Source organism: Kribbella sp. CWNU-51 (assembly GCF_054073265.1).
On sequence record NZ_JBSXMZ010000013.1, the window covers coordinates 1 to 226,835 of the forward strand.

Annotated in this window: 209 protein-coding genes and 2 tRNA genes (1 of these 211 running past the window's edge); 118 read left to right on the forward strand and 93 right to left on the reverse strand. The window is 68.1% G+C overall.

The annotated features are described in order from the left end of the window. Positions 1-51: 51 nt before the first annotated feature. From ACXC9Q_RS17090 to ACXC9Q_RS17110, 5 genes are all read right to left on the reverse strand, one after another. A complete protein-coding gene (locus ACXC9Q_RS17090) occupies positions 52-1,149 on the reverse strand; it encodes a cytochrome ubiquinol oxidase subunit I (protein ID WP_457057493.1) in 1,098 nt (365 codons plus the stop codon). A gap of 3 nt (positions 1,150-1,152) precedes the next feature. Further along, the gene (locus tag ACXC9Q_RS17095) at positions 1,153-3,498 is read right to left on the reverse strand and encodes a LuxR C-terminal-related transcriptional regulator (RefSeq protein WP_457057494.1); all 2,346 of its coding nucleotides are present in this window, start codon (positions 3,496-3,498) and stop codon (positions 1,153-1,155) included. A gap of 244 nt (positions 3,499-3,742) precedes the next feature. Then, positions 3,743-4,579 (reverse strand): Gfo/Idh/MocA family oxidoreductase, encoded by an 837-nt coding sequence (locus tag ACXC9Q_RS17100; RefSeq protein ID WP_457057495.1) that lies wholly within the window; start codon positions 4,577-4,579, stop codon positions 3,743-3,745. A 1-nt stretch (position 4,580) separates the two neighbouring features. Further along, entirely contained in the window at positions 4,581-5,627 is a 1,047-nt protein-coding gene (locus ACXC9Q_RS17105) for a Gfo/Idh/MocA family protein (protein ID WP_457057496.1), read from the reverse strand. Then, the gene (locus tag ACXC9Q_RS17110; RefSeq protein ID WP_457057497.1) at positions 5,624-6,622 is read right to left on the reverse strand and encodes a Gfo/Idh/MocA family protein; all 999 of its coding nucleotides are present in this window, start codon (positions 6,620-6,622) and stop codon (positions 5,624-5,626) included. Before ACXC9Q_RS17110 ends, ACXC9Q_RS17105 begins: the two co-directional genes overlap by 4 nt. On the opposite strand from ACXC9Q_RS17110, the gene ACXC9Q_RS17115 reads away from it, so the two are divergent. Then, entirely contained in the window at positions 6,613-6,750 is a 138-nt protein-coding gene (locus tag ACXC9Q_RS17115) for a hypothetical protein (protein ID WP_457057498.1), read from the forward strand. The two genes, ACXC9Q_RS17110 and ACXC9Q_RS17115, sit on opposite strands and share 10 nt — an antisense overlap. On the opposite strand, the gene ACXC9Q_RS17120 is transcribed toward ACXC9Q_RS17115, so the two are convergent. After that, positions 6,747-7,781: a LacI family DNA-binding transcriptional regulator gene (locus tag ACXC9Q_RS17120; protein WP_457057499.1), complete on the reverse strand. Its 1,035-nt coding sequence runs from the start codon at positions 7,779-7,781 to the stop codon at positions 6,747-6,749. The genes ACXC9Q_RS17115 and ACXC9Q_RS17120 overlap by 4 nt on opposite strands. A 126-nt stretch (positions 7,782-7,907) precedes the next feature. Here ACXC9Q_RS17120 and ACXC9Q_RS17125 point away from each other — a divergent pair, with 126 nt between their 5' ends. Then, the gene (locus ACXC9Q_RS17125; protein WP_457057500.1) at positions 7,908-8,480 is read left to right on the forward strand and encodes a dihydrofolate reductase family protein; all 573 of its coding nucleotides are present in this window, start codon (positions 7,908-7,910) and stop codon (positions 8,478-8,480) included. On the opposite strand, the gene ACXC9Q_RS17130 is transcribed toward ACXC9Q_RS17125, so the two are convergent. Continuing rightward, entirely contained in the window at positions 8,463-9,389 is a 927-nt protein-coding gene (locus tag ACXC9Q_RS17130; protein ID WP_457057501.1) for a sigma-70 family RNA polymerase sigma factor, read from the reverse strand. The two genes, ACXC9Q_RS17125 and ACXC9Q_RS17130, sit on opposite strands and share 18 nt — an antisense overlap. 300 nt (positions 9,390-9,689) lie before the next feature. Between ACXC9Q_RS17130 and ACXC9Q_RS17135 the strand changes: the two genes are divergently transcribed. Continuing rightward, on the forward strand, positions 9,690-9,893 hold the full coding sequence (locus tag ACXC9Q_RS17135) for a cold-shock protein (RefSeq protein ID WP_132152442.1): 204 nt from the start codon (positions 9,690-9,692) through the stop codon (positions 9,891-9,893). Positions 9,894-9,938: 45 nt separating this feature from the next. Here the strand turns inward: ACXC9Q_RS17135 and ACXC9Q_RS17140 are convergent, their stop codons facing one another. Then, positions 9,939-10,415, reverse strand: a complete 477-nt coding sequence (locus ACXC9Q_RS17140; RefSeq protein WP_457057502.1) for a GNAT family N-acetyltransferase — start codon at positions 10,413-10,415, stop codon at positions 9,939-9,941. Between the two features lie 208 nt (positions 10,416-10,623). On the opposite strand from ACXC9Q_RS17140, the gene ACXC9Q_RS17145 reads away from it, so the two are divergent. From ACXC9Q_RS17145 to ACXC9Q_RS17165, 5 genes are all read left to right on the forward strand, one after another. Further along, positions 10,624-11,529 carry a class I SAM-dependent methyltransferase gene (locus ACXC9Q_RS17145; RefSeq protein WP_457057503.1) on the forward strand — a complete coding sequence of 302 codons (906 nt, stop codon included), beginning with the start codon at positions 10,624-10,626 and terminating at the stop codon, positions 11,527-11,529. Between the two features lie 104 nt (positions 11,530-11,633). Then, positions 11,634-12,248: an oligoribonuclease gene (gene orn / locus ACXC9Q_RS17150; protein WP_457057504.1), complete on the forward strand. Its 615-nt coding sequence runs from the start codon at positions 11,634-11,636 to the stop codon at positions 12,246-12,248. Positions 12,249-12,329: 81 nt separating this feature from the next. Continuing rightward, positions 12,330-12,402, forward strand: a tRNA-His gene (locus ACXC9Q_RS17155). Between the two features lie 511 nt (positions 12,403-12,913). Next, positions 12,914-13,402: a SigE family RNA polymerase sigma factor gene (locus ACXC9Q_RS17160; RefSeq protein ID WP_457057505.1), complete on the forward strand. Its 489-nt coding sequence runs from the start codon at positions 12,914-12,916 to the stop codon at positions 13,400-13,402. A 15-nt stretch (positions 13,403-13,417) separates the two neighbouring features. Then, a complete protein-coding gene (locus ACXC9Q_RS17165; protein ID WP_457057506.1) occupies positions 13,418-14,206 on the forward strand; it encodes a hypothetical protein in 789 nt (262 codons plus the stop codon). Positions 14,207-14,278: 72 nt separating this feature from the next. On the opposite strand, the gene ACXC9Q_RS17170 is transcribed toward ACXC9Q_RS17165, so the two are convergent. From ACXC9Q_RS17170 to ACXC9Q_RS17185, 4 genes are all read right to left on the reverse strand, one after another. Next, positions 14,279-15,265 (reverse strand): cation diffusion facilitator family transporter, encoded by a 987-nt coding sequence (locus tag ACXC9Q_RS17170; protein WP_457057507.1) that lies wholly within the window; start codon positions 15,263-15,265, stop codon positions 14,279-14,281. 46 nt (positions 15,266-15,311) lie between these two features. After that, positions 15,312-16,331, reverse strand: a complete 1,020-nt coding sequence (locus ACXC9Q_RS17175) for a hypothetical protein (RefSeq protein ID WP_457057508.1) — start codon at positions 16,329-16,331, stop codon at positions 15,312-15,314. A 201-nt stretch (positions 16,332-16,532) separates the two neighbouring features. Further along, entirely contained in the window at positions 16,533-17,153 is a 621-nt protein-coding gene (locus ACXC9Q_RS17180; protein ID WP_457057509.1) for a response regulator, read from the reverse strand. Next, a complete protein-coding gene (locus tag ACXC9Q_RS17185; RefSeq protein WP_457057510.1) occupies positions 17,150-18,334 on the reverse strand; it encodes a sensor histidine kinase in 1,185 nt (394 codons plus the stop codon). Before ACXC9Q_RS17185 ends, ACXC9Q_RS17180 begins: the two co-directional genes overlap by 4 nt. 144 nt (positions 18,335-18,478) lie before the next feature. On the opposite strand from ACXC9Q_RS17185, the gene ACXC9Q_RS17190 reads away from it, so the two are divergent. The 3 genes from ACXC9Q_RS17190 (at position 18,479) to ACXC9Q_RS17200 (ending at position 21,471) form a co-directional block, all read left to right on the forward strand. Beyond that, entirely contained in the window at positions 18,479-19,432 is a 954-nt protein-coding gene (locus ACXC9Q_RS17190) for an SMP-30/gluconolactonase/LRE family protein (RefSeq protein WP_457057511.1), read from the forward strand. A gap of 95 nt (positions 19,433-19,527) precedes the next feature. Then, positions 19,528-20,625 carry an ankyrin repeat domain-containing protein gene (locus ACXC9Q_RS17195; protein ID WP_457057512.1) on the forward strand — a complete coding sequence of 366 codons (1,098 nt, stop codon included), beginning with the start codon at positions 19,528-19,530 and terminating at the stop codon, positions 20,623-20,625. A gap of 114 nt (positions 20,626-20,739) precedes the next feature. Then, positions 20,740-21,471 carry a lipoate--protein ligase family protein gene (locus tag ACXC9Q_RS17200; protein ID WP_457057513.1) on the forward strand — a complete coding sequence of 244 codons (732 nt, stop codon included), beginning with the start codon at positions 20,740-20,742 and terminating at the stop codon, positions 21,469-21,471. 1 nt (position 21,472) lies between these two features. Here the strand turns inward: ACXC9Q_RS17200 and ACXC9Q_RS17205 are convergent, their stop codons facing one another. Beyond that, a complete protein-coding gene (locus ACXC9Q_RS17205; protein WP_457057514.1) occupies positions 21,473-23,185 on the reverse strand; it encodes an aminotransferase class V-fold PLP-dependent enzyme in 1,713 nt (570 codons plus the stop codon). 92 nt (positions 23,186-23,277) lie between these two features. On the opposite strand from ACXC9Q_RS17205, the gene tenA reads away from it, so the two are divergent. The 3 genes from tenA to ACXC9Q_RS17220 all read left to right on the forward strand — a co-directional run bounded on the left by tenA (position 23,278) and on the right by ACXC9Q_RS17220 (position 25,616). Continuing rightward, entirely contained in the window at positions 23,278-23,940 is a 663-nt protein-coding gene (gene tenA / locus ACXC9Q_RS17210) for a thiaminase II (RefSeq protein WP_457057515.1), read from the forward strand. Continuing rightward, the gene (locus tag ACXC9Q_RS17215; RefSeq protein ID WP_457057747.1) at positions 23,937-25,484 is read left to right on the forward strand and encodes a phytoene desaturase family protein; all 1,548 of its coding nucleotides are present in this window, start codon (positions 23,937-23,939) and stop codon (positions 25,482-25,484) included. The genes tenA and ACXC9Q_RS17215 overlap by 4 nt, the downstream gene beginning before the upstream one ends. Positions 25,485-25,543: 59 nt before the next feature. After that, positions 25,544-25,616 (forward strand) — tRNA-Lys (locus tag ACXC9Q_RS17220). A 339-nt stretch (positions 25,617-25,955) separates the two neighbouring features. Here ACXC9Q_RS17220 and nicT read toward each other — a convergent pair. Then, the gene (gene nicT / locus ACXC9Q_RS17225) at positions 25,956-27,122 is read right to left on the reverse strand and encodes a Nickel transporter NicT (RefSeq protein WP_457057516.1); all 1,167 of its coding nucleotides are present in this window, start codon (positions 27,120-27,122) and stop codon (positions 25,956-25,958) included. A 118-nt stretch (positions 27,123-27,240) separates the two neighbouring features. After that, positions 27,241-27,654 carry a cupin domain-containing protein gene (locus ACXC9Q_RS17230; protein WP_457057517.1) on the reverse strand — a complete coding sequence of 138 codons (414 nt, stop codon included), beginning with the start codon at positions 27,652-27,654 and terminating at the stop codon, positions 27,241-27,243. Positions 27,655-27,825: 171 nt separating this feature from the next. Here ACXC9Q_RS17230 and ACXC9Q_RS17235 point away from each other — a divergent pair, with 171 nt between their 5' ends. Then, entirely contained in the window at positions 27,826-28,944 is a 1,119-nt protein-coding gene (locus tag ACXC9Q_RS17235; protein ID WP_457057518.1) for a DUF4331 family protein, read from the forward strand. Here ACXC9Q_RS17235 and ACXC9Q_RS17240 read toward each other — a convergent pair whose 3' ends face one another. Beyond that, a complete protein-coding gene (locus ACXC9Q_RS17240; RefSeq protein WP_457057520.1) occupies positions 28,945-31,788 on the reverse strand; it encodes a helix-turn-helix transcriptional regulator in 2,844 nt (947 codons plus the stop codon). It abuts the gene before it with no gap. Between the two features lie 178 nt (positions 31,789-31,966). Next, a complete protein-coding gene (locus ACXC9Q_RS17245; protein ID WP_457057521.1) occupies positions 31,967-34,780 on the reverse strand; it encodes an AAA family ATPase in 2,814 nt (937 codons plus the stop codon). A gap of 1,153 nt (positions 34,781-35,933) precedes the next feature. Between ACXC9Q_RS17245 and ACXC9Q_RS17250 the strand changes: the two genes are divergently transcribed. Further along, positions 35,934-36,413 (forward strand): organic hydroperoxide resistance protein, encoded by a 480-nt coding sequence (locus ACXC9Q_RS17250; RefSeq protein ID WP_457057748.1) that lies wholly within the window; start codon positions 35,934-35,936, stop codon positions 36,411-36,413. 621 nt (positions 36,414-37,034) lie between these two features. Here ACXC9Q_RS17250 and ACXC9Q_RS17255 read toward each other — a convergent pair. Then, entirely contained in the window at positions 37,035-37,280 is a 246-nt protein-coding gene (locus ACXC9Q_RS17255; protein ID WP_457057522.1) for a hypothetical protein, read from the reverse strand. 559 nt (positions 37,281-37,839) lie between these two features. On the opposite strand from ACXC9Q_RS17255, the gene ACXC9Q_RS17260 reads away from it, so the two are divergent. The 3 genes from ACXC9Q_RS17260 to ACXC9Q_RS17270 all read left to right on the forward strand — a co-directional run bounded on the left by ACXC9Q_RS17260 (position 37,840) and on the right by ACXC9Q_RS17270 (position 39,808). Continuing rightward, a complete protein-coding gene (locus ACXC9Q_RS17260) occupies positions 37,840-38,394 on the forward strand; it encodes a COG4315 family predicted lipoprotein (protein WP_457057523.1) in 555 nt (184 codons plus the stop codon). Between the two features lie 22 nt (positions 38,395-38,416). After that, the gene (locus tag ACXC9Q_RS17265) at positions 38,417-38,680 is read left to right on the forward strand and encodes a hypothetical protein (RefSeq protein ID WP_457057524.1); all 264 of its coding nucleotides are present in this window, start codon (positions 38,417-38,419) and stop codon (positions 38,678-38,680) included. A gap of 387 nt (positions 38,681-39,067) precedes the next feature. After that, positions 39,068-39,808, forward strand: a complete 741-nt coding sequence (locus ACXC9Q_RS17270) for an AAA family ATPase (RefSeq protein WP_457057525.1) — start codon at positions 39,068-39,070, stop codon at positions 39,806-39,808. Between the two features lie 965 nt (positions 39,809-40,773). Here ACXC9Q_RS17270 and ACXC9Q_RS17275 read toward each other — a convergent pair. Continuing rightward, entirely contained in the window at positions 40,774-40,998 is a 225-nt protein-coding gene (locus tag ACXC9Q_RS17275) for a hypothetical protein (RefSeq protein ID WP_457057526.1), read from the reverse strand. A 392-nt stretch (positions 40,999-41,390) separates the two neighbouring features. Between ACXC9Q_RS17275 and ACXC9Q_RS17280 the strand changes: the two genes are divergently transcribed. After that, on the forward strand, positions 41,391-41,579 hold the full coding sequence (locus ACXC9Q_RS17280) for a hypothetical protein (RefSeq protein ID WP_457057527.1): 189 nt from the start codon (positions 41,391-41,393) through the stop codon (positions 41,577-41,579). Here ACXC9Q_RS17280 and ACXC9Q_RS17285 read toward each other — a convergent pair. The 4 genes from ACXC9Q_RS17285 to ACXC9Q_RS17300 all read right to left on the reverse strand — a co-directional run bounded on the left by ACXC9Q_RS17285 (position 41,553) and on the right by ACXC9Q_RS17300 (position 46,777). After that, the gene (locus ACXC9Q_RS17285) at positions 41,553-43,667 is read right to left on the reverse strand and encodes a dipeptide ABC transporter ATP-binding protein (protein WP_457057528.1); all 2,115 of its coding nucleotides are present in this window, start codon (positions 43,665-43,667) and stop codon (positions 41,553-41,555) included. The two genes, ACXC9Q_RS17280 and ACXC9Q_RS17285, sit on opposite strands and share 27 nt — an antisense overlap. Beyond that, the gene (locus ACXC9Q_RS17290; RefSeq protein ID WP_457057529.1) at positions 43,664-44,644 is read right to left on the reverse strand and encodes an ABC transporter permease; all 981 of its coding nucleotides are present in this window, start codon (positions 44,642-44,644) and stop codon (positions 43,664-43,666) included. Before ACXC9Q_RS17290 ends, ACXC9Q_RS17285 begins: the two co-directional genes overlap by 4 nt. A gap of 31 nt (positions 44,645-44,675) precedes the next feature. Next, a complete protein-coding gene (locus tag ACXC9Q_RS17295) occupies positions 44,676-45,605 on the reverse strand; it encodes an ABC transporter permease (RefSeq protein ID WP_457057530.1) in 930 nt (309 codons plus the stop codon). A 110-nt stretch (positions 45,606-45,715) separates the two neighbouring features. Next, on the reverse strand, positions 45,716-46,777 hold the full coding sequence (locus ACXC9Q_RS17300) for an Lrp/AsnC family transcriptional regulator (protein ID WP_457057531.1): 1,062 nt from the start codon (positions 46,775-46,777) through the stop codon (positions 45,716-45,718). A gap of 95 nt (positions 46,778-46,872) precedes the next feature. Between ACXC9Q_RS17300 and ACXC9Q_RS17305 the strand changes: the two genes are divergently transcribed. From ACXC9Q_RS17305 to ACXC9Q_RS17345, 9 genes are all read left to right on the forward strand, one after another. Next, a complete protein-coding gene (locus ACXC9Q_RS17305; protein WP_457057532.1) occupies positions 46,873-48,120 on the forward strand; it encodes a M20 family metallopeptidase in 1,248 nt (415 codons plus the stop codon). After that, positions 48,117-49,784, forward strand: a complete 1,668-nt coding sequence (locus ACXC9Q_RS17310) for an ABC transporter substrate-binding protein (protein WP_457057533.1) — start codon at positions 48,117-48,119, stop codon at positions 49,782-49,784. The genes ACXC9Q_RS17305 and ACXC9Q_RS17310 overlap by 4 nt, the downstream gene beginning before the upstream one ends. Then, positions 49,781-50,476 (forward strand): cysteine hydrolase family protein, encoded by a 696-nt coding sequence (locus ACXC9Q_RS17315; protein ID WP_457057534.1) that lies wholly within the window; start codon positions 49,781-49,783, stop codon positions 50,474-50,476. Before ACXC9Q_RS17310 ends, ACXC9Q_RS17315 begins: the two co-directional genes overlap by 4 nt. Next, complete coding sequence (locus tag ACXC9Q_RS17320; RefSeq protein WP_457057535.1) at positions 50,473-51,747, forward strand: amidohydrolase family protein; 1,275 nt, start codon at positions 50,473-50,475, stop codon at positions 51,745-51,747. Before ACXC9Q_RS17315 ends, ACXC9Q_RS17320 begins: the two co-directional genes overlap by 4 nt. Continuing rightward, entirely contained in the window at positions 51,744-52,484 is a 741-nt protein-coding gene (locus ACXC9Q_RS17325; RefSeq protein ID WP_457057536.1) for an amidohydrolase family protein, read from the forward strand. Before ACXC9Q_RS17320 ends, ACXC9Q_RS17325 begins: the two co-directional genes overlap by 4 nt. Further along, positions 52,481-53,233 (forward strand): amidohydrolase family protein, encoded by a 753-nt coding sequence (locus ACXC9Q_RS17330; RefSeq protein ID WP_457057537.1) that lies wholly within the window; start codon positions 52,481-52,483, stop codon positions 53,231-53,233. The genes ACXC9Q_RS17325 and ACXC9Q_RS17330 overlap by 4 nt, the downstream gene beginning before the upstream one ends. Beyond that, positions 53,230-54,018 carry an SDR family oxidoreductase gene (locus ACXC9Q_RS17335; protein WP_457057538.1) on the forward strand — a complete coding sequence of 263 codons (789 nt, stop codon included), beginning with the start codon at positions 53,230-53,232 and terminating at the stop codon, positions 54,016-54,018. Before ACXC9Q_RS17330 ends, ACXC9Q_RS17335 begins: the two co-directional genes overlap by 4 nt. Then, complete coding sequence (locus ACXC9Q_RS17340; RefSeq protein WP_457057539.1) at positions 54,015-54,770, forward strand: SDR family oxidoreductase; 756 nt, start codon at positions 54,015-54,017, stop codon at positions 54,768-54,770. Before ACXC9Q_RS17335 ends, ACXC9Q_RS17340 begins: the two co-directional genes overlap by 4 nt. A 378-nt stretch (positions 54,771-55,148) precedes the next feature. Continuing rightward, positions 55,149-55,370: a hypothetical protein gene (locus ACXC9Q_RS17345; protein ID WP_457057540.1), complete on the forward strand. Its 222-nt coding sequence runs from the start codon at positions 55,149-55,151 to the stop codon at positions 55,368-55,370. Positions 55,371-55,622: 252 nt separating this feature from the next. On the opposite strand, the gene ACXC9Q_RS17350 is transcribed toward ACXC9Q_RS17345, so the two are convergent. Continuing rightward, positions 55,623-55,790 (reverse strand): hypothetical protein, encoded by a 168-nt coding sequence (locus ACXC9Q_RS17350; protein WP_457057541.1) that lies wholly within the window; start codon positions 55,788-55,790, stop codon positions 55,623-55,625. Positions 55,791-56,045: 255 nt separating this feature from the next. On the opposite strand from ACXC9Q_RS17350, the gene ACXC9Q_RS17355 reads away from it, so the two are divergent. The 13 genes from ACXC9Q_RS17355 (at position 56,046) to ACXC9Q_RS17415 (ending at position 71,095) form a co-directional block, all read left to right on the forward strand. Next, positions 56,046-56,393 carry a hypothetical protein gene (locus ACXC9Q_RS17355; protein ID WP_457057542.1) on the forward strand — a complete coding sequence of 116 codons (348 nt, stop codon included), beginning with the start codon at positions 56,046-56,048 and terminating at the stop codon, positions 56,391-56,393. A 28-nt stretch (positions 56,394-56,421) separates the two neighbouring features. Further along, positions 56,422-57,282 (forward strand): hypothetical protein, encoded by an 861-nt coding sequence (locus tag ACXC9Q_RS17360; protein WP_457057543.1) that lies wholly within the window; start codon positions 56,422-56,424, stop codon positions 57,280-57,282. A 5-nt stretch (positions 57,283-57,287) separates the two neighbouring features. After that, entirely contained in the window at positions 57,288-57,797 is a 510-nt protein-coding gene (locus ACXC9Q_RS17365) for a hypothetical protein (protein ID WP_457057544.1), read from the forward strand. Positions 57,798-57,814: 17 nt separating this feature from the next. Next, positions 57,815-58,366 (forward strand): hypothetical protein, encoded by a 552-nt coding sequence (locus ACXC9Q_RS17370; RefSeq protein ID WP_457057545.1) that lies wholly within the window; start codon positions 57,815-57,817, stop codon positions 58,364-58,366. Between the two features lie 12 nt (positions 58,367-58,378). Further along, positions 58,379-59,080: a PASTA domain-containing protein gene (locus ACXC9Q_RS17375; protein WP_457057546.1), complete on the forward strand. Its 702-nt coding sequence runs from the start codon at positions 58,379-58,381 to the stop codon at positions 59,078-59,080. A 6-nt stretch (positions 59,081-59,086) separates the two neighbouring features. Further along, entirely contained in the window at positions 59,087-64,858 is a 5,772-nt protein-coding gene (locus ACXC9Q_RS17380; protein ID WP_457057547.1) for an FAD-dependent oxidoreductase, read from the forward strand. An 18-nt stretch (positions 64,859-64,876) separates the two neighbouring features. Beyond that, positions 64,877-65,155 carry a hypothetical protein gene (locus ACXC9Q_RS17385; protein ID WP_457057548.1) on the forward strand — a complete coding sequence of 93 codons (279 nt, stop codon included), beginning with the start codon at positions 64,877-64,879 and terminating at the stop codon, positions 65,153-65,155. Positions 65,156-65,323: 168 nt separating this feature from the next. Then, the gene (locus tag ACXC9Q_RS17390; RefSeq protein WP_457057549.1) at positions 65,324-65,821 is read left to right on the forward strand and encodes a hypothetical protein; all 498 of its coding nucleotides are present in this window, start codon (positions 65,324-65,326) and stop codon (positions 65,819-65,821) included. Continuing rightward, positions 65,781-66,047: a response regulator transcription factor gene (locus tag ACXC9Q_RS17395; protein WP_457057550.1), complete on the forward strand. Its 267-nt coding sequence runs from the start codon at positions 65,781-65,783 to the stop codon at positions 66,045-66,047. Before ACXC9Q_RS17390 ends, ACXC9Q_RS17395 begins: the two co-directional genes overlap by 41 nt. Before the next feature lie 518 nt (positions 66,048-66,565). After that, positions 66,566-66,910, forward strand: a complete 345-nt coding sequence (locus tag ACXC9Q_RS17400) for a VOC family protein (protein WP_457057551.1) — start codon at positions 66,566-66,568, stop codon at positions 66,908-66,910. A gap of 190 nt (positions 66,911-67,100) precedes the next feature. Continuing rightward, positions 67,101-67,907 carry a COG4705 family protein gene (locus tag ACXC9Q_RS17405; RefSeq protein ID WP_457057552.1) on the forward strand — a complete coding sequence of 269 codons (807 nt, stop codon included), beginning with the start codon at positions 67,101-67,103 and terminating at the stop codon, positions 67,905-67,907. A 428-nt stretch (positions 67,908-68,335) separates the two neighbouring features. Beyond that, positions 68,336-68,521: a hypothetical protein gene (locus ACXC9Q_RS17410; protein WP_457057554.1), complete on the forward strand. Its 186-nt coding sequence runs from the start codon at positions 68,336-68,338 to the stop codon at positions 68,519-68,521. Between the two features lie 1,257 nt (positions 68,522-69,778). Next, positions 69,779-71,095: a hypothetical protein gene (locus ACXC9Q_RS17415; protein WP_457057555.1), complete on the forward strand. Its 1,317-nt coding sequence runs from the start codon at positions 69,779-69,781 to the stop codon at positions 71,093-71,095. 572 nt (positions 71,096-71,667) lie between these two features. Here ACXC9Q_RS17415 and ACXC9Q_RS17420 read toward each other — a convergent pair. After that, positions 71,668-72,543: a helix-turn-helix transcriptional regulator gene (locus ACXC9Q_RS17420; protein WP_457057556.1), complete on the reverse strand. Its 876-nt coding sequence runs from the start codon at positions 72,541-72,543 to the stop codon at positions 71,668-71,670. 104 nt (positions 72,544-72,647) lie between these two features. On the opposite strand from ACXC9Q_RS17420, the gene ACXC9Q_RS17425 reads away from it, so the two are divergent. From ACXC9Q_RS17425 to ACXC9Q_RS17435, 3 genes are all read left to right on the forward strand, one after another. Further along, entirely contained in the window at positions 72,648-73,508 is an 861-nt protein-coding gene (locus ACXC9Q_RS17425; RefSeq protein WP_457057557.1) for an aldo/keto reductase, read from the forward strand. An 84-nt stretch (positions 73,509-73,592) separates the two neighbouring features. Further along, the gene (locus tag ACXC9Q_RS17430) at positions 73,593-74,423 is read left to right on the forward strand and encodes an oxidoreductase (protein ID WP_457057558.1); all 831 of its coding nucleotides are present in this window, start codon (positions 73,593-73,595) and stop codon (positions 74,421-74,423) included. Positions 74,424-74,439: 16 nt separating this feature from the next. Continuing rightward, positions 74,440-74,760 carry a carboxymuconolactone decarboxylase family protein gene (locus ACXC9Q_RS17435; protein WP_457057559.1) on the forward strand — a complete coding sequence of 107 codons (321 nt, stop codon included), beginning with the start codon at positions 74,440-74,442 and terminating at the stop codon, positions 74,758-74,760. Between the two features lie 145 nt (positions 74,761-74,905). Here the strand turns inward: ACXC9Q_RS17435 and ACXC9Q_RS17440 are convergent, their stop codons facing one another. The 3 genes from ACXC9Q_RS17440 to ACXC9Q_RS17450 all read right to left on the reverse strand — a co-directional run bounded on the left by ACXC9Q_RS17440 (position 74,906) and on the right by ACXC9Q_RS17450 (position 77,205). Beyond that, the gene (locus ACXC9Q_RS17440) at positions 74,906-75,349 is read right to left on the reverse strand and encodes a DUF1003 domain-containing protein (protein WP_457057560.1); all 444 of its coding nucleotides are present in this window, start codon (positions 75,347-75,349) and stop codon (positions 74,906-74,908) included. 264 nt (positions 75,350-75,613) lie between these two features. Beyond that, positions 75,614-76,060: a hypothetical protein gene (locus tag ACXC9Q_RS17445; RefSeq protein WP_457057561.1), complete on the reverse strand. Its 447-nt coding sequence runs from the start codon at positions 76,058-76,060 to the stop codon at positions 75,614-75,616. A gap of 482 nt (positions 76,061-76,542) precedes the next feature. Continuing rightward, positions 76,543-77,205 carry a TetR/AcrR family transcriptional regulator gene (locus ACXC9Q_RS17450; RefSeq protein WP_457057562.1) on the reverse strand — a complete coding sequence of 221 codons (663 nt, stop codon included), beginning with the start codon at positions 77,203-77,205 and terminating at the stop codon, positions 76,543-76,545. Positions 77,206-77,351: 146 nt separating this feature from the next. Here ACXC9Q_RS17450 and ACXC9Q_RS17455 point away from each other — a divergent pair, with 146 nt between their 5' ends. The 5 genes from ACXC9Q_RS17455 to mhpA are packed head-to-tail and all read left to right on the forward strand — an operon-like array spanning position 77,352 to position 83,224. Beyond that, on the forward strand, positions 77,352-78,485 hold the full coding sequence (locus tag ACXC9Q_RS17455) for a VOC family protein (protein WP_457057563.1): 1,134 nt from the start codon (positions 77,352-77,354) through the stop codon (positions 78,483-78,485). Beyond that, positions 78,482-79,420 (forward strand): fumarylacetoacetate hydrolase family protein, encoded by a 939-nt coding sequence (locus ACXC9Q_RS17460; RefSeq protein ID WP_457057564.1) that lies wholly within the window; start codon positions 78,482-78,484, stop codon positions 79,418-79,420. Before ACXC9Q_RS17455 ends, ACXC9Q_RS17460 begins: the two co-directional genes overlap by 4 nt. Beyond that, on the forward strand, positions 79,420-81,300 hold the full coding sequence (locus ACXC9Q_RS17465) for an acyl-CoA synthetase (RefSeq protein ID WP_457057565.1): 1,881 nt from the start codon (positions 79,420-79,422) through the stop codon (positions 81,298-81,300). The genes ACXC9Q_RS17460 and ACXC9Q_RS17465 overlap by 1 nt, the downstream gene beginning before the upstream one ends. Further along, positions 81,297-81,650: a DoxX family protein gene (locus tag ACXC9Q_RS17470; RefSeq protein ID WP_457057566.1), complete on the forward strand. Its 354-nt coding sequence runs from the start codon at positions 81,297-81,299 to the stop codon at positions 81,648-81,650. Before ACXC9Q_RS17465 ends, ACXC9Q_RS17470 begins: the two co-directional genes overlap by 4 nt. Then, positions 81,647-83,224 (forward strand): bifunctional 3-(3-hydroxy-phenyl)propionate/3-hydroxycinnamic acid hydroxylase MhpA, encoded by a 1,578-nt coding sequence (gene mhpA, locus ACXC9Q_RS17475; RefSeq protein WP_457057567.1) that lies wholly within the window; start codon positions 81,647-81,649, stop codon positions 83,222-83,224. Before ACXC9Q_RS17470 ends, mhpA begins: the two co-directional genes overlap by 4 nt. 273 nt (positions 83,225-83,497) lie before the next feature. Here the strand turns inward: mhpA and ACXC9Q_RS17480 are convergent, their stop codons facing one another. From ACXC9Q_RS17480 to ACXC9Q_RS17495, 4 genes are all read right to left on the reverse strand, one after another. Beyond that, positions 83,498-83,875: a DUF6624 domain-containing protein gene (locus ACXC9Q_RS17480; protein WP_457057568.1), complete on the reverse strand. Its 378-nt coding sequence runs from the start codon at positions 83,873-83,875 to the stop codon at positions 83,498-83,500. Next, positions 83,842-84,036, reverse strand: a complete 195-nt coding sequence (locus ACXC9Q_RS17485) for a hypothetical protein (RefSeq protein WP_457057569.1) — start codon at positions 84,034-84,036, stop codon at positions 83,842-83,844. Before ACXC9Q_RS17485 ends, ACXC9Q_RS17480 begins: the two co-directional genes overlap by 34 nt. A 183-nt stretch (positions 84,037-84,219) precedes the next feature. Then, positions 84,220-84,414 carry a hypothetical protein gene (locus tag ACXC9Q_RS17490; protein ID WP_457057570.1) on the reverse strand — a complete coding sequence of 65 codons (195 nt, stop codon included), beginning with the start codon at positions 84,412-84,414 and terminating at the stop codon, positions 84,220-84,222. Positions 84,415-84,560: 146 nt separating this feature from the next. Beyond that, a complete protein-coding gene (locus ACXC9Q_RS17495; RefSeq protein WP_457057571.1) occupies positions 84,561-85,043 on the reverse strand; it encodes an alpha/beta fold hydrolase in 483 nt (160 codons plus the stop codon). 61 nt (positions 85,044-85,104) lie between these two features. On the opposite strand from ACXC9Q_RS17495, the gene ACXC9Q_RS17500 reads away from it, so the two are divergent. The 6 genes from ACXC9Q_RS17500 (at position 85,105) to infA (ending at position 90,505) form a co-directional block, all read left to right on the forward strand. Continuing rightward, positions 85,105-85,800, forward strand: coding sequence for a sigma-70 family RNA polymerase sigma factor (locus tag ACXC9Q_RS17500; protein WP_457057572.1), 696 nt, complete (start codon positions 85,105-85,107; stop codon positions 85,798-85,800). A gap of 32 nt (positions 85,801-85,832) precedes the next feature. Further along, positions 85,833-85,994 (forward strand): hypothetical protein, encoded by a 162-nt coding sequence (locus ACXC9Q_RS17505; protein ID WP_457057573.1) that lies wholly within the window; start codon positions 85,833-85,835, stop codon positions 85,992-85,994. Positions 85,995-86,279: 285 nt separating this feature from the next. Beyond that, positions 86,280-87,701 (forward strand): ATP-binding protein, encoded by a 1,422-nt coding sequence (locus tag ACXC9Q_RS17510; RefSeq protein ID WP_457057574.1) that lies wholly within the window; start codon positions 86,280-86,282, stop codon positions 87,699-87,701. A gap of 270 nt (positions 87,702-87,971) precedes the next feature. Then, the gene (locus tag ACXC9Q_RS17515) at positions 87,972-89,204 is read left to right on the forward strand and encodes an alpha/beta hydrolase-fold protein (protein ID WP_457057575.1); all 1,233 of its coding nucleotides are present in this window, start codon (positions 87,972-87,974) and stop codon (positions 89,202-89,204) included. A gap of 279 nt (positions 89,205-89,483) precedes the next feature. Beyond that, positions 89,484-90,278: an N-acetyltransferase family protein gene (locus tag ACXC9Q_RS17520; RefSeq protein ID WP_457057576.1), complete on the forward strand. Its 795-nt coding sequence runs from the start codon at positions 89,484-89,486 to the stop codon at positions 90,276-90,278. Positions 90,279-90,280: 2 nt separating this feature from the next. Then, the gene (gene infA, locus ACXC9Q_RS17525) at positions 90,281-90,505 is read left to right on the forward strand and encodes a translation initiation factor IF-1 (RefSeq protein WP_328519767.1); all 225 of its coding nucleotides are present in this window, start codon (positions 90,281-90,283) and stop codon (positions 90,503-90,505) included. A gap of 95 nt (positions 90,506-90,600) precedes the next feature. Here the strand turns inward: infA and ACXC9Q_RS17530 are convergent, their stop codons facing one another. The 3 genes from ACXC9Q_RS17530 to ACXC9Q_RS17540 all read right to left on the reverse strand — a co-directional run bounded on the left by ACXC9Q_RS17530 (position 90,601) and on the right by ACXC9Q_RS17540 (position 93,358). Continuing rightward, positions 90,601-91,419: an SCO6745 family protein gene (locus tag ACXC9Q_RS17530; RefSeq protein WP_457057577.1), complete on the reverse strand. Its 819-nt coding sequence runs from the start codon at positions 91,417-91,419 to the stop codon at positions 90,601-90,603. Positions 91,420-91,546: 127 nt separating this feature from the next. Then, positions 91,547-92,470 (reverse strand): phosphotransferase family protein, encoded by a 924-nt coding sequence (locus tag ACXC9Q_RS17535; RefSeq protein WP_457057578.1) that lies wholly within the window; start codon positions 92,468-92,470, stop codon positions 91,547-91,549. Between the two features lie 111 nt (positions 92,471-92,581). Continuing rightward, positions 92,582-93,358, reverse strand: coding sequence for a phytanoyl-CoA dioxygenase family protein (locus ACXC9Q_RS17540; protein ID WP_457057580.1), 777 nt, complete (start codon positions 93,356-93,358; stop codon positions 92,582-92,584). Between the two features lie 320 nt (positions 93,359-93,678). On the opposite strand from ACXC9Q_RS17540, the gene ACXC9Q_RS17545 reads away from it, so the two are divergent. Further along, positions 93,679-93,915 carry a hypothetical protein gene (locus ACXC9Q_RS17545; protein ID WP_457057581.1) on the forward strand — a complete coding sequence of 79 codons (237 nt, stop codon included), beginning with the start codon at positions 93,679-93,681 and terminating at the stop codon, positions 93,913-93,915. 213 nt (positions 93,916-94,128) lie between these two features. Here the strand turns inward: ACXC9Q_RS17545 and ACXC9Q_RS17550 are convergent, their stop codons facing one another. After that, positions 94,129-96,069, reverse strand: a complete 1,941-nt coding sequence (locus ACXC9Q_RS17550; RefSeq protein ID WP_457057583.1) for a hypothetical protein — start codon at positions 96,067-96,069, stop codon at positions 94,129-94,131. Between the two features lie 224 nt (positions 96,070-96,293). Between ACXC9Q_RS17550 and ACXC9Q_RS17555 the strand changes: the two genes are divergently transcribed. Beyond that, a complete protein-coding gene (locus ACXC9Q_RS17555) occupies positions 96,294-97,025 on the forward strand; it encodes an alpha/beta fold hydrolase (protein WP_457057584.1) in 732 nt (243 codons plus the stop codon). A gap of 39 nt (positions 97,026-97,064) precedes the next feature. Here ACXC9Q_RS17555 and ACXC9Q_RS17560 read toward each other — a convergent pair whose 3' ends face one another. The 3 genes from ACXC9Q_RS17560 to ACXC9Q_RS17570 form a co-directional block, all read right to left on the reverse strand. Further along, positions 97,065-97,670: a sigma-70 family RNA polymerase sigma factor gene (locus tag ACXC9Q_RS17560; RefSeq protein WP_457057585.1), complete on the reverse strand. Its 606-nt coding sequence runs from the start codon at positions 97,668-97,670 to the stop codon at positions 97,065-97,067. A gap of 212 nt (positions 97,671-97,882) precedes the next feature. Continuing rightward, positions 97,883-99,391, reverse strand: coding sequence for a GMC family oxidoreductase (locus ACXC9Q_RS17565; RefSeq protein WP_457057586.1), 1,509 nt, complete (start codon positions 99,389-99,391; stop codon positions 97,883-97,885). Positions 99,392-99,397: 6 nt separating this feature from the next. Continuing rightward, positions 99,398-99,982, reverse strand: a complete 585-nt coding sequence (locus ACXC9Q_RS17570) for a sigma-70 family RNA polymerase sigma factor (protein WP_457057588.1) — start codon at positions 99,980-99,982, stop codon at positions 99,398-99,400. 265 nt (positions 99,983-100,247) lie between these two features. On the opposite strand from ACXC9Q_RS17570, the gene ACXC9Q_RS17575 reads away from it, so the two are divergent. Next, a complete protein-coding gene (locus ACXC9Q_RS17575) occupies positions 100,248-101,198 on the forward strand; it encodes a serine/threonine-protein kinase (protein ID WP_457057590.1) in 951 nt (316 codons plus the stop codon). Between the two features lie 8 nt (positions 101,199-101,206). Here the strand turns inward: ACXC9Q_RS17575 and ACXC9Q_RS17580 are convergent, their stop codons facing one another. Together ACXC9Q_RS17580 and ACXC9Q_RS17585 are read right to left on the reverse strand one after the other, a co-directional pair. Further along, positions 101,207-103,225, reverse strand: a complete 2,019-nt coding sequence (locus ACXC9Q_RS17580) for a GAF domain-containing protein (protein WP_457057592.1) — start codon at positions 103,223-103,225, stop codon at positions 101,207-101,209. A 96-nt stretch (positions 103,226-103,321) separates the two neighbouring features. Continuing rightward, a complete protein-coding gene (locus ACXC9Q_RS17585; RefSeq protein WP_457057593.1) occupies positions 103,322-104,593 on the reverse strand; it encodes a GAF domain-containing sensor histidine kinase in 1,272 nt (423 codons plus the stop codon). Positions 104,594-104,820: 227 nt separating this feature from the next. Between ACXC9Q_RS17585 and ACXC9Q_RS17590 the strand changes: the two genes are divergently transcribed. Together ACXC9Q_RS17590 and ACXC9Q_RS17595 are read left to right on the forward strand one after the other, a co-directional pair. After that, positions 104,821-105,078 (forward strand): hypothetical protein, encoded by a 258-nt coding sequence (locus ACXC9Q_RS17590; protein WP_457057595.1) that lies wholly within the window; start codon positions 104,821-104,823, stop codon positions 105,076-105,078. Then, the gene (locus tag ACXC9Q_RS17595) at positions 105,075-106,538 is read left to right on the forward strand and encodes an MFS transporter (protein ID WP_457057597.1); all 1,464 of its coding nucleotides are present in this window, start codon (positions 105,075-105,077) and stop codon (positions 106,536-106,538) included. The genes ACXC9Q_RS17590 and ACXC9Q_RS17595 overlap by 4 nt, the downstream gene beginning before the upstream one ends. A 12-nt stretch (positions 106,539-106,550) precedes the next feature. Here the strand turns inward: ACXC9Q_RS17595 and ACXC9Q_RS17600 are convergent, their stop codons facing one another. The 3 genes from ACXC9Q_RS17600 to ACXC9Q_RS17610 all read right to left on the reverse strand — a co-directional run bounded on the left by ACXC9Q_RS17600 (position 106,551) and on the right by ACXC9Q_RS17610 (position 109,201). After that, positions 106,551-107,426: an NAD(P)-dependent oxidoreductase gene (locus ACXC9Q_RS17600; protein WP_457057599.1), complete on the reverse strand. Its 876-nt coding sequence runs from the start codon at positions 107,424-107,426 to the stop codon at positions 106,551-106,553. A gap of 34 nt (positions 107,427-107,460) precedes the next feature. Continuing rightward, positions 107,461-108,465, reverse strand: a complete 1,005-nt coding sequence (locus ACXC9Q_RS17605; protein WP_457057601.1) for a hypothetical protein — start codon at positions 108,463-108,465, stop codon at positions 107,461-107,463. Positions 108,466-108,592: 127 nt separating this feature from the next. Beyond that, on the reverse strand, positions 108,593-109,201 hold the full coding sequence (locus tag ACXC9Q_RS17610; protein WP_457057602.1) for a DedA family protein: 609 nt from the start codon (positions 109,199-109,201) through the stop codon (positions 108,593-108,595). A 186-nt stretch (positions 109,202-109,387) separates the two neighbouring features. Here ACXC9Q_RS17610 and ACXC9Q_RS17615 point away from each other — a divergent pair, with 186 nt between their 5' ends. Beyond that, positions 109,388-109,756 (forward strand): response regulator transcription factor, encoded by a 369-nt coding sequence (locus ACXC9Q_RS17615; protein ID WP_457057604.1) that lies wholly within the window; start codon positions 109,388-109,390, stop codon positions 109,754-109,756. A 15-nt stretch (positions 109,757-109,771) separates the two neighbouring features. On the opposite strand, the gene ACXC9Q_RS17620 is transcribed toward ACXC9Q_RS17615, so the two are convergent. The 3 genes from ACXC9Q_RS17620 to ACXC9Q_RS17630 form a co-directional block, all read right to left on the reverse strand. After that, a complete protein-coding gene (locus tag ACXC9Q_RS17620; RefSeq protein WP_457057606.1) occupies positions 109,772-110,461 on the reverse strand; it encodes a response regulator in 690 nt (229 codons plus the stop codon). Positions 110,462-110,563: 102 nt separating this feature from the next. Then, on the reverse strand, positions 110,564-110,761 hold the full coding sequence (locus ACXC9Q_RS17625) for a hypothetical protein (RefSeq protein WP_457057607.1): 198 nt from the start codon (positions 110,759-110,761) through the stop codon (positions 110,564-110,566). A 188-nt stretch (positions 110,762-110,949) separates the two neighbouring features. After that, entirely contained in the window at positions 110,950-111,321 is a 372-nt protein-coding gene (locus ACXC9Q_RS17630) for a hypothetical protein (RefSeq protein WP_457057608.1), read from the reverse strand. 34 nt (positions 111,322-111,355) lie between these two features. On the opposite strand from ACXC9Q_RS17630, the gene ACXC9Q_RS17635 reads away from it, so the two are divergent. Beyond that, the gene (locus ACXC9Q_RS17635; protein ID WP_457057610.1) at positions 111,356-111,547 is read left to right on the forward strand and encodes a hypothetical protein; all 192 of its coding nucleotides are present in this window, start codon (positions 111,356-111,358) and stop codon (positions 111,545-111,547) included. A 502-nt stretch (positions 111,548-112,049) separates the two neighbouring features. Here ACXC9Q_RS17635 and ACXC9Q_RS17640 read toward each other — a convergent pair. After that, positions 112,050-112,532 (reverse strand): universal stress protein, encoded by a 483-nt coding sequence (locus ACXC9Q_RS17640; RefSeq protein WP_457057611.1) that lies wholly within the window; start codon positions 112,530-112,532, stop codon positions 112,050-112,052. A 26-nt stretch (positions 112,533-112,558) separates the two neighbouring features. Then, entirely contained in the window at positions 112,559-112,999 is a 441-nt protein-coding gene (locus ACXC9Q_RS17645) for a MarR family winged helix-turn-helix transcriptional regulator (protein WP_457057613.1), read from the reverse strand. Between the two features lie 305 nt (positions 113,000-113,304). Between ACXC9Q_RS17645 and ACXC9Q_RS17650 the strand changes: the two genes are divergently transcribed. From ACXC9Q_RS17650 to ACXC9Q_RS17675, 6 genes are read left to right on the forward strand one after another with little or no spacing between them, the layout of a single operon-like run. Then, complete coding sequence (locus ACXC9Q_RS17650) at positions 113,305-114,213, forward strand: fumarylacetoacetate hydrolase family protein (RefSeq protein WP_457057615.1); 909 nt, start codon at positions 113,305-113,307, stop codon at positions 114,211-114,213. Further along, positions 114,213-115,136, forward strand: a complete 924-nt coding sequence (locus tag ACXC9Q_RS17655; protein ID WP_457057616.1) for a zinc-binding dehydrogenase — start codon at positions 114,213-114,215, stop codon at positions 115,134-115,136. Before ACXC9Q_RS17650 ends, ACXC9Q_RS17655 begins: the two co-directional genes overlap by 1 nt. Before the next feature lie 43 nt (positions 115,137-115,179). Continuing rightward, on the forward strand, positions 115,180-116,244 hold the full coding sequence (locus ACXC9Q_RS17660; protein WP_457057617.1) for an alkene reductase: 1,065 nt from the start codon (positions 115,180-115,182) through the stop codon (positions 116,242-116,244). 24 nt (positions 116,245-116,268) lie between these two features. Next, positions 116,269-117,492, forward strand: a complete 1,224-nt coding sequence (locus ACXC9Q_RS17665; protein WP_457057618.1) for an acyl-CoA dehydrogenase family protein — start codon at positions 116,269-116,271, stop codon at positions 117,490-117,492. Then, positions 117,492-118,526, forward strand: a complete 1,035-nt coding sequence (locus ACXC9Q_RS17670; protein ID WP_457057620.1) for a phosphotransferase family protein — start codon at positions 117,492-117,494, stop codon at positions 118,524-118,526. The genes ACXC9Q_RS17665 and ACXC9Q_RS17670 overlap by 1 nt, the downstream gene beginning before the upstream one ends. Before the next feature lie 53 nt (positions 118,527-118,579). Further along, the gene (locus ACXC9Q_RS17675; RefSeq protein WP_457057621.1) at positions 118,580-119,575 is read left to right on the forward strand and encodes an NADPH:quinone oxidoreductase family protein; all 996 of its coding nucleotides are present in this window, start codon (positions 118,580-118,582) and stop codon (positions 119,573-119,575) included. Positions 119,576-119,599: 24 nt separating this feature from the next. Here the strand turns inward: ACXC9Q_RS17675 and ACXC9Q_RS17680 are convergent, their stop codons facing one another. The 12 genes from ACXC9Q_RS17680 to ACXC9Q_RS17735 form a co-directional block, all read right to left on the reverse strand. Next, positions 119,600-120,259 (reverse strand): GntR family transcriptional regulator, encoded by a 660-nt coding sequence (locus ACXC9Q_RS17680; protein ID WP_457057623.1) that lies wholly within the window; start codon positions 120,257-120,259, stop codon positions 119,600-119,602. 107 nt (positions 120,260-120,366) lie between these two features. Next, complete coding sequence (locus ACXC9Q_RS17685; protein ID WP_457057624.1) at positions 120,367-121,272, reverse strand: alpha/beta fold hydrolase; 906 nt, start codon at positions 121,270-121,272, stop codon at positions 120,367-120,369. Further along, positions 121,269-122,018, reverse strand: a complete 750-nt coding sequence (locus ACXC9Q_RS17690) for an ABC transporter ATP-binding protein (protein WP_457057626.1) — start codon at positions 122,016-122,018, stop codon at positions 121,269-121,271. Before ACXC9Q_RS17690 ends, ACXC9Q_RS17685 begins: the two co-directional genes overlap by 4 nt. Continuing rightward, positions 122,015-124,732, reverse strand: a complete 2,718-nt coding sequence (locus ACXC9Q_RS17695; RefSeq protein ID WP_457057628.1) for an ABC transporter permease subunit — start codon at positions 124,730-124,732, stop codon at positions 122,015-122,017. Before ACXC9Q_RS17695 ends, ACXC9Q_RS17690 begins: the two co-directional genes overlap by 4 nt. A 45-nt stretch (positions 124,733-124,777) precedes the next feature. Continuing rightward, entirely contained in the window at positions 124,778-125,968 is a 1,191-nt protein-coding gene (locus tag ACXC9Q_RS17700; protein WP_457057749.1) for an ABC transporter substrate-binding protein, read from the reverse strand. Between the two features lie 176 nt (positions 125,969-126,144). Continuing rightward, positions 126,145-127,614 (reverse strand): class I adenylate-forming enzyme family protein, encoded by a 1,470-nt coding sequence (locus tag ACXC9Q_RS17705; protein WP_457057629.1) that lies wholly within the window; start codon positions 127,612-127,614, stop codon positions 126,145-126,147. Then, entirely contained in the window at positions 127,611-128,054 is a 444-nt protein-coding gene (locus ACXC9Q_RS17710; RefSeq protein WP_457057630.1) for a lipocalin-like domain-containing protein, read from the reverse strand. Before ACXC9Q_RS17710 ends, ACXC9Q_RS17705 begins: the two co-directional genes overlap by 4 nt. Next, positions 128,047-129,588 (reverse strand): amidase family protein, encoded by a 1,542-nt coding sequence (locus ACXC9Q_RS17715; protein ID WP_457057632.1) that lies wholly within the window; start codon positions 129,586-129,588, stop codon positions 128,047-128,049. Before ACXC9Q_RS17715 ends, ACXC9Q_RS17710 begins: the two co-directional genes overlap by 8 nt. Continuing rightward, positions 129,588-130,055, reverse strand: coding sequence for a cupin domain-containing protein (locus ACXC9Q_RS17720; RefSeq protein WP_457057633.1), 468 nt, complete (start codon positions 130,053-130,055; stop codon positions 129,588-129,590). Before ACXC9Q_RS17720 ends, ACXC9Q_RS17715 begins: the two co-directional genes overlap by 1 nt. A 25-nt stretch (positions 130,056-130,080) precedes the next feature. Next, positions 130,081-130,680 carry an NAD(P)H-dependent oxidoreductase gene (locus tag ACXC9Q_RS17725; RefSeq protein WP_457057635.1) on the reverse strand — a complete coding sequence of 200 codons (600 nt, stop codon included), beginning with the start codon at positions 130,678-130,680 and terminating at the stop codon, positions 130,081-130,083. After that, positions 130,673-132,247, reverse strand: a complete 1,575-nt coding sequence (locus ACXC9Q_RS17730; protein WP_457057637.1) for an amidase family protein — start codon at positions 132,245-132,247, stop codon at positions 130,673-130,675. The genes ACXC9Q_RS17725 and ACXC9Q_RS17730 overlap by 8 nt, the downstream gene beginning before the upstream one ends. Positions 132,248-132,321: 74 nt before the next feature. After that, entirely contained in the window at positions 132,322-133,581 is a 1,260-nt protein-coding gene (locus tag ACXC9Q_RS17735) for an ABC transporter substrate-binding protein (RefSeq protein ID WP_457057639.1), read from the reverse strand. A 90-nt stretch (positions 133,582-133,671) separates the two neighbouring features. Here ACXC9Q_RS17735 and cnbZ point away from each other — a divergent pair, with 90 nt between their 5' ends. The 3 genes from cnbZ (at position 133,672) to ACXC9Q_RS17750 (ending at position 136,039) form a co-directional block, all read left to right on the forward strand. Next, a complete protein-coding gene (cnbZ, locus tag ACXC9Q_RS17740) occupies positions 133,672-134,421 on the forward strand; it encodes a 2-amino-5-chloromuconate deaminase CnbZ (RefSeq protein ID WP_457057641.1) in 750 nt (249 codons plus the stop codon). Between the two features lie 2 nt (positions 134,422-134,423). Further along, positions 134,424-135,206: an SDR family NAD(P)-dependent oxidoreductase gene (locus ACXC9Q_RS17745; protein ID WP_457057643.1), complete on the forward strand. Its 783-nt coding sequence runs from the start codon at positions 134,424-134,426 to the stop codon at positions 135,204-135,206. Positions 135,207-135,352: 146 nt separating this feature from the next. Next, positions 135,353-136,039, forward strand: a complete 687-nt coding sequence (locus ACXC9Q_RS17750; protein WP_457057645.1) for an alpha/beta fold hydrolase — start codon at positions 135,353-135,355, stop codon at positions 136,037-136,039. A 347-nt stretch (positions 136,040-136,386) separates the two neighbouring features. Here ACXC9Q_RS17750 and ACXC9Q_RS17755 read toward each other — a convergent pair whose 3' ends face one another. Both ACXC9Q_RS17755 and ACXC9Q_RS17760 read right to left on the reverse strand, forming a co-directional pair. Beyond that, a complete protein-coding gene (locus ACXC9Q_RS17755; RefSeq protein ID WP_457057647.1) occupies positions 136,387-139,608 on the reverse strand; it encodes a carboxypeptidase regulatory-like domain-containing protein in 3,222 nt (1,073 codons plus the stop codon). 43 nt (positions 139,609-139,651) lie between these two features. Continuing rightward, positions 139,652-140,470 carry a hypothetical protein gene (locus ACXC9Q_RS17760; protein ID WP_457057648.1) on the reverse strand — a complete coding sequence of 273 codons (819 nt, stop codon included), beginning with the start codon at positions 140,468-140,470 and terminating at the stop codon, positions 139,652-139,654. Between the two features lie 118 nt (positions 140,471-140,588). On the opposite strand from ACXC9Q_RS17760, the gene ACXC9Q_RS17765 reads away from it, so the two are divergent. Then, positions 140,589-141,572, forward strand: a complete 984-nt coding sequence (locus ACXC9Q_RS17765) for a helix-turn-helix domain-containing protein (protein WP_457057649.1) — start codon at positions 140,589-140,591, stop codon at positions 141,570-141,572. Between the two features lie 22 nt (positions 141,573-141,594). Next, positions 141,595-143,730, forward strand: coding sequence for an MMPL family transporter (locus tag ACXC9Q_RS17770; RefSeq protein WP_457057651.1), 2,136 nt, complete (start codon positions 141,595-141,597; stop codon positions 143,728-143,730). A gap of 36 nt (positions 143,731-143,766) precedes the next feature. Here the strand turns inward: ACXC9Q_RS17770 and ACXC9Q_RS17775 are convergent, their stop codons facing one another. Next, complete coding sequence (locus ACXC9Q_RS17775) at positions 143,767-144,348, reverse strand: TetR/AcrR family transcriptional regulator (RefSeq protein WP_457057652.1); 582 nt, start codon at positions 144,346-144,348, stop codon at positions 143,767-143,769. A gap of 43 nt (positions 144,349-144,391) precedes the next feature. On the opposite strand from ACXC9Q_RS17775, the gene ACXC9Q_RS17780 reads away from it, so the two are divergent. After that, on the forward strand, positions 144,392-144,862 hold the full coding sequence (locus tag ACXC9Q_RS17780) for a nuclear transport factor 2 family protein (protein WP_457057654.1): 471 nt from the start codon (positions 144,392-144,394) through the stop codon (positions 144,860-144,862). 6 nt (positions 144,863-144,868) lie between these two features. Here the strand turns inward: ACXC9Q_RS17780 and ACXC9Q_RS17785 are convergent, their stop codons facing one another. The 4 genes from ACXC9Q_RS17785 to ACXC9Q_RS17800 all read right to left on the reverse strand — a co-directional run bounded on the left by ACXC9Q_RS17785 (position 144,869) and on the right by ACXC9Q_RS17800 (position 152,205). Continuing rightward, a complete protein-coding gene (locus ACXC9Q_RS17785) occupies positions 144,869-145,165 on the reverse strand; it encodes a putative quinol monooxygenase (protein WP_457057656.1) in 297 nt (98 codons plus the stop codon). 63 nt (positions 145,166-145,228) lie between these two features. Then, a complete protein-coding gene (locus ACXC9Q_RS17790) occupies positions 145,229-146,878 on the reverse strand; it encodes a phospholipase D-like domain-containing protein (protein ID WP_457057658.1) in 1,650 nt (549 codons plus the stop codon). Positions 146,879-146,902: 24 nt separating this feature from the next. Next, positions 146,903-151,024: a patatin-like protein gene (locus ACXC9Q_RS17795; protein WP_457057660.1), complete on the reverse strand. Its 4,122-nt coding sequence runs from the start codon at positions 151,022-151,024 to the stop codon at positions 146,903-146,905. A gap of 137 nt (positions 151,025-151,161) precedes the next feature. Further along, a complete protein-coding gene (locus tag ACXC9Q_RS17800; RefSeq protein WP_457057661.1) occupies positions 151,162-152,205 on the reverse strand; it encodes a porin PorA family protein in 1,044 nt (347 codons plus the stop codon). A 121-nt stretch (positions 152,206-152,326) separates the two neighbouring features. On the opposite strand from ACXC9Q_RS17800, the gene ACXC9Q_RS17805 reads away from it, so the two are divergent. From ACXC9Q_RS17805 to ACXC9Q_RS17815, 3 genes are all read left to right on the forward strand, one after another. Continuing rightward, positions 152,327-153,382: a molybdopterin-dependent oxidoreductase gene (locus ACXC9Q_RS17805; RefSeq protein ID WP_457057663.1), complete on the forward strand. Its 1,056-nt coding sequence runs from the start codon at positions 152,327-152,329 to the stop codon at positions 153,380-153,382. Positions 153,383-153,495: 113 nt separating this feature from the next. After that, positions 153,496-154,263 (forward strand): SDR family NAD(P)-dependent oxidoreductase, encoded by a 768-nt coding sequence (locus tag ACXC9Q_RS17810; protein ID WP_457057665.1) that lies wholly within the window; start codon positions 153,496-153,498, stop codon positions 154,261-154,263. Between the two features lie 31 nt (positions 154,264-154,294). Next, the gene (locus ACXC9Q_RS17815) at positions 154,295-155,302 is read left to right on the forward strand and encodes a Gfo/Idh/MocA family protein (protein WP_457057667.1); all 1,008 of its coding nucleotides are present in this window, start codon (positions 154,295-154,297) and stop codon (positions 155,300-155,302) included. On the opposite strand, the gene ACXC9Q_RS17820 is transcribed toward ACXC9Q_RS17815, so the two are convergent. Together ACXC9Q_RS17820 and ACXC9Q_RS17825 are read right to left on the reverse strand one after the other, a co-directional pair. Next, positions 155,299-156,483 (reverse strand): epoxide hydrolase family protein, encoded by a 1,185-nt coding sequence (locus ACXC9Q_RS17820; protein WP_457057669.1) that lies wholly within the window; start codon positions 156,481-156,483, stop codon positions 155,299-155,301. The two genes, ACXC9Q_RS17815 and ACXC9Q_RS17820, sit on opposite strands and share 4 nt — an antisense overlap. Continuing rightward, complete coding sequence (locus ACXC9Q_RS17825) at positions 156,470-157,684, reverse strand: MFS transporter (RefSeq protein WP_457057671.1); 1,215 nt, start codon at positions 157,682-157,684, stop codon at positions 156,470-156,472. The genes ACXC9Q_RS17820 and ACXC9Q_RS17825 overlap by 14 nt, the downstream gene beginning before the upstream one ends. A gap of 71 nt (positions 157,685-157,755) precedes the next feature. Between ACXC9Q_RS17825 and ACXC9Q_RS17830 the strand changes: the two genes are divergently transcribed. Together ACXC9Q_RS17830 and ACXC9Q_RS17835 are read left to right on the forward strand one after the other, a co-directional pair. Next, positions 157,756-158,751 carry a GlxA family transcriptional regulator gene (locus ACXC9Q_RS17830; protein WP_457057673.1) on the forward strand — a complete coding sequence of 332 codons (996 nt, stop codon included), beginning with the start codon at positions 157,756-157,758 and terminating at the stop codon, positions 158,749-158,751. A 79-nt stretch (positions 158,752-158,830) separates the two neighbouring features. Continuing rightward, positions 158,831-159,481, forward strand: a complete 651-nt coding sequence (locus ACXC9Q_RS17835; RefSeq protein ID WP_457057675.1) for a hypothetical protein — start codon at positions 158,831-158,833, stop codon at positions 159,479-159,481. On the opposite strand, the gene ACXC9Q_RS17840 is transcribed toward ACXC9Q_RS17835, so the two are convergent. Genes ACXC9Q_RS17840 through ACXC9Q_RS17850 form a run of 3 tightly spaced genes read right to left on the reverse strand, consistent with a single transcriptional unit; the run spans position 159,468 to position 161,308 of the window. After that, positions 159,468-160,595, reverse strand: coding sequence for a mandelate racemase/muconate lactonizing enzyme family protein (locus ACXC9Q_RS17840; RefSeq protein ID WP_457057677.1), 1,128 nt, complete (start codon positions 160,593-160,595; stop codon positions 159,468-159,470). The genes ACXC9Q_RS17835 and ACXC9Q_RS17840 overlap by 14 nt on opposite strands. 12 nt (positions 160,596-160,607) lie before the next feature. Beyond that, on the reverse strand, positions 160,608-160,949 hold the full coding sequence (locus ACXC9Q_RS17845) for a hypothetical protein (protein ID WP_457057679.1): 342 nt from the start codon (positions 160,947-160,949) through the stop codon (positions 160,608-160,610). Further along, positions 160,946-161,308 (reverse strand): hypothetical protein, encoded by a 363-nt coding sequence (locus ACXC9Q_RS17850; RefSeq protein WP_457057681.1) that lies wholly within the window; start codon positions 161,306-161,308, stop codon positions 160,946-160,948. Before ACXC9Q_RS17850 ends, ACXC9Q_RS17845 begins: the two co-directional genes overlap by 4 nt. A gap of 149 nt (positions 161,309-161,457) precedes the next feature. Here ACXC9Q_RS17850 and ACXC9Q_RS17855 point away from each other — a divergent pair, with 149 nt between their 5' ends. Genes ACXC9Q_RS17855 through ACXC9Q_RS17870 form a run of 4 tightly spaced genes read left to right on the forward strand, consistent with a single transcriptional unit; the run spans position 161,458 to position 165,531 of the window. Beyond that, positions 161,458-161,907, forward strand: coding sequence for a hypothetical protein (locus ACXC9Q_RS17855; RefSeq protein WP_457057683.1), 450 nt, complete (start codon positions 161,458-161,460; stop codon positions 161,905-161,907). 50 nt (positions 161,908-161,957) lie between these two features. Next, on the forward strand, positions 161,958-164,684 hold the full coding sequence (locus ACXC9Q_RS17860) for a helix-turn-helix transcriptional regulator (protein ID WP_457057685.1): 2,727 nt from the start codon (positions 161,958-161,960) through the stop codon (positions 164,682-164,684). Between the two features lie 49 nt (positions 164,685-164,733). Continuing rightward, complete coding sequence (locus ACXC9Q_RS17865; RefSeq protein WP_457057687.1) at positions 164,734-165,096, forward strand: VOC family protein; 363 nt, start codon at positions 164,734-164,736, stop codon at positions 165,094-165,096. 42 nt (positions 165,097-165,138) lie between these two features. After that, on the forward strand, positions 165,139-165,531 hold the full coding sequence (locus tag ACXC9Q_RS17870; RefSeq protein ID WP_457057689.1) for a VOC family protein: 393 nt from the start codon (positions 165,139-165,141) through the stop codon (positions 165,529-165,531). A gap of 60 nt (positions 165,532-165,591) precedes the next feature. On the opposite strand, the gene ACXC9Q_RS17875 is transcribed toward ACXC9Q_RS17870, so the two are convergent. After that, the gene (locus ACXC9Q_RS17875) at positions 165,592-166,065 is read right to left on the reverse strand and encodes a hypothetical protein (RefSeq protein ID WP_457057690.1); all 474 of its coding nucleotides are present in this window, start codon (positions 166,063-166,065) and stop codon (positions 165,592-165,594) included. Between the two features lie 219 nt (positions 166,066-166,284). Between ACXC9Q_RS17875 and ACXC9Q_RS17880 the strand changes: the two genes are divergently transcribed. Both ACXC9Q_RS17880 and ACXC9Q_RS17885 read left to right on the forward strand, forming a co-directional pair. Continuing rightward, entirely contained in the window at positions 166,285-166,914 is a 630-nt protein-coding gene (locus ACXC9Q_RS17880; protein ID WP_457057691.1) for a VOC family protein, read from the forward strand. Then, on the forward strand, positions 166,911-168,239 hold the full coding sequence (locus ACXC9Q_RS17885) for a dihydrolipoyl dehydrogenase family protein (protein ID WP_457057692.1): 1,329 nt from the start codon (positions 166,911-166,913) through the stop codon (positions 168,237-168,239). The genes ACXC9Q_RS17880 and ACXC9Q_RS17885 overlap by 4 nt, the downstream gene beginning before the upstream one ends. 1 nt (position 168,240) lies before the next feature. Here the strand turns inward: ACXC9Q_RS17885 and ACXC9Q_RS17890 are convergent, their stop codons facing one another. Next, the gene (locus ACXC9Q_RS17890) at positions 168,241-169,326 is read right to left on the reverse strand and encodes a hypothetical protein (protein ID WP_457057693.1); all 1,086 of its coding nucleotides are present in this window, start codon (positions 169,324-169,326) and stop codon (positions 168,241-168,243) included. Between the two features lie 91 nt (positions 169,327-169,417). Here ACXC9Q_RS17890 and ACXC9Q_RS17895 point away from each other — a divergent pair, with 91 nt between their 5' ends. Together ACXC9Q_RS17895 and glgX are read left to right on the forward strand one after the other, a co-directional pair. Continuing rightward, entirely contained in the window at positions 169,418-172,075 is a 2,658-nt protein-coding gene (locus ACXC9Q_RS17895; RefSeq protein ID WP_457057694.1) for an MGH1-like glycoside hydrolase domain-containing protein, read from the forward strand. Further along, on the forward strand, positions 172,072-174,180 hold the full coding sequence (glgX, locus tag ACXC9Q_RS17900; RefSeq protein WP_457057695.1) for a glycogen debranching protein GlgX: 2,109 nt from the start codon (positions 172,072-172,074) through the stop codon (positions 174,178-174,180). Before ACXC9Q_RS17895 ends, glgX begins: the two co-directional genes overlap by 4 nt. Here the strand turns inward: glgX and ACXC9Q_RS17905 are convergent. Beyond that, complete coding sequence (locus ACXC9Q_RS17905; protein WP_457057696.1) at positions 174,177-174,800, reverse strand: hypothetical protein; 624 nt, start codon at positions 174,798-174,800, stop codon at positions 174,177-174,179. The two genes, glgX and ACXC9Q_RS17905, sit on opposite strands and share 4 nt — an antisense overlap. Positions 174,801-174,803: 3 nt before the next feature. Beyond that, positions 174,804-175,982: a PASTA domain-containing protein gene (locus ACXC9Q_RS17910; protein WP_457057697.1), complete on the reverse strand. Its 1,179-nt coding sequence runs from the start codon at positions 175,980-175,982 to the stop codon at positions 174,804-174,806. A 130-nt stretch (positions 175,983-176,112) separates the two neighbouring features. Between ACXC9Q_RS17910 and ACXC9Q_RS17915 the strand changes: the two genes are divergently transcribed. From ACXC9Q_RS17915 to ACXC9Q_RS17925, 3 genes are all read left to right on the forward strand, one after another. Next, entirely contained in the window at positions 176,113-176,508 is a 396-nt protein-coding gene (locus ACXC9Q_RS17915) for a hypothetical protein (RefSeq protein WP_457057698.1), read from the forward strand. A gap of 8 nt (positions 176,509-176,516) precedes the next feature. Further along, positions 176,517-178,481 carry a LamG-like jellyroll fold domain-containing protein gene (locus ACXC9Q_RS17920; protein WP_457057699.1) on the forward strand — a complete coding sequence of 655 codons (1,965 nt, stop codon included), beginning with the start codon at positions 176,517-176,519 and terminating at the stop codon, positions 178,479-178,481. A 130-nt stretch (positions 178,482-178,611) separates the two neighbouring features. Then, positions 178,612-179,436: a ZIP family metal transporter gene (locus tag ACXC9Q_RS17925; protein ID WP_457057700.1), complete on the forward strand. Its 825-nt coding sequence runs from the start codon at positions 178,612-178,614 to the stop codon at positions 179,434-179,436. A 7-nt stretch (positions 179,437-179,443) separates the two neighbouring features. Here ACXC9Q_RS17925 and ACXC9Q_RS17930 read toward each other — a convergent pair whose 3' ends face one another. Next, positions 179,444-180,268, reverse strand: coding sequence for a M55 family metallopeptidase (locus ACXC9Q_RS17930; RefSeq protein WP_457057701.1), 825 nt, complete (start codon positions 180,266-180,268; stop codon positions 179,444-179,446). Between the two features lie 161 nt (positions 180,269-180,429). On the opposite strand from ACXC9Q_RS17930, the gene ACXC9Q_RS17935 reads away from it, so the two are divergent. The 19 genes from ACXC9Q_RS17935 to ACXC9Q_RS18025 all read left to right on the forward strand — a co-directional run bounded on the left by ACXC9Q_RS17935 (position 180,430) and on the right by ACXC9Q_RS18025 (position 203,828). Then, the gene (locus ACXC9Q_RS17935) at positions 180,430-181,095 is read left to right on the forward strand and encodes a response regulator transcription factor (protein WP_457057702.1); all 666 of its coding nucleotides are present in this window, start codon (positions 180,430-180,432) and stop codon (positions 181,093-181,095) included. Continuing rightward, on the forward strand, positions 181,067-182,161 hold the full coding sequence (locus ACXC9Q_RS17940) for a sensor histidine kinase (RefSeq protein WP_457057703.1): 1,095 nt from the start codon (positions 181,067-181,069) through the stop codon (positions 182,159-182,161). Before ACXC9Q_RS17935 ends, ACXC9Q_RS17940 begins: the two co-directional genes overlap by 29 nt. Positions 182,162-182,432: 271 nt before the next feature. Next, positions 182,433-183,758 carry a right-handed parallel beta-helix repeat-containing protein gene (locus ACXC9Q_RS17945; RefSeq protein WP_457057704.1) on the forward strand — a complete coding sequence of 442 codons (1,326 nt, stop codon included), beginning with the start codon at positions 182,433-182,435 and terminating at the stop codon, positions 183,756-183,758. Positions 183,759-184,041: 283 nt separating this feature from the next. Then, positions 184,042-184,650, forward strand: coding sequence for a sensor histidine kinase (locus ACXC9Q_RS17950; RefSeq protein WP_457057705.1), 609 nt, complete (start codon positions 184,042-184,044; stop codon positions 184,648-184,650). Continuing rightward, the gene (locus ACXC9Q_RS17955) at positions 184,647-185,282 is read left to right on the forward strand and encodes a response regulator transcription factor (RefSeq protein ID WP_457057706.1); all 636 of its coding nucleotides are present in this window, start codon (positions 184,647-184,649) and stop codon (positions 185,280-185,282) included. Before ACXC9Q_RS17950 ends, ACXC9Q_RS17955 begins: the two co-directional genes overlap by 4 nt. Beyond that, positions 185,279-185,992 carry a response regulator gene (locus tag ACXC9Q_RS17960; RefSeq protein WP_457057707.1) on the forward strand — a complete coding sequence of 238 codons (714 nt, stop codon included), beginning with the start codon at positions 185,279-185,281 and terminating at the stop codon, positions 185,990-185,992. Before ACXC9Q_RS17955 ends, ACXC9Q_RS17960 begins: the two co-directional genes overlap by 4 nt. A 101-nt stretch (positions 185,993-186,093) precedes the next feature. Further along, a complete protein-coding gene (locus tag ACXC9Q_RS17965; RefSeq protein ID WP_457057708.1) occupies positions 186,094-187,317 on the forward strand; it encodes a DegT/DnrJ/EryC1/StrS family aminotransferase in 1,224 nt (407 codons plus the stop codon). After that, a complete protein-coding gene (locus ACXC9Q_RS17970; RefSeq protein ID WP_457057709.1) occupies positions 187,314-188,789 on the forward strand; it encodes a polysaccharide biosynthesis protein in 1,476 nt (491 codons plus the stop codon). The genes ACXC9Q_RS17965 and ACXC9Q_RS17970 overlap by 4 nt, the downstream gene beginning before the upstream one ends. Before the next feature lie 33 nt (positions 188,790-188,822). Beyond that, on the forward strand, positions 188,823-190,283 hold the full coding sequence (locus tag ACXC9Q_RS17975) for an RtcB family protein (protein ID WP_457057710.1): 1,461 nt from the start codon (positions 188,823-188,825) through the stop codon (positions 190,281-190,283). 23 nt (positions 190,284-190,306) lie between these two features. Then, on the forward strand, positions 190,307-194,521 hold the full coding sequence (locus ACXC9Q_RS17980) for a right-handed parallel beta-helix repeat-containing protein (protein WP_457057711.1): 4,215 nt from the start codon (positions 190,307-190,309) through the stop codon (positions 194,519-194,521). Positions 194,522-194,555: 34 nt separating this feature from the next. Next, the gene (locus ACXC9Q_RS17985) at positions 194,556-195,815 is read left to right on the forward strand and encodes a hypothetical protein (RefSeq protein WP_457057712.1); all 1,260 of its coding nucleotides are present in this window, start codon (positions 194,556-194,558) and stop codon (positions 195,813-195,815) included. Next, on the forward strand, positions 195,812-196,813 hold the full coding sequence (locus ACXC9Q_RS17990; RefSeq protein ID WP_457057713.1) for a hypothetical protein: 1,002 nt from the start codon (positions 195,812-195,814) through the stop codon (positions 196,811-196,813). The genes ACXC9Q_RS17985 and ACXC9Q_RS17990 overlap by 4 nt, the downstream gene beginning before the upstream one ends. Next, positions 196,813-197,973: a glycosyltransferase gene (locus tag ACXC9Q_RS17995; RefSeq protein WP_457057714.1), complete on the forward strand. Its 1,161-nt coding sequence runs from the start codon at positions 196,813-196,815 to the stop codon at positions 197,971-197,973. Before ACXC9Q_RS17990 ends, ACXC9Q_RS17995 begins: the two co-directional genes overlap by 1 nt. After that, on the forward strand, positions 197,970-198,404 hold the full coding sequence (locus ACXC9Q_RS18000) for a hypothetical protein (protein ID WP_457057715.1): 435 nt from the start codon (positions 197,970-197,972) through the stop codon (positions 198,402-198,404). Before ACXC9Q_RS17995 ends, ACXC9Q_RS18000 begins: the two co-directional genes overlap by 4 nt. Next, complete coding sequence (locus ACXC9Q_RS18005) at positions 198,401-199,468, forward strand: phosphotransferase family protein (RefSeq protein ID WP_457057716.1); 1,068 nt, start codon at positions 198,401-198,403, stop codon at positions 199,466-199,468. Before ACXC9Q_RS18000 ends, ACXC9Q_RS18005 begins: the two co-directional genes overlap by 4 nt. Next, positions 199,455-200,747: an O-antigen ligase family protein gene (locus tag ACXC9Q_RS18010; RefSeq protein WP_457057717.1), complete on the forward strand. Its 1,293-nt coding sequence runs from the start codon at positions 199,455-199,457 to the stop codon at positions 200,745-200,747. The genes ACXC9Q_RS18005 and ACXC9Q_RS18010 overlap by 14 nt, the downstream gene beginning before the upstream one ends. Further along, a complete protein-coding gene (locus ACXC9Q_RS18015; protein ID WP_457057718.1) occupies positions 200,744-202,075 on the forward strand; it encodes an oligosaccharide flippase family protein in 1,332 nt (443 codons plus the stop codon). The genes ACXC9Q_RS18010 and ACXC9Q_RS18015 overlap by 4 nt, the downstream gene beginning before the upstream one ends. A 152-nt stretch (positions 202,076-202,227) precedes the next feature. Beyond that, a complete protein-coding gene (locus tag ACXC9Q_RS18020) occupies positions 202,228-203,148 on the forward strand; it encodes a hypothetical protein (RefSeq protein ID WP_457057719.1) in 921 nt (306 codons plus the stop codon). 14 nt (positions 203,149-203,162) lie between these two features. Further along, positions 203,163-203,828 carry a sugar transferase gene (locus tag ACXC9Q_RS18025; RefSeq protein ID WP_457057720.1) on the forward strand — a complete coding sequence of 222 codons (666 nt, stop codon included), beginning with the start codon at positions 203,163-203,165 and terminating at the stop codon, positions 203,826-203,828. On the opposite strand, the gene ACXC9Q_RS18030 is transcribed toward ACXC9Q_RS18025, so the two are convergent. From ACXC9Q_RS18030 to ACXC9Q_RS18040, 3 genes are all read right to left on the reverse strand, one after another. Further along, a complete protein-coding gene (locus ACXC9Q_RS18030) occupies positions 203,810-205,399 on the reverse strand; it encodes an MBL fold metallo-hydrolase (protein WP_457057721.1) in 1,590 nt (529 codons plus the stop codon). The genes ACXC9Q_RS18025 and ACXC9Q_RS18030 overlap by 19 nt on opposite strands. A gap of 61 nt (positions 205,400-205,460) precedes the next feature. Continuing rightward, positions 205,461-206,738, reverse strand: coding sequence for a sensor histidine kinase (locus ACXC9Q_RS18035; protein WP_457057722.1), 1,278 nt, complete (start codon positions 206,736-206,738; stop codon positions 205,461-205,463). 10 nt (positions 206,739-206,748) lie between these two features. Then, positions 206,749-207,408 carry a response regulator transcription factor gene (locus ACXC9Q_RS18040; RefSeq protein ID WP_457057723.1) on the reverse strand — a complete coding sequence of 220 codons (660 nt, stop codon included), beginning with the start codon at positions 207,406-207,408 and terminating at the stop codon, positions 206,749-206,751. Between the two features lie 95 nt (positions 207,409-207,503). On the opposite strand from ACXC9Q_RS18040, the gene ACXC9Q_RS18045 reads away from it, so the two are divergent. From ACXC9Q_RS18045 to ACXC9Q_RS18060, 4 genes are read left to right on the forward strand one after another with little or no spacing between them, the layout of a single operon-like run. Then, positions 207,504-208,235 (forward strand): ABC transporter ATP-binding protein, encoded by a 732-nt coding sequence (locus ACXC9Q_RS18045; protein WP_457057724.1) that lies wholly within the window; start codon positions 207,504-207,506, stop codon positions 208,233-208,235. Continuing rightward, positions 208,225-208,998, forward strand: coding sequence for an ABC transporter permease (locus ACXC9Q_RS18050; RefSeq protein WP_457057725.1), 774 nt, complete (start codon positions 208,225-208,227; stop codon positions 208,996-208,998). The genes ACXC9Q_RS18045 and ACXC9Q_RS18050 overlap by 11 nt, the downstream gene beginning before the upstream one ends. Continuing rightward, positions 208,995-209,468 (forward strand): hypothetical protein, encoded by a 474-nt coding sequence (locus tag ACXC9Q_RS18055; protein WP_457057726.1) that lies wholly within the window; start codon positions 208,995-208,997, stop codon positions 209,466-209,468. The genes ACXC9Q_RS18050 and ACXC9Q_RS18055 overlap by 4 nt, the downstream gene beginning before the upstream one ends. Positions 209,469-209,507: 39 nt before the next feature. Continuing rightward, positions 209,508-210,755: an MFS transporter gene (locus ACXC9Q_RS18060; protein WP_457057727.1), complete on the forward strand. Its 1,248-nt coding sequence runs from the start codon at positions 209,508-209,510 to the stop codon at positions 210,753-210,755. Here ACXC9Q_RS18060 and ACXC9Q_RS18065 read toward each other — a convergent pair. From ACXC9Q_RS18065 to hpnC, 8 genes are read right to left on the reverse strand one after another with little or no spacing between them, the layout of a single operon-like run. Beyond that, positions 210,752-212,536: a 1-deoxy-D-xylulose-5-phosphate synthase gene (locus ACXC9Q_RS18065; RefSeq protein ID WP_457057728.1), complete on the reverse strand. Its 1,785-nt coding sequence runs from the start codon at positions 212,534-212,536 to the stop codon at positions 210,752-210,754. The two genes, ACXC9Q_RS18060 and ACXC9Q_RS18065, sit on opposite strands and share 4 nt — an antisense overlap. Further along, positions 212,533-213,531, reverse strand: coding sequence for an adenosyl-hopene transferase HpnH (gene hpnH / locus ACXC9Q_RS18070; RefSeq protein ID WP_329484860.1), 999 nt, complete (start codon positions 213,529-213,531; stop codon positions 212,533-212,535). Before hpnH ends, ACXC9Q_RS18065 begins: the two co-directional genes overlap by 4 nt. 8 nt (positions 213,532-213,539) lie before the next feature. Then, positions 213,540-215,006 (reverse strand): 4-hydroxy-3-methylbut-2-enyl diphosphate reductase, encoded by a 1,467-nt coding sequence (ispH, locus tag ACXC9Q_RS18075; protein WP_457057729.1) that lies wholly within the window; start codon positions 215,004-215,006, stop codon positions 213,540-213,542. Next, entirely contained in the window at positions 215,003-216,910 is a 1,908-nt protein-coding gene (gene shc / locus ACXC9Q_RS18080; RefSeq protein WP_457057730.1) for a squalene--hopene cyclase, read from the reverse strand. Before shc ends, ispH begins: the two co-directional genes overlap by 4 nt. Next, positions 216,907-217,920 carry a polyprenyl synthetase family protein gene (locus ACXC9Q_RS18085; RefSeq protein ID WP_457057731.1) on the reverse strand — a complete coding sequence of 338 codons (1,014 nt, stop codon included), beginning with the start codon at positions 217,918-217,920 and terminating at the stop codon, positions 216,907-216,909. Before ACXC9Q_RS18085 ends, shc begins: the two co-directional genes overlap by 4 nt. Then, positions 217,917-219,254 (reverse strand): hydroxysqualene dehydroxylase HpnE, encoded by a 1,338-nt coding sequence (hpnE, locus tag ACXC9Q_RS18090; RefSeq protein ID WP_457057732.1) that lies wholly within the window; start codon positions 219,252-219,254, stop codon positions 217,917-217,919. Before hpnE ends, ACXC9Q_RS18085 begins: the two co-directional genes overlap by 4 nt. Beyond that, positions 219,251-220,114 (reverse strand): presqualene diphosphate synthase HpnD, encoded by an 864-nt coding sequence (hpnD, locus tag ACXC9Q_RS18095; RefSeq protein WP_457057733.1) that lies wholly within the window; start codon positions 220,112-220,114, stop codon positions 219,251-219,253. The genes hpnE and hpnD overlap by 4 nt, the downstream gene beginning before the upstream one ends. Further along, on the reverse strand, positions 220,111-220,986 hold the full coding sequence (hpnC, locus tag ACXC9Q_RS18100; RefSeq protein WP_457057734.1) for a squalene synthase HpnC: 876 nt from the start codon (positions 220,984-220,986) through the stop codon (positions 220,111-220,113). Before hpnC ends, hpnD begins: the two co-directional genes overlap by 4 nt. Before the next feature lie 176 nt (positions 220,987-221,162). Here hpnC and ACXC9Q_RS18105 point away from each other — a divergent pair, with 176 nt between their 5' ends. Continuing rightward, positions 221,163-222,347, forward strand: coding sequence for a PucR family transcriptional regulator (locus tag ACXC9Q_RS18105; RefSeq protein WP_457057735.1), 1,185 nt, complete (start codon positions 221,163-221,165; stop codon positions 222,345-222,347). Here ACXC9Q_RS18105 and ACXC9Q_RS18110 read toward each other — a convergent pair. The 4 genes from ACXC9Q_RS18110 to ACXC9Q_RS18125 all read right to left on the reverse strand — a co-directional run bounded on the left by ACXC9Q_RS18110 (position 222,303) and on the right by ACXC9Q_RS18125 (position 225,506). Next, the gene (locus ACXC9Q_RS18110) at positions 222,303-223,607 is read right to left on the reverse strand and encodes a wax ester/triacylglycerol synthase domain-containing protein (protein WP_457057736.1); all 1,305 of its coding nucleotides are present in this window, start codon (positions 223,605-223,607) and stop codon (positions 222,303-222,305) included. The genes ACXC9Q_RS18105 and ACXC9Q_RS18110 overlap by 45 nt on opposite strands. Before the next feature lie 27 nt (positions 223,608-223,634). Beyond that, complete coding sequence (locus ACXC9Q_RS18115; protein WP_328523169.1) at positions 223,635-224,378, reverse strand: SDR family NAD(P)-dependent oxidoreductase; 744 nt, start codon at positions 224,376-224,378, stop codon at positions 223,635-223,637. Positions 224,379-224,463: 85 nt separating this feature from the next. After that, positions 224,464-224,928 (reverse strand): hypothetical protein, encoded by a 465-nt coding sequence (locus ACXC9Q_RS18120; protein ID WP_457057737.1) that lies wholly within the window; start codon positions 224,926-224,928, stop codon positions 224,464-224,466. A 110-nt stretch (positions 224,929-225,038) separates the two neighbouring features. Continuing rightward, positions 225,039-225,506: an SRPBCC family protein gene (locus tag ACXC9Q_RS18125; protein WP_457057738.1), complete on the reverse strand. Its 468-nt coding sequence runs from the start codon at positions 225,504-225,506 to the stop codon at positions 225,039-225,041. A gap of 185 nt (positions 225,507-225,691) precedes the next feature. On the opposite strand from ACXC9Q_RS18125, the gene ACXC9Q_RS18130 reads away from it, so the two are divergent. The 3 genes from ACXC9Q_RS18130 to ACXC9Q_RS18140 all read left to right on the forward strand — a co-directional run. Next, complete coding sequence (locus tag ACXC9Q_RS18130; protein WP_457057739.1) at positions 225,692-225,991, forward strand: hypothetical protein; 300 nt, start codon at positions 225,692-225,694, stop codon at positions 225,989-225,991. 62 nt (positions 225,992-226,053) lie between these two features. Continuing rightward, positions 226,054-226,785, forward strand: coding sequence for a GAF and ANTAR domain-containing protein (locus tag ACXC9Q_RS18135; RefSeq protein ID WP_457057740.1), 732 nt, complete (start codon positions 226,054-226,056; stop codon positions 226,783-226,785). 49 nt (positions 226,786-226,834) lie between these two features. After that, a protein-coding gene (locus ACXC9Q_RS18140) for a GAF and ANTAR domain-containing protein (protein ID WP_457057741.1) crosses the window boundary here: on the forward strand, position 226,835 shows a 1-nt sliver of it. Its footprint extends 728 nt past the window's final position; just 1 of its 729 coding nucleotides falls inside the window; the start codon is cut by the window's right edge — 1 of its three bases falls inside, at position 226,835; its stop codon lies beyond the right edge, outside the window.

The window sequence follows — 226,835 nt, forward strand, 5'->3', positions numbered from 1 at the left end:
GTCGACAGGACTCAAACAGTCCAGGAGGTATCAGTGCTCACCCACCAGCGGCTACCAGCCACCGAGTCTGTCACCAACCGACCCGATAACACCCATTAGGAGGAACAGAGCGGTGCCCAGCCCGACCATGACGTCCCACGCCAAGTGGACGACGTCCGTGTCCGAGATTGTCGGCCGATCCCCGACCGGAACGCTGTCCAGGCCTTGAACGACGGTCGCCGTGCCGGTGCTCGGATCGGACAGCCAGGACGCCAGTCCCGGGATCGGGATCCCACCGGAGATTGTGCCGTCCGCGTTCAGCTTGCCCAGCAAGATCTCGGGTACGTCGGAACCCGTCGTCGGCACGAGCTCGATCGCGGCGAACTTCTCCGGCTGGTTGTTGTACACCCACCGGGCCAGCGCATCGCCGACTCCCATCTGGATCGGCGTCATGACCGCGGCGACCGTGAACGCGATGGTGAACCCGATCCGGTGGTACCGGTCGTTCCGGCCGCGCAGCATCCCGGTCGCGTAGACCGACGCGACCAGGAACCCGCCGACCAGGTACGCCGCGATGACCATGTGCGCGGCCTGCAACGGCATCGCGTCGTTGAAGATCACCTCGAGCGGTTCGACCTTGGTGATCTCACCGCTCGCGTTCATCGTGAAGCCGGCCGGCGCGTTCATCCACGCGTTCGCCGCGACCACGGAGATCGAGCCGAAGACGCCGGCGATCACGATCGGTACGCCGGTCCAGAAGTGCGTCCACGGTTTCAGCCGGCGCCAGCCGAAGATGTAGATCGCGACGAAGATCGCCTCGGTGAAGAAGAACAGCCCCTCGAAGGCGAACGGGATACCGAACGCATCGCCATAGATGCCCATGAACCGCGGCCAGAGTAGGCCGAACTCGAAGCTCAGCACGGTCCCGGTCACCGCACCGACGGCGAACGTCACGGCCATGTACTTCGACCACCTCTGCGCCAGCACCAGCGCGTCGTGGTCGTCACGCTTGATCCCGCGGTAGTTGGCGATCAGCGTCATGAATGCCCACGACACCCCGAGCGGCACCAGGATGATGTGGAAGGCGAGTGTGAACGCCATCTGCGCCCGCGCCCACGGGACCGGGTTCACGGCCGCCGCGACGGCCAGACTGGTGACGGTCTCGATCATTCGTCAGACCAGGTCGAGGTCCCACGCCCGGCGGACGGCCTCGTTGCGGCTCGACACCGAGAGTTTCCGCAGGATGTTCCGGACGTGCGACTTCACGGTGTTGGCCGAGATGAACAGCTCGGCGGCGATCTCACTGGTGGTGCGCAGCTGCGCGAGCAAGCGCAGGACGTCGAGCTCCCGCTCCGACAGTTCCTCGACGATCAGTGCCGGATCGTCGGCCGGACCCGTGGCCGTTCTCAGGTCCGGGCGCAGCCAGCCGGCCATCGAGCGCAACGCCGCATCCTCGCGGATGATCGCCCGGAGCCGCGCGGGCGTGTGCGTGAACGGGCGGCGGATCCGCTCGCCGCGAGCGAGCGACAGCGCCTCGGCGATCCCGGACCGGCCGCTACCGGCATCGCCGTCGAGCCATTCGGCCCGCGCGAGATCCAGGAGGTCCTGCACCCGCTGCGATGCGGTCATCGTCCGGCGGTGGCTCACGTCGTCCCGCCCGGCCTGGTCCAGACCGACTCCCGCCGCCTCGGCCTCGACGTACCCGCGCAGCCAGCCGTCCGGCGGTGCCGAGTTCCTCAGCGCACACCGGGCACCGACCCGGTCGCCCCGGTCCCGCATCAGCCGCACGCGCAACAGCGCGGACACCGAGCTCAGCAGGCTGTCGTCCTGCGTCTCGCGGAGCCGGCGAGCGCGGTCGAGGGAATGCTGGGCCCGGGTGAGCTCCTGACGCTCGAGCGCCACCCACGCGTGCGCCAGATGTGTTGCGGCGGGACGCTCCGCCGCGGCGACGGACTCCCCGGCGAGACGCTCGGCCGTGTCCGCGAGCACTTGTCCGCGGGACAGATGCCCACGGCAGGCCTCGGCGAGCGCCAGCGTGGCAAGGCATCGCAACCGGAGATCCTCGCAGTCACCCGCAGCAGCCGTCCGGACCGCGTCGGCGAGCACAGTGCACGCGATATCGAGGTCGCCGCCACGGAGGTGCGCCGTACCCTCCGCACTCAGAACCAGCGCCTTGAGTGCTGCGTTCCCGTGCGCGGCCAGTTCGTCCCGCCCCGCGCTGGCGGCGAGCAAGGTCTGGTCGATGCTGCCTGACTTGTCGTGCAGCAGGGTGGTCACGACAGCGGACGACACGGCCCAGCCGCTGCTGACAGGCGGGTCCACCGCGCAGTGCGCAAGGCTTTCCCTGGCTGCGGCGACATCGTCGTTGGCGACGGCGATCGCGGCGCGAACGAGCTGGACGTCAGCGGACTCCACTTCTGGCATGGCCGACAGACAGCTGGCCAGCTCCGAGCCCACCCGGGTCGGCAGCAGCAGGTCACCGACGCCCAGCCCGTTGACGACGAAACCGGCGGCGCGTGCCCAATCGCCCCTCTCGCCGGCATGCCTGACGGCCTCCAGCATTCGTCCGTTCGCGGCGTACCAGTCCGCGGCCCGCCGCTGCAGGTCGCCGATCGCCGAGGGCAGCGTGCGGTCCAGCTTGGCGCGGAGGAACTCACGGAAGAGCGGGTGGATCCGGTAGTGATCGGCGCGGCCGCGCACGGGTTGGACGAAGGTGTTGCCGCTCGCCATCCGTTGCAGCACCTCGTCGGCGTCCGGGCGATCCGCGAGCGTAGCCCCGAGCTCCGGGGTGACGTCGTCGACCAGGCTGATCCTGAGCAGGAAGTCTCGGTCGTTCCCGTCGAGATCACCGAACACCTCCGCGGCCAGGTAGTCGGTCGCGAACCCCACGGGCAGGGTCCGGTGGTCGCCGGCGCGGAGTGCGAGCGCTGCCAGCCGTACGCCGGCCGCCCAGCCCTCGGTCCGGTCAAGCACGTCCCGGGTCGCTGCCTCCGGCTCCGTGATGTCATGGGCGCCGAGCAACGCTTCGACTTCCGCGCCCGTGAAGGCGAGGTCGTCGTACCGGATCTCTGCGAGCGTTCCGTCCAGTTTGTAGCGGTGCAACGGCAGCGGCGGATCCACCCGGGTCGTCATCACTACCCGGACCCGGTCCCCGGTCGTGTCGAGCAGCCGGACCAACTGCTCCAAGACCGACTGGCGCCATACCCGTTCGGCGCCATCGAGAACGAGGACAACCGGTTCGGCCTCCGCGGTCCCGGCGGCGAGCGCGCTGCGCACATCCGGGATGAAGGTGTCGTCACGGCCGGCCAGTGAGAGCCAGGCCACCGGTGTCTCTGGGTGGCTCCTCGCCCACGCCGCGATGAGCACCGTCTTGCCGGACCCGGCCGGTGCGCTCACCAGTGTCAGCGGAACCTCTTGGACGGCCTGCGAGATGCGGTCGAGCAACCGCGGCCGCTGGACGACGCGGAAGGGCGGCGCCGGCGGCTGGATCCAGCTGGGCGGGACGGCCGGTTCGATCACAGATCTCAGCGCGGGTCCGACCGGAGTGTGCTGTCCGATGCGCTCCGCCCGCGAATCCACCCTCATGCCCCCGGCCCCCTCCGTACAGCCTGCTTCGCACCCGTCCCTTCTTTTCGACTGTGGGGTTCGCGGCCGACACCCGGCATCGCCCTGATGGGGTGAAACAGGAAGACGAGCGCCGCGGTGACGCGGCGGCTCGAGGAACAGGTGCTCCGTCGACGAACTCGGGCGGCTACGGCTGAGATCAGATCGCCTCGACCACGGCGTCGAGGAACTGCATCGGGCGCACCAAGTCGTCGTACTCGATCGGTGGCCGGCGGGTCTCGGCCATCTCCAGGAACGCACGCAGGCCGGGTTCGACGTACGACTTCCCGAGGGTGAGCTCGCGGGCCGCGAGACCGTGCCGACCGACGACCATGCCGTGGAACGGGACCTGGCCGTCCGGTCCCGGCCGCACCAACTGGACCACGACCCGGACCCCACCGACGTCGGCCGTGGCGATGACCATGTCGGCGATCTGTTCCACGCGTACGTCGCCAACGGCACCGGGCGCGAGCCTGAGCGCGACGTCGATCGGGTGGATGCCGTAGAAGTAGATGCCGCCGTACTGACTGGCCGGATCCGCCGGGCCAGTGGTGATCACCGTCTGTGGAACGCCGAGCGCCGCCGCCTGCTCGGCGAGCGCGTCCGTGTCCGGCACCCAGCGGACGGCAGACGACGAGGTCAACGGCGCATCGTGTTCGCGCGCCGCGGCAACGATCGCCCGGGCATCGGCCTCGGTGCAGGCCAGCGGCTTGTCCACGAACACCGGCAGGCCTTCGACCAGGAACGGTACGGCGTGCTCCCGGTGCAGACCGCCGTGCCGGTCGGTGACGATCACCGCGTCGACCAGGCCGAGCAGGTCCGTGGGCGCGTCGACGAGCCGCTCGAGCTGGCCGGTGGCGCGGAGCTTCTCGTTGCGTTCGCCGGCACCGCCGCTGATGGCAACGACGCGGGTGTCCCCGGCTCGGCGCTCGACGTTCAGGTACTCGATGATGTGGTCGACGTGGGAGTTCTCCGTCCCGATGATGCCGATGCGCACGTCACTCTCTCCCGGTCAGCTGGACCGGGGCACCGGTCCGGGCGGATTCGTAGATGCCGAGCACCAGTTCGAGCGCACGCCGGGCGTCCCGGGTGCCGATCGCCGGTGGGCGGCCGTCGCGCACCGCCGCGATGAAATCGAGGTACTGGTCGCGGTGGGCGTCGGCGACCGATCGCGAGACGCTCGCCTCGCCGGCATGCTCCCCGGTGGTGTCCGGCGGGGCCGCGCTCGCCTGGTCCGTGGGTTCTCCGTCGGCGGTGTCGAAGGCGACGAGGTCGTCCTGCTCGATCACGGCGCTGCCGCGGTCGCCGTACACGGACAGCCGGACCGGCCGGCCCGGGTACGCCGCAGTCGTCGCCAGGATCGATCCGATCGCCCCACTGCGGAACCGCACGGTCGCCGCCACGGTGTCCTCGACGTCGATCCGCTCATGCGCGAGCAGCTCGCTGTACGCCTGCACCTCGACGGGCTCGCCCAGCATCCATAGCAGCAGGTCGACCACGTGGATGCCCTGGTTCATCAGTGCTCCGCCGCCGTCGAGCTCGACCGTGCCGCGCCAGCCGCCGGAGTCGTAGTACTCCTGCGAGCGCCAGAAGGGCGACTCGGCGATGCCCGCGGTGATCCGGCCCAGCCGGCCCGTGGCGACCGCCTGGTGGACGAAGGCGGGGGCGGGCTGGAAACGGCGCTGGCTGATCACCGCCACGGTCAGCTCGGTCCGCTGCTCCACGTCGATCAGCCGGTCGGCCGCTGCCAGCGTCACGTCGATCGGCTTCTCCACGATGACGTGTTTGCCGGCCTCGAGCGCGGTGATGGCGGCATCGGCGTGCAGCCCGCTGGGCAAGCAGATGCTGACCGCGTCGATGTCCGGCCGGGCGCAGGCCTGCTTCAGGTCGCTCATCGGCTCGCCGCCGTACTTGCCGCTCAGGGCGGCGGCCCGGTCCGCCTCCACGTCGACCACCGCGACCAGTTCCGCTTCGTCAGGCAGGGACGAGATCAGACGCGCATGGGTCTCACCGATGGCTCCGGCACCCACCAGTGCGAACTTCATTCGGACATTCCTCTCAGTTGCCACGGCACCATGACACCGCCCGCGTCGGCGCTCTCCTGGGCGAGCAGCGCGACCCGCGTCGCAGCGAAGCCCGCCGCCGTACTGATCTCGGGCTCGAGGCCCGCCGCGAACGCATCGAACGCGTCGGCCGCCGGTCGCCGGGGGGGCGGCAGTTCCACCTGCCAGGGCGGACGTTCAGTGGTTGCCGCGATCAACTTGTTCTGCGCCCAGAACAACTCGGCCGTGCCCTCGGTTCCGGTCAGCCGCATCCGGTAGTCACCGTGGTACGGCGATGCCGCGGGCGTCAGCCAGTTGACTTCGATCGTCGCGGCAACCGGGCCCGCTCTGAGCAGCAGGGACCCGGACAGCGCGAACTCACTGCCATCCACGAGCCCGGTGACCGTTCCTTCGGTCGCTTCCGACAACAGCAGGACGAGGTCGATGTCGTGGACCGCGAGATCGCCGAGGATCCCGCCGTACCCCTTCCTGGTGAGGAACCAGTCCGGCCGCGTCGGCCGGTTGAGCTTGTGTGGCCCGGTCGATGCGACCTGGACGAGCTCTCCCAGCGAACCGTCGGCCAGCAGCGCACGAGCGGCGAGGGTTTCCGGATAGTTCCGCTTCTCCAGCAGCAAGGTGACGATGCGCCCGGTCTCACGCTGAGCGGCCTCGATCGCGTCGAGCTCGGCGAGCGTCGTACAGAGTGGTTTGTCCGCGAGCACATGGGCTCCGGCGCGGAGTGAGTCGACGATCGCCTCGGCCCGGTCGGCGTAGATCCCGGCGACCATGACGATGTCGGGCTGCAGCTCGGCGAGCAGCCGCCGGTGGTCGTCGTACGCCGGTACGTCGAACTCCGCGGCGTATCGCCCTGCCGTGGCCGGATCCGGATCCGCGACTGCGACGAGGTCCAGGTCTGCACGCAGCGGCACCTCGTCCAGCGCGTACCTGACATGGGCGTGGGCGGCGCCGATCACGGCCAGCCGGAGGGATGCGGGCATGGATCGAGTCAACCCCGCAACCGGACCGCCAGCAACTCGAGGCCGTCGGCGCGAAGGTCGGCAAGACGCCGAGCGAGACCGCGGACCTGATGCGCGCGATCCTGGCCGTGGACGAGGTGGCGGTCTAGCTTTTCCGTGGTGGCGCGGTGCTGCGGCGGACGATGAGTTCGGTGGGTACGGCGACCGGGGCGTGGTGATGTTCGCCGGCGCGGATCTCGGCGATCAACGCATCCACGCTCCGGCGGCCGACCTCTGCGAAGGTCTGGCGGACGGTGGTGAGCGGCGGCCAGAAGTGAGCCGCCTCTTCCATGTCGTCGAAGCCGACCACGCTGACGTCGTCCGGCACTGCGCGACCGCGCTCGTACAGCGCCCGCAATAGTCCGAGCGCCATCTGGTCGTTGGCCACGAAGACTGCCGTCACCTTGTCGTTGACAGCGAGCCGGCGGCCGGCCTCATACCCGGAGCTGGACGTCCAGTCACCATCGAGCACCGGTGGCACATCCCGGCCGTGGTCGATCAGAGTCTCCTCCCAGGACCGGCGGCGTCGATCCGCCGCGAACGACGTGGGTGGTCCACCGAGGTGCCACACCGTCTCGTGCCCCAACTCCAGCAGGTGCTCGGTGGCCAGCCGTGCGCCCTGCGCCTGGTCGGTGTCGACGATCGGATAGTCGTAATGCGCGCTGGAGTCGACGACCACGACGGGCAGCCCGTCGGGTAGCCGTACGCCGGCCTCGTCCAGGGTGTGCGCCTCGATCAAGATGATCACGCCGTCCACCGCCTGCTCGTCGAGCCGGCTGAACGCGTTCGTCACCGCGTTCTGGGTGACGTCCAGCACCGGCAGCAGGTTGATCGCGTACCCGCTGACGGTGGCCGCGGTCGCGATCGCGTCGAGGGTGCGCGTCGTACCGAAGCTGGACAGCTCGAAGACGATCACGCCGATACTGCGGAACTCGCCGTTGCGCAGCGCGCGGGCGGCACTGTTCGGCCGGTAGCCGAGCTCGCGCATCGCGGCCCGGACCCGGTCCCGGGTGGTCGCGTCGACGTTGTGCCGGTCGTTCGCGACGCGGGACACCGTCTGCCCGGACACACCGGCCAGCTGGGCCACGTCGGCCATCGACGGCCCGCGTCGTCGTCGTACCGCTGATTCCTCCGCTGGCATCGACCCCTCCTCGACTTGTGCCTGAGTGTAGACATGTTGACGTCAACACGCAGAGCAGCGATGAATCGGCGCCGGGCCGGCGGTATGTACCCGTGACAGTTCGTTCGGACAGAGCAGGAGCGCATCATGGGCCGCGTCATCGTCAGCCAGTTCATCAGCCTCGACGGCATCGTCACCGACCCGGACGGATCGGACCGCACCCCGGCCGGCGGCTGGGCCTTCCGGCACGGTCCGGGCCCGGTCGCGGGCGACAAGTTCCGGCTCGGTTCGATCCTGGACACCGGCGTCACGGTGTTCGGCCGGACCACCTGGGAACTCCTCGGCCGGCTGCTGTCGCCCCGCACCGACGACTTCTCGGTCCGGATGACCAAGATGGCCAAGCTCGTCGCCTCGCACTCGCTGACCGACGTCTCGGGCTGGGCCAACTCGGCCCTGATCGACGGGGACGTCGTCGACGCGGTCCGGTCCGAACGGGAGTCCCGCGACGTCACCGTGGTCGGCAGCCTCAGCGTCGTCCGGGTCCTGCAGGCCGCCGACCTGATCGACGAGTACCGGCTGATGACCTTCCCGACCGTCCTCGGCACGGGCGAGCGGCTGTTCCCGGCCGCGGACGCGCCGATCCACCTGCAGTTGGCGTCGACGGTCCAGAACGGCCCCGCCGTACTGACGACGTACGAGCGGTCAGCGGGTCAGGGGTAGTCCGAAAGCGGCGAAGATCCCGTCGTCCTGGAACGTGCGGTTGTGGGTGATGCCGGCCGCAGTGATGGTGAACACGTGCAGGGTGTGCAACCGGTGCACGTCGCCGTCACCGCGGTAGACCGCGATCCCGGCCTGCCCGTTCGCCGCGATCGGCACCACCCGCCAGTCGGTGCCGCGCAGGGCGAAGACCCGCGCCACGAACCGCAGGTGGTCTTCGCGCCCGGCGTACCAGTTGTAGAACGGCGGCATCTCCAGTACGACGTCCGCCGCGAGCAGCTCGGCGAACGCGGCCACGTCCGCCTTCTCGAAGGCGACGATGTACTTGTCGACAATCTCCCGGCTGCGCGGATCGTCCGGCTCGAGAACGTCCTCCTCGACGAGACCGGTCTCGGCCAGTTTGGCCCGGGCTCGTTGCAGCGCACTGTTGACCGCGGCCGGGGTCATCTCGAGCTCGGCGGCGATCTCCGCCGCCGACCAGTCCAGCACCTCGCGCAGGATCAGGACGGCCCGCTGCTTGGCGGGGAGGAACTGCAGTGCCGCGATCAAGGCAAGCCGGAGACTTCCGCGCGCGCCGACGACAGCCGCGGGGTCACTGGGGAACGGCTGCAGCCACAGGACGTCCTCACCGCGGACAAGCGGTGCTTGTGGATCCTCACCGCGGGCGACCAGGCCCGAGGGCAGTGGACGACGGCTGCGACTCTCCAACTCGTTCAGGCAGGTGTTCGTGGCGATCCGGTACAGCCACGTGCGCAGGGACGCGCGCGTCTCGTCGTACCGGTCGAAGGCGCGCCAGGCGCGGACCAGCGTCTCCTGGAGCAGATCCTCCGCGTCCTGGATCGACCCGGACATGCGGTAGCAGTGCTGGAGAAGCTCCCGCCGGTACGGCGCTGTCCTCGTCTCGAAGGTCACGCCCCATTGTGTTGGCACGATGGGGCAAATGAGCTGGCCTGCGATGATGTGGATCGGTGGAGCGCGGGCGGATCGTCATCGACGCGGCAGGCGGACATCGGGCTGTCACGGTCTGCTGACCATGCTAGGGTTGTCGACGGTTGCAGTTTTGCAGTTCCACGTTCGTTTCGAAGCGCCCGCGGATTTGTGATCCGCCGGGCGTTTTTCTCATTTCAGGCCACTGGTCTGTGTGGGTGGGCTCGTACCGCAACCCGGGAACCGGCACCTGCCGGGTCCCATCCCCCACTGAAGGAGCAGATCATGGCCAGCGGAACAGTGAAGTGGTTCAACGGCGAAAAGGGCTTCGGCTTCATCACCCAGGACGGCGGCGGCGCCGACGTGTTCGTGCACTACTCGGCGATCGCGACGGACGGCTTCCGGTCCCTGGATGAGAACCAGAAGGTCGAGTTCGACGTAGCCCAGGGCCCGAAGGGCCTGCAGGCGGAGAACGTTCGCCCGGTCTGAACCACCGCGCACAGCAGGCCCGGCCGATCACGGCCGGGCCTGCTGTCATGTGGTCCAGAGATATTCGCCGTCGTCCAGCTGCTCGGTGCGGGTCAGGCCGGCGGCCGCGGTGACCGCGGCTGACGCGGCGTGGTCCGGGTGGACGTGGGCGATGATCCGCTGGATGCCCTGGGCATTCAGCCAGATGACGAGGCCGCGTGCAGCTTCCTTCGCGTAGCCGTGGCCCTGCCAGTCGGTGCCGATCACCCAGGCGATCTCCGCCGTAGAGCCGGTGACCGTGGTCTGCACATAGCCGACCAGCTCGTCGTCGTGCCGGATCACCCAGTTGAACCATTGCTCGTCAGTCCAGCCCGGACCCTCGAGCTGACGACGGTAGCGAGCTTGGAGGACGTCCACACTCGGCGGCTCGCCGCCGGTGAAGGTATAGAGGTCCGGATCGGACAGGACCTTCGCCATCTCGCCGGCGTGCTCCACCTGCAGCGGAAGCATGCTCAGGCGGGCTGTGTCGAAGGGCGTGATCACGGCTCAACGGTAGCGCCGGACTGTCCAGGGGAGAGACGTACCGAAGGACGGGTGGTAGTCGCCTTCGCGCCCGGTCACGCCGACGTTTCACGCGGGGACCTCCGCAGTGGCAGGCACTACTACCCGTCCTTCGGTACGCCCGAGTCCGGAATTGCTGGATCGGCAACAAGATGCGGGGGTCGGCCGCGGGCGGGCGGAGACTGACGGCATGATCGAGATCGATTGGGCGGGAGAGGCTGGGCGGCTCCGGACCGCGGCCGAGAGCGAGAGCGACTGGAACCGGACGGTTGCCACCAGCCTGGTCCGCGACAGCGACAAGGTGGCAGTGGACGTCGGCTGTGGCGGCGGTGGGATGGCCAAAGCGCTCGCCGAGGCCCTGCCGGCCGGTACGACGGTGGTCGCGATCGACGCGGATCCCGACGTACTGGACCAGGCGCGCCAGCACACAGCCGGCGCGGTCCGGTGTGAGCTGGCCTCGATGGACGACGGCGCGGAGCCGTTGCGTAAGGCAATCGATGCACCGGCCGACCTGATCTGGGCGTCGGCTTCGGTGCATCACGCCGGCGACCAGCAGGCCGCGGTCGACGCACTGGCGTCACTGCTGGCACCAGGCGGTCGGCTCGCTCTCGCCGAGGGCGGTCTGCCGGCCCGGAGCCTGCCGTGGGACCTGGGCGTCGGCGAGCCCGGCCTCGAGCTGCGACTCGACCTGGCCCAGGACCGTTGGTTCAAGGTGATGCGTGACTCGCTCCCCGGCTCGGTGCCGATGCCGTACGGCTGGACCGAGGCGCTCACGCGTGCCGGGCTGAGCGACGTCACCACCCGAAGCATCCTCAGTGAAACCCCACCGCCGCTCTCCCACGACCGCCTGGAGCATCTGGTCTCCGCGTTCCGCTTCCGAGTCGAACGTCTGACGGCTGAGCCGGCGGAGGACGGGCACTCACATGGACACGGTCACGGGCATCTGGTGCCGGCCGATGACGAGTGGTTGAGTGCTGACGACGTGGCGGCATGGAAGCAGTTGCTGGACCCGGCCGGCCCGGACTACCTCGGCCACCGGACCGACCTCGCCGTACTGTCCGTGCGCAGCGTCAACGTCGGCCACGCACCTCGCTGACCACGCTCCGGCCCCGGCGTACGGCGTACTGGGGACGAACGCCACGCCGGGGCGTGGGCTGGTGGTGGCCAGGGTGTCGGCCGCTCGCCGTAAGGTGGGTGCCCATGAACGACCGGCTGGTGTGGATCGACTGCGAGATGACCGGCCTCGACCTGGCTGCGGACGCCTTGATCGAGGTCGCGGTGCTGGTCACCGACTATGAGCTGAACGTGCTCGGTGACGGGATCGACCTGGTGATCGCGCCACCACCAGGCGCGCTGGAGCAGATGGGCGACTTCGTCCGCGACATGCACACCGCCTCCGGTCTGCTCGCCGAGCTCGAGCACGGGATCCCGCTCGCCGACGCCGAGCAGCAGGTGCTCGAGTTCATCTCCGGATACGTGAAGGAGCCCCGCAAGGCCGCCCTCGCCGGGAATTCGGTCGGCACCGACCGGACCTTCCTGGTCCGCGACATGCCGCGGGTCGAGGCGCACCTGCACTACCGCAACGTCGACGTCAGCTCGATCAAGGAGCTGGTGCGCCGGTGGTATCCGCGGGTGTACTACGCCACCCCTGCGAAGACCGGTAATCACCGTGCGCTGGCCGACATCACCGAGAGCATCGCCGAGCTTCGCTACTACCGCGAGACCGTGTTCGTCCCGCAGCCCGGTCCGGACTCCGACACCGCCCGGGCCGCCGCGACCCTGATCACCACCCCGGACGCCCCGCCGGCCCCCTGACTCAGGGCGCGGGTGGGCCGATTTCTGGTCCACGGGGTTCATCGCTATGATTGCTCAGCCGTCGCAGTCAGGGCGGCAATGGTGGGTGTAGCTCAGCTGGTAGAGCACCTGGTTGTGGTCCAGGTGGTCGCGGGTTCGAGTCCCGTCACTCACCCGAAGGCGAGGGCGATCTGTGTCCGCGGAAAGCGCGGACCTGGTCGCCTTCGGCATTTTGTGCGGCTGCGCTTCGCTTGCCGCGGGTGGGGGCTTCGCCACCCACACCCCCTGCGCCTTCGCTTCGCTGGGCTCCGTGGCTGGGGTTGTCTTTTGGCTTTCGGCTGTGGCTGGGGTCGTCGTTCGGCTTTCGTCTGTGGCTGAGGTCGCTGTTCGGCTTTGTCGGTGGCTGGGGTCGCTGTTCGGCTTTGTCGGTGGCTGGGGTCGCCTTTCGGCTTGTCCGGGTTGGGGTTGTCTGCGGCCTTCGCTGGGCGGCTGATGGGAGGATGCTGCGGTGAAGTCTTCTGGGAGTTTGTGGTTCGGGTACGGCGTGGTGCTGGTGGTCACGTTTGTGGTGGGGTTCTTGGCGTTCGCGGTCTGGGTGCTCTCCTTGGTGTTCTGAAAAGTCGGGTGTGATCTTCCCGGCGGGTGGGTGCGTCTGTTGAGGCAGAGGCATCGACCGAAAGGCTGCGATGAGGGCAACTGAAGACTTCGAGGAGTTTGCGCGGGCGCGGATACCGCAGTTGTACCGCACCGCCTGGCTGCTGACAGGTGATCGGCACCACGCCGAGGATCTGGTCCAGGACACGCTCGCGAACATGCTGCGGACCTGGCACCGGGTCGAGAATCCGGCGGCGTACGCGCGGGCCGCGTTGGCGCGGACGTTCATTTCACAGCGGCGGCGGAAGAGCTGGACCGAGCGGCCGACCGCGGACGTGCCGGAGCGCGCCGAGCGGGCCGGGGATCCGGAGCTGCGGATGGCGCTGCAGAGTGCGTTGGCCGAGTTGGCGCCGTTGGATCGCGCCGTGCTGGTGCTGCGGTTCTTCGAAGATCGCAGCGTCGAGCAGGTCGCGCTCGATCTCGGCAAGAACGCCAGCGCGATCACCACCCGCACCGCCCGAGCCCTCGACCGCCTCCGCGCGGTCCTCGGCGACGGCGCCGCCCAGCTGATCGCGCACTGAACCCGAGGAGCACCGATGAACAACCAACTCACCGATCTCATGCAGCGGGCCACCGAGAATCTCGAGCCGGTCACGCCCGACCTGCTCGAACGGAGCGTCCAGCAGGGCCTCCACCTCCGGCGTCGTCGTACGACGGTCCTCAGCGTCGCCGGAGCCGGAGCCGTCGTGGCCACCGTGGGCCTGATCGCCGGCGGAGTCCAACTGCTCGGCGGCCCCTCGGAAGCAGCAGTCGCCGGTACGCCGGCTCCCTTGACCGCACCACCGGCGGCCAAGCCGAGCCACGTGACCCCGCAGCAGACACTGGTCACACTCCGGTCTCTCGTCGAGGCACCTGGCCGGACTCTCACCAAGCCCGAGCTGTGGGGCGAATCCAAGGACGGTTTCGTCGCCGCGGCGTACGTCGTCGACGACGGCAAGGGCGCCTCCCGCGTCGACGTCCTGCTCTCCGCCGGCGGCGAAGAGAACCCCTGCGCTACCGCGTCGACCGGCTGCACCAAGTTGCCCGATGGCTCGTCGGTGTTCGCCGTGGCCGAGCAGCCCGAGTACCCGGGCGACCGCAACAAGGACGGCGTCACCAGCAACTACGTCGCCCTGTACAGGCGAGACGGACGCTTCATCAGCATGACCAGCTACAACGCGCCGGCCGAGAAGGGCTCGCGGCACACCCGCCAGAAGCCGTTGTTTACGGTGGCGCAGCTCACCTCGATGGTGAAGAGCAAGACCTGGAAATTCCCGCCGGCGAACCAGGTCAAGCCCAGCGGTACGGCGGTCAAGCCGTCGTCGAAGGTCCAGCCCAACAAGTGAACGCAACGGCCCGGCTACCCAGGTGGATAGCCGGGCCGTCAGCGCCGTCCTTAACGAGGGCCGGCGAAGCGGTCAGGCGATGGGGTCGACGTACCAGGCTGGGAGGGGGACCGGGCGGAGGTCGGTCGGGTCACCGGGGCGGCTCAGGGTCAGGACGGCCCGTTCGATCTCGGGGCGGGCGTTCAGCGCCTCCTCGATGTCGTTCAGTCGGACGGCGACGGCGGACTCGGGGTCGTTGCCGATGACGTCGACCGCGGCGACCAGGAAGATCTTGTCGGCGCCGACCCACTCCATGTGCAGGAAGCTGACCCGTTCGATGTCCTTGTGATCGAGCAGCGCCCGCAGTGCCCGGTTGCGGGCCAGCGGCGTGACCGCCTCACCGGTGAGGAAGTCCATGTTCCGGCTGATCAGGAACAGCGCGACCCCGCCGAGCAGCAGGCCGACCACGATCGACCCGAGCGCGTCCCAGGCCGCGTTGCCGGTCAACTGGTGCAGCAGGATCGCCAGCGTCGCGATCACGATCCCGATCAGCGCCGAGAGATCCTCGACGAACACCGCGCGGAGCACCGGGTTCGAGGTGATCCGCACGTACCGCAACGGCCGCAGCATCCGCTTGAGCGCACCGGCCTTGGTCTGCCGCAGCGCCTGCGCGAACGAGATCCCTTCGAGCACGAACGAGATCGCGAGCACGGCGTACGCCCAGCCGTACGACGGGTTGCCCTCCTCCCCGTGCTGGAGCGACTGGATCCCGTGCCAGACCGACACCGCCGCGCCGACGGTGAACAGTCCGAACGCGGCGAACATCGACCAGATGTAGCCCTCCCGCCCGTACCCGAGCGGATGCGTCCGGTCGGCCGGTTTCCGGGCCCGCCGCTCGCCGACGAGCAGGAAGATCTCGTTGCCCGTGTCGGCCCAGGAGTGCGCGGCCTCGGCCGTCATCGAGGCTGAGCCGGTGATCACCGCAACGGCCGTCTTCGCCACCGCGATCAACAGATTCGCGGTCAGCGCGACCACCACGGTCAGAAAGCTCTCGCCCCCCGCGTTATTCGAGCTACTCACAGCACGACAGTAATCCCCCGCCCCCGCCGGTCACCGCAACCTCGCCTCAGGTGCCGCGGATCACGAAGCTCTTGCTGTAGCCGGCCTGGAATCGGCCGCAGGTCGGGAAGTACACGCGGTAGATCACGTTCCCGACGTACGGCGGCTGGGCAAGTACCGTGAACCGCCCGCTCTGCCGGACGATGTCCTGGCTCACTCCGCGCCACGCCGTCGCGCCGGTCAGGCGCTGCAGGACCACCGCGCACTTGGAAGGAGCGCCCGCCACCGTGCCGTTGACCGGCACGATCGTGCCGACCGGGACGCTCGTCCTGGCGGGCGTCGCGCCGACGATCCCCGGCCGGCTGACCGACCAGCCGAGCCCCGCGGTGTCGAACGCGCGGCCGCGCAGCCGGACACAGTTCAGGGCGTCCCCGGCAGCGGCCGGATAGACCCGTTCGGCGATCCCGGCGGTGTTGGTGAGATAGCGATCTCCGTCGTGCTCGACGCAGAGGTTGTCCCAGGTGATCTGGACGTTGATCCGGCTGCCGTACGCCTTACCAGTCGCGGAGTCGGTGATCGCCACCCGGGCCTTGTACGCCGACCCGAACGGCACCACCTTCGGGATGATCGAGACGCCGATCCTCGGCAGGTGGACGCCGGTGACGGCGATGCTCGGACCGGCGAACGGAGTCGGGGTCGTCATGCTGCCGTCGGAGCCGTCGATGATGGTGCCCTCCATCACGCCGGTGACCTTGAAGGTCCCGTTCGCCGTCGACGGCACGTACAGCGAACCCGTCCAGGTGCCGCTCTGAACGGTCCCGGAGGACAGCCCAAGGAGCGCCGCGACCATATAGCGCGCCGGCCCCGTGCCGCCGGTGCGATCCAGGAACACGTTGAGGAACACGGTGCCCGACTCAGTCGTCTTGTACCCACCGGCCACGGTGACCGATACGGCCACGGTGTTCAGCCCGGACACGGCGACCGCCGATCGCCCGAGCGTCACGCTGGTGACCGTCAGGTTCGGATCCGGCGAGCTCACCTTCTCCGGTACCGCGGAGGCGGCGGGCGCGACCACCGCCGCGAACACCAACGAAACCCCCGCGGCCAAAGCCGCCCACCCCTTTGACTTCAATCCCCCTGTGATCATTTCCGCAGAATGTCACGGGGATCCTTCGTTGCCTATCTCCGAACCGCTTTTATCATTGCCGAATCCCGAAATGCCGCCGGCGCACAACAATCGCGGCACAATTCGCCGCCGATCGCAACTTCGGCGTCCGGACGCGCATCGTTACCCAGGTGGGCGGATGATGCGTTGCTCGATGGCGCGGGCAACGGCGGCGGCCCGGGTGTCCACTTCGAGCTTCGTGTAGATGTGCGAGAGATGCGACTTCACCGTCGCTTCGCTGACGAACAGGCTCCTGGCCAGTTCCCGATTCGACCGGCCGGTCGCGAGCAACCCGAGGATCTCCACCTCCCGCTCGGTGAGCAACGGCCCCGACCGCCGCACCAACCGCGCGGCGACTGCCGGCGCGAGCACCGTCTCACCGCGCGCGGTCCCGCGGATCGCGCGAAACAAATCCTCGGGCGGCGCGTCCTTCAACAAATACCCGGACGCTCCGGCATCGATTGCACTCATGATGTCCGCCTCGGTGTCGTACGTCGTCAGCACCAATACGTGCGGCGGTTCCGGCAATGCCCGCAACCGCGCGGTGGTCTCGGCACCACCAGGCCCGGAGCCGAGGTTGAGATCCATCAGCACGACATCCGGCCGAACCGCGGCAACCAACTGCTCGGCACTGTGCGCGTCGGACGCCTCGCCCACCACGGACAGGTCCTCCTGGCCTTCCACGAGCGCACGCATCCCGGCCCGCACGACGGGATGGTCATCCACCAACGCGACCCGGATCATGCGCGGACCAACGGGATCGAGGCGGCCAGCGCCGTACCCTCGCCGGGTTCGCTCTCCAGGACCAGCGTGCCGCCGAGCTGCTTCAGCCGGTCGCGAATGCCGGTCAGTCCTCGCCCGCGATCCGGATCGGTCGACCCACCGTCGGGAAGGCCGCGGCCGTCGTCGCGGACGTCCAGGACAACTGCGTCCGGCTGGTAGGTCAGCGTGACCACGGCGGTCGTTGCAGCCGCGTGTTCGAGCACGTTGGCCAATGCACCACGGGCAGTGCGCAGCAAGGCGGTCTCGACCTCCGACCCGAGTGACACCGGCGTACCGTGCACCTGAACGCGCACGTCCACAGTGCTGTGGGCTGCGAGTCGCCCGCACGTCTGGCGGAGTGCATCCGGCAGCGCGGGCTCACCCGGCACCACAGTCAACTCTGCGGGAGCCAGGTCCCGGACCACCCGCCGTACCTCATCCAACCCATCGCGAGCGGTCGTCGCCGCCTGCGACGCATGCTCGCGTGCCGCGGCCGGTCGGTCGTCCCACTCCCGCTCTGCAGCCTGGAGGAGCAGATTGATGCTGGACAGCCCTTGCGCAACGCTGTCATGGATCTCCCGCGAAAGCCGGGCCCGCTCGGCCAGTGCGCCGGCCTGATGCTGCGCGTCCGCCAGATCCCCCTGCGCTGCATGCAGATCGTCCAACAGCGCCTGCCGCGCCACTGTGTCCCGCTCGAGGGCCCGATACGCACCAACAGCGAGTACGGCGATGCAGACCGGCCCCAGCACGATCGTCGGATCGAGCCGGTCAGCCATCCGGGTCCACATGACCACTGTGGTGACCACCATCCCCGCAACGACCGCACAGGCCGGCCAGAACGCCAGCACCCGCAACGCGACGAACGACAGCGGTACGGCGCACCACGCGAACGAAGGCGCCAGCATCACCAGCCCGAACCACACCACCACCAGCAACGCGAGCCATAGGCGACTGGGCAGCGCTTTGTGCGCGGCGTACGTCGCCAGTAGCACCAGCGCGCCCGCAAGCACCCAGGGCGCGCGGTCGCCGAATCCGTGCCCGGTCAGGTACCGGACCGCGGAGGCGAGCACCAGGACGACGAATGCCGCGTTCAGCGCGACCACCAGCCCGTCGGCGTGGCCCAGGATCCCGGTCGCCCAGCCCGGTGTGCGTGAAGTGGTCATGGTCCTGCCGATGGTAGGCCGAGCCGGCCGGCTTCCGAATCATCCGATCGGCTATCCGATGCTGGCCGAACACCCGTCGTACGGGCATCTGCGGCGGACCAGGCTGGAGGCAGTCCACCTCACCTCGAATGACGAGAGGTTCTCATGTCTGTCCGCTCCCTGTCCGCGACGCTGGCACTGTCCGCGGCCCTGGTCGGCGTCGGCGTACCCACGGCGTCTGCCCGGCCCGCTACCTACGAGCTCTCCGGCGACGCCGGTGGGTCCAAGTTCGAGGGCATCGGGTACGACGCTCGCACGCAGCGGTACTACGTCTCGGAGACCACCGGTGGCGAGATCCACCGCGGACAGTTGCGATCCGCGGCCGCGACCGAGTGGCTACCGGGAGACGGGACCGACGGCCGCTGGACCGCGCGTGGAGTCACGGTCGACTCACGCGGCCGGGTGTACGTCGCAGGTGGCCCGAACGGCATCGATCACCCAGGGGCGCCGGACCTGTGGGTTTACGACCGCGATGGCCGGCTCCTCGCCGCACTGCAGACAGGTGTGCCGAACGCGTTCCTGAACGACCTCGTGATCGGACCGGACGGAGCGGCGTACGTCACGAACTCGAACGCGCCGCAGGTGTTCCGCGTCGCCGAGGAGCACGGCCGCTGGACCATGCGGACCTGGGCGGACGCCACCGCGACCATCCCGACCCAGACCGGCTTCAACCTCGGCGGCATCGTCTTGTCCCCGGACCGGCGCGCGCTGGTCGTCGCCCAGGGCAACGTCGGCAGCCTCTGGCGGTTCGCCCTGAGCACCGGCACGGTTTCGGCTGTCGACACTGGCGCGGCTGACCTCGTCAACGCCGACGGTCTCGTGCAGGACGGTCGTCAGCTCTGGGTGGTCCGCAACTTCCCTCGCGTCCTGACCACGCTGCAGCTCTCCAGCGATGGCCGTACGGCGCGATTGGCCTCTGCGACCCCTACGGACCCGGACCGGGTGCTCACCACGGCGAAGCTCGCCGAGGGCAGACTGCTGTTGGTCGACAGCAAGTTCGACGAGACCACCGCGGTCCCGCCGTACCAGGTCATCACCCTTACCCCACCGCGCCGATGAACCGCACCATGGCAGCGGCTGCCGTCATCATGGTGACGGCAGCCTGCACGACCACCGACAGCACCTCACCCCCGTCCCCTCAGAGGACCAGCGCAGTGTCGACAGTCAGCACCCTCGATCAGCAACTGATCGCCGCCGCCTGGAAGAACGACGTCGCCGCAGCCCGCCGGCTGATCAACGCCGGCGCGAACGTCAACGCGGTCGACGACTCCGTGCAGAGCGCCTTCCTGATCGCCGCGAGCGAGGGGTATGTCGAACTGCTCGACCTCACACTGCAGCACGGCGCCGACGTCCGCAGCCTCGACAGCTACCGCGGTACGGCGCTGATCCGCGCCGCCGAGCGTGGTCACGCGGCGGTGGTCGGCCGGCTGCTCCAGGCCGGTGTGGCAGTAGATCACGTCAATCGCCTCGGCTGGACCGCGCTGCACGAGGCCGTCCTGCTCGGCAAGGGCACCCCGCAGTACGTCGACACGGTCCGGCTGCTCATCGCCGCCGGAGCCGACCGGAACAAACCGGCGGAACGCGACGGCATCACACCGGTGCAGGCAGCGCGGAGCCAGATCGAGGTGACGGCTGTCCTGGCTACCAAGCTCCCGAGCTCCCCCACCGCCGCTCTGCTAGCGGCTGCCGCGGCTGGTGACGCTGACCAGGTCGCTGCAGCCCTGGCCGCCGGTGCGCCACTGGAATCCCGCGACGACAACCGCCGTACCGCTCTCCTCCTCGCCTCCCTGAACGACCGCGTCGACGTAGCTCGGCTCCTGGTCGCACTGGGCGCCAGCCCCGATGCGCAGGACAACCGGCAGGACTCCGCGTGGCTCGTCACTGGCGTCACCGGCAGCGTCGCGATGCTCGAGACCCTCCTCCCCGCGAAGCCGGACCTGACCCTCCGCAATCGCTTCGGCGGCGTCTCGGTCATCCCGGCGAGCGAGCGCGGCCACGTCGACTACGTCCGCCGCGTGGTCCAGACCGGCATCAACGTCAACCACGTCAACGATCTCGGCTGGACCGCCCTCCTGGAAGCCATCATCCTCGGCCAGGGCACCAAGCCCTGGCAGGACATCGTCCGCATCCTCCTCGCCGCCGGCGCGGACCCGTCGCTCCCCGACAGCGACGGCATCACTCCCCTCCACCACGCCACCAACCGCGGCTACGCCGAAATCGCCGCCCTCCTCCGCTCCGCCGGCGCCCGCTAGGCCCAGATGGCAGCCAGCGTCACCGAGAGCTTCGGGGGGATCGGGGTACGGGACGGCTCGGCCCTCGGCGTACCGCTTGGCCGCCAAGCCGCCGCGGCGTGACACGATTGCGGGGTGCGGCTCTTCTCTGGTGGCGGTGGCGACAGGGCGAGCGAGTTGGCTGTCGGGCACGCGTTGGTTCGGCGGGTATCGGCCGGCGAGTTGGAGGAGGCGCTGCGGGTCTATCGGCCGTCCGGGCCTGTCGTGGTCTTCGGACGGCGCGACACGCGGCTGCCGGGCTTCGGGGCGGCGGTGCGTGCGGCTCGGGCGGCCGGGTTCGAGCCGCTGGTGCGGGCGGTGGGTGGACGCCCGGTCGCGTACACGGATCAGGCGTTGGTGGTTGATCACGTCAAGCACGAGCGGCTGGCGCCCGACGGCATGGAGACCCGGTTCAAGCAGTACGGCGCGCTGTACGCCGACGTGCTGCAGACGCTCGGGATCGACGCGCGGGTCGGAGCGGTGCCCGGCGAGTACTGTCCGGGCGCCCACAGCGTCAACGCGCGCGGTGTGGTGAAACTCGTCGGCACCGGGCAGCGCGTCGTACCCAACGGGTGGCTGTTCAGCGCCCTGATCGTGGTGGGCGACGACGCGCGCCTCCAACCACTATTGGCCGATGTCTATCGACACCTGGAGTTGCCCTTCGACCCGGCGTCCGTCGGCTCGCTCTCGACCGAAGTTCCGGGCTTGACGGTCGAGACCGTGGAGCGCCAACTGCTCGAGGCGTACGGCGCGACAGACCCGCAGGCTCTCGACGACGCAACCCTCGAGCTCGCGAAGTCACTCGCCGCCGATCACCGAGTCGCCTGAATCAGTCGTGGGTCAGACAGCGGGACGGCAGCTCGAACCACCTCAGGTGATCGAAGTCCGTGTTCACGCGGCCCTCGGAGTCGGTGCTCTGCTCCTGACAGGTGGACAGGAGTTCGCGCGCCTCGTTGAGGTAGTCCTCGAGTGCTGACTCCGGCGCGGTGTGATCGTGGCGTGGATACCTCAGCTTGCCGTCGGCGTCGTACCCGACCTGCGACAGCCGCATCGGCGGCTCGACCGGACCACGATGGTGCCGCCACAGGCCTGTCGCCGGGTCGAAGCGGTAGTCGCCGAGCAGCCGCCATCCGTCACGGGCGACCAGCTTCACCGCCTCCACGACGTACGAGAAGACCGCCTCCGAGATGAAGTAGTTGAAGTTGACCCGCACCCACCCGGGCTTGATCCCCTCGCAGCCGTGCAGGATCTCCTCGGCGAACTCGTGCGACCGCACCAGGTCGATCCCCAGCAGCGTGTGTCCGTACGGACCCGCGCACGAGCACCCGCCCCGCGACTGGATGCCGAACAGGTCGTTCAGCAGCGCGACCACGAAGTTGTGGTGCAGGTAGCGCCCGGACGGCGCCTTCACCTCGAACGACACGATCGACAGCCGCTCGGAGTCCAGGTTGCCGAGGATCTGCAGGTGCGGCTCGTCCTTCCACGCCTCGACCGCGCGGCGCAGGTACGCGTCCTCGTGCGCGCGGATCACCTCGATCCCCACCGCCTGCTTGAGCTGGAAGGCCAGTCCGGCCCGGATCGACCCGATGATCGCCGGCGTACCGCCCTCCTCCCGGTGCACCGGGTCGTCGAGGTAGCGGTGCTCCAACGGATTCACGTACGCGACCGTCCCACCACCAGGTACGTCGGGAACCCGGTTGCGGAGCAGCTCACGCCGGGCCACGAGTACGCCGGGAGTCCCCGGACCGCCGATCAGCTTGTGCGGACTGAGGAAGATCGCGTCCTTGTACGACAGCGGGTCGATGTCGCGGCCGCCATACATGTCGATCACGACGTACGGCGCCGCAGCCGCACAGTCCCAGAACGACAGAGCGCCGTACCGATGGAGCAGCGCCGAGACGCGATGGGTGTTGCTGACGATGCCGGTGACGTTGCTGGCGGCGGAGAACGAGCCGATCTTGAGCGGGCGATCGGCGTACTCGATCAGGCGCTCCTCGAGCTGCGGGATGTCGATGTGGCCGTCGTGGTCCTGGCTGATCAGGACGACGTCGGCGATCGACTCACGCCACGGGAGCTCGTTGGAGTGGTGCTCGTACGGCCCGATGAAGACGACCGGGCGCTGGTCGGGCGGAATCTGGTCGGTCAGGTGATAGGTGTCGTCCAGTTCGGCCGGGATGCGCAGGCCGAGGATGCCGATCAGCTTGTCGATCGCGCCGGTCGCGCCGGAGCCGCAGAAGATCAGCGCGGTCTCGTCGTCACCGCCGACGCTCTGGTGGATGATCCGGCGGGCGTCCTCGCGCAGGCGCGTGGTCTGCAGCCCGGTCCCGCTCGACTCGGTGTGCGTGTTCGCGTACCGCGGCAGGACCTCCTCGCGGATGAAGTCCTCCAGGAAGGTCAGCGCGCGACCTGACGCGGTGTAGTCGGCGTACGTGACCCGGCGGGGACCGTACGGCCCCGGCATCACCTGGTCGTCCCCGATCACCGACGCCCGGATCCGCCGCAGCAGCGGCGTGTCCGGCGGCATCTCCCCCTGGCTGTTCATGCCTCAGAGTAAAGCGACCGAGTGACGTTCGTCTCGTGCCGTCGCGGCGAGCTGTGGATAAGGTCGGTCCCAGTCGACGGCGAGGAGTGGGGATGACGTTTTCCGGCGAGCTGTGGGACCGCGGTGGGACGTCCGTGTACGACGAGATCGTCCGGCATCCCTTCATCACCGGGCTGACCGACGGGACCCTCGACCACGATGCGTTCCGTTACTTCATCGTCCAGGACAGTCACTACCTGCGGGCGTACTCGCGGGCGCTCAGCCTGGTCGCCGGACGCGCTCCGGACGAGGACGCGGTGAGCATGTTCGCGCTGCACGCCGCCAACGCGATCGCGGTCGAGCGCTCGTTGCACACCTCGTTGCTGGAGTCTCTGGGGTTGACGGTGGCCGATGTCGACGCAGCCGGGTCCGGACCGACGACAACGGCGTACATGTCCTATCTGACCGCTGTCTGCGCCACGGGCACGTACGCCGAGGCTGTCGCCGCCGCACTGCCCTGCTACTGGATCTACCGCGACGTGGGCCGCGAACTGCTGAAGCGGTCGTCGCCGGACCCGCTGTACCGGCAGTGGATCGAGACGTACGGCTCGGACGAGTTCGACACCGTGGTGGAGTCGGTACTCGCGGTCACGGACGGACTGGACGTGAGCACGTCGGAGCGGGAACGTTGTCATCAGCACTTCGCCACGACGTGCCGCTACGAATGGATGTTCTGGGACGCCGCGTACCACAAGCTCGATTGGCCGGTGGGATGATGGACTTCTACGACGTCGTGATCGTCGGCGGCGGGCACAACGGCCTCGTCGCCGCCACGTATCTGGCCCAGTCCGGGCTGACAACGCTCGTACTGGAGCAGCAGGCCCACACCGGCGGCGCAGCGGTCAGCCAGCAGGTGTTCCCTGGTGTGGACGCGCGCCTGTCCCGGTACTCGTACCTGGTCAGCCTGCTGCCCGACAAGATCGCCGCCGACCTCGGTCTGTCCCTCGAGCTCCGGTCGCGCGCGGTGGCGTCGTACACGCCGGTACGCCGTTCTGGACGCGATCTGGGCCTGATGGTCGAGCGGCCGGAGGGGGCGGCGACCCGTGCGTCGTTCGAGGCACTCACCGGCAGCGATGCCGACTACGCGGCGTGGACCTCCTTCTACGGCGCCGTCGGCTCCCTTGCCGCCGCCATCGCCCCCACACTGCTCGAACCACTGCAGTCCGGAGCCGTACTGCGCTCACGTGTCGACTCGGCCCTCTGGGACGAGCTCATCGAACGACCTCTGGGCGAAACCATCGAACGACGCTTCGCGGACGACACCGTGCGCGGCGTGGTCGCGACCGACTCGGTCATCGGCACATTCGCGTCACTCCACGACGAGTCACTGATCCAGAACCGGTGCTTCCTGTACCACCTGATCGGCAACGGCACTGGTGAGTGGCGGGTGCCCGTTGGCGGCATGGGTGCTGTCACAGACGCACTGGCTGCTGCAGCCCGCCGCGCCGGCGCCGCACTGGTCACCAACGCCGAGGTGACGTCTGTCGAGGCCGACGGTGTGCGCGGGTCCGTCACCTGGATGGGTGGCGACGGCGAGCGGTCAGTTGACTGCTCCTACATCCTCGCGAACGTCGCACCGGCCACGCTGGATGCTCTCCGTGGTCGGTCGGTCGAGGTGCGGCCTGAGGGGTCGCAGCTGAAGATCAACCTGCTGCTGCGCCGGCTACCTTTGCTGAAGTCCGGCGACGACCCGGCGCGGGCCTTCGCCGGGACCTTCCACATCGACGAGGACTACAGCCAATTGGAGTCGGCCTATTCTGAGGCGGCTGCCGGCGGGCTGCCCGCCGTACCTCCCTCAGAGGTCTACTGCCACTCCCTCACCGATCCGTCGATCCTCTCGCCGGCATTGGTTGCCTCCGGCCACCACACGCTGACCGTCTTCGGTGTCCACTTCCCGGCCCGGCTGTTTGCCGACGACAACGACGCAGCCCGGGACCTGGCGACCCGCCGGGTGCTGGCCGGCCTGGAGTCCTACCTCGCCGAGCCGCTGGAGAACTGCATCGCCCGCGACGCGGACGGCAACCTGTGTGTCGAGGCCAAGACGCCGTACGACATCGAGGAATCCGTCGGCATGCCCGGCGGCCACATCTTCCACGGCGACCTCCAATGGCCCTGGGTCACCGACGACGCCGACGCCGGCCGCTGGGGCACCGAGACCGACGTCGCCAACCTGCTGATCTGCGGCTCCGGAGCGCGCCGCGGCGGCGCCGTCTCCGGCCTCGGCGGCCACAACGCCGCCATGACCATCCTGACCGCCTAACCGATTTCGCATCTCCCCCGCCCCCCTGCTACGATCCTCATCGTTCGAAAGCACCACAAGCGCCGCTAGCTCAATTGGCAGAGCAGCTGACTCTTAATCAGCGGGTTCGGGGTTCGAGTCCCTGGCGGCGCACAAAAGCCCAGGTCACGCGAGTGTCCTGGGCTTCTTGATGTCCGCAGGTCGCCCTTTACTCGCCTCTTTGCCATCGCTGCCTCGGCGTCAGACCTCGGCGACCACTGATCTGCTGGCCCTCTGAGCATTCATCTGATCGTGACTGTGCGTCACATCACATCGCTTCGCATCGATTCGCCGCGGGTTGATCGTCTGGTGAGGTGGCGAGGCGAAGCTTGCCGGAGGCCTCGTATTGGCCTTCACACCATCGCCTACGTGTTCGCCGGCATGGGCATCGTCGCCACGATTCGTGCGCTCGCAGATCGAGCGCTCTCCTGCACAGCGAGGTGGGTACGCCGCTCAGCCTGCGAGGTGGTCTCGATTGATCGAGCTGGTTGTCGCCGGCTCTGGGGACCAGCGCTCCTCGATGTTGGCGAAGTGCCAGATCGCGAGCGCGAGGATCCACGCTGTCACGAAGAGGCCCACGATGCCGTAGCCGGCGTAGTCCAGAGGGATGGCTGCGACCGCGGCGACGGGACCGGTGGTGATGTTGCCCTGGTCGGCGATGACTCCGATCAGCTCGATCGTGCCGATGACGAGAGCAACCGTCACCGAGATGGTGGTGATGGTGAGGTTGTAGAAGACCTTGCGGACCGGACGGGCGAAAGCCCAGCTGTAGGCGGCGTTCATGAACACCCCGTCGACAGTGTCCATCAGGCACATGCCGGCGGCGAAGAGGATCGGTAGCACGAGGATCGAGTAGAAGGGCAGGCTGAAGACCGCGGCGCCGCCTGCGAGCACCAGGAGCCCGACCTCGGTGGCGGTGTCGAAACCGAGTCCGAACAGCACCCCGACCGGGTAGATGTGCCACGGCTTGCGTACGGACCGGGTCAGGCCGCCGAGGATTCGGTTCATGAACCCTCGCTTGTCGAGGTGAGCCTCGAGCTCCCGGTCGTCGTACCGGCCGCGGCGCATGTCGCGAAAGACGCGGAGGATGCCGAGCAGCACAACGGCATTGAGGATGCCGAGTATCCAGAGGAAGGCTCCCGAGACCGATGCGCCGACAACACCGGTGATCGAGTGAAGGCCGGAGTCACCGTGCTCGACCGGCCCCGCCAGAGCTTTCACCCCCGCCGACAGCAGGAGCGCCAGACCGAAGACGATGGTCGAGTGTCCGAGTGAGAACCAGAAGCCGACCGACAGCGGCTTAGGGGTACCAGGGGCGACGCCGGCCTGGTCCGCGAGGAGCTTGCGTGTCGTGTTGTCGACGGCGGCGATGTGATCGGCGTCGAAGGCGTGCCGCAGTCCGAAAGTGTAGGCGAGTACGCCGACTCCGACGGAGAAGACAGGGTGGTCGCCGCCGATGTGGTAATGCCGCGGCACGACGAGGCCGAACAGAACACCGAAGCCCAGTACGTGCAGGACCACGATGAACGCGGACATGCCGGCCAGGCTCCGCCAGTCGGTTCGGCCGAGGGAGCGGCGAAACCGGGAGAGTCCGGCGGCGTCGGTGCGGGGGTGTGGCATCGGTAGTTCTCCTTGTCTGGTGACGCTGATGAGCAGTGCTGGAGTCCCGCCCGAGCCGGCCGCCGACTCTTGTTCGAACAGCAGCCGGCCAGGGCGGAACGAAGGTCCGCGGATCGGTCTACGCGCCGAGGCCGGATGGATAGGCGTCGTCCCAGTTGCGCTGCTCGACATCGAGATCGAAGTCGCCGGCCGCCTCGAACGTCACGTGGGTCATCCCTTCGCCCGGGACGGCTCCGTGCCAGTGCCATGCGCCTGGCGGGTTGCTGATCACGTCGCCCGTGCGCACGACGTGTACGCCGTCGTCGTCGGCGACCACGCCGACTCCATCGACGATGACCAGGTGCTGACCGCCGACATGCTGGTGCGGCACCGTCCTGGCGCCCGCACCGAAGTGAACAGCCAGTGAGTCCAGACCAGGCAGCGCGCAGGGCAGACCCTGCACTCGTACGTCGTCTGGGTTGTTGAAGAGCGAGCGAAGCTGGTCCGGGACCGGATCGCCTGTCTGCCCTTTGGTGTTGCCGAACGCATCCATAATTCTTCCTCTGTCCTCGATGGGTGAGTGGGCGGCCGGATCATCGGTGTGTCCAGGCCGCCGAGATGAATCGAACGTAGGTCGCGAGCGAGGGCCAGGGCTTGAGTCATCCGACTGCACGTGGCCCGTTGCGACGCGCGGAGTCGAGATCGGCGACATCGAAGCAGTCGAATGACCCAAGCCGCGCGCGGCGCGAAGGCGTCACTGTGGCGGAGGCGGTTCGACCAGCTCGCCGTCGCCACATCCGTTACCTGGAAGGGAACCGACATGTCCCACCACCTCGACTCGCCGCTCGCTCGCAAGGACCCGCGGCTGAACATCACCGATCACTACGTCTTCGACTCGGGTTCCAGCACGGTCCTGATCATGAACATCCGGACGTCGCTCGCGGGTGACCCGGATGCGGACCCGTTCCACCCCGAAGCCCGCTACGAGTTCAAGGTCCACTTGGACGGCGACGAGCGGGAAGCCCTGACCTACCGCTTTGCCTTCGGCCCGACGGCGGACTCTGGACAGCCGTTCACCGTCGAGATGCTCACCGGCCCGGCAGCTCTGGACGACACCGGCAGCGGACCGGTGATCGCCCAAGGCGTCACCGGCGACATGCTGCAGACGACCGAGGGCGGTCAGGTGTGGACAGGAGAGGCGGTCGAGCCGTTCTTCCTCGACCTCAAGCAGCTCGACGTCGTCGATCAGACGGTCCTGCACGGCCAGGATGGTGACTTGACCCGGTGGGTCGCGGGCGTGGCGGAAGACACCTTCGCAGGGGCGACGGTCCGATCGATCGTGCTCACGGTGCCTACGGGCGCTGGTGCGTTCACCGCGGGGCGTCGCATCGCCACCTGGTGCACCAACAAACTGGCGACCGATGCCGGCGGCTGGCGACAGGTGGGACGGACCGCATTGCCGATGATCTGGCCGATCTTCCGGGACGCCGACTCCGACGAGGCGAGTCACTCCAACGAGACGCATCCCGCCGACGACGTCGCGCAGTACGGTCCGGTCATCTCTGGCCTGGTGGCTTCGGTGGTTCGTCGTCGAGGAACCTCTGATCGTCCCGAGATCTACGCCGCCGACGTCGTGAAGCGGATCGTTCCCGACCTGGTCCGGTACGTGGTGGGTACGCCGGCATTGTTCGGGTTCTCCGGTTTCAACGGCCGCCGGCTCACCGACAACACAGCGGAGGTCATGTTCTCGCTCGCGACGAACTCGGCCGTGACCAGCGGCCTGACCGCCGATCCGGGGCGCAGCCAGGACGTCTTCCCCTTCGTCGTCCCAGCGGCGCGCTGATCAGCCCAGCTCGTCGGGTACGGCGGTGGACAAGACGCCGGCGAGCTCCGAGCGCGAGCTGATGCCGAGTTTCGGGAAGAGCCGATAAAGGTGGGAGCCGATCGTCCGGTGCGAGAGGTAGAGACGCCGGCCGATCTCGCGGTTGCTCAATCCTTTCGCGGCGAGCTGCGCGATGCGGAGCTCCTGAGGCGTCAGGTGATCTCTCGCATCGGGTGTTCGGGGCATGCTCGTCTCTCCCGACGCACGGAGCTCCTGACGCGCCGCCTCAGCCAGCCCGCCGAACGCGAGGGCATCGAGGTTCTCCCAGGCGGCTCGAAGCGGCGCGCGGGAGTCGGCGCCTCGTCGCTGGTGGCGGAGCCACCGGCCGTAGTTGAGCAGCAGGCGTCCTCGGTAGCAGGGCCAGTCGGACAAGTCGGCGCTCAAGGCCGCCTGGTAGAGCTCCTCAGCCTTGTCGTCGGGCGAAAGAAGCGGCCTCGCGTAGCTGAGTGTGGCCCGCAGGAACGGTCCTGAGGTCGCGGCCGCCAGCGACTCGAGCTGTTCGAGGTACAGCCGTGCCTTGTCGATGTTCCCGGAGCAGGCCGCGGCTTCGACGAGGTCGGCGAGCGCCCAGGCGCCGACGAAGGGATGGTAGGCGATGTCCCTGCGGTCGAGTATCCGCCTCAGATGATCGAAGCCGACCGAGTACCGCTGGTGGGCGATGGCGTCGCGACCACGCGCGAACTGGACCAGCGAGAGCATCGCGTGCGGGCCGATCGGCAACAGCTCCTTCTCCGCTCGATCGGCGAGCGCGAGCGCGACCTCGGAGTCACCGCGCTCGCCGGCCAGGACCGCGATGGCAAGATCGGCGGCCAGCGCCCATCGAGCTTGGCCGGTCTCGCGGGCAAGCCGGGCGGCTTCGTCGGCCGCCGACAGGGCGAGTGTCTCCTTTGCGAGATGGATCGCAGCCCACGACTGGGAAACGAGCGCCTGGGCAAGCAACCCGAACCGGCCTTGCGCGCGCAGACCGTCGACGGCGCTGGTGAGGAAGCCCAGGGCGAGGTCGAACGCCCACACCGCGGACGCGGCCGCGCCGACGAGATGCAGAGCTACCGGGTCGCCGGTCGCATCCGGCGTCAGCTGCGAGATCCGGTCGATGACGAACGCGCCCTGCTTCACCGGATCGGCCCAGGCGAGAACCGCAAGCCGGGCAGGGTCATCCTCCGCGACCGGGAGACGTTCCACCGCGGCGACGACCAGATCGCGGGTCTCTTGCGTGGGATTCCCCCACCAGCAGCCCAGGGCGACCGCCAGGAGAGACTTCAACGCGTGCCCGTTCGCGGTTGTCATCTCGCTTGCCAACTCGGCAAGGGCCGCCAATCCGTCGGCGCTCGACCAGCTGTCCTGATCGCACGCTTCGAGCATGAACGTCAGCTGTGTCCGCTCCTCCTGCCCGAGCTCCAATGCCTTCGCCTCCGCAACATGCCTGCGGGCGAGATCCGAGCGCCCGATCTCGAACTCGATCTCGGCGGCACGAACCAGTAGGTGGCCGCGACTGGATGCGAGCTCAGTCAGCTGTGCCGCGCGTTCGAGCGCCGCTGCCGCCCACGCAGGTTCCCCTTGACGCAGCGCCCGTTGCGCGGCGGCTGTCAGGTCGGCGGCAACTTCCTCGTCGGGGCGCGTCAACTCCGCTGCCCGGTGCCAAACGCTCCGCTCCGGATCCGCCGCGCACGTCTCCGCCAGCGCTTGGTGGGCTGCCTGCCGCACCGAGAGCGTGGCCGTAGAGGAGATCGCCGCCCGCATGAGAGGGTGCCTGAACCGCGCAGCCTCACGGTTCACCGACACCAGCCCGGCCGCTTCCGCCGGGGCGAGGTCGTCCACCGTGACAGGGCGGTTCTCGACGAGCGACGCAGCCGCGAGGATCTCGCTGAGACCTGAGCCGTCGTCCAGTGCCGCGACCAGGAGGAGCGAGCGCGTCGCCGCAGGAAGCTCGGACACTCGACCGGCGAAGGCTCGCTCCAAGCGCCGTGTCAACGGCAGCGGAGCGGTGGTCGACAACCCACTGCGTTCCTTCGAGTCGAGGGCCCGCGGAAGCTCGACAAGCGCGAGCGGGTTGCCGCCTGCTTCGTTGAGCACGCGCCGTCGAAGCTCGGAATCAAGTCTGGGAGCGCCGGTGTCAAGAAGGGCCTTCGCGCTCGCGTCGTCCAGCGTTTCGAGTCGAAGCTCTCGCAAACCTGCGTCGTCGAGAAAGGTGGCGTACTCGTCCCGGACCGCGAAGAGGAAGACGATCGGCTCGGTGTCCACGCGTCGCGCCATGAAAGCAAGGACATCCCGGGTGGCGGCGTCGAGCCAGCGCACATTCTCGACAGCGAGAAGAAGCGGGGATTCGCGCGCTCGGTCCGCGACCACGTTCAGTGCTGCCAGCGCTACCAGGAAAGTGTCCGGCGTCGGCCCGCCACTCAGACCGAATGCGACCGACAGGGCCACACGCTGAGGCTCCGGGAGTCCGCTGACCTCATGCATGACCGGCCACAGCAGTCGTTGCAGGCCGGCGAAGGGCATCTGCGCCTCAAAGGGCGCTCCGGAAGTGCTGAGCACCGACATACCGAGCTGCTCCGCGCGTCTCTTCGCCTCGGCGAGCAGAGCGGACTTGCCAATACCGACCTCGCCCGTGATCAGGAGCGCTCCGCCATGACCGCCGAGGTTTTCGAAGAGATCGCTCAGCACCGCGAGCTCGCGGTCGCGACCGAACAGCTGGGTGACAAGACGTTCGGCCACCACCGGACCGATACCGCCGGTGCCGATGGCAGCGACAGGGACCAGGGCTCGATCGACGAGCGTGAGCGTCGCCTCTCTGCCTGTATGCATGCGGACCTCGCAAAGATTCTCTGGGTGTGGCTGCGTGACGACGTCACTGTCACCCTGGAGCGGTCCGCATCGCCCCCGGTAGGCCCCGGGGTCGATCCCCGGTCTTCCCGACGAGGGCATCAGGCGGTTCCGGCGGACCAGACAAATCCACTGACTCAGGCTGCGCACCTCGTCCTGGCTACGCCGACGAGGTGGAAGAGCCCGGATCTGGCAGCGCGCGGCGCAGTTGTCTGCGGGAGGTGATGCCGAGCTTGGCGAACACATGGCCGAGGTGCCACTCGACGGTGCGAGGACTGATGAACAGCTGGGCGCCGATCTCGGGATTCGTGAGATCGTCGCGAGCCAGCCGGGCGATCTGCGCTTCCTGTGCGGTCAGCTCCTCGGACGTCTCGGCCATCCGCTTGCGCACGGACTCGCCAGTGGCCAGCAGCTCTAGGCGGGCACGCTCGGCGAACCCATCGGCCCCGGCTCGGCTGAACATGTCATTGGCCCGGTGGAGCTGCCGGCGAGCGTCCACACGCCGGTTCTCGCGACGCAACCATTCGCCATACAAGAGGTGGGCTCGGGCGAGGTGCACGGCGATACGGCTCCGGCGGAGGCGCTCGATCGCCTCCCGGTAGAGCGCTTCGGCAGCGTGGCCGTCGCTCAGCAATGCCCGTGAGCGGGCCTCCATCCCGAGCGCCCAATCCGTGCCCACGGCGCAGGTTCGTTCCTCGAGTCGTCGCAGAGCGCCACTGCCGATCTCCAGATTGCCACTTCGCGCGGCCGCCTCGATCAATTCGACCAGCCCCCAGCCGAAGAGACCCAGATCATCTTGCTCGCAGGCCCGTTGGGCGGCAGCAAGCGAATCCTGGTAGCGGCCGAGACCGTTGTACAGCACTGCGGTCACGTATTCCGCCAAGGCGATCGCCCTTCCCTCACCCCTGCCTGTCGCATCCTCGACACTGGCCCGAACCAGCGCCAGTGCCTCAGCCTCCTGACCACGCCAGGCGGAGAGCACCAGGGAGGTGTACATCAGGCGGACGCCGGCGGTTGCTTTGGAGATCGCATCGGCCTCGTCGATCAGCTCCGCCGCGGCAGTGAACTCGCCGGCGTGCACGTGCACGCCGGCACGGTAGGTGAGCGCGATCGGCAGGACGGCCAGCGCGCCGGCATCGCGGGCCAGCTGCACCTGGCGGGTGGCCAGCTCGTGCCATGACTCGTCGTCCCACAGATCCGCGGCGATGCGGCACCCGAGCCAAAGCCAGCGGATGTGGTCCTGACTGCGGCCCTCCTCTCGGCGAAGTGCGTGCAGCCCTTCTTTGAGCGGGCGCACGCCTGCCGCGTAACCCTCGGTAAAGCGTGCCACCAGACCATCAAGGAGGAGATCGATCGCACGTGGCTGCTGCGGTGCGGGCGGCGCGGCGCGAGCGGCCTCGGCTGCCTCGACCACTCCGTGGCCGCTGCTGAGGCGACCGGCGAAGATCACTGCTCCGAGCGCTTCGAGGTACGTCTCACGCGCCAGCTCCGGGTCCAGCGTCTTGAGGTGTTTGGCGGCGCTCAGCAGTAGCGGCGGAGCGTCGTTGCCGCGTCGCAGTGAGAACGCCAACTCCGCGCGCAACCGCTCCAGCCCAGCGCGTCGGACGTCATCGAGCGGTCCGATCTCGGCCGTCGCCAGCAACGCCTCGGCCTCATCCGGCGCGGCCGCCTCGAACTTGGCCTGGGCGGCGGCGAGTGCACGCGCTCCCCTGCGCGCAGGGTCCGGCGTGAGCTCGGTCGCTCGTTCCAGGAACGCGGCCGCCGCTGCCGCGCCGCCGCGGGCCCGCGCCCGGTCGGCAGAGCGCTCCAGTTCGTCGGCCACCACCTCGTCGGGCCCCGAGGCCGCACGGGCACGATGCCACGCGCGACGATCGGGATCGACCTCCGGATCGGTCGCCTCAGCCAAGACCCGATGCACAGCTTGCCGGTCCGCCAATGACGCGGGCCGGTAGATCGCCGAGCGGACGAGCGGATGACGGAACCTGACCCGGGCGCCGAGTTCGACCAACCCCGCGGCCACGGCCGACGCGGCCGCGCCGGCATCGATTCCCTGCAGTTCGGCCGCACGCCACAACAGCGTCGCATCGCCGATCGGCTCAGCGGCTGCGGTGAGCAGAAGCAGTTGTGTGTCGCGCGATAGTGATTGGAACTGCCGGTAGAAGCTCTGTTCGATCCGACTCTCCACTGGCTCCCTGGCCGGCAGACCGAAGCCGCCCGCGAGCTCCGTCGGCGTCAGCCCTCGGGGCAACTGCAGCAAAGCCAACGGGTTACCGCGCGTCTCGGACACGATCCGGTCTCGCACCCGGTGGTCGAGGCGTCCACGAATCGCTGATGCCAAGACCAGGCGGGCGTCGCGTTCGCCGAGCCCGTGGACCTTCAGCTCTGGCAGGCCGGTCAGCTCGGGTTCGTTGCCGGGCTCACGTACGGCGAACACCAAGGCCACAGGATCGGCCTTGACGCGTCGCGCAACGAACGCAAGAGACTGTACGGAGGCCCTGTCGAGCCACTGCACGTCGTCGATCAGACAAGCCAGTGGCTGTTCTTCCGCCACACCGGCCAGCAGACCCAGGACGGCAAGGCCGACGAGGAAGCGATCCGGAGTGTCGCCCCGTTGCAGTCCGAATGCGACGCGCAGCGCATCCCGTTGTGGCACCGGTAACTCCTCGACACGATCGAGCATCGGCGCACAGAGTTGGTGCAGGCCGGCAAACGCGAGTTCCATCTCCGACTCGACGCCGACGACTCGTGCGACGCGGAAACCCGACGCGCGCTCGACCATGAAGTCGAGCAGCGCCGACTTGCCGCAGCCGGCCTCGCCGCGCAGGAGCAGCACGGCGCTCCGACCCGAGTGCACTGCGTCCAGCAGTCCGGCCAGTGTCTCGCACTCGCTGCGCCGCCCATATAAGACGGACAGCGAGGGACCTCTCGACACGCCCATGATCGATGGTAGGGACCGCGTCCACTCGATTGACAAGGCGGCGCAGCGTAGGCGCCTTCGCTGCGGCGATGGGAGAGGGCGCAGCGAAGTTCGCCGTACCTGCGTGGGCCATCCAAGAGCTGGGATAGGAAGAGGGTGCGACGCTACTCCGCCGGGGGGAGGTCTTCCGCCGGATGCATGGTTCGCAGTACCGAGTCCGGCCGTAGTCGGTGTTGCCCGCGCTGGTGGTGCGACGGCGACTCTGCATGACGCTGGGGCCGTATTCGCCCATTCGGGAGCTGACTATGCATCTCGACGATGTGGTCCGAACCCGCGGTTCCAGATACGTCACGCCCGCGTCGTCGGCTCCCCGCCGAGTGTGGTGTGGGATGAGCTGCCGCGAGTCACACTGTCGGCGCTCCCCTTGGGGTGGGCACTCGCGGCCGCGCGGCTGATGCCTGCCCGGCTCTCCGGCAGGAAGCATCAGCCGTTGGCACGACGCTCCTTTCTCGACGTCACGCCCATCCCGGTTCTGTTCTCCCGGCGACCCAATGTTGTGATCTCGGCAGGTCTCAGCCAAGCGTGGCGCCTATTGGAGGGATCGACGCCCCCGCCTCAGGACGCTGCGGCTTTGCGACCCTGGTCTGAGCCTGGCTGGATCAAGGTCGGGATGGAGTTTCGCTTCGAACCAGACCGTGTTGGCACACTGCTGACCACCGAGACTCGTGTTCTCGCGACAGACCGGAGTCACAACGGGCCTTCGCCAGGTACTGGTTCTTCATCCGCCCGGGCAGTAGTGCGATTCGCGAGGTACTGAGAACTGTTGCGCGCCGCGTGGAATCCCCGGCCGGATGATGTCCGCTTGGCCCAACGAAGGACGAGCCGACCACAACACCCGTCAGCCGGTGTCGAACGGCGAACGTCTGCGATACCACCGAGACCGGCGGCCACTGGTCGTAGCGATTCAGACGAAGACACCCTAGTCCGGTCCGCGTGCTCTCTCGTGGCCACCGGGCGCTCCGCCGGGGCAACGACCCGGGTCTTCACTGGGGCGACGGGCCGTACGACGGACGACAGTTGTCGTACGAATCATCCACTGCAGGCAGAGGAGCCAATGATGACGCAGCAGATCGAGGGCTACGGCTCATCGGCGATCTCCGCACCGCGGATGTCAGGCGAGAACATCCACGCAGCAAAGGAAGGTCACGAAATGTCGGTCATTCCGTTGAGACGAATCCTCTACACCGCCGAGGCGATCACCGAAGGCGGCCGGTCCGGGCACGGCCGCACCACTGACGGCCGCCTGGAAGTCGAGCTTGCGGTGCCCGAGGACATGGGAGGCAAAGGCGGCCCAGGCACCAATCCCGAACAGTTGTTCGCAATCGCCTACGGCGCCTGCTTCCAATCGACCATGCTGGCAGTCGCCCAGGGGCGCAAGCTCGATGCCGGCGACTCCCGGTTCACCTCCCGGGTCGACATCGGCCCGACTGGACACGGCGGCTTCGGCCTTCGGGTCGCCCTGGATGTCCACGCACCGCACCTCGCGCCTGCCGAGGCAGCACGCCTGATGGCCGAGGCGGACCAGCGTTGCCCCTATTCCAATGCCACCCGCGGCAACATTCAGATCATGCTCACCGTCGACGGCACGCCGATCGAGAAGGTCGTCAAGAACGACCAAGGCGCTGCGTAAACGAGGTTGGCGTGACGGGCTGTCCGGTGAACGGGGCCACCGGACGAACCTGCCGAGCGGCGATGCCAGGGCTTCGGCACCGAGGTCCAGCCTGTCACTGCGCGCGCCCGCCTCGACCAGCTCGGTCATGCCCAGCCAAGTAGACCGAGATCATCTTCCGCGGCGGCCAACTCGCCGGCATGCACGTGAACGCCGGCGAGATAGTCAGCGCAAGCGGGAGGGCAGTCAGCGCGCCCGGCATCGGGTGAGCCGAACCTGGATGCGTGCCAACTGGTGCCACGACTCGTCGCCCCACAGATCCGGGGCGATGCGACACCCCAGCCACAGCCATCGGATGTCGTCCTGACTGCGATACTCCTCCTCGCGCAACGGTCGCCGGAGCGGTTACATGCCCGCCGCATGACCCTCGGCGAACCGTCTGATCAGACCATCGAGGAGGAGATCGATCGCAGGTGCTGGCTGCGGTGCGCGGCACGGGGCACGCGGCGTCAGCCGCCTCCCCCACACCGCCGCCTTGACTGAGGCGGCCGGCGAAGATGGCCGCTCCGAGCGCTTCGAGGTACGTCTCACGCGCCAGCTGCGGGGCCAGCGCCTTGAGGTGTTCGGCTGCGTTGAGCGTAGTCATGGAGCATGGTTTCCGCGTCGCAGCGAGAACACCAACTGCGCGCGCAGCCGCTCCAGCCCGGCCTGCCGAAGGTCGTCGAGCGGTCCCAGCTCGGCCGTCGCAAGCAGCGCTTGAGCCGAGGCCGGCACGGGCTCCCCGGCGCACACGATCGGGCGTGGGCTCGGTCGCTCGTTCCAGGAACGCGGCCGCCGCGACCGAGCCGCCGCGAGCACGCGCCCGGTCGGCCCAGCGCTCCAGCTCATCGGCCACCGCCGCGTCGGGCTCTCGCGCCGCTCGGGCGAGATGCCACGCGCGGCGATGGGGATCGATCGCCGGATCGACCAGGCACGCGAGTGGCTGTTCCTCCGCCGCGCCGGCCAGCAGACTTAGGACGGCAAGACCGATGAGAAAGCGACTCGGTACGTCGCCCTCTTGCAACCCGAAGGCGACGCGCAGCGCATCGCGTTGTGGAACCGGCAACCGCTCGACCCGGTCGAGCATCGGCGCACAGAGCTGATGCAGTCCGGCATAGGCAAGCTCCATTTCGGACTCGACGCCCACGACTCGTCCAACACCGAACCCGACGCTCGCTCGGACACGAGTCCAGCAGCGCCGACTTGCCGCAGCCCGCCTCGCCGCGCAGCGCCAGGACCGACCGCCAACCGGTTTGGCAAGGTTCACGACGCCCTGTCCGTTCGTGCCCTGGTCAGGCGGACCCGGTATCCACCCAGGGACCTACCGGGGGCGACTGCGGGCGATTGTCCGCGAGCGTGGATCCGTCAGCACAACAGCTCACGACCAGCTCACCCGTAGGAGCGATACATGATCACCGATCGGAACTCTGAGACGAACCACCGCCGGCACTTGCAGATCGCAGCGACTTCCTTCGCAGCCGCCGTCTTCGCACTCGCCGCGGCCGCCTGCGGCAGCGCTCCCGGCGACTCTGCCGGATCCGATCCGATGCCGTCGGCGACCGGCGACGCAGTCAGCGCGCAGCCCACCGCTCTGGGCACCATCCTGGTTGACGGCCAGGGCCGCACTCTGTACCAGTTCGCCAACGATATGACCAACAAGTCGACGTGCGCCGATGCCTGCGCGGCCAACTGGCTCTACGCTCCGGCCCCGGACTCGCTGCCGACGTCCCTACCCGGCGTCACCGGCACGCTCGCCACGACCACCCGCGACGATGGCCACCACCAGTTGAGCGTTGCGGGCCACCCTCTTTATACCTTCGTCGGCGACTCCACCCCCGGCCAGACCAATGGTCAGGGCATCAATCTCAACGGCGGCGTGTGGACTGTCGTGTCCCCGGCCGGCGCGCCCCTGACGAACCCGAGCCCGGCCGGCGCACAGAGTCCCGCCCTACCCGGCTACTGAGACGGACAGACAAGGCGTTGTCATGAATACCACAGCACACCCTCCCCAGGACGTCCTCATCCCAGCCCGGCAGGTGTCACCGTTGAGCGTGACGGACCGCACCTACGATCTCAGCGAGATTTGCGCCCGCTGCGGGCCCAGCACTCAGGCCCAGTTCAAGTGGGTGTTCCCGCAGATCAGCGAGCTCACCAAGGAGCACCACGACCTCTATCTCTGCGCACATTGCTCCCAGCTGGGTGAGCGACGGCTCCTCACCACCAGCATCCTCTACGTGGATCGCACATGAAGGGCGCGCTCACCGTCGCTGCGCCGACTCTCGCCCTCGCAGGCGCTGCCGTCGCCTGCGGGAACGGTGGCAGTGTGAGAAGCAACGGCCCAAACGCGTGGCGACATTGCCGTCTGGCTGTCCAACGGTGCCGAGGAAGTGGCCTGGGGCAAGCAGATGGTGGTGGCCGGGAGCGCTGCCCACGCGGACCAGAAGGTCATCGCCCAGGAGATCCCGACCGGGAAGAGCTCCGGGAGGTCATCGGCGCCGCGATCGCCGCGGCAACGCGCCGTGCCTGATCTTCAACACCTCGCCGGCGGCTCGGGATAGCAACTCGCGCCGGCCAGACCACTCAAACGTCGTGAGGCCTACGCTCGGCGGCTCAACGCCTCTGCCTCCTTCACCCACGTGGACGTCCATCATCAAGGCGATCTCGCCAGCATCGGCGATGAACTACGGGCGCTCCTCAACTGCCCAGAGTCCTTCGAGTCAGCGTTCAGCAGGGACGGCATCGCGGCATATCTGCTCGATCAGCAGCCGAAGGATCCGCGGTTCCCGAAGGAGGTGCGCAGGTTCAGGGCATCACTCATCGACCTGGTTCAAAGGGGCACCGACTCCGATATCGGGCGATCCACCAAGGTGGACGCCCGCTTCTGCAATCGCCTTACGAACGCCGACACTTTCGACCTGGTCACCGACATCATGCTCTGGTTCCCAGAGGACCTCGTCGCGGTCCGATACCGTCCATCCGAGGGAGCCAACCTGATTCCTGTCGATCAAGGATCCCCCGGTCAAAAGACAGCGGCTCTCCTCACCGTCATCCTTCAGACGGGAACCGATCCACTCCTGCTCGATCAGCCGGAGGATGACCTCGACAACAAGCTCATCAAGCGTCTCGCAGTCGAGACTCTCAAGAACATCAAGACCCGTCGACAAATTGTCGTCTCGACCCACAACGCCAACATCGTCGTCACATCGGCTGCCGAGAATATCCTTGTGCTCCAGCACGGAGAGCACCTTCCCCGAATCGAAGCCGAAGGCACACTCCAAGTCGAGGAAGTCAAAGCCAACGTTTGCGAGATCCTTGAAGGTGGCGAAGACGCCATCAAGACCCGGTGCCGCCGCCTGGTCGGGCCTGCCAACGTCTGACCTACTCCGCCATCTCTCATGTCCGAAGTCCTCCAGAACCAGCCGATCCTGAATACCGCAACAGCCAACTGTGCCTCACACCCCACAATCAACGCGTCTGGTGGCGCTCAAGGAGTAGCTCCGGCCGGCCCTCCTGCCGGTGTCGTTACCTGCCGTATCGAGCACCACCTTCGCCCCCCGAACCGCCTCGTGGCCAGGCATCATCCGTACACCGGTGCGTTTCTGTCGCCTGTGTCGGCGTCTGGAACCTGGTCATGTGTCGCCTAGGCGAGTAGTCGGACTCAGCTGCGGTTCGCCACTCAACGCAACCGTGATTGCCCCTGGCACCGAATGATCTGTCGACGCACGATCGCCATCGGTCACCCCTTTACGCACCTGAATCAATGCGTGCCGCTGTCCAAGCGCGAAAAGCGTTGCACAGCCTTGTCCAGGGATCTCACAGGTCACGAGGGTTTTCGCCAAACATCAGCAACCAGCAGTCATTCTCGGCTGTAAATCAGCGGGTTCGGGGTTCGAGTCCCTGGCGGCGCACAAAAGCCCAGGTCACTAGAGTGCCCTGGGCTTCGTTGTGTCTCCCGCACACTCAAAACGCACTCAATTGCGATGGTGCTTCAAGTCGCATCCGCCCCAGTCCCTGACCGGAGACCATCAGGCCACCTCGTCGGTGTTCATCTGATCGTGACTATGCGTCACATCACACCGTTTCTCATCGTTGCCGTGTTCCCGGACTCGCCGCCTTGGCCAGCTTTGAGCTTCCATGGTGGCGGAGTCCACGCTGCGTTTACGAGCCCAGTCGCCCAGCCCATCGCCCGGGTCTGGGATCGTGCGTTCGAGGATCTGCGCTCGTGCGATCCGGCCGCTCCGGCACAGTCCGGCGATCATTCGCCCGTACGCCGCCACGCGCCCATCCTGTTCATCGGAGTTGTGCAGCAAGTGCGCGGGGCCCTCGATCCTCGCGACTGCGATCAGCCGCGGCGGAGTGGATCGTGAACTGCGCCGATGGAGGATCGCGTGTCCAGGATCCGCAGCGAACTCGCTTCTCCGGGCAGCTGCAGGTAGCCATGCCGGCGAGAGGTGAGCACATTGGCCCGGTACGACTGGTCCTTGCGCCAGGTGCGGATGGAATGGACGACATGCAGGACAACCCAGCGGTACGCCGGCAATCCCTCCAGCCGACCGAATGCGATCATGCCGCAGAGGAGCGCCGAAGCCAGCCCAACGAGTCGCTGGGGCGCAGGCTAGCCGGCGAGCAGCGACAACGCGGACAAGACGACCCCTCGCTCGTAGCGACCGCGATCGCTGTTGGTCCTGAGTCTGCGCCTGTGGTCGGCGGCGATGCTGCTGGTACGGGCTGGGCCTCCGTATCCAGGTAGCCTTGCGGATCCGGTGCGTTCGCCGAATCCGACGCGTGGTGGGATGTCTCGCTCGAGTCATCGCGGCCACCGCCCGTCGACTGGCCATCAGAGACCTCGTCGCCGACGACCGGTGACGGCTCGTCGTTGTCGGAGCCGCTGAAGTCACCCGCCGCCCACTGCTGAACGCGTTCGAGCTGGTCCTTGCCTGCCTCGACTGCCGCTGCTCCATGTTGCGCACGATCGCGGTCGGCCGGTCCCCGCGCGGGCCGGTGGCCCAGTTCGCCGACGGCAACTTCACCACCGCAGTGACCCACGCCGCGGCCCGCACGGTCGTACTGGTCGAACCCGGCAAAAGCGCCGTACCGGTTGCCAGCCTGATAGCTGCGTCGCTAGGCGAGCGACGGACGGCCGCCTAGTCCCGCGGCAGCGTCGGGCACCCCGATGGTGAGCGGGTAGTGGCAGGCAACCGCGTGTGGGCCGTCTCGCTGGTCCAGAGCCGGCTCTTCCCGCGCGCACAGATCGGTGGCGAACGGGCAGCGGGTCCGGAACCGGCAGCCGGAAGGTGGATCGATCGCCGAAATGATCTCGCCGGACAAACCGGCCTTCCGCTGCTCGGCCCGCAGGCCCGGGTCAGGAATCGGGACGGAAGCGATCAGGCCCGCCGTGTACGGGTGTCGAGGTGCCGCATAGACCTGCGCGCTTGGTCCGAGCTCCACCAGCTTGCCCAGATACATGACGCCGATCCGGTCCGACAGGTACCGGAGCAGGGACAGATCGTGCGAGATCACCACGTAGGTGAGGGAATAGGCGGCCTGCAGCGAGCGCATGAGGTTCAGGATCTGTGCCTGGATGGAGACGTCGAGCGCCGAGACCGGTTCGTCGGCGACCACCACCTTGGGCCTCAGGACGAGAGCGCGGGCCATGGCGATCCGCTGGCGCTGACCACCGGAGAATTCGTACGCCCGCCGCTCGCCTGCCGTGCGAGGCAGGCCGACAGCGTCGATCAGCTCCATCACCTTGGCACGTCGCTCTGCGCGGTCGCCGAGGTGCTGGACGGCGAGCGGCTCGGCGATCAGGTCGGCGACGGTCATCCGCGGATCAAGCGCGGCCGCCGAGTCCTGGAACATCAACTGCAGGTTCCCGGCCCTGGCTCGTTGCCCGGCCCGGGTCAGCCGGTTGATGTCCCGGCCGTCGAACCGGACCACGCCGCTGGTGGGCTGCTCGAGACCGACGATCATCCGGCCGACCGTCGTCTTGCCCGATCCGGACTCGCCGACGATCCCCAGCGTCTCGCCCTCGAGCACCTCGAGGCTGACGTCCGAGACCGCGTGCAGTACGCGCCGGGCCCGGAACGCTTCGGGACTCTTGATCCGGAACTGCTTCACGACCGATTCGAGCATCACCAGTGGCCGGCCCGGCCCGCGGTCCGACCGGGGCCTGGCAGGCTCCTCTGCGTAAAGATGCTCGTCGACGGCGTCGGTGAGTTCCGTCGGGCGGGGGTGAAAACAGGAATGCGTGTGGCCGACCGCCACCCGCACGGACTCGGGGTCCTCGGTCCGGCACTCGTCGGTGGCGAACCGGCACCGGGGGGCGAACCGGCACATCGGTGGCAGTGCGATCAGCTGTGGTGGCAGTCCCGGGATCGAGGCCAACGGGCGGCCCGAGTCCAGCTCCATCGTCGGCATCGACTCGAACAACGCCTGGGTGTAGCGATGCCGGGGTGCGGCGAACAGCTCGGTGGTCGGCGCCTCTTCGACGATCCGGCCGCCATACATGACCGCGACCTTGTCGGCGTGGCGGGCGATCACGCCGAGGTCGTGGGTGACCAGGATGATGCCCATGCCCAGCCGGTTCTTCAGCTCGTCGAGCAGTTCCAGGATCTGTGCCTGGATGGAGACGTCTAGCGCGGTGGTCGGTTCGTCCGCGATCAGCAGCCGCGGTTCGCACAGCAGCGCGATCGCGATCATCGCCCGTTGCCGCATGCCGCCGGACAGCTGATGCGGGTAGTCCCGCAGGCGCTCCTTCGGCCGCGGCATCCGGACCAGCGAGAGGACCTCCTCCGCGCGGAGGTCGGCCGCGGCGACCGAGGCCCCGGGACGGTGGATGCGGTACGCCTCCCGGAGCTGGCTGCCGATCGTGCGGGTGGGATTGAGCGACGTCATCGGGTCCTGGAAGACGGCGGCGATGTGGTCGCCACGCAGCCGGCGGAGTTCGTTCGGGCTCAGTGTGGTCAGCTCGCGGCCGTCGAATTCGATGGACCCGCCAACGATCGAGCCGCCGGTGGGCAGCAGTTGCAGTACCGACATCCCGGTCATCGTCTTGCCCGAACCGGACTCGCCGACCAGGCCGACGGTCTCGCCGGTCCGGACCGAGAAGGTGACGCCGTCCACCGGGCGGACAACGCCGTCCGGGGTGCGGATCTCGACCCGCAGGTCGCGGATGCTGAGGACGGTCTCGCCGAGGCCGCCGGGCGGGGCGGGGACGACAGTGGATGGTGCGGTCATGCTTGCTCCTCACGGGCCGTCGTACGACGGGATGCGTCGGCTGAAGCGTGATCTGATGTCTCGGCAGGCGCCACGGGCAGGCTGGTCCGAAGGCCGCGGAACGCGCGGAATCTCGCCAACGCCCGTCGTCCGCCCGGGTCGAGCAACGTCATCACCCAGTCCCCGGCGAAGTTGGCGACCAGGATCGTGACCGTGATGGCCAGGCCGGGGAAGGTGGACAGCCACCAGGCGGTGGACAGGCTCGTGGCGCCGGCGGCGAGGTCGCTCCCCCAGTCCGGGCTCGGCAGCTGTACGCCGAGGCCGAGGAAGCTCAAGGTGGTCGCGGTCAGGACCGCCCAGCCGATCGCGCTACTGATCATCACCACCACCTCGGTGACGAGGTTGGGCAGCAGGTGCCGGATCGCGGTCCGCAGGCCGGAGGAGCCGAAGATCCTGGCGGCCTGGACGTACTCGATCGAGCGCAGCTTGCGCACCGACGCTTCGACGATGCGGGCGAATCCGGGGGTGTAGGCGACGCCCAGGGCCAGGATGATGCTCTTCAGCCCCGCCCCGATGGTCGCGATCAGGATCAGCGCGATCAGCAGCACCGGCAGGGCGAGCAGTACGTCGACGATCCGCATCACCAGCACGCTGATCGGCCGCGGCGCCATCCCGCCGATCAGGCCGATCGCCACCCCGGCGAGGGTCGCGAGCAGGACGCCGCCAAGGCTGGCTACGAGCACCGGCCTGGCCCCGAAGATCACTCGGCTGTAGACGTCCCGTCCGAGCTGGTCGGTCCCGAACAGGTGAGCCGTCCCGGGTGGCGCCAGCGAGTCGTCGCCGTTGCTCAACGGATTGGTGTGCGCGAGCAGTCCGGGATGCACGAGCAGCACCACGAATCCGAGCAGAACGATCATCATGACCGCCGAGATGACGGTCCCGCCGTGACGGCTGCGGGTGCCGCGACGGGCGGCCCGGGTGATGGAGATGGTGGTCATCAGAATTCTCCTGGGGACAGGCGGCCGGCGGTCATGACGTGGTGCTCAGCTGGGTGCGCGGATCGATGGCACCGACGGCGAGATCGACGACCAGGTTGATGACGATGTAGCTGAGCCCGACCAGCACGATGGCTCCCTGCACCACGGGGATGTTCTTCGAGGTGATCGACGTGGCCAGGAAGCTGCCGACTCCGGGTCGGCCGAAGATCACCTCGGTCACCGCGGCACCGGTGAGGATGTTGCCGAACTGCAGGCCGATCATCGTGACGGCCGGGATCGAGGAGTTGCGGAACACGTGCGCCAGCAGCACCCGTAGCTCCGAACATCCCCGGCCCCGGGCCGACTTCACGTAGTCGCTGCGGTACTCGTCGATGACCCGGCCGCGGATCAGCCGGGTGAGGATCGCGGCGTACCCCCAGCCCAGGGAGATCGCCGGGAGCACCAAGCCGGTGGAGCTGCCGTTGTCGATCGCCGGCAGCCAGTTGAGGTGGAAGGCGAAGACCAGCACCAGGAGCAGGGCCAGGAAGAAGTACGGGATCGCGACGCCGAGAAACGACACGAACCGGGCGATGTTGTCGAGCACGGAGTTGGGCCGGAGACCGGCCACCAGCCCGAGGGGAACGCCGATGACGACGGCCACCAGCATCGCCGCACCGGTGAGGGCGAGGGTGCTCGGCGTCCGGGAGACCAGCTCATAGGTGACCGGGTTATGGGTGACGTAGGAGGTCCCGAGATCGCCGTGCAACAGGTCACCGGCGAAGGTGAGGTACTGGTGCCACAGCGGCTGGGTCAGACCGAGCTGGTCACGCAGCTGGTCGATCTGCTCCGGGCTCGCGTTGGAGCCGAACAGCATGGCCTGTGCCGGATCGCCGGGGACCAGGTGGATCAGCAGGAACGCGATGATCGTGACGCCGAAGATGACGGGGATCGAGGCAAGCAGGCGGCGGAGTACGAAGGACATAGAGGATTTTGTAGCCCCGTATTGTCACGCCCAGATTTCCAGGCGTCCTGCGATCACGGGTTTCCGGCCGGTCGCAAGCTTCGGAGTCGAGCTTGTTTTGGCGGATATCTTCAGCGGCCGTCGGGATCGTCCGGGTGTTCCAGCCGGTCGTCCCAGATGTTGATCGGCACCACACCGACGGCGCGGCCGTTGGTGTCCAGCAGGCGGCCCATCCGCTTCACCGTCCGCAGCACGACGAGGCGGTCGATGATGCGGACCTGCGGGAGCCGGCTGGCGATCGCCAGCTCGAGCCGGTGCACCTCCTCGACGGTCTGCAGCCACGCGCACAGCAGCATGCTGGGAGCCGACGACACCGTGGCACACAGCCGCACCTGCCGGATCTGCGAGATCGTCCTGGCCGCCCCAGGGAGCCCTTCGACGGGCGCGTCAGCCCAGAGGTACACCTGCACCGGAGACCCTGACAGCTCGGCGGCCACGTCGGTCCGGGGAAGCAGCATGCCGCTGCGCAACAGCCCGGCGACATGTCTGCGCACTGTCGTCGGGCTGAGGTCCGTTGCGGCCGCGAGGTCCGCGTACGACGCTCGTCCGTCGACGGTCAGGAGTCCCGCGAGCCGCTGCACGTCCGGCGTCATCGTGACCGCCTCGTCGCCGCGGTCCGGCTCGGGTTTCGGCCGGGACCGCTCGAGCACGGAGACAGCCTCCTCGGGAAGATCGACCAGCCTCCAGCGGGATCCCTCGGTGTAGATCTGGGTGGCGATCCGCGCCCTGCTCCTCAGCACGTTCTCCATCGCGCCGAGATGATCCAGCAGGTAGTGCGACAGCATCTGCAGGTTCGCCGCCGCGATGGTGAGCATGATGTCCGCGGTGCCGGTGGTGATCTCGACCGTCACGACCAACTCGTGCCGCGAGAGCTCGGCCGCCACCTCGATCCGCTTGCCCGGCAGGCAGTCGACCTCCACGTAGGCAACGCACTGCTCGGCGCGCCGGCTCATCCCGGGGGCCGCCGTGACCCACGCGACCCCGCTGGCACTGATCCGGTCCCAGCGGCGCGCGGCCGTGATCCCGCTGATCCCGAGAGCCTCGCCGATATCGGTCCACGGCGTGCGCGGACCGACCTGGAGGGCTCCGATGAGCTCCCGGTCGTCAGGGCTGAGAATGGCGGATTCCTTCACAAGATCCCCGATCGTGAATGAAATCAAGCACGAAACCACAATGTAACAGACATGATCTTAGCTTGAAGCCAACTCCCGCGAAGCAAGGAGAAGGCATGACGATCAGCGGCACCCTCGGTTCCGACCTGGCGGAACTGGGCCCGGAGCTGACCGAGCTCCGGCATCAGCTGCACCGCCGTCCGGAGATCGGGCTGCAGCTGCCGATGACCCAGGAGACGCTGCTCGAGGCGCTCGGCGACCTCGGTCTCGAGCTCACGCTCGGCAGGAGCATCACCTCGATCACCGGCGTCCTCCGCGGCGGTCGCAGTACCGGCACAGCCGTGCTGCTGCGGGCCGACATGGACGCGCTGCCAGTGCAGGAGCGCAGCGGCGAAACGTTCAGCAGTGAGATCGACGGAGCTATGCACGCGTGCGGTCATGACCTGCACATGGCCATGCTCGTCGGCGCGGCCCGGCTGCTCGCCGACCGCCGTGACTCCCTCACCGGCGACATCGTGTTCATGTTCCAGCCCGGCGAGGAAGGCTGGGACGGCGCCGGAACGATGGTCGGCGAGGGTGTCCTGACCGCGGCCGGTCCGATGGTGAGTGCGGCGTACGGCATGCACGTGCGGTCGAACAAGACGCCCAACGGCGTCTTCACCACGCGCGGCAACACGATGATGTCGTCGAGCAGCAAGCTGAAGGTGACGGTCCGGGGACGTGGCGGACATGGCTCGTCGCCGCACCTCGCCCGGGACCCGATCGCGGCCGCGGCGGAGATGATCACCGCGCTGCAGACGATGGTGACCCGGCGATTCGACGTGTTCGACCCGGTCGTGGTCACGGTCGGGACCGTGGCGGGTGGCACGGCCGCCAACATCATTCCCGACACCGCGGAGTTCCAAGCGACCGTCCGGACGTTCTCGGCCGCCACCGGCGATGCGATCGGCGGGCTGGCGACCGCGGTGTGCGAGGGCGTTGCCCAGGTGCACGGGCTCGACGTCGAGGTACAGCACCTGCGCGAGTACCCGGCGACCGTCAACGATCCGGGCCACGCGGCCTTCGTCGCGGACGTGGTCGCTGACGTCTTCGGCCCGGAGCAGTTCGTGCCGATGGAGTTCCCGGAGCCAGGCTCCGAGGACTTCTCGCGGGTGCTGGCCGCCGTTCCCGGCAGCTACATGATGCTCGGCGCCTCGATGACCGAGGACCTTGCCAACGCGCCCAGCAATCACAGTCCGCTGGCGCGGTTCGACGACGCCGTGATGACTCGGGGCGCACTGCTCCACACCGAGCTGGCCGTCAGGTCACTCGAGCGGCTCGGAGCACAGACAGCAGATCAGGAAAGCAGAAGGAGTCCCTCGTGAGTCTCGAACCGACCATCCCACCCGTGAACGAACCGGCGCTGTTCAGCCGTCGGAGCCTGCTGAAGGCGGGTGCGGCCGGCCTTGCCGCGCTCGGCGGAAGCTCGGTGCTGGCGGCCTGCCAGGGCAGCGCCTCCGGCGCCGGATCGGGTGCGAAGACGACCAACCTCACGGTCGGCATCTACCAGGAACCGGACTCGCTCGACCCCGCGGCGACCGGGCTGGCGATGGTATCGATGATCATCTCGCACATCTACGACCCGCTGTTCTGGTGGCTGCCGGACAGCTCGGGCAAGAACGTCTTCCATCCGGGCCTGGCCAAGAGCTACCAGGTGTCGAAGGACGCCACGACGTACACGTTCACGCTGCGCGAGGACGTGGACTTCCACGACGGCACGCATTTCGACGCGAACGCGGTCAAGGCAACGTTCGACCACATCGCCGACCCGGCGACCAAGTCCCGCTCGGCCCGCGGCGCGCTCGGCCCGTACCAGCAGACCGTGGTCGTCGACCAGTACACCGCGAAGGTGGTCTTCAGCCAGCCGAACGCGGCCTTCGAGCACGAGATGACCGGCGTCATCTTCGGCATCCAGTCGCCCGCCGCGCTGAAGAAGTACGGCGCCGACATCGCCTCCCACCCGACCGGGACCGGCCCGTTCAAGTTCGTCGACTATGTGGCCCAGGACCACGTCGGCCTGGCGAAGAATCCGGACTACAAGTGGGGCCCCACCGCGTTCGGCCCGGCCGGCGCACCGAAGCTGGAGAAGCTCAGCTTCAAGATCCTGCTCGACACCAACGCCCGCTACAACGCGTTGCGCGCCGGTCAGGTGCAGATGGCGATGAATCTCGACCCCGACACGATCGCCACGATCAAGAAGACCTCGCAGTTCAAGCACTACGACGTGCCGTCGACCGGCCAGCCGTACGGCTTCCCGATCAACGTCGACAAGGGTCCGACGAATGACCTCAAGGTCCGCCAGGCCATCCTCCACGCGGTCGATCAGAAGAAGCTCAACGAGGGTGTATTACGGGGCGCGTTCACGCCGGCGTACAACGTGCTGACCCCGAGCACGCCGGGCTACGTCAAGGCCAACGACACGATGTACGCCTACGACCCGGCCAAGGCGAAAAGCCTGCTGGAGCAGGCGGGCTGGGTGGCCGGACCGGACGGTAGCCGGAGCAAGGGCGGCCAGAAGCTCTCCCTGGACATCCTGATCCAGAGCGCGAACGGGTTCGACCTGCCCACCCAGTACGTCGTCAACGCACTCAAGGAGGTCGGCTTCAGTTCGACCACCAAGTCGCAGCCGTTCACTACCGCGGCCGCGTCCTACAACCAGGGCGTACAGAACCTGTCAGCGATCTTCTACTACGACGTCGACCCGTACCTGCTGAACAACCTCGTCACCAGTGGCCAGATCAAGTCGGGCTTCAACTGGGCGCACTACAAGAACCCCGAGATCGATGCCGCCATCCCGAAGGCGAACACCATCGTCGACGCGGCCGCGCGAACCGCTGCGTACGAGAAGATCACCACCACGCTGATGGAGGACGCGATCTTCCTGCCGCTGTGGAACGTCAGCGGCGTGTACTCGGGTGCCGCGAACCTCGCCGACGTGCACTTCGGTCCGACGGGATATTCCTACTACCACGCGGCGTCGTTCCGGTGATCGAGATCGCGGGCAAGCAGGTCCTCACCGAGTTGACCGAGCTGGTCGATCCGTCCCGGGCCGCGCTGGTGGTCATCGACATGCAGCGGGACTTCGTCGAGCCTGGCTTCGCCTTCGACCGGCTCGGCGTGGACCTGTCGATGTATCCGCCGGTGCGGGCCCGGATCGCGACACTGCTGGCGGCGGCTCGTTCGGCCGGGGTCCTGGTCGTGCACGTACAGATGACGTCCCTGTCCGGTGGGATGAGCGAGTCGCCCGCGCAGTTGAGGTTCAACCTGCGCCTGCAACGGCAGGGCGACATCACGGGCGGACGGTTCCGTTTCACCGAGCAGGGCGACGCCGGCCACGAGTTCGTGTCCGAGCTCGCTCCGCTGCCTGGTGAGCTCGTCGTCCCGAAGTGGCGTTCGAGCGGGTTCTGGGGCACCAGCCTCGATCTGCTGCTGCGAAGCAACGGCATCGAGACCGTCGTGGTCGCCGGGTGTACGACGGAAGGCTGTGTCGAGTCGACCGCGCGTGACGCACTGTTCAACGACTACTACGTGGTCATCGTCGAGGACGGTGTCGGCAGCGACGACCGGGCCCAGCACGACGCGTCGATGCTGCTGATGCGGCATCGCTTCGACGTCGCGTCGTCGACCGCCGTCGAATCCGCATGGGAGGTTGCCGTGAGCAACAGAAGGGCGAGTGCATGAGCCTGAGATCCGATCTGGTCCTGAAGAACGGGATTGCCCTGACCGGGGAGGAGCTGAGGGCGGAGCCGTTCGGTTCGCTGGTGGTGCGCGACGGCGTGATCACTCAGCTGACGTCGGAGCACGTGCCGGCGGACGGGATCCCGGAGATCGAGCTGCACGGCGCGACCGTGCTGCCCGGGCTCATCGACTGTCACGTCCACTTCGACCTGGCCGCCCACCCGGCGCCGTACCTGCACTGGGACCGTACGCCGTTCGTGCGCTCGATGACCTGTTTCCACAACGGCTTGCTGGCGCTGCGGGCAGGCATCACATCAGTGCGCGATCTCGGCTCGGCCGACCTGATGACCCTGCACTACGCGGGGCAGGTGAACTCGGGGGAGCTACTGGGCCCACGGGTGGTCGCCGCGGGCCGGCCGATCACCATGACCGGAGGGCATTGCGCGGACTACGGGCGGATCGCCGACGGACCGGACCAAGTGCGGCGGGCCGTCCGCGAGCAGCTGGCAGCGGGGGCGGGCGTCGTGAAGCTGATGGCGACCGGCGGGATCTCGACACCCGGCAACCCGGGCGTACCGCAGCTCGGGATCCCGGAGCTCGCAGCCGGGATCGAGGAGGCCCACAAGGCAGGCGTCCTGGTCGCCGCCCACGCCCACGCACCGCAGGGCATCACGAACGCGATCGCGGCCGGCGTCGACACGATCGAGCACGCCGCATTCGCCGATGACGACAACCACAAGCAGATGATCGACGCGGGGGTCACGCTGGTGCCGACGGTGACCGCGCTGAACCCGATCGCCGAGGGCATCGGCATTCCGGCCGCCACCGTCGCGAAGAGTCTGAAGGCGCGGGAGATCTACCGGGCAAGCACCGCCAAGGCGATCGCGGCCGGCGTCCGTATCGCCGCGGGCACGGATGCCGGTACGGCGCTCAACCCGATCGGTGGTCTGCTCGACGAACTGGCCATGTACGTCGAGCGCGGTATGAGTACGACCGAGGCGCTGCGCGCTGCCACGGTGACGGCAGGAACGCTGGTCCCTCGCGCGGACGAGGATGCGCCGGTCGGCATCCTGACCGTCGGGGCGCGCGCCGATCTGGTGATCGCCGAGCAGGATCCGAGGCAGGACCTGGAGGTCCTTCGCCGCCCGCGCGGCGTCGTGGCCGGCGGCCGGCCGGTCGACCTCGATTGGGTCGAGCGCACTCTCGCCGAGGTCGAGCCGGTGCTGGCCGAGGCCCGGGATCGCAGGACGACGACGAAGGAGGACTGCAGATGATCTTCGACATGCACATGCACATCGAGGAGGGGACCTCATTGGGCTGGCAGATGTCGGCCGAGGACTGTATCCGTGCGATGGACGAGGCAGGGGTCGAGCGGTCGGCGGTGATGACGCTGACCGACCTGCCGGGACTCAACCCGCGCGGCCTGGAGCTGATCGCCGAGGCTTGCCATAGCTACCCTGACCGGCTCTACGGATTCGTCCGGCTGAATCCGGCGTACCTGGAGACCTCGCGGCAACTGCTCAAGCAGGCTGTCACCGAGCTCGGCTTCAAGGGCCTCAAGCTGCATCCGGTGTCGACGCTGCAGCACCCGGGCGGGGCGGCGACGATCGACCTCATCCGGTACGCCGGGGAGCTCGGGGTACCGACTCTGTTCCACTGCGGCGACGAGCCACTCAGTACGCCGCTGTCGATCGCCCAGGCGGCGGCCGCGTGTCCGGACGCGATCATCATCCTCGGCCACATGGGCGGCTACTTCCACGTCGACGAGGCGCTCGAGGCCGCCGAGCGGTTCCCGAACATCGTCCTGGAAACGTCCGCGATGCCCTACCCGGACAAGATCCACACCGCGGTCGAGCGGATCGGCGCCGAGCGGGTCGTGTTCGGCAGCGACGGGCCGGTGAGCTCCCCCGCGCTCGAGCGGCAGAAGGTCGTCATCGCCTCGCTCGGCGCCGGGCCGGCCGGGCTGGTGCTGGGCGGCAACGCCGAGAAGCTGCTGGGGCTGGCGGCATGAGCACTGTCGACGGACTCGTCTACCTCGGGACCTCCCACTTCGGCTACGGGCAGGACGCCGCCACTGCGCTGGCGGGAATGAATGCCATCGGCACCGACATGGCCATCGCCGTTCCCATGCACCCCCATCGTGGCGATCTCCCAGCCGCGAACGACATACTCTTGGCCGCCGCCACGGCCTCAGGCGGCCGGTTGATCCCGCTGTGCCGGGTCGATCCGTGGGAAGGCGACGACGCGGTCGCCGAGTTGCGCCGCGCGGTCGCCGGTGGTGCCCGCGGGCTCTTCCTGCATCCGTCGGAGGAGCACTTCCGCATCAACGACGTACCACTGGTCCGGCCGATCGTGGAGTGTGCCGCGGAGTTGTCGGTGCCTGTGATGGTTGCCGCCGGCTTCCATCTGTTCGCCGAGCCGCTGCAGTTGGGCGCGGCCGCGGCCTGGACCCCGCAGAACCCGTTCGTGCTGACCAACGGCGGTCAGTTCAACATCTCCGGGCTGTCCGGGTTCGACGCCGAACTCGCGCTCGCGAACGCCAACGTGCATGTGCAGACAAGTGCCATGTACCGCGAGGACTTCCTGGAGGGCGTGGTGGCAAAGTTCGGACCGGAGCGGCTGCTGTTCGCCACTGCGGCTCCACTGTTCACGATGAGGTACGAGCGCCTGCGGGTCGATCTGGCCCACTTCGGCGACACCGAGCGCGACCTCATCCTCGGCGGCAACTCCAGCCGGATCTTCGGCGAGGTGAGCGCATGACCGCGGAACCGATCAGGACCAGCGGCGTACCGATCGCCGCGCTGGACGGACTGACCGCACTGGTGACCGGTGCCGCGAGCGGCATCGGGGCCGCCATCGCGATCGCGTACGCCGAAGCCGGGGCGCGGCTGTGTCTGGCCGACCGCACCGGTGGACCGGCGCTCGACACCGTGCGGAACCGGTGTGCCGCCTTCGGCCATGACGTGGTGACCGTCCAGGTGGACGTGTCCGGCGAGCCCGACGTCGAGCGAATGTTCGGCGAAGCCCGCGATGCACTCGGCGCCGTGGACGTGGTGGTGAACAACGCGGGCATCCTGACCGAGTCGCCGGTGCTCGACATGCCGACGGCGCTGTTCGACGAGATGCTCTCGGTCAACCTGCGCAGCGTCTTCCTGTGCTCGCGGGCCGCGTTGCCGCCGATGCTCGAGGCCGGCTTCGGCCGGATCATCAACGTCGCGTCGCAGGTCGGTCAGCGCGGTGGGGCCGGGCTGGCGCACTACGCGGCCGCGAAGGCGGGCGTCATCGGCTTCACGAAGTCGCTGGCGCGCGAGGTGGGTGGTACCGGGGTCACGGCGAACTGCATCGCCCCCGGCCCGATCAACACGCCGCTCGGCGGCACGCTGTCCGACGAGTGGACGCGGACGCTGATGGCGGAACTGCCGTTGCAGCGATCCGGCGAACCCTTCGAGGTCGCTCCGACGGCCGTTCTGCTGGCCAGCGAACCGGGTGGCAACCTCTACACCGGCCAGACCCTCGGGCCGAACAGTGGACACGTGATGCTGTGAAGGCGCTGCTCGTCACGGGAGCGGCCAGCGGTATCGGCCGCGCCACGGCTCTCACTGCGGCAGCAGCCGGCTACGCGGTAGCCGTCGGTACTTTCGCGGGCGATCCGTACGACGCCGATGCCGTGGTGGCTGAGATCACCGCTGCCGGCGCCAGGGCCTTCGCCGTACCAGCTGATGTGCGTGACTCCGACGCGTTGGACGCGGCCGTGGATGCGACGGTTGCGCAGTTCGGGCGGCTGGATGCGGTAGTGGCCAACGCGGGTGTGCTCAAGGTGGCGCCACTCGAGGCATTACGCGACGACGATTGGCAGCGGATTCTCGACATCGACCTGACCGGAGTGATGCGGACGGTCCGGGCCGCCGTACCGAAGCTGTCTCCGCACGCCGCGATCGTGGTGGTGTCGAGCATCGCGGGAGCGGCGGTCGGGTGGGCCGGTCACACACCTTACACATCGGCCAAGGCCGGTCTGATCGGGTTCGTCCGCAGCGCGGCGCTCGAGCTCGGGCCACGGGGAGTCCGGATCAACGCGGTGCTGCCCGGGGTGATCGAGTCACCCCAGTCGCTCGACGCCGTCAACTCGGGCGGCCCGGCCGGGCTCGAGCGGTCGGCTCTAGCCATTCCGCTGGGCCGGGTCGGTCAACCGGCAGACGTGGCCGGCGCCATCCGCTTCCTCCTGTCCGGTTCGGCCGGCTACATCACCGGTCAGTCCCTCACCGTCGACGGCGGCCTCACCGCGGTCTGGCCGACCTGATCGCCACGCGCATCGTCGTACGGCCAGGAGGGCGTAGGTGCGGGCGGCCGGGAAGAAATCCACCTGCGCGACCACAGCCCGACGACGCCAACCACGGACCCGCGAGACGGCTCCCCCAATCACACCAGCCCGGGACCACGGGGTCGACCCGCCACGAACTCCGGACCGCGATCGTGACCTGGATCGAACTGGCCCACCACGCCGCAGACGACAAGCCGCCCTCGGCCGATTGACCCCATCGAGTACAAAGCGATCATGACCACGCCAGCCAGCCAGGCTGCGTGAGCAGCTGTCACCTACTCGTGCAGCAGACCCCCCAGTGTTCATGTTGTTCGCGGTAATGGATCCGGCACGGAGGCCGCGTGGGCCTACACTCACGTGCCGCAGTTGATCCGCGGTGACGCCGGCGGCGAGCTCACCGGGCAATGGGACGCTGCTGACGCGGAAGCAATGGCCGAGCGGATCGAGGCACGCGTCGAGGAGTACGCCCCAGGCTTCGCCGAAGCGATCACCGCTCGTCGAATCCTCTCGCCGCTGGAGCTCGAGCGGCGCGACGCCAACCTCGTCGGCGGCGCCGTCAACGGCGGGACGTCCGCTTGAGGCAGGAACTCGTGCTCCGCCCGATGCCTGGTCTCGGCCGGGCCGAGACCGCGATCAAGTCGCTATATCTCGCTTCCGCCTCAGCCCACCCGCGCGGCGGCGTACACGGCGCCTGCGGTTCCAACGCAGCTCGCGCCGCCCTCTTCCGCTCCCGCTAACGACGCAGGACCTTCCAGCCTGTCGCAACGACCGCGGCCGGAGCCAGTGGCGGCCCGAACGACCGTCCACGCGGTCGCCTGCTGGAAGGCCCCATCACGTTCCCTCGATGCGGCCGATCTCGTCGCGAGACAGGCCGTCTGTCTTCATCAGCGGGGTGACCAGCACGTCGAAGACCGCAGGTAGACGGCGAAATCCGAACAAGGTAAAGCGATTGGCCACTCCTACGGAGGTCGAGCGCGAGGGCCGGTCAGCCAGCCGCACGATGCGCTGTACGACCTGTTCCGGTGGTCGATCGGCGGCGGTGGCCGGCCGATGATGGCCATCGTTGTGGCCTGCGGCTACGAGAAGTGGTGCATCGGCCTGGGCTCGCGGTGGCGATTGCGGAGATCGAGCGCGCCAGAGTAGGACCAGATCCGAATTTGAGTCGAGAACGGATCTTTGGGTTCATCTCCTGGCGGGGCCATCGCCCGTAGTTTGGCGAGACAGGTGATGGTCGTTCGGACGCGGGAGGTATCAGTGAGCCGGATCCTGGTTGCCGATCGACCGTCTCCAATGGTTGACGCGGTCAGAGCTGCGATCTCGGGGGAATCGGACCTGGAGCTCGACCTCGCGTTCGGCACCGACGTGGAGTTGATGCTGTGCGTGGCTGAGGCCGGGGCCGATCTCGTGGTCGTCTCGATGTCGGATCGCACCGTTCCGTCGCTCGTCGAGCGGCTGCTCGACGAGCATCCGGGACTTACCGTCGTCGCGCTCGACGTGGATCGAGCCGAGGCCTTGGTCCAGACAGTGGCAGCCGATGCGGATCTGATCGAGCACCTGTCCGGCGGGCGATTGGCCGACGTACTCCGATCCGCGACGACGTGACTGGCAGTGCCGCAGGAGGGAAGAGGGAATGCCTGACACCAGTTACCCCTATTTACGCGATGCGCTCGACGATCGGTTCTCCGGCCTGTCCGACGCCGAGCTGGACTCGGTGTTCACGACGGCCTTCGGAGACGACGTCACACCGCTCGAGTACGAAGAGTTCTTCTCCGGTCTGGGTAAGGCCTTCTCGAACTTCGCGCAACAGGCTGCGCCGGTCGCCGCGACCGCGCTGCAGGGCGGCCTCGAAGGCGGCATGCAGGGCATGAAATACGGCCCGTACGGCGCCCTCGTGGGAGCGCTGGCAGGCGGTACGGGCGCTGCCCTGCAGAAACACACGACGGGAACTGGCCGAGACGTCGGGTCCGTCATCAGCGGCGTCGTGAACATTGCGGGCGGAGGTGGACTTCCCGGAGCCGGGAAGCCGGCCGGTCCTCCCCCGGCCCCGACCCCGGCCCCGGCCACTCCTGCTCCGGCGACCGACCAACTGTTGAGGCTCCTCGGCAGACCGGAGATGGTGCAGGCGCTCGCGGCGCTCCTCGGCGGCCAGAACGCCGCCATCCCGGCTGGGCCGTCAGGCACCCCCGTACCGGCGAACGCCTATGCCGGACTCCTGTCGGCCCTGGCCCGGGAGTCGGAGGCCGAGGCCGCGAGTTGGGACGAGGCGACGGGCTGGGACGAGGCGACGGGCTGGGACGAGGCCGTCGTCGTACCGGGCTACCTGTTCGACTCGGATGGTGAATTGGCGGCGGATCCCGACGACCCCTACCAGCGTTCGCAACGCGTGCTGGAGCTCCTGGCCGGATCCCCACGTGAAGAGGACGAAGCCTTCGAGGAGGACTTCCCCGATGACCTCGATGCCTACGACGAGTACGACGTCGTCCTGAGGTGAGTGTGATGGTCGCAACCGACGTCCTGGAACTGCTCAAGCAACAACTCGCGAGCGGACAGAGCCTCGAACAAAGCGTCAGGGAGTTGGCCCAGGCGGATCCTGAGCTGGCGCCCGTGGTCCAGCTGATCTCCCAGCGCGAGACGGAGATGCAACAGGGCCTCGAACAGGAGGAACTGCAGGCCGAGGAGGACCAACGGGACCTCGAGCAAGAAGCCGAGCGTCGAGAGCAGGTCGCGGCGGTCCGGGTCCAGTTCGACGAGCTCACCGGCGAGCTGCAGGCGTTGCGTAGCCGTTGCCTGGAACTGGCCGCTGCGTTGGGCGCATGCCCGGCGTGCTTCGGCGACGACCAGGACTGCAGTTGGTGCCGGGGCCGCGGCCGGCCGGGCTTCATGCCTCCCGATCCGGGTCTGTTCGAACGGCTCGTCATACCCGCGGTCAAATTGCAGGTTCGCCTGCAAGGTCGACCATCCGCCGCGGTGGTCCGCGGCAGCACCGATGAGAGGGGTGCTCAGTGAACGGATACACAGAAGACTTGGACTCGTTGCTCGACAGCCTGGACTACGAGGCGTTCGAGGAGGCCGCTCCGGCCCGCCGTACCCTCGTGCGGACGCCGGCCCGCCAGAGCAGCTTCGTGCCACGTCAGACGACCACACCCGCCAGCCAGACCCAGGTGCAGAGCGCGGCCCGCAATCTCGACAGCAAGATCGAAACCCTCAGTACGGCGGTTACGGCGCTGGAGAATCGGACCAACATCCTGTCCACGGGTCAGGATCGCCAGGTCGCGCTGGTACGGCGGGAAGTGGCCGACCGCCGGAAGTCGACGGACGCCATCCGTTCCGACCTCCAGCAGACCAAGATGCTGGCGCTCTTGCTTCCGCTGTTGACGCAGGAGTCGATCGAGGCGACGGACGACAGCGGGAAGAGCGTCAGAGTGCTCACCGAGTCGTCGAACCAGTTGGGCATTCTCCTGCCCTTGTTGCTCCTGATGCCGGGGTACGGCGGTGGTGACAGCAAGGGCGGCCTGATGGGCGGCGGCGACTCCAGCATGCTGTTGCTGCTGTTCGTGTTGCTCGGCCGGAAGTGAGGAGGCGCGGCCATGACGGTGACGAGCCTCGTGATCGGCGGCGGTGCGGGCGGCGGACTGGTCGGCGTACCCAACGTCCAAGGTCTGTCGCAGGCCGATGCCGAAGCAAAGCTGCGTGACTTCGAGCTGGTTCCCAAGGTCCAGACCATCGAGGCCGAAGGGACCGAGGGCACGGTCTTCAGCCAGAATCCGGCGGCCAACACCGCGAGACCCAAGAAGACTGTCGTCACGCTGCTGATCATCAAGGCACCGGTCATCCCGCCGAACCTCGATCAGCAGCTGACCGACATCGAGAACGCTGTCGCGGACGTCGGTACGTCGGTAGGTCAGGTGGCAACCGCCGTTGCGGACGTGGGCGCTCAGGTGACCGGGGCCGACGGGAAACTCGACAGCATCGTCGCCGCCTTGAGCGACCTCGACGCCAAGGCGGACACCATCGGCACGAAGATCGACGGTATCGACGCCAAGCTGGACAGCGTCGGCGCCAAGGTCGACGGGCTCGACGCCAAGCTGGACAGCGTCGCAACCGGCGTGGACGGTCTGGCGACCACAGCGGGCGAGATCGCTACCGCTGTGGCGGCCGTGGAGACCGACACGGCGGCGGAGACCAGGTTCCAGGCGATCATCGACAAACTCGACGAGGAACCGGTGGTCCGTCAGGGCGGGGGGACGTCCAAGCGGTCCGCGACGAGCCGGGGCGGATCGCGCGGGTGATCCTCGATGGATCCCGCGCTCGAGGAGCTCATCCGCGCTGGGGGGCCGGAGGACGAGGTGGCGGTCGTTCTCCGCCTCCGGCACCCCGGCGACTCACCTGTCTCCGCTCGCATCGTCAGCCGCTTCGGTGACATCGCCACCGCGCGAGTAGCCCGGAGCGCGATCTCCGACCTGCGCACCGAGACCGTCGTCGTCAGCGTGAAGGCCCCACGTGTCTACGCGCCGGATCTTGAGCCGGCGACCCTCGAGGATCCGGTCGATCCACGCGACGACCGGTCCGTCGAACTCGGCGCAACCGGTCGCGACGTGGTGGTCGCTCTGATCGACTGGGGCCTGGACCTCACGCATCCCGACTTCAGGAATCCGGACGGGTCGACGCGGGTGATGGCGCTGTGGGATCAGCGGCCGACCGCCGACAGCACCGCCACGAAGTACGGCTACGGACGGATCCTCGACGCAGCCACCATTGACGAGGCACTCGAGAGCCCCGATCCCCTTCAATCACTCGGGTACGACGCCGCGGACTTCGACTCCGGAAGCGGAGCGCACGGGACCCACACGGCGAGCATCGCCGCAGGGAACGGGCGAGGCGGAGGCCCGGTGGGAATGGCGCCGGAGGCCGGCCTCATCTTCGTCAACCTCGGTCGCCGTCCGGCTACTGCCGAGGTTCCCCTCGGTGACTCGGTGGAGCTGCTGGAGGCTCTGGACTTCATCGTGGAGACCGCCCAGCAGCGGCCGTGCGTCATCAACCTCAGTCTCGGGCGGCACGCCGGCGAACACACCGGTCACTCGCTCGTCGAGCTGGCCATGGACCAACTCGTCTCATCGAGATCGGGTCTGGCCATCATCGCGAGCGGTGGCAACTACTTCGGCCGCCGGACCCACGCGGCGTGGCGGCTCCGGCCAGGCTCGGTACGGCGCTTCCGCATCGAAGCGCAGCCGGGAGACCTCACCGTCAATCAGGTCGACATCTGGTACCCCGGACGAGATCGCCTCGGCGTCGAGGTCGCGCCGGGGACAGGCCCGGCGTCCGTCGTCCCGCTCGGCTCGAACGGCACGGTGACGGTCGACGGGCGCAAGGCAGCGCGGATCTACCACCGCGCGTGCGACCCCAACAACGGCGACAACCAGATCAGCGTCTTCGTGGACCCCGGCGTATCGACGGGCGGGTGGGAGATCACCTTGACTGGACAGGACATCGTGGACGGTCGCGTCCATGCGTGGATCGAACGCGATACCGCCTGCCCGCCCTGTCAGGCCCACCTCGACGACGACCAGGCCAACCCCCGGACGACGACCGGGACGATCTGCAACGGCTACCGCACCATCACGGTCGGCGCCTACGACGCTCACCGGCAGGACCGGCCGATCGGCGACTTCAGCAGCTCGGGTCCCACCCGCGACGGTCGGCAGAAACCCGACCTCGTTGCGCCTGGGGTGCTCGTGCTCGGAGCCCGGTCCGGCACGAGCGACGACGACGTACCCCGGTACGTCCGGATGAGCGGCACCAGCATGGCGGCACCGGCGGTGACCGGGACGATCGCGTTGATGTTCGAGGTGGCCGATCGGCCGCTCCCGATCGACGAGACCCGCCGTGCGCTGCTGTCCAGCTGCGACCTGCCCGCACCGGGCACGGACCTGTTCCGGCTCGGCAGCGGCTATCTCAACCCGCGCCGCGCGCTCGAGGCAGTGCGGGAATCACGTTCCGAGGAGGAAGCGGTGTCAGAACTACCTGCGGACCTCGTCCTCGAACCACTACCGTCACCCGACCTCTCTGCGTCAGAAGCGGTTGCTGCCGGCTGCCTGCCCGCCACCAAGGTCGCCGTCATCGGGGCCGGCTTCGCCGGTCTGATGGCCGCCTGGACTCTCGAGACGGGTGGCACGAAGGTCACCGTGTTCGAGGCCACCGGCCGACTGGGGGGTCGGGTTCGCACCGATCCGACGCTCGCCACGGGCAAGATCGCCGAGGCGGGCGCGGAGCTGATCGGGGAGAATCACCCGACCTGGTTCCAGCTCGCCCGCCGATTCGGTCTCGAGCTCGAGAAGGTGAGCAAGGACCCCGATTACGAACGGCGAGGCCTCAAGGTCCGGGTGCGGTTGGGCACGAAGGATCTGACCGACGCCCAGCTCGCAGAGGTCGAACGGGAACTGCTGCGCGTCCGTACCAAGATCGCTCGCGAGGCCTCGACAGTCGACGCACTCCGCCCCTGGACGTCGCCCGACGCGGTCGCCCTGGACCGCAAGTCACTGGCGCAGCGCCTCGACGAACCCGATCTCTTCGGGCCCGCATCCAGCATCCCCCGCAGGTACTTCGAGTTCGTCACCGAGAACGACCAGTGCGCTCCCCTGGCACGGCAGAGTTACCTCGGCTACCTGGCGGCTGTTCGCGCCCACACGCTGCCCGGCGATCCACTCGCCTACTGGACCCGCATCGAGACCCACCGGTGCAAGGGTGGCAACGAGCAGCTCGCGACCCATCTGGCCAAGACGCTGCGGGACGTCCGGCTGAACACGCCCGTCACGTCGGTGGAGATCGGCTCCCGATCGGTCCGGGTCGGCTTCGGTACGCCGACAGCCTCCGAGGAGTTCGACTACGTCATCCTCACGACCGCGCCGATGGTCTGGCCGCGGATCCTGGCCGGTACGCCGTTCCGCGCGGCCGACTACACCATCAGCCACGGCCCCTGCGTCAAGTTCCTGAGTGGCGTCTCGCGCCCGTTCTGGGAAGACAAGCACCTCGCACCGCACGCACTCTGGGACCAACTGGGCAGTGTCTGGGAGGGCACCGACCACCAGACCGGCGGGTCGGCTGCCTGCCTGTCCGTGTATTCCGGCGGCGGTTTCGTGCTCGACTCGCGGCGCTATCAGGAACGGCTCGAGACCTTCTACCCCGGGTACGCCGCTCAGCGACCAAAGACCGTCTTCGCCGACTGGCCGTCGGAACCGTGGGTCTGCACCGGCTACTCGATCCCCGCACCCGGCGAGGTGACCACGATTGCGCCGAACCTCACCAAGCCGTTCCAGGGCCGGTTGTTCTTCGCCGGAGAGCAGGCTTCGCCGGGCTTCTACGGCTACATGGAGGGCGCACTCAGTTCCGGCGTACTCGCGGCCTACCGAGTCGTCGGCGCGGTGACTGCCGCATGCCGCAGCTCGGAGACGGTGGCCGAGGGCAACGACCTTGAGCAGGCCGGCGAGTGGTGGTGGCAACAGGTCCTGCGCGAGGCCGGACTGTCCGCGCGGCCGCATCTCGCCGCGACGACCCTGTTCGACCTGTTCGTCTCCGGTGCCGGGCCCGCGCAGTTGCTCCCCCGCTTCGACCTGATCGCCGGCCCGAAGGCTCCCCTCAGCCCTCTGCGTCCTGGGGATCTCGTCGTGAGCCGTGGTCGTGGCAGCCCCTTCGGCACTGTCGCTGTCATCGCGACCGGCGATCTGCGCCACCGCGGGCAGCTGCACGCAGCCGGCTACCGCACGGACTCACCGCTCCCCGGGCTCTACGTCCACGTGCTCGATCCCCAGTCCCATCCGTGGTCTCACCGCTACGCTCGTCGGGTCGCGGACCAGCAAGGCGTCGTACCCGCACACATGCTCGTCCTCCGCCCGACGACGACCGACCTGCCGACCGAGACCGTCAAGGGCCCATGCCCCGACGTGGTGGTCGCGCCGGCGAGCCGGCCTACTGTGCTGCGCTTCGGCTCGCAGCACTCTGCCGTCCGGGAGATCCAGCGGAAGCTCAACGCCTTCCACGCGTACCGGTTGGCTGCCGGACAGACCGGCCTCGCCGACGCGCCGTTGGAGGAGGATTGCCAGTACGGCGTACACACGCGGGCGGCCGTCGAGTCGTTCCAGCGGCTGGTGTTTCCGACAACACCGGCCGAGGTCGACGGCAAGGTCGGGACCCGGACCTGGGCACAGCTCGACGCGATCGTCGTCGGCCCGGCTGGTACGGCGCAAGTCGTGGTCGAGGGGCTGTGGTTCGCCGGACCGGGCGGTGCGGGCACTCCCCTGCGCTGGGACGAGGTTCTCGGTCTGGACACCCGGACTGTCGACGTTCTCACGACCGCCTCCGGACTGCCGGCCGCGACCATGCCGCCGGAGATCACGGTCGAGCTGAAGAGCCGGCCGCCGAACCGCGAAGCAGGCGCCGGGACGCTGGCCACGGCAGTCTCCTGGACCATCGCCCTGGAAGGCCCGGACCCGGTGAACCCCAACAGGCTGCGCTACCGGGGCAGCCGAACTGTCAGCTCCCTCGGACCACTCCTGGCCGTCGACTCCAGCATGACCGAGCTCGCGACTGTGGTCCGGTCCGGTGGAACCAGCGACGCGGCCTTCCGCTCCAGGCTGGGCGCAACCGTCCGGGGCATCGCGACGCAACCGCAGACGCTGGGAGCTTCGACCGGCGACGAGACCCGCGAGGTGCCGGACGCGATGGCGCTCTTCCGGGCGGGCGGCGTCGAGGTCCTGGAGTTGACAGTCCCTCAGCGCACCAACTGGCAGACCGGACGTCCCGTCCGCCGCCTCGTTCGCAGCCCCGCCGACATCTTCTACTATTCAGGCCACGGCCTGTCGGCGAGCGGAATGCTTGCCATCGAGACCACCGGCGCCGCCTGCGGATCGACCGGCACGTATGTGGACTGGCTCGGACCGACCGAGCTCGCCGCTTCCTGGCCGGCGAACCTGGATCTCGACTTACTGATCATCGCCGGGTGCTCGGTGCTGCGGATCGACCTCTCGAAGTCGCCACCGACCGGCCCAGGCCTTGCTTGGAGCCGGCTGTTGAACTCGCGGGGCGGACCGCTCATCGCCCTGCTCGGCTACCAGGGCCAGGCGCCGTGCGACAGCCCCAACGGCGACGCGGTCGCCGCAGCCATGGCAGCCAAGCTGAAGAGCGGATCGACGGACTACGTACGCGACTGGCTCACCGTGAACGGTGACAGCAACGCCAACAACGCCATCGCCATGGACAGCCGCGGCCTGTGGACGATCGAGACAACGTTGACCGGTGGCTACAAGATCCGCGGACCGCTCTCGCTGTCGAGCAGTGCTGAGTCGGTCGGCGAAGACCTCGCCGAAACGCCTGACTGGTCTGCGGTTCAGTCGTCGGCAGAGGCGAAGCTTCCGGCCCGCATCGGCGCGCAAGCACCGCAGGCGTGGGAAGGCCTGGCACCGATCGCCGCCAGGTCAGCCGGTGCCTGTGCAGGCGGGCTGAAGAATCTCGGCACGCTGCTACTGGTGCACGACGCCGAGACCGAGATCGACCTGCGCGACTACGGCGGCTACACCGACGCGGACACCTGGATTCTGGTCCATACCGTCAGCGATCTGGTCGAGGCGATCCGCGCGCACGTCGGGACCTGCGGCTACCTCACCGGCATCCACATCGAGGCGCACGGTGGCTGGTCGGGAAGCGGAGGCTTCCGGCTCGGCAACGACACCGACGGCGACGGGCACATCGAGTCCGGCGAAGCCAATGACATGGTGTCGACCACGAGCCAGGCGACGAAGTTCGGGACGATCATCAAGAACGCACTCGGCTCCGGCCCGTCGTTCGTCTCGATCGCGGCCTGCTCGTCAGCAGGACCCGCCGACATCTTCATCAAGGCGGTGCAGGCCGCGACCGGCGGCATCGTGATCGGATCGGTCGACTCGTGCCGCTCCGGAGGAAACTGGTGGCACAAGGCCTGGTGGGAAGCCGAGAAGGGACGCAGCCAGGTCAACCGCGACGGCTCGACAAAATTCGACAGCACCGACGAAGGCCGCGGTATCTGGCGGCCGTTCTGAGAACAGGTGGACCACGACATGCCCGAACGATTGACCAACTTGCGGACGCGGATCGTCCATCAGGACAAGGCGACCGTGCAGGCCCTGCTCGGACGGCCGGCCAAGATCGGCTACTGGACCACGACGAGACCGCCGCAGAACGCGAGTACGGCGATGCTGACGGAGTTCCGCGCGCGCAGCCTCGACGAGATCTGGATCTACCCAACCGGCCGAGTCCACTTCACTCTCGACGGCCGCGCGGCCAAGGTCGACGACAAGACGGCGTACGACCTGCCTCCCGCACCGAACCTGGTCTGATCCTGCTGTGTGATGGCACCGGCTAAATCGAAAGATCCGGGCCTTCCAGGTTTGGGCCTCCCGCGACCGGCACCGGTGTAGCACTCTGTAGGAGGGGAGAATTCGCCGCGTTAGGAGTGCGGCGAATCGCGGGGCGCGACCCGGAACGTCGTACGTCGGGGAGGGGCCATGGCACAAGCACTGGTGGATGCAACGACGACGAGCCGCGACGCAACGGGACGGCCTCGCGACACCAGACCGCTCGTCATCACGATCATCGGTCCCGTTCGAGTTCATCGCGAGAATCTCGCGACGGCCCTGGGCCAGATCGCCGGAATCGACGTCATCGGTACGGCGCCGACCTTCCCGGGCACCACGTCACGAGATCCTGTGAACCCCGACATCATCCTCGTGGACGTGTCCGGCGAGTGCGGAACCCAGCTCATACCCGCGCTGCCCGCAACCTGTCCCGGAGCGCGCCTGGTCGCCCTGGGAACGCCGGAAGACGACGAGTCGATCATCGCGTGCGTGGCGGCCGGGGTCGCCGGGTTTCGTCGCCCGGGAGGGAACGCTCCGCGACATCGTCACGACCGCGCGGGCCGTCGCCCGGGGCGACTCGGCCTGCCCACCAAGGGTCACCGCCGCCATGCTTCGCCGGATCGGATCCTCCGGCCAATCGCCGCATGACCAGTCCAGCGCGACTCAACTGACCGCCCGGGAACGCGAGATACTCGGACTGATCGACGACGGCCTGTCCAACAAGGAAATCGCCGGTTGTCTGTGCATCGAGCTGAGCACCGTCAAGAACCACGTCCACAACATTCTCGCCAAGCTCGGCGCCCGCCGTCGCTCCGAGGCCGCCGCCAAGGCCCGCTCACGCCTCCTCTTGGGCGCCGCAATGCAGCGGACCTGAAGCTCGGTGAATGAGGCGATCCAGCTAGCGGCATCACCTACCGCTTGGAATCGCCGCTCGGCTGCCTCCAGCAGATCGTCGACCTGACCGGTCGGGGATGACCACACTGAACCTCAGCCCGGTTGCCGACCGGATGTCCCACGGTGGTTCGTGGCCGGCCGGCCGGCTACGCAGCATGGGCGCCACCTTGCCGGCGCAGCGACACCAAATCGAGCAGTACCGACCCCCTGGCCCGGACTGTTCGGCGCGAAAGGAGGGTGCTGAGACCAAGGGCGACGCCGCCACCCTGGCCGACACGACGAGCCAACCCGATCGGGCGTCACCATCGGCCGCGACCAACTCGATCACCAAGACATCGGGCTCGCGCTCGCTGCCGGCGATCACGTCACCGTCCGTCCGCGCTCGATCATGCTCCTGCGCGGCCACCGCGCCTGACGACCGGATCCACGGACCTGAATTCAGACCATGGGTACCGGCTACGCAACTGAACACTCGGACGGACAGGAGAGGCGAGATCAATGGCGATCAACGCAGTACCAGCAGTGATACCGGTCGCAGGGTTCGACGAAGCCTGCGACTGGTATGCCGCCTTCTTCGGGCGTCCAGCCGATCAACGCCCGATGGACTCCTTGGCCGAACGGCATCTGATCGACGGTGGCGTGATCCAGATCTTCAACGACGCTGAGAAGGCCGGTCGTACGGCAGTCAACTTCTTCGTCGACGACCTGGACGAGCGAGTGGCCCAGCTGACCAAAGCGGACATCTCCGCTACCGATCCCACGGTCCACCGTCGAGCTCGACGTCTGGATCCGCGACAACGGCGAGTGGCTGGGCCGCGTCCGCGGCAAGGAGCACGTCGCTAGCCGCACCGGTCATCGTCGAGGCACCCTGCTCGGTGATCGTCACCTCCAACAAACAGGACATCCTCGACCACACGCGGCTTGCGAAGGCGAGGAGTACATCTGGGCGTTCGACCCTTAACAGGTCGCCGCCAGAGAACCCACCTGGCGCGCTCAGGTGACTCTCAGGTTGGGGGTATTAGCGTTCGGGCCTATGCAAACACGAGTGTTCTCGGCTCCGAAGGTCCCTGCGGTCTTCCTCATGTTCTGGGTGGTCAAGTTGCTGACCACCGGGATCGGCGAGACGGGCTCGGACTTCCTCGGCACCGTCAGCATCCCGCTGGCCGCCGCCATCGGGGTCGGCGGCTTCTCCGTCGCTCTCTACCTGCAACTGAAGTCCGAGACCTACCACCCGGTGCGCTACTGGGCCACCGTCCTCAGCGTCGCCGTCTTCGGCACGATGATCGCCGACGGACCACACGTCGCACTCGGTACGCCGTACTGGTTCGACTCCATCGTCTACCTCGTGCTGCTGTGCGGCCTGCTGATCTGGTGGCGGCGCAGCGAGGGCACCATCTCGGTGCACTCGATCACCACCGCCCGGCGCGAGCGGTTCTACTGGGGCGTCGTCCTGATGACCTTCGGCCTCGGCACCGCCGTCGGCGACGCCACCGCCATCGACTTCGGCCTCGGCTTCACCTGGTCGATCCTGCTCTTCGCCGTACTCATCGTGGTGCCGCTCGGCCTGCGGAAGCTCGGCCTCAATGTCACGGTCGCCCTCTGGGCGTCGTACGTACTGACCCGACCACTCGGCGCCTCGGTCGCCGACTGGGTGGGCAAGGGCACCCACGACGGTGGCGTCGGCTGGGGCACCGGCCCGGTCACCGCGCTCGGGCTGCTGCTCTTCGCTGCCCTCGTCGTCTACCTGGCCGTGACCCACAGCGACGTCGACCACGCGGCCATCCACGCCCGTGACTCGGCTGTCAATGAACCTGACCTGGTCCACGACGCATCGTCCTAGAAATCGCGTCGTCGCGCAGCCATGGCGCGCAGGACCTCCGGGCGGCTCCGGGCACCCGGGCTCATGCGCGCTGGGCCACCACACGAGCGACCGCGAGCCATGCGGTCCCGCCTAGGAGAGCGACGACGACCGGAGACCTCACCGCCAGTCGTTCGGACGGTGAGCTGTGCGCGCCGTCCCCTGCTACGACCAGCACCGCTGCTCCTGGTCGGTGTTCCACTAGGTGCCCTGATCGGCTTCTGCCTGGGATGGTTGTCAGGAGATTCAATCGGAGGCTCCGTACTGCAGGCGCTCAGCTTCACCATATTCTTCACCTACGTAGTGTGTGGAATTGTCCTCACCCGAGTCCGTTCGTGGCACCGCGGTCGGCGGAAACGAGAACAATAAGTCGCTTGCGCACCAGTTGTCCGCGGAGCACGGCCGTCGCGATGATCAGCGAGCTCCAGTTCGGGAATCTCGACGTCTCCCTTGATCTTCACCTCTCCCCCGACCACGGCGGCGAACGCACCCACCGCGAAGACCACCGGCAGCGGCGGGACATCGGTCATGGCACCCAATCCCCAGACAACAGCACGCCGTGCGTCACGACACCAAACACCTCCGGCCCGAACTGAGGCAACGATCTGGCAGGACGGCGGCACGATCATCGAGCAGGCGGACGGCGAACTCACCGCGTTCCAAGGCCAGTCACTGACAACCGACGACAACGGTCTACCGCTCTAACCCGCTTTCAGATCGAGGCCGATGCCGGATCGGGCCAGCAGTGTCATTTGGTTGTGGTCGATGGTGTAGGTGACCGGTGATCAACCTCAGCTGGAAATCAGCGGGTTCGGGGTTCGAGTCCCTGGCGGCGCACAAAAGCCCAGGTCACGAGCGTGGCCTGGGTTTCTTGGTGTCTCCAGGTCATCCTTTACCCAACTCTTTGCCATCGCGACCGTTGCAACGGACCTGAGCCCGCGCCCCGCCCACGACGGACCATGGCCTGCCTTAGCCATCGTTTGACCGTGACTGTGCGTCACGTCACAACGATTCGCATCGTTGCCACGTTCGCGAATTCGGCGCCCCATCCAGCGTTGAGCAGACAACCGCGACACGCCGGGCATGTCTCGATCGTGCAGGGCGCCTTCGGCCGCGGACCACCTCGGATAGGAATGGGACCTCGGACAAGGCACGCGGTTCCGGGTCCCCGGAGGGTGTCCGAGGTTCCCAATCGTTCAGCGGGATCGGCGGTCGGTTCCGGTGGACGTGTAGAGCTCGAGGCTGATTCTCGGATCGTTCAAGTGGTTGATGGCCTGGATCAGAGTGTTGGCGTGTTCGTGGTTGCGGTCGACCAGCAACTGCACCCGGCTCGCGCGGTAGTCGACGCCGCCGCCGATGCCCGAGGAGTCGGACGGCGAGTTCCCTCAGTTCCAGGGTGGAGTACTGAACCTGCACGAACATCACACGCAACCACGTCGGGTTCGTGACCAGCAGGAGCCGTCGTGCTTGCTGAAGGGCGTCCTCTGTCGTCATCTGGATCGTCAGCGTTGACGTCGATGGATCCCACAGCATGTCCCCGTCGTACGCCTGCAAACGCTTCAGTGTGGCGCGAACCCGATCCCGCTCCTCCGAGTACCTGGCGTCGCCCGTCACGTCCAACGGCAGCGACCATTCCTGCGCGCCGGTCACCTTGGGGTCGTCTGCAGCTGCCACAACTGGATGCTAAGCAGGAACCAGTAGTTGACGGCTGGCCGCAGTGACCAGGTTCACCAGTCCGCCGGCCTCCTGGCTGGCGGCGGCGTACATGCTCGGCCCCAGCATGCGCCCAGTACATCACCTGGCGAGGGGTTGCGGCGCCGGGCGGATCGGGTCGACCCTGGTCGAGGGGCGCGATGGCCGAGGACGCAGCGCGGACGCGGGACGGCATCTCGGGTCGGACACCGGTGGCCGTACGGGTGGTCCGCGCCCTGTTGTACGTCCTGCTGTTCATCCGGATGCACAGCGGAAGAATGTATCCAGTCCTGTCCTTCGTGGCGATCAACTCGGTCGTCCTTCCCGCCTACGTCGTCGCGCGCACTGGAGCGGTCATCCTCGTTTCGGTCGTCGCGTACTTCGTCCTCGGGGCCGTTCTCGGTCCGCGCCTGGGACGATCCGAGTACCGGATGCTGTACGGCGACCCGCTGTTCGGCCGCTACGGTGGCATCCCGCACCGGGTGGCCCGGGCCACCGTCCAGTCGGCCGGTGACGTGACGGTCCGGGTACCCGAGCCCGACAGGCAGCCGCTGCTCGACCAGGTGACGCTGTCCGAGGACGTCGTCGCGCACACGATCGAGAACAACTACCGCAAGCTGGATCCGCCGGAGGCCTGGGACGACTACTGGAACCGGGAGATGACGCATCCGTTCGCCGGCTCCAGCTATCGCGAGGCGCTGACGACGTCTCCGGGCAGCTTCCTCGTCATCCCGAGCTGGCTGTACCGGCTGCGGCTGCTCGAGCCGCTGGTGCCGACGTTCCTGACCGTGGTCATCGTGCTCAGCTCGTTCGGCCCGACCACGGCCGGAGCGCGGGCGTTCCTCGTCCAGGTTGCCGTGGTCCTCGGGCTGCTGTGCGCCCTGCTCGTGCTTGCGGTTCGCGGTCTGCGGCGCGGTGAACCGATAAAGCTCGGCCTGCCGCCGGAGATGATCGAGCACGTCAACAGCCTGGACCGGGTCAGCCCGGAGACCAGGGCCGAGCTGGTACGGCGCTCCGAGCAGCTCGCGGGCCGGTCCACGACGGTCCTGGCAACCTCGGTCGGGCGACGGGCGAACGGCGTCGTGGTCCGCTTTTTCGCCCGGAGCCTCGTCGTGATCATGGCGCTGAACCTGCTCCAGCTCGCGGTGATCGGTGCGGTCGCGATGCTCAGCGGGTTGCTGTTCTCGTCGCACGACCACGCGGTGCTGACGGCGTATGGGCGGATGTCGTGGGCGCTGGTCCAGGGCGTCGTGGTGCTAGTGGCGGCGTATCTGTTCTGGACGCTGGTCCTGCTCCAGTTGCGCCACCTGGCCGGCGTGGCGGTCGGCACCCTGACGACCGTCGCCGTGGTCCCGCTGATCCAGTACGTCACGACCGGGCGGGTGTCGTTCGACCCGGCGACGCTGGCGGTGGTCGTGCCCGCGGTGATCGCGGCCGCCGTCGGTCCCCAGGTTGCGGAGTACTTCAAGCGGAGTTGACCGATGCGGGGCCACGGTTGGCGCCCGTGGCCCCCGGCAACTAACGCTCAGGCCGTGAAGGCCTGGAACTCCGAGATGCGGACCTGGCTGGCGACCAGCGGGCCGCCAGCGAACCCTCAGCAGACGCCCTCTAACGAGCCGCTCGTCGGGCCCAAGTCCGGCGAGCGGTCGCTGTAGGAAATCAAGACTTCTTGAAGTTCTGGGGCGGAGAGTCCCTGGCGGCGCACAAACTGGCGGCGCACAAAGCCCAGGGCGCCGAGTGGCCCGCTGGGCCCAGGTCAGCCACATCATCCGCAAGACCGACGACACCATCGAGGAAATCAACATCTACGGCCCCGACCGTTCCCCAAGCAAGACAGTCCGCCGACCCGTCGAATTCCCTACGACACCGCCCGCCAAAGCCGCCGCCCCAAGCGCTCCACCCCACAACAACCGCACGAGGTGACTCTCGTGACGAGTTCAGTGAAGAACCTGACGCCACACCCGTGGGGACCCCGGATCGTTTGCTAGTCGATCTCAGCTTCGCGGCGGTAGCCGAACAACTACAGGCAAGAGCCAATTCAGCCGTGGTCTCAGGAACCGCCTTGGTCTCGGACAGGAGCGGTGGCGTGTTGGGTGGTGGCCCAGCTGGACAGGAAGTGCAGCGCTTCGCTGGCCGGGCTGTCGGGTTCGGCGGTGTAGGTGATGATCACCAGCCCGTCGCCGGCCAGTTCCATGGCTTCACCGGTGAGTTCGAGATCTCCGACAAGGGAGTTGTGGAGGCGTTTGGTGGCGGTGCGATGGTATTTGACGTTGTGACGTGCCCAGCGGGTGCGGAACTCGTCGCTTCTGGTCGCCAGTTCGCCGACCAGGTCGGTGAGCGACTTGTCGTGCGGATTGCGGCCTGCCTCGGCGCGCAGGGCGGCGACCGAGTCGTCCGCGACTGTCTCCCAGTCGAGGAAGAACTCCGGCGCCCGGTGGTCCAGGAACAGGAACCTGGCGACGTTGAACGGCAGCCGGTCGCGGTCGAGGATGCCGCCGTACAGGGCGAAGGCGAGGTCGTTGGCGGCGAGGATGTCGGTGCGGGCGTTTCGCACGTACGCCGGCGTAGTGAGCGACTCGAGGATCCGCAGTACCCCGGGGCGCACCTTGGATACAGCGGTACGGCGTGAACCGCGGACCGGGCCGACCGATGCCCGGGCGAGGTCGAACAGGTGGGCTCGCTCCGCGTCGTCGAGGCGGAGTGCCCGGGCGAGGGCGTCGAGGACCTGTTCGGAAACGCCGGCGAGGTTGCCGCGTTCGAGGCGGGTGTAGTAGTCGGCGCTGACGCCGGCGAGCAGGGCGACTTCTTCGCGGCGCAGCCCACTGACGCGGCGCTTGTCGCCGAAGGTAGGCAGCCCGGCCTGTTCCGGGGTCACTTTCGCGCGCCGGCTGGTCAGGAACTCCCGTACGTCGTCCTTGGTGCTCACGATCTTCACCGTACGGGCGGGCGTGTTCGTACTGGGAGGGTCTGCTGGTACCTGTTACACCGGGGACTCCCACCTGTGATGCAGACAGGTGTTGGCTGGGCGACATGGATCAGACCGTCACCTTGAACAACGGCATCACCATGCCCATCCTCGGGTTCGGAGTCTTCCAGATCCCCGAGAACCAGACTCAGGCGGCGGTCGAGGCCGCGCTTCAGGCGGGCTACCGCCATCTCGACACCGCCGCCGCGTACGGCAATGAGGAAGCGGTCGGCGCCGCCATCGTCGCCAGCGGTGTCGCCCGTGACGACCTGTTCGTTACGACGAAGCTGTGGATCCAGCACGCCCCGACCGGCAGCGTCGAGGACGACACCGTGCGCGCCTTCGATGCCTCATTGCGCCGGCTCGGCCTCGATCACCTCGACCTGTACCTCATCCACCAGCCGCTCGGCGACTACTACAGCGAATGGCGAGCCATGCAGCGGCTGTACGCCGAAGGCCGCACCCGGGCGATCGGCGTCTCCAACTTCCATCCCGACCGGCTCGTCGACCTCATCGAGCACAACGAGATCACCCCGGCGGTCAACCAGATCGAGACCCACCCCTTCCACCAGCGCGTCACCGACCAGGAGCTGATGCGCGAGCGCGGCGTACAGATCGAGTCCTGGGGGCCGTTCGCCGAAGGCCGCAACAACCTGTTCACCGACCCCGTCCTCACCGCGATCGCCGAGACCCACGGCAAGTCGGTCGCCCAGGTCGTGCTCCGCTGGCTCGTCCAGCGCGACGTCGTCGTCATCCCCAAGTCCGTCCGCCCCGACCGGATGGCCCAGAACCTCGACATCTTCGACTTCACCCTCACCGACGACCAGCTCAAGCAGATCGACACCCTCGACACCGGCAACAGCCTGTTCTTCGACCACCGCGACCCCGCCATGGTCAGCGCTCTCGGCGGCCGCAGGATCGACTGACGTCCCATGCACGCACAGCGACGCGGTGGCTTCCGCTTTGGGCTGCACTGACAATCTCCGAACAAGGATCCAGAAAGGAACACCATGACCACCTGGCTCATCACCGGCTGCTCGACCGGCCTCGGCCGCGCGTTCGCCGAGGCTGTCCTCGACCGCGGCCACAACGCCGTCGTCACCGCCCGCGACGTCGCGAAGGTGCAGGACCTGGCCGACAAGTACCCCGACACCGCACTCGCGCTGCCGCTCGACGTCACTGACGACACCCAGGTCACCGCAGCTGTCGATGCCGCCGAGAAACGCTTCGCCGCCGTCGACGTACTCGTCAACAACGCCGGCTACGGCTACCGCGCCGCTGTCGAAGAAGGCGAGGACGACGCCGTCCGCCAACTCTTCGACACCCACGTCTTCGGCACCGTTCGCACCATCAAGGCCGTCCTGCCCGGCATGCGCGCCCGCCGTAGCGGCACGATCGTGAACCTTTCGTCCATCGGCGCGCGGATCTGCCCGGAAGGCTCCGGGTACTACTCGGCCGTCAAAGCCGCGATCGAGGCACTCACCTTGTCGCTGCGCAAGGAGGTCGCGCCGCTCGGCATCACCGCCATGGTCGTCGAGCCAGGCGGCTTCCGCACCGACTTCGCCGGCCGGTCACTGACCCAGTCCGCGACACCGATCGCCGACTACGCCGACACCGCGGGCAAACGTCGCAAGGAACACGACACCGGGCACGGCAAGCAGCCCGGCGACCCGGCCAAGGCCGCCACCGCGCTCATCCAGGCCGTCGAGTCCGAGTCCCCGCCGTACATGCTGCTGCTCGGCAACGACACCTCCGACGGCTTCCGCGCCGCCCTCGACGCGCTCCGCACCGAGGCCGATACGTGGGAAACCCTCAGCCGCAGCACCGACTTCGACGCCTGACCGGAGGATCCACCTCATGCCCGAACCCACCCCAGCGCAACGAGCCATCGGCGACTTCGCCCCCAAACTCGTCGAACTCACCGACGACGTCCTGTTCGGCGATGTCTGGAAGCGGACCGAACTCCCCCCGCGTGACCGCAGCCTCATCACCGTGGCCAGCCTGCTCACCTCCAGCAGCTTCGAACAGCTCCCCAACCACCTACGCCTCGCCCGGCAAAACGGCCTCAGCGAAGCCGAGCTCAAAGAGGCGATCATCCACCTCGCGTTCTACGCCGGCTGGCCCAAAGCGATGTCGGCCATCCAAATTGCCAAGACCGTCTTCGCCGAGGACCGCTGACAGCCCGACCTCGAAGATGCGTACCAACTGCAGGCTTGCTGCCAAGTCTTGCCTCGAGAACCCTCACAGTGTTGAGCCCGCCGCGGCGCGGGATGCCGTGGACGGTTCATGTCGCTACTCCCTCATTGTCGCGGCGTGCCGCCATCTACTGACCTCGGGCACAGCTCGTCGGCGTGGCTGCAGCATTCGCCGCGTGGATCTCTTTCGTTAGATCGAGGATCTCGTTGGACAGGCGGAGCAGCCTTTCGTTCTGTTGCTCCTCGTCCTTGACTGTCCGCCAAGCCTCGTCCGCGATCACCTGGCGCTTCTCGTCGGCTCGGTTCTGGCTGATCATGACGAATGTCGACAGGAAGATGGCCTCCAAGGACACGATCATCGTCAGCAGGCCGAACGGATAGTCCTCGACGCCGAGGCTGATCCACAGGCTGAACCAGATGGCATGGATGTATACGAACTTCATCGAGCCTGCGAACAGCGTGATCTGGTCGGCAACCCGGTTCTCCCGGCGCTTGCTGCGCTCGCGGAGATGCCGCAGCAGTGCCGGGCTGACCGGAGCGCTCGCGGAACTGGTCGCTCGGCCGGCCGTCATGCGACCAGCCGGTGCGCCTGCTTGCCGACCTGGCGCAGCGTGAAGCCCGCGAAGATCTCGATCACCCCCGCGGCTGATGGCCCACACTCCGACCAGTGTCACCAGCGAGCGATCCCAAGAGCGGGCCGCCCACGCCCCCAGCACCATTAGTCATTGCAACTTCCTTTCAGTAGTGCCGCCCGGGCAGGTCGTCAACCATTCCTGCCCGGCGGCGCGAGTGCTGTAAGGAGGACTGGTGCTTGCCGACCACCGGTCCGACTGGGCCTACGAGTTGTCTGCAGCCTTGGCGAGCTTGTCGGCGTAGGCGCGGGCGTGGATGGAATCGAGGATGAGCAGCTGCGCGTTCTCGACCGCCCAGTCGGCGAAGTCGAGGGCTTCGGCCGCGTCAGCTTCTGCCCAGTCCGCGTCGTTCGCGGCGGCCTTGGCGTCCACCTGGCGGGTCCGCTTGTCCATGTTTGCTTTGACGTCGCTCATCTTGGCCGCGGCGCCGGCCTTCACCTGCGCCCACTTCACCCGAGCGTTGTCGGCGGCCTGCGAGACCTCCTGCCGTGCGTTCTGGGCTGACTGGTCCAGGTTGGACTGGGCTCGGTCGATCCGCTCCTCGAGTTGCGCTTCGGACTCGGTCGCGGCCGTCTGCACCGCCGACTTGGCCGTCGCAACCCGCTTCTGCAGATCATCCAGCCGCGTGGAGAAGTTCGTGTGCTGAGTCATGAGCTACCACCTTCAGATTCCGGCCTGATGAGGCCACTTGTAATGTATGTGCAGTACTGACGTTATCGTCAGTACTGCAGATCGGTCAACCGGCTGGCTGTGAAGATGTGCCGAAATCCTCAGTTGCCTGGCTCGAGATGAGTAGCCGCCGGTTGTGAGAGAGCCGCCCGGGGAAACCCTGCTGACGCGCCACCACTGCGTTGTCCGCGCTGAGGCGAGACATACGTCCACGACCTGTCGTCGGGTACCAGATCGACTCGCGCCTGCGCCAACTGAACCGACAGGGTTCGGCGCAGGCTCGGTTCTGCCGACAGGACCGGGTTCGTGTCGGTTCTAGTACGCGCAACCCAACTGCCCAGCAGCCGTCCAGTCGCTCGCGTCGGCGGACATCGTTCCGTGGGCTCGTCAGGGTCGAGCGGTTGCGGCTGCCGCGGGAGGCGCTGGTAGCCGGTTCTCGCCGAACGCTGGGCAGGAGCGAATCGTCAGGTCGCCGAGCCGTTGCCGGGGGTGGCGTCGATGTCCGGCAACGGCAGCGTGGAGATCCGCTGCGCCCGTCGCCGCGGTACGCCGAACATGCGCAGCAGATCCTCGGTCACCCGGTCCGTGGTCTCCTCGACGTCGCGGTCCGGCTGCGCGTGCAGCAGGTGGCCGAGGGCGATCAGGGCTCCGGCAGACATCGTGACGGCTACGTCGAGGTCCTGGACGTCGAAGACGCCGGCATCCACGGCGGCCGCGATGTCCCGCCGGACGCGTGGTGCCAGGCCGTTGTCGGCGTTCAGCAACCGCAGCACGTTGTTGAGAAGGACCCGGCTGAGTTCGGGCTCCCGCCGGTGCAGCCGCCCGGTGAGCCGGAAGCTGCAGGCGAACACCTCGGCGGGGTCCTGGATGTCGGCCGTCAGGTTGTCGAGCAGCTGGCCGTAGGCGTCCATCACTGCCTCGACCGCTGCCTCGAACAACTGCTCCTTGGTCTCGAAGTGGTTGTAGAAGGATCCCATCCCGACGTCAGCGGCCTGGGTGATCTCCAGGATCGGCACGTTGGTCCTGCCCTCGGCGATGAGCGTCTGCGCAGCCTGGATGAGAGCTGCTCGCGTCCGGGCCTTGCGACGGTCCAGCCGGTTCGTCTGCTGCGTGGGTGCGTTGCTCAAGACCGCTCCTGTGCGTCTTCGTCTCGGTTGTGTGGCACCCATCCTAGCGTGGCCCCAGTCAGAAATGACGAAAACCTCAATGACCTCTTGACTGATCATGTACTCATAAGTGACGATTACGTCAGTAGACCATCTGAGGAGTAGCAATGAGCAGTCACCACGGGACGCACAACGACCTGCACAGCGAGCGGGGTGCGCTGCCCGCCGAGCACCCGGGACGCGCGAAGAACCCTGTCATCAAGGTGCTCGACCTGGCCTGGCTCGAGTTCGTCAAACCCGACCTGGTCGGCTCGGAGCGCTTCGCGCACGCGTTCGGGTTCACCACCGTGAGCCGTACGGCGGACGAGCTGCAGCTGCGCGGGACAGACTCCGGCGCGCCCTGTGTGATCGTCCGGCGCGGACGACGCTCGAGGTACCTCGGTGCGGCCTTCCGCGCCGCCGACTCCACCGACGTGGCGCGACTCGCCGACGCCACCGGAACGAAGGCCGAAAAGCTGCCGGAGCACCTCGGCGGGCTCACCGTGGATCTGACCGACCCGAGTGGGGTCATGGTCCGGGTTGTCGCCGACACCCACGAGCTCGCAACCCTGCCGTCGCAGCCGACGCAGGTGCTCAACTTCGGACACGACGTGCGGCGTTCCAACACCACGCAGCGCCCGCCGCGTGCCCCCGCAAAGGTCCAGCGACTGGGCCACGTCGTGCTCCAGACAACGAGGTACGTCGAGTCCCTGAACTGGTACCTGGAGAACCTCGGTCTCATCGTCAGCGACTTCAAGTACTACGAGGGGCAACGCGAGCGCGGCCCCACGATGAGCTTCATCCGCTGCGACCGAGGCATGACTCCCACCGACCACCACACGCTCGCGATGATGCTCGGTCCCAGCAACCGGTACGTGCACTCGGCGTACCAGGTCGGAGACCTCGACGCGATGGCCGCCGGCGGTGAGTACCTCCGCGAGTTCGGCTTCCACCGCTCGTGGGGGATCGGTCGTCACATCGAGGGGAGCCAGATCTTCGACTACTGGCGCGACCCGGACGGGCTCCTGGTCGAGCACTTCGCCGACGGTGACCTATTCGACTCCAGCCTGGAGCCTGGCTGGTCGCCGATGACGGTGTCCGGGCTGGCCCAGTGGGGACCGCAAGCCACCAAGGACTTCCTGGGCCTCACCCCAGGACGAGAGGCGCTACACGAGCTGGTGTCGATGGCTCGTTCGCTGCGTGACGACAACGAGTTCGACCTGACCCGCCTGCGCGGCCTCCTGAAAGTGACGAGTTCATGAGCATCACGATCCTTCGTACGCCCGACGCCTGGTGGGTCCGCACTCCCGGCGGAGCCGCCCGCATCGACACCGACGCCACGACCACCGGCGGGCTGCTCGCCGAGCACGACCAGATCGAGGCCGCCCGGGGAAGCGGAACAACCGTCGACCCGGCCACCCTCGACGTGGTGGCCCCGGTGACGGCGCCGTGCCGGGTGGTGGCGCAGATGACGAACTTCGCCAGCCACGTGAAGGACTCAGGGCTCGACCCGGAAACCATCCCGCTGACGTTCTTCCGCAAGACGTCGGGATCGCTCAGCGGCCCGTTCGACGACATCGTCCGCCCCGATCACGTGCGCTTCCTGGACTACGAGGTCGAGATCGGCCTGGTGATCGGCCGGGAGCTGCCGGTGGGAACGCAGGTCACCGCAGACAACTGGACCTCGTTCGTCGCCGGCCTGGTGGTGACCAACGACGTCTCGGCGCGCGACGTGCAGCTGCCGAAGACCCAGTTCTTCGAGTCCAAGTCGTACCCAACCTTCACACCGGTCGGGCCGTCGCTGGTCCTGCTCGACGACGACGAGCTCAAGCGCTTCGGCGACCTGCGCCTGCGCCTCTGGGTCAACGGCGAGCTGCGCCAGGACTCGGTGGTCGACGACGACATGGTCTACTCCCCGCTCGAGGCCCTGCAGGCGCTGAGCCGGTTCCAGCGGCTGGACGCCGGTGACCTGCTCCTCACCGGGACCCCGAAGGGCACCGCCCTCAGCGCACCGCCGAAGCCGGTCGAGATCATCGCCGCGTTCCTGCCGCCCGCGCTGAAGTGGAAGATCTTCTTCCAGCGGCAGGCCCAGAACCCCAAGTACCTCAAGCACGGCGACGTCGTCGAGGTGGCCATCGGCACCGATGACGGCGCGATCGACCTCGGTCGGCAGCGCACTGGCGTGAGGGCCGCCTGATGGGCGAGCTGATCTGGCCGACGTACGACGGGCCCGGCGACGTCGCTGCGATCGAGGTCGTGCCGCTCGCCGACCGCGGTCTTCCGGGCACGACGTACGAGCTACTTGTCCGGGCCGCCGGCCTCTGGCCGGATCGCGTTGCCCTGTCCGTGCTCCCTGACGGCGAACGGTGGGAGCAGCCGGCGGAGCGAACGTACGCCGAGCTGCTGATGGACGTGCATCGCTACGCCAACGTGCTCCACACGCTCGGGGTACGCCGAACCGACGGGGTCGCCCTCTTCGCCCCGAACTGCGACGAGCTCGTGACCGCGATCCTGGCCGCCGAGCTCGCCGGGATCGCGGCGCCGATCAACATCGGGCTCTCCGGGAAGCACATCGCCGAGCTCCTGCGCAGGTCGGGCGCCCGGGTCCTCGTGGCTGCCGGTCCTGAACTCGCGCCCGAGGTTTGGGAGAGTGCCCGGGAGCTCGCTGTCGAGGCCGGGATGGAAGCCCTCCTCGCCCTAGGCCCGACGCGGACCGGCTCGGCCGAGGCGGAGCTACACCCGATCGACCACGTGCGCGTCGGGCGCTTGTCCACTCTCGCGGCGGAGCAGCCACCCGACGCCTTCGTGGGTGAAACACCCTCGGCCACCGACCTCGCCGCTGTCTTCCACACCGGCGGCACGACGGGCACGCCGAAACTCGCAGCACACACCCACGCCAACGAGGTCAGCGACTCCTGGATGATCGCTGCCAACGGCCTGTTGCGCGACGCGGTGGTGTTCGCAGCGCTGCCGCTCTTCCACGTCAACGCCCTCCTCGTCACCGTTCTCGCGCCCCTGTTCAGGGGCCTCCGGGTCGTCTGGGCAGGCCCAGACGGCTACCGCGACCAGGCGCTCTACAGGCATTTCTGGAAGCTCATCGAGCGCTATGGCGTGACAACGATGAGCGCCGTGCCCACCGTGTACTCCGTCCTCGCCGGCCATCCCATCGACGCCGATATCAGCAGCCTCCGCTTCGCCGTCGTCGGCGCGTCCCCCCTTCCTCAAGCCGTCCGGGACGGCTTCGAATCCGCAACCGGCATCCGGCTGGTCGAGGGCTACGGCCTGACCGAGGCCACCTGTGTCAGCGCACTGAGCTTCCCCCACTATTCGCGTCCCGGGTCCGTCGGCCAGCGCCTGCCGTACCAGCACGTGAAGGCCGTCCAGATCACCACCGACGGTGAGTGGGTCGACCTTCCTGCCGGTCAGGTCGGGGTGCTCGCCATCAGCGGGCCGACCGTGTTCCCCGGCTATGTCACAGGCCGGACGCCCGATGGGCCCGTGCTGGACGGCATGGGCAAGCTGCGCGACGGCTGGCTGGACACCGGAGACCTGGCCTGGATCGACCCCGACGGCTTCATCCACCTCGCCGGCCGGGCCAAGGATCTGATCATTCGCGGCGGTCACAACATCGACCCGGCGGTCATCGAGAGCGTGCTGCTGGCACACCCGGCGGTCTCGGCCGCGCAGGCGGTGGGTCGTCCGGACGTGCACGCCGGCGAGGTGCCGGTCGCGTTCGTCACGCTCGCTCCGGGCGCCGGCGCGACCCCTGAGGAACTGTGTGCCTGGGCGTATGACCGCGTGCCGGAGCAGGCGGCGGCGCCCAAGGCCGTCACCGTGCTGGACACACTCCCCGTCACCCTCGTGGGCAAGCCGTTCAAACCCGCGCTGCGCGCCGAGGCCACCCGAGCGGCCGTCGCCGACGCGCTCCGCGACATGCCCACGGTCACCGGCGTCCGCGGAGAGCTCGAGGACGGTGCGGTCGTCGCCGTCGTCAGCCTGGCCCGTGGCGCCGACGAGACCTCGGTCAAGGAAGCACTCGACCACTTCGCAATCACCTGGAGATTGGAACTGTCATGACCACCACCTCGATTCTTGCGGGCATCCTCGTCGTCGCCTTCGCCGCACTCGGCTCGGCCAAGCTCGCCGCCGTACCCGCCATGCGCGCAAAGGCGGAACACGTGGGCTTCAGCGTCTCGGCGTACCGCCGGATCGGCCTTCTCGAGGTCCTCGCCGTCGTCGGCCTGCTCGTCGGCGCGTTCGTCCCGATGATCGGTGCCCTGGCCGCCGCGGGACTCCTCATGCTCCTCGGTGGGGCCATCGTCGCCCATCTGCGCAACGGCGACGGCCTGCGCGAGATCGCCCCGGCCGTCGTTCTCGGCCTGGTGGCCCTGAGCTTCCTGCTTCTCGTGGTCGGAGACCTGCGATGAACCGTTCTCAGCAGACCCGGGCCGACCCGGTTCCCGTCGTCATCGTGGGGGCCGGCCCCGTCGGTGTCACCGCCGCCACCCTTCTCGGGCAGTACGGCGTCGACTGCCTCGTCCTGGACCGCTGGGACGGCGTCTACCCCCAGCCGCGGGCTGTGCACCTCGACGACGAGATCTACCGGGTCCTCGCGCGGCTCGGCATCGCCAAGCAGTTCGCAGCCGTATCCCGGCCCACTCGCGGGCTGCAGTTGATCGACCGGAACCACCGGGTGTTCGCGGTGTTCGACCGCGACGGCGACCACGGCCGGCACGGACACCCCAGGGCCAACATGTTCGACCAGCCCGAACTCGAGCACCTGCTGCGCACCAACCTCAAGGACCAGACCACGGTCAGCCTGCGCGGGAACGTCGAGGTCACCGACGTCGCCCAAGACGGCCAGGGCCGGGTCCGGGTGGACTTCACCGACGCGCTCACCGGCGAGCACGAGTCCGTTCTGGCAACCTATGTGCTGGGCTGCGACGGAGCCAACAGCGTGGTGCGCACGGCGATCGCTTCGACGATGGAGGATCTCAAGTTCGAGCAGCGCTGGCTTGTGATCGACGTGGCCAGCACGGTCGAGCTCGACCAGTGGGAAGGCGTGCACCAGGTCTGCGACAACGAACGCGCGGCGACGTACATGCGCATCGGCGACGTCCGCTACCGCTGGGAGTTCCGGCTGCAGGCGGGCGAGACCGCCGCTGACTTCGAATCGATTCGAGCCCTCCGGCGCCTCATCGGACCATGGGTCGAGGGCATCCCCAGCGACCAGCTCGAGCTGGTGCGTGTCGCGGAGTACACCTTCCGGGCCCAGCTGGCCGACCGCTGGCGAGACGGCAATGTGTTCCTCCTCGGCGACGCCGCCCACCTGACGCCCCCCTTCATCGGACAGGGGTTGTGCGCCGGACTCCGCGACTCGATGAACCTCAGCTGGAAGATCGCCGGCGTCCTCTCCCACGACCTGCCCGAGTCGGTGCTAGACACCTACGAGGTGGAGCGCAAGCCACACGCCCGGACGCTCATCAAACTCGCCAAGCTCATCGGCGTCTCCATGACGCAGGGCGGGCGAATGGGTGGCCTGCTACGCAGGGCTATCGCTCCGCGGCTGCACTGGGTCCCCGGCCTCCGCGACCGCCTCCTCGACAGCGAGACACCACCGCTGCCCCGGTCCGATCTCGTGGATCGACCCAGACTCCGCAAGTCCCTCAACGGACGGCTGTGCCCGAACGCGCCTCTGACGGATGACATCCGGTACGACGACGTGACTCGTGGCGGGTTCGTGTTCGTGACCGCCGTACCGCTCTCGCCCGAGCAGCGGGCGGCACTGGCGGACCGCGGGACCGAGGTGCTCGAGGTGGCACCCGGCTCAGCCCTGTACAAGTGGCTCGCAGACGGCAAGGCTGCCGCCGCACTGGTACGACCCGACTTCACGGTGCTGCGGGCCGGCCGCGACGTCGCAGCGCTCTGCGAAGTAGCACCGACGTTCCTGGTCGCCGGTGGAACGCGTCCCCGCGAGACGGCGGCAGGCGGCGACGAGTGAAGTAGCCCAGGTAGACCAGATCAAGCTGGACCGGTCGTCTCCGCTCGTGGCGTCAGCTTGTGTGGCGAGGTCCATCAGTTCGGCTCGGACGCTACCCACGACGCGGCTCGACCCGCGCGAACCGCGACACGATCCGCTCCAACAGCTCGTCGAAACCCGAGCACGCGATTGTCACCACCAGCGTCAGCTTGAGATGCATCGGTGAAGCCACCACCCGACGCATCGACACCGTCCTGTCCAAGCACCTTGCCGCCGACGTCGTAGGGTCGACGGTCACGTCCGCCAGCCGACAGAGCGAGCCCAGGACTCGGCCGCCTCTTTGCGGGCGGCCGCGTTGTCTGGTCGCTGGTGGCCGTCCCGCAGTGCATTGGCGCGGATGCGCGCAACGTTCTCGGCTAGGGAGTCGAGGCGTACGGCGCGGCGGCGTACGTCGACGTCCGCCGGGTCGGCGATCGGGAGGGGGTTGAGCAGGCCGTCTTCGTCCCAGTCGAACTGAGTGCCGTAGCGCTGCGGCTTCCCCTCGAAGCTCAGGATGCGGTCCTCGAGCATCGCAACCTGGACCGGATCTACGTCCCCGCCCATCGCGGCCGCCTGTACGAGCGGCAGACCACGCCGCATCACCGCCGGCGAGCCGATCGCATGCTGAAGCACCAGGAACGCCGCTCGGCATTTCGCCGGTGGACCTCCGCCATCCGGGAGTGATAGCCCTCGAACAGCGACCCGTCCGCCACCAGCTCCGCTCGCACGGCCTCATCCTCGGCCGCCATGGCCAGCAGCTCCTGCGCCAGGTCGAGGCCCGGTCCCTGCCTCATCGACATGCCGCCTCTCGTGTCTCCGCACCCTCGACGGCCATCCCAAGCCACTACAGGACGGTGCGTCAACCGTCCGATCCAGTGAGCACCAACGGATTCCCAACACCGAGCTCGTACTCGCGCCCTGGGGTCGAGGAACACCAGGGCGACCTGACGAACATCGCCGGGCGTCGTCGCCTCCACTCAGGCCAGGAAGTCGAGCAAGGACTTCGTGACGAGGTCCGGGTCTTCCTCGCACAGCCAGTGGAGGGCCTTGTCCACGGTGATGATGCCGCGGATGTCGGTTGCGATCTGCGGCAGTGTGTACTCGAACCACTGGCGCGACGTGGCGGCGATCAACCCCAGCAGCGGCATGGTGACCTTGGCGTAGGTCTTCATGTCGGCGATGTCCTGGTGGACGGCCTGGTACCACCCGTTCGACGCCCGGATCGCGTCCGGATCGTCGTACCAGGAGGTGTAGACGCGGCGGTCTGCGTCGGTGACGTTGTCCTGGTCCCGTAGACCGATGCCATAGTGCCAGTCGATCAGGTGCCTGGACCGGTCCTGCAGGAGTTGGCCGGGAAGCTGAAGGCCACCATCACCCCGATGTCGTGCCCGGCGATGTTCACCTGCCGGTAGCCGAGACTGCGGACCAGCTCGTAGATGTCGCGAGCCATCGTCTTCTTGTCGTAGCCGCCGGCCGGGCGTTCCGAGGCGCCCATGCCGCGGATGTCGACGACGATCACCCGATAGTGCTGGGCGAGCAGCGGCATCACCTTGTGATAACTCCACCAGGTCGCCGGCCAGCCCGGCACCAGCACCAGCGGCTCACCTTTGCCCCCGGCAACGTAATGCAGTCGTACGCCGTTGACACGCGCGAAGTGGCTGTGGAAGCCGCCGTCCAGCCGCATGGCCAGCAGCTCGTCGTCCATCCCTCTCGCCGGCCGGCGATCCGCCGTACCGAAGGCCTCGCCGGAAGCCGACGCGGCCAGTGCTGCGCCCACACCGACAGTGGGTGACATCTGCATCAGTCACCTCGGCCCGGTTTGATCCGTCAGGTCTCTGACAGTGGACGGAGAAGGGTGAGCGATGAACCGGCAGGACTATCTGACCGACGGATTCGAGAGGCACCGGCCGCAGCTGAAGGCGGTCGCCTACCGGATGCTCGGCTCCTTGAGCGAGGCCGACGACGCGGTGCAGGAGGCGTGGCTGCGGCTGAACCGCACCGACACCAGCGATGTGGAGAACCTCGGCGGCTGGCTCACGACGGTCGTCGGCCGGGTCTGCCTGGATCTCCTCCGCCGTCGCACCACCCGCCGCGAGGCGCGGTACGAGGCACATCTCCCCGACCCGATCGTGAGCCGCGACGAGACGGTCAATCCTGAGGACGAGGTCCTGATCGCCGACTCGGTCGGGCTTGCGCTGCTGGTGGTTCTCGAGTCGCTCGGGCCGGCTGAACGACTCGCCTTCGTCCTGCATGATCTGTTCGGCGTGCCGTTCGAGGAGATCGCGACGATCCTCCAGCGCACGGTCCCCGCGGCCAAGCAGCTGGCCAGTCGCGCCCGGCGCCGGGTGCGTACGGCGGCACCGGCCCCGGATCCCGATCTCGCCCTGCAACGTCGCGTGGTCGAGGCATTCCAGGCGGCATCGCGCGACGGGGATTTCGCCGCACTGGTCACTCTGTTGCGTCCAGACGCCGTACTGCGTGCGGACCGCGGTCTGATCGCGGGCGCCGGCTGGACCGAGATCCGCGGGGCTGCCTCGGTGGCCGGCCAGGCCCCCTGACATTCCGCCGGCTGTCCGCCTTCCCGCGGCCGGTGCTTGTCAACGGCAACGCCGGTCTGATCACCGTGGCCGACGGGCAGCCGATGGCGGTGATGAGCTTCACCATCACGAGCGGCAAGATTGTTGCCATCGACATCCTCGCCGACCCCGCGCGGCTGCGGCAGCTCGACATCGACGTACTCACCGCGGACTGAGGCCCACCGGCACCCTTCCCGGTCCGGTGCGCCAGTGCAGCGCGTACTACACGATCGGCCTGTTGTCGGTGGCGGTCGGCGCGCTGCCGCCTTCAGCCGATCGGCGGACCATCCGTCCTAGGCGGATGGACGTCGAGCAGAAGGGCGGCCAGCTCGTGCGGCCGGGTGAGCATCACGTTGTAATCCCGCCGCCAGATCTCCGCTCGTCGCATCACTCTCACTTGCGAAACTTGCATCTATGAAACTATCATCTATGCAAGTATTCTCGAATGGAGGTTCTCACAAGTGGACGGATTCGTCGGACGGCAAACCGAGCTCGGTCTCCTCGACGAGTTGCTCGGATCCGTCGGTACTCGCGGCCGCGGGACCCGGCGGGGGCGCGCCGTCCTCATCCGGGGCCGGCGGCGAGTCGGAAAGTCCCGGCTGGTCGAAGAGTTTCTTGACCGCGCTGAACTCCCGCACGTCTTCTTCACCGCGGTCGGCGGATCCCGGGAGGGGGATCTGGCCGCCTTCAGTGCCGAGGTCGCGGCATCGTCGTTGCCCGAGGCATCACGCTACACGGACTTCACCGTTCCGCAGACGTGGGACGCAGCCCTGAGCTTGCTCACAACCGTGCTCCCGACCGACAGACCCAGCATCGTCGTCATCGACGAAATGCCCTACCTCGTGCAGGAGGACCCAACCTTCGAGGGCGCGCTACAGAAGGCCTACGACCGGACCCTGTCCAAGCTTCCGGTCCTGTTGATCCTGATCGGCTCCGACCTCGCCATGATGGAGCAGCTGAACACCTACGGCCGGCCCTTCTACCAACGCGGCACCGAACTGGTCGTCCCTCCGCTCAATCCAGCCGAAGTCGGCCGCATGCTCGACCTGCCACCCGCCGATGCACTCGACGCCTACCTCATCAGTGGCGGCCTCCCGTTGATCCTCGAGGAGTGGCCCTCAGGCGCAGGCCCGATGGACTACCTGGAGCAGGCAGTAGACCGACCGACCTCGGCGCTACTCGTCAGCGGAGAACGCACACTCGCGGCCGAGTTCCCCACCGAAGCCCAGGCGCGCCGAGTACTGACCACCATCGGCCACGGCGAGCGCGCCTTCACGTTGATCGGACGCGCGTCCGGCGACCTCAATCCAGGCTCGGTCAAGCGCTCACTGGACCTGCTGACAGCACGCCGGATCGTCGCCGCCGACACACCCCTGTCCACTCGGCCGAGCCGCGAGACGCGCTACCGGATCGATGACCCGTACTTGCGCTTCTGGCTGTCCTTCGTAAACCCGGCAATCCCGCTGATCGAACGCGGTCGAGGCGATCGGGTCCTGAAAACGATTCGTGCGAACTGGACGACCTGGCGCGGCCGAGCTGTCGAGCCCGTGATCCGCGGCGCCCTCTGGCGCCTGACCGACGGGTCCCTCCCCGAGGAGACGAACGCGATTGGTGGCTACTGGACCCGCACCAACGACCCCGAGATCGACATCGTCGGCGCCGACCGGGCGCCGATCGCCAAGAAGATCACGGCGGTCGGATCGATCAAGTGGCTCGAGAACAAGCCATTCGACTCCCGCGACCTCGCACGCCTCATCCACCACAGATCACAACTACCAGGGGCCTCCGACAACACACCGCTGATCGCGGTCACCCGCAGCGGCTGTACCGCACCAGACATCACCCACCTCACGCCCGAGCACATCATGTCCGCCTGGAACTGACTCGCCGGATCCGAGCTGGACAAGACACGATCCCGTGACGGCGGAACGAACGGCGATTCGGGATCGGGCAGACATCACCGCACTCGTGCACGCACGAGCGGTTCGGAGGTGTCTGCTGGATCACGGGAGCTCTGCGACCCCATCAGTACTTCCATAGCGCGCCGACCCTGCCGAAATCTTGTCAGGATGAGCCGCGGTCGCTCGACCGTGTCGGGGCCGTGGTCCAGAATCAACTTCTCGCCGAGTTGAACGATCGACGAAAGGACCTTGATGCCGGTCAGCCCACGGATCAACCGCCTGTACGACGAATTCCGGGTCGCTGGACCCGCTGCAATCGAAGCCTTCTGGAACGACGTCACCGCCTCTGGTACGCCGATCGTCGAGCCGCTGGACGAGGACCGCGTCCTGGTCACGTTCGTCTGGCGCGGAGATGCCGAGTCGACGACGATCGGCTGGGAGCTCAACCTCCCGCTGGAGCGCTTCGAGCAGACAGACCTGTGGTACGGAACGCAGGAGCTGCCCGCCGATCTGCGCACCATCTACTACATCCGGCACGGCGATGCCGACTCCACCCCGCACGACGCCGACGGCGCGGGCCCGTCCCACATCGACGCCGCCAACCCGCGGCCGTTCCAGTTCCCGCGCGATCCTGCCGACGGGACGGACTGGGACACTTGGCTGTCCACCTTGGAACTGCCGGCGGCACAGCCGGAGACCTGGTCGACGCCTTGCCCTGACGTTCCCCGTGGTTCGATCACCGAGGAGTCGCTCGAGAGTGAGGCGATGGGGGAGACTCGGCATCTTTCGGTGTACTGCCCGCCGGGAACCTCGACCGAGGGCCTGGCGACGCTGGTGGTGTTCGACGGGTATCTCGGCCGCACTACCCTCCGCATGCACACCACACTCGACAACTTGATCGCCGCGGGCAGGATCCCACCGGTGGTCGCCCTGTTCGTCGGTCAGGTCGCCACCCGGCGGCTGGAGGAACTCAGCCCGAACCAGGCCATGGCCGACTTCGTCACCCGTGAGTTGATGCCGTGGGCGCGACGTCGCTGGAGCCTCAGTGACAACCCTGACGACTGCGTCATCGCCGGTTCGTCGCTGGGCGGGCTCACCGCGGCGTACATCGCGCTACGCGCTCCGGAGGTCTTCGGTGCGGTCATCTCCCAGTCCGGAAGCTTCTGGTGGCCGAAACTCCAGGAGGGTGAACCAGGATGGCTGATCCGCGAGTACGCGAAGGAACCACGCAAGCCGCTCCGGTTCTATCTCGACGTCGGCAACCGCGAGACCCAGGTGTACGACGACGGCGTTCCGGATCAGCTGTCGATCAATCGCCGGATGCGTGACACCTTGCAGGAGCGCGGATATCCGGTGACGTACGCCGAATTCACCGGCGGGCACGACTACATCAACTGGCGGCGAACCTTCGCAGACGGCCTCCTGACGGTGCTACCCGCCGCCGGCTCAGTCCGGAATGCGCCTGACCACCTGACGGCCCGGTGACTTCCACCGTCGCGATCAGCTGAAGATCAGCGATCGTACGTCGGCGGCCCGGCTCCCGTGGGGAACAACATGCGTTCGGCAGCTTGTTCCGTAAGTGGTTGGCTGGTGGGGTGGACCGGTTGGTAGCGTGCTGTGGTCCGTGACATCACGCCTGGAGGTGAGACCCATGAACGCTGTAGAGCAGTGGGTGCTCCCCCTCTCGTGGTCACGGGCGGGCGATTGACATAGGTGTCGCCGGGAGCGCCTCGAGAAGTTCGGCACTCCCGAAGGGAAACACCTATGAACTCTTTGCCTAACAGTGCGGGCCTCGGTGCCCACGCGGTGACGATCTCGCGCGTCGCGGAGAATCAGTGGCACGCGGTGGAGAACGACCTGGTCGTCGGCCGTGGTCACGCATCGCGGCGGCTCGACGGCCGGACCTTCCTCAGCATCGACACCTGGCGCGCCGCCGTGTTCGATCGGCTCGCCGCCGCGATGCTGGCCGACCAGTCAACACCGCTCTACACGGTGGTCGACGAGACCGACCGCGACCTCACGGCCAATTGGGTACGCGCGGGATTCGCGACGTGGCGCCGCGAATCGGAGTTCGTCGTACCCACGGGACTCACCCGGGCGACCGTACCGTCAGGGGTGCTCATCGCGACCGCCGGCGACGTGGCCGAGGCTCCGCTGCGTGAGCTGGACCAGGCGATTCGCGACGAGGTCGAGTCCACCGTCGGCTGGGAGACGATGCCCGCGGAGGTACTGCCCTGGCAAGGCGGGACGAGGCCGATCGACCCATCGAAGTACACGGTCGCGGTGCGGGACGATCGGTACGTCGGGCTGGTCCGGGTAGCCACGATGACCCGGCGCCCGCGCATCGGGCTGGTCGCGGTGCTGGCGGCCGAGCAAAGGCACGGCATCGCCCGGGCGTTGCTGAGTCAAGTGCTGGGTCGGCTGCGCCGCTCTGGTTTCGAAGCAGCCACGGCAGAGATCGACGAGACCAACACGGCCGCGATGGCGCTGTTCGAGGGGCTCGGCGCACGCCGTACGGGCGGCAGTCTGGAACTGATCCGCCGGCCGGGAAAGGCCTGACAATGCCCAGAACAGCAGGCGGCATCGAAGTCGAGGGCACCGTCGTCGAGTGCCTCCGCAACGCCAACTTCCGGGTCGAACTCACCAACGGCCACCAGGTCCTCGCCCACATCAGCGGGAAGATCCGGAAGAACTACATCAAGATCCTCCCCGAGGACCGCGTCCTCGTGGAGCTCAGCCCCTACGACCTGACCCGAGGCCGGATCATCTTCCGCTACCGAACCTGACCCCACAGCTACCGCGCTCGGCAGTCCGCTGCCGAGCGCGGGTTGTCTTGGCCGATCGCCCACACCTCCCGTTCGGCGACTGGGCCTCTCAGTCGTCAACGGGCCTGTACCGCGGCGGCGATCGGCTCGAGCCCCGCGACCAGCTGGTCGAGCTCGTCCACGCTGAGCACGTCGTACGCCGGCGCCGCCAGCTCGTCGGTGAGAGCCTCGATCCGCTCCTTGGTCTCCCGGCCGGCGTCGGTGAACCCGCCGGCGGCGTTCACGAGGCCGCGGTCGCGCAGCCCGTCGACGACAGCGGCCAGCTGTGCCTTGGGTAGGTGGTGGATCCGGCCGAACTCCTCCGCCTTCATTCCGAGGGCGAGAGCCATCAGGACGTGGGCCTCGGTGCCGCCGATGCCGTGGGTGACCAGGGCGGCGTTGTGGCCGTCCCCGCGGTGCTCCCGCAGCAGCGTCGCCGCGTGCCAGAGCCTGGCCACCGGCTCCTCGGGTACGTCGAGCGTCCGGAGCCCGGCGTACAGCACTCGACCCTCAATCGGCGCGCTGACCGCTGCACGGGTGGCGAGGTCTGCGAGCCGCACCAGACCAGGGGCGTCGGCGAGCTCCCCGATCATCTGCCGCAGCGCGGCGGCGCTCCCCCGCTCGCGCACCGCGATCGCGTCCTCCGGCGTGGTCTTCCCCCAGACCCACGGGATGTGGCGCGCCACCTCGCCGTCGGCGAAGTTGTAGAAGACCGCGTGCACCACCTCGGCAGGTGCCATTCCCAGCGGCGCAGCGCGGCCCGCGAAGTATCCGTCCCAGTAATTGCGCATGCCGATGGCCAGGAACGCCTCGTTCGGCACCTCGGAGAAGGTGACGGTGGCGATCGGCTCGACGAGCTCGAACATGCGGTGGACCTTGGCCTGTGGGTGCAGCATCGTCAGTATCTCCTCTGACCGTGACAGCGCCCTTGTGGGCAGCCTCTCACCCCTAGCGACGAAGACGGTGGCCCGGATACGACATCTGCCTGCTAAGTCGCGCACCCAGCACAGACGCGGGTCAGTGTCACACGAGCAGCGTCTCGAGCTCCGGAAGTCGGCCGAACATGTCGGGTAGGCCGCGTACGCCGTTGCGCACGGACTCGTGCGACAGCGCGAGGTCAGGGCCTGTGCCCGCCTCGACACCGGCCAGGCAACGGAAGATGTTCCACCTCGTGTGCCCCAGCCAGCCGCCGATCATGAACACGAACCAGCTCGGTCCCGGCGGCGGCAGCGCTCCGCCCCCGGCAACGTAGCCGTCGAGGACCGAGCCGAAGATGGCAGGCTCGATGGTGTCAAAGCCAGGTCCCTTCGCGAGGCTCAGCGCGGTCGAGCCGAGCTCACCGGCCAGGTCGAGCATCCCCGAGAGCTCCCAGTCGAGCACCACCGGCCGACCGTCTCGAGCGAGCAGGTTCCACGGTTGGATGTCCTTGTGCGTCAGTACGACGGGGCCTGGCCGTTCGCAGGTGGCGACGAAGTGGGCAATCGCGAGCAGCGACTCGACCTGGGAGGCGAGTTCGTCAGCCCACGGCTGTCCGGTCGCCGTCGCACGCGCGGCGAGCTCGGGCCAGTCCCGTGGCGTCGGGTCCTCGAGCGAGACATCGGTCCACTCGACGTCCAGCGCGTGGAGGCGCGCGAGAATCTCACCGATCTCGAGCGCGTACGCCGCCGACACTGGTGCTTCGGGCACCTTCTCTCCCTCGACCCACCGGTGGACGAGCATGTGGTCGTTGGCCGAGATCGGCTCTGGCATCGGGATGCCGGCGGCGAAGGCCGCCCGCTCGAACCTGAACACGTCCTCGATGCGGTAGGTCCAGCGGCGGTCGACGAGGTTCAACTCCTTCACCGCGAACGACCCCTGGTCGGTATCGAGCCGGTACGTCCGGTTGGCGAACCCGCCGTGGACGCGGATCATCGGCCCGATCGGCGCACCGAGATGCGAAAGATTCACCACACGCACTCTAGGACTCGGAGTTCATCGGTGCACCGGAATTGCCCGGGATGCAGGCACCGGCCTTCCAACTCAGCGAAAGGCCGGTGCCGCGGGGAAGCGGGTCGTACGTCAGATCGGCAGCGGATCGTAGTTGGCGCCGAACGGGGCGTCCGGCCTTGCGAACTCCCCCATCAGTGCGCGCCTCAGGGGCGTGGTGCGCTCGAGGAACTCGGGGTCGTTGCTGAAACGGTCGGCCATGCGGACCCACGGCGGGCTGTAGACGTAGTGCGTTGTAAAGCGGTCGTAGTCGCCATCGTGGCGGAAGCTTCGATGCCAGACGCCGTTGTGGAACACCAGAGCAGCCCCGGCCTCGGCGCACACGACATGGCCGATCGCGACGTCGTCGTTGCGCTCACGGATTGCATCAGGTAGACCGACCCGGGAGCGGTGGCTGCCGGGAATCAGCTCCATGTTGCCCATGCCGGGCACAGTCTGATCGGTGAGCAGATACGACACGCGGAGCTGAAGCAAGGGAACCGGGAACCCCAGGTCCTTGAAGTCGAAGGCGGACGATCCGTCCTGGTGCCAACGGCCGTTCCCCGCGTGCGCCGGCTGCATGGTGTTCCAGCCGGCCTGCAGTACGAATCGGTCGCCGAGCAGACCCTGCACCTTCGGAAGGACGTCAGGATGATCGATGAGCCGCTCGAGAACCGGCTCGCTCTCGTAGGTCCGGCCGATCTGCCCGAACTCGCGGTCGCGGTTCTGGTGCAGACGCCGCGAAACGTCGTACGCCTCGGCGGCCTCGTCCTGCGTCAAGACGTTGGGAATCATGAAGTAGCCCCACGACTCGAAGATGAAGCGGTCGGTCTCGGTCAGCTGACCTTTGTCGACGACGGGATCGAGCATCACTCTGTCCTCTTCTTCACGTTGTTGGAACGGCTTCCCGGATCTGGCATCACAGCGACCAGGGAGTCGGACGCGACCATCGCCGGAAACGGGGCAAGGCGATGGGGTCCTGAGGTTCCGCATGAACCTCGTGCGGGTGCGAGCGGAGCTCGTGGCCGTCCGCCGGCATGCGGCTCGCCAGGCCATGCACGAGGTGGATGATTGCGGTCACGATCCAATTCTGACGCGAGTCGTATACCGATAAACATCCAACTCACCCAGATTGGCACCAACTCAGAACTCGTCGGCGACTCTCCCGAACGGCGGCCAGCCACAAGTCCATGACCGTGCCGACCTCGATGAACATAGTGCTCTGTGCCCGACTCGCCACGTCAGTCACAACCATCCTCGGCGGCTGCGGTTCCGACGACGGCAAGCAATCCGCACCCAGCACGAGCCAGTCCGCCACCGTTGCCAGCACCGAGGCGTCGACTGCAGACAGCAACGAACCCCAGGCCACCGCGCCGCCGGCCACGGCGCTGGACCGTGACAGTCTCCCGTACCAGCCCTCCGGGTAGACCTCGCTGAACAGCGAGTCCCCTGTGTCCAAGGACCTACTTTGTGGACGGAAGCACGAATGCCGGGACTCGCATCGTCGGCGCGGACTTGGACATTGACGATCCTTGCTGATCTCCTCCGGGTGAACCGCCCTGCCCGATCACCACGGCCAGCGACTACGACCCGCGCAAGACGTGTCCAACATTTCAACTAACTCGCGGCGCTCGTGCCCGCTAGCCGCGGGATGCGTAGTACGCCGTTTTCACTGCGACCGGGCGTGGGGCGGGGAGGCTTGTCGCGGAATCGTCGAGTTCGCCGACTCGGACAATCCAGGTCGGACGCGACTTGTCGATGTCCTGGTAGTCGTTCGAGGGGTCGGCCAGCACAACGAACTCCACTCCTTCACACCCGTAGGAGCCGACCCATCCGTCCGGACGGCCTGACCACGACCCCCCGATGCGCCGCAGACACTGTGTTCCGTCGGCGAGGACGAGACCCCACGGCTGCGGGTCACGGGTCGGCTTGACCGCAGGTACGGGCGATTGGGTCAGATCGAATCGCCTGAGCTTCTTGTCCCAGGGTGAAACGTCGCAGTAGGCATGATCGGACCCTGGCTGAATCCAGCAGACGTCGGCATTCGTCGCAACGCTGCCGCACGCATAGATGTTGTCGCTAACTGCAGACGGCGATGGATAGACGTACGCCGTGCAATCGAGCGTGAAGTCCTGAGACTCCACGGCGTATCCCGGCTTGGGCGTACCGTCTGCCCCGACAGGCTCGATCTTGATCACGGCAGTCGGAGTGGCTCGCGGAGTGAGACGGATGATGTAGACGGGGTTGCCGCCGCCGCCGAAAGTGGCGAACGAGTCCCAGATCTCCCGCCCGATCGAGACGAGCAACTGTGCCGCACTCACGATCGCCGCCACGATGGTCGACACCGCGTCGAGCAAGACGCTGGCAGGGAAGATCAGCGGACCGGACTCACTCGCCGAGACCTTGCCCATCGCGATCGCGCAGGTGCCTGCGAACGTGAAGATCTTCAGCGCGGTGTCATTGAGTTCCACCGGCTTCAGCAGGTCATCGGTGAATTGCTCGGTGTACGACTTCAAGCATTCCTGACCAGCCTTGCCCCAGCCGTCGAGCTTCGCCGGATTGGTCACGATCCCGATCAAGCGGTCGAGCCCGTTCTTCTCCAGTTCGATGCCGGCCAGCTTCGCGATCTTGGTCTCGATGTCGAGCGCGAGTCCCAGTGCCTGCAAGGCCCACGAGTAGAAGCTGATCTGAGCGATTACCTTCGCCTGGCTGCCGGTCGGCACACTGAACTCCACCGTCTTGCCGCCCTGCACCAGAATCGTTTCGTATCCAGGCCTCTCCAGTGCATTCGCGAACGTCGTCACCGCAAAGTCAGCCAGCGCGCTGAGGCTCACCCCGAAACGTTGGCCTGCGATCACCTTCCAGCTCTTGGGATAGCTGATCTGGGTGTACGTGATGCGGTTGTTGGCGATCTTGAAGACGGTCCGTCCGCCTTCGGTTCCCAGGCACCACTTCACACTGTCCCCGCTGCCGGAGGTGACCTGGAGCTTCGCCCGCGCAGCGTCCTGCCCTGTACACGCCGGCTGAGTAACACCCGCTCGACCGGTGAACCAGGTGCCGAATCGATTCGCTGCTTCCCGAGCTTCGGCGCCTATGTCGAGTCCACCAAGGAATCCGTCCGAGAAATGATCGGTCTGCGCGGTCACCGTCGTTCGACCCGGCTTCCAGTCGGTTGGGAGCCAGCGCCAGCCTCCTGCGCCGTCCTGCCAGACCACGACCGGAATCACGTTCTTGTTCCAGCGTGGAGATATGTCGAACGAGACCGTGGCGAGACCACGCAGACGTGCGCCGCCGAGGTCGACATGCACTCCTGAGCCGATCCGCTTCACTCCGGCCGCGCTCGCTGGAAGGTTCGAACTCTGGACAGCCGTCAGCCGACCCGATCCGGTCACCGCCGAGGCCGGGACCACCACCCGGAACCCGCCGACCGCTGCGGTGCCAGTTGCACCGGCACCGATCGGTACCCCAGTGACCTTGGCCTCTGGAGTCGACCTCGCACCCACCGGGTCGTGCGTGCATCCAGTCAGCCCGATCACGCAGACCGACAACAGCACCGCTACGGAGCGCGCGCACCGCATCATCTCGCATCCCCCTCAGCCACCTGCTCCGGCAGGTGCCCCCGTCTCGTCCATCGCAACAACGGCCCGCGCGTTACAGTCCGCACCGGCGTGGCCCGCTGCGCGACCTCGATTCTTCGGCTCGTCCACGTCCAACATTTGATCAACCCTCGGCCGGCGCGCTTGCAGTCCTCACAGGTCTACAGTCGCGGCATAGACAATCCGTCAGCATTGGAGCTCTGGTGAGAATGGCTGCTGAGACCCCGACGATCGTCCTGGTCCACGGTGCATGGGCCGACGCGACCGGCTTCGACGCCGAGATCCGTGCGCTGCAGAACCGCGGGTACTCGGCCATCGGGTTCGGCAACCCGCTTCGCGATCTCGCCGGCGACGCCGCCTACCTGGCCGACTTCCTGCGGACCCTGAGCGGTCCGATCGTGCTCGTCGGCCACTCCTACGGCGGCAATGTGATCTCCACCGCCGCCATCGGCAACGAGCAGGTCAAGGCGCTCGTCTACCTCAACGGCTGGATGTGCGACGTCGGCGAGAGCCAGCAGGAGCTCCTCGAAAGATTCGAAGGCAGCCTCGTGGGGCCCTCGATCCGGCCCGTTCCGTTCACCAACCCTGATAGGAGCGAGGGCGCCGACCTCTACCTCGCCCCCGAGGCCTTCCGAGAAGCCTTCGCCGCCGACGTAGATCCTGCGACGGCCGCAGTGATGGCTGCGGCACAGCGGCCCTACGCGGCCGCGGCATTCGCAGCCACGCCGTCGGTCCCGCCGGCGTGGAACACACTGCCGTGCTGGTATTTGCTCGGCACCGAGGACAAGGCGATCCCGCCGGCGCTGCAACGGTTCATGGCCGAGCGCGCCAACGCGACGATCGTGGAGGTCGCGGCTTCGCATGTCTCGTTCGTGTCCCAGCCCGAGGCCGCGACCCAACTCATCCTGCAGGCCGCCGAAGCGACAGCCGTCGCCGGCTGACCAGCGCGCTCGCCGCCGGCACACCCGCACCTCTGCGTGTCAGTGCACGCGCGCCGGCATCTCAACCGATCCGGGTAAGGCTTCGAGGTCGGCAGGACTCGGCACGGGCGCGGGCGGCCGAAGCCGCTCGCGCAAGGACTTCCGGCCACGATGCAGCCGCGACATCACGGTTCCGAGGGGAACGTCGACGATTCCGGCGATCTCCTTGTAGCTGAACCCCTCCACGTCGAACAGGAGAACCACCCGCCGATAACGCTCGGGCAGGGCGGTCAGCGCCTCCTGGAGCCGCTGGGCGGGGATCGCGTCGATGACGACACTCTCGGCGGAAGCCTCGACGGCGGGCCGGAAGCCCTTGCGGTGCCAGGAATCCTCGGGCACTGTCCTCGGTTCGAGCAGTTGCTTGCGGTAGGTGTTGAAGAACGTGTTGCGAAGGATCCGGAACAGCCATCCGGTCAGGTTCGTCCCGGGCTGGAACCCGGAGAAGCCTCGGTAAGCGCGAAGGTACGTCTCCTGCAGCAAGTCCTCCGCATCGGTGGGATTCCCGGTCAGCCGCACGGCAGCGCCGTACAGACGAGGACGAAGCGGAACGGCCTCGGCTTCGAAGCGGTCCTTCAGCTCCTGGCGGCAGCGGAGTGATGTCACCATCAGAGCATCGCGCGGAAGAACGGTGTTGCCGTCGACGTCAGCCCCCAACCCACGGTCCTGCTGGCGAGAAACCCGACCCACCTGCTGGCAGGAACGGCCCGAACACGGCCATGGACGAGGTCGCGACGAGAGGCCAGCCACAACGTTGCGTCAGGCAACAGCAGTCGTGCACCGCGGTCGGCTCTGATGAGAGGACGGCTCTGCATCGCTGGTCACCAACGGATGAGTTCCGCTGCTCGCTCGGCGATCGCGAAGACGGTCGCGTTGGTGTTGGCGGAGATCGGCGACGGCATCACGGATGCGTCGGCGACTCGCAGGTTCCTGATGCCGTGCACGCGCAGGCTCGTGTCGACCACGGACTGCTCATCGGTACCGATCGCGCAGGTTCCGCCATAGTGCGAGTAGCTGCGAAGGTTGGTCCGGGCGTAGTTCCGCAGGTCTTCGGTGTCCCGCACATCGGGCCCGGGTTGCGCTTCAGTACCGCACCAAGGCGACAACGCCGGCGCGGAACCGATGTCGCGGGCGATGCGCAGTCCGGCGACCACGATGTCGACGTCGCGCTCGTCGGTGTAGTACGCGGGATCGATCACCGGGTGTGCACCAGGATCGATGCTCGCCAAGCGAACGGAACCGCGGCTGTACGGCGCCATCAGCGAGACCATGATGGCGTAGCCGTCACCGATGCCGGGGCCCGGCAACGAGTCGGCGCGCAGCGGAACGTCCACGAACATGATCTGGGCGTCCGGGCCGTGCGCGCCGATACCGGTGCTCAGCAGACCCTGGACCTCGCCGTGGTTGTTGACTCCCTGCGGCACCGGCCGGGCGGATTGGTAAACCAGGCTGCACATCGGATGGTCGTGCAGGTTGGCGCCGACACCGGGCAGGTCCGCAACCACTTCGATACCGAGGCCTCGCAGATGGTCGGCCGGCCCGAGCCCGGACACCATCAACAGTTGCGGCGTACCGACCGCCCCCGCGGTGAGCAGGACCTCTTCCGAGCAGTCGGCGACGAAGGTCTCGGCGCCGACGCGATACTCGACTCCCCGGCATCCGTCGTCGTCCATCAGCAGCCTTGTCACCAGCGCGTCCGTGACCACCTCGAGATTCGGCCGGCCGAGGACCGGGGTGAGATAGGCGTCGGCCGCGCTCTGGCGCCGGCCGTCGACGATGCTCAGGTCGCACCAGCCGAAGCCCTCTTCCAGGCCACCGCTGATGTCTCGCGCCATCGGGTATCCGGCCTGACCGGCGGCCGCGAGCCCGGCCTCCGCGATGGGATGCCGCTGGACGGCGGGACCAGGCGTGAGCGGGCCGCCGGCACCGCGCAGCGCGGGATCGCGACCTTCGGTGTGTTCGCTGCGTTTGAAGGCCGGCAGCAAGTCGTCGAAACCCCAGCCCTTCGCACCGGCCGTGACCCAGGCGTCGTAACTGGATCGATGCCCACGCACGAAGTTCATCGCGTTGATCGACGAGGACCCGCCCAGCCCGCGGCCACGCGGCCACGCCACAGGGGCGCCGGTCGCTTGCTGAGGCACGGTCTGATCAGCCCAGTCGGCCGTGGATCCCATCAGGCTGGGCCACGCCGGCGGGATCGCCATCGAGTCCAGCTCCCGCGCACCACCCGCCTCGAGCAGCAACACCCGTGCGCTGCCCTCTGACAACCGTGCAGCCAGCACGCAACCCGCCGTACCACCGCCGACCACCACGTAGTCATAACTTCGCATTGCAGCTCATCCGCCCATCTCTGGTCCGAACAGCGCTTCTCGGCCACCGATCGCGGCGCGGACCGCGCGCAAGGCGTAGTACGACCTGGACTTCACCGTGCCAGGCGGTACGCCGAGCTCCCGGGCGGCCTCCGCGACAGTTCGGCCCTGGTAGTACAGCTCCTCGATGACCTCGCGGTGTTCGGCCGACACCTGGTCCAGCGCCTCGAGGATCAGCAGTGTGTTCACCACCGAGTCGGAATGATCTGTGCCGACCGAGCTGTGCTCATCCACCTGCGCGACTTCTACTGGACGGACGGCTCTGGCCCGAGCCCGATCGGTGACGATGTTCCGCGCCACCTTCAGGAGCCAGGCCCGGATCGAGCCCGTGCCCTCGACGAGGCTGGCCGCATGTTTCCAGGCGCGGAGCAGGGTTTCCTGGACGACGTCCTCGGCCGCGGCACGATCGCCCGTCAGCTGGGTGGCGTACCTGAGCACGCTGGGACCGTGCTCCGCATAGAGCACGCGGATCAGCGCGTCGGCCGGCTCCGGGCGGCGGTGTGGTTCCGCCGCCGTTCTCCCGGACCCGGTTGTCGCGGTCGATCGTGCCATCTGCGATTCCTCCAAGGCGGCCTGCGAAGCCGCGCGCCGTCGCGCACCAAGGCCATGCGCCTCATGCGAGGTTTCTCCTTGATCTGTTGAGCTTTCGATACCCTTTGTACGGCCGATTCGGCAGCCGGGTTCGCCGGGCGGAGCAGGATTGCGGCTGACACCCAGCGCGGGGTTACTGCTATCCGGTACAGGTACTGCCAGCTGGTACGGGCGATTGGCGTCCGCCGGGACGACATGACGCCTCGATGCGCGCACGGTTGGCCCTATGACGGCTCTCGCTGAACTTCCGAACCGAGACGCAGGTGTCAGCCCAGCCCGTCGTCTTGCGAGCCTGACGGAGAGCACGGTGCCGGTCGGGCCGGCCATTCGAACTTCCGGCCGGGTCCGTCGGTCGGCGAAGGCTTCGTCCGGACGACTTGTCGCAGGTCGATACCGGCTCCAGTCGCTCCTGGGAAGGGGTGGCATGGGACGGGTCTGGCTGGCAGAGGACGAGCTGCTGCGCCGACCGGTTGCCCTCAAGCAATACCTCACCGTCGGCGCACAGTCGGAGGACGCGAATCGGGCGGCCCGGACGCGCGCGCTCAACGAGGCACGCACGGCGGCGCGGGTCAACCATGGCGGAGTGGTCCGCGTGCATGACGTCGTGCGAGACAACGGCCTCCCCTGGATCGCGATGGAACCGCTGTCAGGCCGAACGCTGGCAGAGACGCTCGCGGGCGAAGGGCCGCTGTCGATCGACCGGGTGACCGACCTCGCGTTGCGACTGCTCGACACGCTGAAGGCCGTCCACCGGGCGGGCGTCGTCCATCGCGATGTCAAACCCGCCAATGTGCAACTGTGTGACGACGACCGGGTGGTGCTGACCGACTTCGGCATCGCCTGCATGGCGGACGAGGAACTCGACAGTCCCCGGGGGGCTCTCGAAGGTAGCCCGGCGTTCATCTCCCCCGAGCAACTCCGTGGCGACAGGCCGGCACCGGAGTCTGACCTCTTCTCGCTCGGCGCGACACTGTACGCCGTCGTCGAGGGCAGACCACCTTTCGCCAAGACCGACGTCATGGCGACGCTGACCGCCGTTGTCGAAGCCCCTCCGAGGCCATCGTCACGCGCCGGCCGACTGGGGCCGGTCATCGCGGGACTGCTCGCCAAGGAGGCTGCGCGACGGCTCACCGCGGACGCCGCACAGGCCGCCATCCTCGAGCTCCGACGGTTGTGAGCAGTCGGTCAGCTGGGTTCCGGCGGTCGGCTTTGTGGAGCCGTGTCGCCCGGTCGCTCGAGCGGAAGCGAGACGTCGATCACCGTGCCGTGTCCCACGGGGCTGACGACGTCGATCGACCCGCCGAGAGCCTCCACCCTGTCGCGCAACCCGACCAGCCCCGATCCGCCGCGCGGCTCGGCGCCGCCGGCGCCGTTGTCCCGGACCCGCAGCCGCAGCGCGCCGGCCAACTCCTCGAGGGAGACTTCCGCGCGCGACGCGTCAGCGTGCTTGGCCATGTTGGTGAGTGCCTCGGACACGACGTAGTACGTCGCCACCTCGATCGGTGGCGGATACCGGGACCGCGTCCCCACGTTCAGGTCGACCGGGGCGGCCGCGCGGCGGGCCAGAGTCCGCAACGCCGGACCGAGGCCACCCTCGGCCAGGACCGCAGGATGAATGCCACGAGCTATCTCGCGCAACTCGTCAACCACCTCGGTGAGGTCGACGGCGGCCTGGCCGATCCCGGCCCGGAGCGTCGGCAGATAGCCAGGGACCGCGGCCTGCGCGAGGCGTAGTTCGAGCGCGAGCGACACCAGCCGTTGCTGCGCTCCATCGTGCAGGTCCCGCTCCAGGCGGCGCCGCATGTCGTCTCCGGCGGCGATCACCCGCGCGCGGGACGCCCTGAGCTGCGCCTGGCTGTCCGCGTTCGCGATGGCGGTGGCGACGATCTCGGTGAACTCGACCATCCGCTGCTCGGTGGCCAGGGGAAAGGGGTCACGTCGCGACGCGATGCTGATGCCACCCCAGCAGCGGCGCTCGACGATGATCGGACTGCCGACCGCCGACTTGATACCCCAATCGCGGAGGAACGGCGGTAGGCGCTGCCGCTGTGCGTCGTCCACGTCGTACCGGGCGGACTGACCGGTCGCCTGCACTGACGCGATCGCCGAAGGCGATTCCGGCCTCCAGCGCTCACCTATCCGCAGCTCGCCCTCGCCGATGCCACGGCTTCCCATCAGTGTCGCCGTTCCGTCCGGCTCGAACCGGAAGATCCCGGTGATGTCCGCGTCCGTCAGCTGACCGAGCTCCTCTGCCACCGCGGCGAACACCAGGTCGGGTGCACCCCCACGCGCGACCAGTGTCGCGACCCGCCGCAACGCGGCCTGTTCATCCGCCATGCGGCGCAGCTCGGCGCGTGCTTCGGTGTTCTCGATAGCGGTGGCCACCAGCTCCGTGAAGCGGGCGATCTGTGACTCCGTGTTCGCCGCGAACGGTTCATCGCTCCTCCTCGAGGCGGCGATCACCCCCCACACCTGCCCGGCGACCATGATCGGACAGCCGACCGACGAGCGGATGCCGAGCGCACGCGCCTCGCTCGCGATCTCCCCGGTGGCACCCGCGAAGCTGTCGAGCCGGACCGGCTTGCCGGTCTGCCGCACATCGCTGGCCACACTCAGCCCGTCCAGGTTGAACCGCGTACCGACAGTGAGCTGGGCCGGCACCCTGCTCCAGGCGGCGACGCCGATCACGGTCCCGTCCGCCTCGTAGCGCTCCATCCGGGCCAGGTCGGCTCCGAACAAGAGCCCTACCTCCCGGGTGACCGCCTCGAAGACCACCTTCGGCGCATCGGACTCCGCGACCAGCGTCGCGATCCGCCGCAAGGCGGACTGAGCTGTGATCAGGCGCTTCGATCTCAATGCCGCCCGCCGTGACCGCGCCGCCAGCTCGGCCACCACTACCGCCGTCACCAGAAACACGCCGAGCGCCACCACGTTCCGGGAGTCGGCGATCAAGACCGAACCTTCAGGTGGCAGAAGAAACGCGAAGACCACGACGCTGACAACCGAGGTGATCGCCGCCCAGCGAGCTCCCCAGACCACGGCAATCGGCAGCACGGCGAGCAGGTACAGGACCAGCAGACTCAGCACAGGGACGTACAGCTTCAGCAGCGCGACGACGCCCGTGACCGCCGCTACCAGAGCAACGCTGACCAGCAACCCATGCAACCAGCGCGGGCCGGGCAGATTCAGTCGGGTCGGTGCCATCACATCGGTTCCCTCGCCACCTGCCGACGGACGCATACGCAGCAGACCGCCGACCTGTTCGATTGTGTCACCAGTCCAGGTGGGCCGCTGGGCGATCTACTCGCTGGGTTCGCTCGCGGCGGGAACGGGAAGGTCGCAGGTCACCGACGTGCCGTGATCCGGTGGGCTGTGTACGTCGAAGGTCCCGCCGAGCGCCTCGATCCGGTCCTTCAGCCCGACCAGGCCCGAGCCCCGACGGGAGTCGGCCCCGCCGATACCGTCGTCGCGCACGTGCACCCGGAGTCTGCCCCCGGACGCCTCGACGTTCACCTCGACCACCGAGGCGCGCGCATGTTTCGCAGCGTTGGTGAGCATCTCCGAGACCACGTAGTACACGCCCACTTCGACCGGCTCGGGGAGTCGGCCGGCGACCCGTACGTCAACCGTGGCCGGGACGGCCGAACGCCGCGCGAGCGCACGCAGCGCGGGGCGCAGTCCCGACTCGGTCAGGATCGCCGGGTGGATGCCACGGGAGATTTCCCGCAGGTCGTCGATCACGTCCATGATCTCCTCGGCTACCTCCGCGATCTCGCTACCGACTCCCCGGGTCTCGCTGGACGCCACTGCCGAACGCAGCCTGAGTGCCAGCGCGACCAGGCGTTGCTGCGCGCCGTCGTGGAGGTCGCGCTCGATCCGCCGGCGGGCCTCGTCCGACGCGGCGACGATCCGCGCGCGAGACGACATCAGCTCGGCCCGGCTCTGGGCATTCGCGACTGCTGTCGCGACCAGGTCGGTGAACTCCGTCATGCGCTGCTCGGTGTGGGGCGGCAGTGGCCCGCTCGCCGAGCCGACGGCGATCATCCCCCACACCCGGCCATGGACGTGGACCGGCATCGCGACCGCGGCGAGCAGTCCCTCGCGGACGTAGGGCTCGCCACCCTCGATGGCGCGGTAGTCATCGATCCTGGCCGGCCGGCCAGTGCGCAGGAGGGTCTCGGTCAGCCCGTTCGGCGGATAGCCTTCCCAGCGCTCACCGACCCGCACATGAGGACCCGCTGTGCCCTCGTTGGCGACGACCGTCGCGGTCCCGTCGAGCTCGAACCTGATCATTCTGGCCGTGTCATGACCGAAATGCCGCAGGACCTCCCTGGTCACGGCTGCAAACAGGACTTCGGGCGGTTCCCCCCGCGCGACCAGCATGGCCAGGCGGCGCAATGCCGCCTGCGTCTCCAACAGGTCGCGCAGCTTCTGCTCGGCCTGAGCGTTGGCGATCGCCGTCGCGGCGAGCTCCTCGGCGAGCTGACGCAACCGCGCCGGACTGTGCGGATCACGACCTGTCCGCGGGTCTAGGGCACGATCCGCGTCGGCTCCAGAGTCCGGCGCGTTCACAAGCCGACGGTAGCCCTTTGCCGAGAAGGAGGGTAGCCAGGCCACCCAGCTAGCAGGGATGCGGCCCCCCTCTTGGCCAGCACTCTGAATTGCCGCTGGCGGCGATGCCCGCGGGCCATCCGAAGGCGAATCCTGGTCACCGTGGACAAGCGGACCGAAACTTCGCGCCGGGTTGGCCTTCAGCTCGGCACTTCATCAGATTGCCGTCGCCCGAGGGGTGGTCAGGGATGACGTCTGAGGCAACGACACGGCCGGTCTGGCTGAAGATCTGGCAGTCCGAGCGCCAGGGGTCCGTGATGCCGTCCGCCATAGCGATCTACCGGTCGGTCGAGATGCACGTGGCGTCCAAGGCTGGCGTCGCGCTGACCATCCAGCAACTCCGCCAGGCCGCGGTCTACACAGTGCGGTACGACGAGGAGAGCGACCGCCTGCTGCACGAGGTGTTCGCGCCGTACGGCATCCCCTATCGGCAGCCGACCGCATGAGCGCCGTGGACGCGATGGCCGCATCGCCGGCGACCGGCCATCCGCTGCGCTGGCGGACCTTGGCGGTCACTCAGCTCGCCGCGTTCATGGCACTGCTCGACGTCAGCATCGTCAACGTGGCGCTGCCGTCCATCGAACGAGGGCTCGGTGTCTCGGCCGGAGCCGCGCAGTGGGTGGTGTCCGGGTACGCGCTCAGCTTCGGGCTGGCGCTCGTACCGGCCGGTCGGCTCGGCGACGCGCTGGGCCGGCGCCGGATGTTCATGATCGCCCTGGCAGCGTTCGTGCTGACCAGCGCTCTCACCGGTGCGGCACCGACCATTGGTCTGTTGATCGCCGCACGGCTGCTGCAAGGGGTCACCGGCGGCATGCTGGTGCCGCAGAACTCCGGCTTGATCCAGGAACTCTTCCAGGGAGCCGAGCGGGGCAGGGCGTTCGGCATCCTCGGTGCCACAGTCGGACTCGCCACGGCGACCGGACCGGTGGTCGGCGGCCTGATCATCACGCTGATCGCCGGGCCGGATGCTTGGCGCTGGGTGTTCTACGTCAACGTACCGATCGGCCTGGTCGCCCTGCTGCTCGCCGCACGGTGGGTCCCGGCTCGCTCGGGAGGCGAACGCCGCAAGCCCGATCTGGATCTGATCGGTTCACTGCTGCTCGGTGCGGGCATACTCTGCCTGCTGCTCCCGGCGGTGGAAGCCGCGGGCAACGGTCTGCGCCATGATTGGTGGCTGTTCGTGGTAGCCGTACTGCTGCTCGCCGTCTTCGCCTGGTGGGAGTTACACACCGTACGCCGGGGCCGCGAGCCGGTGCTCGATCCACGGCTGGCGCATACTCCGGGCTTCGCCGCCGGCTCGATCATCGGCCTGGTCTACTTCATCGGCTTCACCGGCATCTGGCTTGTGCTCGCACTGTTCTACCAGGACGGGTTCGGATACTCACCGCTGCGCTCCGGCTTGGCAGTGACTCCGTTCGCGATCGGGGTCGCGGTGTCCGCGGCGATCGCCGGACGCCTGGTCTCGAGATTCGGTCGCCTGCTGACCGTGGCAGGTCTGACCGCGACGGTTGCCGGACTGGTGACGACCGCGCTCCTGCTGCGGCACGTCGGTGGCGACGCCGCGCAATGGGCGACCGCCGGACCGTTACTGGTCGCCGGAATCGGCGGCGGCATGGTCACCTCCCCCAACATCACGCTGTCTCTGCAGAACGTTCCGGTACGGATGGCCGGCGCGGCAGGTGGTGCGCTGCAGACCGCTCAACGGATCGGCTCGGCGATCGGCACCGCCGTACTGGCGACGATCTTCTACCGCGTCCTGATGAGCTCACACCACGACTATCCGACGGCGGTGTCCGAGGCGCTGTTGAGCGCCTCGGGGCTCATGGTCGTGGCCCTGCTGATAGCCATCGTCGACCTCGTCCGGCACCACCGACCTGGTGTCGCAGGCCGCAGATCGAAGGAGTGATCGCGGCTGTGGTCATACCGGACGTCCTCCCCCGTCCGAGGTGATGGTGGGGATCACCGCCGAATAGTCGAGGTCGCCCGCGCCGGCCACGGCAGCCTCCTCGAGCCAGTCACGAGACGCCGCCGCCACCTCCAGCCGCCGGCCGTTCTGCTCGGCGATCTCGATGACCAGGTTGAGATCCTTGAGAGCCAGGCTGAGCTTGAAGTTGGCAGGGTAGGTGCCGGATTCGACGTTGGCGCGTTTAGCCTCGACCGTGCCCGCGATCGGGGTGTCACTCAGTACGTCGAGTACGACGGAACGCTCCAGCCCGAAGTCGTCCCCAAGGGCGAGGGCTTCGCCGAAGGCGGCGATGGCCGCGCCGAGCGTGGAGTTCACGACAACCTTGGTGGCGGCGCCCGCTCCCAGCCCGCCGACGTGGTGGAGCGTGCCGAGTGGCGTGAGGATCCGCTCCACGCGCTCGAAGTCGGAAGGGTCCGCGCCGACGTAGATGGCCAGCCGGCCCGTGGTGGCCTGGGGAACGCTGCCCCGCACGGGTGCGTCGACCATGGCAACGCCGTCTGGCAAGCGCGATGCGACCGAGCGCACCGCGTCCGGACCCACCGTCGACATGTCGATGAGCAACTGCCCTGGTGCCAGCGCCGCGGCCACGCCGTTCTCGCCGAACACGACCTGCTCGAGCGCGTCCGCGTTGGTCACCATGGTGATCGCGGCATCGACACCCGCGATCGCCTCCATCGGCGTCGATGCGGCAGTAGCGCCGTGGTCGGTCAGCGGTTTGGTCTTCGCAGCGGTTCTGTTCCACACGGTCACGTCATGACCGGCCTCGAGCAACCGAGTGGCCATGGGTGTGCCCATCAGACCGAGACCGATGAATGCCAGCTTCGCCATTGTGTTCTCCTCTCACATACCTTCCGGGTGCGGATCACGCCGCGGGAGCGATCACCGAGTAGATGTGGTGGAATCCGATCAAGTCGAGTTTGCCGTCGAGGAAGCTCTGCGCGCTGATCCGGTCCACCGTCGCGTAACCGGGCTCGTAGATGAGAAGGTCGGGACCGTCCCGGCCGATCAGCAGGATGTAGTGCCGTGGAATCCGGTTGCCGATCAGTACAGGTACCGGCTGATCGTGGCCGGCGGCCTCGACCGCATCCTGTAGGGCCGACCTACCACCGGGCCCCGCGACCAATCGCGGTTCGTACCGGGCTCCCAGCGCGTCGGCGTGCCGGTTCAGCTCGCTGCTCAGTCCGACCGGTGTCGAGCCCAGCCGCTGCGGCCAGAAGCGGTTGGTCGCGTTGTGGATGCGATGTTCCTCCGCAGTCAGCCGCACCTGGAAGTGGGCCGCGCTCGCATCCGCACGGTCGGCGCTGTCGCCGGTCGTGAGGTACAGCGCGTACAGCGGATCCGTCATCGCCCGCGCCACCAGGACCGTCATCGATCCGCAGGTCGTGTCGTCGGTCTGCTCCACCGGAGAGGATCGGTACGTCGCCGAGCCGGACCAGTCCGGATCGATCAGGCTCAGGTGGCTACGCAGCCACCCGGGCTTCTTTCCTCGGATCAGCCACGCGAACGTGGCGATGTCGTCGGCGCTGTGCCCGGCCGCCCACGCCTTGACGAGATACGGCCGGTCCACGGAGGCGGCCGCAGCCAGCGTCGCCTCCACGCGGGCCCGGTCAGCAGGCGAAGCGTTGTCCAGCCTCTCCGCCGCCCGGGTTGCTGGTGACTCGGTCCGGACCGGAACGTGATGTCCCTGCACCAGGGCCGCCACACTCAGCGGATAGCAGTCGATCTCCACGTGGGGACCGATCCCGGACCCTGCCAGGGAGAGCAGGAGCGTCGACACCACCACCGGCCGGCGCACGATCGCGGTCAAACGCCACAGCATCCGGGCCGGCTTGAATACCGTTGCCCTGAGCATCGATCCGGTTGCCACGATCAATCCCTTTCGACCATTGCCGGCGGTTCTTCCCATCCGTCCGTCCCACGATGTCGGCGGAACGACCGGATGTCGTCACGGTGAGCGGCCATTCGCCGTACCGGCTGGCGGTAAATCACGGTGTTCAACGGACCCCGTGCCTCTTTCGGATGCGGAGAAGGACGAAGACGGCCGCGGCCACCGCGATCAGCACCAAGGGCACAGAGGTCAGGGCGTGGTCCAGCGTCGTCAGCGAGGCGGAGAAGCCGTAGCCGAGCAGTACGCAGCCCGCACCCCAGACGATGGCGCCGGCCACATTCCACGGCAGGAACGTGCGCAGGTACGGCATCCGTGCCATGCCGGCCATACCCGGCGTCAGTGCTCGCAGGCCGGCGGTGAATCGGCCGAGCAGCACGGCCCGTCCGCCGTGCCGCCGAAGGAAGTCATCGGTTCGCCGCCATCGATCGTCGCCGACCCGGAGACCCAACCGGGACGATCGCAGCCTCGGTCCGAGCCGGCGCCCGACCTCATAGCCCACGCTGTCGCCGAGGGCCGCCGAGCCGATCGCGACCGCCACCATCGGCCACAGGGCGATCCAGCCCTGGTGGGCGGCGAATCCGGCCACCACCAAGGCCGTCTCGCCGGGAAGAACCAGCCCGAGCATGACCGCGGCCTCGGCACAGGCCAGACCGCCGGCGATGAGGTAGAACCACCCCCCGAGCTGTCCGCCGAGCTGCTGCAGGAATCCGAGCATCGTCAGGTGGTCCTGGGCCGACGCCGGCTGATCGAGTGCCGCACACCAACCACGGTGCCAGCCGGTCCCGCCGTTCTCCTTACCGCCAGCGCGAAGACCGGGGTCACGACAGCAGGAACCCCGGCGCTACTGGTGGGTCCAGCTAGCTGGATTGTCCGTGAACCGGTCGGTTGGCATGCTGAACCCATGGAGTTGCGCTGCTTGATCGTTGATGACAGCCTTCATTTCCTGGCGGCTGCGCGCGGTCTGCTGGAGCGCGAGGGCATGGTGGTCGTGGCCGTGGCGTCGAACGGGGACGACGCCGTACGGCGCGCCACGGAACTCGGACCGGACGTCACCCTGGTCGACATCGACCTCGGCGGGGAGAGCGGCTTCGACGTCGTTCGGCGGCTGACCCGCGAGACCGACTTGGCGCCGGCGACGGTGATCCTGGTTTCCACCCACGCCGAGGAGGACTACGCGGAGCTGATCTCGGCCAGCCCGGTCGCCGGGTTCTTGCCCAAGACGAGGTTGTCCGCTCCCGCCATCCGCGATCTGCTCGGGCTGCCGGCCTGACCGCGGCCGGCCTGGTCAGCGGGATTCGAGGAAGGTGACTACCGCGAGCACCCGGCGGTGGTCGTCGTCGGCCTCCGGCAGGCTCAGCTTGGCCAGGATGTGCCGGACGTGCTTCTCCACGGTCCCCTCCGTCACCCACAGCCGTCGCGCGATGCCGGCGTTCGAACGTCCCTCGGCCATCAGCGCCAGTACCTCGTGCTCTCGCTGGCTCAGCCCGGCCAGCGGGTCGTTACGCCGCCGCGCTCCGACCAGCTCCTGCACCAGCGCGGGGTCCATCACCGAACCACCCCTGACGATCCGCTCCAGCGTCTCGACGAACTCGTCCACATCCGTCACCCGGCTCTTGAGCAGGTAGCCGATCCGCTGACCGGTGGCCAGCAGTTCCATCGCGTGCTCGACCTCGGCGTGAGCCGAGAGCAGCAGGATCCCGATCTCCGGGAGCTGCTTGCGGATCTCCCGCGCGGCGTCCAGTCCCTCGGTGGTGTTGGTCGGCGGCATCCGGATGTCCATCACGACCAGATCGGGCTTCAGTTCGCGCACGAGCGGAAGAATCCACGCGCTGTCGCCGGTCTGCCCGACCACGTCGAACCCCGCCCGCTCCAGCAGACCGGCCAGGCCGGCACGGAGGAGGACGTCGTCCTCAGCCAGCAGCACGCGCGTACCTTCGTCGCTCTGCGTGCGCTGGTGGGACGGCTCGGTCGGCATGTCAACGAGTATCCCCGGCGCCCGGCCGCTCCCGCTACCTGCCAGCCGGAAACCCTTGTGATTGCTGACGGGAGGACGTGGCACGCAGCGTGATCGTTTCGATCACTCGGCGCTGACCTGCAGGTGTGCGAGCAGGCTTGTCGCCATGAGCTCGATCTCCGCCAGCTCGGCGTGCAGCTTGCGAACCTCGTCGTCTCCCCAGATCTGCGAGCTGAACCGGTGATGCGTGATCGCCGTGATCATCAGAAATCGAGCCTGGGTGGGATCGAACGCACCGCCCAGCCAGTCTGCGCGCTCCATGTCTGCCTGCCTTCCGAGCGATTCGCCTTCGCCGGGATTGACGAGTGCGGTCTCACTTCATGCTGCCCGCGAACCGAGCGTCGATCGCTCCTGCCAGCAACCTTCCTGCCACCCGGAGAGCCGGAATCCGGCGTTACTGGCTAGCCGGTACCGAAGACGTTGGCAATCTCCAGCTGCTGCGAGCCGGGTCATCCATCGGCCGGAGGGACATCGTCGGCCTCTGTCGCCAGGAATCGGCTGGGATCGCCGGCGGCGCTGGCACTCGCTCCCAGCCAGGCCGTGAGCCCGATGGGGTCGCGTCGTTCGAGCTCGTCCAGATAGTGCTGCCGGGCTTCTACGATGCGCAGTCGAGCGGCCGCCGTCGTCGCGACCCGGAGTGCCTCGTAGCTCTCCTGCCACTGCCGGCACAGCTCGGCCGTCGTGAGCCCGCCGCTGCGGTCGAGCCTGGCGGGGATGCGCCTCAGCGTGCGACCGTACCAGCGCATCGCGGCTGGTGACGTGACACCGAAGACCACCACCAAACCCGGACCAGCTGCGCCGAAGAGGACGACGTAGCCCATGCACGCGAGGGTCGCCGACATCATTGTGCCGACGATGAGAGCCGATCGTCGACGTCTGGCCGTGGTCTCCGCCGGCTTCGACGAGGCAGTCGCGGCCACAGTCAATCCGATCCCGGCGACGACGACCAGAATCGGAAAGATCACCTGGGCGGGCGTGAGCAACACTCCCGCCACGAGGCCCAGTACGCCGACCAAGCCGCACAACGTACTCCACACGAGTCTGTAGACCGTCCGAAGACAGCGGACGCCCGAGCACATCTCAGTCTCCGGAGCCCGACGCAGCTGCCCCGCGATCGTGTCCCAGTGCCGGGATCATTGCCTCCAGCATCATCTGCCCCACGCGGCCGGTACCGCCTCCGGTGCGCATCATCGGGCAGGATGCGGTCGTTGTGAGCGCGCGCCGGCGGCTCGCCGCAACTGCTTGGCCCTGACAATGCCGGGATCCCGAGGATCGAGCGGCAGCGCGTCGGGCAACGCCAACCGCCGCTTTCGTCCGTCCGTCTTCAGGACGCGAATCTGCCGCATCTCACACCTCTCACACCTCGGCCGCCTGTCGCGCGGCGGCGATCCTGCAGCCAGCATGGCGTCGCGAATCGCTCCGGTCGTCACCACCAGCGCCCAACTTCGCTTCCCACTAGCCGGAATCCCGAGGGTTTGCCGCCGGGTACCGTCACTCCCGGCACGCCGAGACGGCGGCAGGGCGCGGCGCTAGTTCTCGACTGGCGCGGTCAAGGTACGACGACTACAACAGGTGCGTCCTTGCGGCAGATCAGGCGATGGCTGAGGGACCCGGCGACCTGGTGCCACCTCTTCGCGGACCGGCCGACCACGACGAGTTTGGCGTTGACGCTGCGCGCGATGTCAGCGAGGGTTTCGGTGGCGTTGCCGTACTCGCTGACAAAGCTGACCGAGATGCCGAGGTCGTGGGCACGGCGCTTTGCTTCGTCTTCGAGCTCGCCGGCAATCGCTTGTCTGGTGTTCTCGAGGCCGGCGTAGTCGTAGGGCACCGCGAGAGCGGCCGCGGGTTCGGTGAAAGGCATGACGTAGACGACGACGAGTCTGCCGTTGGAGCGCAGCGCTTCCCCGGCTGCCCAGGAGAATGCGTCCCAACTGGTCGGCGAACCATCGACTCCTGCGACGATGACTGGTGCCGCAGGGCCGGCCTGGTTCACCGGACTCCGTGTCCGCGCAACGGCGGGGTCTTCGGACATTGTGATCACCTCATCGGCAATGGATGTCAGTCTGTGCGGCTGTTCTGAGTGTCGGCAGCAAGTTCGGCCAGGCGGAGCAGCGCCGGCAGTGCCGCCATGAGCGCGCCGGCGTCCTGTTCGTCGAGCTCGTCGATCAACCCCGTGAGCATCGCCGCGCCGGCCCGGCGCATAGCGCGAAGGTGTTGCCGCCCCGCCCGGGTGATCGCGACCAGGACCACTCGGGCATCGGCAGGATCACGGCGGCGTTCGGCGAGGCCGAGCTTCTCCAGTTGGGTCACCAGAGCGGTCATCGACGGCTGGGTCACATCCTCGTTCACGGCAAGGTCCGTCAATCGCCGCGCACCCGTCCGCTCCAGGGTGACCAGCGTCGAGGCGGCGGTCAGCCCCAGCGTCCGGTCGCGTCGCCGGATCGCGACGCCGGCCAGCGCGAAGAGTGTCTCGCCGAGAACGGAGCTCTGTTGGACCACGCCATAAGTATAGACCGAACTATATAGATGCGTTAATAAAAACCTTGCGAACAGCCGGCTTGCCGGCAGCCACCTGCGCCGGAACCTGGTCCAACCACCCGCTGAACGCGGTGTCGCCTGATCCCAGGATCAGGCCCCCCCGCCACCGTGCGTCGTCCCGGGTGTGGGCGTTCTGAGGCGAAGTCGATGGCTCTTCTAAAAATATAGGATCTGCCAGATGATTCTCATCGTGGCATAAAATCGATTTACTCGATATGATCGGTTCCTCCGGCAACATCGTGTCTGCGATCTGTGATGGAGGTTCTATGCGCACGGCGAACCTGGACGGCCGCCTTGTCCTGATGACCGATTCGGGTGCCGTCGACGTGGGCGTCGCATCGTCCGGCCGATTCCGTTCGGACCCCCAGTCGGCACTGGAGCAGTGGGACGAGCTGCGCGAGTGGGCGGCGACTGTCGACGTGCCAGGCGAGCCCGTCAAGGAATCGCTGTTCGGCCCGCCAGTACCTCGGCCGCGCCAGGTCTTCGGTATCGGTATGAACTATTCGAGTCATGCGGCCGAGTCCGGCCTGGAGATTCCGCCTCACCCTGCGACGTTCACGAAGTTTCCTACCTGCATCACCGGCCCCAACGCCACTGTCGTCCTGCCAAGCGACCGAGTCGACTGGGAAGTCGAGCTGGTCGCCGTGATCGGGCGCCGTGCGTGGGCCGTCGACGAAGCGGATGCGATGGACCACATCGCTGGGTTCACCGTCGGGCAGGATCTGTCCGAGCGCAGCGTCCAGTGGCGCAAACCGAACCCACAGTTCTCGCTCGGCAAGTCGTTCCCCGGATTCGGCCCGATCGGGCCATCCCTCGTGACCATCGACGAGTTCTCCGATCCCCACGATCTCGCGCTCACCGCGACGCTCAACGGGGAGACGATCCAGACCGGCAGGACCAGTGACCTGATCTTCTCGGTTCCACGCCTGGTCGCCGAGTTGTCGTCGATCGTCGCGCTCCTTCCCGGGGATCTGATCTTCACCGGTACTCCGTCGGGAGTGGGCGCCACGCGCTCGCCCCAGCGGTTTCTCCAGCCTGGTGATGAACTGATCTCGACGATCGAGGGAATCGGTTCCATCCTGACGACGTTCAGCCGTGGGCATCACCGCAGGGATACACGTATGCCTCCAACCCTCCGCACAGTCGACCTTCCTGCCAACTCAGGAGCAGCCTGATGTCCAACCGTGCCCTCGTGGCCGATCCCGACCACCCGGTGACGATGCGTCCGGCCGAGGTTGCGGACCCATCGCCTTCGGACGCACAAGTCGTCATCGAGGTGCGCCACGCGTCACTCAATCATGGAGATCTCAACGACGCGGTCTCCGGCCGTCTGGCGCCGGGTGACGTGCTCGGATCGGACATCGCCGGAATCGTGGTGCAAGCCGCAGCCAACGGCAGCGGGCCCGCGCTCGGTGCCCGGGTCGTAGCGCTCGCCGTCGGAGGGTTCGCACAGCGGGTCGCAGTGGACTCGGACTCGGTGGCCGTCGTACCGGATGATCTCGACCTCGTCCTGGCGGCCGGGCTCCCGGTGGCGGGCCTTGCCGCGTTGCGGACCCTGCGTGCCGGCGGGTCGTCGTTGGGCAAGAGGGTGCTGGTCACCGGGGCCTCCGGCGGGGTCGGAACCTTCGCCGTGCAGCTCGCTGCGGCCTCAGGTGCCCACGTCATCGCCGCCGTCGGTAGTCCTGAGAGAGGGAAAGGGCTGAGCGAACTCGGTGCCACCGAGGTGGTTGTCGGACTCGATGGCCTCGACCCGGTCGATCTCGTGATCGAAAGCGTCGGTGGGCCGCTGATGACGCAGGCGTGGACCCTGCTGGCGCCGGGCGGGAGTCTGCAGAGTGTCGGCTGGACCTCAGGAGAACCTGCCGTACTACCCCCGTACGCAACGGTGGGACCGGTCAAGTCGCTGTCGTCGTACCTGACTCTCGGGCCGGTCGGGAAGGATCTGGCTGATCTGGTCGGGCTCGCGGTGGCGGGCCGGCTGACGGTCCGTGTCGGGTGGCGCGGGGACTGGGCTCGGATCGAGGAAGCGACCAAGGCATTGCGCGACCGTAAGGTGCACGGCAAGGCGATCCTCGACATAGCCGACCAGCTCACATGACTGCCCGGGACGAGGGTGCGTTCGTTCGAGCCAGGCTGGGCTGATGAAGCTCTTCGAGCCGATGACCGTCGGAGCCTGGCAATTGCCGAACCGCATTGTCATGGCTGCGATGACTCGGGCCAGAGCCACCTTGCCCGGGATTCCTACCCAGCTCACCGTCGAGTACTACGCTCAACGCGCGACGGCCGGCCTCATCGTCACCGAAGGAATCCAGCCCAGTTCCACCGGGCAGGGCTACCTGAACACGCCCGGCCTCTACACAACTGACCAGGTTCGTGGATGGCGTCGAGTGACAGACGCCGTCCACGACCGTGACGGGCGAATCATCGCTCAGTTGATGCATGCCGGGCGGGTAGGACATCCCAGTAATCGCCAGGGCCAGCCGTCGATCGCTCCCTCCGCGCTCTGTGCACCCGGGACGGTGCGGACCTCCGAAGGACTGCTTCCCCATGCACTTCCGCATGCCCTCGCCACGGAGGAAGTCGGCCGGGTAGCAGACGAGTTCGCCCTGGCCGCCCGATTCGCGATCGCCGCCGGCTTCGACGGCGTCGAAATCCACGCAGCGAACGGCTATCTCGTCCACCAGTTCCTCTCACCGGCGTCGAACGTCAGAACCGACCGGTACGGCGGGAGCCCGCAGTTCCGCGCACGGTTCGCGATCGAGGTCGCATCGAAGGTCGCCGGTGCTATCGGCGGGAATCGCGTCGGAGTGCGACTGTCCCCGGGCAACCAGGCCAAAGGGGTCCTCGAGTGCGACTCGGTGGCGACCGCAGCCACCTACACGCACCTCGTGGGTGCGCTGCGAGGGTTGAAGCTCGCCTATCTGAGCGTGATCGGCGATCCGACCGCAGCACTGGTTCAACGTCTGCGCACACAGTTCGGTGGACCGGTCATGATCAACAGCGGATCCGACTGGGCCACCAACCGGGACCGGGCGACCTGGCTCGTGTCGCAGAACCGGGCTGACCTGGTCGCCGTGGGGCGCGCATTCATCGCAAATCCGGACTTGGTCGAGCGCTGGAGGACCAGCGCCGATGTCAACGTGCATGACCCTGAGACCTTCTACGGCGGCGGATCCAGCGGATACACCGACTACTCCACCCTGTAGGCAGATCATCGTTGAGGAGAACCTGTGTTCGAGACGTCCGAGAAGGCCAGGGACTACCAGGATCGGCTCCGTGCTTTCATGGATGAGCGGATCTATCCCGCCGAGTCCGTGTACGCGTCGCAGATGGAACAGTCGGGCGATCCGCACTTCCATCCGCCGGTCCTGGAGGAGCTGAAGGCCGAGGCGCGCCGGCGCGGACTGTGGAATCTGTTTCACCCGCACGCCGAGTGGGGCCCGGGCCTGACCAACCTGGAGTACGCGCCGCTCGCCGAGATCATGGGTCGCAGCGCCCAGTTGGCGCCGGAGGCAACCAATTGCAACGCCCCCGACACGGGCAACATGGAAGTACTGACGTTGTTCGGTACCGACGAGCACAAGGAGCGGTGGCTGATGCCACTGCTCGCCGGTGAGATCGCGTCGGCGTTCGCGATGACCGAGCCGGCGGTGGCGAGCTCGGATGCGACGAACGTGCAGTTGCGCATCGAGCGCGATGGCGACGAGTACGTGCTCAATGGACGCAAGTGGTGGACATCGAACGCGCTGCACAAGAACTGCCGGGTGCTGATCGTGATGGGTAAGACCGATGTCGCCGCTCCGCCGCATCGACAGCAGAGCATGCTGGTCGTGCCGATGGACACGCCAGGTGTCACGGTCGTACGGAATCTGCCGGTGTTCGGCTACCAGGATCGCGAAGGGCACGGCGAGGTGCACTTCGACGAGGTTCGCGTCCCCAGAACAGCGCTACTCGCCGGCGAGGGCGATGGGTTCATGATCAGCCAGGCGAGACTCGGCCCGGGCAGGATCCACCATTGCATGCGCTCGATCGGTATGGCCGAGCGTGCCCTGGACCTGATGATCGACAGAGCGCAGCAGCGCACGACCTTCGGTGAACCGCTGGCGAATCGGTCCAACATCCAGGACTGGATCGCCGAGGCCCGGATCGAGATCGACATGGCACGGCTCCTGACGCTGAACGCGGCGTACCTGATGGACACGGTCGGCAACCAAGTCGCGCGGACCGAGATCGCCGCTATCAAGGTCGCGGCTCCGCAGATCGCGCTGAAGGTCATCGACCGGGCGATCCAGGTCCACGGCGGCGGCGGGCTTTCCGATGACTTTCCGCTGGCCAACATGTATGCACATCAACGGGCACTGCGGATCGTCGACGGTCCGGACGAGGTCCACAAGCGGACCATCGCCAGGATGGAACTGCGGCGACGAGACCCGAACTGGGGCAAGCGGCCATGATGGGCAGGCAGACCGAAACCGGTGCCCTGCTCGGCGTCGACCTCGAAGTCGTCGCTGGGTGGCTCGCCGACGCCGGCCTGGAGGTCAGCGCTCCACTGACCGGCCAACGGGTTGGTGTCGGGCAGTCCAATCTGACCTATCTGCTGATGGATGCGGCTGGGCGGCAGTGGATCCTGCGGCGACCACCGCTCGGCGCTCTCTTGCAGTCGGCGCACGACGTCGCCCGAGAGCATCGGATCATGGCCGCACTGAACCGCTCTGCGGTGCCGGTTCCCAGGGTGATCGGCCTGTGGCACGACCAGACCGACCAGCTCCTGATGGATTATGTCGATGGACTCGTCATCGACCGGATGGAGGTTGCGGCAGGTCAGCCGGAGCTTGTCCGGGCAGCGGCCGGACGGTCCATCGCCCGGACGCTCGCCGAGATCCACGCGGTTGACCTCGAGCGGGCAGGTCTGCTCGATCTCGCCAGCCACCGCCCCTATGCCGAGCGACAGCTCAAGCGCTGGGAACAGCAACTGGAAGCAAGCAAGACCCGCGAACGTCCGGACTTGGATCGGCTCACAGCGCGTCTTCGGGCAAGCATTCCCGCACAACGGGAACTGGTGCTCGTCCATGGGGACCTGCACATTCGGAACGTCATCTGCGCGGCGGGCACCGGGGAGGTGCTGGCTGCTCTCGACTGGGAACTGTCGACGCTCGGCGACCCCATCGCCGATCTCGGCACTCTCCTCGCGTACTGGCCGGAGAAGGCGGACAGCTCGGACTGGCGTTTCGCCGCCTCGACGCTGCCAGGTTTCCCGAGTCAGGCTGAACTGGTCGACGAGTACGTGCTTGCCACCGGGCGAGACATCGCTGCTCTGGGTTTCTGGCACGTGCTGGGAGTGTGGAAGGTCGCCATCATCGCCGAAGGAATTCGGCAACGCTTCCAAGGCGATGCGCGCAACGCGCCGGAGGTCGGGCCGCCATCTGCCACGTCGATCGACTATCTGGTCGACGAAGCCTGGGAGCTCGTCGACCACTACAGAATCTGAGGCGTTCACCCGAGGTTGATGTGGGCGAACGGTCGAGGTGACAAGGAGGTCCGATGAAGGCGTGGCAGGTCCAAGAACTGGGCGAACCCCGCGATGTGCTGCGGATGGTTGACATACCGATTCCCGAGCCGGCGGCTGGTCAGCTCGTCGTACGAGTGCTCGCAGCGGCGGCAAACTTCCCAGATGTTCTGATGAGCCGCGGTTTGTACCAGAACCGCCCGCCGCTACCGTTCACGCCGGGGGTGGAGCTCTGCGGAGTAGTGGTCGCCGTTGGTGCCGGAGTAGAGGGCCTGGCGACCGGGGACAGGGTGCTCGGCCTGAGCGTGTTGCCCAGTGGAGGGTTCGCGGAGTTCGCCGTCATGGACAGCGACATGACCTTCCTTGCACCGGCCGGTCTCGACGACGCGGAAGCCGCGTCCTTGCTGATGGCTTACCAGACCGGGTGGTTCGGATTGCACCGGCGTGCATCGATCGGGCCGGCTGACGTGCTGCTGGTCCACGCTGCAGCCGGCGGAGTAGGCAGCGCCGCTGTGCAACTGGGGAAGGCGGCCGGCGCGCAGGTGATCGGTGTCGTGGGCAGCGCCGAGAAGGTGGTGCATGCGTCAAGGCTGGGTGCTGATCTCGTCATCAACCGATCCGAGCGGGACTTCGTGGACGTGGTCAACGCCGAGACCGGCGGCCGCGGTGCCGATGTCATCTACGACCCGATCGGCGGCGATGTCTACCACCGCTCGACAAAGTGCATCGCGTTCGAGGGCAGGCTCGTCACTGTCGGATTCGCCGGCGGACAGATCCAGGCAGCGGCGCTCAATCACCCACTGGTCAAGAACTACTCCATCGTCGGCCTTCACTGGGGCCTCTACCTGACCCGGGATCCGGCCGGGGTTGCTGATTGTCAGCGCGCGCTGGAGGACCTTGTCCGTACTGGCGCAATACGGCCACTGATCAGCAAACGCCTGGCGCTTGACGAGCTTCCGAACGGGCTGCAACAACTGGCTGAGGGTGCCACGATCGGTCGCATCGTTTGTGAAGTGTCCAACAGCGGATAGCGCGGACGGCGCTGGGACGTGCTCTTATTCTCCGCGGCCTGCGAGGAGAAGGTCGGTTGTGTGCTGGATGTGGTCGCTCATGAGACGGACGCCGGTATCGGCGTCGTGCCCGATGGCGGCGCTCATGAGAGCTCGGTGCTCTCTGCGGATGTTGCGTTTGCGTTTGGTCTTCGCCAGGCTCACAGACCAGTAGCGGTACAGTTCGCCGGCGTCGAAGAGCTGCTGGCGTAGGCGCTTGAGAAGTGGGCTGGTAGAGGCCGAGGCCAGGGCTGCGTGGAACTCGGAGTGGGCTTTCATCCAGGCGTAGTTCGGTTCGTCGGCGGGCGCGTCGGGTGGCCGGACTGCGCCTTCGAGTCGATGGTGGGCGGCGACGACTTCGGCTTCCCAGGCCACATCGCCGGTCTGGATCGACTCACGCAAGGTCATGGTCTCGATCTCGATGCGCACCCGGGTGAGATCGAGCAGGTCGGGCACCGACAGGGGACGAACAACAAAGCCTTGTTGTGGTCGCGCCTCGACCAGGCCTTCGGAGGCCAGCCGGGTCACCGCTTCCCGGACCACGGACAAGCTCACGCCGTGGGCCTTGCCGATCTCCGCCAGACGGACCTTCTCGCCGGGCTGCATCCTGCCCATGCAGATGTCGTTCTTGACCTCGTAATAGACGGTGGTCACCAGTGTTGCCATCATTCGCCACCTTAACAGATCAACGACAAATGCCCAAGAAATCGGTTTCGTGTCCAGTATCGGGTACTGAGCACTGAATCGATAATGGGCGCCTTGGCCGCCCAGCCTCAGAGGCCGGCAAGAAACCCGACGAGAGCATCGCTGACAGCACCTGGCACCTCCTGCTGAATCCAATGGCCGGCCTGCGGAATCGTGATGATCCCGCGCAGGTCATCGCAGAATTCTTCGAGCGCCGCGCCGGACATGACCGTGCCGACGATGTCGTCGGATCCGGTCAGGAACAAGGCCGGCTGGTGGATCCTGGCGCCGTCGGAGGCCGCCGTCAGACGCCAGTTCCGGTCGATGTTCCGGTAATAGTTGAGCCCCGGGGTGAAGGTCGACCGCCGGAACGACTCGACGTACACGTCAAGGTCGGACTCCGACAGCCAGGGGGGCCGCACCGGCCGGTCGGGATTCGCAGCCCAGTGGGCAGTGAGCTGGCCAGTGGCCGTGAGAGTCCGCTCGATGTCGGCCATGAGAGCACGATCGGCAGGCCCCACGAGCTGGAACCACGACAGGTAGTGATCCTCGCCCATCCGACGCCGGATGATCTCCATCGGCGCCACCGGAGCCCGGCGCGTGAGCGGGACGCTCAGGCCGGCCACCGCCCGGACGGATCCAGGATGAGCCAGCGCGGTGTGCCATACGACGGATGCTCCCCAGTCGTGGCCGACGAGCACAGCCTTCTGCTCGCCCAGTGCCCGCACGAGCCCGACGATGTCCTCCCCGAGCGTCACGATGTCGTAGGCGTCGACGGCGGCAGGCCGAGAGCTCCCGCCGTACCCGCGCATGTCGGGAACTGCCACCCGGTACCCCGCCTCGACGAGCGGCCCGAGCTGATGACGCCACGAATAGGCCAGCTCCGGGAAACCATGACAGAGAACGACCAGCGGGCCATCGCCGATGACCCAGGTGTTGAGCGTGATGCCATTGGTCTCGATGGATCGCGCTTCAGTCTCCGGCCAAGCGGTCATGGCGTTCCAGCGTCGGCGACTCCGACGTAGTGCGCGAACAGGTCGGCCCCGAGCAGGTCCTGCGCCGTACCGGAGAAGGCGATCTCGCCTTTGCGCATGATGTACGCCGACGTGGCCAGCGCTAGCACCTGCTCGGCGAACTGGTCGACGAGGAGGATCGAAGCACCTTCGGCCGCCCGCGCACGGAGGAATTCGAAGATTTCGTCGACGATGATCGGCGCCAGCCCCAAGGAAGGTTCGTCGACCAGGATCAGTGACGGCTCCCGGACGTACGCCGCGGCGAGGGCCAGCATCTGCTGCTGACCACCACTCATCGTGCCGGCGCGCTGCCTGCGGCGTTGTCCCAGAATGGGGAAGGCGGCAACAGCCTTCGCCATGGCGTCGCCCTCTGACCCGAGACTCGCCTGGATGCGGAGATTCTCCTCGACGGTCAGACCGCGGAAGATACCGCGCCCCTCCGGGACGTGAACCAACCCCGACGCGGCACGAAGATTCGGCCTGGCATCCGTGACATCCTGACCGGCCAGCCGTACGTGCCCGGCGGTCGCCCTGACGAGGCCGGAGATCGTCCTCAGCAACGTCGTTTTGCCTGCACCGTTCGGTCCGAGCAAGGCGACAACCGCACCGGCTGGAACGGTCAGGGACACACCGCGGAGCACCTCGGTAGCTTCGTATCCCGCGTGAAGTCCAGTGACCTCCAGCGCGGGAGGCGGCTCGGCCGCGGACAGCGCGGGTTCCCGGTTCACGACCCACCCTCCGATACCTCTGTCAGCTGCCGCCGGTCGGCCACGAGTCCCGAAGACCCCAGGTACGCGACCCGTACGACGTCGCTGTCCGCGACAGCGGATGGCGTCCCCTCGAAGATCAGCTTCCCGGAGTCCATCACGTAGATCCTGGAACAAACTCGCATCACCAAGGACATGTCGTGCTCGATCAGCAGAATGCCCAGTCCCGTCTCACGGACGATCTCCAGCAGGATGGATCCGAACTTCTCGGTTTCGTCCGCGTCGAGACCCGCGGAAGGTTCGTCCAGCAGCAGAAACTCGAAATCGCCGGCCAGGCATCGCGCCAGCTCGACCAGACGGCGCTGACCGGTCGACAGGTCAGAGGCGTTCACCGTGGCCAGGTCGGCGAGCCCACACAGGTGAAGCGCCCAGAGCGCACGATCACGCGTGGTCTTCGCGGTGTCCGGCTTGGCCAGCAACTGGCGCAAGGGATTGATTCCCCCGCGGCCCGCTTCGTAGCCCATGGCGATGTTCTCGAGCACCGTCAGACTGTCGCAGAGCTCCGAGGTCTGGAAGGTACGGCCCAACCGCCGTCGGGCGCGGGCGGCCGGCCCGTAACGGGTCACGTCCTCGCCGAACAGGCGGATGCGTCCCGTGATCTTGCGATTGAACCCGCTGCACGCATCGAACGTCGAGGTCTTGCCGGCTCCGTTGGGGCCGATCACTCCGGTGATCTTCCCGGCCGGTGCGTCCAGGCTCAGCGCTTCCACGGCGATCAGCCCGCCGAAGCGGATTCCGACGTTCACCACCTCGATGCCCGGATCACCTGGCTGAGAACGCGCCGCGCGCCGCGCGTTCGAGAACTTGCCGGTCTCCGGCGGTTTCCTGGTGAGCCTCAGCCGGTCGAACCTGGCCCTCAGCCAGGCCGGCATCGTCGGGTTGCCACCTGACATCGACACGAAGATGGCGGACAGGCCGAACACGACGTTCAGCCAGAACGTCGTGTCCGACCCCATCACGTACGCCGGGATCACCGTGGCCACCACCGCAACGATGGCGTACCAAGGCTCGGCGAACGGTGCCAGCGCAAGCATGGCCAGCAGGAGCAGAGAGTTAAACGACCCGAAGAAGGGGTCTCCGCCGGTGGCGAAATTGCGCTCCACGCCGAGCAGGATTCCCGCCAGTCCGGCAAAGAACGCGGACAGACAGAACACCGTGACCCGTACGACCTGAGTTGTCAGCCCCAGGGCTTCCGCACTTCTGGGCGAGTCCGCGAGAACCCGGAGCAGGCGTCCCAGCCTGCTGCGCTGAATCGCGACGACCGAGATCGCCGTCAGCACCAGGGCACCGAGCACGACGTAGTAGTAGCTTGCCGGGTCCTCCGCGAAACTCGGATGCGGCATCTCGCGGCCTTGCGAGAACGTCGTGAACATCCATTTCTGCGGATAGAAGAGCTGTTGAACCAGGATGCCGAACCCAAAGGTCGCCAGGGCGAGAAACAGTCCCGACAGCCGGATGGCAGGGATCGCGACGACCGCTCCGACCGGAACTGCCACGAGACTCCCCAGCAACACCGCAACCAGCCACGGGAGCTGAAAATGGAGGGCGAACTGTGAGAACGCGACGGCGCCGACCGCTGCGAACGCGGCGTGACACAGCGAGACCTGTCCGGACATCCGGACCAGGAGACCCAACGACAGCAGCAGGATCCCGGTCGCCAGGCCAGTCGTGAAGAACGTCAGGTTGTCACCGGCGACGGCGGGAAGGAGAAGGAGCGGAACGAGCAGAACCAACGCCGTGCCGACCCGCACCGGCCCGGGAGCTCGATAGGGCTCCGGCAGCCTCCCTGTCGAGCGGGTGGGAGAGACCAGGTGTCGCCCTCTGACCAGCAGCACGACGAACAGGATGAGGAACGGCACTGACGCGGGAAGGCCGGTGAGCCAGGTGTGCCCCAGCGCAAACTGGTTCGCGACCGCCGACAGAACCCCTACGACGATGCCACCGGCCAACGTCAGAGGAATGTTGGCGAAGCCACCGATCGCAGCACCCGCGAATGCCTGCACGACCATGAACGTGAGCAAGATGGCATCGAGACCGACCAGCGGAGTGATGAGCACACCCGACAGGGAGGCGAACGTCGCACCGATGATCCAGGCGATCCGACGAACCTTGCGGGGGTCGACCGCCTGCATGGCAAGAAGATCCGGGTCGTCGACGACCGCCCTCATCGCCAAGCCGGTTCTCGACGAACGGAAGAACAGGTACAGAACCCCGACAGCCAGCACCGCCACCGCGGTGATGATCACCTTGTCGAGAGTGATCACGACGCCTGCCAACTGGAAGGACTTGTCCGCCCCCGGCAGGAACTGCTGCATCGGGATGGTCATCGTGCCGAACTTGAGAGCAGCCAGTCCCTGGACCAGCAGAATGAGGCCGACCGTGCCGACGATCTTCAGTGCCGTCGGACGGGGGGCGAGCTTGCGTGCGAACGCCTCCATGGCCAGCCCCAGGCCGGGACCGACCACCAGAACGCTGACGATCAGCGCAAGTCCGGTGCCCAGGCCGACGGACTTGGTCAGCCAGTAGAAGACGAAGGCCGCCGCCGTGGCCACAGCACCGTGACCGAAGTTGAAGATTCCAGAGGTCTTGTACGTCAGAACCAGCCCGGTCGCTGCCAGCCCGTAGACCGCTCCGAGAGCGATTCCGCTCACGATGAAGGGAAGAAGATCACCCATGGCGACCCACCCGATGCGGCGAACGCGCCGCTCCCGGCCGGTACATCAGGACCCCTTCTGTGCTGCGACGAGCGTCGCAGGGTCGCAAGCCGGCTTCGTCAGAGCCGCGTCGGCGAATACGCCCTTTTCGAAGGTGCCGAACCAGTAGCACGTGATGAGAGGAGCGGGCCGGTCTGCGGTGAAGGTCACCGGTTGCGGAAGCAGACCGCCGAGCGTCTCACCCTTCACATGGGCGCCGTACGCCGCGATCACGTCCTTCCGCCGCGGGTTTGCGGGCAGGTCGGAGGCGCCGGCGTTCAGCGCCTTGCGGAACAGCTCCATCGTCACGTAGCCAGCGGTGCCGTGTGGGTCTCCCCAGGCATCCTCGGGTACTGCCTGAGCGTTCATCGTTCGGCGGTACTGCACGACCGGCGCCTCCTTTGCGAACCATGGGAACGAATTGAGAGCGAGTGACAGTCGGACTCCCGGATCGGCTGCCCGCATCGTCTTCGGGACGATCACTCCCCCGAACAGACCCCACTTGCCTTCGTACTTCTGCTTGGTGCAGTCGGCGGCCAGGCGTAACGCCGCCGTCGCGGTGGCGGCACCCAGCATCACGTAGTCGGTCTTCCCGTCGATCAACTTGAGGCATTGCGCGGTGTAGTCAGGCGCAGCCGAGGAGACCTTGAACGTGCCGGAGTAGTTCAGACCCAGCACGGAGCTGGCAGTCTTGACGACGGGTTCGGCAGCCTCACAGCCCGCGATCTCGGCGCAGATGGTCATGGCGACGTTCTGCGCGCCGAGATGAGCACCCAGCGCGATGCCCATGGTGAAGATCGAGGGAATCGAGGTGGTCAGCGGGAGCCAGTTCGGCATCGCGCCCCAGACGTTCGGCGCGTAGCCCATTCCGCCCACAACCGGCAACCCGGCCTTCGTGATGTCCTCGGCGACCAGCCCTTCAGTCGCGGCATCGAACATCACCGCCGCCACTACCGAGTCGTCACGAACGATCCGGCGTACAGCTGTGGTCGCGGTCGGCGCATCCCCCTTCGTATCGGCGACGACGATCTCCACCGGATGTCCGGCCACCCCGCCAGTGGCGTTCACCGATTTGGCCCAGGCCTGCACCACCGGGGCGGCATTTTCTTCGCCACTCGGAAGCGGACCTGTCGCGTTGACGAAGAGTGCGACCTTAAGCGGTGACGCGCCAGAACCACCCTGCGCCTCAGGCTGGCCTGTGGAGGCGCACCCGCTCATCGCCAGCGCCGCAGCCGCGACTATGAACCCCAGAGCTCTACTTCCGGTTGCTCGCACAGTGACCTCCTACTGTCCGCGACCAGGGACGGCCTTCCGGCTGGGTGCCTTCGTGCTGCTCCACGCCTGATCATCTGACGATAGAGCGGGTAAATCGATTCGTCTACAGAAAATCGATCTTATTCTTTGAGAACCCGAGCCCGCAGTGAACTCTTCAAGGTCTTGCCCACCGAGTTCTGTGGAAGCGCCTCCACGATCCAGACGTCGCGCGGAGCCTTGAATCGAGCGATCCGCGACTCGCAGAACTCGATGAGTTCCGACGGACTCACCGGCGGGCCGGGCGACACGACCACGAACGCGACCGGTTCCTCACCGAAGCGCTCGTTCGGCCGGCCGACCACACCGGCACTCCGCACCCGGGGGTGAGCGGTCAGCGCCCGCTCCACCTCGGTGGACGAGATGTTCTCACCGCCCCAGATCACCATGTCTTTCAGGCGATCCGAGATCACCAGATACCCGTCCGGATCGAAGTACCCGATGTCGCCGGTGTGCAGCCAGCCATCGCGCAGCACCTTCGCGGTCTCGTCGGGCCGGCCGAGGTAGCCGCGCATCACCGTCTCTCCGCGGATCACCACCTCACCCGCCGGCCCGTCGATGAAGTTGCCGTCCTCGTCGACGAGGGCTACGTCGATCCCCGGGAGCGGTACGCCGACAGTCCCCGGCTTGGCTGGTCCGTGCAAGGGCATGATCGTTGCCGCGACGGTGCACTCGGTGAGTCCGTAGCCCTCGACGACAGGAACGCCGTACCGTCCTTCGAACGAGGCGAGCAGCTCGGCCGACGCCGGGGCGGCGCCGCAACCGGCGAAGCGGAGCGACGAAGCGTCCGCACCAGTGTCCGCGGGAAGCGCGGTCAGGGCCGACAGAATGGCCGGCACCGCCGAGAAATAGGTCGGACGTTCCCGTGCCACGACGTCCCAGAACGTGTTCACGTCGAACCTTGGTTCGATCGCAACCGAGGCACCGGCCCACAGCGGCCCGACGACACTGACCATGATGCCGTTGACGTGGAACAACGGCAGGACGAGCAGACAGCGATCAACCGGGGTGATCTCCAGCCAGTCCATCCACACGTTCGCCATCGCGGAGATGTTCGCGTGGGACAGTTGAACGCCTTTGGGTCTTGCCGTGGTGCCGCTGGTGTAGACGAGCAACGCCAGGTCGTGAAGATCGTCCGCATCGGTCGTCGTGCTGTGGGGAGCGACTGACTGGAACATCGCCGTCGTCAATGACGTGATCGTCAGCTGCGGCACCTTGCCGGCCGAGACCTCGTCCGTGACGACGATCTTGGCCGCTGAGTCGCTGAGTTGATAACCGACCTCGTCGGGCGTGAGGACGGGATTGACGGGTGTCAGGATCGCCCGGCGGCTCCAAACCGCGAACATGAGAATCACGAGTTCGGTGCCGTTGGGCAGGATCGCCGCGACGACGTCGCCGGCACCGATGCCGAGCGTGGCCAGCCGACCGCTGGCGAGCCGAACCTGATCGGCGAACTCGGCATTCGTCCAGGTGGCGGAAGGGCCGGAGATACAGCGGCCGCCGGGATCGCTCGCTGCTCGCGATTCGGGGATCTCGGCTGCGTGTCCGATCATGTGCTCCCATCCTCTCGGGTCCATGTCAGTACCGGGACACGGTCGGCATCTCGAGGACCGGCGAGCACGAGGAGGTCTCCCACGAGGCTCGCAGTGCGGTGCAATGTGCCGCCGGACCAGTCCGGGAAGCTGCTCACATCGACCTGGTGGTGGACACCTGCCGCGTCCACCACGTATCGGCCGGCGTACCCGAAGTAGGTGTCGAAGGCAACGATCTTGGCGGCGTCCGGGCAGGTGACCAGCCGTTCGGTCCCACAACGGGGGCGCCCAGCCGCCATCACGTGGACCAGGACCCTTCCATCGGGCGTATAGACGATCGTTCCGAGCGGATGGTCACCGAGAGGTACGTCGATGACCTTCCCGGCCCGGTTCTCCACCACGTAGGACACCAGGGTCCACGCTCCGACCAGAGCTGCCGCGCTGCGAGGCGCCTCAGCCATGACCGGCCAGACTGTCCTCGACCGCCTTCGCCACCCGTAGCAGTCGCGCCTCATCGAAGAATCGGCCCACGAGTTGAACGCTGATCGGCAGTCCGCCGACGTCGCCGCACGGCACCGCGATCGCCGGGTGACCCGTGTAGTTGAAGGGCGCGGTGTTGCGGGTCATGGCGTCGAATCCTTGGCGCAGTACGCCGACGGCACGTGCCCAGCCCTCGGCATACGGGACACTCTCGAACACTGCGGGCGCTACCCCCAGGCAAGTCGGCATGGCAAGGACGTCGACCCTGCTCAGCGCGTCGTCGTAGGCGCGCGTGAAGGTCGGGCGCACGTTCTGTGCCTTCGCATAGACACGACCGTGAAAGTTGCGCCGCGAGTACTCGCCGAGCAACAGCAGCGACTTCGTGTACGTCGCGAGCGCATCGGCCTCGTGCAGCCAGACCTTGTCGATGGCAGCGAGCAGGTTCGCCGGAAGGAAGGTGCGATCGCCCGAGCCGAACGCCGTCGACCCGCGGAGAGAACGGAACCCGTCCCCGTCCAGAGCGAACGAAGCCTGGTGCACACGCCGGTGCTCGGGAATCGAGATCTCGACAACCTTCGCGCCGAGTGCGGTCAGTTTGCTGACGGTCTGTCGGGTCCGCTCCTTGACCGCCGGCTCGATGGGTTCGTCGAATCCTTCGCTCAGCAGGCCGACAGTCAAACCATCCACCCCGTCCTCCAGCCCGGTGAGGACGTCCACCCCTTCTGGTACGTATCGGCTCTGGCGCGGATCGTAGTCGTCGTACCCCGCCACCGCCTGCAAGGCGACGGCGACGTCGTTCACGTTGCCGGCCAGCGGACCGACATGGTCGATGCTCGGATCGGAGCCGCTGGCGATGCTCATCGTGGTCCCCATCGCGGAGACGAGACCGTACGTCGGCTTCAGGCCGACCACGCCGCAGTACGCGGCAGGAATGCGAACCGAGCCGTGCTGATCACCACCGAAGGCGATGTCCACCTCGCCCGCGGCAACGGCGACCGCCGAACCGGACGACGATCCACCGGTCATCCGCTCTGCGTCATGCGGGTTGGTGGCCTGCCAGTAGTCGTGCAGGTACCCCACACCGATCAGCGTGTTCTTCCCGGCGACAGTCCCACCTGCGGCGAGTACCCGGGTGACAACGGTCGCATCGAAGTCCGGAACGAACCCGTCCATCGTTCTCGACATCGAAGTCATCGGGATGCCCGCCACCGCGATGTGGTCCTTGAAGCTGACGGTCCGGCCGGCCAGCAGACCCGTGTCCGCACCACCGATCGACGCCTTCCACAACCAGGCGTTGTGCGGATCCTGCTGCGCATCCGGGCGGTGCCCCGGAGCGCGCTCGGGAAACAGCAGAGGAGGCTTGTGCTCCTCGATCCTGGCTTGGTCGAACGCGTCGAGAGCTGCCAGCTGGTCGACCAGGAGCTCGCAGAAGTTCTGCGCGTCCTCCTCATCGAGGGTGAAGCCGAGAGCGGCAGCTGTACGCCGAACATCGTCGGCAGTAGGTGGCAGAAACATCAGCCGACTCCCAGCGTCGTACGGAGTGGAGGACCGACAACCGTCATACCGAACCTCTCGGCGAGGCCGCGCAACTCCTCACGGGAAGCGCCGTCACCCACCTCGGCACGCTTCTCGAAGAAGGCATGCAGTCCGCCCGGCACCATGACGTTGACTGCGAGCACTTGTTCGCCACCGTCCTGAACGTTGTCGAAGGTGTGCGGAACGCCAGGCGGGACCGTCGCGAAGTCTCCGGGCCCGAGCTCGTGCATCTCATCGAAGATCTGGATCGTCAAATGTCCTTCCAGCACGAGGAAGGTGTCGGACTGCTCGGCGTGCACATGCAGAGGCGGCCCGGTGAAGGGCTCCACCGGGCCGACCATGAAGTCGAACAGCCCGCCCGTGTTGCTCGCCACTGCCTTGAACAGCCAGTGTTCCCCCGGGACGACGTCACCGTCGCCCTTCCGGACAATTCGAGGTGCGGTCATGTCAGATCTTCCCTTCATCGGTGCTTCAGCTGGAGGCTGCTTGCCGTTCGAGGCGCAGCGGTCGCAGCGATGACTCGACTCGCGCCAGCTCCTTCAGCATCCTGACTGCAGCCTGATCCATCAGCTCGGTCGGCTCCAGCCGGCCATCGACGACGAGTTCGCTGACGAACGGGATGTGGACGTTGTCGGCAACCGGGCTGAGCCGAAGGCCGTCCAGGACGAGCTTGAGCATCTGGGCCGAGCGGGTGCCGGCCGAGACACCGCCGTAGCTCACGATTCCGATCGGCTTGTAGTTCCACTCGAAGAAGAGGTAGTCGAGTGCGTTCTTCAAGGGAGCGCTGAACCCGTAGTTGTACTCCGGACTCACCACCACGAACGCGTCCAAGCTTTCGATCAGGGCGCTCCAGTCGCGGGTGTGCTGGTGAGCGTACTGCTGCCGGCTGGGATGGAACGCCTCGTCCAGGAACGGCAGCCTGATCTCCGCCAGGTCCACAACCTGCACGTCGAAGTCGCCGTCGGACCTGGCGACGGATTCGATCCACTCGCTCACCGGCGAGGCAACCCGTCCGGGCCGGACGCTGCCGACGATGATCCCCAAGCGAGGCTTGGACAGTTCTTCAGTCATGTCGTTCCTTCGTCAGGTGTGATGGTGACGCGCTTGACGTCGAGGTGATCGCCTTGGCGACGCGCAACAAGGTGGCCTCGTCCAGGGCCTTGCCGACGAGCTGGACCGAGATCGGCGTACCGTCCACCTCGCCGCACGGCACGGCGAGCGCCGGATGGCCGGTGTAGTTGAACGGCTGGACATTGCGATAGTGCGGGAACACCTCGGAGAGGACATCGATTTCTCGCCGCCATGCCTGCCGGAACTCGCCTGGCCCGGCGACGACCGGCGCCAGGGCCAGGCAGGTGGGCATGGCCAGTACGTCGACCTCTCGCAGGGCTCGGTCATAGGCCCGGACGAAGCTACGGCGAACGTTGTGCGCTTTGGCGTACACGGTCCCCCGGAACGTCCGATGCGCGAACTCACCGAGCATCCAGCTCAGCTTCAGGTACGCCGCCATCTGGTCGGCGTGGTCGGTCCAGGCGCGATTCATCGCCGCAACGAGCGCGAGCGGCACATGGTCATCTCGATCGAGAACAAAGGGGCCGGCGCCGCGCACAGCGCGGAATCCGGCGAGCTGCAAGGCCCCGGCGGGGGCCAGCACGCTGTGATGCTCGGGAACCGACACGGTCGAGACGATGGCACCGGCGTCGCGAAGTGCCTCGACAGTCACGACGACTGCTTGCGTAATGCGCTCGTCATGGGGCGGGGAGAAACCCTCGTCGAGCAGTCCGACCCGCAGTCCGCGGACGCCTTTGTGCAAAGGGCGAAGGACATCGATCGAGTCCGGAATGTCCCTGCCCTGACGCGAGTCGCGCCCGTCGTAGCCGGCGACAGCTTGCAGGGCGAGCGCGATGTCCTCGACGGTCCTGGCCATCGGCCCGAGATGATCGATGCTCGGCTCGCCGCCGTAGAAGGCCCCGGCATGGGACACGAGTCCGAACGTCGGTTTCAGCCCCAAGATCCCGCAGTGCGCCGCCGGCTGCCGTACCGAGCCACCTTGGTCCCCACCGATCGCAATATCGACCTCGCCGGCGGCAACGGCCGCAGCCGGACCTGATGACGACCCGCCCGCCTGGCGGGCCGGGTTGCGTGGATTGACGGCATCCCAGTAGTCCCCCAATCCACCCCCGATGGAGCGCAGACCGGAAAAGCCGTGGTGAGTGTTCTTCCCGACCACTCGACCACCTTCGGCCAGTACACGCTCCACGACACTTGCGTCGACGGATGCGATGACGTCGTCGAGCACCTTGCTGCCCCAGGAAACTGGCAGACCGGCCACCTCGATGTGGTCCTTGAAGCTGACGGTCTTGCCCGCGAGCAGGCCCTCGGTGGATCCGCCGATGTCGCAGCGCCAGACCCAGGCGTTGTAGGGGTCACTCTCCTCGCTCGGGCGCTCCCCCGAGCCGCGCACGGGGTACCGCAGCTCAGGGGGTGACTCGTCGAGGCGCGCGTTGAGGAACGCCTCCATGGCGCCCAACTGCTCGGTCAGGGCCCGACGGTAGACGAGTATGTCCTCTGGACTGAGCGTGATGCCTAAATGTCGCGCTAGAGCGTGGATCTGGTCCGTGGTCGGCGCTGCGAACACCCTCTCTCCTTTCTGGACGCCCCCGCCGGCCGAGAAGGTCCTCCCCCCGGGCCGGACTGACACTGCACAGCTTGCTATGGCTTGATGTTGTCGCAGGTCGGCTTGCTCAGCTCGGTTCCGGAGAACTCGCCCCGCTCGTAGCTGGCGAGCCAGAAGCAGTTGACCAATGCCTGCGGCTGTCCGGGCTTGAAGGTGATGGGTTGCGGGAGAAGTCCGCCGAGAGTCTCGCCCCGGATCGAGCCATAGGCCTTGACCACATCCGCGCGAGTGGCCTTGTCGGGCAGGCCGCTGGTCGTGACGGCCTTCTTGAACAGCTCCATCGTCGCGTACGCCGCGGTGCCTTGCGGAGAAGCCCAGCTGTCCGAAGGAACGCCGGCCTGGTTCATCTGGTTGCGGTAGTCGGCAACTGGCTTGTCGTCCACATACCAGGGGAAGGCACTGAGCGCGATCCCGATCTTCACGCCAGGATCGTTCTGTTTCATCACCTTGGGCCAGACGGAGCCGTCGAAGAGTCCCCACTGGCCCGCATATCCCTGCGTCTTGCAGGTCTGGACCAGCCGCAGCGAAGCGGCCGTCGTCAGGCCGAGCATGACGAAGTCGACGCCGTCGTTCTTGATCTTCAAGCATTCAGCGGTGTAATCCGGTGCCGAGACAGAGACTGGAAGGACCCCGGCGAACGACATTCCGAGCGCCTTGCTTGCCGATTCGGCCAGCGGGCCCGCTGCGGCGCAGGAGGAGTTCTCAGCACAGACCGGGAAGACGGTCTTGGTCGCGCCGCCTTCCTTTCCGATCCGCATGCCCATGTTGATGACTGCGGGGAACGTCGTTGCGATGGGGAGCCAGTTGGGGAGCTTGCCCCAGGCGGTGGGGTTGTACCCGATCCCGCCGATCACCGGCAGACCCGCGGCGGTCACTGCCGCAGCGACCGCACCCTCGGTGCTCGCGTCGTACAGCACGACGGCCACGATCGACTTGTCGCTCGACCATCGGCTCACCGCGGCGGTTGCCTTCGGCGCATCTCCCTTGGTGTCGACGATGTCGAACGCCACCTGGCGACCGTTCAGGCCGCCGGACTTGTTGATGTTCTTCGCCCAGCCCTTGAGGACATCCGGAGCATTCTCCTCGCCGGTCGTGGTCGGGCCACTGATGTTGATCAGCGCACCGATGACCAGCGACCCCTCGGCCGGGGTCTCGCTGTCGCCGGCGCTACAGGCCGAGAACAGGAGGGCCGCCGCAGCCGCGCCTGCGCCGATTCTTGCCGAGACAATCCCCACTCCGCGCATGATCATCCCTCTCGCCGTCCAGTCCTGGGGGTCGGTCCGCTCCGGTCGCATTCAACGTACCCTGCATCGATACTTGCTGTACAGATCGATTTTTTGGGAATAATCTGGTGGCGCCGTCACGACCTCAGGAGGAGCTTTTCCATGACGCCCATCCGGCATGACCTCGGCGGCTACGCCTACGATCCGGGCCTGCGGTTCGCCGGCAACGGAGTCGTCTCCCTGCCGGGCCGGGTCATCGACCAAGGCATCCTTCGCGAGCCGCTCCCCTTCAAGGAGGGCTGCATCGCTGTGGAGCGGCACTTCGACGCCGCAGGCATTCCGCTCGGGTCCCTGTGCGGCCTCGAGGTGCGCCTTCCAGCGACGCTCTCCCTCGGCGACTTCGTCAGCTTCAACGACGTCTACATGGGCCAGTTGGACACCTGGGGACTCCTTCGGCACGGGGTGTCACCCTTGACGAGGACCAACGTCTCGCCAGTACATGACGCCCCATCGGAGCCGGCGCTCGCTGCCGTGTCCTACGTCAGCGAGCGACCGGCCGGGCAACCGACGTACGTGATCTCGGGGATTGCGGAACTACCGTCTGGTGGTTCGTATCCGCAGGAGGTACTCCGAACCGGCGAGACCACTCCGGACGCGCTGCACGAGAAGGCGAGCCTGATTGTCGACGTTCTCGAACAGCACCTCGAGACCCTCGGCGTGCGGTGGGCACCCTCCGACACCGTCAACCTCTACTCGGCGCACGATCTGACCCACCTGGTCTCCGACCTACTGGCGAGTCGCGGGCACTCACCGTCCTACGGCTTGCTGTGGCACAACGCGGCACCCCCGGTGGTCGATCTGGAACTCGAGATCGACCTCCGCCGGTACGGGCACGTCGGCTGGATTGATTGAGCGTGGCCAACGAGGCCTCTTGGTCAGACCCGTTCTCGCTAACCGGTCGCGCTGCTTGGATCACCGGCGCCAGCCGTGGACTCGGTCGAGAGATCGCTCTGCGTTTGGCCGCCGCCGGAGCCGAGCTCCTTCTCACTGCTCGCGACGCCGACGCTCTCGATGAGGTCGTCGCCGAGGTCCGGGCAGGGGGTGGGTTCGCCTACGCGTTGGCCGGCTCGGTCACCGACGAAGCAAGCGTCGCCGCGGCAGTCCGACAGGCTGATCAGCGGTGGGGCCGACTGGACATCCTTGTCAACAACGCGGGCATCAGCCCCAGCTTCGAACGGGTCGAGCATCTCGACATCGGGACCGTGACGGAGATCCTCGACGTCAACCTGGTCGGGCCCTTCAGGTGTTCGACGGCAGCATATGAGCTGCTCACGCAGTCCGCGGACGCCAGCGTGGTCAACATCTCGTCGATCCACGGTCGAGCGGCCATGGCGAGGACCGCCGGATACGCCGCCAGCAAGGGCGGTCTGGAGATGTTCACGAAGACTCTCGCCCTGGACTGGGCGCGCGATCAGATCCGGGTGAACGCCGTGGCGCCCGGATACCTCGTCACAGACATGACGCACGATCTGCGGCACAGCGACAATGCAGCGGGCCGCCTCCTGTCCAACATTCCCCTGCGCCGCTTCGGCACACCGAACGAGGTCGCTACCGCGGTCCAGTTCCTCGCGTCCGCGGCATCAAGCTACATGACCGGCGCATCGCTGGTCGTCGACGGCGGCTGGACGGCACGCTGATGCACACGCTCCGCTTCGAACGCCCGCTCGCCGGCTGAGCCTGTTGAGAGCGGTCGGCGAACGCGAGTGAGAGGTTGGCGTCGAACAGGCATGACATGGCTTTGCAGCGGTAGACGGCTACCGATGCGCGAGCGAAGGCTTGTCCTATGAGCGCAGAAGATCAGCTGAGAACTTTTGTCCTAGTGCCTGGAGCTTGGCACGGGGCGTGGGCGTGGGACGGCATCGTGGCCAGGCTCCGAGCAGCCGGCCATCAGGCCGTTGCCGTCACGCTCGACGGCCTGGAGCCGGACCCGTCGCCGGCCAGTGCTGGGGCGAACCTGGATACCCACATCGATCGAGTGCTCACGGTGTTGGACACCTGTGGCCCGGGACCGATCACCTTGTGCGCCCATAGCTATGCGGGGCTGGTGGTTGCCGGTGCCGCGGACCGATCCGCCCGCCCCATCGATCGGCTGGTGTTCTGTGACGCGTTCGTGCCGGCTGACGGCGACTCTTGGTGGGACCGGGTCAACGACCACTACCGGAACCGAGCGATCGCCGGGGTAGGGGCGGACGGCCGCACGGTGGCTCCCGGAGCCGGGAAGGACCCGAGGAGGCGACCGCATCCTGTCGCCTCGTTCCTCCAGCGGCTTCGCCTCGGAGACGGCATCGATCGAGTCGCGCGACGAACGTTCATCTACGCCTCCGGGTGGGCACAAACACCATTCCACGAACAGTACGAGCGTCTCCGCGCCGACCCCGAGTGGGAGGTCCACGAACTGGCAGTTGCTCATGCCGTGTACGACGAAGCCCCGGACCACCTCTCCGCCATCCTGACCGACAACACTCGCTGACTGAAAGGCGCGGACGAGTCAGGAAGTTGACGGTCGGGTCAAGTCGGTCTGGTGCGAACATCTCGGCGAAGTCGTGTCGTAACGCTCCACAGTCGGTGTCAGCGATCGTCTCGTTCACTTCGCCTGGGGCAGCCTTGGTCTTCGTCGCCTTCGTCACGGGTGCAGGAAGCTTGCTCGTCGCTGTCAGTCCCCTGCTGAGTTCGCGCACCACACGTCCGAGCCAGAGGACTCATCCGCTAGGCCTGACTCAGGCACCGCGCTGCCGAGCCCGCCGCCGTGGCCGCAGCCGCCCGCCACCCTCCCGGTGCTGCCTGGTGAACGGAGCCGAGGGCAATGATCGGTCGTGTTCAGCGGCACTGGGCGGATTCCAGGGCGAAGTTCCTCTGGGTCGATTGTCCTGCGGCGATGCGGACTGTGGTCGTCTGCGGCTGGTAGCCGTCTCTGGCCGCGATGACCTGTAGCGGCTTGCGAGCATCGAGCCAGAGCCCGTACTGACCGGCCTCGTCGGTGGCCAAGGTGTGGTGGGTCCCGTTTGGTTCCGTAACTTGCACGGTCGCGCCGGGCAGGGCGGTCGTCTTACCGGCACAGGTCACCCCCGTGACGGTGCCGGTGAGCTCACCCCAGGACGTCGGCCGATCGACCCTGAAGGCCACTGCCACTCCGGCCGCTGGGTAGGGCGTGTCCGACCCGACCATCAAGGTCGCCTTGTACGTCGCGAATCGGGTCACGCTGGACGAGTCCATCGTCAGGTTCACCTTGACCCGTTGCCCCGGCAGCACGTCGAACTCAGTAGGAGTCGCGTCGAGCCAGGCGATGTCCGACGTGCCACAGTTGTCGTTCCCTGGCAGCAGCTCGACGTCGGCCTTCGACGGATCGGTCTCGCTGATGCCGCCACCGATCCGGTAGAGCCCGCAGGCCGCCGCTCCGCGGTACCGGGCATTGGTTGCGTTCGGCAACGGGCTCCACGCGTTCGTGGCGGGGTCGAAGGTGACGCCCTCGTTGGTGACGACGCTCGATCCGTCGACGACTCCCCCGGAGATCATCAGCCGTCCGTTCGCCGCGATGGAGGCACCACCCCAGACATCGGTCGGCAGGTCGGCGATGGGCGCCCACGCGTTCGTGTCCGGGCTGAACACGTAGCCGTGGTTGGTGGTCGACGACTTCATCAACCCACCTGCGCAGTACACCTGTCCGTCGATCTCGCCGCACGCCGCGAACCCGACCTCCTCCGGATAGGCCGGCGCTTCCCGCCAGGTGCCGGTCTTGGTGTTGTAGACCATGACATCGGACGTTCCGCAGGTGCCGGTACAGCCACCGACGAGGTAGATCTCGTCGCCGACGGCGACCGCCGCGGCACCGGCCTTCGGCTTGGGGTTGTCGGCGATCCTGGCCCAGGTATTCGTCGACGGGTCGTACCTCTCGCTGACCGCAAGCGTGCGGCCGTCGAATCCCCAACCGCCGAACACGTAGAGCTTCCCTGCGACCGCGACACCTTGGTGCCCCTCACGGGTCGTGCTCATGGACGCGATCTCCGACCAGGCACCAGTCGACGGGTTGAGAACGTAGCCCGAGGCGACGTCTGTGTTCCCGTTCCAGCCGCCGATCGAGTAGACCTTCCCGTCGATAGCCGCGGCCGCGTTGTCCGCGATCGGCATCGGATAGTCCGTCACTGCCTGCCAACTACCACCCGCAACCGACGGCACCGCTGCTGCCGTGCTCTTCTTGGGAATCGCTCTCGCCGCAAAGCGGGTCGGCAGATAGGTGCCCTTGATCCGCTGCACGGGCGCGTTCTTCGTCGCTGCCATCGTGGACGACGAGGTTCCACGTTCGCTGAGCTTGACGTGCACCGGCAACGTACCGGTGTTCTTGAGAGTCACCGGCTTGGTGACACTCTGTCCCAGCTGGACATGTGCGTCGACGGTAGCGGCAGAGATCTCGAGTTGTCCCGCCGGCATGCTCAGATCGAGTCGCGTCGTCCGCCCGGCCCGGACCCGCGCAACGCCTTCGTCGACGCCGTACCGGCTCATCGACGTGCTGTAGGTCCGGTCGCCCGCGGTCGGCGAGTAGAGCCAGTACAAGCCATCGGTCAACCTCGCGTCGTCTGCCATTGCGGCGGTGACACCGGTGCGTCCTGGATCAGCCTTGTCCGTCACCGTCACGCCGTTCACCGGAGCTCCCGTGTTCTCGTCCGTGACCACGCCCGCGACCAGGCCACCGCCGTCCGGCTCGCAGTTCCGGCTGCCGACATAGACGGAGTCGATGGACCACCAGTTGCCCCAGAATCCGACGTACCGGAAGCGGACGCGGACCTGCCGCTGACCCGCCGCCTGCGGAATCGCCAGGGTGACCTGGCCGGTCACATCGGCGGTTGCCTTCGTCCACAGGGTCTGCCAACTGGCGCCGTCGTCGAGGCTGAGATCCACCGTCGCCTCCGAGCGCGCCTGCGCACCTATGTACTCCGTCGCGAACCCGATCTCCGGGTTCGGCTCGGCCGTCAGATCGATCGTCGGCGAGACGAAAGCGGTGTCGTACGACGCACTCTTGTCGTACTTGGCGTCGACGACCGCGAAGTCGCCGTCGCCGCCGGGAACCGGGCCGCGGCCGCCGGGATTGTCGAAGGACCACACGTGACCGCCGCCCTTGTAGTCGGCAACGGTCCAGCCGTCCTTCGCGTCGGCACCACTCCAGCCGCTGAAGTCCGCGGCCGGCCCGTTGTAGGTGTACTTGTTGCCCGGAGCAATCAGGCAGGCAGCGGTGGTCACTTGCGCGTCAAGGTTCTGCACCTGGCCCTGACTGCCGACCTTGAGCGTCACCTTCTTAGTCGAGTAGCCGGGGTACACCGGATCCACCTGCAGTTGGTACGTCGTCGAGCGCGGCAGGTCCAACCGGTACTTGCCGGTGAACGGGTCGGAGTACACCGATCCGCCCGGCATCCCGGCAACACTGAGTTTGGCGTACAGCGGCCATCCGTGTCCGGCCCCGTCCAGAACCGTCCCGGTCACCGGCACCGTTGCCCGCGCGTCCAGATGGAAGTCGACGGTGGTCGTCGTCCCCTCTTCCACCAGCAGACCGTTACGCGCCCCGGTGCTGTAGCCGTAGGTGGTGGCCGTCAGATTGTGCGTGCCGACCGGGAGCGGGAGCGTGTAGCGGCCGTCCGGACCCACGATGGCCGTCTTGGCCCCTGCAGTGATCTTGGCGCCCGCGATCGGCTTCCCGGTCGAGGAGTCGGTGACCGTTCCCTGCACAACACCGTGTGGACCGGTGCGGAATGCGGCCACGCCCTTCGGCGTACCCAGCCCGGTCGGACCGTCGTACCCCGGCTTCGCGGTGCACAGGTAGGAGTCGTCGCAGTCGCCCGTGCTCCCCGAGGCCGGATCGTTCAGGGACGCCTTCCCCTCGTACGGATAGGCGTTGGGGTACGTGCCCGCGACCGGCGTACCCGCCAGCGCGTACGTGGCAGCGATGATCGCGGACGCCGCGCTCGTCCCGCCGAACACGTTCCAGCCGGGGTACTGGGCGTACTCCGTGTAGACGGCGACACCGGTGGTGGGATCGGCGACCGCGGACACATCGGCGACAGTCCGGTTGTCGCAGTCCGCGTCGGCCTGGAACTCAGGCTTGGACTCGAAGGCCGAGCACCCGCTGCTCGATTGTGTCCAGGCAGTCTCGCTCGCCGGAGTCCCGCTGCAACGCCGTTCCACCCACCGCCGTGACATGCGGAGACGATGCCGGGAAAAGCACGCGGTGCCCCACGTTGCCACTGGGCGCGACCATCGCGACCCCGGGGTGGTCGTAGTAGGCGTCGTACGCGCTCTGACCGGCGAACTCGTCGGTGCCATAGCTGCTCGACACGTACTTCGCTCCGAGCTGGACCGCCGTGTTCGCGGCCTGGGCGAGGTCGGCGACACTCGGCGAGTCCGCCTCGACCAGGAGGATCCGGCAGCGTGGGCACGCGGCCGAGACCATGTCCACGCCGAGTGCGATCTCGGCCGCCCATCCCTTGTCGAGCGCCGGCAAGCCGGTCTGCTCACCCCGCTGGTTGACCTTGGTGAAGCATCCGTCATCGCCGGAGCAGGCAGGCAGGCCGAACTGCTGCCGGTAGACCGCGAGATCCTCCGCCACCGTCGGGTTGTCGTACGCCGCGACGACCGCCACCCGCTGTCCGTCACCGGCACTGCCGGACGGGAGGTCGTAGGCGTCCTGCAGGTCGGCCGGGCCGAAACCGGCCGGATCGAGCACGATTCCCTGCTGCGGCGTCACGTCCGTGCGCTCGAGCGCGAAACAGGTCGCGTAAGCCGGCTGGGCCGGGGCCGCGCACACCGGCCGAATCGGCGGTGGCCCCGACCGCGGGACCGCCTGTGCCGGCAGCACGACGGCCGCGGCAACCAGGGCCGTGAAGGCAATGAGCAGTGATCGGATCCGGCCTGGCATATCGCCACTCCCCAGTGTGTGCAGATATGGACATCAACTACGGCTCGAAGAGAGTGACATACTCCTGCCACTCGGCGACACAGAATTCGCCTTCGGATTCAGGACAGGTGTCAGGAAGATGACAGCGCATGGCAAGTGGGCCGCGGTCGGCATCGGACCCCAGGACGAACTGCTCTACGAGTCGCTGCTGCCGCGCCGGCAGGAGACAGTCGCCGACCTGGCCGAGCAGACAGGCGTCAGCCGCGAAGCGGTGACCAAGGCTCTCGGCCGACTGGTCGACCGGGGTCTCGTCTCCCGGCTGCCCGGCCGACCGGCCCGCTACAGCGCCGTGATGCCGGACCTGGCGGTGGCCGGCTTGATCGCGGCCCGTGAGCGGGAGCTGAACGAGCTCCGCAAGCACGCCCAGCAGCTCGCGGCCGCACATCGCGGCGCATCCACCAGCGGGCATCCGGCCGAGTTGATCGAGGTCATCGAGGGCGCATCCAACGTCCGGCGGGCGTTCTTTCGTCTTCACCACACCGCGCACCGGGAGATGCGCGTCTTCGACAAGCCGCCGTACACGGCCAGCCAGCCGGACGGGAACCACGAGGAGTACGAACTGCTCGGCGACGCGAAGATCACGTACCGGACGCTGTACGACCAGGAGGCACTGACGATTCCCGACCGGATGTCGGAGATCTGGAACGGCATCCGGCACGGCGAGCGCGCCCGGGTGGCCGGAACGTTGCCGATGAAGATGGCATTGTGCGACGACCGGCTCGGGCTGATCCCCGTCTCTACGTCCGAGTACCTGGCCGAGGCGGCGTACCTGGTTCACCCGTCGTCGTTGCTGGACGCACTCTCGGCGCTTTTCGAAGCGACCTGGCAACGGGCGATCTCGCTCAACCAGCCCGACAAGGCCGAACGGGAGGGCGAGTTGGCGCCGGCCGACCACGATCTGATCGGCCTGCTCGCGGCCGGGGCGACCGACGACACCATTGCTCGGACCTTCGGCTGGAGCATCCGGACCGTGCACCGCCATGTCCACCGAATCATGTCGCTCGTCGGCGCCGGCACCCGCTTCCAGGTCGGCATGGAAGCCGTCCGCCGCCAGTGGGTGTGATCAGGCGAGTAGCGTTCGGCCTATGGTCGCTGCTCTGGGAAAGCTCGTGGTCCGCGCCCGCTGGTGGGTCATCGCCGCCTGGATCGTGGCGGCCGTGGTCATTGCGATGACAGCCCCCGCGCTGCAGTCCACGCAGGATCAGTCGGAGTTCCTGCCCGGGCACTACGAGTCCGTCAAGGCGCTCACCGTCCAGCAGGAAGCCTTTCCCGAGCGCGGTGAGATCGGCGCGATCGTGGTCTTCGACCGGGAGGATGGCAGCAAGCTGACCAAGGACGACCAGGCCAAGGTGTCCTCCATCGCCGCGCAACTCAACACCAAGGGCTACGACAACCTGGGCACGGCGGCCGCTGCCCCGCCGTCGGACAACGGGTTGGTGCAGGCGATCTTCGTGCAGGTCAAGCCGGGCAAGAACGCCTTCGACCCGGCTGCTGTCGAGGACGCCCGGAGCCTGCGCGCCGACCTCGAGCCACTGGTTCAGGGGACCGGCCTCCGCTCGGGCGTGACGGGCCCGGCGGCCCAGTCGCTGGACTCCCAGGAGTCGTCCCAGCAGGCGCTCGTCGTGGTCAGCGTCGTGACCCTGTTGCTGATCGTGGTCCTGCTCGCGCTGATCTTCCGTAGCGTCATCGCGTGCGCCCTGCCCATCGTGACCGTCGCCCTGGTCGGGACGACCGCCACCGGACTCATCGCGGTGGCGAACGAGGCGTTCGACCTCAAGGCCGACAGTTCCATTTCGGTGATCTTGTTCATCGTGCTGTTCGGCATCGGGACCGACTACATCCTGTTCTTCCTGTTCCGTTACCGCGAGGCCCTGCGGCTGGGCTTCGACAGTCGAGGCGCGGTGTCCCACGCGGTCGAGCGAGCCGGTGAGGCGATCGCCTCGGCCGGCGGGGCGGTCATCATCGCCTTCATGGCGATGGTGCTGTCGTCGCTGAGCATCTTCCGCTCGATCGGGCCCGCGCTGGCGATCGCGGTCGCGCTGGCCGTACTCGCGGCGTTGACGCTGGTCCCCGCGGTCGTCGCAGTCCTCGGGCCACGGGTCATCTCCTGGCCGTCGAAGAAATGGATGGTCGAGCCCGAGGCCACCCGGTTCCGAGCCATCGGGCGGTCGGTTGCCGCGCACCCGGTCCGCTACGCCGTCGTCGCGGCGGGCTCGCTCGCCGTCCTGTCGTTGTTCGCCTTCGGGTTCAACCCGACCTTCGACTTCTCCGACAGCAGCACCCAGAAGACGGAGTCGGGCCAGGCGCTGATCACCTTCCAGAAGGGCCAGCCCAGTGGTGCCGCCGACCCCACAACGGTGCTGTTGCGCTCGACAGGCGGCCAGCCGCTCGACGACGCCGAGCTCAAGGCGTACGCCACCGAGCTAGGCACCGCAGCGGGCGTCGCGTCGGCGGCGCTGACCGCCCGCACCGATGACGTCGCGGTGTTCACCGTCGTCCTCTCCGACGACCCCACGTCCGACGCGGCGATGGCGAACGTCGAGGGTCCCGTGCGCGACACCGCGCACTCGGCCGCGCCGGACGGGACCGAGGCTTTCGTCGGCGGCACCACGTCGGTCTTCGTCGACCTCGACGACGCGATGGCGCGCGACTACTCGGTCGTGTTCCCGGTCGCGGCAGTGCTGATCATGATCATCTTGGCGTTGCTGCTGCGCAGCCTCGTCGCGCCGTTCTACCTCATCCTCTCGGTGGGGCTCGGCTTCACCGCCAGCCTGGGCGCGACCGTGCTGGTCTTCCAGCACCTGCTGGGACAGCAGGGGCTGATCTTCATCTTGCCGATCTACATCTACCTCTTCGTGGTGGCGCTGGGCACCGACTACAACATCTTGATGGTGGCGCGCCTGCGAGAAGAGGCACGGGGAGGGCTCGAGCCACGGCCCGCGGCGGCCAAGGCGATCGAGCATGCCGGTCCGACAGTCGCGGCCGCCGGCCTGATCCTCGCCGGCACCTTCGCCTCGCTGATGCTCGCCGATGGCACGTTCTTCAAATCCTTGGGCTTCTCGTTCTCCATCGGCATCGCCATGGCCGCGTTCGTGATGGCGCTCTTCCTGACCCCGGCGCTCACCGCACTCATCGGACACGCCGCGTGGTGGCCCGGCCACGGGGACCGCGCCACCGACACGATCGAGGAGCCCGACGAGGCGCGCGTCCTCGAGAGCTGATCCGACCGGAATCGCTCTGGGCAGCCGTCAGGGCACTCATCCGACCACGTTCCTTCGGTGCCACCACACTGGCGCGCAGGCGACGACGGCGTCCACCAGATCGTCTGTGCTCAATCCCCCGTCTGCCAGCCATGCCTCGATGGCCCCGGCGAATCCGTGGGAGACGAACTGCGCCATCAGGTCGCGGTTGCCGGCCGGGAGATCCGCAGTCGCCATGAAGGCCAGGCTGTACTCGGTGAAGTGCCGCACCAGCGCCTCGTACACCCCACGATCTGCGGGGTCGTCGAGGGCCTGCCGGTAGACGCCGGCGAAGCGGGCCACGTGATCGACCACCTCGCCGGTGGCCCGGCGCAGCGCCTCGTCGCCGGACGGCTTCTCGGCCGCTCGCCACTGCTTCTCGCGCTGATACACCTCGGCCAGGTCAGCGTCGAGCACCGTGAGCAGAAGCTCGAGCGGATTGCGATACCGCTTGTAGAACGTCGGCCGCGTCACTCCGGCGGCCGCAGTCAGCTCAGCGACGCTGATCCGCGACACGGGTCCCTGTGCGGCAAGACGCAGTACGGCGTCCGCCAGCGCACGATCCGTCCGTGCCATCCGTGGATCCGGGCGATCGCTCATCCATCTCCTTCTGAATCTATTTTACAGGTGTAAATTAGCAGCCATGACACCACACACCGCAGTCTCCCCCGAGGAAGCCGCCGATCGCCTCGCGATCCGCGAACTGTTCGACGCCTACGCCCACTGCGCGGATCGCCGGGACGCCGAGGGCCAGATGGCTCTGTTCACCGACGACACCCACTTCGTCGTCTACATGGACGCGAAGTCCGATGAACCTACCCAGGAACTGCGGGGGCGCGCAGCCCTCGCACCCGTCTTCGACAACCTCAACCAGTACGCCGCGACCACCCATTTCAACGGTCAGAGCACAGTCGTTGTCGACGGCAATCAAGCGACCGGCGAGTGCTACACCATCGCCCACCACGTGACCCTCGGAGACGACGGCCGGCGCACGCTGATGGTCGCCTCGATCCGCTACCTCGACCAGTACGTCAAACAGGAAGGCAGCTGGTACTTCGCCGAACGCAAACTCCTCGTCGACTGGACCGAGACTCGCCCGATGCAGGACTCTTGATCTGCGTTACTTGACTGCGAGGACGTCGATTGTTCGGATGTCGGGGTCGGCGGCCAGTAGGTCGGGGCCGACCTGGCCGAGGGCGGCCGGGATCTCGCCGTTGAGGTGGGCCTGCCGGGCGTCCTCGTCGGCGAAGGTGTCGAAGATCCCGAACGTCGTCGGCCCGAGGCGGAACGCGTACCAGGTGACCGTCCCCTCTTCGGCAACCGCGAGTTCCCGCCCGCTCTCGAGGAACGCGCGCAGTTCCTCTTCCTTACCCGGCTTGGCCTCCAACGTCGCTAGCAGTCCCCGGTCGATGCTCATCTCAGTGTCCTCTCGTGAGTTCCTTCCACCGACCGTACTGCGCCCAGCGTCCCTCGACGTCGATCACCGGAACAGCAGTCGCTGGCGGTAGCTGGGAGTGGTCTTGTCGAAGTACCGGCCGACCCAGCTGTCGTCCGGCGTCAGGTACGCCGTCTCTGCCACGTCGCCCGCGCCTTGCAGCTTCTGAACGAGGTAGCGGAAGTAATAGTGGTTGAAGATCCGCATGAACTCGCCGAGGTAGATGTCGGCCACCCGCTGGTCGCCCTGGATCACCAGCATGTTCTCGTCGTTCTCGTTCACCGAGGGGTTGCTGAAGTTCCCCGATCCGCTGATGACGAGCGGGGCGTCGCCGAGCGGATCGATCAGCATGAACTTGGTGTGGCTGTACCGGACCCGCGGGTTGAGGCCGGTGAGTTGCTCCCGGACCCAGCGGTCCAGGATCGCGGTCCGGAGGAACGAGCCGACCGCGACCTTCACGTCATGGTCGGTCTCGAACGTCACCTCGTCCTCGCCGGGTGCGCGCTCGAGCACGAGATAACGCATGACGTCGGACTCGGGCGCGATCGCCCCGGCGATCTTGTCGTGCACACCGAAGGCCGCCGTCATGAAGAACGACTTCTTGGCTTTGGCCGCCTCGCCTGCGTACCAGTCGATCAGATCCAGGTTGGTCCGTGGGCTGAAGATCGGGGCGATCCCGGCGGGCGGTGGGGTGGCCGGTGTGGGAGTCGCGTCGGTGTCGGCCGGCCGGAGCCGGTTGTACGCCGGGTCGACCGCGAGCCGTTGCCAGTAGTCGAAGTACTGCGTGGCTACGGCAGGGTCGCGGACCAGATGACCGACGTTCGACTGACCGAAGATTCCGCCCCAGGTGATGTTGGTGGACCCGGTCCACACCTGCTGGGGCACGTCGTCGTGCAGCAGGACGAAGAACTTGTTGTGCGCGATCGCGCTGTTCGTCGTCCGGGGGATCATGTACGGCGTGAGCCCGGCAGCCGCGATCTGCGGTTCGCTCTGCTGCCAGACCCGCGGGCTGTCCGGATCGGCACTCGCCTTTCCGCGCCGGTCGTACACGATCCGCAGGTCGACTCCACGCGCGGCGGCCTTCGCGAGGGCCTCCAGCACCCGCGGATAGGCGAACTCGTACACCGCACCGCGCAGCGCGAATCCAGGCCCCGTGGCCGACTCGATGAATGCGATCAGGGCCTCTTCCAGCCCCCTCGACAGCCAGTCGTAGACCGGATCACTTCGATCGCCGGGTCGCGGCGCGCGACCGAACCGCTGGGCGTACGCCTGGCTGCCTGCGACACCGCGGTTGAAATGTACGGCGTGGGTGCCTTCGTCGACTCGCTCGGTCGTGACGGCCACGGTCACGTCATGGCGGATCACGAGGTTCTTCGGCTTGCCGTAGAGCCCGACCACCCGGTACTCGTACTGTCGGCCGGGCTTCGCGGTGTAGTCACCCCAGAGGAACGACTGCGCCGGGTGCTCGCGCAGGCTGACGGAGGTGCCTGGTGGAATCCCGGTCGACGTCTCCTTGAACACCTTCATGCCGCGCAGCCAGTACCGCTCCTGCTCGGTCGGATCCCACCGCTCGATGGCGAAACCGAGAAGCCCTTTGGTGCGTGCCTTGGGCAGATCGAGTCCCAGCAGCACGACGTGCGTGCCGGCGATCGCGTGAACTCGCAGGGATCCCGCCGTACCGCTTCTACCTCGCATTGCGCCCCCAGTGCATCGTGTTGGTCATTGCTCGGCAAGCAGACTGTCGACCTGGCTCCGCAACGCCTGTCCCCGGCCGGTCAGACCGAGTGTGTCTCCCGACAGCGCGAGCAGACAGCGGAATCGCATGTCCAGCCTCCACAGCAGGTCGACGACCTCGGACTCGTTCGCGGTGTTCGCCGGCCACGCGATCACCGCACAGCGAGCGTCTGCGACGAGTCGCCGCCGGATGGCCCGGACCGATCCCAGCAGGACTGCGAAGGGTACGACGTACAGCAGGAGCAGACTGAACACCACAGCGGTGGCGAGCGCCGATCGCCAGACCCAGCTGGGCTGGTCCGGCCACCACCAGATGATGCCAACGGCAACTATGACGTAGCAGGTTCCGTAGATCACCGACCAGGTGGCCGCGACGCCGCTGGCGTGAGTGACGCCGCTGACTTGATACACCGTGCCGCCCGAGGCGGTGCTCCGTTCGGACCAGGACCGCAATCGCCAGCCGGTCCAGTAGCCGACCGCAAGGCCGACGATCACGAAGGCGGCAGCGACGGTGATCAGCAAGAGGCGATCGTTCTTCCACTGCACGGCGTTGGCGTCGATCCATTCGACCAGGCGGACCATGCCGTAGACGGCCGCCGCGGCAACCGCGAGCGCGAGCACAACCAGCACGATCCAGGCGATCGCGGCCAGCAGCCGCAAGACGATCCGCTGGGACGTCGGCTGCTCCGAAACTGTCACACCGAGATATCCCTTCACCAGCCTGTCCAGCGCGCGATAGAGGGTCGACACCGGACTCCGGACCTGGGACGGCAGACTACCCAGCAGCATCAGCGCGAGCGCGAGCGCGACGATCGTGCCGGCGACAGCCAGCGCGTGGTTCCGCCCGGTGCTGTCTCCAGTGCGCCAGCCCTCGGCCGCGAACGCGACCAGTGGAATCACCGGCGTCAGCAGTACGACGCTGTGCAGCAAAGTGCCCGTACGCATCGCCGCGAAACCGAACGCGGTCAGCAACGCCCCCACGCCGATCGCAGTGGCCACCCCGGCCGCCCATCCCCCGATGACACCGAGCAAGGACAGCGCGAGCAGGAGACCACCCGCAGCCAGCGCGAACTGGGCCAGGAACCTCGCGATGGTCCCCCCGCCCGCGAGGCCGAGAACGGTCCAGTAGGGCATCATCATGCCGCCCCGTAGCGCCCGTGTGATCGGCTTGATCGCGGACAGGCCCGACCGGTTGCTGTCGGCCACGGTGACCGCCACGCTCGCGGCCGTGGCCGCCGTACGAATCAACTGGTCGCTGCGCGCCTCTTCGTCGAGCGGCTCACGACCGATGCCCGCCCGGTCGAAGGCCCGCAGCGCCTTGGCACCCAGCTTGACCTCGTCCGGCGTCAACCGCGACGACTCGACGGGGACGGCCGCCGCCCTGACCTCGTCCAGCAGCTGCTTGTTCTGGATCAAGAACAGCTCACCTTTTGAGTCCGGATTCGCGCGGTCGATATGGTCGGCGTTCACCGCGGCTTCGATCGAGGGCAACTCCTCCGCCACAAGCCGCAGGTGCACGGCCCAGGCGGCCAGTGCCGATAGCTTCGGCAGACTGGCCGGCAGATCCTGTTGGTCCAAGTCGTACACCGGCATGAGCTCGTCTGCTGCTTGATCCGCGAGCTCGTACAGGAGGCTGGGCAGGGGTGCGTCGAACAGTTCCGACAACAGGGTTTCGACGAACTCGTGCGGTCGCTCGGGGGCGTCGCCCTGACTGTGCTGAATCGCGCGCCGTCGCAGTCGCTCCGGCGACAAGATGGTCTGGCACAGCATGGTCGCCGCATCCATCCGTCCCCAGGTCCAGTCGTTCATCCGCCAGGACCGCTTGAGGAAACCGCCGAAACGATTCAGTGACATCCCGCCGACCTTGTCGTCGGCGGTGAGCGACTGTTCGGCGAACTGGTTCTGCGTCTGCAGCGAGATCTGCACCAGCTCCACCGGCTGGCTACTGGCCGCGCCGGACTCGTCGGCGAGCGTCCAGGACACGACGTGCAACCACAGCATGCGGGCGAGCACCCGCGTGGGTACGTCGGGTCCCTCGCTGGAGACCATGGATCGGTCGGCGAACACGGTTTGCCACGGTGACAGCCCGGACGTCTTGGCGATGCCTTCGGCAACTTCCCGCAATACGGGGATACAAGTGGCGACAGCCTCCACCACTTGGTCCACCGCCGACTTTGCCTTCGTACCGGACTCTCCAGGCTCGGTGCGTTCCCGCAGCCGGTCGAGAGCCCCACGTAGCTCGCCGACCCGCGGCCCAGGGTCAGGCCGCTCAGTCACCGGCCGGTCAGCCTCGGGCCGCTCAGGCTCAGGCCCCTCGGTAGCTGCACCCCGCAGCCGTAGGTGGGGGGCGATCCTCCTGAGATGAGCCTGTCGGCGCTGGGTCAACGACAAGACCTGGGGTTCAGCCCGATGGTCTTGGCGTGGGTCCTCCCCCTGCTCGTACCGCAGTACCGCCGCCTCGGCGTCCGCGAGCAGGCGTTCGTCGTTGACCATCGCGCGGGCGTAGTGCGCCAACCTCAGCGTCCAGTACTCGATGCCGGGCCGCAGAGTGCTCAGCGTCCGATCCTCCGACCACGGCCTGTCGATGTCGTCCCGCACGGCGCGCAGGTCGGCCCTGGCACTGCTCACACTCTCCCGGGCCGCACCGAGCCGACGCCGTGTGGACGAGTCGGAGGTAACGCTGATCAAACGATGCATCAGGTCCATCGCGGCGTCCGCGAGGTCGAGTCCGGCCGTGATGCCCCACCGCCAGTAACTGTCCCGCTCGTCTTCTTCTGTCGGCAGGACTCGCGGAACATAGGGAAGCGCGCGGACGTCCGCCGTGAGCCACTCACGCTGTGCTGTCTCGACGGCCTTGCCGATCCGTCGTAACGACCAGTCGGCCGGTGGGTCGACCCGCGCGGCGAGATCTCGCGCGGCGCGCCTGATGCGCTGGTTCCGGTACTGCTCGAACACGCACGTGGCCAACTGCCTCAGTTCGTCCGGCCCGTCGACGCCGTCCATGATGTCGAGCCGGGTGCCGCGCCGGGCGGTCGCGGCCTCGTTGTGTTTGACGACCTCGTTGACGAACGTCCGGTTGCCCTGGCTCAGCAGTGCACCCAGCACCCCGCCCATCGCTGCGGTGACCGTCGGCGGTTCCTCGACCCGGTCCGGCGGATCCGGGCGGTTCATCGGCGCGTGGGGGTACACGAGCAGCATGACGCGCTGCACCAATCCACTCGCCGGCATCCCCGCGACTGCTTCGAGCGCGGCCTTCGTCGGCGTGTTGGCGAGCAGCCCGCCGTCCATCGCGTACCGGGACCTGTCCGGCGGCACTGCCTCTCGCGGGCCGGCGGTGCGCCAGGACACGTAGTTGCCGAGGTCAGGCCTCCGGCTCGGGTCGGCCAGGTCGTACGATTCCCCGTTCTGAGCCGCGCCGGCACCGGGCGTGTTGCGAGCTGGGACGAAACATGGCTCGAACGCGACCGGGAAACCGGCCGTGCAACGAGCCGCCATCGCCAACGCAGCGGCCAGCTTGTGGTCGTCGCCGGGAACGAAGTCGTCGCCGGCCTCGACGCGCCGGAAGGTGAAGGTGCCCTCGTGCAGCATCTGCGGCAACTGCTGACCGAGCGCGTCGACCGTGACGATCCTCGCTCCGTGCAGCAGGGTCGTGGTGATGATCAGCTCAATCGGGTGGGCCGATAGCGAGGTGGGTGTCCACCCGGCGCACAGTTGCTTCATCGCCTCGTAGAGCTTGGGCAGGAAATAGTCGTCGCCGCGCAGGAGCGATGCCGGTGAGCCCTTGAACGGCCGCTGCAGCAGCGATTCCATCCGGCCCTGCTCCGACCACAGGTCGCGCATCAGACCGACGTCCGCCTGCGCGTTCGCCTGGCTCAGCGCGAGTGCCGCGCCGTTGATCCCGCCCGCCGACGTCCCGGCGATGACATCGGCCCGGGCCTTGACGTCGAGCAACTGCAGCAATCGCCCGTACGGGCCCTTGCCGCGGGTGACGCGATCGATCTCGCGCACCACACCGCCCATCCAGACCGCGAGACTCACTCCACCGTTGAGCACGACGGCGAAGCGGATCTCCTCCGGCGCGTCCTGGACGTCGTTCAGCTGATCCATGGCTTCCCCCACGCCGGCCACCGCGCCCACCCCTGGATCGCCCACCGGCCCCCTCGACTGGATAGTACGCCCGGCGTCACACTCCGTCACCCCCCCGAAGTGCGATTCACCGCCGGGCCGTCAACCTGTTCGCCGCGTCAGCTTGGTGCGGGCGAGTCCACGCCTGTCCGAGTGTCCTCAGCGCCGGGCTGTGCGGGCCTGCGCCTGCCCAGCCACAGTCCGAGCGCCACCAGAACCAGGCCGAGGACCAGCAGCACGATCGGACCCCACACCTCGATCCAGCTGAGCAGCTGGTCGGAGTCCGCCACCCTGTCCGCCGCATCCTGCACCGACGCCTGGTCTTCGGCGACGTCGATCGTCAGTACCGGGAGCAGCGGAATCGATGCCGCCGCCGTCCCCACGTTGGCGACCACCGAGCGGTTGATCTTCGTATCCAGGGGAGCACCCAACGCGGCGTCTGCCCAGACGTCGTAGGTGCTGGTGGCCGTGTAGCTGAGCGGTACCTGGTCCGGCAGCGCCGACACGAGCGGGAGCAACCGCTGCTGAGTCTCGGCGGGCAGCAGAGCGAGCAGTTTCGGAGCGAGCGTCCTCGGAAGCGAGGACGGCAATTGCTGCAGCAACGCGGGATTGGCCAATGGGCCGGACGCGGTGGCCCGATAGTGGTAAGTGTCGCGACCTGCACGCGTCTCGGTGCCGACGTACGTCACCGGTACGGCGGTCCGCGTCGGGGTGTCCCAATACGTGTAGACGCCGGACTTCGGTTCCGGGTCGACCGGCAGGCTGACCGTCAGCCCCTGGTGCTTTTCGACCTCGACACCGTTGATGGAGGCGGTTTCGGTGAGGTCCTTCCGGTCGACAGCGTACGTGTGGTTGTCCTTCGAGGACGTCGTTGCGGCCTTCAGTGTGAGGTCGTCGTGCACGATCGCCGTATCGCTGTTCGCGTCGCTGACGTAGACGTGCCGGTCGAGGGTGACCGGGATGTCTCGCGCGAGCGCGTTGGCCACGTCGCCCGACTGCAGTGCCGCGGCGTTCAGCACGGTGCCCTTGCCGCTGTACGCCGTGGTGATGTCGGTGTCAGCCGGCAGTTTCGTCGCGCTCGGCGCGACGACGAACCTGAGCAGGACCGCACCCAGGATCAGCAGCGCCCCGACCCCGATGAGAACCCACCCTGAGCGGCGCATCTCGGACCTCCAGAATCCGACGGATTTGCCCGTCCTGAGTCCCATGGTGGTCGTTCTGCGAGAAAGCCGGTTCATCCCTCGCGGGCGAGAACCTCCGGAGTTGACGCTGCACACTTGGGGTATGGGCCGGGAGGGTGGGGTTCGCCGACGTGCCGGGCGCCGTACCAACGTCGCTCTGCTGATGCTGCTCGTACTCGCGTTCGCGACCGGCTGGATCGCATTCGGCACAGGCACCACGACGCCTGAGCGGATCGTCACCGTGCTGCACGGCGCAGCGGGCCTCGCGCTGGTGTTGCTTGTCCCGTGGAAGTCGCTGATCGTGCGGCGGAGCAGGGCGTTCCGGTCGGCTTCCTGGCGTGCGGCTGACGGCGTCGCCCTCGGGGTTCTCATCGCCGTATCGCTCCTCGCGGGCGTCGTCCACGTCCTCGGCGGCTTCCGGACCTACGCAGGTCTCACCCCGATCCAGGTGCACGTCGGCGCCGCGGTGCTCGCGGTGCCGTTTGCCGTCGTGCATGTGTTCCGGCACCCACACCGGCCGCGGCGTACGGACCTGTCCAGGCGCACCCTGCTCCGCACGCTCGGTCTCGGCGCTGGTGCGGGTGCGGCGTACCTCGCCGTGGAAGGTGTCGCCCGCGGGCTCTCCTTACCGGGACAAGACCGCAGGGCGACCGGCTCACACGAGGTCGGCTCGAATCGCCCGCAGGCGATGCCGGTCACCCAGTGGGCCCTGGACACTGTGCCTCAGATCGACCTGGCCACCTGGCGGCTGCGTGTCGAGGTGGCGGGTCGGCAGGTGGCCGAGCTCGATCCTGACGCGCTGCTGGCGATGGCCACCGACGAGATGGAGGTAGTGCTCGATTGCACGGGCGGTTGGTACGCCGACCAGCACTGGCGCGGGGTGCGGCTCGACCGGCTCCTGCCGGCATCGCTCCCGCCGGACGCACGGAGCGTCGTCGCGATCTCCGTCACCGGGTACGCGCGACGCCTGCCATTGCGGGACCTACCACACCTGCTCATCGCGACACATGTCGCCGACCGGCCGCTGTCGATCGGGCACGGTGCGCCCGCACGCCTCGTCGCGCAAGGTCGCCGGGGCTTCTGGTGGGTCAAATGGCTGGACCGCGTGGTCGTCGACAACCAGCCGTGGTGGTGGCAGCCCCCCTTCCCGCTGCAATGACACGGCCGACGACCCGCCAGATACATACTCCATCGAATCGGGATCGCCGCTCGTGCATGATCTGACCATGCGCTGGTGGATCCAGCGGGCTGACGTCACCCCGAAAGGACGCTATGAACGCTCTGCAGAAGTTCTCGCTCGAGGGCAAGGTTGCTCTCGTGACTGGTGGGAGCCGGGGTCTTGGACGTGCGATGGCCGAAGCGCTCGGCGATGCGGGTGCGGCGGTAGCGGTCACCGCGCGAACGCTGGCTTCGGCCCAAGCCGCCGCCGAGGAGCTGAGTGCGCTCGGCATTCGCGCGTACGGCGTACAGCTCGAGGTGTCCGATGTCGAGGACGTCGAACGCGCGGTCGAGCAGGTGAGCACCGAGTTCGGTGAGATCGATGTGCTACTCAACAACGCCGGCATCGGCGTCGCCGGCCGGGCCTTCGAGACGCCCGACGAAGCCTGGCATGAGGTGTTCTCCGTCAACGTCGACGGCGTCTGGTACTGCAGTCGTGCGGTCGGGCGCCGGATGGCGGAGCGGGGTGGCGGCACGATCGTCAACGTCGGTTCGATGTCGGCCGAGATCGTCAACCAGCCCCGGTGGCAGGCGTCGTACCTCTCGTCCAAGGCCGCGGTCCATCAATTGACCAAGGCGCTGGCGGCTGAGTGGGCGCCGCACGGGATCCGCGTGAACGCGATGGCGCCGGGATACTTCCTCACCGAGATGTCGCCCGTCGACCAGCCGGAGTTCAAACAGTGGTGCGTCGATCCCGCTGCCATGAAGCGCTATGGGTTGCCGCCAGAGCTGGGGCCCGTGGCGATCTTCCTGGCCAGCGAGGCGTCCAGCTTCATGACCGGCTCGATCGTCAAGGTCGACGGCGGCTTCACCCTGTTCTGAGGCCGGCTTTCCATCTCCTGAAAGGTCTTTCATGGTCACCATTGGCATCGTCGGCGCCGGACTGCGCGGGAGGCTGTTCGCCGAGGCTCTCCAGGGACAGCCGGACGTCACGGTCGTCGGTCTCGCGGAGCCCTCGGCCAAGGTGGCCGAGGAGGCGAGGGACGCCACGGGCCTGCCCGTCACCGGGTCGCACACCGAGTTGCTCGAGGCATTCGATCCGGACGCCGTGATCGTGGCGACCCCTGATTTCGCCCACCGCCAGATTGCCGTCGACGTGGCCGAGGCCGGTAAGCATCTGCTGATCGAGAAGCCGGTCGCCACCAACCTGGACGACGCCCAGGCCATTGCTGCGGCGGTTCACCGCTCGGGCGTTCGATGTCTCGTCGGCTTCGAGAACCGTTGGAACCCGCACGTGGTGCAAGCCAAAGCGGCGATGAGGTCGGGGAGTCTCGGCGAGCCGATCACGGCATCAGCCACCCTGAGCAACTCCTTCTTCGTGCCGACCACCATGCTGTCGTGGGCGGCCCAGTCGTCGCCGGCCTGGTTTCTGATGCCGCACACCGTCGACCTTGTCCTGTGGCTCACCGCCAGGTTGCCCGTGTCGGTCAGCGCAGTGGGATCTCGTGGTGTCCTCGCCAAGCGCGGAATAGACACCTGGGACGTGGTGCATGCCCTGGCCACCTTCGACGACGGATCGACGGCGACACTCTCATCGGCGTGGACGCTCCCGGATGCCGGTGACGGCATCGTCGACTTCCGGTTCCAGGTGATCGGCACCGAGGGGTCGGTGACGGCGGATCTGTCCCATCAGGGCCTCACCGTGGTGAGCGACAAGTACCGGTCGGCGTGGCCGGTCTCCGGCCGGATCGGGCGATCACAGGTCGGTCCTGCCGTGTGGATGGTCCAGGACTTCGCGGCGGGACTCGTCGACGGCGGCGAACTCGGGCCGGGCATCGACCACGGCGTACTGGTCACGCAGATCATCTGCGCGATCGAGGACTCGATCACCACCGGACGGACGGTGAACCTGATGCACTAGCGAGCGCCGATCGCACCGAAGAATGCTGCGATGTCGCGGCTGAGCAACTCGGGCTGTTCGGCAGCCGGGAAGTGCCCGCCTCGGGGCATTGGTGTCCATCGGCGGATGTTGTACAGGCGCTCGGCCCACTCGCGCGGCGGGCTGCCGTCATCGATGAACTGGTTGGCGAACACGGCGACCGCAGTGGGGACGGTGACGACATCGATCGACCGGAGCTGGGCAGCCAGGTCGCGGTTGTCGACGTAATCTCGCATCGACGTGGTGATGGTCTGCGTCGCCCAGTAGATGGTGACGATCGACAGCAGCAGGTCGCGGGAGAACGTGGCGTCCAGGTCGCCCGCGGAGTCGGCCCAACCTCGCCACTTCTCGAGGATCCACGCCGCCAAACCGGCCGGTGAATCGTTGAGCCCGTAGCCGACGGTCTGCGGTCGGGTCGACTGAATGGCACCGTAGCCACGGTCGTCGTCTCGCCATCGCCGGTACCGAGCCAGGTAGTTGCGTTCGGCCTCGGACAACGGCTGCGATCCCGGGCCGGTGTACGGATGCAGGTCGAGATTGCCGAGATGGATGCCGAGCATGGGCGCGGGTTCGTCCAGCGCCATGAACGTTGTGACCGCCGAACCCCAGTCGGTGCCGTGCGCGCCGTACTGCGAGTAGCCGAGCCCGCGCATCAGCCGATGCCACTGCGCCGCTACGTATCGGCTGGTCACACCGGTGCGGGCGGGTCGCTCGGAGAAGCCGTATCCGGGAAGTGATGGGATCACGACATCAAAGCCAGGCCCGTCGAGGCCGTGAGCGGCTGGGTCTGTCAGCCAAGGCACAAGGGGCAGGAACTCGACGAAGCAGCTTGGCCAGCCGTTCGTCAAGACCAGCGGGATGCCGCGACCGGTCCGGGCCCTCTCGTGCACGAAATGAATCCGGACACCGTCCACATCAGCCACGAAGTGAGCGAAGCTGTTCAGCCAGCGTTCCTGAGCATGCCAATCGAAGCCGTCCGCCCAGTACGTCAGCAACCCTCGCAAGTAGGCCAGATCCGTGCCCTGCCGCCACGGTGCATCCGGCGAGTCAGGCGGCCATCGTGTGCTTCGGATCCGGGCCGCCAGGTCGCCCAGGACCTCTTCGCTCACCGAGATCGTGAACGGCCTCGGGTCGAACGTCGACGCCGCGTCAGTCGACTCCATCCCTCCACCCTGCCACGGATCCGGCCAGCCACAAGGCCGCCACTGTCGCGACGACGAGGGTGATGGTGAGAGCGTGGAGCGCCGTCCAGTCGAAGCGTGTGTGGGAGATCGTCAGCAGGTACGGCACTGCGAATCCGAGATAGCACAGCGCCTGGTACGCAGCGGTCGCTGATCCGAGTCGTGCCGGGTGAGCCACGCGCTGAACGTCAGAGAGACCGGCGAACTGGGTGATGCCGTATGCCGCACCGAGTGCGATGCACGCGATCAGCACTGGCAGCACGGTTGCGGTCGCGGCGGCCCACACTGTCACCGAGAGCGCGACCACAACACTTGCCATTGCGACGAGGAGCAGGCGTCGTCCCGCCACGCGAGCGGCGGCGGGCTGTACGACAACGGCGGCAAATGCCGGCACCGCAGTCGCAACTGCAGCGAACGCCACCGGCGAGGCCCCGGCGCCGCGCGTCACCAGACCCGGGAGGAAGGCCAGAGCGATAGCCGCGGTGCCGAACACCCATGGTGCGAATGGCAGCAGCACGAACAACAGGTACCGGGCAGGCAAGGTTCGGCGCGGCGCAGGGGGCGAATCAGCCGGCTGGCTGTCCGAAACGACAGCGCGTGCTCGACGCAGGAGGAGCAGCGCCGAAGCCGCGAGTACCACATGAGGTAGATAAGCACTGACTTCGGGCATCGGAGCCCATTGCGCGACGACTCCAGCAACCAGCGGCCCGATCCCGAATCCAGCGGACATCGCGACAGTTGTCCTCCTCGGCCCCGCGCTCGCGGCTCCATCGGTCACGGACAACTCACGGATCCAGGCTGCGCCCGCGCCGAAGGCCAAGCCGCTGCTGGCACCGGCCAGCAGCCGACCTGGGTACAGGCACCACAGCTGAGCCGCACCCAGAATGAGGGTCAGGCTCCCTGCCAGCGAGAGCAGCAGGGCTGCTTGCACGACCTTGCGTCGCCCGATGCGGTCAGACCACCGTCCGCCGGTCACGAGTGCCGGGACGAGACTGACGGCGTACAGCGCGAAGAGCAGACCCGTTGCCGAGGGCGAGACCCCGTGCTGCTGATACAGCACGATCATTGGGGAGAACTGGTTCGCACCCCACCCGATCGCCGCGATCGCCATTCCTGGCCGCACCCAGTCGCGGGCAGCAGTTGTCGAGCGGTCAGCGACGAATGCGGGATCTCTGCCGGTCATGGATACCAGCATTACGGTCGCCGTACGCCGCAAACAGTGTCCGATCAGACGTCTGAGGTACGATTTCGGACATGGCTCACGTCGTCGCCCTCGCGCTCAGCGACGGCGTTCCCATCTTCGAACTGGCTGCGCCCGCCGCCATCTTCGGCACGAACCGGTCAGAGCTGACCACCACGGACTGGTACGACCTGCGGGTCTGCAGCCCCGCGAACGCCCGCGTCGACGCGTGGTTCACCACGACAACGCCCTACAGGTACGACGACCTCATCGCGGCCGACACCGTGATCGTGCCGGCGTGCCACGACGAGGCACTCGACCCGCCCTTGGACCTCGTCGACGCGGTGCGGAGTGCCGCCGAACGCGGAGCACGCATCGTCTCCATTTGCACGGGTGCGTTCGTCCTTGCCGCCGCCGGGCTTCTGGACGGGCGTCGCGCCACCACACACTGGTTGCACGCAGCAACCCTGGCCGATCGCTATCCTCACATCGAGGTCGACCCCGCCGCACTCTACGTCGACGAGGGACGCGTGCTCACCTCCGCCGGCAAGTCCGCAGGCACGGACCTGTGCCTGCACATCGTCAGATGCGACTACGGAGCTGACGTGGCCAATCAGATCGCCCGTCGACTGGTGACACCTCCTCATCGCGAAGGTGACCAGAGCCAATACATCGACCCGACCCAACCGCGGGCCACCCACGACACACTCGGAAACGTCATGGACTGGGCGATCCGGCACCTAGGCGAACCGATCACGGTCGAACAGCTCGCCAAGCATGGCCGCGTGAGCGTCCGCACCCTCCACCGGCACTTCAACTCTCACGCGGGCACCAACCCCCTCGACTGGCTCAACAGCCAACGTGTACGCCGGGCTCAGCAACTCCTCGAGACCACTGGCCTGCCCATCGAACACATCGCTTCGCACTGTGGATTCGGAACCGCAACTGCTTTCCGACGGCAGTTTCGCCGGATCCTCGACACCACCCCCGACAACTATCGCCGCACCTTCACCACCGAAGTCGTCACACCGACGCGCGGTGACAAGCAACCGCCGGCGGCGCCGTCCTGACCACCTGGCTCTCATCCGCGCCGGGGGAAGCGCCTGGCAACGGGACTGCCTTACGGTCTGCGGGTTGGGGGGTGCGCACGTGATCGGTCATGCGCTGGTTTCTGTTCCGAGGCCGGCCACCCGGCGGGGCTGGGACGTCGCGATCGCCGTGGGGTTCGCGATCGGGTCGGCGTGTTTCTTCATCGGGCCGTTCCCCGGGTTCGTCCAGTTCGTGGGTTCCGCGACGGACGGCGTGGTCTTCTTCGTCGGCTCCGTCTTCTTCACCCTCGCCGCCGCGATGGAACTGCGGGAGGGGACCGTACGCCGCGGGCACCGGTGGGGCCGTGATCCGTCCTGGTGGGGTGCCGCGGTTCAGTTCGTCGGCACACTTCTGTTCAACGTCAGCACGTTCTCCGCGATGCAGGACAGCCTGTCGACCCAGCAGGAGAACCGGCTGATCTGGGCGCCCGATGTGTTCGGCTCGGTGTGCTTCCTCGTGTCCGGCGCGCTGGCCTACCGCATGACGGCCGGACCGAGGCTCCGTCCGCGGCGCATGGACCGGACGTGGACGACGGTCGCAGTGAACCTGCTCGGATGCATCCTGTTCGGGATCTCGGCCATCGCCTCGTTCATCGTGCCGTCCACCGGCTCGATCCTCGACCTGGCCGCCGCGAACTGGTGCACCGCGCTCGGCGCCCTCTGCTTCTTCATCGGCGCCCTCCTACCCCTGCCCCGTCTCACCAGTTCGTGACGGATCCGTCTGGGCGGTGCAGGCGGGGAATGGTGGTCGTTGCGGGCGGCATCGCCCGGGACAGATCGGCGGTGATGCCGAGGCCTGGCGCATCGGATGCGGTCAAGCGGCCCGGCTCGGCGATGATCGTCGAGGTGAAGGCACCCAGTGGCGCGGTGGCCCGGTGGGCCTGCTCCTGCACGCTCACGTTCGGCAGGGCGGTGTTGAACTGGGTGGACGCCGCCGTACAGAGCGCACCGATCGAGTTGTGCAGCGCCAACTGCACGTGGTGCGTCTCGCACAGCGCCGCGATCTTGCGGCCCTCGGTGATCCCGGTGTGGCCGAGGTCGATCCGCGCGTGGTCGATCAACTCGTCCTCGACCAGCTGCCGGAACTCCCACTTCGTGCAGAGCTGCTCCCCCGCCGCGATCGGTACGCCGACCCGCCCCCGGAGCGACTTGTACGCCGAGAGGTGCTCGCTGCGCAGCGGGTCCTCGACGAAGAACGGCCGCAACGGCTCGAGCTCGCGGCACAGCTGCACAGCCTCGGCCAGGTCGAGCCGGGTGTGGACGTCGATCAGCAACTCGATCTCGTCGCCGAGTCCGGCCCGCAGCTCCTGCATCAGTTCGACCGACCAGCGGACCGCACGACGCGCGTCGTACTCCGGCTCCTGCGGGTCCCAAGCCGTCAGCCGCAGATGCCGCCATCCCTGACCGGCCAGGTCGGAGGCGTGGTTGAGTACGTCGTCCATCGACCCACCGCGCACATGTGCGTACGCCGGAACGTAGTCACGCGACCGGCCGCCGAGCAGCTCGTGCACGGGAACACCCAGCGACTGCCCGCGGATGTCCCACAGCGCGATGTCGATCCCGGCCAGCACCGAGGCGTGATGGCGGTCGGAGGGAAAGAAGACCGACCGGAAGCCCAGCTGCCAGATGTGTTCGATCCTGGTCGCGTCGACCCCGACGAGCAGTGGGCGCAGGTCCTCGACCAGCCCTGCCGCGGCCCGTTCGCGACCACGCATCCCCACCTCGCCGAGGCCGGTCGAACCGTCGTCGGTCCTGACCACTGCCACCAGCGCCGGCCAGTCATCGGCAGCCGGCAACATCACCAGGTCGATCTCCTCGATCTTCATGGCTTCACCCCATCACAGCACCGCTCCAGTCGAACCGCCGGCGTCGGTCAGGCGTTTCTCGGGATGAGCGGTTGCATCATGCTGTGCTCTCCGCGAGGTGAGCCGCCAGTCGGCGTTCTGCGAGATGGACGAGCAGGGGAACAGCACAGCGTCGGCACCGGCGGCGACCGCGGCGTGACCGAGGTCGGCCAGCCGCTGCTCGATCTGCTCGGGCGCCACGCCGTGGCCGAGATCGCCGACGATCTTGTCGTCGAGCAGGTTCTGCACCTCGACGTCCGGGAGCAGTTCGGCGGCGAGACTGGCGAACGCGGGGATGACGACGGCCCCGGTGTGCAGGAAGGCGATGCGCGTCATACGACTTTCCTCTCGAGGGTGCGGATCAGGGGCAACCAGACGGTCATCTCGCCGTGTCCGCGGTTGGCCCAGAGGCCGTACGGGACGAACTGCAGGTCGATGGCACGTGCCGGTGTGCGGTCGAGCTCGGCGTACAGAGGACTTTGCGAGCCGGGAAGGACGGCGGCGTCGACGTGCAGCAGGTTGGCGCCTCTGCGTCCTCGACCTGGCCTCAGGCGCGCGCACCCCCCTGGCCGAGACCCGCACCGTAGACGACCAGCCCGCCTGGCTGGACCCCGACACCATCGCGTACGCCATCCCACGAGCTCCCGCCGACGCCGACATCTGGACAGTCCCAGCCAACGGCACAGGCGCCCCATACCTCCTCATCCCCCACGCCGAATCCCCCGCCACTCTCGGCTGACCGAGCAACAGTCCTTACGACCCGTGTGAGTCACTGGTGCGATCCGTGGTCGGGTGCGGGACTGTGGGGTCAGTGCGGGACTGACCCCACGGAGAAGGAGTGCACATGTCCACGATTCGGCTGCATGCGACTACGACCTCGACGCCTGAGCAGTTCATCAACGGGCTGACGGACTTCGGGCCGGGGCGTGCGGAGCTCTTCGGGAACAGCACCGACGAGTATCTCGTGGTCCACAGCCGCGGCGATCACGACGCCGACGTCACCGAAGGGTCCGCCGGAATCTGGGAACGGCTCCACTACGACTGGTCCGACCCGAACCACATCGTCCTGACCACCACCGACTCCAACATCTGGGGCGGACGGTCCGGTCACACCTATGACCTCGCGCCGCAGCCCGACGGAACGACGGCGATCGACGTCACGGTCGTTCGCGAGGGCAAGAATTTCAAAGGACGCGCGCTCGGAGTCGTCGTCGGCATCGTCGGCAAGCGCCTCCTGGCCAAAGCCTTCGCGAACACGGTCAAGGCCATCGAAGCCCGAAACGCCACGGGCTGATCCGTCGGCGTTGCGTTGGGGGATCTCGGGTGCAAGCCTGAGGCGTGGCGATGGCGGATCGTGAACTGCGGGGCCGGTTGCGGGAGCGCGCCGTACTGGACCGGATGATCGACGCGGCGCGGCAGGGTCGGAGCGAGGCCCTGGTGCTGCGCGGTGAGGCGGGAGTCGGGAAGTCGGCGCTGCTGGACGCCCTAGTGGCACGCGTCAACGGCTGCCAGGTGGCGCGCACCGTCGGGATCGAGTCCGAGATGGAGCTCGCGTACGCCGGACTCCACCAGCTCTGCCGTCCGTTCCTCGACGGGATGGAGCGGCTGGCCCGGCCGCAGCACGAGGCCCTCGGGACGGCGTTCGGCCTGCTGAGCGGGACGGCGCCGGATCGATTCCTGGTCGGCCTCGCCGTACTGAACCTGCTGTCCGATGCGGCCGCCCACCAGCCGGTGCTGTGCGTCGTCGATGACGCACAGTGGCTCGACCGGATGTCGGCGCGGATCCTCGCGTTCGTGGCCCGGCGGCTGGAGGCGGAGTCCGTGGTCATGGTCTTCGCCGTCCGCGACGGCGAGGACCACGAGCTGTCCGGACTCGCGGAGCTCGAGATCCGGGGCCTCGACGACGCCGACGCGCGGGCCCTGCTGGATTCGGTGCTGCCGGGGCCGGTCGACCCGCGCGTCCGCGACCGGATCGTGGCCGAGACGCGCGGCAACCCGCTGGCCCTGCTCGAACTACCCCAGGCCTGGACCGCGGCGGAACTGGCGGACGGCCTGGGTGCGGGCACGCTGGCCGGCCGGATCGAGGAGAGCTTCGTACGGCGGCTCGAGGTCCTCCCGCCGGACACCCGGCTCCTGCTCCTGACCGCCGCGGCCGAACCACTCGGTGACGCACCCCTGCTCTGGCAGGCGGCTGAACGACTCGGCCTGGGAGCCGACCCGGCAGCAGGAGCCATCGAGTCGGGACTGATCAGCTTCGGCCAGCACATCGCCTTCCGGCACCCGTTGGTGCGCTCGGCGGCGTACCGGATGGCCACCGCCCGGGACCGGCAGGCGGTGCATCAGGCGCTCGCCGAGGTGACCGATCCCGACCTCGATCCGGACCGGCGTGCGTGGCACTGGGCGCAGGCCTCCGCGCGGCCCGACGAGCAGGTCGCGGCCGAGCTCGAACAGTCGGCGCGCAGAGCGCGGGCCCGCGGTGGCTTCTTCGCCGCCGGCACCTTCCTCGAGCGCTCCGCGGAGTTGACTCCGGATCCCGCCCGCAGGGCTCAGCGAGCACTTGAGGCCGCGGCGGCGAAACGCAGTGCCGGCGCCCTCGACGCGGCGCTGAACCTGCTCGGAGCAGTGACCGCCGGACCGCCGGACGCGCTGCGGGCGGCGGAAGTCGAACGGCTGCGCGGATCGATCGCCTTCGACCAGGGACGCGCCCGCGAAGCCGCCCGCACCCTGCTGAACGCCGCCAAGCAACTCGATCGGCACGATCCCGGCCGGGCGCGCGTGGCCTACCTCGAGGCGATGTCGGCCGCCATCTGGGCCAGCGGTCCCGAAGCGCCGGGCATTCTCGCCTTCGCGGCGGCCGAGGCTCCTCCCCCGATCGCCTCGGCTCCACCGGCCGACGTTCTGCTCCAGGCACTCGCGCTCCGCTTCACCCGCGGCTACCCGGCGGCCGCACCGCACCTCACCAAGGCTCTCGACCAGGCACGCCAGGCCCAGATCGACCCTGACGACATCACAGACTGGCTCTGGCTCACCGGCAACCGCGCCAGCGGCATCATCGCGATCGAGGTGTGGGACTTCGACACGGCACTCGAGCTCGCCCTCCGGCAGGACCGGATGGCACGGGAGACCGGTGCGCTCGTGCAACTGCAGTTCGCACTCAACTTCCGTGCCAACCTGTTGTGTGTGACCGGCGACCTGCAGGCCGTCGGTTACCTGGTCGAGGAGGACCGCGACCTCGCCTCGGCGACCGGCAACCCCCCGGTCGGGTACGCCAGGCTTCTGCTCGAGGCCTACCGAGGCGACGAGACGACAGCGACCGCGCTGATCGACGCGACCGCCCGGGAGGCCACCGCACGCAGCCAGGGCCGGATGGCAGTCTTCGCGACGTACGCGAAATCCGTTCTGCACAACGGCCTCGGCCGGTACGACGCCGCCCGCGACGCGGCGCTGCAAGTGTTCGAGCAGGACGTCCTCGGGTACGGCGTACTGGTCGTCGGCGAACTCGCCGAGGCGGCATCCAGGACGGGCGACACCAAACTCGTCGAGACCGCACTGGCCTGGCTGACCGAGCGCACCACGGCCACCCCGACAGACTGGGGACGGGGAATCGAGGCGCGCGCCAGGGCGCTCCTGGCCTCGGACGAGACCGCCTACCGCGACTCGATCGAGCACCTCGGCAGAACACCACTCCGCGTCGAGATCGCCCGAGCCCACCTCCTGTACGGCGAATGGCTACGGCGCGAGGGACGTCGCATGGACGCCCGCGAACAGCTGCGCACGGCCCACGAACAACTGACCGAGATGGGGCTCGAGGCCTTCGCCGAGCGGGCCCGCCACGAGCTGCTCGCCACTGGCGAGACGGTCCGCAAGCGCCGACCGGACACACTCAACGACCTGACCGCGCAGGAAGCGCAGATCGCCGGGCTCGCCCGCGACGGCATGACCAATCCGGAGATCGCGGCCCAGCTGTTCATCAGCCCCCGCACCGTGGAGTGGCATCTCCGGAAGACGTTCTCCAAGCTGGGGATCACGTCGCGCCGGCAGCTCAAAGGTGCGCTGGCCCGGATCGGCTGACGAACACCAGTGGTTTCCACGGACGCGACGCCGTACGGCGGAGCAGACCATGGGCCTCGTGGACAGCAAACTCGAGGCAATCGTCGTTCCGGTATCCGATGTGGACCGGAGTCGGCATTTCTACCGTGCCCTGGGGTTCCGGCTGGATCGCGACGATGCAGCCGGGGCTGTGCGGGTCGTCGCACTGACTCCGCCGGGCTCATTGTGCTCGATTCTCATCGGCACGGGCATCAGCACGGCCAGCCCGGGTTCGTCCTGCGGCCTGTTGCGGGTGGACGATCTCGAGGCGGCCTGTGCCGAGCTCCAGGCTCGTGGCGCGACTCTGCGGCCCGCCTCCCGGTGGCCGACCGGCGTCCCTTACGTGGAGTTCGACGATCCCGACGGCAACCGGTGGCTGCTGGTGGGGAGTTGAGTTCTGCGGGCTCGTGCCTCTTACTGTGGCCAGGAGGTGGCGATGCCCGCACTCGATGCTGTTTCCCACGTTTCGCTGACCGTGACCGACCCGGGGCGAAGTGCCGACTTCTACAACCGGGTGCTCGGCACCGAGACCTTGTTCTCGTCCAGCGGCGGTGCCTTCAGCCTGGTGGTCGTCGCCCGCCGGGGGATGATGATCGCGCTGCGCGACCATCCCGGCATGGCGGATCAGCGCTTCGACCCGAGCCGGATCGGGCTGGACCACGTCGCGTTCCAGGTCCCGTCCCGCGCCGACCTGGAAGCCTGGCAGGCCGACCTCGCGGCGGCGGGTGTCGTCTGCTCGGACATCGAGGTCAGTCCGTTCGGGCTGCACCTCAACCTGAAGGATCCCGACGACATCGCCATCGAGCTCTTCGTGTCCGAGCCCTCCTGACCACGAAAGCCGGCCGGAGCACGAGGCTCCGGCCGGCTTTCAAAGAGGACCAGGTGGTCGTCACACCTGCGCCCGGCTCGCCGGGGCGGCCGGGACGTTGCGGGCCTCGATGGCCCGGACCGTCTCGTCGAAGGCCTTGGCCAGCACGCGCTTGCCGCCGAAGGCGAACACGAACGCGAGCAGGTGGCCCTTGAGGTTCTTGCCTTCGCGCACGATCACGACATCGATCTCGGTCGCGCCGTCCGCGCGCTGCTTGAACGTGTAGGTGTGACCGGAGGCGCCACCCCAGAGGTTGGAGTCGACGGTCGTCAGGACGACGTGGTTCGGGTCGGACCAGTTGTAGTGCAGGCGTTCCCAGACGCCGCCCGAGCCCTCGGTGACATCGGCGTACCCAGGTCCCTGGTCGTGCACCTTCAGGTAGTCGTCGTGGCTGTTGGGGAAGATCTTCGAGCGGCCGGGCCCGAAGTCGGTGAGCCCGGCGATGAACTGCTCGGGCGTCGCGGTGGTGGTTTCGGTGAAGTGAATAGTGGTCATCGGTCTTTCCGTTTCTCGAAGGGGGGTACCGCTAGGACCACTCTGCGGCGACCGGTCCCCCATCACGCCAGTGGAAACCACGGGTCCACCCCCCAGCCAAGCCTGTCCAGCACGTGACGACCTTCGGCCAGGCCCGGGACCAGTGAGGATCACTGGCGCGAAGCCGCCGGCGCAGCGGCATAGTCGCCAGGGAAAGACCACACACACCAGGAGGACATAGTGAGCACCGATCTCAAGCTCGAGGCCGTCGTCATCCCCGTCACCGACGTCGACAAGGCGAAGGCGTTCTACGAGCAGCTCGAGTGGCGGCTCGACGCCGACTTCGCGTTCGACAACGGCTTCCGGGTCGTCCAGTTCACGCCGCCGGGCTCGCCGGCGTCGGTCCAGTTCGGCTCGAACATCACCTCGGCCGCGCCGGGCTCGGCCCGGGGCCTGTACCTGGTCGTCTCCGACATCGAGGCCGCACGGAACGAACTCGCCGCTCACGGCATCGAGGTCAGCGCGGCGTTCCACCCCAAGACGCCAGGGGCCCAGTTCCAGCCCGACACCAGCGACCGGATCGCCGGGCCGGCCGACGAACGCGCCAGCTACAGCTCGTTCGCCACGTTCAGCGACCCGGACGGCAACACCTGGCTCCTGCAGGAAATCACGACGCGACTCCCCGGCCGCATCGACTCGGGTGAGACGTCGTACTCCTCGGTCAGCGACCTGCAGCAGGCCCTGCAGCGGGCGGCGGCAGCCCACGGCGAGCACGAGAAGCGCAACGGTGGCCAGTTCGACGAGCAGTGGCCCGAGTGGTACGCCACCTACATGGTCGCCGAGCAGTCCGGCCAGGAACTTCCGCAATGAGCGACTACGACGTCATCGTCATCGGCGGCGGCTCCCCCGGCGAACACACCGCCGGAGCCCTCGCCGGGGGCGGCCTGCGGGTGGCAATCGTCGAGCGTGAACTCGTCGGCGGTGAGTGCTCGTACTGGGCGTGCATCCCGTCCAAGACCCTGCTGCGACCGGGCGAGGCCGCGCACGCCGCGAACGACGCGGCCGCACCGGCGACTGTCGACGTCGAGGCGGCGCTCGCCTACCGCGACTTCATGGTTTCGGACTACTCCGATGCCGGCCAGGAGAAGTGGCTCGCGGACAACGGCATCGACCTGATCCGCGGCCGCGGTCGCCTGGCCGGCACGGGTGTCGTCGATGTCGACGGCCGCCGCTACACCGCGGATCACATCGTCCTCGCGAACGGCGCCGAACCCATCGTGCCGCCCGTCCCGGGCCTGCGTGAGCTCGACGGCCTCTGGACGAACCGCGAAGTGACGGGCATGAAGGCGGTCCCGCGCCGGCTGCTGGTCCTCGGCGGCGGTCCGGTCGGTGTGGAGATGGCTCAGGCGGTCCGCCGGCTCGGCGGTGAGGTCGTGGTCGTCGAGGCCGCGGAGCATCTGCTGCCGCGCGAAGCCGCACCGCTCGGTGAGGCGCTCGTCGAGGTCCTGCGCGGCGACGGGATCGAGCTCGTCCTGGGGGTCAAGGCGAGCGCGGCACGGCGCGATGGCGATGACTACGTGCTGGTCCTGGACGACGGACGCGAACTCCGGGGCGACCGGCTGCTGGTCGCCACCGGCCGCCGACCGCGAGTCGACGGGATCGGGCTGGAGACGATCGACGTCAAGGCCGGCGCCCACGGCGTACCGGTCGACGCACGACTCCAGGTCGTCCCAGGCGTCTGGGCCGTCGGCGACGTGACAGGACTCTGGCAGTTCACCCACGTCGGCAAATACCAGGGCCGTGTCGTGGCGGCCAACATCCTCGGCGAACCCAGGTCGGCCAACTACGACGCCGTACCGCGTGTCGTCTTCACCGACCCACAGGCCGCCGCCGTCGGGACCACGGACAGCCGCCACAGCGCGACCGTCGCCCTGCGCGATGTCGCGAAGACCGCGACGTACACCCACAAGTACGCCGAGAGCAACGGATTCCTGACCCTCCTGAGCGACGGCGAACGGCTCACCGGCGCCTACGCGCTCGGCCCCGAGGCCGGCGAATGGCTGCAGCAAGCGACCCTCGCCATCCGGGCGCGCATCCCACTCGACGTCCTGCTCGACACCATCCAGCCGTTCCCGACCTTCTCCGAGATCTACCTCGAGGCACTCAAGGCCCTACGTGCAGGCATCACGGCGTAAGTCAGGTGGTGGTTTCGCTCTTCGCCATCTCGACGCGGTAGTCGTGGATCGGGCGGTAGCGGTCGTAGAGGGTCGTCAGGATGCTGAACAGGAAGACGAAGAACAGCGTGTCCGTCAACTGCAGGCGGCCGTCACCTCGCGTCAGCAGCAGGTCGGCGACCGCGACCAGGACGACGTTCGTCGCGAAGACGACCGCGAACGACACCCCGGCCGACTCCCAGGAGTGGCCGCGCTTCGCCGCCCACAGTCCGAGCCCGGCGTTGACGATCGCGTAGAAGGCGACCGCGAGGAAGATCTGCAGGCTGGACGCCTCGACCCCGGGCAGGACCCGCCCGTAGATCACGCTGATGAGTCCGATCAGGAAGATCTTCTCCAGTGCCGCCTCGTCGAACACCTTCCGGTGTTTGGCCTGGAACGCAGCCCGCTCGCGCGCCTCGTCGATCCCGGCCGGCAACGGGTCGGCCGCGAGCCGCAGGGACCAGTCGGTCTGCGGCAGCCGCGGGCGTACGACGAACCACAAGACCGCGATCAGCAAGAGGATGCCGGCCAGGAGCGCCGGACCGAACCAGGGCACGTCTCTGATCGTGTCGGTGACGTCGAGCTGCGCGATATGGATCCAGTACTCCTGCGGCAACTTGATGAAGATCCAGATCGCGCCGGCGACGATCACCCAGAACTTGAATCCCCACCGCAACGGGTTCCACCGGGTACGCACCGTCTCGTAGGCGATGAAGAAGTACTCGAACGTGTTCGGGAACACCAGCAGCAGCCAGCGCAGGCCGGTCAGCTCGAACGCCACCACACCGATCTGGCGGTAGAAGAACAGGAACCGGTTGATCCGGAACGCGGGGTGACTCGTCCAGTTCCGCAGGCTCGCCGTGTACGCCACGGACAGATAGAACACGTCCATCGCCTTGTCGTAGCTCTGGTAGAACGGCGGATTGAACCCGAACGCTTGAAAGATGGTCTGGTCGGCCGCGTCCAGCACGAGGCAGCCGATGATCGCGGGCAGCGGATACTTCGGTATGAACAGAGGCAGCACGAAGCGTGCCGTCACCACGCTCCAGAAAACGACGTCGACGCCCATCGACCCATCCCTCTGGACAGCCACTCGTGCAACGATCGTAGGCGCGATGCGCGCAAGGTCCCAGACCGCGTGAAGTCGAGGGGGAAGAATCATGCCCGAGCTGTCTGACGAGTGGTACCTGTGGGGTCCGTACCTGAGCGAGCGCCAGTGGGGCACCGTCCGCGAGGACTACAGCGCCGACGGCGAGGCCTGGAGCTACCTTCCGCACGACCAGGCCCGCTCGCGGGCGTACCGCTGGGGCGAGGAGGGACTGGCCGGGTTCAGCGACCGCGAGCAGCGCCTGTGTCTCGGCCTCGCGCTGTGGAACGGGCGCGACCGCATGCTCAAGGAGCGGCCGTTCGGCCTGACCGGCGCGGAGGCCAATCACGGAGAGGACGTCAAGGACTACTGGTGGTATCTCGACGCCACCCCGAACCACGCGTGGAACCGCTGGCGCTACCACTATCCACAGGCCACCTTCCCGTACGACGACCTGCGTGCGGAGAACGGCAGACGCGGCAAACACGACCCCGAGTACGAACTCCTGGACACCGGCGTGTTCGACGACGACCGGTACTGGATCGTCGAGGTCCATTACGCGAAGGCGACTCCGACGGACCTCCTGATGTCCGTGCAGGTCACCAACGCCGGACCCGACCCGGCCACGATCCACGTCCTGCCGACGGCATGGTTCCGCGACACCTGGTCCTGGGACCCGGGCACTCCGCGACCCGAGCTCGCCGCGACCGGTGACGCGTCGGTGCGGGTCTCTCATCCGTCCCTCGGAGAACTCGAGCTGCTGGCCGGCTCAGGTCCGGCCGGCGACCCGCCGAGTCTCCTGTTCTGCGAGAACGAGACCAACACCCAACTCCTGTACGACGTCGCCCCGACGACGCCGTACCCGAAGGACGGGATCAACGACCACGTCCTGACCGGCGCCGCGACCGTCAACCCCGATCGCCAGGGGACGAAGGCCGCAGCCTGGTACCGAATCGACGTCGCACCGAAGGCCACAGTCGAGCTGCGATTGCGGCTGCGGCCGGCCGGCAACGGCCCGGATCCGGCGGCCGCACTGGGTCAGGATTTCGACGCCGTCGTCGCCACGCGCCGGACCGAAGCCGACGAGTTCTACGCCGGCCTCACTCCCCCGGCCGCCTCACCGGACGAGGCGATGGTGATGCGGCAGGCCTTCGCCGGGATGCTGTGGAGCAAGCAGCTCTACTACTACGACGTGGCGCGCTGGCTCGACGGCGATCCCGGCGAGCCGACACCACCGGCGTCACGGAAGACCGGCCGCAACTCCCGCTGGCGGACGTTCAACTCCTTCGACATCATGTCCATGCCGGACAAGTGGGAGTACCCGTGGTTCGCCTCCTGGGATCTCGCCTTCCACTGCATCGCGCTGGCGCACGTGGACCCGGCCTTTGCGAAGGACCAGCTGCTGCTGATCTGCCGCGAGTGGTTCCAGCACCCGAACGGCGCGCTCCCGGCGTACGAGTGGGACTTCGGCGATGTGAACCCGCCGGTCCAGGCCTTCGCGGCGCTCCAGGTCTTCGCGATCGACGGCGGGCGTGACCTCGACTTCCTCAGCCGCGTGTTCGACAAGCTGCTGGTGAACTTCACCTGGTGGGTCAATCGGGAGGACGCCGACGGGTCGAACCTGTTCGAGGGCGGCTTCCTCGGCCTCGACAACATCGGGCCGCTCGACCGCTCGCATCTGCCCGTCGGTGGGGTGCTGGAGCAGTCCGACGCCACCGGGTGGATGGCAGGGTACGCGCTGGCGATGACCACGATCGCGGCGGTCCTCGACCGGACCGGGTACCGGCCGGCCCGCGATCTGGTGCACAAGTTCCTCGAGCACTTCGCCGAGATCCGCACCGCCATGATCGCGCAGGGGATGTGGGACGAGTCCGACGGCCTGTTCTACGACCGGATCTCCGTGCCGGGCGGCGGTGTGGTGCCGGTTCGGGTGCACTCCATGGTCGGCATCATCCCCCTGCTCGCGGTCGGGGTGATCGACGAGCAACAACTCGAGCGCTCCGTTGCCCCGGGCAAACAATTCGCCCGTTTCCTGCACCGCGAGGGGGTGCACGACGCCGAGGACCTGGTGAAGACGGGCGCCCTGCGCGGCGACCCCGGACAGCGGCGCCTGCTGCTCGGCGCCGTCGGTGTCGACCAGTTGCTGCGGTTGTTCGACCGGCTGTTCGACCCCGGCGAGTTCCTGTCGCCGTACGGCCTGCGTTCGCTGTCCGCGTTCCACCGCGACCATCCGTACACGATCGAGATCGAGGGAGTCACCGCCGGCGTGGACTACGAACCGGCCGAGTCGACCACGGCCATGTTCGGCGGGAACTCGAACTGGCGTGGCCCGATCTGGTTCCCGCTGAACTACCTCGCGGCCGAGGCGCTGGACCGCTACCACCGCTTCTTCGGTGACGACCTGCGGATCGAGTACCCCACCGGATCCGGTGTCCACCAGACCCTCGACACCGTCGCCGACGACCTGCGGGCGCGGCTGGTGTCGATCTTCCTCACCGGTCTCGACGGCCGGCGACCGTGTTTCGGCGGAGTCGAAACCCTGCAGCGGGATCCGAACTGGAACAGCAACCTGATGTTCAACGAATATTTCCACGGCGATAACGCCGCCGGTCTGGGCGCGGCGCACCAGACCGGCTGGACTGGGATCGTGGCAGACATCATCAGGCGCCGGCACGGCATGGTTCCGCCGCTCGGCGAGGTGCTCCGATCGGTGATCGAGCGGAAGCCATGAGTACGGCGCTGCCCGGCAGTCCCTTTCCGCTCGGCGCGACGCCCGGACCCGACGGCACGAACTTCGCGGTGGCCTCCGCGGCCGACGGCGTGCTGCTGTGCCTGTTCGATGCCGAAGGCAACGAGACCCGGATCCCGCTGCCGGAGCGCGACGGTGAGGTGTGGCACGGGTTCGTTCCCGACGTCGGGCCCGGCCAGGCGTACGGCTACCGGGCCACCGGGCCGTACGATCCGCGCCGGGGGCTGCGCTGCAATCCGGCGAAGCTGCTGCTCGACCCCTATGCCAGGGCCATCCACGGCGAGGTGCGGCCCGGACCGGAGGTGCTCGGCTACGCCGCCGACGATCCCGAGGTCCCCAGTGAGCTCGACTCGGCCGGACAGGTGCCGCGCAGCCTGGTGACCGACACCGCTTTCAGCTGGACCGATCGGCCCAGGCCGAGCCACTCCGTTGCCGACACGATCGTGTACGAGGTCCACGTGAAGGGCTTTACCGCGGCGCACCCCGGCGTCCCCCCGGAGCTCCGCGGCACGTACGCCGGTCTGGCCCATGAAGCGGCGGTCGGCCATCTCGTCGACCTCGGCGTGACGACGGTCGAACTACTCCCGGTCCATCACTCCGTGCCCGAGGCGGCCCTGGTCGGTCGCGGGCTGACGAACTACTGGGGCTACAACACGATCGGATTCTTCGCGCCACACGCCGCCTACTCCGCCGCGGTCCGCGCCGGGCGGCCGGGTGGGCAGGTCGCGGAGTTCCAGGCCATGGTCGACACGCTGCACCGCGCCGGTCTCGAGGTCATCCTGGACGTGGTGTTCAACCACACCGCCGAAGGCAACCAGCTCGGACCGACACTGTGTCATCGCGGGCTGCACAACCCGGCGTACTACCGGCTCGAGCCCGGCGACCAGCGCTACTACGTGGACACGACCGGCACCGGCAACTCGCTGAACGCCGACAACCCGTTCAGCCTCCGCCTCATCATGGACTCGCTGCGGTACTGGCTGACCGAGATGCGGGTCGACGGGTTCCGCTTCGACCTGGCGCCGACCCTGGCCCGCGAGGACGGCGGCTTCGACCGGATGGCAGCGTTCTTCGACCTCGTCGCGCAGGATCCGGTCGTCTCCACGGCCAAGCTGATCGCCGAGCCGTGGGACGTCGGGCAGGGCGACAGCTACGACCTCGGGCAGTTCCCGGCGCTGTGGAACGAGTGGAACGGACGGTACCGCGACGTGATGCGGGACTTCTGGCGCGGCACGGACGGACTGATCGGCGAGTTCGCGAGCCGGCTGTGCGGATCGCCGGACCTGTACCGCTGGGGCGGGCGGCGTCCGACCGCGTCGATCAACCTGATCACGGTCCACGACGGCTTCACCCTCGCCGACCTCGTCTCGTACGACGACAAGCACAACGAAGCCAATGGCGAGGACAACCGGGACGGCAGCGACGACAACCGGTCCTGGAACTGTGGCGTGGAAGGGCCGACGACCGACCCGGACATCGTGTCCCTTCGCGCTCGCCAGAGCCGGGCCATGCTCACCACTTTGCTGCTGTCCTTCGGCGTACCGATGCTCCTCGGCGGCGATGAGCTCGGCCGCACGCAGCGCGGGAACAACAACGCGTACTGCCAGGACAACGAGATCAGCTGGTTCGACTGGTCCGCGACCGACGCGGAGCTGACGGCGTTCACGAAGAAGCTGATCGCGTTGCGACGTGCGCATCCGGTCTTCCGCCGCCGGCGCTACCTGACGGGTATCGAGGCCGCCGAGCTCCGCTGGTTCACCCCCGGCGGAGCCGAGATGACCGCGGCGGACTGGAACTTCGCCGGTGCCCGCAGCCTCGCGCTCTACCTGGACGGCGCCGACGACCCGGACCGAGCCGCGGACGGTACGCCGCTACTCGACGACGACTTCCTCCTCCTGGTCAACGGCTGGTGGGAACCGCTGGACTTCGTCATCCCGTCCACCGAGCCCGGTGAGACCTGGGACCTGGAGGTCGACACCTACGCCCCCGACGGCGACCCCGCCGCGGACCTTGCCGCAGGCAAGCGCGTCACCGTCCGCCCACGCTCGATCACCCTCCTCCACGGCCACCGCGTCACAACCCACTAGGCAGCAGCCACGGAGCTGGTGATCAGTGGGCGTGGTGGGTCCAGGCGGACGACGAGTTCCAGGTCGGCGGTCCGGCGGGCGTCGGCCAGGCGTACGCCGTCGAGGGTCAGACTTGCCGTCATCACGCAGTCGCCACTGCGCAGGATCGCCAACGTGCCGGCCCGGACGACGGCGTCCAGCGCGGCCACCTCGACGACGATCTCGAGCACGAACTTGAAGCAGTGGATCAGCACGCCGTTCACCACCAGGTCGACGTGCGGCGCATACTTCGACTGGATGCTGTGCGACGCCAGGCTGACGATCTCCTCGCTGCCGCTGATGGCGAGCGTACGGCGGGCGGCCTCGGTCAGCTTCGCGTGCCGCTGCCAGGCGGCGATCAGGACATCGCCGAGATCCATGTCCAGCAGACCGTCCGTCACGGTGGCGACCTCGCGGTCGACCAGGCCGGCCGCCGGACTCGACAACCGGCGGACCCTCCGCAGGGCGGTGCGGGTGGCGTGGCGCTCACTGATCGCCTGTCCCAGCGCCTCGGCCGGCTGCGAGCCGGCTCCGAACAGGAGCTCGCCGGCCGTCAGCGGCGTGTCCACAGGTCGATCGGCGGCAAGCGTCGTACTGGTCATCTGTCAGTCCCCCTTGAGAATGTGGACGCCCGCGTCAGCGTGCGGTTCCAGCCGCACGACCGGCATCGGCGGCTCCGAGTCGGACTCCGTGAGCCGTGGAACGACCGCGGGAGCCGCCGGCACGACAACCCGGAGTTTGTTGCGAACCCAGCGCCGATCCAGCCACCGCCGCCCAACGCCGTACGTGACAGCGCCGAACGCCAGGACGACGAGCCCCAGGAGAGCTGCCTTCGACCACGGGAACGGATCGGCGAACGTCACGGTGATCGTGGTCCCGGCGGCGACGAGCGTCCCGGGTGCCGGTTGCTGGCCGGCGATGTCGCGGTCGGCTTCCGCCGTACCGCCGAGGCGCAGGCCGGCGGCCGACAGGGCCGAGCGCGCCGTGGCTGTCTGCTCGCCGATCACGTTGGGAACCGGGACCAGCTGAGGAGCCACGACGGCGGGCTTGATGGTGACTCGTACGGCGTGGCCGACGCCGACCATCGATCCGACCGTCGGGGACTGACTGGCGACGACGTCTCCCTCACCGGACGTCACCCGCAGCACCAACCCGAGGGCGGACAGCCTGGCCTTGGCGTCGGCCGTCTTCATTCCGACCACCCTGGGAACGCGGACCGTCTGCGGCGTCACCGTCGCCGACGGGACAGGCGTCGACGGGACAGCCGTCGGCGGGCTGACTGACGGCGGCGGGACTGACGGCGGTGGGACTGTCTTCGGCGGTACGACGACCGCGGCCTCCGAGCGTGTCACCACGAACAAATCGTCGTCCGTCAGCTTCGAATCGGTCATACACCGTGCCACGATCGAGTACCGCTGCGCCGTCGCCTCCGCGGGAACGGAGAACGGCACCTCGACCACCCCACTGGTGGGAACCACGGCCGATCCGACTGCCTCGTCGAAGCCTTCCCAGAAGATCTTGACCACTCCGCCCCCGGCTGCTGTGCCTTCGGCAGTGGTCAAGGAGCTGGTTGCGGCCGGCGCATGGCATCCGGCGTACCCCCAGGCAGTGGCGATCACCTTGGTGCCCGGCGGCCCGTCGGACCGATCGAGCCAGAGCGTCACCGTCGCGTCACTCGCCGCGCGGGCAGGCGCGGCCGCGGTCGATGCGAAGACAAGCACGAGAGCCCCCGCCAGACCCCCGACGAACCAGCGGGCCCCCGAGGCCACGCGCGTACCGTCCATCCCCCATACCTTCTTCGCCCGCAACCGTCGGGCGGAACGGTTCCACCCAAGCTGCGGGCTCACAGGTACGGAGTCACACCCCACCCCCTTTGATACGCTCGACCGCTATCCGGGTGGGGGGGAACTACCGATGCAGATTCAGGGCAGTCTGACGATCGACGGCGTCTTGGTCGTGCCGGTCGAGGCGTACACGTTCGCGGTGACCGGGACGATCGCGGTCGCGACCGGGAAGTCGCGGATCTACCTGGAACACGACTACGTCGTCGAGACGGTGCGAGCCGCGGTCCACACCGCTCCGGCCGGGGCCGCGCTCGTCGTGGACGTGAACAAGAACGGCGCCACCATCTACACCGACCAGGCGAACCGGCCGAGTATCGCGGCAGGCACGAACAGTGCCACCGGCAACAATCCGGCCGTGACCGCACTGGCGACCGGTGACTACCTCACCGTCGACGTCGACCAGGTCGGATCGGCAACCGCGGGCGCTGATCTGACGGTGACGGTCCGGGTCCGCCGGGCCAATTAGGGGCGGCTGTGGCGCAATCGGCGGGCTACACGTTCAATGCGAACACAGTCAGCGGTACGACGGTTCGGGACGTCGCGGGCTACTTCCTGCACGGCTCCATCGTCGGATCGGCGACCCTGGTCCCAGGCCGGTACGGCGACGGCCTCAACTGCACAGGTGGCGCATTGCACGTCGTCGTACGACCGCCGAAGGCAGGTGACTCCTTCTACCCACTCAATGTCGACGGCGGCCTGTCGATCGCCGCGTGGGTCGAGCTCGGCGACAACACCGCGGCGGCTCGATGCATCGCGTCCGCGAGCAGCGGCGGCGTCCTGAACTGGGCCGTCTACGCCTCGAACGCGAGCGGCACCGTGGAGGCGAAGATCGCCGGGACGACGTACAGCACGACCACGAGCATCCGCGACGGGGAGCAGCACCACGTCCTCGTCGTGTACGACGCCACCCCGGCGACCGACACCGTGAAGATCGCCGTCGACGGTGTCGAGGTGTTGTCGGTCAACGCCGGCGCCGCACTCGCCTACTCCGGCACCGAGGTCACCGTCGAAGCCGGGCGGAACACCCTCACCGGCTCCGAGGCGCTCAACGGGATCGTCGACGACCTGCGCTGGTGGAACGACCCGGTCGAGGCGGCGTACTGGCCGGACCTGATCGCCGCCGAGCAGATCGACCACCAGCTGGCCATCTACCCCTTCGACCACGACACCGCCGAAGACTTCGGCAGCTACGGGCATGCCCTCACGGTCGCTCCGTCAGCGAGCTTCACCGCCGGCTTGTACGGGCGTGCCCTGGTTTCCGGTACGGCGGCAGCCGGCGCGAGCGGTGTGGTCGGCTTCCCGGACTGCGACCGGCTCGCCATCTGCGGCTGGCTCCGGCTCGACAGCGCGCCCGTCGGTTCGGCCGCCCCGATCCTCGCGATCGACGACAGCTCGAACAACGCGCGGGTCCGCGTGGTGGTGAATACCGACCGGACTGTCACCACGACCTGGACCACCATCGACGACGGAACGGTCTCGGTGACCAGCACGGCGGCACTCACGGTCGGTCAGTGGACGCGATTCCAGTTCGCGATCAACCCGACGTACGTGCAGGTCCGGCTGGAGAGCGATCAAGCGACCCAGAGCATCGGGGACGGTGTGCCGCACGTGACGCCGGCCATCGACGGTCTGCACCGGCTGCACATCGGCGGTGACGCGAGTGGCGGCGGCCAGATCTCGTACGACTACCTGACCTTCACGAAGAACTTCCTCGCCGAGGTGACCTCGGGCTACTGGAGCGGCGCGCCGGTCGTCACGCCGTACCGGCCGGTCAACGTGGCGCGCGGCGTGTACCACTTCAACGAAGGCAGCGGGACAGTCGGCGACGACAAGTCGCCGTCAGCGAACGACCTCACGTTGACAGCGGCCGGTTCGTGGGTGTCCGGCATCGAGGGGTCGGCGCTCGGCGCCAACGGGACCGGCCCCGGGGCGTCGAGGACCTCCCTGGCCTGGCCGGCAGCGCCGTTGGGCTGGGCGTTCTCGGCCTGGGTCAAGTGCCGCTCCAGCAGCAGTGGCGCCCGGTTCCTGGTCCTGCGGAACGGCCAGGTCGAGGTTGCGCACGCGGGCCGGCTGGACGAGTTGTTCTGGATCCGGCTGTTCGGCACCGGCGGCACGACCGGCATCGTCAGCTCGTCGCGTGCGTCGATCCCGGCCGAGACCTGGACGCACGTGGCAGCGTCCTGCGATCAGCGGGCGATCCAGCTCTTCCTCAACGGGGCCGTGTTCACGGTCGAGCCGTACGGCGTGGGGGCCCTGCTGCAGCCGGGCGAGTTGCATGTGGGCGGCGACACCCCGGATTCGTCGGTCGCGGACGTCGACGACCTGTGCCTGTTCGACACTCCGATCAGCGCGGCCAACGTCCGCTGGCTCTACCAGAACGCCGGCCACTTCGACGAGCCCGCACCCGCGACCTTCGCCGCCTGGGGGATCTCGCTCTAGCCGGGCGGCCGGATGCGGCGTACGTCGGCGGCGTGATGGATGCTTGAATGCTTGAGGACTTGTTAGGTAAGGCTCGCCTGCTCTACAGTCGGCCTCGCCGGTTCAGTGGTTCGTCCTTGGAGCGCACGTCATGTCCAGTTCGCAGATCGCCCTACTCGGAGCCATCGCGGGGCTCACCATCTTCCTAGGCCTCCCGTTGGGGCGCCTGCGCAATCCGGCGCCGCGCCTGAAAGCCTCCTTGAACGCGGTGGCGATCGGGATCCTGCTGTTCCTGCTGTGGGACGTCCTCGGGCAGGCGTGGGAGCCGACCGACGTCGCGTTGACCGATCATGCGTGGGGCAAGGCGGCCGTCTCCGGCTTGGTCCTCGCAGTCGGCTTGGCCATCGGCCTGGTCGGCCTGGTTCGGTACGACCGCTGGATCGCCCGCCGCAACGCGCCACCGAAGTCGGAAGGTCCAGGGGCAGCCGCCGCCACCGAACTGACTCGCACCACGCGGTCGCCGGCCACCCAGCTCGCCCTGATGATCGCCGTCGGCATCGGACTGCACAACTTCGCCGAAGGCCTCGCGATCGGCAACTCTGCCGCGTCCGGCGAGATCTCCCTCGCCGTGCTGCTCATCATCGGGTTCGGCCTGCACAACGCCACCGAAGGCTTCGGCATCGTCGCGCCGCTGGCCGCCGAAGGAACCCGCCCGTCGTGGGCCCTGCTCGGCTTGCTCGGCCTCATCGGCGGCGGCCCGACGTTCGTCGGGACCCTGATCGGCGAGCGGGTGGTCAACGACACCCTGTCGGTGGCCTTCCTCGGCTTGGCCGCCGGCTCGATCCTGTACGTCGTGATCGAACTCCTCGCCGTCGCCCGCCGCTCCGGCCTCAAGGAACTCACCACCTGGATGATCCTCCTCGGCCTCCTCCTCGGCTTCGCCACCGACGCCATCGTCACCGCCGCCGGCGTCTGAACACGGGCTATTCGCTGACTCCTCGGCTCAGGAGAACGGCGGCGATGAAGGTGCGGAAGAGTTGCAGCGGGTCGTCGTTGCGGATGGCAACGACCTTCTCGTCTTCTTGTTCGACACCCCGGAGTGCGCAGGCCAGTTCGGCGAGTGCGCGGTTGTGGTAGCGGACGGTCAGCTCGGCCGGCCGCGTGATGGCCGGCGGCCGGAAGTCGGGCAGCCGTTCCAGCGCGCGTTGCGCACCGTCCCGGATCAGCCCACGGGCAGTGTCCGGATGCAGGGACAGGGCGGCGTTGTGCGAGATCGACTCCTTGACGACGACCGCCTCGATATCGGGGCAGAACGGCTTGGCCTCATCGATCGTCACCCGGTCGCCCGAGATGAGCACCACCGGTACGCCGTAAGCGAGCGCTACCAGCGCATTGACTCCGGCCTCGCCCGTGATCACACCATTCAGACGTACTTCGGCGATGGCCCGGGGGTTGTACGTGTGGTGAAGCACCGACGACGTGGAGCCCGCCGACCCGTGGTACGAGACGAAGAAGGCGGCGTCGAAGGATTCGTCGAGCCCCTCCATCATGTACAGCGGTTTGTGCCGTCCGGACAGGTAGCTCGCCCGGCCGTGCAGCTCGTCCGGCCGGAGGTTCTGCATCGTCGAGTGTGAGTCGTTGACCAGGAACTCGGTCGCACCGGCAGCGAGTGCCCCATCGATCGCGGCGTTGACCTCCGCCTGCAACTGCCCTCGGTAGTACTCGTACTCCTGACTGGGACCGCGACACTGACTCCAGTCGACAACGCCGGCGGTTCCTTCCATATCTGTCGACAAGAACACCTTCACAGCTACCTCCTCGTTCAGTTCCGACCCAGGGCGACCGTACAGGCTTTCACACAAGCGATTGAAGGCACGACGATTGGGCCACAAGTCTTCCTTTGGCCACTGCGTAGAGTGAGAATGACGAGCGCAAGCTGACATCTGGTCATCACCTGAGGGGGGCGAGGATGACCAAGATTCTGGTGATCGATGACGAGCCGGACCTGGTTCGGTTCGTCCGTCGCGCGCTCGAAGCCGAGGGCTACCAGGTACTGACGTCGACCAACGGGCTGGACGGCATCCGGCTCGCGCTGGATCAGCAGCCGGCCCTGATCGTGCTCGATCTGGTGATGCCGGGTATGCACGGCGAGGCGGTGCTCTCGGCCCTGATGGCACAGGATTCGGCGTTCCGGGTTCTCGTCCTGTCGGCCACGGGGGATGTCCAGCTCCGGATCGGCTGTCTCGAGCAGGGTGCGGTCGACTTCCTGGCCAAACCGTTCGCGGTCCGGGAGCTGATCGCCCGGGTCCGGGGCCGGCTCGGCGAGGACACCGCCCATCGGCAGAAGAATCGGCTGCGGGTCGGGGACATCGTGCTCGACCTGGAGGCCCGCCAGCTCCTGGTCGACGGTCGGCCGACCGTGCTGTCCAAGCGGGAGTTCCTGCTGTTGCGCCACCTGATGCGCAATGCCGATGTCGTCTGCTCCCGGCAGGAGTTGCTGTCGGAGGTCTGGGGATACGACTTCGATCCGGCGACCAACGTCGTCGACGTCTGTGTCGGACGCCTGCGGTCGAAGGTCCGCCCCGATCTCATCGTGACGGTGCGGAATGTCGGCTATCAGCTCCAGAGCGCCTGACCGCCGGGCGCAGATCGCAGTCTTCCGCTCGCGCCCGCGGGTCGGACTGGCCATCGACGTGGCCGCCGCCCTGCTCGTCGTGGCGATGATGGGACTGATGTTCGCCCTGCCCGGCCACGAGGCCGGGCCGTACCACATCATGTTCCTCGCGCTCGCGCTCGCGTACGGGTACCGGATCTGGCCGGTCGTCCCCACCGTCGCGGCGACCGTCGTGATCACCGCGGTGAGCGGCTGGCTGATGATCACCCACGCGTCGGAAGGCGTGCTGGCCCGGCCCGAACTCGCCGAGATCCCGCTGATGCCGCTGGTGCTCCTGGTCATGGTGTGGCACGCCCGTCGCCGGGTCGCGGCCGTCAAGCAGGTGGAGCGGATGGCCGCACGGCAACTCGAGGCGGTCGACCGCGAGCGTGAGTTCTTCTCCGACGCCTCGCACGCGATCCGGACGCCGGTGACCATCGCGCGTGGGCATCTGGAACTGATGGCGGCCGCGGATCTCGATTGCGAGGTCCGAGCGGATCTGGAGGTCGCACTGCGGCAGATCACGCGGATGACGGCCCTGTCCAACCGCCTGCTCGCGCTGGCCCGGCTCGACTCCGGCGACGCCCTCCAGAAGCAGTCGGTCGACCTGGGCGAACTGGTCCGCGAGCTCGTCGCCAACTGGTCCGCCGCGTTCGACCGGGACTGGCGGGTCGAGGGCGTGGCGAACTGTGTGATCACGGCGGATCCGGAGTGGATCACGATGGCGCTGGACGCACTGGTCGAGAACGCGGTTCATTTCACCGCGGAGGGCGCCAGGATCAGCGTCCGCTGCCGGCGCTCGGGCGGCAAATGCCGGATCGTGATCTCCGATTCGGGTCCGGGGATCCCGGCGGAGGACCTGCCGCATGTGTTCGATCGGTTCTGGCACCGGATGCCGCCGTTCGGTCCGATGGGAACGGGACTGGGGCTGTCGATGGCACGGTCCGCAGTGGCCGCTCACGGCGGCACGATGTCGGCCCGGAACGCCACCGGTGGTGGCGCTGAGTTCGAGCTGGCTGTCCCGGCCAATGGCAGGTCGCCCATCTGACCGCTCGATGACAGCGACGTCATCTTTCTTGTCTTCGGCCGGATTGCGGCGCAACCTGCTGAGGGGGAACACGCTGCGTGCGTCGACAGTCTCGGATGCACCCCCACAGGCTCCGGGCGCCGGGTCGGTCCCGGCTATCGACACCCCCCCTCGTCGTGGCCGGCACAGGACCTGCCCGGCCCGGCGTACGCAGCCCTTCTCATCCCGGCAGCACACCGCCGTACGTCGATTGCGCGATGCCGCCGGAACCCGGCCGGTCCACGCTGGACGTATGACGCTCGTGGGGAAAACTTCGGCGGCCGTCGTGCTGAGCGGCCTGATGCTGGCGAATCCGTTGATCGCGCGCGGCGCGACGACGGATCTGTTCGTCGACAAGTCCATGCCCAGCTGCTCCGACTCCGGCCCGGGTACGGCGACCACGCCGTACTGCACCGTGGTCAAGGGAGTCAGCAAGCTCGCGGCCGGCTTCACGCTGAACATCGGGAACGGGACGTACGCCGAGACGATCAAGCCCGCCGTCTCCGGGACGGTCTCGGCCCCGATCGTCATCACGGCCTGGCCGGGCCGCAATCCGGTCCTGAGTCCGGCCAGCTTCGGTGCGAACATCTCGTCGCGCAGCTACGTCACCGTGTCGGGGCTGACCTTCAGCGGCACCAAGTACGACGGCGTCTACGTGACGGGCAGCAACAACATCACGGTGACCGGCAACACGGTGACCGGTGCGGGGCAGCCGGTGTCGGGTAAGACCGTCCCCGGGATCAGCATCCGCGGCTCGTCCGATTCCGTTGTCAGCAGCAACAATGTGCACCACAACAACGGCACCGGCATCCTGGTCACCGCCGGGTCCACCGGCATCCTGGTGACCGGGAACTCGGCCAGCTTCAACGCCGAGGGGTACCGCCGGAATGCCAACGGAATCAACGTGATCAGCCCGGGCAACACCGTGCTGCGCAACGTCACGCACGACAACGAGGACTCGGGCATCCAGTTCTACACCGGCGGCGACAACAACCTGGCCGCGCTGAACGTCACCTACAACAACGGCGACCACGGCATCGACGACCTCAACGTCACCGGCGGACGGCTGATCGGCAACACGGTCTACCGCAACTGCACGACGGGGATCAACGTGGAGGGTACGTCGGGCAACTACCAGGTCGTCGACAACGTCGCGGTCGACAACGGGGTGTACCCCGCCTACAACGGCATCTCCTGTGCGCGGCGCGCCGGCAACATCGGGATCTGGGACTCGGCGCCGTCGAGTACGACGGTCGACCACAACCTGGTCTGGCTGACCACGAGCGGGAAGATGTACGCGTTCGGCACGACCTTCACCTCACTGGCCGCCATGCAGGCCGCGACTCATCAGGAGGCGCACGGCGTGCAGGCCGACCCCAGGTTCGTCTCGCCGGCGTCGTGGAATCTGCGCCTGCAAGCCGGCTCGGCCGCGATCGACCGTGGCGACTCGGGCGTCTCCGGCGCTCAGTCCAGCGATATCGAAGGCCTCCCGCGCGTCGACGACCCGGCGACGAGCAACGCCTTCGCCGAGGGGCCGCGCAAGTACGACGACCTCGGTGCGTACGAATACCAGCCCTGATCGCGCTCTGTGATCAAGACGTTGTTTGAACAAGCTGAACAGAAGATGACGTGAAGATGACCGAATCATGACGTATGGGCGAAAGCCTCCACGTTCTCACCGGTGAAGTCCTGTACTGGAGGTCTAGACCGAGACGCGTGCCTTGCGGGCTCGAGCAGGCAGGCCGGGACGGTGGTGACCGTCCGTGGTCGTCGAGGACCTGGAACGCGGAACTGCGGGGGGCAGCCAGCTCGGTCGGGACCTGAGGGGGTCACCGATGGGGGTTGTGAACGTGTCACGGCCGATGAGTGGGACATCTGCCGAGGATCTGAGTCAGCTCTGCCACGACCTGCGGCAGTACGTCGCGGCCGGCCTGCTGCTGTCGGAGACGTCGTCCGCGGCGATCGACGACGGCGCGGTGCTGGGCAGGATGAGTCTGATCCATCAACAGTTCACCGCCCTTGCGGAACTGCTGGACGTCGAGCCGGACGCCGCTCATCAGATCGGCGGCGTCAATCTGACGCAACTTGCGGGTGAGTGCGCCGACGTCGTCCGGCTGACCCACCGGGTCTCGGTGATCTTCGAGCGCTCCGCACTCGTCGTGGCCGCCGGCGACCAGGTCCTGCTCCGCCGTGCGATCGGAAACCTGCTCGACAACGCGTGCCGGGCGGCCGGCGGCGCGGGCACGGTTCAGGTCCACGTCGGAACTGCCGACGGCGAAGCTTTCGTCCAGGTGTCCGATGACGGTCCTGGCTTCGGTGACGTCGCCTCCGGAACCGGTCATGGCCTGAACGTCGTTGCCCAGGCGGTGCGCGCGTGTGCGGGTCGCCTCGAGCTCCACAGCGCACCGGGTGCCGGTACGACGGTTCGTCTCTGCATGCCCGCCGGACAGCGCTCGGTGAGGTCGGCATGAGACTCGCGATCTGCGACGAGCAATGGCTGTTCGCATCGGTCCTCGCGAGCGCACTCGACCGGCATGGTCATGAGGTCGTCCTCACGACGGACGATCCGGCGGAACTCCTCGATTCGGCTGTCCCGTTGCGGGTGGATCTCTGCGTGATCGACGTTCCCGGACCGCCGACGACAGCCGAGCTCGGCGAGCGCCTGCATGACTTGAGCGCCGCGCCGTACGTCGTACTGCTGGCCGACTCGCGCGACGACGGCGCCCGGGATGCGTACGACCGTGGCTCCGCGGACGGGCTGGTCAGCAAAGCCTCCGGCCTGCAGAGCCTGGTCCAGGCGATCGAAGCCGTTGCCGGTGGTGCCCGGGTGTCCGAAGGCTGGCTGACCGCGGATCGGCGGCGGCAACCAGTGGTCGTCGACGCCCTGACGGCCCGGGAGCTGGAGGTCGTGCGCCTGGTGGTGCGTGGCTATTCCACCCAGCAGATGGCCGACGAGCTCGCCGTCAGCCGGCACACGATTCGCACGCATGTTCAGCAGGTCCTCCGGAAACTCGGAGTCCACGGCCGCGGGAAGGTGGCCCGTGCGGCCGCCACCGCTGGGCTGGTCGACGTCAGTGAGCTGGCCGAGGGCCGGGACCGGTGACCGGCCGGGACGATGTGGTGGTCCTGCTGGTCGACGACCATCGGGTGTTCGCCGAAGCGCTGGCCGGAGTGCTCGCCGCCGAGCCGGGGATCAGCCGCGTCAATCTCGCCTCGACACTCGACGGGGCGAGAGGGCAACTGCGCGCCGATCCGCCCGACCTGGTCCTGCTCGATCTGGCCCTGGCCGACGAGTCCGGATACACCCTGCTCGCGGATCTTGACGGACCGCCCGATCCGCCGGCCGCGATCGTCCTGTCCGGCAGTACCGAACCGCGGTTGATCGTGCAGGCCCTCGAGGCCGGCGCTCGCGGTTGGCTGACCAAGACCACTCGACTGAACGCGTTGATCGCCGCACTGTGGCAGGTCCTCGACGGTCACATGTATCTCGCCCCGGCGACGCTGCAACCGGTGCTCACCCACCTGCTGGCCGACGTGCACAGGCAACGAGCCGCGGCCGCTTTCGTGGACCAGTTGACGCCCCGGGAGCTGGACGTCCTGCGCTGCCTGGTGTCCGGGATGACCCGATTCGAGGTCGCCCAGCATTTGTTCGTTTCCACGAACACCGTGCGGACCCACATCCAGAGTCTGCTGCGCCGCTCGGAGCAGCACTCGGCGCTCGCACTCGTCGCCTTCGCGCGCTCACACGGCGTGAAGGGAATCGACGAGACCGATGCGTCCGTCATCGCAGTGCGCCCCGGATCACCCTCTTGACGTAGGCGTTCTCGTCTCGTCGTCGGGCGCGGGCCGCAGTCACGGCCCGTAGCGTCGAGGGAAATCAGGGGGCCCTGAGAGGGCACTGAGGGGGCATCGGGATGACAACCCGAATCAATGCTGTGCCGCGCGCCGTACCGGCCGACGAGGTCGCCGTACCGTTCGCGGACTGTTACATCACCGCGGAGGCGCAGGCCGCCGCGGTGCGCGTCCTGCAGTCCGGTTGGGTGACCACCGGCCGTGAGGTGGCCGCGTTCGAGACGGAGTTCGCGACCGCTGTCGGCGCGGAGTTCGCGGTCGGCGTTTCCTCTTGCACACAAGGGATCGAACTCGCGCTGCGGTCGCTCGGGCTGCCGGGCGGCTCACTGGTGCTGAGCTCGACGATGACGTTCTGCGGCGCCGTCCAGGCGATCATCCACGCGGGACATCAGCCCGTTCTGGTCGACGTCGACCCGAGGACCGGGATGCCGACTCCGGCGACCGTGCGCAACGCCGTACGGGCGTTCGGGCGACCTGCGGCGCTGACCGTCGTCCACTGGGCCGGCGACCTCGCCGATGTGCCGACTCTGGCCGAGGCCGCCGGGCTGTCGCTCGACCGGGTGGTTGTCGACGCGGCGCACGGACTCGGGACGTACGCCGGCCGCACGCCGATCGGCAGCGGTTGCGGCGCCACCTGCTTCAGCTTCTACGCCACCAAGAACCTGCCGCTGGGCGAAGGCGGCATGGTCACCACCGACAACCCGGCCCGTGCGGAGTGGTTGCGTAAAGCTCGCCTGCACGGCATGACGGCCGACGCCTGGCGAAGGTATCTCCCGGGCGGGAGCTGGCGCTACAACGTCGCCGATGCGGGCCTGAAGGCCAACATGACCGACATCCAGGCAGCGATGGGACGGGCGCAACTCACCCACCTCGCGTCCTGGCAACGCCGCCGTACGCAGATCGCGGCCCGGTACGACGAGCAGCTGGCCGGACTTCCCGGCATCCGGCTGCCGCACCGTCCGGATCCTGAGTACGGCACCCACGCCTGGCACCTGTACCCGATCCGGGTGCAGCTCAAGGGCGGCATCGATCGCGACGAGGTGATCGCCGGGCTCTCCGAGCGCGCGATCGGAACCTCCGTGCATTTCATCCCGGTCCACCAACTGGCGTACTTCAGCCAGGCCGCCCTGGTCCCGCCGGCCGGATTGTCCGGGGCGGACGTGCTGTTCGGCCAACTGCTGTCCCTCCCGATCTATCCCCGGCTGACAGACGACCAGGTCGGCGCTGTCTGCACCGCGATCGCCGACATCGCCCACCAGGGAATCTCCGGAAAGGGAACGGAATGAGCCAGCCTCTGCTGCTACACCCGCGCCAGGCGAACCTGCTGCGGGCCATCGTGCTCGGGGCCGGCGAGGCCGGCCTCGCGCTGTCCCGCGACCTGCACCGGGTCAGCTCGTTCGGGCTGCAGCCGGTCGGGTTCCTCGACGACGACAGCGCCAAACAAGGCCGGCGGTACGGAGGCCGCCGGGTCCTCGGCACCCTGGCCGACCTCGAGCAGGTGCTCGAGCGCTACCGGGTGGACGTGGTCGTCGTCGCCATTCCGTCGATGCCCTCGCACGAGGTGAGGCAGCTCGGACTGCGCGCCGCCGCCCAGGGCGTGACCGTGTTGCATCTCCCACCCTTCTTGTCCGCTCTGCAGCGACAGATCGCCGGCACCGACATGCGCGCCCTGCAGGTGGGCCCGCTGATCGGCCGTCCGGAGATGCATGTCGTCAGCCGCCACGCGGCCGAGGCGATCGCCGGCAAGCGCGTCCTGGTCACCGGCGCGGGCGGCTCCATCGGCAGCGAGCTCTGCCGGCAGGTGCACGGATTCGGACCGGCTGAGCTGATCATGCTCGACCACGACGAATCGAACCTGCACCGGACCCAGCTCGAGCTGTGGGGCGAGGCGCTGCTGGACACCGAGAACACGGTCGTCGCCGACATCCGCGACTCCGAGCGGTTGTTCCAGCTGTTCCGCGACCACCGGCCGCAGATCGTCTTCCATGCCGCCGCGCTCAAACATCTGCCGGTGCTGGAACGGCATCCCTGCGAAGGCGTGAAGTCGAACGTGCGCGGCACCGAGAACCTGGTCGAGGCGGCCATGGCCCACGACGTCGAGCGGTTCGTGCTGATCTCGACCGACAAGGCGGCCAATCCGACCTCGGTGCTCGGGGCAACCAAACGGCTGGCCGAGCTCGTCCTGGACGCGCAGCAGCCATCATCGACGGTGCTGACGGCGGTGCGGTTCGGCAACGTCCTCGGGAGTCGCGGTTCGCTCCTGCACGTCGTCCGGGACCAGCTCGCCAGCGGCTCGGCGGTGACGGTCACGCACCCCGACGTGAGCCGGTTCTTCATGACCATCGAGGAGGCCGTCGGCCTGGTGCTCGAGGCGGTCCGGATGTCCGACGGCTCGGCGACGTACGTGCTCGACATGGGTGAGCCGGTCCGGATCGTCGACCTGGTGCAGAACTTCGCCAGCCTGCTGAACGTCCGCGACGTGGCCTTCAAGTACACCGGGTTGCGGCCCGGCGAGAAGCTCACCGAGGAGCTGTTCGGCGCCGGTGAGGAAGCGCTGCCGACCGACCACCCGCGGATCTCGATGACGCGGCCGCCACAGGCCGCCGCCGGCTTCCGGGCCGGCCTGCACGAGCTGTACGACGCGGCCGCCCACAACCGCGCCGACGAGGTGTTCCGGCACCTACGCCGGCTCGTGCCCGAGTACAGCCCGTCCCCCGGGCTCGTCTCGGCCGGGTCGCCGTACCCGGACGACTTCTGACCGACACCTTCCGACGACGACTGCGAGCACAGCATGACCACTGAGGCCAGGCCACCACTGGACGTCCGCGTCCTCGACGGCACCGTCAACCAGCCCCCGACGGTCTTCGATGACAGCCGCTTGTTACCGGCTGACGGAGCGACGATCACCGCGCTCGGTCATCGGGTCGAGGGCGCGGACCTGGCCGCTCCACCCGTCGTCCTGCCCGACTTCCACCACAAGTCGAAGATGGAGCTGCCCTCCAGCGTCGCCGTCGCGACCAGCGGAACCATCCGGCCGGACCTGACCAGCTCGTCGGTGAACTGCGGCATGGCCCTGATCGCGGTCGACACCGAGGTCCCCGACGACAAGGCCGTCGACGTGTTCATGCGCGCGGTCCGGCAGCGGTACCCGTACCCGACCCGCGGCACCCGCGAGCTCACCCGGCAGGAAGTGGTCAAGGCGGTCCGGGACGGCTCCGAGTTCAGCGTCGACCGCTGGGACGCCCCGGCCGACGACCTCGAGCGGATCGAGGAGGGCGGCCGGATCGACCTCGAGCGGTATGGCGGGATCGACCGGCTGCGGTCCGAGCTCCCCGGCGTCGCGTTCCAGCTGGCCCGGTACCGCTTCGGCACCGTTGGTCCGTCCAACCACTTCGTCGAACTGCAGCGGGTCGAGGAGATCCTCGACCCGGACCGGGCCGCCAAGCTCGGCGTCACCGAGGGCCAGCTGACCATCCAGTACCACGGTGGCGGCGGGGTCTTCACCGGCGAGATCGGGCGGCTCTTCTTCCGGCGCAAGGACTACCCGCGCCAGATCAAGGCCGTCAACGCGGCGCTGAAGCCTTGGTTCCACCTGCGCTCCGCCCGGTCGTTCCAGCAACTCAAGGCACGGCTCAGCCTCTACTTCACTGATGGCTGCACGCCACTGGCCCTGGCCAGTGACGAAGGCCAGCGGCTGATGCTCGCCACCGCCGCCGCGATGAACTACGGATTCGCCTTCCGGACGGCGACGTACGCCGCACTGCGGCGGATCGCGGCGGATTCCTTCGGTGGCGCCACCGGCCGGCTTGTCGTGGATTCGCCCCACAACAGCATCTACGAGGAGCCGGTCGGTGCCTGTACGGGCGTCGTTCACCGCCACAACTCCTGCCGGGCCTTCCCGGCGGAGCTGATGACGCCCGGAACCACCTTCGCGGACACCGGCCAGGCGGTCCTGCTGCCGGGCACGCATCGCACGTCGAGCTACCTCGCGGTGGCCGGCGACCGGGCGGCCACCAGCCTGTACTCCGCCTGCCACGGCGCGGGCACCGTCGTGTCCGACCTGGTGACCCGTGGCGTCTCGGGCACCGACCCACTCCATCGCAGGACGCGTCGCTTCCGGTACGACGACGGTGCTCCCACCGACGCCTGGCACTTCGACGACCGCGGCGTCGACGCCGCCCTCGATGTTCTCGTCCGCAACGGCCTGGTCAAGCCAGTCGCCCGGATGCGGCCTATCGCGGTACTCCACTGACGGTTGCAAGAGCGGGAGAGATCATGAACGAGCGGCTCAAGAGGCTGGCGGGCGGGGTGGCGATGGTTCTCGCCGGTTCCAGCCTGGTGGTGGTCACCACCACCTCCGCTGTGGCGGCCGGCACCGGGTACTACGTGAACAACACGGCGGCGAACTGCAGCGACACCGGCGCCGGCACCCAGGCCGTTCCGTTCTGCACGATCTCGGCCGGAACCAAGAAGGCGATCGTGGCCGGCGACACCGTTCACGTTGCCCCCGGCACCTATCGCGAGCAGGTCACGGTCAACGCCTCCGGCACGGCCACCGATCCGATCACCGTGACCGGTGACGCGCCGGGCGTCGTCGTGCTCGGGACCCGGGCGCTCGGCGGCGCCGCACTGTGGACCGCGACCAGCACCAGCGCGTGGAGCACGCCGTACGCACCGCCGTCGGTGCCGCGCCAGGTGTTCCTCGACGACCAGCGGCTGGCGGCCGCGACCTCGGCCACCACGACCACGCCGAACAGCTGGTTCTACGACGCCACCGCGAAGGTCCTGTACGTCGACACCGGCGGCGCAAACCCCGGTGACGGTCATCTGATCGAGGCCGGCGCGCAGTCCTTCGGCGTCACCACGAGCAGCCGGCAGAACGTTGTCATCAGCAACCTCTCGCTGAACCGGCCGAACCTGGCCGGCGTCCGGTTGCTGTCGTCGTCGGCGATCACCGTCGACCACGTGACCGCGTCGCAGTCGGCGAGCAACGGCATCCTGGTAGACACGTGCCCGAACAGCTCCATCACCATCCGCGCGGCCGCCGTGGACAACTCACTGTCGACCGGCATCCGGCTGTCCGCCTCCAGCGGCGTCACCGTGACCGGATCCAGCAGCCACCACAACGGCCTGCACGGCATCGGTCTGTCCACGTCGACGAACAACCTGATCACGGGCAACACGACGTACGCGAACACCTCGGTGAACCCGAACGCCACCGCGGTCGGGATCGACGTCAACACCAGCTCGCCGGACAACACCATCAGCGGCAACGTCACCTACCAGAACCAGGACAGCGGGATCCAGGTGTACAGCTCCTCGCATCGGGCCGTGGTGGTCCGCAACATCTCCTACGGCAACGGCGATCACGGCTTCGACACGCTGACGTCGACCGGCGTCCGATACGTCAACAACACGTCGTACGGGAACCGGCGGGACGGGATCTCCGTCGAGGGCAACTCGACCGGCGCGACCGTGACCAACAACCTGCTGGTCGACAACGGCACGACCGCGACGGAGTACGACCTGTTCGTCGACGCCGGCTCGTTCTCCGGCTTCACCGCCGACTACGACACCGCGTTCAACCACGGCATCGCGCCGTCCACCAAGGTGAACGGGACGATCTACAAGACGCTGGCCGCGTTCGCCACCGCGACCGGCCAGGAGAGCCACGGCCAGTCCGTGGATCCCGACTTCGCCGACGCCGGGTCCGCCGACTTCCGGCTCACCGGCGGCTCGGCCGCGGTCGACGCCGCCAACGCCGCGGCGACCGGCTTCACCGCGACCGACCCCGCGGGCAACGCGCTCGCCGACGACCCGATCGTGCCCGACACCGGCAGTGGCAGCCCGGCGTACGCCGACCGCGGAGCGCTGGAGTTCCAGCCCGTCGCCGGCACCACGGACTACGCGCCGCACGCGGCCCTCGTGGTCGATCCGGCCGCCGTGACCACGCCGCCGGCGACTCCGGTCACCGCCGACGCGAGTGGCTCCAGCGACGCCGACACCACCGGTATCGCGTCGTACACCTTCGACTTCGGTGACGGCACGATCGTCGGCCCACAGTCCGGCGCGACCGCCGTCCACGGGTACTCCGGTCCGGGTACGTACGCCGTCACCGTCACCGTCAAGGACGGCGCCGGATTGACCGACACCGCCACGGCACAGGAGGTCGTGAGCACCAGGACTCTGCAGACCTACTCGGTCGAGCAGACCAGCCCGGCCTGCACCGACACCGGTCCCGGCACGACGGCGACACCGTTCTGCACCATCGGTGCGGCCACCCGCAAACTCCTGGCCGGCGACACCGCCCTGGTCGGTCCGGGTCAGTACCGCGAACAGGTGCAGATCGCGTCCAGCGGTGAAGCAAGCGCACCGATCACGCTGCGCGCGACCACGCCGTCCGCGGTGATCCTCGGCACCAACGACGTATCCGACGCCGCGGGCTGGACCACGACCACGACGACCGCCTGGAAGCACGCCTTCACCCCGGTTCCGGCCCAGGTGTTCCTGGACGGGCAGCCGCTGGCCAAGGCGGCGAGCGCGACCACGACCACCTCGGGCAGCTGGTTCTACGACACACCGACGGCGACCCTGTACGTCGACACCGGTGGCACCAACCCCGCGGCCGGCCACACGATCTCGGCCGGCGCCCGCAGCTTCGGGATCCTGCTCCGCCAGGTCACCGACGTCAGCGTCACCGGCTTCACGGTCCGGCAGACCAACCTGACCGGCGTCTATCTGGATCGGGTCCAGCGCACCGCGCTGAGCACGCTCGACGTGGCCCAGTCCGGCGCCCAGGGCGTCACGGTCGATGCCTCGAGCAACGTCACCGCGGACGGGATCCAGGCCGCGACGAACGTGTCGATCGGGGTCAGGTTCTTCAGCTCGACCGACTCCGCACTGCGCTCCTCGATCACGCACGACAACAACTTCCACGGCGTGAGTGTGCAGGGCAGCACGCGGGTCACCGTGTCCGGTGTCACCACGTACGCGAACAAGCGCCTCGGCGCCCGGGTCGCCACCGGTATCGACGTCAGCTCGGCGTCCCAGCAGGTGCTGGTCGAGAACAACCTTGCCTACGGCAACGACGACTCCGGCATCGAGGCCTACACCGGCTCCACCGGTACGACGATCCGCCGCAACGTCGTCTACGACAACAACGACCACGGGATCGACAACTCGAACGCCCCGGGCTCGATCGTGATCGCCAACACGGTGGTCCGCAACGCGACCGCCGGGATCAACTTCGAGGGCGGGTCGAGCGGCGCCGTCAGCCGCGACAACGTGACGATGGACAACGCGATCGGAAGCACCCGGACGATCGGCGAGATCCGGGTCGACGAGTCGTCCAGCGCGGGCACCACGCTGAACCGGGATCTCGTCTTCCAGACCTCGGGCGGACCGCTGTTCGAGTGGGCGTCACAGCCGTACACCACGCTGGCCGCCTTCCAGACTGTCAGTGGGCAGGAAGCCGCGGGCCGGGCGGCGAACCCGGGCTTCAAGGACCTCACCGCCCGGAACCTCCACCTCGGCAGCTCGTCGCCGGCGATCGACACCGCCGACACCGCGACCGTGGGCTGGACCTCTCCGGACAAGGACGGCAAGGCGCCGTCCGACGATCCGGCCGTGGCGAACACGGGCGTCGGCCCGATCACCTACGCCGACCTCGGTGCCTACGAGTTCGCCGGCCCGGCCGCTGTGGCCACGGTGACTCCCTCGACCGGGTTCGCGCCGTTGGACGTCACGGTGGACGCGTCGGCCAGCGCGGGACTCGGTGCTCCGATCACGTCGTACCAGATCGTCTGCGGCAACGGGACCGTCCTGACGCAGCCCAGCGGGGTGTGCCACTACACGGCGGCCGGAACCTTCGCACCGACGGTCACGGTGACCGACTCGGCCGGCGTCAGCGACACCTGGACCGGCCCGGCGATCGTCGTGAAGCCGAACGGTCTGCCCACAGCGCGGATCACCGCCACCCCGAGCCAGGCCTACCGGCCCCAGCAAGTGGTGCTGGATGCGTCCGCGTCGTCCGACGCCGACGGCAGGCCGCTGGTCAGCTACACCTTCGACTGCGGCAACGGGCAGACGACCGGGGCGCTGACGACGGCGACCACGACCTGCACCTACCAGAACGCCGGCACCTACACCACCGCGGTGACAGTGCGGGACACCGATGCTGTCACCAGCCGTGCCACGACCAAGGTCAAGATCCTCGCCGACGTGGCACCGACGGCGGACCTGACGCTGTCGAAGACGACTGTCAGCCGGGGGGCGCCGATCACTGCGGACGCGTCCGGCTCCACCAGTGTCGACAAGTCCCCGATCGCCACCTACCAGTTCAACTGCGGCGTCGGTGCCGCGAAGCCGCCGCAGACCACTCCGACGACCACCTGCACCTACAGCGCCGCCGGGATGTACACGGTCCAGGTGACCGTCACCGACACCGTCGGTCTGTCCGACACGGCGACCAAGAAGGTGAAGGTCACGTAGTGACGCAACCCAGCAACGGACGAAGGGTACGACGATGACGATCGAAGAGATGTTCCGCCGCATCGTGCGGGCCCACCTGGGGATCATCCTGGTGTGCATGCTCCTGCCGGTCGCGGTGGCAGCGATACTGGCCGCGCAGCGACCGGATCCGTCCGTCGCCTCGCTGCGCCTGCAGGTCATCTCGGGCGCCCCGAAGTCGGCGACCGAGGCCGAGGGTATGAGCAGCAGGGTGCTGGCCCTCGCAACCACGCCCAGCCTGCTGCAGACGGCGCTGATGGCGGCCGACGGGCAGCGCGACGTCAACGAGTTCGCCGCCACGCATGTGGCGGCGCAGCGGCTCGGTGAGTCGTCGATCGTCGAGCTCAGCGTCACCGACGACGACCCGATCGCCGCCGGGAAGATCGTGTCGGCGCTGGCCACCCGGGTGGCGCTGTTCATGAACGACGGCGACCGATCCTCCTTCCAGGACTCGACGGCCAAGCTCGACGACCAGATCGCGGCCGCGACGGCGCAGCGCGACAAACTGGTCGGACAGTTGCGTGGCATCGCGGACGTGACGGCGCGCGCCGACCTCGGGGCACAGATCCAGTCGGCGAACCAGTTGCTCTCCCAGCTCACCGCCCAACGCGCCACGCTGGCGGTCGACAACGCGACCCGGGACCAGGTCGTCCTGGTCGGGAACAAGCCGGACATCCGTCAGGTCCAGACGTCGATCCTGCCGCAGCTCGCCCTCGCCCTGCTGTTCGGCCTGGTCCTCGGCCTGACCGTCGCGACCGTTCTCGAGACGATGCGGCCGCGCGTGAACGGCATCCGGGCGCTGGCCAGGATGTTGCAGGCGCCGGTGCTCGGCAAGGCGACCGAGGACCTCGCCTCACTCCGCAACACGATGGCGCTCGCCGCCCGCCGGCAAGGCGTCGACGCGGTCGTCCTGATGCCCGCGGACGACCCGGACGAAGACACCGTCGGCCACCTGCTGTTCGAACTGTCCGGCCATGCCCCGCTGGCGCCGCGAAAGCTGAAGAGCCCGTCGAACACACCGCCCGGTCTCGACGAGAACAGCCATCTGTTCGAGTTGGACGAGGCGGGCGGCGCGCCCTTCTCCGACGTCCGCTTCACCGGCCTGTCGGCGGTGACTCCGCAGGACGAGATGACGGCCGGCGTCGTGGTGGTGTCGAGCGGCACGGTCCTGCTGCGGCGGCTCGACGATCTCGACGACGTACTGAAGGCAGTGCGCTGGCCCGTGCTGGGCCTCGTCCACGGTCCGGCCAGGCGGCGGTTCGGCTGGTTGTCATGAGTTCCGAACTGCTGGACACCGCGGGTCAGCGGGTCGAAGTGCACGGCTCGGACGACGTCGTACGCTCGATCGTCGCCGCAGCGGGTGGACACGGGCGGGCGAGGCTCGCGAGCGCCGACCGGGCCGCCTTGGTGCTGTCGGTCGAGGACAGCCGCGAGCCGTTCCGGACGAGTGGATTCGAGCCGATCACCCGCGGCGCCTGGGCGAACGACAGCGGCGAGGTCGTGCTCGAGAGTGTCGGTGGGTCGGGCTTCGACCAGCGGTGGTGCGTCGACGTCGATGGGTTGCGCGTCACCTGTCGCTGGCGGCCGTCGTACCGCGAACTCGCGGCGGCCCGGCTCCTGCCCGCCCGCCAGCACGCGCTGCGCGGCCAGGTGCTGCTGCACTACCCGGCATTGTGGTTCGCGATGCTGCGGGGGTTCGCGCCCTTGCACGTGTCGATCGTCGAGGTCGGAGGCGTCGGCGTCCTGCTGGCCGGCCCGGGCGGCGTCGGGAAGTCGACGCTCGTCTCGCGGGCGCTGGCCGACGGCGCCCGCGCAACCTGCGACAACCTCGCGGTGTGCGATGGAACCACGGCGTACGGCGTCGCCGAGCCGCTACGACTGCTGACCGGTGACGGCCGGCGCGCATTCCACGGACGACGCGAGCAGGCGTGGACCCGTCGGGTCCGATCGCTCCCGCCCGAGCTGATCGTCGTACTCAGGAGGGGAACTGAGGAGACACCTCAGATCCGGCCCCTCACTGTCCAGCAGGCTGCGCGCGGAATCGTGGCCGGCACCTATTCCGCCGGGGAGCTGCGGCGGTTCTGGTCGCTGGCCGCCGTCGTCGGGTCGGCCACGGGATGCGGGCCGGTGCATCCGCCCGTCGAGCAGATCGCCATGTCGCTGGCCGAGCGCCTGCCGTGCATCGAACTGCAGCTCGGGCGCGAGCCTGGCCCCGGACTGGCCGAGCTGCTGAAGCATCCACTGGCGAGTGTCCGGACAGGCCGGGTCCGCTGATGGCCGGCTCTGAACGGATCGAGGTGGCTCAGATCGTCACCCGGTTCATCGCGGGTGCGGGCGGTGTCGCCCTGCGCGGCGTCCTGCCGCTCGACCCTGACCGCTACCACGTCACCATCATCACCGGGCAAGGCGGTCCGCTGGCGGATCGCGCCGAGGCCGCGGGCCTGCGGGTCCTGATCGAACCGTCCTTGGTGTCCCCGCTATCGCCTCGCGACGACCGCCGAGCGCTACGCCGGCTGACCGAACTGTGCGTCAGTGGCAAGTACGACGTCGTCCACACGCACAGCGCGAAGGCCGGTGCACTCGGCCGACTGGCGGCCCACCGGGCATCGGTCGGCCAGATCGTCCACACCTACCACGGCTTTCCGTTCCATGAGTTCCAGAATCCGTTGCGCCGTGGGGCTTACATCGCGATCGAGCGCCGGCTGGCACGGATCACCGACACCGTGCTGGCGATCGGCAGCGGAGTCGCGACCGAGGCCCTGCGACGGGGAGTCGCCACGCCGTCGAAGCTCAGGACGATCGCTCCCGTCGTGGAGGCGGTCACCGTGCCGAAGACCGCGGCATCGCGGGCGGCAGCACGCGCCGAGCTCGGCATCGGGCCGGACACGCCGCTGGTCGGCACCGTCGGACGAATCGATTATCAGAAGGCGCCGGAGCACCTGATCGCCGCGGTGGCCGCGCTTCGGCACACCGAGGCCATGGCCGTCTGGATCGGTTCCGGTCCCGGCGATCGGGAGGCCGCCGAGCTCGTTCGCCGCGCGGCACTGTCGACTCGCTTCGTCTTCGCCGGCGAGCGATCCGACGTTGCGCGCCTGCTGCCCGCCTTCGATGTGTTCGCGATGGCGAGTCGCTACGAGGGGCTGCCCTGCGCGGTCGTCGAGGCGATGCGCTGCGGCATTCCCGTCGTCGCGACGGCGGTGAACTCCGTACCGGATCTCGTGGTGCCGGGCGAGAGCGGCGTACTGGTTCCGCCTGGGCGTCCGGAGCTCCTCGCGGATGCCATCGACGACCTGCTGGACGACCCGGCCAAGGCCGACCGGCTGGCGGGGCGCGGCCGGATCTCGGCGGGCAGCACGTTTGACGCGGAAGGGCTGGCCGAGGTCCTCGACCAGGTGTACTCCGGCCATCGCCGGGCGGAGCTGGTGGCCTCGTGAGCAGCGCCCCGGCGGCTGACCAGGTCAGGGCGGTGCTGTCGCCCTGGTTGCAGCTGTGTCCACCTGGCACGGTCGAGATCGACATCCGGACCGGACCGGTGACGGCAGGGCTCTTACACCCTGAGCTGCCGGTGGTCCTGATGGATCAGCATCCGTTCAGCCGACGCCGCCTCCGGCGACTGGCGCGCGGACTCGGTGTCGTGGTGGAGCGGGAGTTCGTCGTACTCCCGAGCCTCGGCCGACCGATGGTCGTCATCGACGATGTCGAGGAGGCGGTCCGGCACTTCTGGACCGCGGTCGCCACCGTCCCACCCGGGCTCGCGCTCACCGCGCTGCCCGCGTCCGCACTGCTCGGCCTGGCCAGGATCGCGCCGTGGCGCTGGACCGGAGCCGGCGCGCCCGCTCGTGTCGTCATCGGGAGGCGACCATGACCGAGCTGCCCAGACCGTTCATTCCGCATCCCCGGTCGGTGCACGAGTTGCTGTTCGCGCCGGGCAGCAGGGGCGTCCTGCTCGCCACCTCACGCGATCCGGACGCCAAGCGCACTTTCGTCGTGACGCCACCGGCCGGGACCTACGTGGACGGCCCGGCCGGCCCGGTCGCCATCAAGATCCCGGTCACCGTGGCGGCGGCCTCGGCGATCACGCGGGAGACGCGGATGCTGGTCGCGCTCCGGGACGCGGAACTGGCCGGCCTCGAGCCGACAGTCCCCCGCTACCTCGAGACGCTGGACGGCGACGGCCTGCCCGCTCTCGTGTCGACGGTCGTGCACGGAACCCCGATGAGCGTCGCCTATCACCGGTGGCGGCACACCACCAGGCCGCGGCTGGTCGCCGAGGACTTCGCACTGGCCGGCGGCTGGTTGCGGCACTTCCAGACCGCGACCGCGGGCGAGCGTGCCCGCATCACCTGGGCGGCCGAGATGTCCGGGGCGATGCGGGAGCGCTGGTCCAGGCATCCCCGGCTCGAGGCCGCTCAGGTGCGCCTCGGGGCGGCGGATCGCCAACTGAAGAGCTACCGCGTCGCGCGCACGATGGTCCACGGCGACTACTGGTTCGGGAATCTGCTCGTCCGCGACGGCGCGGTCACCGGCGTCGTCGACTGGGAGAGCGGCAGCCCGGCAGGTTGTCCGCTGCGCGACCTCGTCCGGTTCGCACTGAGCTACTGCCTCTACATCGACCGCCACACCCGCCCCGCACACCAGGTGCGCGGGCATCGGGGGCTCAAGCGCACGGGATTCGGCGCGGGCATCAGGTACGGCTTGCTGGAAGAGGGTTGGCTGCCCGACGTCGTGCGCCTCTACCTACGGACCGGCGTCGACGCCCTCGGCCTGCCGTCGGCTCTCTGGTACGGCGCTGCCCTCGCCGGACTCGGTGAGATCGCGGCCACCGCCAACGACGACGAGTTCGCCGGGTCGCACCTCGATCTGCTGGCGGACCTGCCGTACTGGCCGCTGTCGAACGATCTGGGGGGCCCACGCGATGACGACGACTGAGACTGCGGACCGCACCGACGGGATCGGCATCCCGGCGCGCCCCCGCGGCGATCTGCTCGCGGCGATGATGGGCCTGACCACCTGCCTGCTCCCGTTCCTCGTGCCCGCGGGGCCGGGCAACACCGCGCCGGCCGACCTCGGCATCATGCTCTGCATCGTGCTGGCCGTGCTCTGGGCGGTGCGTGAGCAACTGCCGATCAAACTGCCGTACATCGCGGGCGTCGCCGGCCTCGTTCTCGGCGGGGCGTTCGCCTCGTTCGTCACCGACGCACCGGTCGGCGCCGCCCTGGTGCTGATCCAGGATCTGCTGCTGCTTGCCTGGGCGGTGTCGTTGGCGCTCGGCCGGCACAATCTCGCGATCGTGGGAGCGGTGACCCTGGCCTGGTGCCGGACAGCCGTCGTGTACTCGGCCGTGATGTCGGTTGCCTACCTGGTCGGCATCAATGCGCTCACCGGCGTCTCGGCGAAGGACGGCGTCCGGGCGTCGTACACGTTCGGCGACCCGAACCTGGCCGGCAACTATCTGGTCATCTCGCTGTTCGTGATGGCGGCGTGCCAGCATCCACGGTCGCCGGGAGTCCGGCGCCTCGGCTACATGGTGGTGCTCACTGCGATCGGCTTCACCGGTTCGAACGGCGCGATGCTCACCCTCCTGGTCGGTCTGGTACTCGCTTTCACGGTGACCGTGTATCGCCGGCAGGGCCCGCTGGCGGGCCTGGCCGCGCTCGCCGCCACCGCACTGCTCGCCGGCCTGGTGATCGCCTTCGTGATGCCCCGGGTCGACCTCGGGCAGATCCGTGAGCAGGCCGCGGGCAGTGTCCCACTGCTGCGTGACTCCTTCGGCCGCAGCGGGAACTCCAGCCATGAACGTGCCACGATCGTGCGTGAAGGAACGAACCTGTTCCTCGAGGGCGACGCCGCCGGCTTCGGTCCGGCCAGGACGAAAGCCACGCTGGCCGCGACCCAGGCGCCGTACGTGAAGGAGGCCCACAACGACTACCTGGCGACGCTGCTCGAGCGTGGACTGATCGGTGCGATCGGGCTGCTCCTGCTGGGAGTCGCCGTCCTGGTGCGCTGCATCCGGCTGGTCGTGGGCACGTTGCCGAAGGCCTATGCCGAACTGGTGCCCAGACCCTGGCTGCTGGCCATCATCGGGCCGGTGATGGCCACGGCGGCCGGCTTCTACGAGGTGCTTCATTTCCGGCATTTGTGGACCTGGCTCGGGCTGGTCGCGGCGCTGGTGCTGGCCATGCAGGACGAGCAGAGGAAGTCCTCATGATCCGGCCGCGACTGCGCTCCGGCGAGCTGATCCGAACAGTGATAGCGAACTGTTCCGCGCGGCTCCTGGCGATGCTCGGACTGACTCTCGCCACGGTCCTCGTCGCCCGGATCGGTGGACCTGCCGCGGTCGGCGAGTATGCGCTGCTCCGGATGATCCCTGGTCTGGTCGGCGTGCTGTGCGTCCTCGGACTGCCCGGCGCACTGGCGTACTTCCTGGCCGAACCGCGGCGTGAACTGCCGCGGCTGTGGCCGACCCTGATGGCGATCGGTGCCGCCGGAGCCCTGCTGGGAACGATCGCCTGGCTGGCCGCGGCGCCGCTGCTCGCCAGAGTCTTCTTCCCGAGCGAACCGGTCTGGTTGATCGCGGCCGCCGGTGCCACCGTGCCGACCCAACTGCTGCTGACGCTGGCGAAGACATCCCTGCAGGGGTTGGAGGACCGGCATGGCGGCGACGTCGTGATCGCGGCCGAGGAGCTCGCCTTCCTGCCCTGCTACGTCCTGCCGCTGATCGCCGGCGTGCACGGCCTCGCCGCCATCATCATCGGTCTCGGCCTGGCAGACGTCGCAGTCGCGGTCGACGGCTGGCGACGCGTCAGCCGCCGGCTCGGATGGAAGCGCCTCGGCCTCGCCGGCGACGGGCGAGGCTGGTGGGGCCGGCCGGATCGGGCTCTCGGCCGGCAGGTCGCCTCCTACGGACTCCGCGGACAGGTCGGCGGACTGATCACACTGCTCAACCTCCGGCTCGACTTCGCCGTCCTCGGCGCGATGGCCGGACCGGCCGTCCTCGGTGCCTATGCGGTCGCGTCCAAATACGCCGAACTGCTCAGACTTCCCGGGACGGCGTTGACCTGGGTCTTCTATCCACGGCTGGCCAAGCTCGAACCGAGTGAGGCCGCGACCGTGGCACGGCGGATGGTCCGGCCGGCTCTGGTCGGCGTCCTGATCGCGGCCATCCCGGTCGCGCTGCTGGCCGCGCCGGTGATGCGGATCCTGTACGGCGCATCGTTCGGCCCCGCCGTGACACCGGCCCGCGTCCTGGTCGCCGGGATGGTGCTGGCCGGCGGCTCCGGGATCGCGAGCGCCTATCTCTACGGGCGTGGCACTCCCGGCCTGAACTCGTTGGTCCTGGGCGTCGGCCTGGTCATCACTGTGGCGCTCGATCTACTCCTCATCCCGCACTTCGGTGCACTCGGTGCCGCCATCGCGTCGACCACGGCGTACCTGGCGACGGACGCGCTCTTGATCGGCTTGTTGCTGCGACTCAGCAAGCCCTCGTCCTCCCGGCACCGAGCGGCTGTCGCCGCGACCTCCGGAGGAACGCCGTGAAAAGCGCCGCGCTGATGATCTGCCTCGTACTGTCGATTGCCGGATGTTCCGGCAACCAGGCAGGCCCCGACCCGTCGGCGGCGTCGCCCGGCCTTGCCAATACGGCCACCCCGTCCCAACCACCTCGTCCGACTCCCGGTACGACGCAGGTCGTGAGCCCGGCACCCAACCCGGCGGACGACAAGTACGTCGCTCTCGCCGACGCACTGCATCACCGCGGCGTTGCCGTCTGGTGGGAGACCGATCTGGTAGCGCGCTGGCTCGAGGGAGACGCCGCGTTCCGCCAGGCCATCACCCGCCTCGGCGAACTGGCCAAGGTGCCTGGCACGGCCGGCTTCAAGATCTCCGACGAGATCGGGTACGGCGACGGTCTCGGATCGATCCCGCAGGCCACGGACTTCCTCCGCCAAGCCCGGGACGCACTGGCACAGGTTGCCCCGGGCAAACAGATTCTGGTGGACGCCGTCGTACCGGAGCTCGGCTGCCTGCCCTGGCGCGGAGGGAACCAGGAAGGGTGCGCCCAGCGGGTCCGCTCGAAGTATCCCGCCGCGACCGCTGCGGCGGTCGAGAGCTACCTTCGGGCCGGCCTGATCGACCGGCTGGACCTCAGCACCGGACTGCTGGAAGACAGCACCTACGCCAAGTGGGGGCTGACGCGACGTGAAGCGCAGACCGACGCGTGGAACCGTGTCCGCGCCCAGGGATGGGAGTCGCTGACGATCCTGCAGTCGCGCAAGGCGCTGGCCGACGCCGACGGCTATCAGGGGTCCGCGGGTCAGGCAAGTGACGATGCGGCCACCTATATCGACGTACCGGTTGGCGCCGGCGCGAAGGCGGTCGACATCTGGACCTGGCGCCAGCCGTACCAGGGCCGGACCGTCAGCCTGCTCGCCCCCGACCTCTCTGCCAATCCGCTCTGGTCGTCGCTCGTGCAGCGGCACCGCAGCGGGGTCCAGCTCATCACGCACATGACGCCGTCGACGATGCCCAGCGATTCGGCCGGCTACAACCGCGAGTGCGATCTCGCCGCGACCGCGTTCACCGCCATCTTCGTTGCCGCAGGCACCGGTTAACCCAGGGGGGACAGATGTCATCGAGTACTCATCGCCGGGCCATCGGACCGGCGCGCCGGCTGCTGGACGTGCTCGTCGCGGCGGTCCTGCTGCTGCTCGTGTCGCCACTGCTCGCGATCATCGCGCTCTCGATCCTGGTGACCAGCGGCCGGCCGGTCCTGTTCCGGCAGCCGCGGATCGGCGAGGACGGCCGTCCGTTCGTCCTGTACAAGCTGCGCACCATGCGGATGGTTGCCTCGGGCCCGGAAGTCACCGCGGCGACTGATGCCCGGATCACCCGTCTGGGCGCCTTCCTGCGCCGGACGGCGATCGACGAGCTGCCCCAGCTTTGGCACGTGCTGCGGGCCCAGATGACGCTGGTCGGCCCACGGCCGGAGAGCGCCACGCTGGCCGACAGGTATCCCGAGAGCTGCCGATCGGTGCTGCTCGCCCGGCCGGGCCTCACCGGTCCGGCGCAGCTGCAGTACCGCGAGCGTTCCGCCGTACCGCCGGAGGGTTGGACCGACGTCGAGCGGTGGTACCTGGACGTGCTCGTGCCACTGCGCGTCGCGGCCGATCAGGAGTACCTGGAGCGGCCGACGGTGCGCCGTACGTTGCACTACCTCGTCGTGACCGCGTTGTTCGTGCTCGGGCTCGCGGATGTCCAGCAGCCGGTGACCGGTCAGACGGCCTCTTCGTAGTCTTCCTCGGCCGGCTTGACCACGATCGGGTCGCAGCGGGCGTTGAGGCAACTCCCGCTGCTGAGGTCGAACTCGAAGTTGTGTCCGAGGCAGCGCAGTACGCCGTTCACCACGACGCCGGTCTCGGCGAGATCCTCGCCCGCGTGCGGGCAGTAGCGACTCACCTGGACCTGCTTGCCCTCGACGGTGATCTCGGTGGTCTCCTCCGGATCACGCGCCGTTTCGAACCGCTCGACCGCCCGCAACGCGGCACGATCGGCGTGCTTCAGCAGGCCGACCAGGTAGTCGTTGTAGCGATCCGGTTGCCGGCGGGCGACGAACCGCAACGACAGCAGGAGTTCCTCCCACCGGGTACGCCCGGTCACGACACCGTCCAGCCAGCGTCCGTCGAGCGTCAGCCGGTAGTCGGCGTGCCCGTTCCCGCCGTCGAGATCGACGACCACCCGGCCTGGACCGATGTGGGCGTCCCAGACTCCGCCGTACGGACCGGTGACGTCGAAGCGCAGCGTCATGCCGATCCGGGCCAGGAAGTACTCCGACAGGGTCCCAAGCGATTCCAGGTGGGTCTTGAACCGATCGGCCAGCCCGGGCCGCGGCTGGGGATTCGCGGCCCAGGCGGCCTCGATGGCCGGCCGCCGACGGGCGGCGTAGTCCGCCAGATAACGTCGCCGCTCGTCGGGGCCGGAGTCGAGTGAGAAGCCATCCCAGTGCGGATCGCGGACGACCTCGAGCCGGTCGAGCGCGATGCGATCCCCCGGCAGCAGGCGGGCTCCCGGCTGCGTGGGCATCCGGTCTGCGAGCCAGGCGAGCGCCTCACCCTGGTCCGGGAAGATCCCGCCCGGATGCAGACCGCTGTTCAGCTCGAAGAGGTCGTCGTCGAGGAAGCAGGGCGGCCCGGCGTACGGCATCACCAGCCGGGGCTGGACCTGACGGACCAGACGCGTGACGGCCTTGAACTTGCCGACCCGCTTGATCGTGGAGATCCGCTCCCGCTCGACCTCGTCGTACTCGTACCGGACCGGATGCCAGCTCGCTCCGGACATCTGCACACCCATCACGTCCAGCTGGCCATCGACCTCGGTCATCGCCCGGCGCGCCTGGGCGAGCGAGATCCGGGCGTCGTTGGTGTGCATCACGCTATGGCCGGAGATCATGAACAGTACGGCGGAATCGTGACTCATCGGGCACTGCTCGGGGATCACGGTGAGCCAGTCATGGTCGTTGAGCGGGTACCGCTGCCAGGCGTCGAGAACCACGATCCGGGTCCGGCCGATCGCGCGGAGCCGGCGCTCCATGATGGTCGAGGGATACCGCGGCACCACCACCGGAACGGTCTCGGGCAGACTCGCGATCAGGTCGAGGTCCAGGTGATCAAGATGCTCGTGCGACACGACCACCAGATCCACGTCGAGCACCTCCGGCGTCAGCAGATGCGCGTTGTCCGGAAACGGGAACCACGACCCGAGGAACGCACCGCCGGGCGACAACCAGGGGTCGGCCAGGACCCGGACCCCGGGCCCGTCGATCCGCAACCCGGCGTGACCCAGCGCTGTGACCATCGGCTCACTCATGTCACCAGGCTCCCGGCCCGCAACAGGCCAGGCATCCTCCGCCTGCACGAGCCTGCCTACGTCAGTCGAGCGAGGCCCGGCCGCCTGGGCTCGGGAGCCGGGTTTCGAAGGTGGCGGGGCCGGTGATGCGGATCGTGCCGTGATGACGCCGGACGACGTCGGCGACGATGGCAAGGCCGAGCCCGGTGCCGCCGGTGTCGCGGGAACGCGCAGTGCTGAGCCGGACGAAGCGGTCGAACACGCGGGCCCGGTCGCCCGGCGGGATCCCGGGCCCGTCGTCGGAGACCGTGAGTACGACGGCGCCGTCGGACTCACAGAGGCCGAAGCCGATCGCCGACCGGGCGTGCCTAGCGGCGTTGTCGGCGAGGTTGTGGATCATCCGCGCCAGCGCCGCCTCGTCGCCGTGGATCTGGCCCGCGGACACTGCGGTGGTATCGATCGTCAGGCTGGTCGCCGAGCGCAGCCGGCGGGCCTCGGCGAAGACCAGGTCGTCGAGGTCGACCGGCGTACTCCGAGGTTCGGACCCGGCCTCGTCGGAGCGTGCCAGCAGGAGGAGGTCGTCGACCAGGCACTGCATGCGCAGGTCTTCGGCGAGGACGGTCGTGGCCAACTCGTCGACGGTCGTACGCCCGGGATGGGCCTGGGCGACCTCGGTGTGCTGACGGATCGCCGCGATCGGCGAGCGCAGTTCGTGGGAGGCGTCGGAGACGAGGCGTTGCTGCGCCTCGTGCGATCGCTGCAGGCGGTCGAGCATCCGGTTCATCGTCGTCGCCAGCCGGCCGATCTCGTCGGCGCGCCCGGCCGGAACCCGGCGATGCAACTCCGTTGCGGTGATCTCGTCGACCTCGCGCCGGATCGCGGTCACCGGCGCCAGCATCCGGCCGGTCACCACCCAGGTCACGCCGGCGACGATCAGCAGCATCAACGGCAGTCCGGCCGCCAGGACGCGGCGGACGAACTGGGTCGAGTCCAGGACATCCACCAATGGCCTGCCCACCACGACCTCGCCCCCGGACGTGATCGATGCAGCCGCGAAGACGAAGTCCTCCCCGTAGCCAGGGGGCTCGACGGCGACGCAGTCGCTCCCGGGCGAAGCAAGCTTCGGATCCGCACCGATCACGTGTCCTGAGCGGTCGATCAGCTGCACCACTTCGCGACTGGTCGAGACCGGCCTACTGGCGGCCGACGGCGACGCCGCGAGCTGCGCCGCCCGGGCGCGTGCGTCCTGACAGACCTGATCAGTCAGGGCAGAACCGAGCAGCGCGACCAGCACCGAGCCACCGGCCACCAGGGCGATGCCGACCACCAGCACCGCCAGCAAAGTCACCCTGAATCGCACGGCGCCGCCCTCACCACTCGGCCAGGCGGTAACCGGCGCCCCGCAGGGTCACGATGGACTCGTCGCCCAGCTTGGTCCGCAGCCGCCGGACATAGACCTCGACGATGTTCGGGTCGCCTTCGAAGTCGTAGTCCCAAACGTGATCCAGGATGAGCCGCTTGGACACGACCTCGCCCTGCCGCCGGATGAGGAACTCCAGCAACGACAGCTCCCGCGCCGTGAGCACCAGTTCGGCCTCACCGCGCCAGGCCCGCCGCGCCGCCGGATCCATCCGGAGTTCACCGGCCTCGAGCACCGCCGGTCGCTCGACGCCACCGCGCCGGACCAGTGCTCGCAACCGGGCGATCAGAACGGCGTACGAGAACGGTTTGGTCAGGTAGTCGTCGGCTCCGGTGTCGAGGGCCCGGACCTGGTCGGTTTCGGCATCCCTGGCCGTCAGCATCAGGATCGGGGTCCAGACGCGTTCGGCCCGCAGCGTCGCGCAGATCTCGAAGCCGTCGATCTCCGGCAGCATCAGATCCAGCACCAGGACGTCGTACCCGTACTCGCGGGCGAACCACAGGCCGTCGGTCCCGGTCAGCGCGACGTCGACGGCGTACCCCTCGGCTTCCAGACCGTTGCGCAGGCCCGCGGCCAGCCGCAACTCGTCCTCCACCACCAGCGCCCGCATCCCGCACCTCCGGCCGATCCTCCTCCATTCTGGCTGAATCCCCGCTGAAAGCACCGTTCAGCTGGGATTCAGCCCCACCGCCCTACCGTCGGTCCATGGCGACCATCGAGGCGACCGGCCTGAGCAAGCGGTACGGCGCGCGCAACGCCCTCGACGGACTCACCTTCGCCGCCGAAGCGGGCGACGTGATCGGCCTGCTCGGTCCCAACGGCGCCGGCAAGACGACCACCATCCGGCTGCTCACGACCATCCTCGAGCCGTCCGGCGGCACCTTCACCGTGGCCGGCGTACCCGGCGACCGGCCGCACCGGATCCGGCAACGGATCGGCGTCCTGCCGGAGAGCGCCGGCTACCCGTTGCGGCAGACCGGCGCCGAGTACCTTCGCTACACCGCACGTCTGTTCGGCCGGAACCGCCGCGACGCCCGCGCGGCCGCCGAGCGGCTGCTCGCCGACGTCGGTCTGCGCGATCGCGCGGGGACCCGGATCTCGACGTACAGCCGGGGTATGAAGCAACGCCTCGGGATCGCCCGGGCTCTGATCAACGATCCCGCGGTCGTATTCCTCGACGAACCGGCGCTCGGCCTGGATCCGGCCGGCCAGCGCGAGATCCTCGCCACCATCGGGGACATCGCCGGCCGGCGCGGCGCCACGGTGGTGCTGTCGACACACACCTTGACCGAGGTCGAGCAGGTCTGCGGCAGTGTGCTCATCCTCGACCACGGTGTCCTGCGGGCCGCCGGGCCGATCGACGAGGTCGTCGCCGGTGCGGGCAGCCTCAGCGCTGCCTTCCTCAGCCTCACCGAGGAGGCGGGTCATGACCAGTAGCCGCTGGGACGTCGTGGCCGAGCAGGAGATCCGGGATCTGTGGATCCTCGGGCGCGGGCCGGTGCTCGTGTTCGGGTTCAGCGTTCTGCTCAGCACGATGACCTACCTGGCGGCGACCAACCGCGCGATGAACTTCCTCGAGCAACGCGAAGCGGTCAACCTTACCGTCCAGGTCGGCCTGGCGGTCGGTGTCCTGCTCACGATGGTCACCAGCTCCGACGCGATCAGCGGCGATCGTGAACGCGGGACCTTCGAGGCGCTCCTGCTCGCTCCGGTGTCGCGGCGCGGGATCGTCGTCGGCAAGCTGGCCGCGGCGACGACCATGTGGCTGGCCTGCCTCGTCGTGACGCTGCCCTACCTGTGGGTCCTCGGGCGAGGCGTCGCAGGAGCCGGTCAGGCAGCACTGCTCGCCCTGATCGTCGGCACCTTGGTCGCGACCGGGCTCGCCGGGATCGGCCTGCTCATCAGCGCGGTCACCAACTCCAACAAAACCAGCCTGGCGGCCGGACTGCTCCTGCTGCTCGTGCTGTTCGCCCCGACTCAGCTCCCGGCGCTCCCGAAGACCGGCTTCGGTGAGGTGATCACCCGGATCAACCCGATCGGATCGGCCTTGCACTACATCTCGCAGATCCTGGTTAATCGGCGCAGCTGGACCCACGACCTCAGCTACCTGGCTTCCCCGGTTGTGGTGGCCCTGGTCGTCGCCGCCGTGGTGATCGTCGCCGGCCCACGACTCGTCCGACTGACCGCGGGGTCGCGATGATGCTGCTGAACCTGCTCGCCACGGTCGCTCTCGCCGACCCGACCATCACCATGAACACCGACCAGCTCACGGCCGTCATCGGTCAGACCCTCACTGTCGAGTCGGTTGTCAACGAGTCCGGCCCGGCGATCGCCCACCTCAACGTCGTGAGCCTCGACGGGGTGTACGTCGACTTGGAGGACTGGAGTCAGGAGGTCACCCAGCCGGTGGCCGCCGGCTCGGACACCCAACTGGACTGGGAGTTCCAGGCCGTGAACCCGGGCCACTTCGCGGTGTACGTCGTACTGATCCCGAAGAGCGGACCCCTGGTCGCCGGGCCACCGGTCCGGATCACGGTGACGCCCCGCCAGACCCTCGACACCGGCGGAGCGCTCCCCGTCGCGATCGCCGTACCGGCAGCACTGGGCGCCGCGGCCCTTATCGGCCGGCTGAAAACACATGGCCGCTTCACGCGGAAAGTGGGAGGCTGACCGGGATCAGGCGTTTGAGTCTGGAGTGAGAAGCGGTCCGTGGCAGTCGACAACGGCAGGGTTCCGCTGCGGCGGAACCGGCCGTTCGCGTTCTTCTGGGTGGCCCAGCTGCTCTCCAATGCCGGGTCGCAGGTCAGCGAGCTCGCGATCCCGTTGATCGCCGTCCTCACGTTGTCCGCCGGACCGACCGCGATGGGGATCCTGACGGCGCTCGAGGCGCTGCCGAGTCTGCTGCTCGGGTTGCTTCTCGGCGTCTTCGTCGACCGCATCCGGCGGGGCCGAACGCTGTTCTGGTGCAACGTCGGGCAGGGCGTGCTGATGGGCACGGTCCCGTTGGCTGCCGCCTTCGACCTGCTCACCATGGCCCAGCTCTACATCGTGACCTTCGCTGTCGGCTCTCTGGCCCTCGTTTACGGCCTCGCCCACACGGCCTACGTACCGGTGCTGGTCAAGGATCGGCGGCAGTTGACGGCGGCGAACAGCAGCATCGCGTTGACCGACTCGATCACGTCGGTCGCCGGGCCAGGGCTCGGCGGCGTGCTGGTCCAACTGCTCACGGCTCCTGTCGCGATCGCCGTCGACAGTGCCTCATTCTTCGTCGCCGCCTTCCTCCAGGCCTGCGGGCGAGGACCCGACCCCGTGCCGACGGCCGAGAAGAGCCGGTTCGGTCTGTCCGTCCGGGCCGGGTTCGCAGCGTTCCGCCGCCAATCCGGGATCGTCGCCATCACAGTCGGCAAGGGCAGTATCGACTTCTTCCACTGGGGAGTCCTTGCCCTCTACATCTTGTACGCCGTAAGCGAGCTCGGACTGTCGCCGGCCGAGATCGGGGTGATCGCCGCGATCGGCTCCCTCGGCCCCCTCCTGGCCGGCGTGATCACGACTCCGGTCAGCCGCCGGTTCGGAACCACCTGGACCTCGGTCGTCGCCGCGACCCTCCTCGGCGGCGACCTGCTGATCCCGCTCGCGGGTGGGCCGACCATCGTCGTGATCGCAACCATTGGCCTGGGGCAACTACTCCTCGGGCTGGGCGTCGTCTACCTGATCATCGTCCGGTCGACCATGCTGCAGCACACCGTCGAGCCGCACCTGCTCGGCCGCGTCGGCTCCGTGATCCGGCTCGTCGAATGGGGTCCGGGTCCGCTCGGCGGTCTCTTCGGAGGCCTGCTCGGTGCCGCCATCGGGCTACGGCCGGCGTTGCTCATCCTCGGCATCGGCACCTTGTCCGCCGTTCCCTGGGTCGCGGTGGGAGCGGCCCGCGGATACCTCACGCTGCCGGATGAGCCTTAAGAGAGTGACCCGGTGACCGCGTGCGTGATGCCGTCGGCGTCGAGGCCGTGCGTGTGCAGCAGGTCGGCACGCTCCCCCGCCGCGACGAACTCACCGGGTAACCCGAGCGTGATGAGCTCAGGGCGTGCCGCCGTACGCCGGAAGGCCCGTCCGAGCGCTTCCCCGAAACCACCGGTCACGGTGTTGTCCTCGATCGTCACTACCACGCGATGCTCACCGGCGAACCGGACGAGTTCGGGATCGACGGGGATAATCCACCGGGGATCGGCCACGGTCGCGTGGATCCCCAGCTGCCGCAGCCGGCGCGACGCCTCCACGGCCGCCGCCGCCAGCGGACCAACCGGCACGAGCAGCACCTCGCGGACCTCCGGCCGATCGTCGGTCAGCAGTTCGGCCGCACCGATGGTGCCGGTGGCACGCAGTACGGCTCCGCCCCGCCCACGCGGGAACCGAAGCATGGTGGGACCAGCCTCGTGATCAACGCAGGCACGCAGGAGGAAGCGCAGTTGCTGAGTGTCCCTGGGCGCCGCGATCCGCATGCCGGGCACCAATCCGCACAGCGCCAGATCCCACATCCCGTGGTGCGACGGACCGTCCGGACCCGTGATGCCGGAGCGGTCGAGGACGAAGGTGATCGGCGCCCGGTGCAGCGCCGCATCCATCAGGACCTGGTCGAAGGCGCGGTTGAGGAAGGTCGAGTAGATCGCGACCACGGGATGCAGCCCAGTGGTCGCCAGTCCGACGGCCGACGTCACCGCGTGCTGCTCGGCGATTCCGACGTCGAACACCCGCGAGGGATACCGGCATGCCATCGGAAACAGTCCGGTCGGCCGCATCATCGCGGCTGTCACGGCGACCACGTCCTGGCGCTCGTCCGCGATCGCCACCAGTTCCTTCCCGAACACATCTGTCCAGGCAGGCCCATGGACCTGGCTGGTGGCAGTCGCCGGGTTGACGGTGTGATGGTGGTCGGCCTCGTCGAGCTCGGCGGCAGCATGGCCGGCGCCCTTGCGGGTGAGGCAGTGCACCACGACCGGATGCTGGAGGAGGGCGGCGGTCCGCAACGCCGCCTCTAGGGCCAAGGTGTCGTGACCGTCGACGGGACCGAGGTAGGCCAGACCAAGCTGCTCGAAGACGTTGCCCCGAGCTGTGCCCGCACTCAACGCTCGCAACTGCACGGCCAGCGATCCGGCGGTGGGTTCGTATGATCGCCCGTTGTCGTTGAGCACGATGACGACCGGCCGGTCCGGCGCGCCCGCGATGTTGTTGAGCGCCTCCCAGCACATCCCACCGGTCAACGCACCATCACCCACGACCGCGACGACCCGCCGCTCGAGCGATCCGGTGAGCTGGAACCCCTTCGCCAGGCCGTCGGCGTACGAGAGCGCGGTCGAGGCGTGCGAGTTCTCGATGACGTCGTGCTCGCTCTCGGTCCGGCTCGGGTAGCCCGACAGCCCTCCCGGCTGGCGCAGGGTGTCGAAGCGACCGAGCCGGCCGGTGAGCATCTTGTGCACGTACGACTGATGACCGGTGTCCCAGACGATGACGTCCTGCGGCGACGTGAAGATCCGGTGCAGCGCGATCGTCAGCTCGACGACACCGAGGTTCGGGCCGAGGTGACCTCCGGTCCGGGTGACCAGGCGGACGAGCTCAGCCCGGATCTCGTCGGCAAGTCCACGGAGGTCGGTCGCAGGCAACCGCCGGAGATCGGCCGGTGAAGTCAGCGTGTCCAGGAGCCGAGTGCTGGGGCGTGGCCGCTCGTCGACACCCGGCGCGCTCATGATCCGACCGCAGCACGGATGGTCTCCCGCAGCGACCCCATGGTCGCGACCACCGCCGTCGGCTCGTAGCCGCAGTGCGCCATGCAGTTCGCGCATCGCGGATCCTTGCCCCGGCCGTACGCCGACCAGTCCGTGTCCTCGAGCAGCTCCTTGTAGGTCCCGACGTACCCGTCCTCCATCAGGTAGCACGGCCGCTGCCAGCCCTTCAGCGAGTACGACGGGATCGCCCACGCCGTACAGGCGAAGTCGGCCTTGCCCTCGAGGAAGTCCAGGAACAGCGGCGAGTGGTTCAGCCGCCACTTCTTCCGGCGGCCACCGGCGAACGCCTTCGCGAACAGCTGCCGGGTCTCCTCGGGACCGAGCCAGTGCTCCTGGTCCGGCGCCTTCTCGTACGCGAACCCGGGCGAGATCTGCATGTTGTCGACGCCGAGCTCGTCGTTCAGATAGTCCAGTACGTCGATCACGTCCTGCGGGGTGTCGGTGTCGAAGAACGTCGTGTTGGTCATCACCCGGAAGCCGGCCGCCTGGGCCTGCTTGATCGCGGCGACCGCTTCGTCGAACACGCCGTCCTTACAGACCGACGCGTCGTGCCGCTCACGCAGCCCGTCGATGTGGACCATCCAGGCGAAGTTGCGGTGCGGCGTGAACTTGTGCAGGTGCTTGGGCAGCAGCAAGGCGTTCGTACACAGAAAGACGATCTTCCGGCGGGCCAGCAGTTGCCGGACGATCTCGTCGATCTGCTTGTGCATCAACGGCTCGCCGCCGGCGATCGACACCATCGGTGCGCCGCTCTCCTCGATCGCGGCGACCGCCTGCTCGACCGGCATCCGCTGCTTGAGGACCGAGGCGGGATGCTGGATCTTGCCGCAGCCGGCGCAGGCCAGATTGCAGGCGAACAACGGCTCGAGCTCGACCAGCAGTGCGAACTTCTCCCGTCGCAGCAGCTTCTGCCTGAGCAGATAACCACCGAGGCGGATCGACTGACGCAGTGGCATGGCCACGGTCAGCTCACCTCCCTGGGCAGGGTGAATCGGATGTCCTCGTCGGCGACGCTGATCTCGGTGACCGCGACCCGGCCGAGGCCGGACAGGCAGCGGACCAGACCGTCGACAAGCTGAGGTGGTGCGGATGCTCCCGCGGTGACGCCGATCCGGCGTACGCCGCGCAACCAGTGCAGGTCGACGGCGCTCGCGTCGTCGACGAGGTACGCCGGGACCCCATCGGCCGCGGCGACCTCCGCGAGCCGGTGGGAGTTGGAGGAGTTCGCCGATCCGAGGACGAGCACGAGGTCGGCCTCCCGGGCGACGGCTCGGACGGCCTGCTGCCGGTTCGTGGTGGCGTAGCAGATGTCGTCGCTGCGCGGGCCGTCGAGCGCGGGGAAGCGATCCCGCAGAACGGCCGCCGTCTGCTCGGCCTCGTCGACGGCGAGGGTGGTCTGCATGACGTAGGAGACCCGCCGCGGATCGGCGACGCTCACCCGCCCGGCCTCGTCCGGATCGGCCACCACGACTACCTGGCCGGGCGCCTCACCCTGGGTGCCGACGACCTCCTCGTGATCACGGTGCCCGATCAGGAACACCGTGTTGCCGCGAGCAACAAAGCGGCGTACCTCGCTGTGCACCTTGGCGACCAGCGGGCAGGTGGCGTCGATCACCCGGAGGTTGCGGGCCGCGGCGTCGGTCCGGACCTGCGGGGCGACGCCGTGGGCGGCGAGCACCGTGACGCTGCCCTCGGGAACCTCGGCGACCTCCTCGACGAAGACCGCGCCGCGCCGCTCCAATTCACGCACGACGTGGCTGTTGTGCACGATCTGCCGGCGGACGTACACCGGCGGGCCGTACTTCACCAGCGCACGTTCCACGATCTCGATGGCGCGCTCGACGCCCGCGCAGAAGGACCTCGGCCCGGCGAGCAGGACCTCGCGATCGCCGGTCGCGGCGGCCCAGGCGTCGATGACGGGAGCGGCGCGACGCAAGGCCCACAAGGCCTTCGGCCCCCGCACGAGCGTCCCTGGACGGAGCAGGCGATGGTCCGGCGTGTCGACGACGGCACGGATCACCGCCGCCTGTCCTCGAGGGGCGGCTGTGGCGACCAGTGCGGATTCGGTGTCGGCCGCCAAGGCTCCGGTTGCTGCGAGCGTACGGCGAGCATCCGGCGCGTCGACGATTCGCCGGGTCGTCACGATCGGCCCGTGGTGGACCCGCAGACCGGCTCGCTGCAACGCACGTACGAGCAGCGGGGACGCGTGACTGGGCAACGGTTCGCCGTCGCCCCGGATCTCGTCCGCGACAACCAGGTCGCCCGGCCGGAGTTCGTTGCCGAGAGCACCGGCCACGCCGGCGACAAGGACTGGCTGCCCATCAGTCAGGCCGCCGCTGGACGAACGTCCGGTGCGTACGACGTCGGCCGTGAGCCGGTCGTGGAGTGCGAGCCACTCGGACCACAACGGCGTACTGACGATTCCGGTCATCGGGCACTCCGCGCGACGTAGCGGCCGAGCGCCCAGATCGGGAAGACGAGCCGGTAGATCTCGTAGTTGATGTAGAAGTCGCCGGGGAAGCCGGTGCCGGTGTAGAGGTCCTCGTCCCAGCCACCGTCCGCGCGCTGGGTACGGACGAGATACTCGACGCCTCGGTCGACCACGGCCGAGTCCTCGCCCGCGGCAAGCAGCGCGAGCAGCGCCCACGCCGTCTGCGAAGCGGTCGACTCTCCCCGGCCGATCCAGGCGGGATCGTCGTACGAGCGGAGGTCCTCGCCCCAGCCGCCGTCGTCGTTCTGGTGATCCTCCAGCCAGCGGACCGCCGCTCGAACCGCAGCCGCGTCGGCGGACATGCCTGCGGCGATCAGGGCCGGGACGACAGCGCCCGTGCCGTAGACGTGATTGGCGCCCCAGCGGCCGAACCACGAACCGTCGGCCTCCTGCGCGTCGAGCAGCCACCGTACGCCGCGACGGCACGGCTCCTCGTCCGCACGACCCTCAGCCGCGAGCATCTCGACCACATGCGCGGTGACGTCGGCCGACGGTGGATCGATGACGGCGCCGAAGTCGCAGAAGGGCAACGCGATGGCCAATGTGTGGGTGTTGTCGGCGTCGAACGCACCCCACCCGCCGTCGCGCGACTGCATCCCGGTCGTCCACACCACCGCACGATCGATCACGGCCCGCACCCGGGCAGGATCCGGATGACGCACGCGGCGCAGGGCAAGCACGATCTCGGCGGTGTCGTCGGTGTCGGGATAGTTGTCATTGGCAAACTCGAAGGCCCACCCGCCCGGCGGCAGCTCAGGCCGGCGCACCTGCCAGTCACCTCTGGCCCGGATCTCTTCGCCCAGCAACCAATCGGTCGCCTTGAGGACGGCCGGATCGTCGGCCGGAACACCGGCGTCCAGCAGCGCCGCAAGAGCTAGCCCGGTGTCCCACACCGGCGACTGGCAGGCCTCCAGCCACCGGACGGGTCCGTCGGGCGAGGAGGCCTGGACGGTGAAACCGTCGAGCCCTTCGATACCGGCGCGCACCGCGGGATGATCGAGCGGATAGCCCATCAGGTGCAGTGCGATGAGCGAATACACCCACGGCGGTTGGATGCCGCCCCAACCGCCATCGGCCTCCTGACGCGCCAGGATCCACTCGACGGCGAGGCGCATCGCCTTCTGCCGCAGGCGTTTGAGCGGCCGGCGACGATAGCCGTGCAGCACGGTGTCGAGGCGCGCGAAGAACCCAGAGATGCGGTACGCCGGTTGCCGTGGCGGCGGCGGAGTCCCGGTCTTCAACTCGGCGATACCGAAATCCACTGGATGCACGGGCTCGAGGGCGCTCACGATGGTGAGCGGCACGATCGTCTGCCGAGCCCAGCAACCCCAGTTGTAGATGTTGAGCGGCGCCCACGCCGGCAGGTACATGATCTCCGGCGGGAGCGCCGGACAGTCGTCCCAACTCCACAATCCGAACAGCGCAAGCCAGATGTGCGTGAACACGCGAGCCCGCTCGACCCCGCCCTCGGACTTCACGAACTCGGCAGCCCTTCGCAGCTGCGGGGTGTCAGGTTGATCACCGGCGAAGCGCAGGGCAACCCAAGCCTCGACCGTGGTCGACAGATCGCCCGGCCCGCCGTGGAACGTCGCCCACGAACCGTCGGCTCGTTGCTGGGAACGAATCCAGCGAGCTGTCTCCTCGTTCGTCCGCGGCGTGGCGATGCCGAGGAACGTCCGCAGCATCAGGTCCTCCGCGTCCATCGTCACGTTGGTGGCGAGCAGGCCCTTCCACCAGCCGTCCTCGTGCTGACGCCCGCGCAGGTGTTCCACGGCCGCGTCAAGGGCAGTCCGTAGGCCGGCCGTCGTACCGATCACTGGATCGACGCGCTCGCCAGCGGTCATGACTGCCGCTCGATCACGAAGCGGGCCAGCTCACCGAGCCGATTGCGGGCGATGTCGTCGAGCTCTGTGTCGTCGAGAGCCTGCTCGGCCAGACCGATGCGGTCCCGCGCTTCCTGGACGGCCCAGTCCCGGCCACCGGCCCGCTCGATGAGCTGAGCGGCGTACCGGAGCTCGTCCTCCGTCGGACTGCCGTCGCGACACAGCCAGGCAGCCAGCTCCTGCCCGGCGTCGCCACCGTGATCAAGCGACCAGGTGACCGGCAAGGTCTTCTTGCGCGCGATCAGATCGGAGAACACCGGCTTGCCCGTGACCTCGGGCGATCCCCAGATCCCGAGCAGGTCGTCGACGAGCTGGAACGCCATCCCGAGCTCGGCACCGAACCTGGACAGCCCGCCCACCACGACCTGCGGCGCACCGACCAGGATCGCGCCGATCGCGGCGCTGACCCCGAGCAGAGCCCCGGTCTTGCCCGCAGCCATGTCGAGGCACTCGTCCAGCGTCACGTCGTTGCGCTGCTCGAAGGCCAGATCCAGCACCTGCCCGCGAATCAACTCCCGGGTCGCGATCGCCAGCGCCCGACCGGCTGCTTGTCCGTCCGGAGACTCACCCTCGGTCAACACCTCGTGGGCCAGGGACAGGAGCGCGTCACCAGCCAGTACGGCGGTCGCGTCACCCCAGACCGCCCACACGGTCCGGCGATGGCGGCGTTCGGTGTCGCGATCCATCAGATCGTCGTGCAGCAAGGAGAAGTTGTGGACGAGCTCGACCGCGACCGCGCCCGGCAGGCCCGGTTCGGGCCGGCCGGTGACCGCTTCGGCGGCGAGCAGTGCGAGCGCGGGCCGCAGAGTCTTGCCCGGGTTCGCCACGGTCGGCGTACCGTGCTCGTCGGACCAGCCGAGGTGGTACGAGACGACCAGCCGAGTGAACGGATCGAGGCGCTCGACGGCCAGGCGCAAGGCCGGTGCGACCATGCCCCGACTGCGGTCGAGGGTTTCCGCGGTGATCGTCATACCACTGCCTCCCGACGTTCTGCGGGGCGTCGTTCGAGCAGTGCGGCCACTGCGGCCTCACCGCTGCGGACGGCGCCCTCCATGGTTGCGGGCCAGCCGGTGTCGGTCCACGCACCGGCGAGGTAGAGACCGGGCAGCGCCGTACGTGCCGATGCACGCAGGCCGGCCGTGCCCGGCCGCTGCCGGAACGTGGCCTGCCGCTCGCGGGTGACGAAGAACTCCAGGACCCGCGCGTCGGTGATCCGCAGCAGTCGCTCCAGGTGCGGCAACAAGCGGTCACGCAGCTCCGGGACCGGTGTATCGATCAGATCGTCGGCCGCCGACAGCGACACGGCGATGTACTGTCCTCGGCCGAGTCCGGCCTGACGGGTGCGGTCGAACACCCACTGCAGCGGGCTGTCGACAGCCGCGAAGAACGGCTCGTCGAGCACGACCCGGTCGTAGATGACGTGCAGGTTCACGATCGGCGTACTGCCCAGCTCCTCCGCCCACCCTGACTCCAGCTCGACCGCTCCGGCCGGCACGAGCGTCTCCGCAGCAGCCGGCGGAACCGCGAGCACGACGTCGTCGAACGCAGCACCGTCGACGGCCCAGCCGTTGCCTACCGGTACGACGTCACGGACCTTGGACCGTGTCCGCACAGTCACTCCCGCAGCCGTCAGCGCACGCGCTGCCGCGTCGCCGTGCAGTTCCTGCAGCGGCACCAGCGACCAGCCGATGTCCGCCGCCGCGGCGGACTCCAGCAGCCCGAGTTGGAAGACCGTCGCGGCCAGCGCCAAGGAAGCCCGCTCGGCCGGAGCATTCAGGGTCGCGATGCCGATGAGGTCCCAGACCGTCTCGATGGCCCGCTGATCCTGCCCGTGCGCAGTGAGCCAGTCGCCGAACGACTGCTGGTCGACCTCGGGATCGGTGCGATCCACGCGGCCGAGCGCCAGCGCCCCGCGCACCACCCGCGCCCGAGCCGCCGGGCTCAACCACCGATACCGCGCCAAGGTCGACCCCAGGTGAAGAGGCGCAGGCAATCCCGTCCGGCGAAGCCGCCCGGTCCGTGCATCGAGCTCACTGCGAACCGGTACGTCGAGCCGGTCCTGCACCGTCACCCGGTCAGAGACGCCCAGCCGCTCCAGAAAGCCCTGGTACGCCGCGCAACACCGCAAGAACACGTGTTGGCCGTTGTCGATCCACAGTCCGTCGCGCTGGAACGAGTGCGTGAGACCACCGAGCCGGGGACGTGCTTCGAACAACGTGACCGCAAAGCCTTCGTCGGCGCATCGCAGGGCCGCGGTCAGGCCTGCCAGGCCACCGCCGACCACTCCGACGCGCCGGGCGGTCATCGCCGTCCTCCTCCGGCCAGGGCGGTCACGGCGACGCGCGCCTTCTGGGCGACGCTCAGCGACAGCCGCTGGTCGTAGACGAGAACCGGATCGCCGGCGATCCGACCCAGCAGATGGTGATAGATGCCGGCCATCGCCCGGCAGCACGCCGCGCTGCGCCGGTCGAGATGCGGTACGAGCCGCAGGCCGAGCGAATACCAGTCGCCGGCGCGACCGGCGGCGTACCGGATGTAGGCGGCGAGCCGGCCCGCCGGGTCCTCGAGCGTGCCGAGGTCGTCGACGCGCAGGTCCACGCCGTACCGATCGAGCTCGTCCTGCGGGAGGTAGACGCGGCCGTTGCCGAGGTCTTCGCGGATGTCGCGCAGGATGTTGGTCTGCTGCAGGGCGATCCCGAGCTGATCGGCGTACAGGGACGTCCGCGGGTCGGTGGTGCTGCTGCCGAAGATCGACAGGCACAGCCGGCCGACCGACCCCGCGACGTGCCGGCAGTACACGACGAGTTCGTCGAAGTCGGCGATCCGGACGTCGCCCAGATCCAGCTGGACACCGTCGATGAGTTCCTCGAACGCGCCCAACGGCACCGGGAACCGGCGAGCGGCATCGTCCACCGCGGCCAGCACCGGGTCGCTGCTGTCGGCCAGCCTGCCCAGGTCCTTGCGGACCCCGGCGAGGGCCGTCTCCTTGTCCGCGGTCGCGTCGTCGCCGTCCCCGATGTCATCGATCCGGCGCGCGAGCGCGTAGACCGCACAGAGCGCGGAGCGTTTGTCCGGCGGCAGCAGGCGGATGCCGTAGTAGAAGTTGCCGGCCTCGGTCCGGGTGATTTGCTCGCAGGTGACGTACGCCTGCTCGATCGTGCTCATCGCACCGACCGCCGGCTCGCCAGCAGGCCGACGGCGCGGATCGCCGTCGTACGGCGCGACGGCCGGGCGGACCGGGCGAGCACGTCACCTTCGGTCTGCCTCAGTGCCGACACCGTGGCCTGTCCTCCGGCCACGAAGCCGGCCACGCTGACTTTCCCCCATCCCTGCAGTTGCCGCACGATCGCCGTCCCTTCAGCGAGCAGACCGGCGGCCCGCTCGATCTCGAACCGCATCAACTCTCGAAGCTGTGGACCCGCGCTCTGCTGATCCAGGTCGTGCTCGGCGACGGCGTACCGGTGCAGATCCTCCTGGGGGAGGTACACGCGACCGGCCCGCCTGTCCTCACCGACGTCCTGCCAGTGCTCGAGCAGTTGCAGCGCGGTGCACACCTGGTCGGATCGCGCGATGGTCTCCGGGGTCGCCTGCCCGAAGATCTCCAGCACCATCCGGCCGACTGGTTCGGCGGACAGGGCGCAGTACCGGCGGAGGTCGTCGAAGGTCTCGTAACGCGACACCACCTGGTCCTGCAGGTTCGCCTCGATCAGCCGCTCGAACGGCTCGGCCGACATCCGTCGGGCGTGCACAGTCGGGGCCAGCCTCCGCAGGACGGCGTCCGACGGCTGACCGCCCGACCAGATCGTGCCGAGATCCGCGGCCAGCTCCTGCAGCCGGGCCGTCCGGTCACCGGTGTATGCGTCGCCGATGTCGTCGACCATCCGGGCATAGCCGTAGATCGCGTGCAGGTGGTCACGATGCCGGCGCGGCAGGAGGCGCAGGGCGACGGGGAAGTTCTCGGCGTTCTCGCGAGTACGGAGTGCTTCCTCGCCGGTTGACGGGGAAGTGCCGGACGGCCGGGGACGCGAGCTCGCCATATCAACCATCTTCGGTCCGTCCGGATCGCCAGGTCTGCCGCCGCCGGAGTGATTCCTGGACCTGAAAATTGTCACGACCGTACAATCCGGAGCAGGGCCGCCCGTTCGGACGCGCAGCAGGAACGGTCGGCCGGCGACATCGGCGCGAGGGTGCGAGGGGGCACGCGAGACATCAGATGACCACGGACGCGGCGCAGGGCCGGGCGCAACTGGAGCTTGCCCTCGACAGCCGGCTGCCGGAGCTGATCGCCGAGGTGCGGGATCTGCTCGCCGACGGCTGGCCGGAGTACGCCGCCTTCCTCGACCAGAATCCGGACGGAATGCACCAGGCCGCCGAGCTGTTCGTCCACCGCCTCCTGGACATGGCCGAGCACGGCCGGTCGGCGTCCCGGATCGACCGGCTCGAAGGCGCCCAGACGATCCAGATCGTGTTCGAGCAGATCGGCCGCCGCCAGTGGCAGGCCGGCGAGGACCTGACCCGCCTGCTCACCGCCTACCAGCTCGGCGCCCGGACCGCCTGGCGGCATGTCTCGGCCACCGCGCTGGCCCTCGAGGTCCGGCCGGATGTGCTGGCCGCGCTCGCCGAAGCCGTCTTCGACTTCATCAACCAGCTCTCGTCGGCGTCCGCGCGCGGCTACGTCCTGGAACAGGGCGAGGACGCCTCGGCCCGGGAACGCAGCCGCGAGGAACTGGCCGACCTGCTGCTGTCCGATCGCTCGGGCATGACCGCGATCCGGGAGGCGGCCGCGCGGGCGAACTGGCCGCTGCCCACGACCGGGGCCGTCGTCCTGGTGGACGCGAACGCCGACGTCGCGCGGCGGGTGCTGTCCCACGTGGACGCGGGATCGCTGCCGGTGCGGCACGAACAACTGTCCGGCCTCATCGTCCCCGACCCCGGGCTGTCCGGTCGCCGGGAGCAACTCCGGCGCGCTCTCCGGGGAGCGAACGCGGTCGTCGGCCACACCGTGCCGCTGGAGTACCTGCCGCGCAGCGTCACCATCGCGCAGATCGCCGTACGGCTCAAGCAGCAGGGCATTCTCACCGACGACCCGGTGTTCGCCGACGAGCATCTCGACACGATCATCGTCCATCGCGACGAACGCCTGATGGGATTCCTCCGCGAGCAGTTGCTGGCGCCGCTCGACGACCTCCCGGCCGGAGCCCGGGAACGGCTGATCGAGACCCTCACCGCCTGGCTGCGGCACATGGGCGACCGGACGGCGATCGCCGAGGAACTGCACATCCACCCGCAGACCGTGCGCTACCGGGTCGCCCAGCTGCGCGAACGGTTCGGCGATCAGCTGGACTCGCCACGGTCACGCGCGCGTCTCTTCCTCGCGCTCGTGTGGCCGATGCGATGAGACGTTCAGGACCTGCGCCATCCGGGCGGCGAGGACGTCCGCGTCGAAGACCGCCGGATCGGTGGCCAGACCGATCCCGAGCGAGCCGGCCCAACTCAGCGCGCCCGCGGCGATCGGGGACCCGGGCGCCAGCGGCAGGATCGGGTAGACCGACGCGATCGTGATCCCGTCCATCGACAGGGGCAGCGTCGAGCCGGGCATGTTCGACGCGATGGCGTGGAAGAACCGGCGCCCGTACACGGTCCGTGCGAACCACCCGGCCATCGGCTCGGGCAACGCGCGCAGGCCGGTCGCCATCACGAACCGCGAGGCCACCGCCCGGCTCGGCGTCCGCAAGCGCCCGGTGCGCCGGCTGATCTCGAGGACCAGCTCGTCGAACGGACGGCCGTCCAGCGGCACCTCGACCATCACGGCCGCGGTCGCGTTGGTCTCCGCCGCCGAACCGGAATCGCGCACCATCAACGGCACCGCGACCCGCATCCGGCCGCGCAGCCGGGTGGCGACCTCGGGATGGGTGGCGGCGACCGCCTCGGCGACCAGACCGAGAACGACATCGGTCACCCGGACCCCCCGATCCGACGCTGCACGCCGTACGGCGGAGAGGTCGAGAGCGGCCGTGGCGAACTCCCGTCGTGCCGACCTGCTGTCCAGACGGGCTCCTGCTCCGCCGTCGGTGGCCAGCTGGGCGAGTCCGGCGATGGTTGCCCCAAGCAACTTTGCGCGACCGGGCGCCGGACTGCGGAGGCCGGGCAGCTCGATCCGCGGACGCAGCAGGTTCAGCGCCTGGATCACGGTGCCGATCCCGTCCGCCACCGCGTGGTGCAGCAGCAGGATCATCGCCGAAGCTCCCGGCGCCGCGTCGCGAACCATCACGAGTCGCCAGAGCGGACGGTCGCGGGGCATCGGGGTCTCGGCCAGCTCGGCGATGATCCGCCGTACGCCGGCCGGACCGTCCGCCGAGCGGCGTTCGCTGACGTGCCACGACCAGTCGATCTCGGCGACGTCGATCCACCGCTGCCGGCGCCAGCGCGAGCGCGGCCCCAACCGCTGGCGGAACCGGGGCAATCGGTCGAGCTCGCCCTTCACCAGCTCGGTCACCCGCTCGAGCGACAACGCGTCGCCCTCGCTCGGCTCGAACACGACCAGCCCACCGACATGCTGAGGCGCCGCGGCTGTTTCCACCTGCAGGAAGAAGGCGTCACTCGACGGCACGACCACGCCCGCGCGGGCGGCCCGATGCGTTGATCCTCCGTCGGCCACGCATTTGTCATAGCACAAGCAGTCCGGTCACCCGGACCGGATCGACTCCCCGAAGCGGGTGGCGAGTCGCCGGAAGCCGGCTGGAAACAGCGCCCGGACGACGGCGGCGAGCCGGATCCAGCGCGGGATCCACGTCTCGGCCCGGTCCTGCTCGATCGCGCGGACGACGGCTCGTGCGACCACCGCCGGCTCGACCGGTCGCGGGACGCGCCGGTCGTAGGCGCGACCCCGGGTGGCGAAGAAGCCGGTGTCGACCGCCGCGGGAACGACGACGCCGACCTGGACGCCCGTCCCGGCCAGCTCCAGCCGCAGACTCTCCGCGAACGCGTCCAGCCCTGCCTTCGCCGCCGCGTAGACCGCCTCCCCCGCAACGCCGGTCCGTCCCGCGACCGACGTCACCAGCAACAGACAGCCGGTACGACGCTCGACCATCCCCGGCACCAGCAATCGGGCCAGCCGCATCGTGGTGGTCAGATCCACGGTCACGAGGTCCGCGATCTCCTCGTCACTCATCTCGACGAACGGCCCGGACCACCCCTGACCAGCGTTCGCGATCAGCACATCCAGCCGTCCATGGGCCGCCAGCGCTTCCCCGGCCAGCGACTGCACAGCGCCGTACTCACGCAGATCGGCCTGCACCGCAACGCCGTTGACCTGATCCGCGACGTCCTGCGTACGCCGTACGTCGCGCCCGTGCACGACGACCACCGCCCCGGCCGACGCGAGCTCGAGACAAACGGCCCGCCCGATCCCGGCCGACCCGCCAGTCACCAACACCACCGCGCCGCCCAGCTCCAAGGCCCACCTTCCAGTGCTCCCGACCGCGCTGATTCACGATACTCGCCCGGTGGACGCCTCAACCGCCGGCGGCACTCCGCTCCGTGGCCAACTGGATCAGTGATTCGGCAACCATCACGCAGCGCTCCTCGGCGCGAGATCGGGCCGGGCCGGCGTATCTCAACCGAGCCGAGGCGGTGATCGGATCCGCTCGGACCTCGATCAGGCTCCCTCCAGGTCGTGGCTGCACCCTGATCGTCAACCGGATCCAGCCACCCAATCCACTCCGCAAGCGGAGGACCAGCTCCTGAGGTGGCAGCCAGGACTCGACGACCGCCACAGTCAGATGACGGTCGTAGGAGTGCCTGCCGTGCGGCTCCCGATCGGTGTCCTTCCGGACGATGCTGCCGGTTTCCGGCCACCTCCGGTCGGCGTCGACAGGAGTGGGAACGCCGACCACCCAGTCCTCGAACAGCTCGGCCGTCGCGACAACCGCCATCACAGCCTCGGCGCTCACCGCGCCGAAGCGCCACGCCATCACCATCGAAGAGCTCTCGGTCGATCAGACATCCGACGGCCTGTCTATCAGTCACGCGGACCAGGAGCGATCACATCCGGCGAGTCCAGGCCAAGTGTTGCCGTCAAGGGGCCGCGTCACCTCGTGGAGGTGGACTGAGTTCTGTGCAGGCCGGCGCGTGATTCGGCCAAGTAGGCGAGGCGGCGGAGGGTTTCGGTGTTGCGCCAGTGCAGGACGGGGTCGATGGCGGCATGCGGAACGATGTGCACGGGACCTTCGATGGTCTCTTCGCGCATCACCAGGAGGCAGCCGTCCGGGCGGGTGGTGGTGACGAACTCGACCCGGCCGGCGCCGGCCGGCCAGACGCGGACCTTGATCACCAGCCGGTGGTCCGGCTCGAACTCCTCGACCGTGGTCACGTCGTTCACCATGAACGGCCAGACACCGACCGAGTGGTGAAGACTCGTCCCAGGCGCAGGGAACCCTTGATCGACCGACCGGACCCGCGCGGCGCCGACCACCCACCCGGCGTACGACCACCCGTCGCCCAGCACAGCGAACACATCCGCGCTCGAGGCCCGCACCACACACTCGTTCTCACTCATGCCGGACCTGTACCCACTACGCACGCAAGTGCAGGGTGCCGATGACAACCGCGCCGTGATGGCGCATGCTCGAAGTCTAGGGATCCCCGCAGTTATGCGGTCGGCCGCAGCGGGTACCTGTACGGCAGTGCTTGCCCCGGACCACGGCACCTTCTCCGAAGTACGACGGCTGAAGAGGTGACCCCATGGCCTCGGCAACGACATCCCCCGTGTGGCGATCCACCGGGGTGGCGCGGGCCTACGGTGGCCCGGCGCACGGACAGTGCTGGGCGATCGAAGGCGAGGACCCACCGGAGGAAGTCGCGGTCGTCCCGGGCGCTCCGATCTACCGGCTGATCCACAATCCCCGCACCCACCAGCCCGCCAAGGACCACCTGGGCAACTACCTCTACATGCCGGTCGGCCCGCAGGCCGACGGCAGGGCGTCGGTGCGCCCGGTGGACTTCGCTCCGTACGCCAGGCAGGCTGAGGCGGCGACGTCATGACCGGATCGGCCGGTCAGGTGGTGCAAGGCGCGCGGATGACGACGCCGAGGGTGAGCTGATCCGTGGCATCACCGCGAGTCCGGCAGATCCTCCTCGAGGTCCTCACCGATCCTCCCGGCCGGACCAGCACGGCCGAGCAGATACTGCGGCGTCTGTGCACCGCATTGATCGCCGCAGTGCCCGTCGACGGCGCCGGCGTGGCGTTGATGACGGCGGCCGGCCATGCGGGTCTCCTGGTCGCCAGCGACGCGCCGGCGGCTGCGATGGAAGACCTGCAACAGACGCTCGGTGAGGGACCGTGCTTGGACGCCTCACGTGGCGGTAGGCCGGTCCTGCTGCCGGATCTGGTCCAGTCCGGCACGAACCGATGGCCGACCTTCACCATGTCCGCGGCCGACGCCGGAATCGCCGCGGTGTTCGCCTTCCCACTCCAGGTCGGCGCGATCCGGCTGGGCGTGCTCGACCTCTACCGCCGTACCACCGGATCGCTGGACCGGCTCGAGCTCGCCGAGGCACTCGACTTCGCGTCCGCCGCCACCACGATCCTGCTGGAGTTGCAGCACGGCGCTCCCATCGGCCAGTTGCATCCGCTGCTGGCCGACGCCGCCGACGGGCACCGGGAGGTCCATCAGGCCACCGGGATGGTCTCGATCCAGGCTGCCATCGGGCTGACCGAGGCCCTGCTCCTGCTGCGAGCGAGGGCCTACTCGACCGGGCGGCCGCTGCTCGATATCGCAAGCGATGTTGTGCACCGGCGGCTAACTTTCCCACCCGACAGCGACGATGATGAATAGGCGGGGCGATGCGAGGATTCGACCGATCGACCGAGAAAGGAATCAGGTCA

Coding starts and splice junctions, on each gene's coding strand:
- ACXC9Q_RS17090 (WP_457057493.1), bottom strand. CDS start 1,149: ATGATCGAGACCGTCACCAGTCTGGCCGTCGCGGCGGCCGTGAACCCG.
- ACXC9Q_RS17105 (WP_457057496.1), bottom strand. CDS start 5,627: ATGAAGTTCGCACTGGTGGGTGCCGGAGCCATCGGTGAGACCCATGCG.
- ACXC9Q_RS17115 (WP_457057498.1), top strand. CDS start 6,613: ATGCGGGCATGGATCGAGTCAACCCCGCAACCGGACCGCCAGCAACTC.
- ACXC9Q_RS17110 (WP_457057497.1), bottom strand. CDS start 6,622: ATGCCCGCATCCCTCCGGCTGGCCGTGATCGGCGCCGCCCACGCCCAT.
- ACXC9Q_RS17120 (WP_457057499.1), bottom strand. CDS start 7,781: ATGCCAGCGGAGGAATCAGCGGTACGACGACGACGCGGGCCGTCGATG.
- ACXC9Q_RS17125 (WP_457057500.1), top strand. CDS start 7,908: ATGGGCCGCGTCATCGTCAGCCAGTTCATCAGCCTCGACGGCATCGTC.
- ACXC9Q_RS17135 (WP_132152442.1), top strand. CDS start 9,690: ATGGCCAGCGGAACAGTGAAGTGGTTCAACGGCGAAAAGGGCTTCGGC.
- ACXC9Q_RS17145 (WP_457057503.1), top strand. CDS start 10,624: ATGATCGAGATCGATTGGGCGGGAGAGGCTGGGCGGCTCCGGACCGCG.
- orn (WP_457057504.1), top strand. CDS start 11,634: ATGAACGACCGGCTGGTGTGGATCGACTGCGAGATGACCGGCCTCGAC.
- ACXC9Q_RS17160 (WP_457057505.1), top strand. CDS start 12,914: ATGAGGGCAACTGAAGACTTCGAGGAGTTTGCGCGGGCGCGGATACCG.
- ACXC9Q_RS17165 (WP_457057506.1), top strand. CDS start 13,418: ATGAACAACCAACTCACCGATCTCATGCAGCGGGCCACCGAGAATCTC.
- ACXC9Q_RS17180 (WP_457057509.1), bottom strand. CDS start 17,153: ATGATCCGGGTCGCGTTGGTGGATGACCATCCCGTCGTGCGGGCCGGG.
- ACXC9Q_RS17185 (WP_457057510.1), bottom strand. CDS start 18,334: ATGACCACTTCACGCACACCGGGCTGGGCGACCGGGATCCTGGGCCAC.
- ACXC9Q_RS17190 (WP_457057511.1), top strand. CDS start 18,479: ATGTCTGTCCGCTCCCTGTCCGCGACGCTGGCACTGTCCGCGGCCCTG.
- ACXC9Q_RS17205 (WP_457057514.1), bottom strand. CDS start 23,185: ATGAACAGCCAGGGGGAGATGCCGCCGGACACGCCGCTGCTGCGGCGG.
- tenA (WP_457057515.1), top strand. CDS start 23,278: ATGACGTTTTCCGGCGAGCTGTGGGACCGCGGTGGGACGTCCGTGTAC.
- ACXC9Q_RS17215 (WP_457057747.1), top strand. CDS start 23,937: ATGATGGACTTCTACGACGTCGTGATCGTCGGCGGCGGGCACAACGGC.
- nicT (WP_457057516.1), bottom strand. CDS start 27,122: ATGCCACACCCCCGCACCGACGCCGCCGGACTCTCCCGGTTTCGCCGC.
- ACXC9Q_RS17230 (WP_457057517.1), bottom strand. CDS start 27,654: ATGGATGCGTTCGGCAACACCAAAGGGCAGACAGGCGATCCGGTCCCG.
- ACXC9Q_RS17235 (WP_457057518.1), top strand. CDS start 27,826: ATGACCCAAGCCGCGCGCGGCGCGAAGGCGTCACTGTGGCGGAGGCGG.
- ACXC9Q_RS17240 (WP_457057520.1), bottom strand. CDS start 31,788: ATGCATACAGGCAGAGAGGCGACGCTCACGCTCGTCGATCGAGCCCTG.
- ACXC9Q_RS17250 (WP_457057748.1), top strand. CDS start 35,934: ATGTCGGTCATTCCGTTGAGACGAATCCTCTACACCGCCGAGGCGATC.
- ACXC9Q_RS17255 (WP_457057522.1), bottom strand. CDS start 37,280: ATGAGCTGGAGCGCTGGGCCGACCGGGCGCGTGCTCGCGGCGGCTCGG.
- ACXC9Q_RS17260 (WP_457057523.1), top strand. CDS start 37,840: ATGATCACCGATCGGAACTCTGAGACGAACCACCGCCGGCACTTGCAG.
- ACXC9Q_RS17265 (WP_457057524.1), top strand. CDS start 38,417: ATGAATACCACAGCACACCCTCCCCAGGACGTCCTCATCCCAGCCCGG.
- ACXC9Q_RS17275 (WP_457057526.1), bottom strand. CDS start 40,998: ATGATCGCATTCGGTCGGCTGGAGGGATTGCCGGCGTACCGCTGGGTT.
- ACXC9Q_RS17280 (WP_457057527.1), top strand. CDS start 41,391: ATGTTGCGCACGATCGCGGTCGGCCGGTCCCCGCGCGGGCCGGTGGCC.
- ACXC9Q_RS17285 (WP_457057528.1), bottom strand. CDS start 43,667: ATGACCGCACCATCCACTGTCGTCCCCGCCCCGCCCGGCGGCCTCGGC.
- ACXC9Q_RS17290 (WP_457057529.1), bottom strand. CDS start 44,644: ATGACCACCATCTCCATCACCCGGGCCGCCCGTCGCGGCACCCGCAGC.
- ACXC9Q_RS17295 (WP_457057530.1), bottom strand. CDS start 45,605: ATGTCCTTCGTACTCCGCCGCCTGCTTGCCTCGATCCCCGTCATCTTC.
- ACXC9Q_RS17305 (WP_457057532.1), top strand. CDS start 46,873: ATGACGATCAGCGGCACCCTCGGTTCCGACCTGGCGGAACTGGGCCCG.
- ACXC9Q_RS17320 (WP_457057535.1), top strand. CDS start 50,473: ATGAGCCTGAGATCCGATCTGGTCCTGAAGAACGGGATTGCCCTGACC.
- ACXC9Q_RS17325 (WP_457057536.1), top strand. CDS start 51,744: ATGATCTTCGACATGCACATGCACATCGAGGAGGGGACCTCATTGGGC.
- ACXC9Q_RS17330 (WP_457057537.1), top strand. CDS start 52,481: ATGAGCACTGTCGACGGACTCGTCTACCTCGGGACCTCCCACTTCGGC.
- ACXC9Q_RS17335 (WP_457057538.1), top strand. CDS start 53,230: ATGACCGCGGAACCGATCAGGACCAGCGGCGTACCGATCGCCGCGCTG.
- ACXC9Q_RS17360 (WP_457057543.1), top strand. CDS start 56,422: ATGCCTGACACCAGTTACCCCTATTTACGCGATGCGCTCGACGATCGG.
- ACXC9Q_RS17365 (WP_457057544.1), top strand. CDS start 57,288: ATGGTCGCAACCGACGTCCTGGAACTGCTCAAGCAACAACTCGCGAGC.
- ACXC9Q_RS17375 (WP_457057546.1), top strand. CDS start 58,379: ATGACGGTGACGAGCCTCGTGATCGGCGGCGGTGCGGGCGGCGGACTG.
- ACXC9Q_RS17380 (WP_457057547.1), top strand. CDS start 59,087: ATGGATCCCGCGCTCGAGGAGCTCATCCGCGCTGGGGGGCCGGAGGAC.
- ACXC9Q_RS17385 (WP_457057548.1), top strand. CDS start 64,877: ATGCCCGAACGATTGACCAACTTGCGGACGCGGATCGTCCATCAGGAC.
- ACXC9Q_RS17390 (WP_457057549.1), top strand. CDS start 65,324: ATGGCACAAGCACTGGTGGATGCAACGACGACGAGCCGCGACGCAACG.
- ACXC9Q_RS17395 (WP_457057550.1), top strand. CDS start 65,781: ATGCTTCGCCGGATCGGATCCTCCGGCCAATCGCCGCATGACCAGTCC.
- ACXC9Q_RS17400 (WP_457057551.1), top strand. CDS start 66,566: ATGGCGATCAACGCAGTACCAGCAGTGATACCGGTCGCAGGGTTCGAC.
- ACXC9Q_RS17405 (WP_457057552.1), top strand. CDS start 67,101: ATGCAAACACGAGTGTTCTCGGCTCCGAAGGTCCCTGCGGTCTTCCTC.
- ACXC9Q_RS17410 (WP_457057554.1), top strand. CDS start 68,336: ATGATCAGCGAGCTCCAGTTCGGGAATCTCGACGTCTCCCTTGATCTT.
- ACXC9Q_RS17415 (WP_457057555.1), top strand. CDS start 69,779: ATGGCCGAGGACGCAGCGCGGACGCGGGACGGCATCTCGGGTCGGACA.
- ACXC9Q_RS17425 (WP_457057557.1), top strand. CDS start 72,648: ATGGATCAGACCGTCACCTTGAACAACGGCATCACCATGCCCATCCTC.
- ACXC9Q_RS17430 (WP_457057558.1), top strand. CDS start 73,593: ATGACCACCTGGCTCATCACCGGCTGCTCGACCGGCCTCGGCCGCGCG.
- ACXC9Q_RS17435 (WP_457057559.1), top strand. CDS start 74,440: ATGCCCGAACCCACCCCAGCGCAACGAGCCATCGGCGACTTCGCCCCC.
- ACXC9Q_RS17440 (WP_457057560.1), bottom strand. CDS start 75,349: ATGACGGCCGGCCGAGCGACCAGTTCCGCGAGCGCTCCGGTCAGCCCG.
- ACXC9Q_RS17445 (WP_457057561.1), bottom strand. CDS start 76,060: ATGACTCAGCACACGAACTTCTCCACGCGGCTGGATGATCTGCAGAAG.
- ACXC9Q_RS17455 (WP_457057563.1), top strand. CDS start 77,352: ATGAGCAGTCACCACGGGACGCACAACGACCTGCACAGCGAGCGGGGT.
- ACXC9Q_RS17460 (WP_457057564.1), top strand. CDS start 78,482: ATGAGCATCACGATCCTTCGTACGCCCGACGCCTGGTGGGTCCGCACT.
- ACXC9Q_RS17465 (WP_457057565.1), top strand. CDS start 79,420: ATGGGCGAGCTGATCTGGCCGACGTACGACGGGCCCGGCGACGTCGCT.
- ACXC9Q_RS17470 (WP_457057566.1), top strand. CDS start 81,297: ATGACCACCACCTCGATTCTTGCGGGCATCCTCGTCGTCGCCTTCGCC.
- mhpA (WP_457057567.1), top strand. CDS start 81,647: ATGAACCGTTCTCAGCAGACCCGGGCCGACCCGGTTCCCGTCGTCATC.
- ACXC9Q_RS17485 (WP_457057569.1), bottom strand. CDS start 84,036: ATGAGGCAGGGACCGGGCCTCGACCTGGCGCAGGAGCTGCTGGCCATG.
- ACXC9Q_RS17490 (WP_457057570.1), bottom strand. CDS start 84,414: ATGAAGACCTACGCCAAGGTCACCATGCCGCTGCTGGGGTTGATCGCC.
- ACXC9Q_RS17495 (WP_457057571.1), bottom strand. CDS start 85,043: ATGCAGATGTCACCCACTGTCGGTGTGGGCGCAGCACTGGCCGCGTCG.
- ACXC9Q_RS17500 (WP_457057572.1), top strand. CDS start 85,105: ATGAACCGGCAGGACTATCTGACCGACGGATTCGAGAGGCACCGGCCG.
- ACXC9Q_RS17515 (WP_457057575.1), top strand. CDS start 87,972: ATGCCGGTCAGCCCACGGATCAACCGCCTGTACGACGAATTCCGGGTC.
- ACXC9Q_RS17520 (WP_457057576.1), top strand. CDS start 89,484: ATGAACTCTTTGCCTAACAGTGCGGGCCTCGGTGCCCACGCGGTGACG.
- infA (WP_328519767.1), top strand. CDS start 90,281: ATGCCCAGAACAGCAGGCGGCATCGAAGTCGAGGGCACCGTCGTCGAG.
- ACXC9Q_RS17530 (WP_457057577.1), bottom strand. CDS start 91,419: ATGCTGCACCCACAGGCCAAGGTCCACCGCATGTTCGAGCTCGTCGAG.
- ACXC9Q_RS17540 (WP_457057580.1), bottom strand. CDS start 93,358: ATGCTCGATCCCGTCGTCGACAAAGGTCAGCTGACCGAGACCGACCGC.
- ACXC9Q_RS17545 (WP_457057581.1), top strand. CDS start 93,679: ATGACCGTGCCGACCTCGATGAACATAGTGCTCTGTGCCCGACTCGCC.
- ACXC9Q_RS17550 (WP_457057583.1), bottom strand. CDS start 96,069: ATGATGCGGTGCGCGCGCTCCGTAGCGGTGCTGTTGTCGGTCTGCGTG.
- ACXC9Q_RS17555 (WP_457057584.1), top strand. CDS start 96,294: ATGGCTGCTGAGACCCCGACGATCGTCCTGGTCCACGGTGCATGGGCC.
- ACXC9Q_RS17560 (WP_457057585.1), bottom strand. CDS start 97,670: ATGGTGACATCACTCCGCTGCCGCCAGGAGCTGAAGGACCGCTTCGAA.
- ACXC9Q_RS17565 (WP_457057586.1), bottom strand. CDS start 99,391: ATGCGAAGTTATGACTACGTGGTGGTCGGCGGTGGTACGGCGGGTTGC.
- ACXC9Q_RS17570 (WP_457057588.1), bottom strand. CDS start 99,982: ATGGCACGATCGACCGCGACAACCGGGTCCGGGAGAACGGCGGCGGAA.
- ACXC9Q_RS17575 (WP_457057590.1), top strand. CDS start 100,248: ATGACGGCTCTCGCTGAACTTCCGAACCGAGACGCAGGTGTCAGCCCA.
- ACXC9Q_RS17580 (WP_457057592.1), bottom strand. CDS start 103,225: ATGGCACCGACCCGACTGAATCTGCCCGGCCCGCGCTGGTTGCATGGG.
- ACXC9Q_RS17590 (WP_457057595.1), top strand. CDS start 104,821: ATGACGTCTGAGGCAACGACACGGCCGGTCTGGCTGAAGATCTGGCAG.
- ACXC9Q_RS17595 (WP_457057597.1), top strand. CDS start 105,075: ATGAGCGCCGTGGACGCGATGGCCGCATCGCCGGCGACCGGCCATCCG.
- ACXC9Q_RS17600 (WP_457057599.1), bottom strand. CDS start 107,426: ATGGCGAAGCTGGCATTCATCGGTCTCGGTCTGATGGGCACACCCATG.
- ACXC9Q_RS17610 (WP_457057602.1), bottom strand. CDS start 109,201: ATGCTCGGATTCCTGCAGCAGCTCGGCGGACAGCTCGGGGGGTGGTTC.
- ACXC9Q_RS17615 (WP_457057604.1), top strand. CDS start 109,388: ATGGAGTTGCGCTGCTTGATCGTTGATGACAGCCTTCATTTCCTGGCG.
- ACXC9Q_RS17620 (WP_457057606.1), bottom strand. CDS start 110,461: ATGCCGACCGAGCCGTCCCACCAGCGCACGCAGAGCGACGAAGGTACG.
- ACXC9Q_RS17625 (WP_457057607.1), bottom strand. CDS start 110,761: ATGGAGCGCGCAGACTGGCTGGGCGGTGCGTTCGATCCCACCCAGGCT.
- ACXC9Q_RS17630 (WP_457057608.1), bottom strand. CDS start 111,321: ATGGGCTACGTCGTCCTCTTCGGCGCAGCTGGTCCGGGTTTGGTGGTG.
- ACXC9Q_RS17635 (WP_457057610.1), top strand. CDS start 111,356: ATGAGAGCCGATCGTCGACGTCTGGCCGTGGTCTCCGCCGGCTTCGAC.
- ACXC9Q_RS17640 (WP_457057611.1), bottom strand. CDS start 112,532: ATGTCCGAAGACCCCGCCGTTGCGCGGACACGGAGTCCGGTGAACCAG.
- ACXC9Q_RS17650 (WP_457057615.1), top strand. CDS start 113,305: ATGCGCACGGCGAACCTGGACGGCCGCCTTGTCCTGATGACCGATTCG.
- ACXC9Q_RS17655 (WP_457057616.1), top strand. CDS start 114,213: ATGTCCAACCGTGCCCTCGTGGCCGATCCCGACCACCCGGTGACGATG.
- ACXC9Q_RS17660 (WP_457057617.1), top strand. CDS start 115,180: ATGAAGCTCTTCGAGCCGATGACCGTCGGAGCCTGGCAATTGCCGAAC.
- ACXC9Q_RS17670 (WP_457057620.1), top strand. CDS start 117,492: ATGGGCAGGCAGACCGAAACCGGTGCCCTGCTCGGCGTCGACCTCGAA.
- ACXC9Q_RS17675 (WP_457057621.1), top strand. CDS start 118,580: ATGAAGGCGTGGCAGGTCCAAGAACTGGGCGAACCCCGCGATGTGCTG.
- ACXC9Q_RS17680 (WP_457057623.1), bottom strand. CDS start 120,259: ATGGCAACACTGGTGACCACCGTCTATTACGAGGTCAAGAACGACATC.
- ACXC9Q_RS17685 (WP_457057624.1), bottom strand. CDS start 121,272: ATGACCGCTTGGCCGGAGACTGAAGCGCGATCCATCGAGACCAATGGC.
- ACXC9Q_RS17695 (WP_457057628.1), bottom strand. CDS start 124,732: ATGGGTGATCTTCTTCCCTTCATCGTGAGCGGAATCGCTCTCGGAGCG.
- ACXC9Q_RS17700 (WP_457057749.1), bottom strand. CDS start 125,968: ATGAGCGGGTGCGCCTCCACAGGCCAGCCTGAGGCGCAGGGTGGTTCT.
- ACXC9Q_RS17705 (WP_457057629.1), bottom strand. CDS start 127,614: ATGATCGGACACGCAGCCGAGATCCCCGAATCGCGAGCAGCGAGCGAT.
- ACXC9Q_RS17710 (WP_457057630.1), bottom strand. CDS start 128,054: ATGGCTGAGGCGCCTCGCAGCGCGGCAGCTCTGGTCGGAGCGTGGACC.
- ACXC9Q_RS17715 (WP_457057632.1), bottom strand. CDS start 129,588: ATGTTTCTGCCACCTACTGCCGACGATGTTCGGCGTACAGCTGCCGCT.
- ACXC9Q_RS17720 (WP_457057633.1), bottom strand. CDS start 130,055: ATGACCGCACCTCGAATTGTCCGGAAGGGCGACGGTGACGTCGTCCCG.
- ACXC9Q_RS17725 (WP_457057635.1), bottom strand. CDS start 130,680: ATGACTGAAGAACTGTCCAAGCCTCGCTTGGGGATCATCGTCGGCAGC.
- ACXC9Q_RS17735 (WP_457057639.1), bottom strand. CDS start 133,581: ATGCGACCGGAGCGGACCGACCCCCAGGACTGGACGGCGAGAGGGATG.
- cnbZ (WP_457057641.1), top strand. CDS start 133,672: ATGACGCCCATCCGGCATGACCTCGGCGGCTACGCCTACGATCCGGGC.
- ACXC9Q_RS17750 (WP_457057645.1), top strand. CDS start 135,353: ATGAGCGCAGAAGATCAGCTGAGAACTTTTGTCCTAGTGCCTGGAGCT.
- ACXC9Q_RS17760 (WP_457057648.1), bottom strand. CDS start 140,470: ATGCCAGGCCGGATCCGATCACTGCTCATTGCCTTCACGGCCCTGGTT.
- ACXC9Q_RS17765 (WP_457057649.1), top strand. CDS start 140,589: ATGACAGCGCATGGCAAGTGGGCCGCGGTCGGCATCGGACCCCAGGAC.
- ACXC9Q_RS17770 (WP_457057651.1), top strand. CDS start 141,595: ATGGTCGCTGCTCTGGGAAAGCTCGTGGTCCGCGCCCGCTGGTGGGTC.
- ACXC9Q_RS17775 (WP_457057652.1), bottom strand. CDS start 144,348: ATGAGCGATCGCCCGGATCCACGGATGGCACGGACGGATCGTGCGCTG.
- ACXC9Q_RS17780 (WP_457057654.1), top strand. CDS start 144,392: ATGACACCACACACCGCAGTCTCCCCCGAGGAAGCCGCCGATCGCCTC.
- ACXC9Q_RS17785 (WP_457057656.1), bottom strand. CDS start 145,165: ATGAGCATCGACCGGGGACTGCTAGCGACGTTGGAGGCCAAGCCGGGT.
- ACXC9Q_RS17790 (WP_457057658.1), bottom strand. CDS start 146,878: ATGCGAGGTAGAAGCGGTACGGCGGGATCCCTGCGAGTTCACGCGATC.
- ACXC9Q_RS17795 (WP_457057660.1), bottom strand. CDS start 151,024: ATGGATCAGCTGAACGACGTCCAGGACGCGCCGGAGGAGATCCGCTTC.
- ACXC9Q_RS17800 (WP_457057661.1), bottom strand. CDS start 152,205: ATGCGCCGCTCAGGGTGGGTTCTCATCGGGGTCGGGGCGCTGCTGATC.
- ACXC9Q_RS17805 (WP_457057663.1), top strand. CDS start 152,327: ATGGGCCGGGAGGGTGGGGTTCGCCGACGTGCCGGGCGCCGTACCAAC.
- ACXC9Q_RS17810 (WP_457057665.1), top strand. CDS start 153,496: ATGAACGCTCTGCAGAAGTTCTCGCTCGAGGGCAAGGTTGCTCTCGTG.
- ACXC9Q_RS17815 (WP_457057667.1), top strand. CDS start 154,295: ATGGTCACCATTGGCATCGTCGGCGCCGGACTGCGCGGGAGGCTGTTC.
- ACXC9Q_RS17820 (WP_457057669.1), bottom strand. CDS start 156,483: ATGGAGTCGACTGACGCGGCGTCGACGTTCGACCCGAGGCCGTTCACG.
- ACXC9Q_RS17825 (WP_457057671.1), bottom strand. CDS start 157,684: ATGACCGGCAGAGATCCCGCATTCGTCGCTGACCGCTCGACAACTGCT.
- ACXC9Q_RS17830 (WP_457057673.1), top strand. CDS start 157,756: ATGGCTCACGTCGTCGCCCTCGCGCTCAGCGACGGCGTTCCCATCTTC.
- ACXC9Q_RS17840 (WP_457057677.1), bottom strand. CDS start 160,595: ATGAAGATCGAGGAGATCGACCTGGTGATGTTGCCGGCTGCCGATGAC.
- ACXC9Q_RS17845 (WP_457057679.1), bottom strand. CDS start 160,949: ATGACGCGCATCGCCTTCCTGCACACCGGGGCCGTCGTCATCCCCGCG.
- ACXC9Q_RS17850 (WP_457057681.1), bottom strand. CDS start 161,308: ATGGGGCGCCTGTGCCGTTGGCTGGGACTGTCCAGATGTCGGCGTCGG.
- ACXC9Q_RS17855 (WP_457057683.1), top strand. CDS start 161,458: ATGTCCACGATTCGGCTGCATGCGACTACGACCTCGACGCCTGAGCAG.
- ACXC9Q_RS17860 (WP_457057685.1), top strand. CDS start 161,958: ATGGCGGATCGTGAACTGCGGGGCCGGTTGCGGGAGCGCGCCGTACTG.
- ACXC9Q_RS17865 (WP_457057687.1), top strand. CDS start 164,734: ATGGGCCTCGTGGACAGCAAACTCGAGGCAATCGTCGTTCCGGTATCC.
- ACXC9Q_RS17870 (WP_457057689.1), top strand. CDS start 165,139: ATGCCCGCACTCGATGCTGTTTCCCACGTTTCGCTGACCGTGACCGAC.
- ACXC9Q_RS17875 (WP_457057690.1), bottom strand. CDS start 166,065: ATGACCACTATTCACTTCACCGAAACCACCACCGCGACGCCCGAGCAG.
- ACXC9Q_RS17885 (WP_457057692.1), top strand. CDS start 166,911: ATGAGCGACTACGACGTCATCGTCATCGGCGGCGGCTCCCCCGGCGAA.
- ACXC9Q_RS17890 (WP_457057693.1), bottom strand. CDS start 169,326: ATGGGCGTCGACGTCGTTTTCTGGAGCGTGGTGACGGCACGCTTCGTG.
- ACXC9Q_RS17895 (WP_457057694.1), top strand. CDS start 169,418: ATGCCCGAGCTGTCTGACGAGTGGTACCTGTGGGGTCCGTACCTGAGC.
- glgX (WP_457057695.1), top strand. CDS start 172,072: ATGAGTACGGCGCTGCCCGGCAGTCCCTTTCCGCTCGGCGCGACGCCC.
- ACXC9Q_RS17905 (WP_457057696.1), bottom strand. CDS start 174,800: ATGACCAGTACGACGCTTGCCGCCGATCGACCTGTGGACACGCCGCTG.
- ACXC9Q_RS17910 (WP_457057697.1), bottom strand. CDS start 175,982: ATGGACGGTACGCGCGTGGCCTCGGGGGCCCGCTGGTTCGTCGGGGGT.
- ACXC9Q_RS17915 (WP_457057698.1), top strand. CDS start 176,113: ATGCAGATTCAGGGCAGTCTGACGATCGACGGCGTCTTGGTCGTGCCG.
- ACXC9Q_RS17925 (WP_457057700.1), top strand. CDS start 178,612: ATGTCCAGTTCGCAGATCGCCCTACTCGGAGCCATCGCGGGGCTCACC.
- ACXC9Q_RS17935 (WP_457057702.1), top strand. CDS start 180,430: ATGACCAAGATTCTGGTGATCGATGACGAGCCGGACCTGGTTCGGTTC.
- ACXC9Q_RS17940 (WP_457057703.1), top strand. CDS start 181,067: ATGTCGGCTATCAGCTCCAGAGCGCCTGACCGCCGGGCGCAGATCGCA.
- ACXC9Q_RS17945 (WP_457057704.1), top strand. CDS start 182,433: ATGACGCTCGTGGGGAAAACTTCGGCGGCCGTCGTGCTGAGCGGCCTG.
- ACXC9Q_RS17950 (WP_457057705.1), top strand. CDS start 184,042: ATGAGTGGGACATCTGCCGAGGATCTGAGTCAGCTCTGCCACGACCTG.
- ACXC9Q_RS17955 (WP_457057706.1), top strand. CDS start 184,647: ATGAGACTCGCGATCTGCGACGAGCAATGGCTGTTCGCATCGGTCCTC.
- ACXC9Q_RS17965 (WP_457057708.1), top strand. CDS start 186,094: ATGACAACCCGAATCAATGCTGTGCCGCGCGCCGTACCGGCCGACGAG.
- ACXC9Q_RS17970 (WP_457057709.1), top strand. CDS start 187,314: ATGAGCCAGCCTCTGCTGCTACACCCGCGCCAGGCGAACCTGCTGCGG.
- ACXC9Q_RS17975 (WP_457057710.1), top strand. CDS start 188,823: ATGACCACTGAGGCCAGGCCACCACTGGACGTCCGCGTCCTCGACGGC.
- ACXC9Q_RS17980 (WP_457057711.1), top strand. CDS start 190,307: ATGAACGAGCGGCTCAAGAGGCTGGCGGGCGGGGTGGCGATGGTTCTC.
- ACXC9Q_RS17985 (WP_457057712.1), top strand. CDS start 194,556: ATGACGATCGAAGAGATGTTCCGCCGCATCGTGCGGGCCCACCTGGGG.
- ACXC9Q_RS17990 (WP_457057713.1), top strand. CDS start 195,812: ATGAGTTCCGAACTGCTGGACACCGCGGGTCAGCGGGTCGAAGTGCAC.
- ACXC9Q_RS17995 (WP_457057714.1), top strand. CDS start 196,813: ATGGCCGGCTCTGAACGGATCGAGGTGGCTCAGATCGTCACCCGGTTC.
- ACXC9Q_RS18005 (WP_457057716.1), top strand. CDS start 198,401: ATGACCGAGCTGCCCAGACCGTTCATTCCGCATCCCCGGTCGGTGCAC.
- ACXC9Q_RS18010 (WP_457057717.1), top strand. CDS start 199,455: ATGACGACGACTGAGACTGCGGACCGCACCGACGGGATCGGCATCCCG.
- ACXC9Q_RS18015 (WP_457057718.1), top strand. CDS start 200,744: ATGATCCGGCCGCGACTGCGCTCCGGCGAGCTGATCCGAACAGTGATA.
- ACXC9Q_RS18025 (WP_457057720.1), top strand. CDS start 203,163: ATGTCATCGAGTACTCATCGCCGGGCCATCGGACCGGCGCGCCGGCTG.
- ACXC9Q_RS18030 (WP_457057721.1), bottom strand. CDS start 205,399: ATGAGTGAGCCGATGGTCACAGCGCTGGGTCACGCCGGGTTGCGGATC.
- ACXC9Q_RS18040 (WP_457057723.1), bottom strand. CDS start 207,408: ATGCGGGCGCTGGTGGTGGAGGACGAGTTGCGGCTGGCCGCGGGCCTG.
- ACXC9Q_RS18045 (WP_457057724.1), top strand. CDS start 207,504: ATGGCGACCATCGAGGCGACCGGCCTGAGCAAGCGGTACGGCGCGCGC.
- ACXC9Q_RS18050 (WP_457057725.1), top strand. CDS start 208,225: ATGACCAGTAGCCGCTGGGACGTCGTGGCCGAGCAGGAGATCCGGGAT.
- ACXC9Q_RS18055 (WP_457057726.1), top strand. CDS start 208,995: ATGATGCTGCTGAACCTGCTCGCCACGGTCGCTCTCGCCGACCCGACC.
- ACXC9Q_RS18065 (WP_457057728.1), bottom strand. CDS start 212,536: ATGAGCGCGCCGGGTGTCGACGAGCGGCCACGCCCCAGCACTCGGCTC.
- hpnH (WP_329484860.1), bottom strand. CDS start 213,531: ATGCCACTGCGTCAGTCGATCCGCCTCGGTGGTTATCTGCTCAGGCAG.
- ispH (WP_457057729.1), bottom strand. CDS start 215,006: ATGACCGGAATCGTCAGTACGCCGTTGTGGTCCGAGTGGCTCGCACTC.
- shc (WP_457057730.1), bottom strand. CDS start 216,910: ATGACCGCTGGCGAGCGCGTCGATCCAGTGATCGGTACGACGGCCGGC.
- ACXC9Q_RS18085 (WP_457057731.1), bottom strand. CDS start 217,920: ATGACGATCACCGCGGAAACCCTCGACCGCAGTCGGGGCATGGTCGCA.
- hpnE (WP_457057732.1), bottom strand. CDS start 219,254: ATGACCGCCCGGCGCGTCGGAGTGGTCGGCGGTGGCCTGGCAGGCCTG.
- hpnD (WP_457057733.1), bottom strand. CDS start 220,114: ATGAGCACGATCGAGCAGGCGTACGTCACCTGCGAGCAAATCACCCGG.
- hpnC (WP_457057734.1), bottom strand. CDS start 220,986: ATGGCGAGCTCGCGTCCCCGGCCGTCCGGCACTTCCCCGTCAACCGGC.
- ACXC9Q_RS18105 (WP_457057735.1), top strand. CDS start 221,163: ATGACCACGGACGCGGCGCAGGGCCGGGCGCAACTGGAGCTTGCCCTC.
- ACXC9Q_RS18120 (WP_457057737.1), bottom strand. CDS start 224,928: ATGGTGATGGCGTGGCGCTTCGGCGCGGTGAGCGCCGAGGCTGTGATG.
- ACXC9Q_RS18125 (WP_457057738.1), bottom strand. CDS start 225,506: ATGAGTGAGAACGAGTGTGTGGTGCGGGCCTCGAGCGCGGATGTGTTC.
- ACXC9Q_RS18130 (WP_457057739.1), top strand. CDS start 225,692: ATGGCCTCGGCAACGACATCCCCCGTGTGGCGATCCACCGGGGTGGCG.